General features: G+C 29.6%; 204 protein-coding genes, 3 tRNA genes, 2 pseudogenes and 2 riboswitches (1 of these 211 running past the window's edge). Of the genes and pseudogenes, 162 read left to right on the top strand and 47 right to left on the bottom strand.

Annotated elements, in window-relative coordinates; all coding sequences use genetic code 11:
* Positions 1 to 21: 21 nt before the first annotated feature.
* Positions 22 to 1,566, bottom strand: a complete 1,545-nt coding sequence (locus tag E0E45_RS07005; RefSeq protein ID WP_130890511.1) for an AbgT family transporter — start codon at positions 1,564 to 1,566, stop codon at positions 22 to 24.
* Positions 1,567 to 1,939: 373 nt separating this feature from the next.
* Between E0E45_RS07005 and E0E45_RS07000 the strand changes: the two genes are divergently transcribed.
* From E0E45_RS07000 to E0E45_RS06990, 3 genes are all read left to right on the top strand, one after another.
* Complete coding sequence (locus E0E45_RS07000; RefSeq protein WP_130890510.1) at positions 1,940 to 2,269, top strand: DUF134 domain-containing protein; 330 nt, start codon at positions 1,940 to 1,942, stop codon at positions 2,267 to 2,269.
* On the top strand, positions 2,262 to 2,648 hold the full coding sequence (locus tag E0E45_RS06995) for a NifB/NifX family molybdenum-iron cluster-binding protein (protein ID WP_130890509.1): 387 nt from the start codon (positions 2,262 to 2,264) through the stop codon (positions 2,646 to 2,648). Before E0E45_RS07000 ends, E0E45_RS06995 begins: the two co-directional genes overlap by 8 nt.
* Positions 2,649 to 2,918: 270 nt before the next feature.
* On the top strand, positions 2,919 to 3,587 hold the full coding sequence (locus E0E45_RS06990) for a DUF3298 domain-containing protein (protein ID WP_130890508.1): 669 nt from the start codon (positions 2,919 to 2,921) through the stop codon (positions 3,585 to 3,587).
* 123 nt (positions 3,588 to 3,710) lie between these two features.
* On the opposite strand, the gene E0E45_RS06985 is transcribed toward E0E45_RS06990, so the two are convergent.
* On the bottom strand, positions 3,711 to 4,139 hold the full coding sequence (locus E0E45_RS06985) for a single-stranded DNA-binding protein (RefSeq protein ID WP_130890507.1): 429 nt from the start codon (positions 4,137 to 4,139) through the stop codon (positions 3,711 to 3,713).
* Between the two features lie 302 nt (positions 4,140 to 4,441).
* On the opposite strand from E0E45_RS06985, the gene E0E45_RS06980 reads away from it, so the two are divergent.
* From E0E45_RS06980 to coaBC, 12 genes are all read left to right on the top strand, one after another.
* Positions 4,442 to 4,735: an HU family DNA-binding protein gene (locus E0E45_RS06980; protein WP_130890506.1), complete on the top strand. Its 294-nt coding sequence runs from the start codon at positions 4,442 to 4,444 to the stop codon at positions 4,733 to 4,735.
* Positions 4,736 to 4,874: 139 nt separating this feature from the next.
* Entirely contained in the window at positions 4,875 to 5,174 is a 300-nt protein-coding gene (locus E0E45_RS06975; RefSeq protein WP_130890505.1) for an HU family DNA-binding protein, read from the top strand.
* Complete coding sequence (locus E0E45_RS06970; RefSeq protein WP_130890504.1) at positions 5,167 to 5,439, top strand: HU family DNA-binding protein; 273 nt, start codon at positions 5,167 to 5,169, stop codon at positions 5,437 to 5,439. The genes E0E45_RS06975 and E0E45_RS06970 overlap by 8 nt, the downstream gene beginning before the upstream one ends.
* A 180-nt stretch (positions 5,440 to 5,619) precedes the next feature.
* On the top strand, positions 5,620 to 8,346 hold the full coding sequence (gene polA, locus E0E45_RS06965; protein WP_130890503.1) for a DNA polymerase I: 2,727 nt from the start codon (positions 5,620 to 5,622) through the stop codon (positions 8,344 to 8,346).
* Positions 8,347 to 8,373: 27 nt separating this feature from the next.
* On the top strand, positions 8,374 to 9,270 hold the full coding sequence (gene whiA / locus E0E45_RS06960; RefSeq protein WP_130890502.1) for a DNA-binding protein WhiA: 897 nt from the start codon (positions 8,374 to 8,376) through the stop codon (positions 9,268 to 9,270).
* Between the two features lie 13 nt (positions 9,271 to 9,283).
* Entirely contained in the window at positions 9,284 to 10,240 is a 957-nt protein-coding gene (locus E0E45_RS06955) for a bifunctional riboflavin kinase/FAD synthetase (protein WP_130890501.1), read from the top strand.
* A complete protein-coding gene (locus E0E45_RS06950; protein WP_130890500.1) occupies positions 10,215 to 10,901 on the top strand; it encodes a segregation and condensation protein A in 687 nt (228 codons plus the stop codon). Before E0E45_RS06955 ends, E0E45_RS06950 begins: the two co-directional genes overlap by 26 nt.
* 58 nt (positions 10,902 to 10,959) lie before the next feature.
* Positions 10,960 to 12,420 (top strand): murein biosynthesis integral membrane protein MurJ, encoded by a 1,461-nt coding sequence (gene murJ / locus E0E45_RS06945; protein WP_130890499.1) that lies wholly within the window; start codon positions 10,960 to 10,962, stop codon positions 12,418 to 12,420.
* Between the two features lie 3 nt (positions 12,421 to 12,423).
* A complete protein-coding gene (locus E0E45_RS06940; protein WP_130890498.1) occupies positions 12,424 to 13,944 on the top strand; it encodes an Eco57I restriction-modification methylase domain-containing protein in 1,521 nt (506 codons plus the stop codon).
* Between the two features lie 18 nt (positions 13,945 to 13,962).
* The gene (corA, locus tag E0E45_RS06935) at positions 13,963 to 15,027 is read left to right on the top strand and encodes a magnesium/cobalt transporter CorA (protein ID WP_130890497.1); all 1,065 of its coding nucleotides are present in this window, start codon (positions 13,963 to 13,965) and stop codon (positions 15,025 to 15,027) included.
* 55 nt (positions 15,028 to 15,082) lie between these two features.
* Entirely contained in the window at positions 15,083 to 15,754 is a 672-nt protein-coding gene (locus E0E45_RS06930; protein WP_130890496.1) for a hypothetical protein, read from the top strand.
* Between the two features lie 12 nt (positions 15,755 to 15,766).
* The gene (coaBC, locus tag E0E45_RS06925; RefSeq protein ID WP_130890495.1) at positions 15,767 to 16,936 is read left to right on the top strand and encodes a bifunctional phosphopantothenoylcysteine decarboxylase/phosphopantothenate--cysteine ligase CoaBC; all 1,170 of its coding nucleotides are present in this window, start codon (positions 15,767 to 15,769) and stop codon (positions 16,934 to 16,936) included.
* 214 nt (positions 16,937 to 17,150) lie between these two features.
* Here the strand turns inward: coaBC and E0E45_RS06920 are convergent, their stop codons facing one another.
* Positions 17,151 to 19,013, bottom strand: a complete 1,863-nt coding sequence (locus E0E45_RS06920; protein ID WP_130890494.1) for an EAL domain-containing protein — start codon at positions 19,011 to 19,013, stop codon at positions 17,151 to 17,153.
* Between the two features lie 348 nt (positions 19,014 to 19,361).
* Between E0E45_RS06920 and E0E45_RS06915 the strand changes: the two genes are divergently transcribed.
* From E0E45_RS06915 to E0E45_RS06840, 16 genes and pseudogenes are all read left to right on the top strand, one after another.
* Entirely contained in the window at positions 19,362 to 21,629 is a 2,268-nt protein-coding gene (locus tag E0E45_RS06915; RefSeq protein ID WP_130890493.1) for a bifunctional dihydroorotate dehydrogenase B NAD binding subunit/NADPH-dependent glutamate synthase, read from the top strand.
* Positions 21,630 to 22,133: 504 nt separating this feature from the next.
* A complete protein-coding gene (locus tag E0E45_RS06910) occupies positions 22,134 to 25,328 on the top strand; it encodes an autotransporter outer membrane beta-barrel domain-containing protein (RefSeq protein ID WP_130890492.1) in 3,195 nt (1,064 codons plus the stop codon).
* Positions 25,329 to 25,404: 76 nt separating this feature from the next.
* Positions 25,405 to 25,695, top strand: coding sequence for an HU family DNA-binding protein (locus tag E0E45_RS06905; protein ID WP_130890491.1), 291 nt, complete (start codon positions 25,405 to 25,407; stop codon positions 25,693 to 25,695).
* Positions 25,688 to 25,953: pseudogene (locus E0E45_RS06900) on the top strand (HU family DNA-binding protein). Before E0E45_RS06905 ends, E0E45_RS06900 begins: the two are co-directional and overlap by 8 nt.
* 224 nt (positions 25,954 to 26,177) lie before the next feature.
* On the top strand, positions 26,178 to 27,536 hold the full coding sequence (locus tag E0E45_RS06895) for an FAD-dependent oxidoreductase (RefSeq protein ID WP_130890490.1): 1,359 nt from the start codon (positions 26,178 to 26,180) through the stop codon (positions 27,534 to 27,536).
* Between the two features lie 13 nt (positions 27,537 to 27,549).
* Positions 27,550 to 27,981 (top strand): winged helix-turn-helix transcriptional regulator, encoded by a 432-nt coding sequence (locus E0E45_RS06890; RefSeq protein WP_130890489.1) that lies wholly within the window; start codon positions 27,550 to 27,552, stop codon positions 27,979 to 27,981.
* Positions 27,982 to 28,172: 191 nt separating this feature from the next.
* The gene (locus E0E45_RS06885) at positions 28,173 to 29,516 is read left to right on the top strand and encodes a sensor domain-containing diguanylate cyclase (RefSeq protein ID WP_130890488.1); all 1,344 of its coding nucleotides are present in this window, start codon (positions 28,173 to 28,175) and stop codon (positions 29,514 to 29,516) included.
* A gap of 342 nt (positions 29,517 to 29,858) precedes the next feature.
* Positions 29,859 to 31,211 carry an alanine/glycine:cation symporter family protein gene (locus E0E45_RS06880; protein ID WP_130890487.1) on the top strand — a complete coding sequence of 451 codons (1,353 nt, stop codon included), beginning with the start codon at positions 29,859 to 29,861 and terminating at the stop codon, positions 31,209 to 31,211.
* 106 nt (positions 31,212 to 31,317) lie between these two features.
* Positions 31,318 to 31,416, top strand: a riboswitch (TPP riboswitch).
* A gap of 116 nt (positions 31,417 to 31,532) precedes the next feature.
* Positions 31,533 to 32,810 carry a phosphomethylpyrimidine synthase ThiC gene (thiC, locus tag E0E45_RS06875; RefSeq protein ID WP_130890486.1) on the top strand — a complete coding sequence of 426 codons (1,278 nt, stop codon included), beginning with the start codon at positions 31,533 to 31,535 and terminating at the stop codon, positions 32,808 to 32,810.
* Between the two features lie 17 nt (positions 32,811 to 32,827).
* On the top strand, positions 32,828 to 33,040 hold the full coding sequence (gene thiS / locus E0E45_RS06870; protein WP_130890485.1) for a sulfur carrier protein ThiS: 213 nt from the start codon (positions 32,828 to 32,830) through the stop codon (positions 33,038 to 33,040).
* 370 nt (positions 33,041 to 33,410) lie between these two features.
* Complete coding sequence (locus E0E45_RS06865) at positions 33,411 to 34,187, top strand: thiazole synthase (protein WP_130890484.1); 777 nt, start codon at positions 33,411 to 33,413, stop codon at positions 34,185 to 34,187.
* Complete coding sequence (thiH, locus tag E0E45_RS06860; protein WP_130890483.1) at positions 34,188 to 35,294, top strand: 2-iminoacetate synthase ThiH; 1,107 nt, start codon at positions 34,188 to 34,190, stop codon at positions 35,292 to 35,294. It abuts the gene before it with no gap.
* On the top strand, positions 35,291 to 35,833 hold the full coding sequence (gene thiF / locus E0E45_RS06855; protein WP_130890482.1) for a sulfur carrier protein ThiS adenylyltransferase ThiF: 543 nt from the start codon (positions 35,291 to 35,293) through the stop codon (positions 35,831 to 35,833). Before thiH ends, thiF begins: the two co-directional genes overlap by 4 nt.
* A complete protein-coding gene (thiE, locus tag E0E45_RS06850; protein WP_130890481.1) occupies positions 35,823 to 36,458 on the top strand; it encodes a thiamine phosphate synthase in 636 nt (211 codons plus the stop codon). Before thiF ends, thiE begins: the two co-directional genes overlap by 11 nt.
* Before the next feature lie 150 nt (positions 36,459 to 36,608).
* On the top strand, positions 36,609 to 37,292 hold the full coding sequence (locus tag E0E45_RS06845) for a GntR family transcriptional regulator (RefSeq protein ID WP_130890480.1): 684 nt from the start codon (positions 36,609 to 36,611) through the stop codon (positions 37,290 to 37,292).
* Entirely contained in the window at positions 37,289 to 37,504 is a 216-nt protein-coding gene (locus E0E45_RS06840) for an endonuclease V (RefSeq protein WP_232044157.1), read from the top strand. Before E0E45_RS06845 ends, E0E45_RS06840 begins: the two co-directional genes overlap by 4 nt.
* Before the next feature lie 65 nt (positions 37,505 to 37,569).
* On the opposite strand, the gene E0E45_RS06835 is transcribed toward E0E45_RS06840, so the two are convergent.
* A complete protein-coding gene (locus E0E45_RS06835; protein ID WP_130890479.1) occupies positions 37,570 to 37,983 on the bottom strand; it encodes a DUF2628 domain-containing protein in 414 nt (137 codons plus the stop codon).
* A gap of 737 nt (positions 37,984 to 38,720) precedes the next feature.
* On the opposite strand from E0E45_RS06835, the gene E0E45_RS06830 reads away from it, so the two are divergent.
* From E0E45_RS06830 to E0E45_RS06780, 11 genes are read left to right on the top strand one after another with little or no spacing between them, the layout of a single operon-like run.
* Positions 38,721 to 39,491, top strand: coding sequence for a CoB--CoM heterodisulfide reductase iron-sulfur subunit B family protein (locus E0E45_RS06830; RefSeq protein ID WP_172604168.1), 771 nt, complete (start codon positions 38,721 to 38,723; stop codon positions 39,489 to 39,491).
* Positions 39,492 to 39,518: 27 nt separating this feature from the next.
* Positions 39,519 to 39,932 (top strand): 4Fe-4S dicluster domain-containing protein, encoded by a 414-nt coding sequence (locus tag E0E45_RS06825; protein ID WP_130890477.1) that lies wholly within the window; start codon positions 39,519 to 39,521, stop codon positions 39,930 to 39,932.
* Positions 39,933 to 39,956: 24 nt separating this feature from the next.
* Positions 39,957 to 41,942, top strand: a complete 1,986-nt coding sequence (locus tag E0E45_RS06820) for a CoB--CoM heterodisulfide reductase iron-sulfur subunit A family protein (RefSeq protein ID WP_130890476.1) — start codon at positions 39,957 to 39,959, stop codon at positions 41,940 to 41,942.
* Positions 41,930 to 42,379, top strand: a complete 450-nt coding sequence (locus E0E45_RS06815; RefSeq protein ID WP_005977828.1) for a hydrogenase iron-sulfur subunit — start codon at positions 41,930 to 41,932, stop codon at positions 42,377 to 42,379. Before E0E45_RS06820 ends, E0E45_RS06815 begins: the two co-directional genes overlap by 13 nt.
* Positions 42,370 to 43,245, top strand: coding sequence for a 4Fe-4S dicluster domain-containing protein (locus E0E45_RS06810; RefSeq protein ID WP_130890475.1), 876 nt, complete (start codon positions 42,370 to 42,372; stop codon positions 43,243 to 43,245). The genes E0E45_RS06815 and E0E45_RS06810 overlap by 10 nt, the downstream gene beginning before the upstream one ends.
* Positions 43,245 to 44,273 carry a 4Fe-4S dicluster domain-containing protein gene (locus E0E45_RS06805; protein WP_130890474.1) on the top strand — a complete coding sequence of 343 codons (1,029 nt, stop codon included), beginning with the start codon at positions 43,245 to 43,247 and terminating at the stop codon, positions 44,271 to 44,273. The genes E0E45_RS06810 and E0E45_RS06805 overlap by 1 nt, the downstream gene beginning before the upstream one ends.
* Before the next feature lies 1 nt (position 44,274).
* A complete protein-coding gene (locus tag E0E45_RS06800; RefSeq protein ID WP_096402919.1) occupies positions 44,275 to 45,135 on the top strand; it encodes an FAD/NAD(P)-binding protein in 861 nt (286 codons plus the stop codon).
* Positions 45,136 to 45,167: 32 nt separating this feature from the next.
* Entirely contained in the window at positions 45,168 to 45,848 is a 681-nt protein-coding gene (locus tag E0E45_RS06795) for a 4Fe-4S dicluster domain-containing protein (RefSeq protein WP_130890473.1), read from the top strand.
* A 22-nt stretch (positions 45,849 to 45,870) separates the two neighbouring features.
* A complete protein-coding gene (locus E0E45_RS06790) occupies positions 45,871 to 47,481 on the top strand; it encodes an FAD-binding protein (RefSeq protein WP_096402918.1) in 1,611 nt (536 codons plus the stop codon).
* A gap of 19 nt (positions 47,482 to 47,500) precedes the next feature.
* On the top strand, positions 47,501 to 48,868 hold the full coding sequence (dcuC, locus tag E0E45_RS06785; protein WP_130890472.1) for a C4-dicarboxylate transporter DcuC: 1,368 nt from the start codon (positions 47,501 to 47,503) through the stop codon (positions 48,866 to 48,868).
* A 29-nt stretch (positions 48,869 to 48,897) separates the two neighbouring features.
* The gene (locus tag E0E45_RS06780; RefSeq protein ID WP_130890471.1) at positions 48,898 to 50,013 is read left to right on the top strand and encodes a M20 family metallopeptidase; all 1,116 of its coding nucleotides are present in this window, start codon (positions 48,898 to 48,900) and stop codon (positions 50,011 to 50,013) included.
* A 121-nt stretch (positions 50,014 to 50,134) separates the two neighbouring features.
* Here E0E45_RS06780 and E0E45_RS06775 read toward each other — a convergent pair whose 3' ends face one another.
* The 3 genes from E0E45_RS06775 to nhaC all read right to left on the bottom strand — a co-directional run bounded on the left by E0E45_RS06775 (position 50,135) and on the right by nhaC (position 53,264).
* On the bottom strand, positions 50,135 to 50,836 hold the full coding sequence (locus E0E45_RS06775; RefSeq protein WP_118186793.1) for a Crp/Fnr family transcriptional regulator: 702 nt from the start codon (positions 50,834 to 50,836) through the stop codon (positions 50,135 to 50,137).
* Between the two features lie 127 nt (positions 50,837 to 50,963).
* Entirely contained in the window at positions 50,964 to 51,848 is an 885-nt protein-coding gene (locus tag E0E45_RS06770; RefSeq protein WP_118186794.1) for an MBL fold metallo-hydrolase, read from the bottom strand.
* A gap of 33 nt (positions 51,849 to 51,881) precedes the next feature.
* A complete protein-coding gene (gene nhaC, locus E0E45_RS06765) occupies positions 51,882 to 53,264 on the bottom strand; it encodes a Na+/H+ antiporter NhaC (protein ID WP_130890470.1) in 1,383 nt (460 codons plus the stop codon).
* 426 nt (positions 53,265 to 53,690) lie between these two features.
* Between nhaC and E0E45_RS06760 the strand changes: the two genes are divergently transcribed.
* From E0E45_RS06760 to purD, 15 genes are all read left to right on the top strand, one after another.
* Positions 53,691 to 55,046 (top strand): glucarate dehydratase family protein, encoded by a 1,356-nt coding sequence (locus tag E0E45_RS06760; RefSeq protein ID WP_130890469.1) that lies wholly within the window; start codon positions 53,691 to 53,693, stop codon positions 55,044 to 55,046.
* Positions 55,047 to 55,060: 14 nt separating this feature from the next.
* Positions 55,061 to 55,546: a tripartite tricarboxylate transporter TctB family protein gene (locus tag E0E45_RS06755; protein WP_130890468.1), complete on the top strand. Its 486-nt coding sequence runs from the start codon at positions 55,061 to 55,063 to the stop codon at positions 55,544 to 55,546.
* A gap of 22 nt (positions 55,547 to 55,568) precedes the next feature.
* Positions 55,569 to 57,077 (top strand): tripartite tricarboxylate transporter permease, encoded by a 1,509-nt coding sequence (locus E0E45_RS06750; RefSeq protein WP_130890467.1) that lies wholly within the window; start codon positions 55,569 to 55,571, stop codon positions 57,075 to 57,077.
* Between the two features lie 25 nt (positions 57,078 to 57,102).
* Complete coding sequence (locus E0E45_RS06745) at positions 57,103 to 58,095, top strand: tripartite tricarboxylate transporter substrate binding protein (RefSeq protein WP_130890466.1); 993 nt, start codon at positions 57,103 to 57,105, stop codon at positions 58,093 to 58,095.
* A gap of 168 nt (positions 58,096 to 58,263) precedes the next feature.
* Positions 58,264 to 59,082: a shikimate dehydrogenase gene (aroE, locus tag E0E45_RS06740; RefSeq protein ID WP_130890465.1), complete on the top strand. Its 819-nt coding sequence runs from the start codon at positions 58,264 to 58,266 to the stop codon at positions 59,080 to 59,082.
* Positions 59,083 to 59,096: 14 nt separating this feature from the next.
* Positions 59,097 to 59,546: a type II 3-dehydroquinate dehydratase gene (gene aroQ, locus E0E45_RS06735; protein WP_130890464.1), complete on the top strand. Its 450-nt coding sequence runs from the start codon at positions 59,097 to 59,099 to the stop codon at positions 59,544 to 59,546.
* Between the two features lie 91 nt (positions 59,547 to 59,637).
* A riboswitch (purine riboswitch) is annotated at positions 59,638 to 59,735 on the top strand.
* A 257-nt stretch (positions 59,736 to 59,992) separates the two neighbouring features.
* On the top strand, positions 59,993 to 61,657 hold the full coding sequence (locus E0E45_RS06730) for a formate--tetrahydrofolate ligase (RefSeq protein WP_130890463.1): 1,665 nt from the start codon (positions 59,993 to 59,995) through the stop codon (positions 61,655 to 61,657).
* A gap of 51 nt (positions 61,658 to 61,708) precedes the next feature.
* Positions 61,709 to 65,434 (top strand): phosphoribosylformylglycinamidine synthase, encoded by a 3,726-nt coding sequence (locus E0E45_RS06725; RefSeq protein ID WP_130890462.1) that lies wholly within the window; start codon positions 61,709 to 61,711, stop codon positions 65,432 to 65,434.
* 47 nt (positions 65,435 to 65,481) lie between these two features.
* On the top strand, positions 65,482 to 65,961 hold the full coding sequence (purE, locus tag E0E45_RS06720) for a 5-(carboxyamino)imidazole ribonucleotide mutase (RefSeq protein ID WP_111711112.1): 480 nt from the start codon (positions 65,482 to 65,484) through the stop codon (positions 65,959 to 65,961).
* 63 nt (positions 65,962 to 66,024) lie between these two features.
* On the top strand, positions 66,025 to 66,741 hold the full coding sequence (purC, locus tag E0E45_RS06715; RefSeq protein ID WP_130890461.1) for a phosphoribosylaminoimidazolesuccinocarboxamide synthase: 717 nt from the start codon (positions 66,025 to 66,027) through the stop codon (positions 66,739 to 66,741).
* Entirely contained in the window at positions 66,741 to 68,138 is a 1,398-nt protein-coding gene (gene purF / locus E0E45_RS06710) for an amidophosphoribosyltransferase (protein WP_130890460.1), read from the top strand. Before purC ends, purF begins: the two co-directional genes overlap by 1 nt.
* A gap of 22 nt (positions 68,139 to 68,160) precedes the next feature.
* The gene (purM, locus tag E0E45_RS06705) at positions 68,161 to 69,162 is read left to right on the top strand and encodes a phosphoribosylformylglycinamidine cyclo-ligase (RefSeq protein ID WP_130890459.1); all 1,002 of its coding nucleotides are present in this window, start codon (positions 68,161 to 68,163) and stop codon (positions 69,160 to 69,162) included.
* A complete protein-coding gene (gene purN, locus E0E45_RS06700) occupies positions 69,150 to 69,725 on the top strand; it encodes a phosphoribosylglycinamide formyltransferase (protein WP_130890458.1) in 576 nt (191 codons plus the stop codon). Before purM ends, purN begins: the two co-directional genes overlap by 13 nt.
* Positions 69,726 to 69,738: 13 nt before the next feature.
* Positions 69,739 to 71,244, top strand: a complete 1,506-nt coding sequence (gene purH, locus E0E45_RS06695; RefSeq protein ID WP_172604167.1) for a bifunctional phosphoribosylaminoimidazolecarboxamide formyltransferase/IMP cyclohydrolase — start codon at positions 69,739 to 69,741, stop codon at positions 71,242 to 71,244.
* Positions 71,245 to 71,264: 20 nt separating this feature from the next.
* Positions 71,265 to 72,518: a phosphoribosylamine--glycine ligase gene (gene purD, locus E0E45_RS06690; protein WP_130890456.1), complete on the top strand. Its 1,254-nt coding sequence runs from the start codon at positions 71,265 to 71,267 to the stop codon at positions 72,516 to 72,518.
* 299 nt (positions 72,519 to 72,817) lie between these two features.
* On the opposite strand, the gene E0E45_RS06685 is transcribed toward purD, so the two are convergent.
* The 6 genes from E0E45_RS06685 to E0E45_RS06660 all read right to left on the bottom strand — a co-directional run bounded on the left by E0E45_RS06685 (position 72,818) and on the right by E0E45_RS06660 (position 78,709).
* Entirely contained in the window at positions 72,818 to 73,747 is a 930-nt protein-coding gene (locus E0E45_RS06685) for a DMT family transporter (RefSeq protein ID WP_130890455.1), read from the bottom strand.
* 27 nt (positions 73,748 to 73,774) lie between these two features.
* Positions 73,775 to 74,974: an MFS transporter gene (locus tag E0E45_RS06680; protein WP_130890454.1), complete on the bottom strand. Its 1,200-nt coding sequence runs from the start codon at positions 74,972 to 74,974 to the stop codon at positions 73,775 to 73,777.
* A gap of 28 nt (positions 74,975 to 75,002) precedes the next feature.
* Complete coding sequence (locus E0E45_RS06675; protein WP_130890453.1) at positions 75,003 to 75,674, bottom strand: hypothetical protein; 672 nt, start codon at positions 75,672 to 75,674, stop codon at positions 75,003 to 75,005.
* A 90-nt stretch (positions 75,675 to 75,764) separates the two neighbouring features.
* Entirely contained in the window at positions 75,765 to 76,547 is a 783-nt protein-coding gene (locus E0E45_RS06670; protein ID WP_130890452.1) for a GTP pyrophosphokinase, read from the bottom strand.
* 3 nt (positions 76,548 to 76,550) lie between these two features.
* Positions 76,551 to 77,813 carry a hypothetical protein gene (locus E0E45_RS06665; RefSeq protein WP_232044072.1) on the bottom strand — a complete coding sequence of 421 codons (1,263 nt, stop codon included), beginning with the start codon at positions 77,811 to 77,813 and terminating at the stop codon, positions 76,551 to 76,553.
* An 86-nt stretch (positions 77,814 to 77,899) separates the two neighbouring features.
* Positions 77,900 to 78,709 (bottom strand): SIR2 family protein, encoded by an 810-nt coding sequence (locus E0E45_RS06660; RefSeq protein WP_130890450.1) that lies wholly within the window; start codon positions 78,707 to 78,709, stop codon positions 77,900 to 77,902.
* Between the two features lie 220 nt (positions 78,710 to 78,929).
* On the opposite strand from E0E45_RS06660, the gene cls reads away from it, so the two are divergent.
* The 7 genes from cls (at position 78,930) to E0E45_RS06625 (ending at position 84,330) form a co-directional block, all read left to right on the top strand.
* Entirely contained in the window at positions 78,930 to 80,378 is a 1,449-nt protein-coding gene (gene cls / locus E0E45_RS06655; RefSeq protein ID WP_130890449.1) for a cardiolipin synthase, read from the top strand.
* 304 nt (positions 80,379 to 80,682) lie between these two features.
* The gene (locus tag E0E45_RS06650) at positions 80,683 to 81,573 is read left to right on the top strand and encodes a LysR family transcriptional regulator (protein ID WP_130890448.1); all 891 of its coding nucleotides are present in this window, start codon (positions 80,683 to 80,685) and stop codon (positions 81,571 to 81,573) included.
* 94 nt (positions 81,574 to 81,667) lie between these two features.
* Positions 81,668 to 81,901 (top strand): MerR family transcriptional regulator, encoded by a 234-nt coding sequence (locus tag E0E45_RS06645; RefSeq protein ID WP_130890447.1) that lies wholly within the window; start codon positions 81,668 to 81,670, stop codon positions 81,899 to 81,901.
* A 136-nt stretch (positions 81,902 to 82,037) separates the two neighbouring features.
* Positions 82,038 to 82,742: a carboxymuconolactone decarboxylase family protein gene (locus E0E45_RS06640; RefSeq protein WP_130890446.1), complete on the top strand. Its 705-nt coding sequence runs from the start codon at positions 82,038 to 82,040 to the stop codon at positions 82,740 to 82,742.
* Positions 82,743 to 83,114: 372 nt separating this feature from the next.
* Positions 83,115 to 83,870 (top strand): PHP domain-containing protein, encoded by a 756-nt coding sequence (locus tag E0E45_RS06635; protein WP_130890445.1) that lies wholly within the window; start codon positions 83,115 to 83,117, stop codon positions 83,868 to 83,870.
* 55 nt (positions 83,871 to 83,925) lie between these two features.
* Positions 83,926 to 84,002: transfer RNA gene (locus tag E0E45_RS06630), tRNA-Arg, on the top strand.
* Between the two features lie 22 nt (positions 84,003 to 84,024).
* Positions 84,025 to 84,330 (top strand): hypothetical protein, encoded by a 306-nt coding sequence (locus E0E45_RS06625; protein WP_130890444.1) that lies wholly within the window; start codon positions 84,025 to 84,027, stop codon positions 84,328 to 84,330.
* A 48-nt stretch (positions 84,331 to 84,378) separates the two neighbouring features.
* Here E0E45_RS06625 and E0E45_RS06620 read toward each other — a convergent pair whose 3' ends face one another.
* The 4 genes and pseudogenes from E0E45_RS06620 to E0E45_RS06605 form a co-directional block, all read right to left on the bottom strand.
* Positions 84,379 to 85,449, bottom strand: a complete 1,071-nt coding sequence (locus E0E45_RS06620; RefSeq protein WP_130890443.1) for a tetratricopeptide repeat protein — start codon at positions 85,447 to 85,449, stop codon at positions 84,379 to 84,381.
* A gap of 187 nt (positions 85,450 to 85,636) precedes the next feature.
* Positions 85,637 to 86,449: a tetratricopeptide repeat protein gene (locus E0E45_RS06615; protein ID WP_130890442.1), complete on the bottom strand. Its 813-nt coding sequence runs from the start codon at positions 86,447 to 86,449 to the stop codon at positions 85,637 to 85,639.
* 551 nt (positions 86,450 to 87,000) lie between these two features.
* Positions 87,001 to 87,951, bottom strand: a pseudogene (locus tag E0E45_RS06610) (IS91 family transposase); the annotation flags it as partial.
* Positions 87,952 to 87,966: 15 nt separating this feature from the next.
* Positions 87,967 to 88,209 carry a transposase zinc-binding domain-containing protein gene (locus E0E45_RS06605; protein ID WP_130890441.1) on the bottom strand — a complete coding sequence of 81 codons (243 nt, stop codon included), beginning with the start codon at positions 88,207 to 88,209 and terminating at the stop codon, positions 87,967 to 87,969.
* A gap of 306 nt (positions 88,210 to 88,515) precedes the next feature.
* Here E0E45_RS06605 and E0E45_RS06600 point away from each other — a divergent pair, with 306 nt between their 5' ends.
* The 16 genes from E0E45_RS06600 (at position 88,516) to E0E45_RS06525 (ending at position 107,617) form a co-directional block, all read left to right on the top strand.
* A complete protein-coding gene (locus E0E45_RS06600; RefSeq protein WP_130890440.1) occupies positions 88,516 to 89,454 on the top strand; it encodes a hypothetical protein in 939 nt (312 codons plus the stop codon).
* A gap of 1 nt (position 89,455) precedes the next feature.
* Positions 89,456 to 90,262 (top strand): ATP-binding protein, encoded by an 807-nt coding sequence (locus E0E45_RS06595; RefSeq protein WP_130890439.1) that lies wholly within the window; start codon positions 89,456 to 89,458, stop codon positions 90,260 to 90,262.
* 64 nt (positions 90,263 to 90,326) lie between these two features.
* The gene (locus E0E45_RS06590; protein WP_130890438.1) at positions 90,327 to 90,566 is read left to right on the top strand and encodes a helix-turn-helix domain-containing protein; all 240 of its coding nucleotides are present in this window, start codon (positions 90,327 to 90,329) and stop codon (positions 90,564 to 90,566) included.
* Positions 90,567 to 90,678: 112 nt separating this feature from the next.
* On the top strand, positions 90,679 to 90,996 hold the full coding sequence (locus tag E0E45_RS06585; RefSeq protein ID WP_130890437.1) for a hypothetical protein: 318 nt from the start codon (positions 90,679 to 90,681) through the stop codon (positions 90,994 to 90,996).
* 463 nt (positions 90,997 to 91,459) lie between these two features.
* Positions 91,460 to 91,792, top strand: a complete 333-nt coding sequence (locus tag E0E45_RS06580) for an HU family DNA-binding protein (protein WP_130890436.1) — start codon at positions 91,460 to 91,462, stop codon at positions 91,790 to 91,792.
* On the top strand, positions 91,792 to 92,091 hold the full coding sequence (locus E0E45_RS06575) for an HU family DNA-binding protein (protein ID WP_130890435.1): 300 nt from the start codon (positions 91,792 to 91,794) through the stop codon (positions 92,089 to 92,091). The genes E0E45_RS06580 and E0E45_RS06575 overlap by 1 nt, the downstream gene beginning before the upstream one ends.
* Before the next feature lie 23 nt (positions 92,092 to 92,114).
* Entirely contained in the window at positions 92,115 to 92,324 is a 210-nt protein-coding gene (locus tag E0E45_RS06570) for a hypothetical protein (RefSeq protein ID WP_130890434.1), read from the top strand.
* Positions 92,325 to 92,355: 31 nt separating this feature from the next.
* On the top strand, positions 92,356 to 92,976 hold the full coding sequence (locus E0E45_RS06565) for a hypothetical protein (protein ID WP_197730050.1): 621 nt from the start codon (positions 92,356 to 92,358) through the stop codon (positions 92,974 to 92,976).
* An 18-nt stretch (positions 92,977 to 92,994) separates the two neighbouring features.
* Positions 92,995 to 93,489, top strand: coding sequence for a hypothetical protein (locus E0E45_RS06560; protein WP_130890433.1), 495 nt, complete (start codon positions 92,995 to 92,997; stop codon positions 93,487 to 93,489).
* A 15-nt stretch (positions 93,490 to 93,504) separates the two neighbouring features.
* Positions 93,505 to 93,897 (top strand): adhesion protein FadA, encoded by a 393-nt coding sequence (locus E0E45_RS06555; protein ID WP_130890432.1) that lies wholly within the window; start codon positions 93,505 to 93,507, stop codon positions 93,895 to 93,897.
* A 31-nt stretch (positions 93,898 to 93,928) separates the two neighbouring features.
* The gene (locus tag E0E45_RS06550; RefSeq protein WP_130890431.1) at positions 93,929 to 94,315 is read left to right on the top strand and encodes an adhesion protein FadA; all 387 of its coding nucleotides are present in this window, start codon (positions 93,929 to 93,931) and stop codon (positions 94,313 to 94,315) included.
* 106 nt (positions 94,316 to 94,421) lie between these two features.
* Entirely contained in the window at positions 94,422 to 95,003 is a 582-nt protein-coding gene (locus E0E45_RS06545) for a hypothetical protein (protein ID WP_130890430.1), read from the top strand.
* A 13-nt stretch (positions 95,004 to 95,016) separates the two neighbouring features.
* The gene (locus E0E45_RS06540; RefSeq protein ID WP_130890429.1) at positions 95,017 to 105,198 is read left to right on the top strand and encodes an autotransporter-associated N-terminal domain-containing protein; all 10,182 of its coding nucleotides are present in this window, start codon (positions 95,017 to 95,019) and stop codon (positions 105,196 to 105,198) included.
* A 73-nt stretch (positions 105,199 to 105,271) separates the two neighbouring features.
* Complete coding sequence (locus E0E45_RS06535) at positions 105,272 to 105,700, top strand: hypothetical protein (protein WP_130890428.1); 429 nt, start codon at positions 105,272 to 105,274, stop codon at positions 105,698 to 105,700.
* A 326-nt stretch (positions 105,701 to 106,026) separates the two neighbouring features.
* Positions 106,027 to 106,656: a cobalamin B12-binding domain-containing protein gene (locus E0E45_RS06530; RefSeq protein ID WP_130890427.1), complete on the top strand. Its 630-nt coding sequence runs from the start codon at positions 106,027 to 106,029 to the stop codon at positions 106,654 to 106,656.
* Positions 106,657 to 106,867: 211 nt separating this feature from the next.
* Positions 106,868 to 107,617 (top strand): putative ABC transporter permease, encoded by a 750-nt coding sequence (locus E0E45_RS06525; RefSeq protein ID WP_130890426.1) that lies wholly within the window; start codon positions 106,868 to 106,870, stop codon positions 107,615 to 107,617.
* Positions 107,618 to 107,736: 119 nt separating this feature from the next.
* Here E0E45_RS06525 and E0E45_RS06520 read toward each other — a convergent pair whose 3' ends face one another.
* From E0E45_RS06520 to E0E45_RS06495, 6 genes are read right to left on the bottom strand one after another with little or no spacing between them, the layout of a single operon-like run.
* A complete protein-coding gene (locus E0E45_RS06520) occupies positions 107,737 to 109,023 on the bottom strand; it encodes an opine metallophore biosynthesis dehydrogenase (RefSeq protein ID WP_130890425.1) in 1,287 nt (428 codons plus the stop codon).
* A 1-nt stretch (position 109,024) separates the two neighbouring features.
* Positions 109,025 to 109,795 carry a nicotianamine synthase family protein gene (locus E0E45_RS06515; protein WP_130890424.1) on the bottom strand — a complete coding sequence of 257 codons (771 nt, stop codon included), beginning with the start codon at positions 109,793 to 109,795 and terminating at the stop codon, positions 109,025 to 109,027.
* A 43-nt stretch (positions 109,796 to 109,838) separates the two neighbouring features.
* A complete protein-coding gene (locus tag E0E45_RS06510; RefSeq protein ID WP_130890423.1) occupies positions 109,839 to 110,684 on the bottom strand; it encodes a DMT family transporter in 846 nt (281 codons plus the stop codon).
* A gap of 13 nt (positions 110,685 to 110,697) precedes the next feature.
* Positions 110,698 to 111,456 carry an ABC transporter ATP-binding protein gene (locus E0E45_RS06505; RefSeq protein WP_130890422.1) on the bottom strand — a complete coding sequence of 253 codons (759 nt, stop codon included), beginning with the start codon at positions 111,454 to 111,456 and terminating at the stop codon, positions 110,698 to 110,700.
* Between the two features lie 3 nt (positions 111,457 to 111,459).
* Positions 111,460 to 112,497 carry a FecCD family ABC transporter permease gene (locus E0E45_RS06500; RefSeq protein WP_130890421.1) on the bottom strand — a complete coding sequence of 346 codons (1,038 nt, stop codon included), beginning with the start codon at positions 112,495 to 112,497 and terminating at the stop codon, positions 111,460 to 111,462.
* A gap of 23 nt (positions 112,498 to 112,520) precedes the next feature.
* Positions 112,521 to 113,660: an ABC transporter substrate-binding protein gene (locus E0E45_RS06495; RefSeq protein ID WP_130890420.1), complete on the bottom strand. Its 1,140-nt coding sequence runs from the start codon at positions 113,658 to 113,660 to the stop codon at positions 112,521 to 112,523.
* 437 nt (positions 113,661 to 114,097) lie between these two features.
* On the opposite strand from E0E45_RS06495, the gene E0E45_RS06490 reads away from it, so the two are divergent.
* From E0E45_RS06490 to E0E45_RS06365, 28 genes are all read left to right on the top strand, one after another.
* Positions 114,098 to 114,691 carry a hypothetical protein gene (locus tag E0E45_RS06490; protein WP_130890419.1) on the top strand — a complete coding sequence of 198 codons (594 nt, stop codon included), beginning with the start codon at positions 114,098 to 114,100 and terminating at the stop codon, positions 114,689 to 114,691.
* An 18-nt stretch (positions 114,692 to 114,709) separates the two neighbouring features.
* Positions 114,710 to 124,651: an autotransporter-associated N-terminal domain-containing protein gene (locus E0E45_RS06485; RefSeq protein WP_130890418.1), complete on the top strand. Its 9,942-nt coding sequence runs from the start codon at positions 114,710 to 114,712 to the stop codon at positions 124,649 to 124,651.
* Positions 124,652 to 124,705: 54 nt separating this feature from the next.
* Positions 124,706 to 125,047 carry a hypothetical protein gene (locus E0E45_RS06480; RefSeq protein ID WP_130890417.1) on the top strand — a complete coding sequence of 114 codons (342 nt, stop codon included), beginning with the start codon at positions 124,706 to 124,708 and terminating at the stop codon, positions 125,045 to 125,047.
* Positions 125,048 to 125,069: 22 nt separating this feature from the next.
* On the top strand, positions 125,070 to 125,504 hold the full coding sequence (locus E0E45_RS06475) for a hypothetical protein (protein ID WP_130890416.1): 435 nt from the start codon (positions 125,070 to 125,072) through the stop codon (positions 125,502 to 125,504).
* 10 nt (positions 125,505 to 125,514) lie between these two features.
* The gene (locus E0E45_RS06470; RefSeq protein ID WP_130890415.1) at positions 125,515 to 125,877 is read left to right on the top strand and encodes an adhesion protein FadA; all 363 of its coding nucleotides are present in this window, start codon (positions 125,515 to 125,517) and stop codon (positions 125,875 to 125,877) included.
* Between the two features lie 9 nt (positions 125,878 to 125,886).
* Positions 125,887 to 126,087, top strand: coding sequence for a hypothetical protein (locus E0E45_RS06465; protein WP_096402722.1), 201 nt, complete (start codon positions 125,887 to 125,889; stop codon positions 126,085 to 126,087).
* 5 nt (positions 126,088 to 126,092) lie between these two features.
* Positions 126,093 to 126,371: an HU family DNA-binding protein gene (locus E0E45_RS06460; RefSeq protein ID WP_096402723.1), complete on the top strand. Its 279-nt coding sequence runs from the start codon at positions 126,093 to 126,095 to the stop codon at positions 126,369 to 126,371.
* Between the two features lie 511 nt (positions 126,372 to 126,882).
* Entirely contained in the window at positions 126,883 to 128,442 is a 1,560-nt protein-coding gene (locus E0E45_RS06455; protein ID WP_130890414.1) for a hypothetical protein, read from the top strand.
* The gene (locus tag E0E45_RS06450; protein ID WP_130890413.1) at positions 128,435 to 129,109 is read left to right on the top strand and encodes a LytTR family transcriptional regulator DNA-binding domain-containing protein; all 675 of its coding nucleotides are present in this window, start codon (positions 128,435 to 128,437) and stop codon (positions 129,107 to 129,109) included. The genes E0E45_RS06455 and E0E45_RS06450 overlap by 8 nt, the downstream gene beginning before the upstream one ends.
* Positions 129,099 to 129,341: a hypothetical protein gene (locus E0E45_RS06445; protein ID WP_130890412.1), complete on the top strand. Its 243-nt coding sequence runs from the start codon at positions 129,099 to 129,101 to the stop codon at positions 129,339 to 129,341. Before E0E45_RS06450 ends, E0E45_RS06445 begins: the two co-directional genes overlap by 11 nt.
* A gap of 317 nt (positions 129,342 to 129,658) precedes the next feature.
* A complete protein-coding gene (locus E0E45_RS06440) occupies positions 129,659 to 129,931 on the top strand; it encodes a hypothetical protein (protein ID WP_130890411.1) in 273 nt (90 codons plus the stop codon).
* Between the two features lie 440 nt (positions 129,932 to 130,371).
* A complete protein-coding gene (locus E0E45_RS06435; RefSeq protein WP_130890410.1) occupies positions 130,372 to 132,021 on the top strand; it encodes a ShlB/FhaC/HecB family hemolysin secretion/activation protein in 1,650 nt (549 codons plus the stop codon).
* A gap of 21 nt (positions 132,022 to 132,042) precedes the next feature.
* On the top strand, positions 132,043 to 140,340 hold the full coding sequence (locus tag E0E45_RS06430; protein ID WP_130890409.1) for a hemagglutinin repeat-containing protein: 8,298 nt from the start codon (positions 132,043 to 132,045) through the stop codon (positions 140,338 to 140,340).
* Entirely contained in the window at positions 140,330 to 140,965 is a 636-nt protein-coding gene (locus E0E45_RS06425; protein ID WP_130890408.1) for a hypothetical protein, read from the top strand. The genes E0E45_RS06430 and E0E45_RS06425 overlap by 11 nt, the downstream gene beginning before the upstream one ends.
* Before the next feature lie 232 nt (positions 140,966 to 141,197).
* Entirely contained in the window at positions 141,198 to 142,418 is a 1,221-nt protein-coding gene (locus E0E45_RS06420; RefSeq protein WP_232044071.1) for a M48 family metalloprotease, read from the top strand.
* Complete coding sequence (locus E0E45_RS06415) at positions 142,408 to 142,947, top strand: hypothetical protein (protein ID WP_130890407.1); 540 nt, start codon at positions 142,408 to 142,410, stop codon at positions 142,945 to 142,947. The genes E0E45_RS06420 and E0E45_RS06415 overlap by 11 nt, the downstream gene beginning before the upstream one ends.
* Before the next feature lie 71 nt (positions 142,948 to 143,018).
* Complete coding sequence (locus tag E0E45_RS06410) at positions 143,019 to 143,558, top strand: hypothetical protein (protein ID WP_130890406.1); 540 nt, start codon at positions 143,019 to 143,021, stop codon at positions 143,556 to 143,558.
* Positions 143,559 to 143,703: 145 nt separating this feature from the next.
* On the top strand, positions 143,704 to 144,021 hold the full coding sequence (locus E0E45_RS06405; protein WP_232044070.1) for a hypothetical protein: 318 nt from the start codon (positions 143,704 to 143,706) through the stop codon (positions 144,019 to 144,021).
* 558 nt (positions 144,022 to 144,579) lie between these two features.
* Positions 144,580 to 144,792, top strand: a complete 213-nt coding sequence (locus E0E45_RS17665) for a hypothetical protein (protein WP_232044069.1) — start codon at positions 144,580 to 144,582, stop codon at positions 144,790 to 144,792.
* A 264-nt stretch (positions 144,793 to 145,056) separates the two neighbouring features.
* The gene (locus tag E0E45_RS06400) at positions 145,057 to 145,242 is read left to right on the top strand and encodes a hypothetical protein (protein ID WP_130890404.1); all 186 of its coding nucleotides are present in this window, start codon (positions 145,057 to 145,059) and stop codon (positions 145,240 to 145,242) included.
* A gap of 24 nt (positions 145,243 to 145,266) precedes the next feature.
* Positions 145,267 to 145,836: a hypothetical protein gene (locus E0E45_RS06395; protein WP_130890403.1), complete on the top strand. Its 570-nt coding sequence runs from the start codon at positions 145,267 to 145,269 to the stop codon at positions 145,834 to 145,836.
* 106 nt (positions 145,837 to 145,942) lie between these two features.
* A complete protein-coding gene (locus tag E0E45_RS06390; RefSeq protein WP_172604164.1) occupies positions 145,943 to 147,049 on the top strand; it encodes a M48 family metalloprotease in 1,107 nt (368 codons plus the stop codon).
* Complete coding sequence (locus tag E0E45_RS06385) at positions 147,012 to 147,365, top strand: hypothetical protein (protein WP_130890401.1); 354 nt, start codon at positions 147,012 to 147,014, stop codon at positions 147,363 to 147,365. Before E0E45_RS06390 ends, E0E45_RS06385 begins: the two co-directional genes overlap by 38 nt.
* Entirely contained in the window at positions 147,347 to 147,544 is a 198-nt protein-coding gene (locus tag E0E45_RS17835) for a hypothetical protein (RefSeq protein WP_232044068.1), read from the top strand. The genes E0E45_RS06385 and E0E45_RS17835 overlap by 19 nt, the downstream gene beginning before the upstream one ends.
* Before the next feature lie 105 nt (positions 147,545 to 147,649).
* Positions 147,650 to 148,591 (top strand): M48 family metalloprotease, encoded by a 942-nt coding sequence (locus tag E0E45_RS06380; RefSeq protein WP_130890400.1) that lies wholly within the window; start codon positions 147,650 to 147,652, stop codon positions 148,589 to 148,591.
* Entirely contained in the window at positions 148,585 to 149,127 is a 543-nt protein-coding gene (locus tag E0E45_RS06375; protein ID WP_130890399.1) for a hypothetical protein, read from the top strand. The genes E0E45_RS06380 and E0E45_RS06375 overlap by 7 nt, the downstream gene beginning before the upstream one ends.
* 73 nt (positions 149,128 to 149,200) lie before the next feature.
* Complete coding sequence (locus E0E45_RS06370) at positions 149,201 to 150,046, top strand: CPBP family intramembrane glutamic endopeptidase (protein ID WP_130890398.1); 846 nt, start codon at positions 149,201 to 149,203, stop codon at positions 150,044 to 150,046.
* A gap of 245 nt (positions 150,047 to 150,291) precedes the next feature.
* Positions 150,292 to 151,323 carry a M48 family metalloprotease gene (locus E0E45_RS06365; RefSeq protein WP_232044067.1) on the top strand — a complete coding sequence of 344 codons (1,032 nt, stop codon included), beginning with the start codon at positions 150,292 to 150,294 and terminating at the stop codon, positions 151,321 to 151,323.
* A 333-nt stretch (positions 151,324 to 151,656) separates the two neighbouring features.
* Here the strand turns inward: E0E45_RS06365 and E0E45_RS06360 are convergent, their stop codons facing one another.
* The 5 genes from E0E45_RS06360 to traT form a co-directional block, all read right to left on the bottom strand.
* On the bottom strand, positions 151,657 to 152,427 hold the full coding sequence (locus tag E0E45_RS06360) for a MipA/OmpV family protein (RefSeq protein ID WP_130890396.1): 771 nt from the start codon (positions 152,425 to 152,427) through the stop codon (positions 151,657 to 151,659).
* 21 nt (positions 152,428 to 152,448) lie between these two features.
* The gene (locus E0E45_RS06355) at positions 152,449 to 154,251 is read right to left on the bottom strand and encodes a polysaccharide deacetylase family protein (RefSeq protein WP_130890395.1); all 1,803 of its coding nucleotides are present in this window, start codon (positions 154,249 to 154,251) and stop codon (positions 152,449 to 152,451) included.
* Positions 154,252 to 154,267: 16 nt separating this feature from the next.
* Positions 154,268 to 155,383: an aminopeptidase gene (locus E0E45_RS06350; protein WP_130890394.1), complete on the bottom strand. Its 1,116-nt coding sequence runs from the start codon at positions 155,381 to 155,383 to the stop codon at positions 154,268 to 154,270.
* Positions 155,384 to 155,611: 228 nt separating this feature from the next.
* The gene (locus tag E0E45_RS06345) at positions 155,612 to 156,556 is read right to left on the bottom strand and encodes a TDT family transporter (protein ID WP_130890393.1); all 945 of its coding nucleotides are present in this window, start codon (positions 156,554 to 156,556) and stop codon (positions 155,612 to 155,614) included.
* Between the two features lie 300 nt (positions 156,557 to 156,856).
* Positions 156,857 to 157,570: a complement resistance protein TraT gene (traT, locus tag E0E45_RS06340; protein ID WP_130890392.1), complete on the bottom strand. Its 714-nt coding sequence runs from the start codon at positions 157,568 to 157,570 to the stop codon at positions 156,857 to 156,859.
* A 311-nt stretch (positions 157,571 to 157,881) separates the two neighbouring features.
* Here traT and E0E45_RS06335 point away from each other — a divergent pair, with 311 nt between their 5' ends.
* On the top strand, positions 157,882 to 159,249 hold the full coding sequence (locus tag E0E45_RS06335) for a GGDEF domain-containing protein (RefSeq protein ID WP_130890391.1): 1,368 nt from the start codon (positions 157,882 to 157,884) through the stop codon (positions 159,247 to 159,249).
* Between the two features lie 143 nt (positions 159,250 to 159,392).
* On the opposite strand, the gene E0E45_RS06330 is transcribed toward E0E45_RS06335, so the two are convergent.
* Positions 159,393 to 159,467: transfer RNA gene (locus E0E45_RS06330), tRNA-Gln, on the bottom strand.
* A 5-nt stretch (positions 159,468 to 159,472) separates the two neighbouring features.
* Positions 159,473 to 159,549, bottom strand: a tRNA-Pro gene (locus E0E45_RS06325).
* A gap of 176 nt (positions 159,550 to 159,725) precedes the next feature.
* Here E0E45_RS06325 and E0E45_RS06320 point away from each other — a divergent pair.
* The 6 genes from E0E45_RS06320 to E0E45_RS06295 all read left to right on the top strand — a co-directional run bounded on the left by E0E45_RS06320 (position 159,726) and on the right by E0E45_RS06295 (position 163,816).
* Positions 159,726 to 160,526: a Cof-type HAD-IIB family hydrolase gene (locus tag E0E45_RS06320; protein WP_130890390.1), complete on the top strand. Its 801-nt coding sequence runs from the start codon at positions 159,726 to 159,728 to the stop codon at positions 160,524 to 160,526.
* A 53-nt stretch (positions 160,527 to 160,579) separates the two neighbouring features.
* Entirely contained in the window at positions 160,580 to 161,290 is a 711-nt protein-coding gene (locus tag E0E45_RS06315) for an AzlC family ABC transporter permease (protein ID WP_130890389.1), read from the top strand.
* Positions 161,291 to 161,292: 2 nt separating this feature from the next.
* Positions 161,293 to 161,628 (top strand): branched-chain amino acid transporter permease, encoded by a 336-nt coding sequence (locus tag E0E45_RS06310; RefSeq protein ID WP_130890388.1) that lies wholly within the window; start codon positions 161,293 to 161,295, stop codon positions 161,626 to 161,628.
* 84 nt (positions 161,629 to 161,712) lie between these two features.
* Positions 161,713 to 162,435, top strand: coding sequence for an ATP-binding protein (locus tag E0E45_RS06305; RefSeq protein WP_130890387.1), 723 nt, complete (start codon positions 161,713 to 161,715; stop codon positions 162,433 to 162,435).
* Between the two features lie 819 nt (positions 162,436 to 163,254).
* On the top strand, positions 163,255 to 163,551 hold the full coding sequence (locus E0E45_RS06300) for an HU family DNA-binding protein (protein WP_130890386.1): 297 nt from the start codon (positions 163,255 to 163,257) through the stop codon (positions 163,549 to 163,551).
* On the top strand, positions 163,544 to 163,816 hold the full coding sequence (locus tag E0E45_RS06295; RefSeq protein WP_130890385.1) for an HU family DNA-binding protein: 273 nt from the start codon (positions 163,544 to 163,546) through the stop codon (positions 163,814 to 163,816). The genes E0E45_RS06300 and E0E45_RS06295 overlap by 8 nt, the downstream gene beginning before the upstream one ends.
* 198 nt (positions 163,817 to 164,014) lie before the next feature.
* Here the strand turns inward: E0E45_RS06295 and E0E45_RS06290 are convergent, their stop codons facing one another.
* Entirely contained in the window at positions 164,015 to 165,379 is a 1,365-nt protein-coding gene (locus E0E45_RS06290) for an MATE family efflux transporter (RefSeq protein WP_130890384.1), read from the bottom strand.
* On the bottom strand, positions 165,376 to 165,822 hold the full coding sequence (locus E0E45_RS06285) for a YaiI/YqxD family protein (RefSeq protein WP_130890383.1): 447 nt from the start codon (positions 165,820 to 165,822) through the stop codon (positions 165,376 to 165,378). The genes E0E45_RS06290 and E0E45_RS06285 overlap by 4 nt, the downstream gene beginning before the upstream one ends.
* A gap of 139 nt (positions 165,823 to 165,961) precedes the next feature.
* Here E0E45_RS06285 and E0E45_RS06280 point away from each other — a divergent pair, with 139 nt between their 5' ends.
* Both E0E45_RS06280 and E0E45_RS06275 read left to right on the top strand, forming a co-directional pair.
* On the top strand, positions 165,962 to 166,624 hold the full coding sequence (locus E0E45_RS06280; RefSeq protein WP_130890382.1) for a heavy metal-binding domain-containing protein: 663 nt from the start codon (positions 165,962 to 165,964) through the stop codon (positions 166,622 to 166,624).
* A 100-nt stretch (positions 166,625 to 166,724) separates the two neighbouring features.
* Positions 166,725 to 167,102, top strand: a complete 378-nt coding sequence (locus E0E45_RS06275) for a nuclear transport factor 2 family protein (protein ID WP_130890381.1) — start codon at positions 166,725 to 166,727, stop codon at positions 167,100 to 167,102.
* Between the two features lie 218 nt (positions 167,103 to 167,320).
* Here the strand turns inward: E0E45_RS06275 and E0E45_RS06270 are convergent, their stop codons facing one another.
* Positions 167,321 to 167,602, bottom strand: a complete 282-nt coding sequence (locus E0E45_RS06270; protein ID WP_130890380.1) for a hypothetical protein — start codon at positions 167,600 to 167,602, stop codon at positions 167,321 to 167,323.
* 366 nt (positions 167,603 to 167,968) lie between these two features.
* Here E0E45_RS06270 and E0E45_RS06265 point away from each other — a divergent pair, with 366 nt between their 5' ends.
* Complete coding sequence (locus tag E0E45_RS06265; protein ID WP_130890379.1) at positions 167,969 to 168,313, top strand: DUF1801 domain-containing protein; 345 nt, start codon at positions 167,969 to 167,971, stop codon at positions 168,311 to 168,313.
* 177 nt (positions 168,314 to 168,490) lie between these two features.
* Here E0E45_RS06265 and E0E45_RS06260 read toward each other — a convergent pair whose 3' ends face one another.
* From E0E45_RS06260 to E0E45_RS06245, 4 genes are read right to left on the bottom strand one after another with little or no spacing between them, the layout of a single operon-like run.
* Positions 168,491 to 168,892 (bottom strand): MaoC family dehydratase, encoded by a 402-nt coding sequence (locus E0E45_RS06260; protein ID WP_130890378.1) that lies wholly within the window; start codon positions 168,890 to 168,892, stop codon positions 168,491 to 168,493.
* A gap of 12 nt (positions 168,893 to 168,904) precedes the next feature.
* Entirely contained in the window at positions 168,905 to 169,753 is an 849-nt protein-coding gene (locus tag E0E45_RS06255; RefSeq protein WP_130890377.1) for a 3-keto-5-aminohexanoate cleavage protein, read from the bottom strand.
* A 20-nt stretch (positions 169,754 to 169,773) separates the two neighbouring features.
* Positions 169,774 to 171,096 carry a GntP family permease gene (locus E0E45_RS06250; RefSeq protein ID WP_130890376.1) on the bottom strand — a complete coding sequence of 441 codons (1,323 nt, stop codon included), beginning with the start codon at positions 171,094 to 171,096 and terminating at the stop codon, positions 169,774 to 169,776.
* A 20-nt stretch (positions 171,097 to 171,116) separates the two neighbouring features.
* On the bottom strand, positions 171,117 to 172,166 hold the full coding sequence (locus tag E0E45_RS06245; protein WP_130890375.1) for a ketopantoate reductase family protein: 1,050 nt from the start codon (positions 172,164 to 172,166) through the stop codon (positions 171,117 to 171,119).
* A 120-nt stretch (positions 172,167 to 172,286) separates the two neighbouring features.
* On the opposite strand from E0E45_RS06245, the gene E0E45_RS06240 reads away from it, so the two are divergent.
* The 30 genes from E0E45_RS06240 to E0E45_RS06100 all read left to right on the top strand — a co-directional run bounded on the left by E0E45_RS06240 (position 172,287) and on the right by E0E45_RS06100 (position 208,009).
* The gene (locus E0E45_RS06240; protein ID WP_130890374.1) at positions 172,287 to 173,687 is read left to right on the top strand and encodes a sigma-54 interaction domain-containing protein; all 1,401 of its coding nucleotides are present in this window, start codon (positions 172,287 to 172,289) and stop codon (positions 173,685 to 173,687) included.
* Between the two features lie 369 nt (positions 173,688 to 174,056).
* Positions 174,057 to 174,944: a radical SAM protein gene (locus E0E45_RS06230; protein WP_130890373.1), complete on the top strand. Its 888-nt coding sequence runs from the start codon at positions 174,057 to 174,059 to the stop codon at positions 174,942 to 174,944.
* 519 nt (positions 174,945 to 175,463) lie between these two features.
* Positions 175,464 to 177,710, top strand: coding sequence for an anaerobic ribonucleoside-triphosphate reductase (gene nrdD, locus E0E45_RS06225; protein WP_130890372.1), 2,247 nt, complete (start codon positions 175,464 to 175,466; stop codon positions 177,708 to 177,710).
* 1 nt (position 177,711) lies between these two features.
* Positions 177,712 to 178,170, top strand: coding sequence for an anaerobic ribonucleoside-triphosphate reductase activating protein (gene nrdG, locus E0E45_RS06220; RefSeq protein WP_130890371.1), 459 nt, complete (start codon positions 177,712 to 177,714; stop codon positions 178,168 to 178,170).
* 489 nt (positions 178,171 to 178,659) lie between these two features.
* On the top strand, positions 178,660 to 180,810 hold the full coding sequence (locus E0E45_RS06215) for a transcriptional regulator (RefSeq protein ID WP_130890370.1): 2,151 nt from the start codon (positions 178,660 to 178,662) through the stop codon (positions 180,808 to 180,810).
* Between the two features lie 37 nt (positions 180,811 to 180,847).
* Positions 180,848 to 181,282, top strand: a complete 435-nt coding sequence (locus E0E45_RS06210; RefSeq protein ID WP_130890369.1) for a membrane-associated protease 1 — start codon at positions 180,848 to 180,850, stop codon at positions 181,280 to 181,282.
* Between the two features lie 113 nt (positions 181,283 to 181,395).
* Positions 181,396 to 182,175, top strand: coding sequence for a hypothetical protein (locus E0E45_RS06205; protein WP_130890368.1), 780 nt, complete (start codon positions 181,396 to 181,398; stop codon positions 182,173 to 182,175).
* Positions 182,176 to 182,179: 4 nt separating this feature from the next.
* Positions 182,180 to 182,626 carry a J domain-containing protein gene (locus E0E45_RS06200; protein ID WP_130890367.1) on the top strand — a complete coding sequence of 149 codons (447 nt, stop codon included), beginning with the start codon at positions 182,180 to 182,182 and terminating at the stop codon, positions 182,624 to 182,626.
* Positions 182,623 to 183,285: an FHA domain-containing protein gene (locus E0E45_RS06195; RefSeq protein WP_130890366.1), complete on the top strand. Its 663-nt coding sequence runs from the start codon at positions 182,623 to 182,625 to the stop codon at positions 183,283 to 183,285. Before E0E45_RS06200 ends, E0E45_RS06195 begins: the two co-directional genes overlap by 4 nt.
* A gap of 70 nt (positions 183,286 to 183,355) precedes the next feature.
* Entirely contained in the window at positions 183,356 to 183,886 is a 531-nt protein-coding gene (locus E0E45_RS06190) for an FHA domain-containing protein (protein ID WP_005977625.1), read from the top strand.
* Between the two features lie 9 nt (positions 183,887 to 183,895).
* Entirely contained in the window at positions 183,896 to 186,160 is a 2,265-nt protein-coding gene (locus E0E45_RS06185; protein WP_130890365.1) for a hypothetical protein, read from the top strand.
* Positions 186,127 to 186,834 (top strand): protein kinase domain-containing protein, encoded by a 708-nt coding sequence (locus E0E45_RS06180; RefSeq protein WP_130890364.1) that lies wholly within the window; start codon positions 186,127 to 186,129, stop codon positions 186,832 to 186,834. The genes E0E45_RS06185 and E0E45_RS06180 overlap by 34 nt, the downstream gene beginning before the upstream one ends.
* On the top strand, positions 186,834 to 189,419 hold the full coding sequence (locus E0E45_RS06175; protein WP_130890363.1) for a hypothetical protein: 2,586 nt from the start codon (positions 186,834 to 186,836) through the stop codon (positions 189,417 to 189,419). Before E0E45_RS06180 ends, E0E45_RS06175 begins: the two co-directional genes overlap by 1 nt.
* A gap of 24 nt (positions 189,420 to 189,443) precedes the next feature.
* Positions 189,444 to 190,712 carry a hypothetical protein gene (locus tag E0E45_RS06170; protein WP_130890362.1) on the top strand — a complete coding sequence of 423 codons (1,269 nt, stop codon included), beginning with the start codon at positions 189,444 to 189,446 and terminating at the stop codon, positions 190,710 to 190,712.
* On the top strand, positions 190,702 to 191,421 hold the full coding sequence (locus E0E45_RS06165; RefSeq protein WP_130890361.1) for a hypothetical protein: 720 nt from the start codon (positions 190,702 to 190,704) through the stop codon (positions 191,419 to 191,421). The genes E0E45_RS06170 and E0E45_RS06165 overlap by 11 nt, the downstream gene beginning before the upstream one ends.
* Positions 191,422 to 191,447: 26 nt before the next feature.
* Positions 191,448 to 192,056 (top strand): hypothetical protein, encoded by a 609-nt coding sequence (locus tag E0E45_RS06160; RefSeq protein WP_130890360.1) that lies wholly within the window; start codon positions 191,448 to 191,450, stop codon positions 192,054 to 192,056.
* 14 nt (positions 192,057 to 192,070) lie between these two features.
* A complete protein-coding gene (locus E0E45_RS06155; RefSeq protein ID WP_130890359.1) occupies positions 192,071 to 192,619 on the top strand; it encodes a hypothetical protein in 549 nt (182 codons plus the stop codon).
* 8 nt (positions 192,620 to 192,627) lie between these two features.
* The gene (locus E0E45_RS06150) at positions 192,628 to 194,199 is read left to right on the top strand and encodes a hypothetical protein (RefSeq protein ID WP_130890358.1); all 1,572 of its coding nucleotides are present in this window, start codon (positions 192,628 to 192,630) and stop codon (positions 194,197 to 194,199) included.
* Between the two features lie 18 nt (positions 194,200 to 194,217).
* Complete coding sequence (locus tag E0E45_RS06145; protein WP_130890357.1) at positions 194,218 to 194,970, top strand: hypothetical protein; 753 nt, start codon at positions 194,218 to 194,220, stop codon at positions 194,968 to 194,970.
* 10 nt (positions 194,971 to 194,980) lie between these two features.
* Positions 194,981 to 195,310: a hypothetical protein gene (locus tag E0E45_RS06140; RefSeq protein ID WP_130890356.1), complete on the top strand. Its 330-nt coding sequence runs from the start codon at positions 194,981 to 194,983 to the stop codon at positions 195,308 to 195,310.
* Between the two features lie 138 nt (positions 195,311 to 195,448).
* Positions 195,449 to 196,540, top strand: a complete 1,092-nt coding sequence (locus E0E45_RS06135; RefSeq protein ID WP_232044066.1) for a hypothetical protein — start codon at positions 195,449 to 195,451, stop codon at positions 196,538 to 196,540.
* An 8-nt stretch (positions 196,541 to 196,548) separates the two neighbouring features.
* Positions 196,549 to 196,722 (top strand): hypothetical protein, encoded by a 174-nt coding sequence (locus tag E0E45_RS17660; RefSeq protein ID WP_172604163.1) that lies wholly within the window; start codon positions 196,549 to 196,551, stop codon positions 196,720 to 196,722.
* A 94-nt stretch (positions 196,723 to 196,816) separates the two neighbouring features.
* Positions 196,817 to 197,752: a hypothetical protein gene (locus E0E45_RS06130; RefSeq protein ID WP_130890355.1), complete on the top strand. Its 936-nt coding sequence runs from the start codon at positions 196,817 to 196,819 to the stop codon at positions 197,750 to 197,752.
* 10 nt (positions 197,753 to 197,762) lie between these two features.
* Positions 197,763 to 201,353: a DUF4280 domain-containing protein gene (locus E0E45_RS06125; RefSeq protein ID WP_130890354.1), complete on the top strand. Its 3,591-nt coding sequence runs from the start codon at positions 197,763 to 197,765 to the stop codon at positions 201,351 to 201,353.
* 28 nt (positions 201,354 to 201,381) lie between these two features.
* On the top strand, positions 201,382 to 203,271 hold the full coding sequence (locus E0E45_RS06120) for a PP2C family protein-serine/threonine phosphatase (RefSeq protein WP_130890353.1): 1,890 nt from the start codon (positions 201,382 to 201,384) through the stop codon (positions 203,269 to 203,271).
* A 158-nt stretch (positions 203,272 to 203,429) separates the two neighbouring features.
* Complete coding sequence (locus E0E45_RS06115) at positions 203,430 to 204,365, top strand: hypothetical protein (RefSeq protein ID WP_197730049.1); 936 nt, start codon at positions 203,430 to 203,432, stop codon at positions 204,363 to 204,365.
* A 10-nt stretch (positions 204,366 to 204,375) separates the two neighbouring features.
* The gene (locus tag E0E45_RS17655; RefSeq protein ID WP_172604162.1) at positions 204,376 to 204,540 is read left to right on the top strand and encodes a hypothetical protein; all 165 of its coding nucleotides are present in this window, start codon (positions 204,376 to 204,378) and stop codon (positions 204,538 to 204,540) included.
* Between the two features lie 88 nt (positions 204,541 to 204,628).
* On the top strand, positions 204,629 to 205,492 hold the full coding sequence (locus E0E45_RS06110; RefSeq protein WP_130890352.1) for a hypothetical protein: 864 nt from the start codon (positions 204,629 to 204,631) through the stop codon (positions 205,490 to 205,492).
* Between the two features lie 30 nt (positions 205,493 to 205,522).
* A complete protein-coding gene (locus tag E0E45_RS06105; RefSeq protein ID WP_130890351.1) occupies positions 205,523 to 206,446 on the top strand; it encodes a hypothetical protein in 924 nt (307 codons plus the stop codon).
* A gap of 36 nt (positions 206,447 to 206,482) precedes the next feature.
* Positions 206,483 to 208,009, top strand: a complete 1,527-nt coding sequence (locus E0E45_RS06100; protein ID WP_172604161.1) for an Mbeg1-like protein — start codon at positions 206,483 to 206,485, stop codon at positions 208,007 to 208,009.
* A gap of 48 nt (positions 208,010 to 208,057) precedes the next feature.
* Here the strand turns inward: E0E45_RS06100 and eutH are convergent, their stop codons facing one another.
* On the bottom strand, positions 208,058 to 209,155 hold the full coding sequence (eutH, locus tag E0E45_RS06095) for an ethanolamine utilization protein EutH (protein WP_130890349.1): 1,098 nt from the start codon (positions 209,153 to 209,155) through the stop codon (positions 208,058 to 208,060).
* A gap of 184 nt (positions 209,156 to 209,339) precedes the next feature.
* On the opposite strand from eutH, the gene E0E45_RS06090 reads away from it, so the two are divergent.
* Entirely contained in the window at positions 209,340 to 210,332 is a 993-nt protein-coding gene (locus E0E45_RS06090) for an outer membrane beta-barrel protein (RefSeq protein ID WP_130890348.1), read from the top strand.
* Positions 210,333 to 210,484: 152 nt separating this feature from the next.
* Here the strand turns inward: E0E45_RS06090 and E0E45_RS06085 are convergent, their stop codons facing one another.
* Positions 210,485 to 210,901: a septal ring lytic transglycosylase RlpA family protein gene (locus tag E0E45_RS06085; RefSeq protein ID WP_130892325.1), complete on the bottom strand. Its 417-nt coding sequence runs from the start codon at positions 210,899 to 210,901 to the stop codon at positions 210,485 to 210,487.
* Between the two features lie 174 nt (positions 210,902 to 211,075).
* Positions 211,076 to 211,834 carry a transporter substrate-binding domain-containing protein gene (locus tag E0E45_RS06080; protein ID WP_130890347.1) on the bottom strand — a complete coding sequence of 253 codons (759 nt, stop codon included), beginning with the start codon at positions 211,832 to 211,834 and terminating at the stop codon, positions 211,076 to 211,078.
* Between the two features lie 386 nt (positions 211,835 to 212,220).
* Here E0E45_RS06080 and E0E45_RS06075 point away from each other — a divergent pair, with 386 nt between their 5' ends.
* Positions 212,221 to 213,165 (top strand): NAD-dependent epimerase/dehydratase family protein, encoded by a 945-nt coding sequence (locus tag E0E45_RS06075; RefSeq protein WP_130890346.1) that lies wholly within the window; start codon positions 212,221 to 212,223, stop codon positions 213,163 to 213,165.
* A gap of 102 nt (positions 213,166 to 213,267) precedes the next feature.
* On the opposite strand, the gene E0E45_RS06070 is transcribed toward E0E45_RS06075, so the two are convergent.
* Both E0E45_RS06070 and E0E45_RS06065 read right to left on the bottom strand, forming a co-directional pair.
* On the bottom strand, positions 213,268 to 214,410 hold the full coding sequence (locus tag E0E45_RS06070) for a M20 metallopeptidase family protein (RefSeq protein WP_130890345.1): 1,143 nt from the start codon (positions 214,408 to 214,410) through the stop codon (positions 213,268 to 213,270).
* Complete coding sequence (locus E0E45_RS06065) at positions 214,410 to 215,579, bottom strand: amidohydrolase (protein WP_130890344.1); 1,170 nt, start codon at positions 215,577 to 215,579, stop codon at positions 214,410 to 214,412. Before E0E45_RS06065 ends, E0E45_RS06070 begins: the two co-directional genes overlap by 1 nt.
* 160 nt (positions 215,580 to 215,739) lie before the next feature.
* On the opposite strand from E0E45_RS06065, the gene E0E45_RS06060 reads away from it, so the two are divergent.
* The 6 genes from E0E45_RS06060 (at position 215,740) to E0E45_RS06035 (ending at position 221,255) form a co-directional block, all read left to right on the top strand.
* Positions 215,740 to 216,297 (top strand): tyrosine-type recombinase/integrase, encoded by a 558-nt coding sequence (locus E0E45_RS06060; protein ID WP_130890343.1) that lies wholly within the window; start codon positions 215,740 to 215,742, stop codon positions 216,295 to 216,297.
* Positions 216,298 to 216,415: 118 nt separating this feature from the next.
* Complete coding sequence (locus tag E0E45_RS06055; RefSeq protein WP_130890342.1) at positions 216,416 to 216,688, top strand: HU family DNA-binding protein; 273 nt, start codon at positions 216,416 to 216,418, stop codon at positions 216,686 to 216,688.
* Between the two features lie 84 nt (positions 216,689 to 216,772).
* Positions 216,773 to 218,353 carry an NAD(P)/FAD-dependent oxidoreductase gene (locus tag E0E45_RS06050; RefSeq protein ID WP_130890341.1) on the top strand — a complete coding sequence of 527 codons (1,581 nt, stop codon included), beginning with the start codon at positions 216,773 to 216,775 and terminating at the stop codon, positions 218,351 to 218,353.
* Positions 218,354 to 218,373: 20 nt separating this feature from the next.
* On the top strand, positions 218,374 to 219,546 hold the full coding sequence (locus E0E45_RS06045) for an iron-containing alcohol dehydrogenase (protein ID WP_130890340.1): 1,173 nt from the start codon (positions 218,374 to 218,376) through the stop codon (positions 219,544 to 219,546).
* 33 nt (positions 219,547 to 219,579) lie between these two features.
* The gene (locus E0E45_RS06040) at positions 219,580 to 220,296 is read left to right on the top strand and encodes a Bax inhibitor-1/YccA family protein (protein WP_130890339.1); all 717 of its coding nucleotides are present in this window, start codon (positions 219,580 to 219,582) and stop codon (positions 220,294 to 220,296) included.
* Positions 220,297 to 220,310: 14 nt separating this feature from the next.
* Positions 220,311 to 221,255 carry an autotransporter outer membrane beta-barrel domain-containing protein gene (locus E0E45_RS06035; protein ID WP_130890338.1) on the top strand — a complete coding sequence of 315 codons (945 nt, stop codon included), beginning with the start codon at positions 220,311 to 220,313 and terminating at the stop codon, positions 221,253 to 221,255.
* Positions 221,256 to 221,311: 56 nt separating this feature from the next.
* Here E0E45_RS06035 and E0E45_RS06030 read toward each other — a convergent pair whose 3' ends face one another.
* Entirely contained in the window at positions 221,312 to 221,974 is a 663-nt protein-coding gene (locus tag E0E45_RS06030) for a GNAT family N-acetyltransferase (RefSeq protein ID WP_130890337.1), read from the bottom strand.
* Between the two features lie 217 nt (positions 221,975 to 222,191).
* Positions 222,192 to 223,358, bottom strand: a complete 1,167-nt coding sequence (locus E0E45_RS06025) for an ROK family protein (RefSeq protein WP_130890336.1) — start codon at positions 223,356 to 223,358, stop codon at positions 222,192 to 222,194.
* A 359-nt stretch (positions 223,359 to 223,717) separates the two neighbouring features.
* Between E0E45_RS06025 and E0E45_RS06020 the strand changes: the two genes are divergently transcribed.
* Positions 223,718 to 224,005, top strand: coding sequence for a hypothetical protein (locus tag E0E45_RS06020; RefSeq protein ID WP_130890335.1), 288 nt, complete (start codon positions 223,718 to 223,720; stop codon positions 224,003 to 224,005).
* Positions 224,006 to 224,097: 92 nt separating this feature from the next.
* Here E0E45_RS06020 and E0E45_RS06015 read toward each other — a convergent pair whose 3' ends face one another.
* Entirely contained in the window at positions 224,098 to 224,544 is a 447-nt protein-coding gene (locus E0E45_RS06015; RefSeq protein WP_130890334.1) for a hypothetical protein, read from the bottom strand.
* 178 nt (positions 224,545 to 224,722) lie between these two features.
* Here E0E45_RS06015 and nfo point away from each other — a divergent pair, with 178 nt between their 5' ends.
* From nfo to E0E45_RS06000, 3 genes are all read left to right on the top strand, one after another.
* Positions 224,723 to 225,595 (top strand): deoxyribonuclease IV, encoded by an 873-nt coding sequence (nfo, locus tag E0E45_RS06010; protein ID WP_130890333.1) that lies wholly within the window; start codon positions 224,723 to 224,725, stop codon positions 225,593 to 225,595.
* A 20-nt stretch (positions 225,596 to 225,615) separates the two neighbouring features.
* Complete coding sequence (locus tag E0E45_RS06005) at positions 225,616 to 226,122, top strand: nitroreductase family protein (RefSeq protein ID WP_130890332.1); 507 nt, start codon at positions 225,616 to 225,618, stop codon at positions 226,120 to 226,122.
* A 476-nt stretch (positions 226,123 to 226,598) separates the two neighbouring features.
* Positions 226,599 to 227,282, top strand: a complete 684-nt coding sequence (locus E0E45_RS06000; RefSeq protein WP_130890331.1) for a DinB family protein — start codon at positions 226,599 to 226,601, stop codon at positions 227,280 to 227,282.
* Between the two features lie 84 nt (positions 227,283 to 227,366).
* Here E0E45_RS06000 and E0E45_RS05995 read toward each other — a convergent pair whose 3' ends face one another.
* A complete protein-coding gene (locus E0E45_RS05995; RefSeq protein WP_130890330.1) occupies positions 227,367 to 227,909 on the bottom strand; it encodes a hypothetical protein in 543 nt (180 codons plus the stop codon).
* A 134-nt stretch (positions 227,910 to 228,043) separates the two neighbouring features.
* On the opposite strand from E0E45_RS05995, the gene E0E45_RS05990 reads away from it, so the two are divergent.
* Both E0E45_RS05990 and E0E45_RS05985 read left to right on the top strand, forming a co-directional pair.
* A complete protein-coding gene (locus E0E45_RS05990; protein ID WP_130890329.1) occupies positions 228,044 to 228,724 on the top strand; it encodes a pseudouridine synthase in 681 nt (226 codons plus the stop codon).
* Between the two features lie 42 nt (positions 228,725 to 228,766).
* Positions 228,767 to 229,768: a tyrosine-type recombinase/integrase gene (locus E0E45_RS05985; protein ID WP_130890328.1), complete on the top strand. Its 1,002-nt coding sequence runs from the start codon at positions 228,767 to 228,769 to the stop codon at positions 229,766 to 229,768.
* Positions 229,769 to 230,393: 625 nt separating this feature from the next.
* Here the strand turns inward: E0E45_RS05985 and E0E45_RS05980 are convergent.
* Positions 230,394 to 230,686 carry the 3' end of a PhzF family isomerase gene (locus E0E45_RS05980; RefSeq protein WP_130890327.1) on the bottom strand. Its footprint extends 619 nt past the window's final position, so only the last 293 of its 912 coding nucleotides appear in the window; its start codon lies off the right edge, out of view; the stop codon is at positions 230,394 to 230,396.

The following is a 230,686-nucleotide window of genomic DNA, read 5'->3' as shown; positions in this document are numbered from 1 at the left end:
TCTAGTTCCTCTCTTAGTTAATTATAGGAAATTTGTTGTCCCAAACCCTATTGGGAGGTTGAAAGTTATCCAGATTCCAAAGAAGATAATACTTGAAACAAGAATAGCCAGGGCATGAGGGATCATGTATGTAATGAGGTCACCAAGACCAAACTTTTTATTGTATTTATTACAGTAAATCAATATAAGAGCAAAATAACTCATCAGAGGAGAAATTACATTTGTAGATGAATCTCCTAGTCTATAAGCTAACTGAGCCAATTCTGGAGATATTCCCATCTTATGAAGCATAGGAAGGAATATTGGAGCTAAAAGAACGTATTTGCTAGTCATAGAACCAATAAATAGATTGGCAAAAGCACAGAATAATATAAATGCAATAACTAATGGCATTCCAGTAAGACCTATTCTAGAAAGAAATTTTCCTCCTTCAGCTGCAATGATAGTTCCTAGTTGACTGTAAGCAAACCAAGATATAAAGATAGAAGAGAAGAAGCATAAAACTATAAATGCACCAAAACCATCTAAAGCTTTAAAAAGTAAAGACATTAAATCCTTATCATTTCTAATTTTACCAGCTGCAATTCCATAAAATAATCCTGGAATAAAGAAAATAAAACAGATTACAGGAACTATTGCTGACAGAAGAGGACTCCAACCTAGTAGAAGAAGACCAGTAGTTGGATTTCTTAATGGTCCCCATGATGGAACAGATAGAAGTGCAATTATTGCAAATGAAACTATAAATCCAATCCCAGCATATTTAAGCCCTTTATTTTCTTCAATGCTTAGAGAAGTATCAAAATCTTCTTCAACTTCTTCTTCAGGTAAAAATTCATTTAATTTAGGCTCAATAAATTTGTCATTTACAAAGGCTACTATGAAAGTGATGAAGAATGTGAAGAAAAACATAAATATTGAGTTAGCAAGAGGAGTAACAACATAAGAAGAATCAACTATGCTGATTGCTGCTGTAGAAAGTCCTCCTAAAAGTGCATCAATGGAAACAAGACAAGCTGCAAATCCAGCTGATGTAGCACTGAATCCTAAAAGAACACCAGCTATTGGATTTCTTTTTAATTGTTTATACAAAATACCAGCTATTGGAACTACTAAAACATAACCAATATCTCCAGCAAAAGATGAATTTACACCTAAAAATGCTATAAAGAAAGAAACATATTTTCCATTAATTTTTTTCATAGCTTTTTTTAGAAAACTAGGGAATAAACCAACTTCATTTAAAAAATTGAAAAATAATGAAAAGAAAAGTACTACTCCTAAAGGTTCAAAAGATATGAAATTTTTAACTGCAGATTCAAATATCCATCTAATTCCTTCTGAATTAAGAAGATTTTTTACAGCAAATCTTTGTAATTCTATTGCCTTAGTAGAACGGTTAATCGTTTCTATTTCTACTGATACTCCCATTTTTGAAAGAATGACAGATAAAATCGCGATTGTAATTGAAAAAATAATGAAAATAGTTACAGGATGTGGAAGCTTATTTGCAATGACAGCTATCTTTCCCAAAAGTCCTTTTTTGTTTAAATTTGTTTCTGACATAAGATCTCTCCTTTTGATTAATTTAAGATTTATGCAACAGTTATTTTGTAGTGCATACTACAAATATACATATAAAAGTAGTAAAAGTCAATAATTTTTTTAGCAATATATTTGAAAAATGACTTAAAAGTTTTATAAAAGTTAGATAATTTCTATTTCTAAACAAAACAAAAAAATGTTTTATTTGTTTTTAAAAAATTTATCAATTAATTTAATTAAAAGATTTTGTAGTGCAAATAAAAACTCAATATATCTAACAAATATAGAAAATAATAAAATTTTGGAATATTTAATTTGCGAAATAAAAAATATTGACATAATAAAGAGATGGTGCTACAATAATTTTGTGCATATGCACAAAATAGGAGGTAATATGCCTAGAGGTAAAAAAAGAAGATGCTGCAGAATATTAGAAAATGAAACTATATTTAAGCCAACAGGAATACCATTATCAGAGATGAAAATAGTAGAATTAGAACTAGATGAATTAGAAGCTGTAAGATTATCTGATTATGAAGGAAAAAGTCAAATTGAAACAGGAGAGATAATGGGTGTATCAAGAGGAACTGTACAAAGATTATTAGCTTCTGGAAGAAAAAAGATAATGGATGGATTTTTACACTCAAAAGCAATAAAGCTAAAAAATACATACTCAAACTATAAAGATGAAAAAATAGAAAATGGAGATGATGAAAATGAGTAATGAAATTTTAAGAGTAGGATTTTCAACAAATGATGAGGTAATGTTGGAAGGGCATTTTGGACATTGTGAGAAATTTGTTATATATACTATTGAAAATGGAAAAGCTGTAAAAAAAGAAATTGTAGCTACGCCAGAACATGCACCAGGAGTATTTCCTAAATTCATAGCTGAACAAAAAGTTAATGTAGTTATTACTGGTGGAATGGGACAAAAAGCTATTGATATGCTAAAAGCTAATGGAACAGAAGTTATACTTGGAGCAAGTGGAAAAATAGAAGATATATTAAAAACGTATCTTGAAGGAACTCTTGTTTCAAATGGAGTTGCTTGTGCACATCACCATCATGATCATCATGAGGAACATAACTGTAAACACTAATATTGAATAGTATTTTTTAAAACAGACTCAGATTTGGGTCTGTTTTTTGTTTAAACAAAAAATATGATTATTAAGTATAGAACTCTATTATCAATAATATAAATTTTAATATTATTATCAGGAAATAATTTTAATCTTAGAGATAGTTTTTAAATAAATATAGTATTTAAGGTATTTTTTATGAAGAAAATTATGAAATTTTTAAAGGAGTTGATAGATACTGATTGAATATATAAAATAGAACATATATTCAAACTTAGGGAGGTAAAAATGAAAAAAATATTTTTCTCAATGTTAGTTGTGTTATTTGCTGCTTGTGGAGGTGCCAAAGATATAACAGTGGACAAACTTTCTTTTGAAAAGAAAAGTGACGCTTTCTCATATAATATTACTGTTCCTCAAATAAAAGATTCAGGAAATAAAAATGTAGAGGAATTAAATGAAGAGCTTGCTTCTGATGCAAAGGCACTTATTGATTCAATAGAAAAAGGAGAAGAGGATACACCTGAATTCTATGAGGAAGGATTTGAAACTTTTAAAAATTCATTTGAAGTTACTTCAATATTAATGGGATCATATGGAATCTCAAAAGGAGATGCACATGGATATGGAGCATCACAAAGTATTAATATAAGAAATAAAGATGGAAGAATTATTACTTTTGATGATGTTTTTACAAAAGAGGGAGAAGCATATTTGAATGAACAAGTGAAAGCTGCAGTTCAAGGAAATAGTGATAGAGTAGTTTTAAATTCAAATGGAGATAAAGTTACAATATTTTTTGATGAACCTGAAATAAATATTAGAAATGCTTCTATGTATTTTGAATTAGATGACATATGTTTCCTTTTTGAAACTTATGAGTTAACACCTAATTCAGAAGGGAAGCCAGTATTTAGATTTCCAAAAACAGAAATACAAAGTTTCTTACTGAAATAGAATTACATAATATTAAAAAACTCTTATGAAAATGGGCATTCACATGGTGGATGCCTATTTCTTTTTTTATAAATAAAAAAGCTGCAGGAGAATATCTTCTACAGCTTAAATCTTTATATGAGATTAGAATGGAAATTCGTCATCATCATCAAAAGGAGCTTCATCAGCTTCTTTTACAGATGGCTTAGGAGCTGAGGCAGGAGCAGCTGCTGCATAGTCATGAGGCTCATAACCAGCAGAATCTCCAGAACTCTTAGCTTCTAAGAATTCAATATTTTCAACAAGTACATCATAGCTTGTTCTTTTTTCTCCATTTGCTTCATATCTATTCATTTGAAGTCTTCCAGTAACTCCAACTTTTCTTCCTTTTCTTAAATATTCTCCTATAAGTTCAGCAGTTTTTCCAAAAGCTACGCAATTGATAAAATCAGCTTCACCTTTTTGGAATGGTCTATCTACTGCAAGTGAAAATCTAGAGTATGCCTTTCCACTTTGCCCAAATTTCAATTCAGGGTCTCTAGTTAATCTTCCAGTTAAAACAACTAAGTTCATTTAATAACCTCCTAATATTTTATCTATAACAATGTAATTATATCAGAAAAATGTGCTAAAAACAATTTGATATTTAAATAAGTTTTTTAAGAGAGAGTTAAAAATAAAAATTCTGACTATATTTTTTAGCTTTATAGATTAATAAATAATTGAATGTCCAATTTTATTGACCTTTGAGGGAAAAAATAAAAGGAAATCTCTTTTTTTTATGAATACCTAGAGTATAAAACGTAACGAAAGATTTTGATGGGAAGCAGGCGTACCTGTTTATAATAATTTTAATTACAGAAGGAGTGAACACGATGACAGAAAAAGAATTTTTAAGTTTATATCAAAAGAAAAGAGGATTAAAAAGTTTAAATGAGGCTAAAGAGAAAGTAAATATGTTCTGGGATACATTATTTGAAGCATTGGAAGAAAATGAATCAGTAAGTTTCAGAGGGTGGGGAGTATTTGAAAAAAAAGTAGTTCCTGCTAGGAGAATAATGAATATAAATACTAAGAAAATACAGTATTCAACACCTAGAAAAACAGTTAGATTCAGAACTGGAAGTAATCTTTCTTTGAGGATTAATGAAGAAAAAAAAGCGAACTAATATATGGAATGAAAAAACAGAGCTTAGCATAAGGCTCTGTTTTTTATATTAAAATCAATTATTTTTATCCACTTATCTTGACAAAACCTCAACAAGATGATAAAATTTCTTTAATTCTAAATTTTAGGAGAGGAATGATATGAGAGAGGCAGATTTTATAAAATTATACAAAAAAAGAAGTGGAGATAAAGATAAAAAAATATCTAAGGAGAAAGTTGACAGGTTTTGGAGAATGCTTTTTAAAGCATTAGAAGAAGGAGATAAAGTAAAATTTAAAGATTGGGGACTATTTGAAATTAAAGAAATGAGATCAAGAAAAATAATAGTTCCAGTTTCTACTGAGGTAATATATACAAAACCTAAGAAAACTATAAAATTCAGAGCTGGAAAAGGATTAATAGATTTGATAAACAACGAGAGTGGTGGTGATGATGAATAAAATTCAATTAGCTGAATTCTATAGAAAAGAAAGTAATGGAGAAATAAGTAAAGCAAAAGCTTTGAAAGAAATTAATGACTTTATAGAAACATTAAATGAAGCTTTGGTAATGGATGGAAAAGTAAAATTTCATGAGAAGGCAACATTTGAAATATTAGTAAGAAAACCAAGAGTAATTTCTAATCCTGCTACAAGAGAGCTTATAGAAATATATCCTAAAAAGACAGTGAAGTTCAGACTTTCTAAAATGGTAGAAAAGGATTAAAGTTTTTAATACTATTTCATTTGATAAAAGTACACTATAAATATTGGATAAAATCAATATTTGAAGGTGTACTTTTTTATATTAAAAAATATAAAAATGCACCAAAATTTTATATAAGACTTTGTATAGATTTATGATATAATATGAGATGGAAAATAAATAACCTATGGAGGAGAAAAAATGAAGAAAGCTGTACTTTTAGATGTAAGTGCAATAATGTATAGAGCATATTTTGCCAACATGAATTTTAGAACTAAAAATGAACCTACAGGAGCAGTATATGGTTTTACTAATACACTTTTGAGTATTATAAAAGAATTCTCCCCTGATTATATAGGAGCAGCTTTTGATGTAAAGAGAGCTTCTCTGAAAAGAAGTGAGATATACAGTGAATATAAAGCTCAAAGAGATGCAGTTCCTGAAGATCTTCTTTTACAAATACCAAGAATAGAAGAACTATTAGATGGCTTCAATATAAACAGATTTAAAATAGAAGGATATGAAGCTGATGATGTAATGGGGACACTTTCTCAAAAACTTTCAAAAGAAGGGATAGAAGTAATTGTAGTTACAGGAGATAAGGATTTAGCTCAAATACTTGATAAAAATGTTAAAATTGCTCTTCTTGGAAAAGGAGAAGGTGGAGATAAATTTAAAATATTAGAAACTGATGAAGATGTTGTAGAATATTTAGGAGTAACTTCTAAAATGATTCCAGATTTCTTTGGACTGATTGGAGATTCCAGTGATGGAATACCAGGAGTTAGAAAAATTGGACCTAAAAAGGCTGCACCTATGCTTGAAAAATATGGAGATTTAGAAGGGATTTACGAGAATATTGATAAACTGACTGAAATACCAGGGATAGGAAAATCTCTTATAACAAATATGATAGAAGATAAAGAGATAGCTTTTATGAGCAGAAAACTTGCTACTATTGAAAAGGATATTCCAATAGACTGTACAATAGATGATTTAAAATATTCAGCAGATAATAAAAAACTTTTAGAACTTTTTAAAACACTTGAATTCAGAGTGCTGGTAAAGAAGATGGGATTAGAAGCAGCTCCATCAGTGACAGAAAAAGCTCCAGAAGTGACAAGTACAAATCTACAGATGGGATTGTTTTCAACTGTTGCTGTACAAGAAAGCGAGCCTGCAGCAGTAATATCAAAAGATAGAAGTTTTATTGTTATAGATGATGAAGAGAAATTTAAACAATTCACTGATAAATTAGCAGGAGAAAAGAGATTAGCCTTTTTCTATTCAGGAACAGGGTTTGCTGTAAGTTCTGTGAAAGATGATTTTTATCTTCCTCTGGGACATACACCATTATTTCATAAAAATCTTGATTTAAACAAAATAAAAGAATTTTTCAGAAACTCTGACTCTAAATTTATAACATATAATTTCAAACCTTTACTAAATGAGGGAGTAGAAATAAAAAATATGGATATGGATCTGATGATAGCATATCATTTGATATCTTCTCAAACTAAAGAGGGAGTAGAAATACCTCTTGAACAGCTTTCAGGAATAGATATAGCTCCATATTCAGAAAAATTTGGGAAAGAAGCACCAGGGAATCTTTCTACTGAAGAGTATGGAAAGTTTCTTACAGAGAGAAGCAAGGGAATAATGGAAACTTATGGTATAGCAATGGAAGAGATTAAGGGAAAAGATCTTTTTGAAGTTCTTGAAAAAACAGAAATGCCCCTTATCAAAGTTCTTTCTGCAATGGAAAGAAAAGGAATAAAAATTGATCCTGTTTATTTTGCTAAATATGAAAAAGAACTTGAAATATTGTTAAGTGATCTTCAAAAGAAAATATTTGAAATAGCAGGAGAAGAGTTTAATCTGAATTCACCTAAGCAATTGGCTGAGGTATTATTCTTTAAGTTGAATTTAGACCCTGTAAAGAAAACTAAAACAGGACTTTCTACAGATGAAGAAGTATTGGAAAAATTGAAAAATGATGGAGTGGAAATAGCTTCTTATATACTTGAGTATAGAAAATATGCAAAATTAAAAAATACATATGTAGATGCTCTTCCTAAACTGGCAGACAGCAAGGACAGACTTCATACTACTTTCAACCAGATAGGAACTACTACTGGAAGACTTTCATCATCTAATCCTAATCTTCAAAATATTCCTGTAAAAACAGATGAAGGAATGAAAATAAGGCAGGGATTTATAGCTGATAGTGGAAATGTTCTTATGGGCATAGACTATTCACAGATAGAACTTAGAGTTCTGGCAGAATTATCAAAAGATGAAAATCTGATAGCTGCTTATAAAAATAATGAAGATCTTCACAGAGTAACAGCAAAAAAAATCTTTGAACTGGGAGAAGGGGAAGAAGTAAGCCGTGAGCAGAGAATAATTGCCAAGACAATAAACTTCAGTATAATATATGGAAAGACTGCTTTTGGATTATCTAAAGAATTGGGAATACCTCAAAAAGAAGCTACAGACTATATCAACAGGTATTTTGAACAGTATCCTAGAGTTAAAGATTTTGAAAGATCAATAATTGATTATGCTGAAAAAAATGGATATACAGAAACTTATTTTGGTAGAAGAAGAATAATAGAAGGAATAATTTCAAAAAATAAAAATATAAAAAATCAGGCTGAAAGAATGGCAGTAAATAGTGTAATACAAGGAACTGCTGCTGAAATATTGAAAAAAGTTATGATAGAAATATTTAAAGTTATAGATGGTAAAGAGGATATATCTCTTCTTTTACAAGTACATGATGAACTTATATTTGAAATAAAAGAGGAAAAAGTTGAAGAATACAGAACAATAATAGAAAATATCATGAGAAATTCTGTTAAATTCAATGATGTAGTTCTTGATATAAATACTAATATAGGTAAAAACTGGGCAGAAACAAAATAATTAAAATCACTAGGGGGGAGTACAGAAATGTCTTACACCTTTAAAGTAAAGCAGGAGATACTTGCTAATGAAATGATTACTGAAATAGAAAAAACAGCAGAATTATCTGCTGTCCTGCTTAGTAAGAATGCATTAGGAAAGGATAAAGTAGAACTTAAACTTGAAAATCTTCCTTTAGCGAAGAGAGTATATAAGATACTTAAAGAAGTAACTGATCTTACTATTGGAATAAAGTATCTTACAAGCAGAAGGCTTGGAGAACATAATGTTTATATTATAACTGTACAGAAGCAAAGAGGATATAGAGATTTTATAAATAAAATAAATATATCTCAAGGAGTAATATCAGCTAGTGAAGATATACTAAAAGGCTTCATAAGAGGTATATTTTTAGCGTGTGGATATATAAAAGATCCAGTAAAAGAATATGCTTTGGATTTTTTCATAGATAATGAAGAGGCAGCAGATAAACTTTATGAATTGCTTCAGGAAAAGGGAAAAAAAGTATTTAAAACTAAAAAGAGAAACAAACCTCTTGTATATCTTAGAAATTCTGAAGATATAATGGATGTAATGGTAATGATTGGAACTATACAGGCTTTCTTCAAATATGAAGAAACTACTATGATAAAGGACTTGAAAAATAAAACTATCAGAGAAATGAACTGGGAAGTTGCTAACGAAACTAAAACATTAAACACTGGTAATAATCAAATAAAAATGATAAATTATATAGGAAAAGTACTTGGTCTGAATACCTTGAGTCCTGTGTTGGAAGAAGTAGCATTTTTAAGATTACAGAATCCTGAAAGTTCTCTTCAAGAAATAGCTGAAATGATTGGTATATCAAAATCAGGAGTAAGAAACAGATTTAGAAGAATCGAAGAAATTTACAACAATCTTTTAGAGGAAGAAAGAGAATAGGGGAATAAGCAATATGAAGATAATCAATGACATTTTTGATACAAAGGAACAATTCCATAATAGCTATGTTGCTATAGGAACATTTGATGGAATACATTATGGGCATCAGCAGCTGATAGAAGCAGCTGTAGAAAAAGCTAAGGAAAACAATGGGATATCTGTTGTATTTACTTTTGCTAATCATCCTATGGAAGTAATAGATGCTTCAAAAACACCTAAATGTATCAATACTTTAGAAGAAAAAATATATATATTAGAAAGTATGGGAATAGATTACCTCATACTTCAGCCTTTTAATAAAAAATTTGCTGATTTGACAGCTATAGAATTTGTAAAAATATTGAAAAAAGATGTAGACAGTAAAGAAATATTTGTTGGATTCAACTTTTCCTTTGGAGAAGGGGGAAAGGCAAAAACTAAAGATTTAATAACCATTGGAGAAGATATGGGTATTAAAGTTAATGAAATACCTGCTGTAACTCTTGATGATCAAGTTATAAGTTCTACTCTTATTAGAAAAAGTATTCAGAGAGGAGAATTTGAAAAAGTAAATAAATACTTAGGACATCAGTTTTTAATAATTGGTGAAGTAATACATGGTAAAAAAATTGCAAGGCAGCTTGGATTTCCTACTGCCAATATAAAACTATCAAATAGATTGTATCCTCCCTTTGGAATATATGGCGCTATGGTAAAAATAGAGGGAGAAGATATTGAGAGGTATGGAGTAGTGAATATAGGTGTCAATCCTACTTTGAAACCGGGAGAGAGAAGTGTAGAAGTACATATTCTTGATTTTGATGGAGATATCTATGGGAAAAAAATATATGTAGAGATAATGAAATTCATGAGAGATGAAAAGAAATTCAGCTCTGTAGATGAACTTAAACAGGTAATAGGAAATGATGTAAAAAATTGGCAGAATTTTGTAAAAGTGAGGAAAAATGGATATAGTTCTAAAGATAGATAACTTTGAAGGGCCTTTGGACCTTCTTCTTCATCTTATAGAAAAAAAAAAGCTGAAGATATCTGAAATAAAAATATCTCAAATAATAGATGAATATCTTTCTGTGCTGGAACAGGCAAAAGATGAAAACTTCCATATAAAAGTGGAATTTCTTGTTGTAGCTTCTGAACTTTTAGAAATAAAGGCTTCAACCCTTCTTACTATCAATGATGAACAGAATAAAGAAAAAGAATTGAAAAGAAGGCTGGAGGATTACAAACTTTTCAAAGAAATAGCTGTAAAAGTTTCAGAAATGGAAAATGAGTATAATATCTCTTACTCTAGAGGTGAAGGAAGAAAGATAATTAAAAAAGTAGCAAAAGAATATGATCTTTCAAAATTAAAAGCTGGGGATTTATATAGCTCATATGTAAAATATCTCAAGAAAAATGAAGATGATGAGTACATGGAACTTCATTTAGATAAGCAATATACCCTGAAAGATGAAATGGATAGGCTGTATTTAAAGACTTTCTCACAAAATAGAACTTTTGACTCTCTTTTTAAAGAAGCAGAGAATAGAATGCATCTTGTTTATATATTTCTTGCTATATTAGAATTATATAAAGATGGACTTATACTTATAGATGGAGATATGGTCATGAGAAATAAACATGAATCATAAATAAATTAACAAGATTAAAAATAATAATTACATATAATAAAAATAGAGGAGTTTTTTTATGTTTAGAAGTGGGCTTCTAGTAATGATAATAACAATGGTAAGCAGAGTGCTGGGATTAGTAAGAGCAACTATCATAGCTTACTACTTTGGTGCCTCAGGAGCAACAGATGCGTATTTTAGTGCTTTTAAAATAAGTAATTTCTTTAGACAATTACTGGGAGAAGGAGCATTGGGAAGCTCATTTATTCCCCTATATAATGAAAAAATAGAAACAGAAGGGGAAGAAAAAGGAAAGGAATTCATATATTCTATACTGAATCTTATTTTTATTTTCAGTACCTTAATAACTCTCTTAATGATAATATTTTCACAGGATATAATAAACCTTATTGTAAATGGATTTCCTACTGAAACAAAGATATTGGCATCTCAGCTTTTAAAAATAATGTCAGTATATTTTATATTTATAAGCCTTTCTGGAATGATATGTGCTATGCTGAATAATTTTAAGCAGTTTGCTATACCAGCTTCTACTTCAATATTTTTCAACTTAGCTATAATTCTTGCTTCGATGGGATTCAGTAAAACTTTTGGTATATCAGCTCTAGCATATGGGGTAGTTTTAGGAGGGGCATTTCAGCTTTTAATAGTACTTCCATCATTCTTTAAAATAGTAAAAGGATATTCTTTTAAAATAAATTGGAAAGATCCATACCTGAAAAAAATATTTATACTTATGTGCCCTATGCTTGTAGGAATAGTTGCCAGACAGGTAAATACAATAGTAGATCAGGTATTTGCTTCATATCTGCAAGAGGGGGGAGTTACTGCCCTTGAGAATGCAACAAGATTATATCTGCTTCCAGTGGGAGTATTTGGAGTATCTATATCTACAGTCATATTCCCTGTACTGTCAAAGGCAGTAGCAAAAAATGATTTAAAGACAGCAGAAAATAATATTGTTAAAGGATTAAATATACTTCTTTTCCTTATTATACCATCAATAGCAGTATTGACATTTTATTCAGCAGATGTAATCAGATTGACTCTTTCTTATGGAAAGTTTGGAGAAGATGCGGTAAAAGTTACATCAGAAGCTCTTCTTTATTATTCATTGGGGTTGTATTTTTATACAGCTATATATTTGATGACAAGAGCATTTTACAGTGTAAAGAACAGTTCTTATCCTGTAAGATTTTCTATTGTTTCTATTATTATAAATATAGTGCTTAACTTTGCTTTGATAAAGCCAATGGCATATAGAGGGCTTGCACTTTCTACATCAATAGCTTCAGGAGTAAATTTTATCCTCCTTGTATATATATTCAGAAAAAAATATATGAAGTTCCCATTGAAAAGATCACTTATATTCTTTGGAAAGGTAATGCTTACTACAGCAATTGCTTTAGGGGCAAGTTATTATGTGCATAATACTGTTATTAAACTGCTTGTATTTTCAGCAGTATATATGATATTCTGGGCGAAATCTCTTATAAAAAATAAAATGGAAGTGTTTTAATCTATGAAAGAAGAGTATAATTACAGTATTTATACCCCTCATAAGATAGCAAAAGAAATCATAGAACAGGCATTTAACTGCTATTTTGGTGAGAATAAAACTCTGAAAAAATTAAAAAATGTAAAACTGGGAGATCTTTCTTGTGGAAATGGGAATCTTTTATTGATAGCTTTGGAAAAACTTCTGGAGATATCTAAAGAGATAGCAGGAGAGTATTTTTTTGTGGACTCTTGGATAACAGGTTTTGATATAAACGAAGAAGCAGTAAAATTAACAATGATAAGAGGAAGAGAGCTATTAAAAAAGTATAGACTTATAGGGGAAGTAAAAGTGCTGTGCTGTAATTCTTTGGAAATAGAAAATATGAAATTTAATATACTTTTAGGAAATCCACCATACTTGGGAGAAAAGAATAATAAAAGTATATTTCAGGAGATAAGAAAAACAGAGTTTGGAAAAAATTATTATGAAGCTAGAATGGACTATTTCTATTTTTTTATAGAAAAGGGAATAGAAATATTAGAAGATAATGGAATAATGGCATATATTACTACTAATTACTGGCTGAGAGCTGACAGTGGTAAAAAGCTCAGACAGGTACTAAGAGAAAATGGAAACTTTATAGAAATAAAAAATTATGATAATTCAGTATTTACTAAAGCAGTAGGACAGCATAATATAATATTTCTTTGGGAAAAGGACAAAAAGAAAGATAAAAAAGTAAAAATAAGTATTCCTGAAAAAGACTTTGAAATAAAAAATTCGCTGCTGTATGATGAAAGTGGAAAAATTGTTCTTGCTGATGAGGAAATATTAAAGTTTAATAAGAAAATTTTGAGAATGTCTAATTATAAAATGAAGGACTTAGTTAATGTTAATCAGGGAATTGTTTCTGGGTTAGATGAAGCATATATATTTGAAGATTATAAGGAAGAGTTTAAAGAGTTTTTAAAACCTTTTTATAAGAATAAGGACATAGGAAAATATACAAATAAAGAAAATAGTTTCTGGATATTGTATTTAGATGAAAAGGCTATTCCTGATGAAACTGTTATGAAGCATTTGGCAAAATATCAAAATAAACTTTCTCAAAGAAGAGAAGTGAAAACTGGGAGCATTAATTGGTGGGAGCTTCAATGGGCAAGAGAAAGAGAGATATTTACTAAACCTAAAATATTAGTACGTCAAAGATGTAAAATAAATCAGTTTTCTTATGATGAGGGAGAATTTTATGGAAGTGCAGATATATATTTTATAACAAAAAAAAGTGATGATTTAAGTCTTTTTTACATACTGGGCTACATAAATTCAGAAGTTTTTTTGCAATGGTTCAAATATAATGGTAAGATAAAAGGGAAGAATTTTGAGTTTTATTCTACCCCTTTAAAAGAAACTCCTATCTATTATTCTAAAAATAAAAAAGAGATTGTATATATAGAGGAACTAGTAAAAAAACAGATAAAAGAGTTTTCTCAGGAAAGAGAAAAGGAAATAAATGATTATTTCAGAAAAAAAATGATGTAGAGAAGTGAGGTGAATTAAATGAACGATTCATCAAATAGAAAAAAGAAGGTGGGACTTCCTCCAGGGAGTATAATTTATACAGGGGAAGATTCCAACCATAAAATATCTATTGAAGTATTTTCATATAATGACAGTATAATAAAAAAAGAGAATTATAGTGAAGATGATGATTTTGTTTTTGATAAAAATTTTAGAGGAGTTACTTGGGTAAATATAGATGGTATCCATAATATCCCCTTGATAAAAAAAGTGGGAGAAATGTATGATCTAGACAATCTGGTACTTGAAGATCTTGTAAATAGTACACAAAGAGCAAAAGTAGAAGAACGGGAAGATTATCTGTTTATAGTAATGAAGATGCTGAATTTGAATCTTATTTCAAAAGAGATAGGATATGAACAGGTATCTTTTATACTAGGAGAAGATTATCTTCTTACATTTCAGGAAAGTCCAGGGGATATTTTTGATACTATAAGGGCTAGAATAGAGTCCCATAACTCTAAAATGAGAAAGAAAAGTGTTGGATATCTTGCTTATACAATAATAGATACAATAGTTGATAACTATTTTCTTATATTAGATGAAGTGGAATTAGAGATAGATAGATTGGAATCAAAAGTAATAGATAATTCAGATAAAGATGATCTTCAATCTATAATGAATTTGAAACAAAAGGTAACTACTTTAAAAAGATCAATATCACCAATAAGAGAACTTATAGCTAAATTACAATCAAAAGGGCTTACAGAATATTTTAATGATGATATAAAAATATATCTGACAGATTTGTATGACCATGGAATAATTGTATGTGATACATTGGATATACTAAACAGCAGAGTAACTGAACTTGTTCAGCTTTATCATTCCACTATCAGCAATGGAATGAATGAAGTTATGAAAATACTTGCTATTATATCAACAATATTTATGCCATTAAGTTTTTTAGCCAGCTTGTATGGAATGAACTTTAAATATATGCCAGAATTAGAATGGCGTGATGGATATTATGTAATTTTATGTGTCATGTTTATTTTAGTTTTAGGGATGCTTGCATACTTTAAACGAAAAAAATGGTTGTAGTTATTGGAAAAATGCTTTATAATCTAATTAATATCAATGTACTTGGGAGGGATTTATGGGACTGCTATCAATATTCAAAAAAAATAATGATGAGGAATATTTGAAAAAAATCGAAAAGCTGGAAGAAACTCTTACTTCTAAAGAGAATGAAATTTCTAATTTAATTAACGAAATCGAATCTTTGAATAAGTTTACACCAAGGCAATTAGAAGTGTTCGAAAAAAATCTGAAAGAAAATAAAGAGGAAGTTCAAAGACTAAAAGAAATCTTGGATTCTTACTGCATCCCTTACAATACTAAAACAAGATATTCTTATAAAGTTGAAATTGAAAAGTTTTTCTCATCAAGTAAATTTCAAGAATTAAATACAGAACTAAAAGAAAAAGGAATCACATATCTCCAAGAGGTAACTGTAGACATCCTTGATGCTATGCCAAATGATTTAAAAGGTATAGATGAAGGTAAGAAAAAATATCAGGATTATTTAAATAAAAATATTGAATGGGAAATAGTTACTCTTTTGAATAAAGGAGAAAAAATCAGTAAGATATATAGTAAAAGTAGAAAATTTGCTAATATTCTTAGTGAAGGATGCTATGAGTTCATGGAAGATATGAGAGATTATGACTTTGATAGTCTGGTAGATGCAGGATTTACTGCTGAGCAGATAAAAGAATTCAAAGAAAAAAGAGATGAATATTACCTTGAAAAAAGAATAGGTAAATAATCGGAGGACATCATGAAGAATATACTGCTGGGAGTAACTGGCGGAATAGCAGCTTATAAATCAGCGAACATAGTTTCTCTTTTGAAAAAGAAGGGTTACAATGTAAAGGTCATAATGACTAAAAATGCAACTGAAATAATAACACCTCTCACTCTGGAAACTTTGTCTAGAGAAAGAGTTTATGTAAGTATGTGGGATAGAACTCCTCATTTTGAAGTGGAACATATTTCTCTTGCTCAATGGGCAGATGTAGTTCTTGTAGCACCTGCAACATACAATATAGTAGGAAAGATAGCCAATGGAATAGCAGATGATATGCTTTCAACTGTAATTTCTGCAACTAAAAGTCCTGTCTTTTTTGCATTGGCTATGAATGTTAATATGTATGAAAATCCAATTTTATCAGAAAATATAGAGAAATTGAAAAAATATAATTATAATTTTATTGAATCAGATGAAGGATTTTTAGCATGTAATGTAAATGCAAAAGGAAGATTAAAAAATGAGGCTGAAATAGTAGAGATACTAGAAAATTATTTTGAAGAAACAGATAAATATTTAGCTGGTAAAAAAATACTTATTACAGCTGGAAGAACAGAAGAGGCTATAGACCCTGTGAGATATCTTTCTAACAGATCCAGTGGTCAGATGGGATATTCTCTGGCAATAGCAGCACAAAAGCTGGGAGCAGAGGTTATACTTATTTCAGGACCTACAGAACTGGATATACCAAAAGGAATAAAGAAATTTATTCAGGTAAGAAGTGCTCAGGAGATGTATGAAGCTGCTGTAAAAGAATTTGAAACAGTAGATATAGCGATTGCTTGTGCCGCAGTTGCTGATTACAAACCTAAGATATATTCAACAGAGAAGATAAAGAAAAAAGATGAAGATATGACTATTATTCTTGATAGAAATCCTGATATTCTTTATGAAATGGGAAAATTGAAGAAAAATCAGTTCTTAATAGGTTTTGCAGCTGAAACAGAAAATATTGTGGAAAATGCTCTTGGTAAATTAAAGAGAAAGAATCTAGATATGATAGTGGCTAATAATGCTGCTAATATGCAGAAGAAAACTAATGAGATACTTATAATAAAAAGTCAGGAAGAGATGAAAGAGATGCCTGAAAAGGAAAAATCTCAGCTTGCATATGATATATTGAAAGAAATAAAATTGTAAGATATGAAAGGTTGTTTAATTAGCAGCCTTTTTTATTTTTCTATTTTTATTTTATAGTTGATTCAAATTTAATTTTAAAATTAACATTTCAATGCATTGCAATCTGCTGTAATTTGAAAAGACTCTAGCAGGTTAAATTTGCTTTCGAAGGTTTGATAAAATTTTTATTTATCTTTTTAATGATATATTCTTTAAAATTATAAAAAAAGAGGTTCTAAACCCCTTTTAAAATGTCAATATTATTTTCAATATATGTTTTTTCAAAATTCTCTATAGTCATAGGCCCTGTAAAATAAAAACCTTGAACTAAGTTACAACCAATACTTTTTAAAAAATCAACTTGTTCCTTTGTTTCTACTCCTTCACAAAGAAGAGGAATATTAAGTTCTTTACAAAGTGCGACAATTCCTTCAATAAGAATTTTATTTTTTTTAATAATTTCTCCTTTTCCAAAAAATTCTTTATCTAATTTAATAAGATCAAAAGGAATATCCTTCAATAAATTGAGACTTGAATAACCAGAACCAAAATCATCCATTTGGATACTATAACCTAAAGATTTCAATTCATAAATAGCACTGAGGATATCATACATATTATTGCTGAATAAACTTTCAGTCACTTCTAATTCAAAATATTTTCTTTCTATTCCACTGTTTTTTACTATATAATCTAATTGCTGAACAAAATAAGGATTTTTAAAATGTTCTCTGGATACATTTACAGAGATAGGAAACAGATAAAGTCCTTTATTTTTTCTTTCTTTTAGATATTCACATACTTTTTTATATATATAAAAATCTAGTTTTACTATATCCCCAGTTTCTTCCATTAAAGGAATAAAATCACCAGGTGCTAAAGAAGGAGCAGAATCAGAAGTTTCCATACGAGCAAGAGCTTCAGCTCCAATAATTTTATTTGTAAGAATATTTACTTTTGGTTGAAGATAAAAAATAAAATTTTCATTTTTCAAAGCATTTATTATAATTCTTAAATTTTCTTGTTTTGCTAAATAAAGAGCTTTTTTATGATCATCAAAAACTCCACTTTTAGAAACTAGAGAAGGTTTTAAATATTTTCTTACTTCATCAGCTTTACTTATATAAGAAAAGAAGCTTTCATCTTTATTATCTACAGCACACATACCACAAATAAATCCTAGATTGCATTTAGGATGGAAACGAGCCTCATTCTGCAGAAATCCATTACAATCTCTTATAAATTTTTCAGATAACTGTTCTATAGTTACTCCTTCTGGTATAGTAAATAACTCTATAAAATTATCAGCATATACTCGGCAGGCAGTTATATAAAATTCATTTAATTTTATAAAATCAGCAAAGGATCTTAAAAAACGATTTCCCTCTTCTTCATTGTATATTTTATTTAAAGATTTAAAACCAATAATATCAGTATAAAGTACTCCTAATTTTTTTCTTTCATTGTTATTTTTTATGAAACTTTGTGCTTTTTGTGTAAAAGAGTTATAAGTAGGCAAGCCAGATATAGTATCAAATCTTTCTAATTTTTCAATCAAACTTTTTATTTCATCATTTGCCATTAGTTTTGAAAAAAATTCTGAGTCTGACAATTCTTTATTGAACTCCCAAAAACTTTTGACAGATTCAAGAAACTCATTTTCTTTATTTTCAGAGTAAAAAAAATACTGCCAGCCACCAGCAGTTTCAGCATGAAATATAGCACGAATAACTTGCTGGTAGAGAGTTTCAAGTTTAGTATCTTTATTTTTTCTTATTGTTGCTCCAATAGAAATATTTTTATAAATATTTTCATTTTTAGCTGCTATTAGAAAATCTTTCATTACTTTTTCAGTTTCCTCTTTTTCTTCATCAGAGAATACTACTAATTTACCAGATGAAATAAAACCAAAAGTACTTTTTTTAAATAAAGGATATTTTTCTAATAATTTTAAAATATCTTTTTTTAATTCTTTATCATTTTTATAAATAGAACTTTCAACATGTATTACAAATAAAATAGAATGGAGATTTTTTTTATCTTTTTTTAATTCTTTTTCTATTAATTGTTGAAGCTCAAAATCATCATAAAGATACATTTTTTCTCCTTTAAGAAATTTATATATAAATATTTTAATTTTATATTTAAAATAAAAATTTTGATATAATATTCACAAAAAAATTGTATCATAAAATATATTTGAATACAAGAGTGTAATGAATATAGAACGGTCTGAAATTAAATATGGAAGATTCTTTTAAGGCTGAAAATCTAATCTTTTTATGATTTTTTTTGTTATAAAAAACATAAAAATATTGATAAAATAAAGGTGTATAAAGAGGAATTTCTATAAAATATAATCTGTCCAAAAAATTAAAAGTTGACTTAGAGTATACTCTTAGGTATATAATAAAAGGTAATAAAATGTGATAAGGAAGGAATGAGGATGTATAAAATAGTAGAAAAGAAATGGCTAACACCAATCATTTGTTATATGGATATAGAAGCTCCTGATCTGGCAGCGTCAGCTCAACCAGGACAGTTTCTTATCATTAAGACAGATGTTAAGGGAGAACGTATCCCACTGACTATATGTGATTATGACAGAGAAAAAGGAACAGTAACTATTGTTTTTCAAGTACTTGGAGAGAGTACTAAAAAAATGGGAGAATTTGAAAAGGGAGAATATTTTGCTGATGTAGTAGGACCTCTTGGACAGCCAAGCGAGCTTATACATACAGATATAGAAGAATTAAAAAAGAAAAAATATCTCTTTGTAGCAGGAGGAGTAGGAACAGCTCCAGTATATCCACAAGTAAAATGGATGAAGGAAAAAGGGATAGATGCTGATGTAATAATTGGTACAAGAAGCAAAGATACTCTGATATTTGAGGATGAAATGAAAGCTGTATCTGGAAATCTTTATGTATGTACAGATGATGGAACATATGGAAGAAAAGGAATGGTTACAGATGTAATAGATGATCTTTTAAAAGAAGGAAAGCATTATGATCACGCTATTGTAATCGGACCTATGATAATGATGAAGTTTGCATCTAAAAAATGCAGAGAAAACAATATTCCAAATACAGTAAGTCTAAATCCTTTAATGGTAGATGGAACTGGAATGTGTGGAGCATGCAGAGTAACAATAGAGGGAAAAGTTAAATTTGCCTGTGTAGATGGACCGGAATTTGATGGAGATCAGGTAAACTTTGATGAAGCAATGAGAAGGCAGAATATGTACAAAACAGAAGAGGGAAGAAATATTTTAATGATAGAAGATGGAGAAACACATCACAATCCTTCTTGCCCTAATCATGAGATAGTAGTGGATAAAAAGAAAAAAGTACCTGTGAGAGAGCAGGAACCAGATATAAGAAATAAAAACTTTGAGGAAGTATGTTATGGATATAATATGGAAGAGGCTCAGGCAGAAGCTTCAAGATGTATTAATTGTAAAAATCCTCTATGTGTACAGGGATGTCCTGTATCAATAAATATACCAGCTTTTATTCAGAAGATAAAAGAGGGAGATATGTTAGAAGCAGGAAAGATAATAGCTGAATATTCAAATCTTCCAGCAGTATGTGGAAGAGTATGTCCACAGGAAACTCAATGTGAAGGAAAATGTATACTAGGAATAAAAGGTGAGCCTGTATCTATTGGTAAATTAGAGAGATTTGTAGGAGACTGGGTAATAGCAAATGGAATAGAGTATGAAATAAAAGAAAAGAATAATAAGAAAGTTGCAGTCATAGGAGGAGGACCAGCAGGACTTACAGCAGCTGGGGACTTGGCTAAGATGGGATATGATGTAACTATTTATGAAGCGCTTCATAAATTAGGGGGAGTACTCAGCTATGGAATTCCAGAGTTCAGACTTCCAAAGGAAAAAGTAGTAGATAAGGAAATAGAAAACCTATATAAATTGGGAGTAAAAGTAGTAACTAATGCAGTAGTAGGAAGAACCTTTACAATAGATGAACTCTTAGAGAGAAAAGGATTTTCAGCAGTATTTATAGGAAGTGGTGCAGGACTGCCAAGATTTATGAATATACCTGGAGAAAACTATAATGGTGTAATATCAGCAAATGAATTTCTTACAAGGGTAAATCTTATGAGAGCTAATAAATCTGATTATGCAACACCTATAAAAATAGGTAAGAGAGTAATAGTAGTAGGTGGAGGAAACGTTGCTATGGATGCTGCCAGAACTGCTAAGAGGCTGGGAGCAGATACAACAGTAGTCTATAGAAGAGGAGAAGCAGAACTACCAGCTAGAAGAGAAGAGGTAGAACATGCTAAAGAAGAGGGAATTAAATTCCATTTTCTAGTATCGCCTACAGAAGTAGTGGGAGATGAAAAAGGCTGGGTAAAAGAGATCAAATGTATAAGAATGGAGCTTGGAGAACCAGATGAAAGTGGAAGAGCAAAATTTTCACCAATAGAGAACAGCGAATTTATAATAGAAGCAGAAACAGTAATAATGTCACTAGGAACATCTCCAAATCCATTGATAGCTTCAACAACAGAAAACCTTAAAGTCAATAGATGGAAGGGAATAGAAGCAGAAGAGGAAACAGGAAAAACTTCAAGAGAGGGAGTATTTGCAGGAGGAGATGCAGTAACAGGTGCAGCTACAGTAATACTTGCAATGGAAGCAGGAAAAAAAGCAGCAGCTGAGATAGATAATTATTTGAAAAATAAATAAGAAAATCATCTGGAATAAACAGGATAGAGGAACAGCTGATAAAACATAACAAAAAAATAAAATAGATAAATAAAAAAGTACAGAGAGTAAAATCTCTGTATTTTTTTATATTACAAAGAATTTTTTCAGATAACTTCTAAAAGAAAAAATATAAAAAGCTCCTTTGAAGTGGAAAATCTTGAGATTTCAACATAAGAAAAAGAAATAAAAAAAGTTCTCTTTTATACATAAAAGAGAACACTAACTACTTACTTGTTGCTAAAAAAACCTTTAACCCATGCTTTAGATACTTGATATCTATGATAGATAATACCTTAAATTTAATAAAAAGTCAATAGTTGATCTGCAAATAATATTCTTAAAAATTGAAAAATATCCATCAATACTCGTTTATGTATAAATGCGAACATTTATTGAAGAGAATCAGGATATTTTTATACTAATTTGAGAATATTATAATGAGTTTTTACTTTAGAATTGAATTAAATTTCATGGAGGGAAAAGATGATAGAAAAAATTATGAAAGCAGTAAAAAGTGGGAATAAAAAAAGAGGAAGAAATATAACAATAGGAACAGTAGTAGGATTTTTACTTTCGTGCACAGCAGTAATGGGGACAGATGAATATTTGTGGATAAAGAATGATGGGAGTGGAATAAAATTCAATACAGAAAAAACTATGGATAAAGATGGTGTTGATGGAAAGTGGGAAACTGAAAACCCATATGAAAAAAATGAATGGAATGGAAATACTTATACAAATAATATAACATTATCATCAAGTACAATTGATGGAAAAGATAAATATGATTATGAGATAAGTTCTGGATTAAGATTAAGTGGAAATTTAGGAAATTTTAATTTTATAAACAATGGGATGATAATAGCAAGTGGTACTAGTAGTGATGAGAATGGTTTTGGTTATGGAATATATATTTATAATACAGCTGGTGAAGTAGCTATAAAAAATGAAGGGGTAATAAGTGGAACTGGAATTGGAATTGAAAATTATAATAATGTAGGTTATGGCCATGGAATATATATTTCTAGTACAACTGGTGAAGTAGCTATAAAAAATGAAGGAGTAATAAATGGAAGTGGAAGTGAAACTAATCATAATTGTGGTTATGGAATAACTATTTCTGGTACAGCTGGTGAAGTAGCTATAGAAAATGAAGGAGTAATAAATGGTACTGGAAATGGAGGATCTAATAGCGGTTATGGCTATGGTTATGGAATAGAGATTGATACTGTTTCAGGTGGAGCCTCTATAAAAAATGAAGGAGTAATAAGTGGAACTTGGACTGGTAGTAACTCTGGTTATAGTTATAGAATATTTATTAGTAATACAACTGTAGAAAATATAACAAATATAGGGGTTATTTATGGAAAAATTTCTGCTATAGAAAATTCTTTTGGAATATTGAACAATGGAGTAAATTATGGAATACTTGTAAATGGAGATTCTTCAAATGAAGTAGTTGAGGGATTGACAGTTACTCAAGGAACTTCAGGTCAAAATGAGATATCAAACTATGGTCTTATAATCAAAGATGGAGCTATTGATGGAAGTGTAGACACTAATCCTGGATCTTTCCAAATAGAATTTGGAAATGGAACTAAATCAATGACTATTGAAAATAAGAGTGATGTTAATGGAAATGATTCATTTACTGGAAACAAAACAGATTATATATTAAATGTTCTAAAAAATACATATAAAGTTACTGGAACAGAGGATGAAGTTATGGGTTCAATAATCAATGCCTATGGGACAGCAGTTATCTTTGAAGGAGCAGATAAAAAACTTACTCTATCAGGAACAACAGTAAATGGTGGAGCAGATGGAAGTGATGTAGTAGGAGGAGGCGGTAATTCAGATACTTTAATACTGGAAGATGCAAGTATAATCAATGGAAATATAAACATGGGAGCTGAGGTGGATAATCTTTCTCTGAATTCTGGAGTAATAGTTAATGGAACTGTAAAAATGGGAGATGGAAATGATGTTCTTAATATTGTTAGTGGGGGAAGAATAAATGGAACTCTTGATGGAGGAGATGGAATTGATGATATTCTTAATTTTGCTTCACCAATAACAAGAGATGCAGCTAATGGTGGAATAAATATTCATCATAACATATCAGGATTTGAAAAAATGAATATAAATACTAATGTAACCCTATTTGAAAAAACTATTAAAGATGATGGAACATTAGAAGATTTAGCCATAATAGGAGCAGAAAATATAACAATAAAACAAAATGGAGTCCTTACTTTAAGAATAGATTCAACTAATACAGCTAATTTAGGTGGAATAGATAAGATTATAGGTCATGCATTGTATGGAAATACAGGAACTATATCTTCAGAAGGAGGAAAACTACTGCTGGCACTAAATGGAGCAGGAAATGAAAGTGTAATAAATTTTGGCAGTACTGAGTTAGATAACAGCTTAATAACAGGAAGCAGAGGAAATTTTGATACAACATCAAAACTTCATACTGTGGAAAAGCTAAATAATAAAGAAGTAGTAGTTACAGCTAGATGGGATCTGCCTAATTATTTAGAATACCAACAGTTAAATAAAATATATCAAGGTATTGTATCTGTTGAAGATTTAATAGGAAACTTTAATGTAGATAATGATGAAAAATTATCAACATTCTTAGGATATTTAAATGATATATATGCAGGAAATCCATATTCTTATAGTTCTGAATTATCAAGAAAATCTGCTGGAATGTTCAGAGATATAGTAACAGAAAATATTTTTAAGCCAGAAGCAAATAAATGGATTATATATGGTGGGCTGACTCATGTAGATGGAGGAACAAGAGATACTTACTATGGAAAAGGATATTACACATATGACATAGGAAGTTCTGATATGGATGCAGATACTAAGATAACTGGAGCATATATGCTGGGAGAATATGGAGTATCTGATACACTTACTTCTGGAGTAGTGATAGGAGGGAATAAACTTAAATCTGACTTGTCCAACGGCTCAAAAGTAGATGGAAGCGCAATGTATCTAGGAGCTTATGCAAAGAAATATATAGGAAATCTAAAAGTAACAGCAGGAGCAGGATTCCAATATGGAGATTATGATGCAGACAGACTGGCAGTAAACAATGCAGCTTCAAGTACAGGAACACCAGTGATTAAATATCCTGACAACTACAATGATATAACATATGATATTTATTTGAATGGAAGATACTCTCATAATATTGGAGATAACTTATTCCTGGAACCATACGCAACTTTATCATATACATACATAGATCAAGATGGAGCAGATGAAGGGAATCAAACTCTAGCAATAGAAACAGATTCAAAATCATTTGATTACACAGTAGGAAAAATAGGAGTGGACTTGAAGAAAGTTATACCTCATGAAAAAGGAAAGAGTACACTTTCAGCAGGGGTAAGCTATACAAAAATATTAGATGGAGCAGATGAGGAGTTTATCACAGGAAGATTTAAAGGTGGAAGCAACTTTGATATACTGGTTGCTCACAAAAATGAACATAGTATAGGACTAAATGCCAAATATGCGCTGGAACTAGAAAATGGAGTACTGTTTGATGTAAAGGGAACTTATGCAGTAGAAAGAGATTCACATAATGGGGCAGGAAAAAACAAGACTAAAGGTGAATGGATAGTAGGAGCAGGATTAGGATATAAGTTCTAAAGATTATAAAGTGAAAGGCTGGCTGATAGATAACCAGCCTTTTAACAAATAATTACGATATTTTAAAGGAGAAGCTATGACAGAAGGGGAGTTTATAAGATTTTATAAAAAGAGAAATAAAAGCAAAAGTCATAAAGAAGTGAAAGAAAAAATAGACTTATTTTGGAAAGTACTCCAGAAAGCTTTAGATGAAGAGAATAAAATAACATTTAAAGACTGGGGAGTGTTTGAAAAGAAGGCTGTAAAAACTAGAAAAGTAGTAATCCCAATATGGGAGGGGGCAAGATATACCCAGCCGAAAGAAACAATAAAATTCAGAGCAGGACTGGAATTTATTAAGTTAGTTAATAGTGATGGAAATGAATAAAAGAGAACTGGCAAAACTGTATAGAGAAATGATTTTGGAGGAATTTTCAATAGATAAAGCCATAAAAGAGATAGAGGAATTTCTTGAAACACTAAAAGAAGCTGTAATTATAGAAGATGAGGTGAAATTTCCAAAAGAGGAATATTTGAAATATTGGAAAGAAAGCCAAGAATAATATCAAATCCAGTAACAAGAGAACTAATGAAAATCTATCCAAAGAAAATAGTAAGATTTAGAGTATCTAAAAAAATGAAATAATTAATCAAAGAACCTTGTTTATAAATTTATATAAGGTGAGCCACCAGAAAGGACTATCTGTCGCAAATAGATAGTTTTTTTTCATTATGTATTTTTAAAAAATAAAGTAACTTGATAAAATAAAGTTAATGTGGTAAAATAGAAAAAAAGGAAAGAAGAATTTTAGTTTAAAGAACGTAATAAAATTAAAGGACAATATAAAAAATTATTGAGGAGGCTTTTAAATGAAGAATTATGATGCAGTAGTAATAGGATTTGGAAAAGGTGGCAAAACTTTAGCTGGAGAAATGGCAGATAAAGGGTGGAAAGTAGCAGTCATAGAAAAATCAGATAAAATGTATGGTGGAACATGTATAAATGTAGGTTGTATTCCTACTAAATATCTTATAAATGAAGCTGCTAAAAATAAATTTAGAAAGTTAAATTCTTTTGAAGAATATGCAGAAGAATACAAAAATATTATAGAGAACAAAGGAGAATTGATATCACTTTTCAGAAAGAAAAATTTTGATAGTCTTGATGTTAAAGAAAATATAGATATATACACTGGAGAAGGATCTTTTGTAGATGCTAAAACAATTGAAATAAAATCAAAGGAAGAAACTATTCAAATCAAAGGAGATAAAATATTTATAAATACAGGTGCAGAATCTATTATTCCACCTATAAAAGGTTTGAGAGAAAGTAAATATATGTATGACAGTGAAGCTGTAATGGAATTAAAAGAATTACCAGAAAAACTTATAATAATAGGTGGAGGATATATTGGACTGGAATATGCAAATATGTACAATAACTTTGGTTCAGAAGTAGTAGTTCTAGAAGGAAGTCCTTTATTCATAGCTCGTGAAGACAGAGAAATAGCAGATGAAATTAAAAAAGTTATGGAAAGAAAAGGTATAAAATTTGTGTTAGGAGCAAAAGTAACAGAAGTAGAAGAAAATATAGTAAAATATGAAAAAGATGGTACAATAGAAGAAATAGCTGGAAATGCTATCCTTGTAGCAGTTGGAAGAAAACCAAATGTTAAAGGATTAAAATTAGAAAATGCAGGGGTTAAACTTACAGAAAGAGGTGCAATAGCTGTAGATGATTATCTTCATACTTCTGTAGAAGGAATATGGGCAATAGGAGATGTACATGGAGGATTACAGTTTACATATACTTCTCTTGATGATTATCGTATAATTTTTGATGAACTTTTTGGAAATAAAAAATATTCATTAAAAGAAAGAGGTGCAGTTCCATATACTGTATTTATTGAGCCACAATTTTCAAGAGTAGGAATGACAGAAGAAGAAGCTATACAGCAAGGATATAAAGTAAAAACTGCAAAAATGGGAGCAGTAAATCCAAGAATGAAGATATATGGTGATACTGATGGTCTTATAAAAGCAGTAGTAGATGCAGAAACAGGAAAAATATTAGGTGCATCACTATTTTTCAGACAATCAGGAGAGGTTATCAACAGTATAAGTCTTGCAATGATGGCAGAAAAGGATTATACTTTCTTAAGAGATGGAATATTTACTCATCCCACTATGAGTGAAACATTAAATGAACTTTTTAGTTTAATAAAATAAAAAAGGAGAAAAAATGAAAAATCAGTATGAACTGCCATGTAATATAGCACAGACTTTAAATATAATAGGAGACAAATGGACTCTTCTGATTGTTCATGAAATAATGCTTGGAGATAAAAGTTATAATGAAATTTTATCTAAATTAGCAGGAATAGCATCAAATCTTTTGTCTAACAGACTAAAATCTCTAGAAGAAGATGGAATAATTAAAAGTGAGCTATATCAGACACATCCTCCTAGATACAAATATACATTGACAGAAAAAGGAAAAGATTTGGAAGATGTATTTAATAGTATAATTTTATGGGGAAGCAGGCATTTAAATAAATGCTATAAAAAGCTTGTAGCTAAAAAAAGTGGACATAAAGTAGAAATTAGATATTATCTCCCTGAAACAAAAGAATTATTATGTAAAGAGGATGTTGAAGCGAGGGAAATATGCTAAAAATCTAATTTAATGGAAGAATTTCTTTACTAAATCAAAGTGATATGCTATATTATAATCATAGGTTTTTTTAAGTTTTTAAGGCTAAAATTAGCTTAAAGAACAATAACTATTTTCGAGCTTATTAAAATAACCTAAAAAATACAATATAAGAAATACTGATGCTGAAGCTTAATTGAGGAGAGAAAAGTATGCCATTATTTTCAAAGAAAAACAGTTATTACTATGTTAATTCAAATCATCAAATAAAAAATAATGAACTTGAAGAAGTTTTGACATTAGCAGCAGATGGAATAGGAAAATTTGTTCTTAATGATGAGTTGACAATTTTATATTTTAATCAGGGGTTATGTGATCTTGTAGGAGAAAAAGCTGAAAATGTTGAAGAAGTTGGATTTAATAGTAGTTTGTATGTACATAAAGATGATTTAGAATATACAAAAATGGAATTTACAAAGGTAGTAGAATCAAGAAAAAAGAATTTCAAAATGAGTTATAGACTTGTTCATAAAAACGGATATCCTATCCATGTAAAAGTAAATGGTTTTTTTACAGATGAATTGTATGAAGATAAGTACCCTATATTTTATTTGATTTTTACAAATATTTCTTCATTGATACATATGAATCAAGAACTAGAAATGGAGAGAAAACGTTATGCAATGTTTACTGATTTATTATTAGAGAGCTATTTTGAGTATGATATAAAAAATGATGTTTTGAAAATATATGATAATGCTAATTTCTATTTATTTCCAGATAAAGAGATAAGAATGTTCAGTAAACTTATTGGAGATGAAAAATCTTCAATTACTATACAAAATTGTAATTCTTTATATGAATGTATAATGGAAGAAAAGGACTGTGAAAAAGATATAGAATTATTTGTAGATAGTAAAGAAAAAAATTGGTTTCATTTAAAATACCATAGACTTTTAGATTCCGATAATCATTTGTATAAGATAATTGGGTCATATAAAAATATTAATAAAGAAAAAATACTTGAATTAATGCAGAATCAATATAATTATGAATTGAAAAAAAAGGCTGAATATGATATTGTTACAGGACTTTTAAATAGGGCTACTTTGGAAGAACTAGTTACTTTAAATTTAAAAATAGAAATCATGAAAGGAACAAATATTTTTATGATATTTGATGTTGATGATTTTAAAAATATTAATGATACATATGGACATCCATTTGGGGATATAGTTCTGCATAAAATAGGAAATATATTTAAAGAATCATTTCGTTCAGTAGATATTATAGGAAGATTGGGTGGAGATGAATTTGCCATATTTCTTCCACAAATACCATCAATTGAATGGATAACTCAAAAATTAAATGGTGTTCTCCAAAAAGTGAAAAGACTTTCAAAAGAGTTGGAGATAGAAAAAAATATATCTATAAGTATTGGAATTTATGAAATAAAGTTCTCAGAAAGCTTTAAGGATATATTTCTAAAAGCAGATAAAGCGCTGTATCAAGCTAAAAAGAGTGGTAAAAATAGATATGAATTTTATTCAAAATAAATAGGTAAAACCAGATTCTAAAAATAAAGAGTCTGGTTTTTTTATTTTGGTTATTAAAATAATTTTAAGATTTTAGAAATAAAAATTATTTATTAAATAGTTAAGCAACTATCATATTATTCTCGAATACTAAATTTAAAGTTAAAAATTTTTATTGATATATAAAAAAATAGGATTCTTGTACTAAAAAAGAACTATTTTATCCCTTGATAAAAGAAAATAAAATTTCATATTGACATTAAAATGAAAATAATGTATTATAAATAAATCTTAAAAGTCCTATAGTTTATATAGGACTTTTATTATAACACTATTGAAATTCTTAGGGAAAGAGGAGGGAAAATGGACAGCGTATTGCAGGTAGTAAAGAGCATTAATAATGTTCTTTGGAGTTACTTATTGATTTTTTTACTGTGTGGAACAGGAATAATGTTTACAGTGATGCTGAAAGGAGTTCAGGTCACTAGATTTATGGACAGTGTTAGAAGGGTATTTCATAGAGGCTCAAGAAAGGGTCAGGCAGATTCCCAAGGAATGAATTCATTTCAGTCATTGGCTACTGCTGTGGCAGCACAGGTTGGAACTGGAAATCTGGCTGGAGCAGCTACTGCTATAGCAGCAGGAGGACCTGGAGCTATATTCTGGATGTGGGTAACAGCTTTTTTTGGAATGGCAACTATATTTGCTGAAGCTGTTCTTGCTCAGATATACAAAGAGGATATAAATGGAGAAGTGAGAGGTGGACCAGCATTTTATATCAGCAAAGGACTAAAATGTAAAGGTCTGGCAGTATTTTTTTCCATAACTATAATAATTGCTCTTGGGTTTGTAGGAAATATGGTACAGGCAAATTCTATTGGAGAAGCGTTTAATGAAGCATTTGGAATAAATCCCATAATAATGGGAGCTATAACAGTTGTTGTAGCAGGTCTTATATTCAGAGGCGGAGTTAAGCAGATAGCTTCCTTCACAGAAAAAATAGTTCCTTTTATGGCTGTATTGTATATGGTAGGAGGACTATATATACTTCTTTCTAACTTGAGTGGAACTATTCATGGAATAGAAATGATATTTGTAGGAGCATTCAACCCCAGAGCTGCCACAGGAGGACTATTGGGAGTGGGGGTGAAGCAGGCTGTAAGATATGGAGTTGCAAGGGGATTGTTTTCCAATGAAGCAGGAATGGGAAGTACACCTCATGCCCATGCTATAGCCAAAGTCAGGAATCCTATAGATCAAGGTATAGTGGCAATGTTTGGAGTATTTTTTGATACATTTATAATACTTACTATAACTGCTCTTATAATATTATCAAATGTGCCAATAGATGGGAAAATGACAGGAATAACATTAACACAGTTTGCATTTAAACAAGGAATGGGACAATTAGGAACAATATTTGTAGCTGTTGCTCTTCTTTTCTTTGCTTTTTCTACTATTATAGGCTGGTATTTCTTCGGGGAAGCGAATATCAGATATCTTTTTTCCAGTAAGAAAAGTGTGGACATATATTCATATGTGGTTTTAGTTTTCATATTTCTAGGCTGCCTTTTAAAAGTGGAGCTAGTATGGGAACTTGCTGATATGTTCAACGGACTTATGGTACTACCTAATATAATTGCACTTATTGGATTATCTGGTGTAGTTAAAAAAGGACTGGAAGAATATAATAGGAGAGAAGGAGAATTTAAATAGGAAAGAACATTTTACTTTAAGGAATTTTCAATAGTGTGTGAGAAAAAAGAAAAAATTTGACAAAATTGTTTTTAAGGAATATAATCGTAAAAAAGAAAATAATAATTAAAATTGCTAGGGGAGCTGAAAAGCTGAGAAGGATAAAACCTGACCCTTGGAACCTGATCTGGATAGTACCAGCGGAGGGAAGCAAGTTATCTTTTCAGCCTTAGTTAGAATTATCTGGCAGAAAGTAGCATATTGCTCTATACCGTTTGGTATAGGGCATTTTTTATTTTCTGCCCTATAGCTCAGGAATAAAAAAATCTTAGGAGGAAAAATATGTATTCTACGCAAATGGAAGCAGCAAAAAAAGGTATCTTCACAAAAGAGATGGAGATAGTAGCAAAAGATGAAAATATGACAAGAGAAGAGCTTATGGAGAAAATGGCTCAGGGAAGAGTTGTTATACCAGCTAATATCAACCATAAAAGTCTTTATCCAAGAGCTGTTGGAGAAGGAATTAAAACTAAGGTTAATGTAAATCTTGGAGTATCAGAGGATTGCTGTGATTACTGTGGTGAGATGGTAAAGGTACAAAAAGCCATTGAGTATGGAGCAGATGCAATAATGGACTTGAGTACTTTTGGAGATACTAAGAAATTCAGAAGAGAGCTTGTAGAGAAATCAACAGTTATGCTTGGAACAGTACCTATGTATGACGCTGTTGCAAAGCTTGGAAAAAATATAAAAGATATGTCTGTAGAGGAGTTATTCAGAGTAGTAGAGGAACACTGTGAAGATGGAATTGATTTCCTTACTATTCATGCAGGACTAAACAGAACTTGTGTAGATAGATTAAAAAATAATAAAAGATTAACTAAAATTGTAAGCAGAGGAGGTTCTATACTGTTCCAATGGATGATGCTGAATGATAAAGAAAACCCTTTCTTTGAGCATTATGACAGACTCCTTGATATCTGCAGAAAATATGATGTGACACTTAGTCTGGGAGATGGACTTAGACCAGGAAGTATACATGATTCAACAGATGCACCACAGATTCAGGAGCTTTTAATACTTGGGGAACTTACAAAAAGAGCATGGGAAAAAGATGTACAAGTAATGATAGAGGGACCGGGACATGTACCTATGCATGAGATTGTAACAAATATGCAGATTGAGAAAAAATTATGCCATAATGCACCTTTCTATGTATTAGGGCCTTTAGTTACAGATATAGCTCCTGGATATGATCATATTACAGCTGCTATTGGGGGAGCTATTGCAGCATCATCTGGAGCTGACTTCCTTTGTTATGTAACACCAGCAGAACATTTAAGACTGCCTACTCTGGAAGATATGAAAGAGGGAATAATGGCATCGAGAATAGCTGGACACGCTGCTGATATAGCAAAGGGATTAAAAGGAGCTATAGAGTGGGATCACAGAATGAGTAAATTTAGAGGAGAGCTTAACTGGAAGGGAATGTTCAGCGAATGTATAGATCCTGAGAAGGCAGAAGCTTACAGAGCATCCTCTGCTCCTATAGAAGAGGAAGTATGTACTATGTGTGGAGACCTTTGCCCAATGAAGAGATGTAATGAGATTTTAGATTAATATTACAAGGAGAGAAAATGAATATACTTTTAAATGGAAAGGACTATTCATCAGAAAAAATATCCACTGTAAAAGAGCTTCTTATGGAATTGGAAAGAGAATGGTCAATAGAACTTAGTGGAGCAGTTGTTCTTGTAAATGATGAAATAGTAAAAAAAGATAGATGGGAAGATACTGAAATATCTGAAAATGCAGAAGTAGAAGTGCTTTCTTTTGTATCAGGAGGGTAATTGTTTGTAGCTGCAATAATACTTTTTTATAATTTTAATAGTAAATATGAACTTGTATTTAAAAATATAGGTGATTAAGAAACAAGATTAAATTTTAGAAATTTGGAAATTAGAAAGATTTATATAGTTAATTAAGTGAATAGAACATAAAAAAAACAGTATGTTTGAGTAAAGAGAGTTTTCAACAATTGAACAATTAGATTTAACTGCTATAATTACTGAGATATATCAGTGGAATTATGATAATTTATCAACTGTTTGTCTGTATTTTGAAAATAAAATTAATAATAAATCTTTCTACTGAAAAAATTCTAAAATTATATTTCTGCATATGAGTTATCACAATAATCATAGAAAAAAGGAAGGTAAAATGGATAAGTTTATATTAAAAGGACATGAATTTGGAAGCAGACTTCTTACAGGTACTGGAAAATTTTCAGATAAAAATCTAGTAGCTCCTATGTTGGAAGCCAGCAGGTCACAAATAATAACTATGGCATTAAGAAGAATAAATTTTCAAAATCCTAAAGAAAATATATTAAATTATATTCCTAAACATATAACTCTTCTTCCTAATACGTCAGGAGCAAGAACAGCAGAGGAAGCTGTAAAGATAGCGAGAATAGCAAGAGAAGCTGGATGCGGTGATTTTATAAAGATAGAGATAATCAATGATTCTCAATATCTTATGCCAGATAATTCTGAAACAATAAAGGCTACAAAAATATTAGCTGATGAAGGATTTATTGTACTTCCATATATGATGCCTGACCTTATAGCTGCAAAGAGAATGGAAGATGCAGGAGCAGCAGCAGTTATGCCTTTAGGTTCACCTATTGGTTCTAATAGGGGAATAGTAACTAAGCCTCTTATTGAAATGATGCTGGAAAACAACAGAGTGCCTATTATAGTAGATGCAGGAATAGGAAGACCATCTGATGCAGCAATAGCTATGGAGATGGGATGTGATGCTGTTCTTGTAAATACAGCAATAGCTACAGCTCAGGATCCAGTAAAAATGGGACGAGCTTTTGCATTAGCTGTAGAGGCTGGAAGAGAAGCTTTTCTTGCAAAAATTGCTGAGGAAAAGAAATATGCCAGTGCATCATCTCCATTAACTGGATTTCTTTTCAGAGGTGACAAATAAGTGAGCTATTATGATGAACTTGTAAAATGGAAAGATTTCGACTTTGAAAATTATTTTTCTAATGTTACAGATGATGATATAAGAGAAAGTATAAAGAAAAATAGATTAAGTGTTTATGATTATTTAAATCTTCTTTCTCCTAAAGCACAAAACCATCTGGAAGAAATGGCAGTAAAGGCTGCAAAACTTACAAGACAGCATTTTGGAAATGTAATAGGGCTGTATCTTCCTATATATGTTTCTAATTACTGTACAAGCAATTGCGTCTATTGTGGTTTTTCAAAAAAGAATCATATAAAAAGAAGACATATGAAATTTGAAGAAATAGAACATGAGGCACAGGAAATAGCTAAGACAGGAATAGGAAATATACTTCTTCTTACAGGAGAGGCAAAGGGATTAGTGGATAAAGAATACCTTAAAGGTGGAATAGATGTATTAAAAAAATATTTTTCCTCTGTTTCAATAGAAGTTATGCCTTTAGATGAAGAAGATTATAGATATTTAGTAGAAGACGGATTAGATGGACTTACTGTATATCAAGAAACATATGATGAAAAAAGATATGAACAGGTACATCTTTCTGGAGAGAAGAGAAACTTTAAATATCGTCTGGATACACCTGAGAGAGGTGCAAAAGCAGGAATTAGAACTATTGGAATAGGGGCTTTGCTTGGATTGGGAGGAATTAGAAGTGATGCTTTTAAGACAGGACTTCATCTGAAATATCTTATGGAAAACTATCCTAACAGTGAATTCAGTATATCTTTTCCAAGAGTAAATGAAGCAGAAGGAAATTTGAAAGACAGCTATGCAGTAGATGATTTGACTTTTGTACAGATACTTCTTGCTAACAGAATATTTCAGCCAAAGGCAGGGATAACTCTTTCAACTAGAGAGAGTGCAGTAATGAGAGATAATATTGTAGCCTTGGGAGTAACTAAATTTTCTGCTGGTTCAAAAACAGAAGTAGGAGGATATTCACATGAAAATGAATCTACAGCTCAATTTGATATAACTGACAACAGAGATGTAGAAGAGATAGTGAGAGCTATAAGAGGAAGAGGTTTGGAAGTAGTATATAAAGACTGGGAGACATTAGTATGAGAATAGGAATAGCAGGAACAGGTGGAATAGGTTCTAATACCGCTGTTCATCTTGTGAGATCAGGTGTAAAAGAATTAAAATTTGGAGATTTTGATGTCATTGAGGAATCAAATCTCAACAGACAGTTTTATTTTAAAGATCAGCTAGGAAAATATAAAGCAGAGATGTTATATGAAAATTTGAAAAGGATAAACCCTAATGGTGATTTTCAATATAAAATCATTAAATTTGAAAGAGCAAATATAAAAGAATTTTTTCAAGACTGTGATATAATAATAGAAGGCTTTGATAAAAAAGAGTATAAAAGTATGCTTGTAGAAGAGTTGTATCCTTTAGGAAAATTGATAATATCTGCTTCAGGGATAGCCAGTTATGACTGTAAGGAAATCCAAGTGAAAGAAGCAGGAAAGAATCTGTACATAGTAGGAGATTTTAAAAAAGATATTTCTATATACAAAACATATTCTCATAAGGTGGGGATAATATCTGCTCTTATGGCAGAGATAGCTTTAAAAAGAGGTGGATATATTGAGGAATAGAAAAGATATACCAGAAGGATTATATGGAATAACTGGAGATAATTTTGCCAATGGAAAAAGTAATTATCAATGTGTAGAGGAAATGATAAAAGGTGGAATTAAAATAGTTCAATACAGAGATAAAAGAAAAAATTCAAGAGAAAAAGTGGAAGAGGCAAAAGTTATAAGAGAACTCTGTAGAAAAAACAATGTGCTTTTCATAGTAAATGATGATGTAGCTATTGCTATGCTGGTAGATGCTGATGGAGTACATGTAGGACAGGAGGATATGAAGCCAGCTGATGTGAGAAAGCTTATAGGAGAGAATAAAATTATAGGTTTATCTACTCATTCTGAAGAACAGGGGATGGAGGCATACAATAATGAAGATGTAGACTATATTGGAGTAGGGCCTATATTTCCAACAACAACAAAAGATACTGCTCCAGTGGGATTGGAATATTTAGAATTTGCTGTAAAGAATCTTTATTTACCATTTATCGCTATCGGAGGAATAAAGGATTATAATATAGATGAAATAATAAATAGAGGGGCTAAAAGGATATGTCTTGTAAGTGATATTGTAGGAGCAGAGAATATATGCAAAAAAATTATATATCTTAATAATAAAATTTTGAAAAAATAATTGTCATTTAGTTAGATTTTGAGATAATATTTTTTCTTTCTTTTGTGTATGATATATTATTTCAATGGTTTAAGCCTCTTGACAATTAGTTAATTAAGTATTAGAGTATAACAAGAGATAATAAATTAACTTTAAGAAAAGAGGTATTTTGTGCTGAAGATATACGACGATATAATGGGTAAAACAAATTCTAGTTTTGCATACAAAATATTGAAGGAGAATATACTTAGACTTGATTTAAAACCAGGAGAGGAACTTCGTGAAATTGATTTGTTCCATTCTCTTAATATGAGCCGTACACCTATTAGAGAGGCACTTATTCTTTTAAAGCATGATGGATTAATAGAAACTCTTCCTCAAAGTGGAACTTTTGTCACTAAAATAGATAAAGATAGATTTGAAGATGGAAGAATGTTAAGAATTTGTGTGGAAGAGAAAATGATACAACTAGCTTGTGATAATTTTCCAAAAGAGCATTTGAAAAGGTTAGAAGATAATCTTGTAAAGCAGAAATTTATTCTTGATACTACTAGAGATTATGTTGAATTTCATAAACTTGATGTGGAGTTTCACCAAATGATATTTGAGGGAGTAGGATATAAAGACTTATTTAAAGTAACTACAGACAATTTTTTTGATTATCAAAGAGTGAGAGTATTAAATTCGTCTAATAAGATAAAAGATAATTTTATTCAAGAGAGTCATTTGAAGATATTAGACATTATTAAAAGCAAGAAAAAAGATAAAGTTCATGAACTGCTTAATGAGCATTTTTCGAGATTACCAGCAAAACTTGAATACTTTATTGAAGAATATCCATTTTATTTTAAATAAGATATAGTAAAAATAAAGTATGTAGTGCATCTTTAAAAACTCATAAAGGAGTAAAACTAGTATTTGTATTTGTAGGTAATTGTATGAAATTAGAAACAGCTATTAAAATAATAATGCTGCTGGTTGAAAAAGAAAGTCATATACCACTTCCAACAAGATATGCATATATAGCTACACATAAAATGAGAGATTTTTATAAAAATAATAAGTAATTTAAAAATGAGTGATTAATTTAATAACTAGTCACTCATTTTTTATTTATTAGAATTAATAATATTTAGTTGTAAAAGACATTAAAAATAAACAGTTGGAATAGAATAACTATAAGAACTCCTATCATTCCTCCACTTACTTGTCTTCCTTTTTTTATATTATTTTTTACCTTTTCAAAATATAAGATATTTCCTTTGAAACCTAAGTAGGTAGGAAAAAGAAAAAGAAATGCCAAGTAAACTGATGGAAGATGATCTGAGGTAGCATTAATAAATATTATATATAGAATAGCATATTCGTAAAGACCTTTGTATCCCAACCAGAAAGGAGCAAGAAAAAATGCCCAGAAATTAAATTTTACATTGTCAGAAAGCCATTCATTCATATAATGATTGAAACTGTTTCCAACATGTTCTTGGAAAGATTCTATATTACTTTCTATAAATTCAATATCTTCTATTAGTAATGGATTTTTCATAGTATCTCTCCTTCTAAAAAGCTCTATATATAATCAATTATAACAAAAATAGAAAAACAAGTCAAATTTTGGACTACAAAAATATATAAATGTTAGTTTTTTAGAAGAAATAAATATAATAAATGAGGAATTAAAATCTAAAAAAAATTTGAATTTTTCTATGCATGATAATTTCTAAAATCTAGTCTAGCTTATTTTCAGTCATAATTTAACTACAATTATTCTTTCTTATTATATATTCTGCAATATAATTGAAAAAGTTATGAACTCCTTGTAATTAATTTTTTTTTTTGAAAGGTTTTAAAAGTAAAATTGACATTTGTTATTCAAGAAAAAGAATAGTTAAAAAATTGATATTAAATTTTTTAATTTTAAACTCCAAGGAAAAATTAAAGAGATGAAATCCCTCTAAAAATTTATTATATTTTAAATTGAGATTTATTTTAATGTCAAATATGCTGGACTTTTCTCATAATATTTTTTTTAGTGAAGAAAATATTATTTCTTAATCAGTGGAAAAATCTGTAAAAAAATAAAAAAACATTTGACATATCGTGCACAATATATTATAAATATATTAATATATTAATATATTAAGTCCATAATTAAAACTTTGATTTCTAAAATAGTTCATAAATTGAAAAATGGTTTTAAAAAATACAGTAAATAAAAAGTTTTTTTACAAAACATAGGAATTAAAGAAATTTAATTTAATGAATAGGGAGGGAAGAGAAGAAATGAAATTTAGCTATTACCCTGGTTGTACTTTAAAAACTAAAGCACAAGACCTTGAGAAATATGCCTTAGATTCAGCAGCTGCTCTAGGTGTAGAATTAGAAGAGCAGAAAGATTGGCAATGTTGTGGGGCTGTATTTCCACTAGGTTCAGATGAAATTGCTACAAAACTTTCTTCAGTAAGAAGTCTAGCAGCTTCTTATGCTAAGGGAGAGAAACTTGTGACTATATGTTCTGCTTGTCATCATGTGATAAAAAGAACAAATGAAGAATTAAAATCTAATGAAGATATGAGAAAAAAAGTAAATAATTATCTTCAATTAGAAAATGACTACTCAGGAGAAGGAGAAGTAATTCACTATCTTGAAATGTTAAGAGATGAAATAGGATTTGATAAGATAGCAGAGAAAGTGGTAAAACCTCTTAATCGTAAAATAGCAGCTTATTATGGATGTATGCTTTTAAAACCTAAAAAAGCAATGAACTTTGATGATCCAGAAAATCCAGCAATAATAGAAAATTTCATAAAAGCACTTGGAGGAACTCCAGTACTTTACCCATATAGAACAGAATGCTGTGGAGCTTATCTTGCTGTAAATAATAAAGAACTTACAGAGAAAATGAGCAGTAAGATAATAAAATCAGCTTTAGATAATGGAGCAGAGGAAATTGTAACAGCTTGTCCTTTGTGCAAGTATAACTTGGAACTTAAAGATACAGCATCTGTAAGTTATTTTTCAGAGATTTTAGCTGAAGCTTTAGGAGTTAAGTAGGATATTTCTAAAGACAGGGAGGAAAAATTGGAAAGAGATAAAGTAGTTTTCAATAAAGATAGAAAAGATGTACTTACGATAGAGGAAATTAGTAAGGAAAAAACAGCAAATTGCATGCAGTGTGGAAAATGTTCTGCTGGATGTCCTGCTACTGATGGAATGGACATACTTCCTCATCAAGTAATAAGACATCTGCAAATGGGAGATGTAGAAACAATAAAAAACAGTAAAACTATATGGACTTGTGCTTCTTGTTTTACTTGTGCTTCTCGTTGTCCTAGAAATGTAGATCTTTGTAAATTGATGGAAGCAGTTCGTCTAACTATTGTAAGAAAAAAAGGAAGCAGTAAATTGATTCCTGAGGATGTACCAGAAATAATGTCAGATAAAAAGATGCCGCAACAAGCCATTGTTAGTGCATTTCGTAAGTATAGTAAATAAACTGTTTTGTGAGGAGGAAAGAGATTGCAAAGAGTTGGAGTTTTTGTTTGTTGGTGTGGGAATAATATAGCAGGTACTGTAGATGTAGAAAGAGTATCTGAAGTAGCAAAAGATATTCCTGGAGTAGTTTATTCAACAAATTATCAATATATGTGCTCAGAGATAGGGCAAAATTTATTAAAGGATGCTATAAAAGAGCATAACCTAGATAGAGTAGTAGTTGCTTCATGTTCTCCTAGAATGCATGAAACAACATTTCGTAATGCAGCTGCAAAAGCTGGATTGAATCCATATCTTGTTGAGATAGCAAATATAAGAGAACACTGTTCATGGGTACACAAAGATAAAGAGCAGGGAACAGAAAAAGCAATAGCACTTGTAAAAGCTGCTGTGGCAAAAGCTATTCTTAATGCTCCATTGGTATCTGGAGAGAGTGGAGTAGAAAAAAGAGCATTAGTAATTGGAGGGGGAATTGCTGGTATACAGACAGCACTTGATATAGCTGATGCTGGATTCAAAGTAGATATAGTTGAGAAGCAGCCAAGTATAGGTGGAAAAATGGCTCAGTTAGATAAGACATTCCCTACACTTGACTGTTCAGCATGTATTTTGACACCTAAGATGGTTGATGCTTCTATGCATCCAAACATCACTTTACACACATACAGTGAAATAGAAGCTGTAAATGGTTATGTAGGAAACTTTACAGTATCTATAAAGAAAAAAGCTCGTTATGTAGATATGGATAAATGTACAGGGTGTGGAATCTGTGTTGAAAAATGTCCTTCAAGAAAAGCAGGAAATGAATTTGAAGAAAATCTAACTAAAAGAGGAGCTATATATAAAGCATTTGCACAGGCAGTACCTAATGTACCAGTAATCGATAGTACTCAATGTATAAAAATGGCAACTGGAAAATGCGGGATCTGTGAAAAACTTTGTATGGCAAAAGCCATAGATTTTACTCAAAAAGATGAAATTATTGAAGAAAAATATGGAGCTATAGTAGTAGCTACTGGATATGACCTTATCAATCTTGAGAAGTTAGGTGAATATAATTATTCTCACCCTAATGTAATAACTTCGCTGGAATTTGAAAGACTTACAAATGCAGCAGGACCTACTCATGGAAAATTCCTTAAACCTTCAGATCATACAAAACCTAAAAAAGTAGTTTTTGTACAATGTGTTGGTTCAAGAGATACAAGTGACAGAGGAAAACCTTACTGTTCAAAAATCTGTTGTATGTATACAGCAAAACATGCAATGCTTCTTAGAGATAAATATCCAGATATTGAGGCATATGTATTCTATATAGATGTGAGAACGCCTGGTAAAAACTTTGATGAGTTCCAAAGAAGAGCAGTCGAAGAATATGGAGTTCAATATATCAAAGGTATGGTTGGAAAAGTATTCCCAGAAGGGGATAAATTAATGGTAAATGGTGTAGATGCACTTACTGGGCAGACAGTTGTTATAGATGCTGATATGGTAGTACTGGCAGCAGCTACAAGAGCTAAGGATGATGCAGTAGCTTTAAAAAGAAAGCTTAACATCAGTACAGATACAAACAATTTCTTTACAGAGGCACATCCAAAACTTAAACCAGTAGAAACTGCTTCAGCAGGAATATATTTAGCAGGAGCTTGCCAAGGACCTAAAGATATTCCTGAAACAGTAGCACAGGCCAGTGCAGCAGCAGCAAAAGCAATAATTCTGCTTTGCAAAGATAAACTTGTAAATAACCCTTGTGTATCTTCTGTAAATACTGACCTATGCAGTGGATGTGGTCAATGTGCACAGATGTGTCCATATGATGCTATCTCTCTAAAAATGACTGATATCAGAGATCATGGAAAAGTTGTAAGAAGATTAGTAGCAACAGTAAATGATGCACTATGTCAAGGATGTGGAGGATGTACAGTATCTTGCCGTCCAGGAGCAATTGACCTTAGAGGATTCTCAAATAAACAAATTATGGCGGAGGTAGATGCAATATGTCGTCTGTAGAAAAAGTAGAAAAAGAAGAATTCAAACCTTTGATAGTTGCATTTTGCTGTAACTGGTGTAGTTATGCAGGTGCAGATCTAGCAGGGACAAGCAGATTGAACTACCCTGCTAATGTAAAAATAATTCGTGTTCCATGCTCTTGCAGAGTAAATACTAACTTCATAATCCGTGCTTTCCAAAAAGGTGCAGATGGAGTAGTCATTGCAGGATGTCACCCAGGGGACTGTCACTACTCAACAGGAAACTATTACACAAGACGTCGTTTCTCTGTATTCATCAATCTTCTTGAGTATATGGGAATAGAAAAAGAACGTTTCAAAATAGACTGGATATCAGCTGCAGAAGCAAATAAGTTTGCTACAGTAATGAATGAAGTATTGGAAAACGTTCATAGACTTGGACCAAATAAAAAGTTGAGGGATGGTAGATGGAAATAATGACTGAAAAAATTAGAGAAATAGCTAAAGAAGCACTTTCAAGTAATAAAGTCCAAATGGTAATTGGTTGGGAAAAAGGAGACTTTTCATTTGAATCTATACCAGTTTTCATCACTGATGCTGAACAGGCTGACAAACTTGTATTAGATGTTTACTGTATAAATAACCTGAGCAAATACCTTATGGAGCAAACACAGAAATATGAAAAAATTGGAATATTTTTAAAAGGATGCGATTCATTAGGATTAAACCAGCTATTAAAAGACCATAGAATAGACAGAGAAAAAATTTATATATGGGGAGTTCCATGCAGTGGAATGGTTGATTCTAAAAATAATAAATATACAAAATGTGAAACTTGTCTTCACCCTACTCCAGTGGTATATGATGAATTACTGGGGGAGGAAATAACTTCTGAAATTGATCCTGAAGAAAGATTCAGAGAAGTAAAAGTACTTGAAAATATGACTGCTGATGAAAGATATGAATTCTGGAGTAATGAATTTTCAAGATGTATCAGATGTAATGCCTGTCGTAATATATGTCCAGCATGCAGTTGTGTAAAATGTGTATTTGATAATGATGAGATAAATGTTTTAGGAAAAGCTAATGTAGCTCCTGAAAATGGATTCTTCCACTTAACAAGAGCTTACCATGTAGCTGGAAACTGTGTGGACTGTGGAGAATGTGCAAGAATATGTCCTGCTCATATCAGACTTGATTTATTAAATAGAAAAATAATAAAAGATATTAATGAAACTTATGGAACATGGGAAGCAGGACTTGATTCTGAAACTCCAGCACCATTGGTATCATATACTCTAGAAGATAAAGATAATTTTGCAGTAAAAAAAGGAGGTAAATAATGAAAAAAGTATTAAAAAGCAGATTGCCAGAATTATGGGAAGCTATTAATAATAATTTTGATTTATTTCTTCCAATGGAAAATGGTACTCTTGTAAATTTTGGAAGTTATACAGTTGATAAAAATGTAAGATTAGATGTACTTAAGACAAATTCATCTGTGAAAGAATTTGTTTTTCCACAAACTGAAACATATTTAAAATTTAAGAATACAAGGAAAAAACTTGAACTGACACCAGTAAATGTAGTGGGAAGAGATTATGTACTTTTTGGTGTAAGAAACTGTGATGCAGCAAGTTTTAAAATAATGGATAACATATTTCTGAGAGAACCAGTAGACACATATTATAGAGCCCATAGAGAAAAAGGAATCATAGTAACTATGGCATGTAATTCACCAGAAGAAACTTGTTTCTGCAGTGCTTTTGGAATAGATGCGGCTGAAGCTTCACCAGCTTCTGATATAGTTACTTGGGATATGGGAGACTATATCTTATGGGAAACTAAAAGTGAAAAAGGAGAAAAACTTACAACTTCTGTATCTTCTATACTTGAAGAAGCTGAAGATATAAGTGCTCTTGAAATACTAAAAAAAGAAATTAAAGAGAAAATGGAGTCACTTCCTTTAAGAGAACTTGATCCAAAAAAAATAACAAAGGAACAGCAGGAGCTTTTTGATATGGAAGATTTCTGGGGAGATATCAGCAAAAAGTGCCTTGCATGTGGTTCTTGTACATTTGTATGTCCAACTTGTCACTGCTATGATGTAAAAGATTATGATGGAGGAAATGCTGGAGAAAGATATAGATGTTGGGACTCTTGTATGATATCAGACTTTACTCGTATGGCTCATGGAAATCCAAGAACCAATCAATTACAGAGAGTAAGACAAAGATTTATGCACAAACTTGTATATTATCCAAAAAATCATGAGGGAATGTACTCTTGTGTAGGATGTGGAAGATGTGTTGAGAAATGTCCTGTGGGATTAAATATTGTAAGAGTAATAAAAAGATTGGGGGAGGAATAATATGAGTTGTGGTTGCGGATGTCATGATCATGACAATGATCCTTTAATGCCTAAAGTGGCAATAATAACTAATATCAGAAGAGATACTCCTGATGTTACTACATTTAGAATAGAGAGCCCAGAAGGAGGAAAACCTTTTGACTTTATGCCAGGTCAATGTGCTATGCTGTCAGTTCCTCCAATAGGAGAAGCTATATTTTCTATAACTTCATCTCCTACTGTAAAAGATTATATGGAGTGCAGTATAAAAAAATGCGGAATAGTAACTGACTATATACACCAGCTTGAAGAAGGAGCTGAAATTGGTATAAGAGGACCATATGGAAATAACTTTCCTGTAGAAGAAGCAGATGTATTGAAAGGTAAAGACCTTCTGTTTATAGCTGGAGGGATAGGGCTTGCTCCTCTTCGTTCAGTTATTAACTATGTAATGGATAACAGAGAAAACTATGGAAAAGTGGATATCGTTTATGGTTCACGTACTCCAGATGATCTAGTACATCAAAATGATATTTTCAAAGTATGGCCTGCTCAGAAAGATACAAATGTACATCTGACAGTAGACAGAGAATTTGAAGGATGGGATGGACATGTTGGATTTGTACCAAACTATGTAAAAGAGCTTGGACTTGACAATAATAAGGTTGCTCTTGTGTGTGGACCTCCAATCATGATCAAATTTGTACTTCAAGGTTTGGAAGAAATCGGATTTAAGAAAGAACAAGTATTCACTACATTGGAACTTAAAATGAAATGTGGTGTAGGAAAATGCGGACGTTGCAACATTGGAGATAAATATGTCTGCAAAGATGGCCCAGTATTTAGATGTGACGAAATTTTAGAACTTCCAAATGAATATTAATATTGAGAAAAAATCATAGTAAGGAGAGATAAATGGCTGAAAAGAAAATGGTTGATATATATATATTAGGTAAAAAATATACTGTACCTTCAACTCTAACAATAATGGATTCTATGGAATATGCAGGATATCAGCTTATAAGAAGCTGTGGATGCAGATCAGGATTCTGTGGAGCTTGTGCTACTGTATATAGAGTGCAGGGGCAAAGTGAACTTAAAGTAACTCTTGCTTGTCAAAGTGAAGTAGAAGATGGAATGTATCTTACACAAATTCCTTTCTTCCCAGGAAAAAAAGCAGTTTATGATATGGATAAGGTGGAAGCATCTGCTGATACTATGGTGGAAAATTATCCTGAAATCTATAAATGTATAGGATGTAATGCTTGTACAAAAGGATGTTCTCAAGGAATCAATGTAATGCAGTATATCGCATATGCACAAAGAGGAGAATTTGAGAAATGTGCTCATGAATCATTTGACTGTGTAGGATGTGGAATATGTGCATCAAAATGTCCTGCTGGAATAACTCATTACAATGTAGGACTTTTAGCTCGTCGTATTACTGGAAAACATATAGCTCCTAAGAGTAAACATTTAATTGAAAGAGTTGAAGAAATCAATGCTGGAAAATTAGATGCAGAATTAGATGAAATGATGAATAAAAGTATAGATGAACTTAAAGATCTATACAATCACAGAGATATCACTAAATAGTAGGAATGGAGGTTTTTAATAGATGTATACGGCAGAAATGAGAGAATTAATAAAAAAGGTTGAGGCAACTCGTCCAAGCAGAATGGGGCATGATTTTCCAAGATTATCTCCAGAAGCTAAATTAGAAATATTAAGAAATAATCACCCAGACTATGTGGAAAGTGGATTTAGACCACTTAATCTTGGAGTAAATTCTGGAGATAAAGTACCTTTGGAACTGGCTGATCTTATAGAAGCAAAAAGCAGAGTGGAATTAGATAAAGTAGACCTTAATAGAATAGACTATGATGTAGATGTCCTTATAATAGGAGCAGGGGGAGCAGGAGCTGCTGCTGCACTGGAAGCACACAATGCTGGAGCAAAAGTAATGATAGCTACTAAACTTCGTTTTGGAGATGCTAACACTATGATGGCTGAGGGAGGAATCCAAGCTGCTGATAAACCAGATGATTCACCTGCTAGACACTACCTAGATGTATTAGGTGGAGGACACTTCACAAATATTCCTGAACTGGCAAAAGCATTAGTACATGATGCACCAGGAGCTATCCAATGGCTTAATGAACTTGGAGTAATGTTCGATAAGGAAGAGGATGGAACTATGCATACACAGCATGGTGGAGGAACTTCAAGAAAAAGAATGCATGCTGCTGCTGACTACAGTGGAGCAGAAATAATGCGTGTACTTAGAGATGAAGTAAGAAATAAAGGTGTAGAAGTAATAGAGTTTTCACCAGCAGTAGAACTTATAAAAGATACAGATGGAAAAGTAGCAGGAGCTGTATTATACAATCTTGAAACTAAAGAATACTCAGTAGCAAAGGCTAAAACTGTAATCTTGGCTACAGGAGGAGCAGGAAGACTTCATTATCATGGATTCCCTACTTCTAATCACTATGGGGCAACAGCTGATGGACTAGTATTAGGATACAGAGTAGGAGCAGAACTTGCTTTTGCTGATACTATTCAATATCACCCTACAGGAGTTGCATTCCCATCACAAATATTTGGTGCTCTAGTAACTGAAAAAGTAAGAGGACTTGGAGCAACTCCTCTTAACATAGATGGTGAGCAGTTTGTATATCACTTGGAAACAAGAGATATTGAAGCATCTGCTATCATCAATGAATGTAATGTAAAAGGAAAAGGAATTCCTACACCGACTGGAGAAGTTGGAGTATGGCTTGACACTCCACTAATCGACATGATACATGGAGAAGGAACATTGGAAAAAAGACTTCCTGCAATGTTTAGGATGTTTGAAAAATTTGGAATAGATATGAGAAAAGAACCAATTCTTATCTACCCGACACTTCATTATCAAAATGGAGGACTTCTAATCAATGATAAAGGGGAAACTAAAATAGAAAACCTATTTGTAGCTGGGGAATGTGCTGGAGGAATCCACGGAAGAAACAGACTTATGGGAAATTCATTGTTAGATATAATAGTATTTGGGCGTAGAGCTGGTAAAAATGCCGGAACTAAGAGTAAAGAGGTTGAAGTAAAAGACCTTACACTAGATCATATAGCAGAATATCATGAAGCATTAAAAGCAAATGGAGTAGAAACTGACAGAGTATCTCCTATGCTGCTTCCTCGTTACAGACATGGTGCAGATAAACAAAACTAAAATATAAAGGGGGAACAAAATGAATTTTATCGTTGCAATTTTGGTTATAGTGGCAGTTGGATATCTTATTGTTAAAAAGTATTATGCACAAGGGGTTCTACTGCTTGGGGGAGCTATACTTTTATTAGCTGCTGTGGTTTTTAACGGAACTCCTATTCTTGCAAAAGGTGGAACAGGATCACTTTATCTTGATGTATTTGCCCAGCTGAAAGCTAACTTTATCAAGACTACAGGAAGTCTTGGAATAGCTATCATGATAGTATCAGCATTTGCTAAATACATGGACCATATAGGAGCGAGTAAAGCTCTTGTAAAGGTTGCTATTAAACCTCTACAAAAACTTAACTCTCCATATATAGTACTTGCATTATCGTATGTAGTAGGTCAAATACTTAATGTATTCATACCAAGTGCATCTGGACTTGGAGTACTTTTAATGGTAACTGTATATCCTATTGTTGTATCTCTTGGAGTATCGCCTCTAGCAGCAACTGCAGTAATAGGAACATCAGCTTGTCTTGACCTGGGACCTGCTTCTGGAAATGCTGTTCTAGCTTCTAAGACAGCAGAGATGGATGCAGCTCTATACTTTGTTGATTATCAAATTCCAGTGGCAATAGTTACAGTTATTGTTATTACAGTTATTCATTATTTTGTAAATAAAGCTATGGATAAGAAAATGGATTTAGTAGAAAAAGCAAAAGAAGAAGCTGAGTTTGAAAAAGAAATGGGTACTGAAGGAAAAGTTCCTGGGTTCTATGCTTTTTTACCTATTATTCCATTGATTATAATACTTATGTTCAGCCCATTAACTGGAAGCAGTATCAAAGTGGATGTTGTAGAAGCTATGTTTATGAGTATTGGTTTGAGTATGCTTATTGAAGGTATTAGAAGAAAAGCATTTAAAAGTACTCTTGCTGAATTGAAAATAGTGTTTACAGCAATGGGAAGTCAATTTGCAAATGTTATCACTCTGATTGTAGCTGGAGAATTCTTTGCTCTTGGACTTACAAAAATAGGAGTTATATCAGCTCTTATTGATTCAACTAAGTCAGCAGGACTTGGACCTCAGCCAATGATTCTAGTAATGACTGCAATAATAGCGATTTCTTCTATCCTTATGGGTTCTGGAAATGCACCATTCTTCGCTTTTGCTGCATTAGCACCAGCAGTAGCAGCATCAGTTGATCTTAATCCAATTGTTATGTTAATGCCAATGCAGTTAGCAGCAGGAATAGCAAGAAGCATTTCTCCTATTACTGCAGTTATTGTTGCAGTTGCAGGTATCTCTGGAGTATCTCCATTTGATGTTGTAAAAAGAACAGCTGCTCCAATGATTGGAGGACTTTTAGCAGTTCTTATCACTAACATGATTCTATTTGGATAATATTTAAAAAATAAGGGGGACACATAGAAATGGATATGAAAAAATATTTAGCAGATTTAGAAAAATTAGTAAACATCGACTGTGGAAGCAATGTACCTGAAGGGGTACAGGAAGTTACAGAATTTTTCAAGAAAGAACTTGAAAATGACTGGATACTTAAAGTATATCCTCAAAATGATGGAAAGAACCCTGTATTAGTAGCTAAAAACAGAGATAGTGAAGATATAGACCTTATGTTCCTAGGACATAATGATACTGTATTCCCTAAAGGAACTGTACCAGCATGGTCATACAAGCTTGAAGGAAATATAGCAACAGGAGCAGGAGTATATGATATGAAATCTGGGGTGCTTTCTATGATAGAAGTTGCTAAAGAATTCAAAAATGAAGATATTACTATTGCCCTTGTAATGAATACAGATGAAGAAATCAGTTCTCGATATTCAAGACCTGTAATAGAAGAAATAGGGAAGAATGCAAAATATGCAATGGTATTTGAACCAGCTCGTAAAAATGGAAATGCTGTAATAGAAAGAAAAGGACTTGTAAAATATAAAGTTGAGTTCTTTGGAAAATCTTCTCATGCAGGAAACTATCCACAAGAGGGAATCAATGCTATTCTTGAAGCTTCTCGTTGGGTAACTGAAATATCTAAACTTCATAACTGGGATATAAAGAATTCACTTAATGTGGGGCTTATAGAAGGTGGAAGCGGAGTAAATATCGTTCCTGATTATGCTTGCATCAAATTTGAAGGAAGATCTCACCAAGTAGAATTCTTTGAAACTATCAGAAAAACTATGGAAGAGTTAAAAGCAAATCCATTAGTTGAGGGAATCAAAATAGAACTTGAAGAAATTGGATATAGACCACCATTAGTACTAAATGATAAATCAGCTACACTTCGTGATCTTTTTGATGAGAGCAAAGCTGAAATGGGAATAAAATATGACTGGGAAGTAGCTGGAGGATGTTCTGATGGTAACTTCTTAGGAGTACTAGGTGTAGGAGTAGTTGATGCTGTAGGTCCTGTGGGGGGAGAAGCTCACAGCAAAAACGAATATTTAGACATATCTACTATTGAAGAAAGAATTAACTTGGCTAAGGCTGTAGTTAGAAAAATGATTGATAGAAAGATAATATAACAACAGAATAGAGGGTTTAAAATTAGGAAAAGGCTGTTTTAGGACAGCCTTTTTTGTATAAAAAACAGAAAAAATCACAGAATATTTCTGTGAAAAATTAATTTGTAGTAATTTTATTAATTTAATCAGAAGCATATTTTTTTAGATTTTCCATATCATAAATTATTATATTGCCATTTTTATCTCTATTTAAGATATTTTCTTTTTTTAGAATAGTAAGAACTTTTGTGACAGTAACTCTGTGCAAAGAATTTATAGAAGCAATTTCTTCATGAGAAATGTTAAGAGTAATATTGATAAACTCACTATTTTTCTTTCCATATTTTTTAGCAAAATAATATAAAAATCTACAAATTTGCTTTTCAGGTTTAGAAAAGGAAATTTCAGCTATTTGATGGCACAGTATTCTTATTTTTTCTGCCATATTTTTTCCCATATCAATATAAATATCAGGATGACCCTTTAAAATTTCACGAAATATTTCTCTGGAAAATCTGTAAACACAACAATCAGTGACTGCTACAATGGAAGCATTTGACTCATACTCATGAAAAAAAGGAACCTCACATATAAGGCTGTCACTTATATTGTACCAGAAAATTTTTTCCATCCCATTTGAGTTGATAAGAGATACTTTAACAGTTCCCTTTGAAAGATACATAATTTCATTACATACTTCACCTTGCTTTGATAAAATTTCTCCTTTTTTAAAAATTTTAAATTTAGCTAGAGAAATGTACTTTTTTAAGCTTTGTGCAGAATGGTTATTATTTATCCATGGAAGCAAAGATACTTCAGATAAATCATCTTTTTTTCTATCCATAAGACACTTCCTTTTTTATATGAAATACATTGCACATGACTCATTAAGTATAAATATAATTTTTAAATTTATAAAATTTAATCTAACTTGCTGAGTCATTTGCAAATATATTATAGCTTTTATTTTCTTATTCGTATACTCCTAAATCTTTTGCAGAAATTACATTTCCTTTATAATTTTCTCTGACTTCTTTCATTATTTCTTTTTCTACTTCTTCTATTTTATTAGATAGTTCAGAATCATTTCCATTTATTGTATCTATCATATATAACTGATGGTACATAACAAGGAGATTAGGCTTTATTTTAGAAGCTATTTCTCCTAATTCTATAGCAGAGGTATGAACAGATGTATGATATTTTTTCCATTGTGGAGATCTAGAATGCACGCCTTGTGTATAGTATACTTCATGAACAAGGATATCACAATCCTTAGCAGCATTGATAAGATTTTCACAAGGAGATGTATCTCCAGAAATTACTACAATCTTATCAGGAGTTTTAAATTTGTAGGCATAAGATTCAAAAGAACCATGAATAACAGGAATAGCTTCTACTGTTACAAATTCATCTTTATAGATTTCTCCTGGTGATATTTCATCAACTTCAACTTTTATTCCTTCTTTATTTGCCTGTTCTAAACCAAATATACGCTCATTTATATCAGCTGAGTATGCAGCAAGAATATGAGTTGTCATATCATTTAATCCTTTTGGACCAAATACTTTTAAAGGTTCATTTCTTTCTAATACCCAAGGAGAAAGAATTAAATCAGAATATCCTCCACTATGATCTGAATGGAGATGAGTTAGAAAAGCTCTTTTAAGATTAGAAACCTTTAGAGCATCTATACCTTGTCTATATGCTTGAGCTGCTCTTCTGACAAGACCAGGACCAAAGTCAACAAGATAGGAATTTTCTCCTACAATTACAGCTACACATGGACCTGAACGATCAGGATCTGCATTGGGAGTTCCTGTTCCAAGAACAACAACTTTAGTTTCAATTTTCATAATGATATCACTCCTTTTATTTTGTAGTTCATTTTAATTTTTATTAATTTTGGTAATTGTAAATCCAGTAAATCCGTATGCTAAATTAATTATTACAGTCATAAATACAAAGAATAAATAAGGAATAAATTTAGAAGGTTCAACTCCTAAAATATTAGAAGCAAAAATACAAGGGACACTCCAAGGAACTAGATTAATTCCAATAGCTCCTATTGATTGAGCTACTCTAGCTAAATTTTTAAGATGAAGATTTCTAGCTTTAAATTCTGGAACAAACATCCTTGCAGGAAGGAGAATAGCAAGAAGTTGAGCTCCAGTAGCAAAAGCAACTGCAAATCCACTTAAAACAGTAAGAAGTATGAGCTGTCCATCACTTTTTATAAATTTCATAACAGATTTAAGTATTGTATTTAAAAAACCAACTTTTTCTAAAATACCTCCAAGAGCAGTAGCAAGAAGCATAAGAATAATAGTACTTCCCATTGAAACTATTCCTCCACGTGAAAGGAGGCTATCTATCATTTGAATACCAGTATTACTTTTATATCCAAATGTCATTGCATTTAAAACCAGTCTGAAATCTGCTTTTTGTAGAACTAAAGCACTTATTCCACCAAGAATCGAAATAGTTATCAATGAAGGAACTGCTGGAAATTTCTTTATTGAAAAAACTATCGTTATTATGGGAAAGACTAAAAGGAGAGGATTAATATTGAAAGACTGTGAAATTCCATTATAAATAAGGGCTATTTCTTCAGTACTTATAGAAATAGATTCAACATGTTTTATACCTACAAAATAAAACATAACAATAGAAATAAGAAATGCTGGAATTCCTGTTAAAATTATATGACCAATTAATTCAAATAAATCACATCCAGCCATAGCTGAAGCGAGATTAGTAGTATCTGAAAGAGGAGACATACTATCTCCAAGGTAGGCTCCAGAGATTATAGCTCCTGCAAGAAGAGGTGGAGGAAATCCCATTCCAATTCCTGTAACCATAAGAGCGAGACCTACAGTAGCAATTGAAGTGAATGAAGTACCAGTAGAAATAGCAATTATTCCTGTAACTGCTGCTGCTGCAGGAACAAAAATTGAAGGGCTGATTATTTTTAGACTATAATAGATTAATGCTGGAATAACTCCTCCCACTATCCAAGAACCAATTATAGTTCCAACTATGAGCAATATGAAGAAAGCAGGTAGTGCTCTTGAAACACCTTTAACTAAACTTTTTTGTAATTCATCATATGAGAAGCCTAAATATATTCCTATAAGGACAGCTACCATGATGCTGCATATAATAGGAAGATACATACCAGCTCCCCATTTCATAACTGACATAAGAGCAAAAAATACCACTGTAATTATTGGAAGCAAGGCTAAGGGCAGAGATAATTCTTTTTTTCTCATAAACATTTCCTCCTGATTTTTATAGTTTTTGCTTAAGTTAATATTTTTCATATTTATATGCTAACATATTTTTTGATTTTTTTATGTAGTTCAAACTACAAATGCAATTATTTTGTTTGAAAATAATTCGAATTATATTGTATATATATTTTTTGTATAAAAATATTATAATGTAATAGTTTATATTTTAGAAAGAATTTATATTTAATTAATCTTAGTTAGCAGATAAAATAACTATTAATTAAAGGGATATTATAGGCTGAAAAATAATAGTTATGTTACTTATGACAATTTTTACTGCATATTTTTGTTTTTTATAATATATCCTGTGAAAAAATATTATGTTACGATATACGAAATTAGATAATTATGTTTTAATAACTAAGAATTTATCCTATTAAACTATAATAATTGGAGGAAAATTTTATGGAAAAGAAGGGCACACCAAAAGTAGTAAAAATGGATGTATATCCAATAGCAGGATATGATAGTATGCTTCTGACACTCAGTGGATGTCATGCACCATATTTCACAAGAAATGTAGTAGTTTTGGAAGATGAAACTGGAAATAAAGGAATTGGGGAAATACATGGAGGGGAAGCTATAACAGAAATGCTTGAAAGCTACAAGCCAATAGTAGTAGGAGCAGAGATAGCTGACTATAGACAGGTTATAACAAACATAAGACAGAATGGACAGAAAGCTAAAGGGGACAGTGGAGAAGGACTTCAAGGATTGAATATAAGCAATTTGAAATTTGTAGTTCAGGCTGAAGCTGCTGTAGAATGTGCTATGCTGGATTTATTAGGAAAATATGTAAATAAACCTATGGCATCTTTATTAGGAGATGGAGGAATTCAGAGAAGAGAAGTTCCTTTCCTAGGTTATTTATTTTATATAGCTGATACAAAGAAAACAGATCTTCCTTATTTGGTAGAGAGTGACTGTAAAGACAAATGGGAAGAAGTGAGAAGAAAAGAAACTCTCACTCCAGAAGGAGTAGTAGAACAAGCAAAAGCTCTTTATGAAAGATATGGATTTAAAGATTTTAAATTAAAAGGTGGAGTATTAAAAGGAGAGGAGGAAATGAAAGCTGTGGAGGCTCTTCATGCTGCTTTTCCAGAAGCAAGAGTAAATATCGATCCAAATGGAGCATGGACTTTAGAGGAAGCTATAAGATTATGTAAAGATAAAAATAATGTAGTAGCATATATGGAAGATCCATGTGGACCAGAAGCTGGATTTTCAAGCAGAGAGATAATGGCAGAATTTAAAAATGCTACTGGGTTAAAAGTTGCAACAAATATGATAGCTACTAACTGGAGGCAGTTCTATCATGCAGCTGCTTTAAAATCAGTAGATATAATACTTGCTGACCCTCATTTCTGGACATTAAATGGAAGTGTAAGAATGGCATATATATTGAAAGATTGGGGATTGACATGGGGATCACACTCAAACAATCACTTTGATATAACTTTGGCAACATTTGCTCAAGTAGCAGCAGCTGCACCAGGAAAGATTACACCTGTAGATACTCATTATATATGGCAGGATGGACAGGGAATTACTAAAGAATCTCCTGTGATAAAAGATGGAGTTATAAAGATAACTGACAAGCCAGGGCTTGGAGTAGAAATAGATATGGAAAAATTATTGAAAGCTCATGAGCTGTATAAAACAATGCCAGCTAAATTCAGAGATCGTGATGATGCACTGGCAATGCAGTATTTAATAAAAGACTGGAAATATGATTCTAAAAAACCTTGTATGGTTAGATAGGGAAGGAGAGATTTATGGGTAACAAAAGTTTAAATTGGGAAAGTAAAGATACAATATTAGGAATAATTATGCTTTTATGCGGGACAGTATATGGAATATTAGTGCTTCAAATACCTGGGACAAGATCACAATTATTTGATTCAAGATTTGTACCATCACTTATCAGTGTCTTGATTATAGCAGTTGGAGTACTTCAAACTGGAAGAGGGCTTAAAACTCCAAAGGGAGAAGCAGAAAAGAAAGACTTTGATACAAAAACAGTAGTATGTACATTTGCTTTGATAGCTCTATATATTTTACTTTATTCTGGTATAGGATTCATCATAACAACATTTGTATTCCTTTTCTTGGAAATGAATATATTGACGCCAAGCTATGTTAAGAAAAATCAAATAGTTTATTTGATAATTTCTCTTCTCTTTTCAGTGGGAATATACTATCTATTTTATTTTGGATTCAGCATCTTCCTTCCTGGAGGATTACTAGATGCATTTTTATAGAAAATAAGGGAGGGGACAAGAAATGTTTGAATTGTTTGGAGAAGGGCTGTTGACAGCATTACAACCATATACACTTATACTTATGCTGATAGGAACTGCTGTAGGAATAGTATTTGGAGCGGTACCAGGATTATCTACAGTAATGGGATTGGTTTTAGGACTGCCCTTTACATATGCAATGTCACCAGCAGTTGGAATTTGTTTTTTAATATCACTATATATTGGGGGAACTTCTGGAGGACTTATTTCAGCAATATTGATAGGGATCCCAGGAACACCATCATCAATAGCTACATGTTTCGATGGACTTCCAATGAAAAATAATGGACGAGTTATGGAAGCACTTGGAATGGGAGTAGTATTTAGTTTTATAGGTACAGTAGCGAGTACTTTAGCACTTGTATTTATTTCGCCACTTCTTGCAAAAGTGGCATTACAGTTTGGACCACATGAATATTTTGCAATAGCTATGTTTGCAATTGTATTGATAACTTCATTGGCAGGAAGTTCATTACCAAAAGCATTCTTTGCAGCATTTATGGGAATAGGATTTGCAACAGTGGGATTGTCACCAACAGATGCTGTAAAAAGATTTACATTTGGAAGTCCTCAGTTAGTAGGAGGATTTAATACTTTAACAGTATTGATAGGGCTTTTTGCTATAACAGAGATACTTCTTACATCTGAAACTATTAAATTTTCCACTAAACAGGAAAAAATAGAAGTAAATATGAAAGATGTAAAAGGATTTGGATTTTCTGTAAAAGATTTTTTAGCACAAAAATGGAATGCTTTGGTAGCTTCTGTTATTGGAATAGTTATAGGAATAATACCAGGTATTGGAGGATCTACTTCTAACTTGATTGCATATAATGTTATAAAAAGCAGATCTAAATATCCTGAAAAATTTGGAACTGGAATACCTGATGGTGTTGTTGCGTCTGAAACTTCAAATAATGCCTCTGTAGGAGGAGCAATGATACCTCTTCTTACTTTGGGAATACCAGGAGATGGAGCTACTGCAGTTCTTCTTGGAGCTTTCATGGTACATGGTATTGTTCCAGGTCCATTATTATTTAAAAATAATGCTTCACTGGTATTTGCAATATTTGCAGCTATGTTTATAGGAGCTTTCCTTATGTTGATAGTAGAGTTCTTTGGATTGAGAATATTTGCTCAGGTGTTGAGAGTACCCAAATATATACTACTTCCTATTGTTATAGTATTTACAACAGTTGGAGCTTTTGCTCTTGCTAGCAGAACATTTGATGTTATAGCTATTCTAGTATTTGGTATATTAGGATATATATTTGTTAAATTTAAAGTGCCTCAATCACCATTTATAATAGGATTTATTTTAGGAAGAATGGCAGAGGAGAATTTGAGAAGAGGACTTATTCTTTCTGATAATAATATATTGAATTTTTTCTCAAAACCAATAGCCAGTGTATTCTTAGTAGCAACTATTCTGTATTTGGGATATATGTTATTTGGATATTGTAAAAAATGCAAAGTAATGAAAACAGCATAAATATATAAAATGGAGGGAGTTATAAATGAAAAAAATTGGAAAAATATTTTTAATGGGATTGTGTGCTGCAACTATATTATCTGGTTGTGGAGGAAAAAAAGATGGTGGAAAAGATGCAGCAGCAGTATGGCCAAATAAACCAGTGGAAGTAGTTCTTCATGCATCAGCTGGAGGAGATACAGACTTTAATGCTAGAACATTTGGAGAGTTCTTTGAAAAAGAAACTAAAAAACCACTAGTGGTAACTAACATGCCTGGAGCTTCTGGGTTGGCAGCTACAGAAAGTATAAAAGCAACACCTGCGAATGGGTACAAAGCTCTGTTTACTCACTCAGGTCCAATGGTAGTAAATTATGTATCTGGAATATCAGATTATGATTTTAAAGAATTTGATGTAGCATGTATTCCAGCAATAGATGGAGGATCAGTATTAGTAGCAAGTAAACAGTCAGGAATCACTTCATTAAAAGATCTTATAGAAAAAAGTCAGGCTAACCCTGAAAGTATTATATATGGAACAGAATTTGGAGGATTCTCACATTTACAAGTACTGATTCTTCAAGATAAAACAGGAGTAAAATTAAAACTTGCAGATATAGGTTCAACATCTGAAAAAGTTACAAATCTCTTAGGTGGAAGAATAGATGTAGCATCTATAGCTTATGGAAGTATAAAAGATTATGTACAAAATGGTGATATGGTAGCTTTGGCTCAATACAATGGAGAGAGAAATCCTTATTTGGGAGATGTACCAACAGCCAAAGAAAGTGGAGTAGATATGGAAATGAATAATCCATATATTATAGCTTTCCCAAAAGGAACTGATCCAGCAATAGTAGCTAAAATGAGCGAAATTGCAGAAAAAGTGGTTGGAACACCTGAATATGCTGAAAAATTGAAAATAGGATTCAGCCAGCAGGCAAAGATATTAACTACAGAGGAAGCAAAAGCATACTTGCAAAAAATAGAAGATGAATATATGCAATATAAAGATGTATTAAGAAATACAACGAAATAATGTTGATAAATAGAGTGGCAAAAAGCTAGATTAAACTTTAGAAATTTGAAAATCAGTGAGAGGTAATCTTTCTGGTAAGAAAAGTTTTAAAATGCTTTTAGCTGCTCTTTTTTTTATGGTGCAGTTATGCTATAATGAATTTAAAATAGAAAACAAAGGGGTAAGAATATGAAGACTTATGGACTTATAGGAGAGAAGCTTGGGCATTCACTTTCTCCTGTCATTCATCAATATATATTTGAAAGATATGAAATAAAAGGATATTATTCTCTCTATGAGGTAGAGAAAAGCAATGCTGAAAATATAATAGAGGGGATGAAGATAATGGGAATAGAAGGAGTTAATATAACTATCCCATATAAAGAAACACTTCTTTCAAAAATAGATTTTTTATCTGAAGAGGCAGAAAAAATAGGAGCTGTAAATGTTCTTAAAGTAAAAGATGGAAAAAGCTATGGATATAACAGTGACTATTATGGATTTATAAGGTTGTTGGAAAGAGGAGATATAGCGATAAAAAACAGAGAATGTGTAGTATTGGGAACTGGAGGAGCAGCCAAGTCTGTAATAACAGCTCTTCATACTCTGGGAGCAAAAAGTATAAAAGTAGTATCAAGAACTCTTTCAAATAAACTTACTGATCTTTTGGAAAAATTTCCATATATTAGTATAGCTATCTATGAAAACTTTTTGGAAGGAGATATTGTAATAAATGCAACACCTGTGGGAATGCATCCAAATATTGGAGTTTCTCCAATAGATGAAACGGTTATAAAAAGATTTAAAGCAGCAGTAGATATAGTTTATAATCCATTGAAAACAGAATTTCTAAAATTAGCTGAAAAAAATGGACTGCAGTGTGCTGATGGACTTTATATGCTTATTGAGCAGGCAGTAAAAGCACAGGAAATATGGCAGGAAACAAAATTTGATGATTCATTGGGAGAGGAACTTTATAGTTATTTAGCAGATAATTTTATAGGATAATAGGGAGAGATATAATGAAAATAATGATATTAAATGGACCTAACTTAAATTTTCTAGGTATAAGAGAGAAAAATATATATGGGGAGGACAATTATCAAAATGTATGTAAATATATTATGGATAAATTTGATAATTGTGATATAGAAATAAATATATTTCAAAGTAATATAGAAGGAGAAATGATAAATATGCTTCAAATGGCATATTTTGAAAAATATGATGGTATAGTTATAAATCCCGGAGCGTATACTCATACTTCAATAGCTCTTTATGATGCAATCAAAAGTATAAATATTCCAACAGTAGAGGTTCATCTTTCAAATATCCATCAGAGAGAGGAGTTCAGACACAAGTCATATACTGCTCCTGCTTGTATAGGACAAATCTGCGGCTTTGGAAAGGAAGGATACATACTTGCCATTGAGGGATTAATCGTTCGTTTATCTGAGCGAAATTTCGACTAACAAACAAAATATATAATTATTGTAGTGTAAATTAAACTTTTCTCTCTTTGTTACATTTACTTTGACAAAATCCAGTATATATGATATCCTAAAAGTAAGGTAATAAAGGACTCATATATACCTGTGATATGGACAGGAGTTTCTACGGCTAACCTTAAAATAGCTGCTATGGGTGAAGTAAACATAGATAATCTTTGTTTTTTGATTTTTTGAAAAAAAGATTTACTTCATCTAAAATAGTATTTGAAATGAAGTAGTAAAAGCAATTTAAAGGAGGATTATACTATGTTATCTCATAAAAGAATAAAAAAGAAAATCGGACAGAATAGAAATAATATAGTAAATCAAACTGAGAATAAAACAAAGGTCTAAGTGTGCACTTAACGGAATGAGTGTGTACTTAGGCCTTTTTAATTATTTATATAAAATTTCAAGGGAGGAAATTTGTGAAAACTGATATTCAAATTGCACAGGAAGCTAAAATAGTCAACATTATGGAAATCGCAAAAAAGATAGGACTTGATGAGGACAGCATCGAACAATACGGGAAATACAAAGCTAAGGTAGATTTGAAAGTACTTAAAAACCTAGAGAATAAAAAAGATGGAAAACTGGTATTAGTTACAGCTATCACACCTACTCCTGCTGGGGAAGGTAAATCAACTGTTACAGTTGGACTTACACAAGCACTTAACAAACTTGGGAAATCTTCTATAGCTGCTCTTAGAGAACCTTCATTGGGGCCAGTATTTGGAATGAAAGGTGGAGCTACTGGAGGAGGATATTCACAAGTTATACCTATGGAAGATATAAACTTACATTTTACAGGAGATCTTCATGCTATTGGAGTTGCTCATAATCTTATAGCAGCTTGTATAGACAATCATATCAATTCTGGAAATGTTTTGGATATAGATCTTACAAAAATAACATGGAAAAGAGTTCTGGATATGAATGACAGAGCACTTAGAAATATAGTGATAGGACTTGGAGGAAAGGCTAACGGAATTCCTAGAGAAAGTTCATTCCAAATCACTGTTGCATCTGAAATAATGGCAGCCTTATGTCTTGCTACATCACTTTCAGATCTTAAAGATAAAATAAGAAGTATGGTATTTGGTTATGCAAGAGATGGAAAAGCTCTAAAAGTAGGAGATCTTAAAATAGAAGGAGCTATTACAGCACTTCTTAAAGAAGCTATCAAACCCAACCTTGTACAGACGTTGGAAAATACACCAGTATTTATTCATGGAGGACCTTTTGCAAATATAGCTCATGGATGCAACTCAATCTTAGCTACTAAACTTGCACTTAAACTTTCTGATTATACAATAACTGAAGCTGGATTTGCTGCTGATCTTGGAGCAGAAAAATTCCTTGATATAAAATGCAGAAAAGGTGGACTTACTCCTAATTGTGTAGTAGTAGTAGCAACTGTAAGAGCTTTAAAGCATCATGGTGGAGCTAAAGAGCTTTCAGAAGAAAATCTTGAAGCATTAGAAAAAGGAATAGCAAATTTAGATAAACACATAGAAAATATGAAAAAATATAATTTACCAGTAGTTGTTGCCATCAATAGATTTGTAAGCGATACTGAAAAAGAACTTGAATTTGTTGATAAGCACTGCAGAGAATTTGGTGTACCTGTGGCTCTCTGTGAAGTGTGGGCTAAAGGAGGAGAGGGAGGAATCGCTCTTGCTCAGGAAGTTCTTGCTCAATTAGAAAAAGGAACTGACAACTATACTCCACTATATGATTTAGATATGAGTATAAAAGAAAAAATAGAAAAAATAGCAAAAGAAATATATGGGGCAGATGGAGTAGAATTTACTGGGCCTGCTAAGAAAATGCTTAAAACTATAGATGAACTAGGATATGGAAAACTTCCAGTGTGTATGTCAAAAACTCAAAAATCATTATCAGATAATGCAGCACTTTTAGGAAGACCTACTGGATTTACAGTATCTGTAAAAGAATTAAGAATATCAGCTGGAGCAGGATTTATAGTAGCTATGGCTGGAGATATAATAGATATGCCTGGACTACCTAAAAAACCAGCAGCTGAATCTATAGATATTGATGAAAATGGAAAAATAGATGGACTATTCTAATTTAACTGAAAGTAAAAAAATTAATAATAAAATATAATCGCAGGGGGCACGATGAACTATCGTATTTATGTTGAAAAGAAAGCTGGATTTGATTTAGAGGCTAAGAGATTAGAAAATGAATTAAAAGAAAGTTTTCAAGATCTAAAACTTTCAAAAGTAAGACTTCTTAATTGTTATGATGTATTTAATATTGAAGCTGCTGAATTAGCAGAAGCTAAAAAGCTTATATTCTCAGAAATAGTTACTGATACTGTAACTGAAACTCTTGATACTAAAGGGGCAAAATATTTTGCAGTAGAATTTTTACCAGGACAGTTTGACCAGAGAGCCGACTCAGCTATGCAGTGTTTGAATCTGATATCTGATAAAAATCAAAATGTATCTGTTACTAGTGGAAGAGTTATTATCCTTGAAGGAGAAATAGCAGAAGCAGATATAGAGAAAGTTAAAAAATATTACATCAACCCAGTTGAGATGAGAGAAAAAGATCTTACTAAATTAGAGATAGAAGAAGGAGAAAAGGCACAAGATGTACCTGTTTTCACTGGATTCATAAACTACAACATGGATGAATTAAAATCTTTCAGAGAAGAGCTTGGACTGGCTATGACATTAGCTGACGTAGCTTTTGTTCAGGAATACTTTAAAAATACTGAAAAAAGAGACCCTACAGAAACAGAAATAAAAGTGTTGGATACTTACTGGTCTGACCATTGCAGACATACTACATTTGAAACAAAAATAAAAGATATAGTATTCCCAAAAACTTCTTTTGGAGATACACTTCAAAAAGCTTTTGATGAATACTTAAAAGCAAGAGAGTTCGTACATGGAGAGAGACTTGAAAAGAAATATATCTCTCTTATGGATATGGCAACTATCTGTGGAAAAGAAATGAGAAAAAGCGGAAAACTTGATGATTTAGAAGTATCTGATGAAATCAATGCCTGCTCTGTATATATTGATGTAGATGTAGATGGACAAATGGAGAAATGGCTTCTTATGTTTAAGAACGAAACTCATAACCATCCTACAGAGATTGAACCATTTGGAGGAGCTTCTACTTGTCTTGGTGGAGCTATAAGAGACCCATTATCAGGAAGATCATATGTTTATCAGGCTATAAGAGTTACAGGCTCTGGTAATCCATTGGAAAAACTTGAAGATACACTTCAAGGAAAACTTCCTCAAAAGAAAATAACAACTGGAGCAGCAAGTGGATATGCAGCTTATGGTAACCAAATTGGACTTACAACTGGACATGTATGTGAAATATATCATGATGGATACAAAGCAAAAAGAATGGAAGTTGGAGCAGTAGTTGGTGCTGTACCAGCTGATTGGGTGAGAAGAGAAAATGCTTCTAAAGGGGATATAGTTATCCTGTTAGGAGGAAAAACTGGAAGAGATGGTTGCGGAGGAGCAACTGGTTCATCTAAAGAGCATACAGGAGATTCGTTGAGATTATGTGGTGCAGAAGTTCAAAAAGGAAATGCACCAGAAGAGAGAAAAATTCAAAGATTATTCAGAAATCCAGAAGTTACTAGACTTATAAAAAAATGTAATGACTTTGGTGCTGGAGGAGTATCAGTAGCTATTGGAGAGTTAGCTCCTGGACTTGATATAAATCTTGATGTAGTTCCTACTAAATATTTTGGACTAAGTGGCACTGAACTTGCTATTTCTGAATCACAAGAGAGAATGGCAGTGGTAATTGAAGCTAAAGATAAAGAAAGATTTATGGAGCTTGCAGGAAAAGAAAACCTTTTGGCAACAGAAGTTGCAGTAGTAACAGACGACAACAGACTTGTTCTTAATTTTAAAGGTAAGAAAATAGTAGATATTTCAAGAGAATTCCTTGATACTAATGGAGTTACTCAAGAAACTACTGTAGAAGTTGAAGATATAAAAGAAAATACTCCATTAAATGCAGTTAATTTTGAAGGAGCAGACATCAAAGACAAATGGATGAATATGCTTTCTTCTTTAAATGTAGCTTCTCAAAAAGGACTTATGGAGATATTTGATGCTACAATAGGAGCAACAACAGTACTTATGCCATTTGGTGGAAAATATCAAATGACTCCTACTGATGTAAGTGTACAGAAAATACCTCTATTAAAAGGAGAAACTGATACAGCTTCTGCTATTACTTGGGGATATGACCCTGTGCTTTCATCTTGGTCGCAATTCCATGGAGGAGCTTATGCAGTAGTTGAATCTCTTGCTAAATTAGTTGCAGTGGGAGCAGATTACAAGTCTGTAAGACTTTCATTCCAAGAATACTTCCAAAAGCTTGGACAAAACCCAATGAACTGGGGAAAACCATTTTCAGCATTGTTAGGAACTATAGAAGCACAAAGAGGATTTGGAATTCCAGCTATTGGTGGAAAAGACTCAATGAGTGGAACGTTCAATGATATTCATGTGCCACCTACACTTATATCTTTTGCAGTAACTCCTGTAAAAGCAAGTGTTGTTATATCACCAGAATTTAAAGCTGCTGGAAATAAAATATACTTAATAAGACATCATATGCTTGATAACTATATGCCAAATATAGATGAACTTAAAGAAAACTTCGAGTTTGTATATGAAAATATTAAAAATGGAACTATCCTGTCAGCAATGACTTTAAAAAGAGGTGGAATAGCTGAAGCTGTAAGTAAAATGACTCTAGGAAACAGAGTTGGAGCTAAAATAGCTGATCTTGGAGAAGAGTTGTTCAAGTTAGGATATGGAACATTTGTAGTAGAAACTTCTAAAGAGCTTACAGGTAAAAATGTAGAGCTGTTGGGAGAAACAATAAAAGAGTACAAGATAGTAGTTGGGGATAAAGAAATCTGCATGACTGAAGGAGAAAAAGTATGGTTGGATAAACTATTCCCAGTATTCCCACACAAAACAATAGAAAAAGTAGAAAATTACATCTGGACACCATATGAAAAGAAAGAAATAATAGTATGTAAAAATAAAATTGCCAAACCAAGAGTATTAGTGCCAGCATTTCCAGGAACTAACTGTGAATATGATTCAGCTAGAGTATTTGAAAAAGCTGGAGCAGAGGCGAACATACTTTTATTTAGAAATATAACTCAAGATTATATCAATGATTCAATTGAAAAAATGGTAAAAGAGATAAATAATTCACAAATACTTATGTTTCCAGGAGGATTTAGTTCTGGAGATGAGCCTGATGGATCAGGAAAATTCATTGCAACTGTACTTACAAATCCTAAGATAGCAGAAGCAATAGCCAAATTCCTAGAAAGAGATGGATTGATACTAGGTATTTGTAATGGATTCCAAGCTCTTGTAAAATCAGGACTTCTGCCATATGGAGAAATTGGAAAAGTTACTGAAAATTCTCCAACTCTTACATTCAACAAGATAGGTAGACACGTTTCTCAAATGGTAAAAACAAAAGTTACTTCAAATAAATCACCATGGCTAGCAGGAATTGAAACTGGAGAGGAATTTGAAATAGCTGTATCACATGGAGAGGGAAGATTCTTCGCCAATGATGAAGTTATCAAAAAACTATTTGAAAATGGACAAGTAGCAACTCAATATGTAAATCTTGATGGAATTCCTACTAATGAGTTTAGATTTAATCCTAATGCCTCTACATGTGCTATAGAAGGAATCACTTCAATAGATGGTAAAGTATTTGGTAAAATGGGACATTCTGAAAGAGCAGGTAAAAATATTTTCAAAAATATCACTGGAAACAAAGAACAAAAGATATTTGAAAATGGAGTTAAATACTTTAAATAGAATTTAAATATTTTAAATAATAGATATTCTCAGGAGGATAGTAAAAAATGAAAGTTGCCATAATATTTGGTAGTAAATCAGATACAGATAAAATGAAGGGAGCAGCTAACTGCCTAAAAGAATTTGGAATTGAGTATTCTGCTCATGTTCTTTCTGCTCACAGAGTACCAGAAAAACTAGAAGAAACATTGGAAAAATTAGAAAAAGATGGATATGAAGTAATAATAGCAGGAGCTGGGCTAGCTGCCCACCTTCCTGGGGTTATAGCATCTAAAACTGTGCTTCCTGTAATAGGAGTACCTATTGAAGCAGCTTTTAATGGAATGGATGCACTTCTTTCAATAGTACAGATGCCTAAATCTATTCCAGTAGCAACAGTTGGAGTTAATAACTCATATAATGCTGGAATGCTTGCAGTGCAAATGCTTTCTTTAAAATGTCCTGAATTAAAAGAGAAACTTGTAAAATTCAGAAAAGATATGAAAGCAAAATTTATAGCTGATAATGAAACTGGAGTAGAGCTATAAAATAATTTGGTAAAAAATTTTTAATTTTAAATACATTAATTATTTCTAGGAGGAAAAAGAGAAATGTCTGCACAAAAAAAAGAGTTTATTTATGAAGGAAAAGCTAAACAAGTATATTCAACTGATGATGAGAACCTAGTTATTATTCATTACAAAGATGATGCAACAGCAGGTAATGGAGCAAAAAAAGGAACTATCGAAAATAAAGGGATAATGAACAATAAAATAACTGCTATGTTATTTGAAATGCTTGAAAAAAATGGTATCAAAACTCACTTAGTAGAAGTACTTAATGACAGAGATCAACTTTGCCAAAAAGTAAAAATATTTCCTTTAGAAGTAATAGTAAGAAATGTTATAGCTGGATCAATGGCTAAAAGAGTAGGGGTAGAAGAGGGAACTAAACCTGTAAATACCATATTTGAAATTTGCTATAAAAATGATGCTTATGGAGACCCATTAATAAATGATCACCATGCAGTTGCATTAGGACTTGCTACTTATGAAGAGTTAGCTGAAATCTATAGAATAACTGGGCAAATCAATGACTTATTAAAAAATTCTTTTGATAAAATTGGAATTACTTTAGTTGACTTCAAAATAGAATTTGGTAAAAACAGCAAAGGAGAAATCCTTCTTGCAGATGAAATCACTCCAGATACTTGCAGATTATGGGATAAAGAAACTGGTATGAAATTAGATAAAGATAGATTCAGAAGAGATTTAGGTGGAATCGAAGAAGCATATATTGAAGTCTTAAAAAGATTGGGGGCTGAATAATGAACTGCACAGAAATGATGTTAGCAAAGGACAAAATGGAAGAGGAATGTGGAGTTTTTGGAGTATACAGCAAAACTCAAAAAGAAGTTTCACAATTAACTTACTATGCCCTATATGCTCTTCAACACAGGGGACAGGAAAGTGCAGGGATAACTGTTTCAAATAATGGAGAACTGATAACTTATAAAGGAATGGGGCTTACAGCTGATGTATTTACCCAAGAAACTTTGAACAACCTTCAAGGGAACGCAGCAATAGGACATGTAAGATATTCTACTACTGGTGAAAGCAAAATAGAAAATGCGCAGCCTTTAGAAAGCAGATTTAAACTGGGACAGATAGCAGTTGCTCACAATGGAAATCTGACTAATACTAAAGTAATAAGAGAATTGCTGGAAGATGGAGGAGCTACATTTACTTCAACTACTGACTCAGAAGTAATAATAAAAATGGTAGCCAGAAAAGCTATGAATGGGTTTGAAGAAGCTATCAGAAGTACAGTTGGAGCTATAAAAGGAGCTTATGCTCTGGTAATATTAGCAGACAACAAACTTATAGGAGTAAGAGATCCATATGGAATCAGACCTTTATGTCTTGGAATGAATGATGAGGGAGATTATTTCCTTGCTTCTGAATCATGTGCTATAGATTCTATAGGTGGGCATTTGATAAGAGATGTAGAAGCTGGAGAAATGGTAATCATAGATGAAACAGGAGTTAAATCAATCAGATATGCTGAAAATAATAAAGTAGCACCTTGTTCATTTGAGCATATTTACTTTGCAAGACCTGATAGTATTATAGATGGAATAAATGTATATGAAGCAAGAGTAAAAGCTGGAAGACTTCTGGCTAAACAGATGAAAATTGAAGCTGATATCGTTATTGGAGTACCAGATTCTGGAATACCAGCAGCTATTGGATATGCTGAAGAAAGTGGGATACCATATGCTATGGGGCTTATCAAAAATAAATATATTGGAAGAACATTTATCAAACCAACTCAAGCTTTAAGAGAACAGGCTGTAATGGTAAAACTTAATCCTTTAAGAGTACAGCTTGAAGGAAAAAGAGTAGTAATCATTGATGACTCTCTAGTAAGAGGAACAACAAGTAAAATACTTATTGACTTAATAAGAAGAGCAGGAGCTAAGGAAGTTCACTTCAGATCGGCTTCTCCAGCAGTTAAATACTCTTGTTTCTATGGAATAGATACTGCACACAGAGAAGAACTTATAGCTGCTAGAATGACAGTTGATGAGATAAGAAAAGAGATAAATGCAGATACATTGGATTACTTATCAATGGATAATATGATAAAATCATTAAATTGTAAAGATTATTGTGTGGGATGTTTCAGTGGGGAATATCCTATGTGTACACCAACAGAAGAGTAAAAAAATTATTTGGGAGGAAAAAATGGCAATTTCTTATAAAGAAGCTGGAGTAGATAAAGAAGAAGGTTACAAAGCAGTAGAGCTTATGAAAAAAGCAGTAGCTAAAACTCAAAACAGCAGTGTACTTAATGGACTTGGAAGTTTTGGAGCTATGTATGAATTAGGAAAATATGAAAATCCTGTATTAGTTTCTGGAACTGATGGAGTAGGAACAAAACTTGAAGTAGCATTGACATCAAAAAAATATGACACTGTAGGAATAGATGCTGTGGCTATGTGTGTGAATGATGTACTTTGTCATGGAGCACAGCCTATATTCTTTTTAGACTACTTAGCTTGTGGAAAATTAGATGCTGAAGTGGCTGCTGAACTTGTATCAGGAGTTGCAGAGGGATGTTATCAGGCAGGAGCCGCTCTTATAGGTGGAGAAACTGCTGAAATGCCTGGATTCTATAAAGTGGGAGATTATGATATTGCTGGGTTCTGTGTGGGAGCAGTGGAAAAATCTAAAATAGTAAATGGAAGTACAACTTCTGAAGGAGATATCCTTATAGCTATACCATCTTCTGGAGTACATAGCAATGGATTCTCTTTAGTAAGAAAAGTAATAACTGACTATACTAAAGATTTCAATGGAAAACCTATCAGTGAAACTCTTTTAACACCTACAAAAATATATGTTAAACCTGTATTAGCTGTATTAGAAAAATATAATGTAAAAGGTATGGCTCATATAACTGGTGGAGGACTTCCAGAAAATCTGCCTAGAACTATAAGTGAAGGACATCAGCCTGTAGTTTTCAAAGAAAAATTAAGAGTTCTTGATATATTTAAATATATTCAAAAAGAGGGAGAAATTCCTGAGAATGAAATGTTTGGTACATTCAACATGGGGGTAGGATTTGTTCTAGTAGTAGACCCTAAAGATAAAGAGGGAGTAATAGAAGAATTAGCAAAACATGGTGAAGAAGCTTTTGAAATAGGATATGTTCAAAAGGGAGAGAAAGGCCTATGTTTAAGATAGCAGTATTAGTATCAGGAGGAGGAAGCAATCTTCAATCTATAATAGAAAAGTCAAAAAGCGGAGAACTGCCATGTGAAGTAGCCTGCGTCATTGGAGACAGAGAGTGTTATGGAGTGGAGAGAGCAGCTGAACAAGGGATAGTAAGCTGTATTCTAGATAGAAAAGTCTTTAAAAAGGAATTGTGCAAAGAAATAGACAGAGTGGTTTCTGAAAAAGAAGTGGACTTAATTGTTCTTGCAGGATTCCTGTCTATAATAGATGAAGAATTTGTAGAAAAATGGAAGGGTAAGATAATTAACATCCACCCTTCTCTTCTTCCTAAATTTGGAGGACCTGGAATGTATGGAATAAAAGTACATGAGGCAGTTCTTGCAGCAGGAGAAAAAGAAAGCGGGTGCACAGTTCATTATGTAGATAATGGAGTGGACAGCGGAGAGATAATCTTTCAAGTAAAAGTTTCTGTAATGGAAGGGGATACTGCTGAAATTCTTCAAAAAAGAATATTAGTAGAAGAGCATAAACTTTTACCAAAATCTATTTCTAAAATAATATCAGAAAGATAAAAAGGAGAAAAAGTTGATGAAAAGAGCATTGATATCAGTTTTTGATAAGAATGGTATATTAGAATTTGCTAACTTTTTAGTTAATCATGGGGTAGAAATAATTTCAACTGGAGGAACATACAAGCATTTAAAAGAAAATGGAGTACCTGTAATAGAAGTTGCTGAAGTTACTGGAGCACCTGAAATGCTTGATGGAAGAGTAAAAACTCTTCACCCAGTTATTCATGGAGGAATACTTGCTATAAGAGATAATGCAGAACATATGGCGACTATCAAGGAAAGAGGAATATCAACTATTGATATGGTAGTTGTTAATCTTTATCCTTTCTTTAAAAAAGTAAATGAAGACCTTACTTTTGAAGAAAAAGTAGAATTTATAGATATTGGCGGACCTACTATGCTTAGATCTGCTGCTAAATCTTTCCATGATGTAGTAGTTATCAGCGATACTGCTGACTATGAAACAGTAATGAAAGAGATGGAAGCTGGAGAGGTTACATTTGAAACTAAAAAAAGACTGGCTGGAAAAGTATTCAATCTGACATCAGCTTATGATGCAGCTATATCTCAATTCCTATTAGGAGATGAGATGCCTAAATATCTAAATGCTTCATATGAAAAATTAATGGACCTTAGATATGGTGAAAACCCTCACCAAAAAGCAGCTTACTATGTATCTACTACTGATACTGGAGCTATGAAGGATTTTGACCAGTTAAATGGAAAAGAACTTTCATTTAACAATCTAAGAGATATGGATGTAGCTTGGAGAACTGTATGTGAATTTACAGAGCCTGCTTGCTGTGGACTAAAACACTCTACTCCTTGTGGGGCAGCTATAGGTAAAAATGTTTATGAAGCTTATACAAAAGCTTATGAATGCGATCCTGTATCTATATTTGGTGGAATAGTAGCTCTAAATAAAGAAGTAGATGCTGATACAGCTAGAGAAATGGTAAAAATATTCTTAGAAATTATTATAGCACCATCATTCACTGATGAAGCTTTAGAAGTACTTAGAACTAAGAAAAATCTTAGAGTTATAAAATGCAAACACACACCGCAAGATAAAATCAACATGGTAAAAGTAGATGGAGGAATTCTTATTCAAGATGAGGATTTAAGTTTCACAACTGATTATGAAGCAGTTACTGAAAAAGCTCCAAGTGCTGAGGAAATGGAAAATCTTATCTTTGGAATGAAGATAGTAAAACATGTAAAATCAAATGCTATAGTTGTAGTGAAAGATATGATGGCAGTAGGAATCGGAAATGGTGAAACTAACAGAATATGGCCAACTAGACAGGCAATAGAAAGAGCAGGAGATAAAATAGAAGGAGCTATCCTTGCGTCTGATGCTTTCTTCCCATTCAGAGATGTTGTTGATGAATGTGCAAAAGCTGGAATAAAAGCTATCATTCAGCCAGGAGGATCTATGAGAGATCAAGAATCTATTGATGCCTGCAATGAGCATGGAATATCAATGGTATTCACTGGTATGAGACACTTCAAACACTAATACAAAGGAGAAATTAAAGTATGAAAATATTAGTAGTTGGCAGCGGTGGAAGAGAACATGCAATCTGCTGGAAAGTAAGCCAGAATGAAAATGTAGAGAAAATTTTCTGTGCTCCTGGTAATGGAGGAACTGCAACACTTCCAAAGGGAGAAAATATAAATATAAAAGGGATAGATGAGCTTTTAACATTTGCTGTAAAAGAAAATATTGATCTTACTATTGTGGGAAGTGAAGAACTTCTTGTAGATGGTATAGTAGATAAATTTCAAGAAAAAGGATTAAAAATATTTGGACCAGATAAAAAAGCTGCTCTTTTGGAAGGATCAAAAGCGTATGCAAAAGACTTTATGAAAAAATATGGAGTAAAAACTGCTGCTTATGAAGTATTTACTTGTCCTAAAAAAGCAAAAGAATATATAAAAACTTGTGAATTTCCATTAGTTGTAAAAGCCAGTGGACTTGCAGCGGGAAAAGGGGTTCTTATCTGCCAGAATCTGGAAGAGGCTCTGAAAGCTGTAGATGAAATCATGGTAGATAAAGTATTCAGCAGTGCTGGAGAGCAGATAGTTGTTGAGGAATTCTTGGATGGTGTAGAAGCTTCTATACTATCAGTAACAGATTCTAAAGTTATACTTCCTTTTATCTCAGCTAAGGATCACAAAAAGATAGGAGAAAAGGAAACTGGATTGAATACTGGAGGGATGGGAACTATAGCTCCTAATCCTTATGTTACAAAAGAAGTATATGATGCTTTTATCACTGGAATTATGAATCCAACTTTAGAGGGAATCAAAGCTGAAGGAATGAATTTCGCAGGAGTTATTTTCTTTGGGCTTATGATAAATGAAAAAGGAGTATACCTTCTTGAATATAATATGAGAATGGGAGATCCTGAAACTCAAGTTGTATTACCTTTACTTGAATCAGATTTTGTAGAACTTCTTGAAAGTGGGCTGGAAGGTAAATTAGATACTGCTGATGTAAAATGGAGTAGTAAATCAGCTTGTTGTGTAGTTCTTGCTTCTGGAGGATATCCTGAAGCTTACAAGAAAGGATATGCAATAACTGGAATAGAAAAGGCAGAGAATATGGTATTTGTAGCTGGAGCTAAATTGGAAAATGGAGAGCTTCTGACTAATGGTGGAAGAGTATTGAATGTAGTAGCTGTGGGAGATAACTTGGAAGATGCAAGAGCGAAAGCTTATGCAGATGCTGAGAAGATAGAATTTACAGATAAATGCTACAGAAAAGATATTGGAGTACTATATAGATAAAAAAGTTAAATGGGATATGTTGAAAGATGTATCCTGTTTTTTTATGGAATAGTTTGGGGAATACCAGATATATTAGAAAATAAAAAAAGAGAGTAACTTTTAAATAAAAATTTTAAAATTTTCCAGTAGAAAGATTTATTATTAATTTTGTTCCTAAAACTAAAAACAGTAAACTTACTGTGTTCAGACATACTGTTTTTTAAGTTTTACTCACTTCATTAATTACATAAATCCTTCTAATTTCCAAATTTCTAAAATTTATTTAATCTATTGTTACTCTCTTTATTTTAAATGTATTATTATTTATTATAACAGTTTAAAAGTGTTATTCCTATACATACAAGAGCAAGAGCAGCAATAGTTTGTATTCCAAGACTGCTGTACTCTGAAAGAACTATAGCAGAAAGCAAAGTTCCAAATATAGGCTCCATAGCTTTATAACCAACTATCTTTGATATAGGATTATATTTTAGAAGTATTCCCCAAGTTACAAATGTCACAGAGGAAACAAATACCAGATAGAAAAGTATAAGGAAAGCACCCATACTTTGAATCTGCAGCGATCCTCCCAGTGCAAGCCCTATCAGGACAAGGAAAGAACCTCCTATTAAAAACTGCCAGCCGCTCAGTGTAACTGCATTTTCATTTGTTGAAAACATTTTAGTTATGCAATCTGAAAGTCCAAATACCACTGCACTTAAAAGAAGTAGTCCCTCTCCTCTAAAAGTAAATGAAAAAGTAAAATCTCCATCTAAATTCAGAAGTACAATAGCAGAGAAACATAAAAGTCCAGCAATGCATTTTACTATTGTAAACTTTTCCTGACGAAAGATGAAGCAAGATGCCAGCATAGCAAAAACAAGATTGGTACCATTAATGACAGAAGCTTTAATTCCACTTGTACCAGCAAGTCCCAAGTACATCAATGAATAAAAAATAGTGGTACGAATGAAGCCTAGAAATGCTATTTTAGAGAAATTTCCCTTAGCTGGAAACAAAAAAGATTTGTGTATTATACTACCAGTAACTATGGTAGCTACACCAGCTAATGCAAAACGTACTCCAGCAAAAAGGATAATAGCAGCAGTAGCACCAGACTTAATATTGAAAAGGCTGTATCCAAGTTTTATACTTGGAAAGGCACTCCCTCCCAAGACGCAATATATCATTGCTAGAGTAAATACAACTGCACCTTTTGAAAAATATGATGATCTAGACTCATCATTCATAATCCTTCCCCCTCTTAATATATAATTTCAGGATTTTTTATCCAGTTTTTTATATTGAAAATAGTTGTAGGTATATGATGCACCAGCTAAAGTTAAAACTATTGTTACTGCTGCAAAAGGCAGAAGTTTATTTATTTCATAGATAAATCCTGTGAAGAGTGAACCAGTTATCATTCCAAAGGATTTAGCAGAATTAAAATATCCAGATAAAAGTCCATAGTTGCTGCTTTGACCTTTTGTAAATAAAGATTGCTGTATAGGGACATAGATTGCATTAAATATATAGAATAATACACTGAATACAAAGAAAATGAATACTTTTGAACTGAATAAAAGTACAAATACTCCCATGATACTATTAGAAAAAAGTATTATAGGGAATACCTTTCTTAAATCAAACTTGTTTGCAAGCCACATATTAATAGTAAGGTTGGTAAAAAGTCCAAGAATCCCAATCATTCCCATAATACCACCATTATATGATGGTGGCAGTTTAAGAGCAGATTTAATGTAGAAGTTAAAGCTATTGTTAAAACCGACTCTTGAAAATTCAGTAAGGATGACACCTATAAAAAAGACTATGATAGGGAAAGTAAGAATATCCTTTCCTTTTTCTATATCTATTATTTTTATTATTTTTTTAAAATTTATTTTTTCTTTTATTCTCTTTTCTTCGCTTAGACTTTCTGGAAGAAAGATTTTAAATAGGAAAGTTTCAATAAGGAGCAAAGGAATCTGAAGCATAAAAGTGTAATAAATATTTAATTTTCCTAAGAATCCTCCTACAAAAAATCCTACAGATACTGCCATTGTAACTAGAGCAGCAAAGAAAGACAGATTTTTTGTCCTCTCATGCCCTTCAGTCATATCAGAAATATATGCAAGAGCAGTAACTAAAAATCCTCCTGAGAATATCCCAGCAAAAAATCTAAAGAATAGAATAAATGCCAAATCGTTACAAGTAGCAAATCCAAGCTGTCCAAGTGCATATCCAGTCATACATATTCTTATAACTGTAACTCTTCCTTTTCTGTCACTTAACTCCCCCCAAAAAGGAGAAAAAAGAAAATTTGAAAAGGACATTGTAGCAAATAATAAGCCGAAAACATAGTCAGGCATATTTAAAGATTCTACATATGCAGGAGTAACAGGGTGGATAAGATTATTAATAAGATTGACACAAAAGTAGAGAATAAAGAATCTTGTCATTTGTTTTTTTACTTCCAATAAAAACATCCCCTATGTTTTAAAGATATTAACTTAAAAAAGTAGTTTTCTTCTCTTCAATAAGCTTATCTTCTTGAATTTTGTAATATTTAAAATGTAAATTTTTATATTCTTTTGTATACTCTCCAATATTGAAAGGAGATTCGATAGAATAGATATCTATATTAAGTTTATCATAGTCAGGATAAGTCTTTTTTATATAAAGCAATGCCCCTGCTAAATATAAATTTTCCTGTTCTGAAGCTATCACAGATATTTTTTCATCTTTTACTAATAATATTTTTCCTGCTAACTCTACCGCTTGAGAATTAATAAGGGAATCTGGATTTCCTTTAAGATTTAAAGTAAAAAATTTATTCCAGAGATTTTGAAACTGTGAAGAATATTTATCATCAGTTGATAGTAGAGATATTACTTTAACTTTATCATCTTTTTTAATTTTAGAATTAATTTTATCCATCTCATCTGCCAACAGTTCATTTTTCAATTCTGTATATTTGTTATTATTAACATAATGTATAACTGCATAATCAGTAGTTTTAGTAATAGGTTTTTCTTTAGCAGGTTTTTTTGTTGTTTTTGAAGGAATAGTTTTTTTCGTAACAGTAGTTTTTGGAGTCTTATTTTTGACATATGGTTTATTACAGCTGATTAGAAAAAAGACTGCCGAAATAACACAGATAGATTTAAAGCATTTCATTTCATTCCCCCTAATATAGTAAGTAAAAATTATAGTAAATTGTATAAAAAAATCTTCAATATTTGACATAATATTGAAGATTTTAAATCACTACTTGAATTTATTATCAAGCTCTCTATAGTGAGTGTCCTCTCCAGTATGAACACTTAAACGAGATTTCATATTTTTGATAAAAGTTCCCATTTCATCAGCACTTCCTACAATACGATTAAAAATACCAAGATATTCAGTAATAACAGGATTATCAATATCATATGGATATCTCATTAAATGATCTATCTCACTCCATGCTTCTTCAAAAACAGTTCTTACTTGTATTTCTACAAGAATTTCATCATTTCTAGTTACTGGGATTCCAATAAGGTAATGAACAGAACGATAACCATGATCTCTTACTACTATTTCACAGTTCAGTTCAGATATACTTTCCTGAAGCTGTGCTACATTGTAATCTCCACGTCTTATATTTATCTGAGGGGTTTCCCTTATTTCCCATAATTTCATTATTTCATCATGAATTCCTCTCCAGTCATCTTTGAATAAATGGAGGACTCTAATACCTATGAGGTCAGTAACTATATCTTTATATGTTTCTACTGAGATTCCTCTGGCTACATATTTACTTCCTTTGCGGATTATTTTTTCTATAAGGTGTTCAGGTTTTTTTACTCTTCTTCTTACAGAATGTACATTAGGTACATCTATAAGTTTTGATACTATGTGTTCTGCTTCTTTTTCAAGATATGGAACAAGTCTAACATAATTCTTATATATCTTTACTAATTCATCCCAGATCAGCCCTGTGGACTCAAAGTACTCCTCATCAATACAGAAGTCTTTGAAAAACTGATCTTTATCTAATAGGTCAGACATACTTCACCTCTTCATATCAGATTTTTTTGTTTTTTCTAAAGTAATTTCCACAGCTTTTCTATAGCAGCATATTTCATTTCTTTCATTTATCTCTCTAGTAGAGATGGGATCTACAAGTTTTACATGTTCTTTTAAATCAAAAGTTATTCCATGAAGCTTTAATTTATGAATTTTTTCAAAACTTAGTATATCTCCTGGAAGTATATTGTAATTATTTTTGATTCTAAAATTAACCCAGTTAGAAAGTTTTTCATCTTTTAAATATGCATTTAAAAGGAAAAGTGAATAAAAACTATCCTTAGTATCATTTATATTTTTTTCTTTATAAAGACTTAATTCTTTAGTTATATTCTTATATCCTTCAATAGTTTCTGAAATAATATTAAATTTATATACTTCTAATCTATTTTCAAAAGAAATATCTCCCATAAGTTGATTATATTTGAAAGTAATTTTTTCACCAGAAAATATTTTTTTGAAAATTTCAACTACTTCATTAAGACGAGAAGTTTTAACTTTATCATATATTTCATATTTGAAGTAATCATCTTTTTTTACAAGAGTTTGCTCATCGTTTAATTCTATACTTAAAGCCAGTTTAAACTCTCTAGTTTTCATTTCTAATAATTTAAATTTACTGTATACTAAAATTTTTAATACTGCGTTATGAATAATGGTATCTCCAATTTTTATTGAAGTAGTACCAATATTTACAATTTCGTCGAAATCCATTTTTTCAGAGAAATTTTTGTATTTGATTGGAAAATTTCTAAGCTGAAGGGATGTATATTTAATTTCAAGTCCACTTTCAAAAGAAGAAGCATCAGCTGAAATAACTATATGCCTAGGTCCAGAATTTTCATTCTCTGTAAAAACAACCTCATCACCTACATAAGCAGCTTCTTCAATAATATCAGAAACAAGATCATCAATGACTTCATCTTCTGCAGAATCAGTATTTTTATCAACTATTTTATCATCGCTGTCAGAAATAGAATCTTCAACATTTTCATCAACTATCTCATCATCATTGTCAGAAATAGAATCTTCAACTGCAGAAATACTTTCAGTATTTTCATTAGCTGTTTCCTTAATAATATCACTAAGAGCATCTCCAGTAATCTCATTATCTACAGAAATAACATGAATTTCTTCTTCAATATAATCTTCAGAATTTTCTTCTGTAATATTATCTTTTATAGAATGAATTTCTTCATCTATATCTGTGTTTTCTGTATTTTCTTCAAATGAGTTATCTGTGAACAAACGAATTTTAACAGAATCATTCTTATTTTTCCTATTTTTATTGGTAATATCCAGCTGCTCTGTATTTTGTTCTTCATTTAAAGATATTACCTTACTAACTTTTTTCTTAAAACATCATCTCCATCTATATCAGATACACTATGAAGATTAGCAAGAAGCTCTTTCTCACTCAGTGTAGTAAGTTTTATGTTATATTTATTTATAAGATCAGTAACCTTAGGATCTATTATGGCAGTTGATGTTACCAAATAAACAGGATGCTCATTATTTTTAGCCATTGACAGAAGAAAATCAAGCATATTTAAAAAATCTGGATTTTTAAGATCAACTCCTAAAAAGATAGTAGGTCTGCTTATCAATTCAAATCTTAAATTATCAAAGAATTCTTTGTAGAATTCAAGAACTTTTAATTTTCTGATATCCTGGCTTGTTAAAAAAAGGTCTTCTGAATTATAGATAGTTCCCATAATCTTATAAAATCTTATTTTTCCTTCAGTTATCTTTTCAGCTTTTAAAGGTGTAGATACTGAAAGAAGACTAGCAAACATTCTTTCAATTACTACATCATAATTCATAGTAAAAATAGATTCAAAGTATCCTGAATTAAAAATATCTCTATATATTTCAACATTTCTATGATGTTTTAAGTCAAATATTTCTCGGATATGTTTTATTAATCCTTTTTTTGAACTTACTACTGCATCAAGATAAGTTTGAGATGTTTCAGCAAAGGAATCTATATTTCTAATATAACCTTTGGCTGACTGTTTGATATCAGACAGAATAGACTCAGCCATTTCAAGTCTTGTTGGATATCCTGTAATTTTACTCAGAAAATCTCCAATAAAAAGATTCAATTTTTGATCTTTTTCAAACTTATCAAAAAAGTTATTCATGGTATCACCTACCTTGTTAGTTAATTGCTCTATTACTATTAGTATAACTTAAATTGATTAATTTAACAACAAAAAAATTTCAAAAAGTCAAGAAAAAAACACTTGATTCAAAAATTACAAAAAAATTTGAAATAAAAAGGAAATAGTAAAATAAAATTCAAATTATTAATTAGAAATATTTAGAAAAAAATGTTATTATCTTATATATAGAGGTGATTAAATGAATTTGATTATTACTTTTTTTAAAGATTATATAGCAATTATAAATATGATATTCCTTATTATCATTATTTTGATTGAACGTAAAAAGCCAGTATATACACTTTTTTGGATAACACTGCTTATACTTGCTCCATATTTGGGATTTATAGCTTACTTATTTTTTGGACTTAGTTTTCAAAAGAAAAGAGTGGTAAATCAATTTTATAAATGGAAGTTTCTTCACAGCAAGAAAGTTATTAAATCTTCTGAAAGAGCTGATTTGGTAAGGTGGAAGCAATTAATTTCATACCTTGAAATATCTTCTAAGAATAAGCTGACTACTCTTAATTCAATGAAAATATTTACTGAGGGAAATCAATTTTTTAAAAGTATAATATCTGACTTAAAAAAAGCAGAGAAAACAATATATATGGAATACTATATATTCAGATATGATGAATTAGGGAAATCCATAGTTGATATACTTATTGAAAAAGCTAAAGAGGGAGTAGACATAAGAGTCATAGCAGATGAAGCAGGTGGTACCAGCCGTAAAATGCTTAGAAAGATGAGAGAAAATAAGATAGATGTAGAAATATTTTTTCCTTCACATTTTCCTTTCTTGAAGATAGCTAATTTGAGAGCAAACTACAGAGATCATAGAAAATTATGTATCATTGATAGCAAACTGGGATATATAGGCGGGTTCAATATTGGAAATGAATATCTTGGCAAAGGAAAAATGGGACACTGGAGAGATACAGGAATGAGAGTCTTCGGTGAAGCGGCATTGGAGCTGGAAAAAGAATTCTTCTTCTCATGGGGTATAGCAAAGAAAAAACATGTGGATTATGAAGAGAAGAGATATCACTATGAAAGAGAAGCTATGCAGGAAGTAATTAAAGATAGAGGAAAATATTCTGGATATGTTCAAGTAGTAAGCAGCGGTCCAAATTATCAATTCAGAACAATGAGAGATAATTTTTTAAAGATAATAATGGAGGCAAAAAACTATATTTATATACAGACGCCTTATTTTGTTCCTGATGATACAGTATTGGAAGCACTGAAGATAGCAGCTATGTCAGGAGTTCATATTAAAATAATGATACCAGATAAACCAGATCATTTTTTCATCTACTGGGTAAATCAATATTTTGTAGGAGAACTTCTGGATTTAGGAGTAAAAGTCTACAGATATAACAAGGGATTCCTTCACAGCAAAATGGTTATGGCAGATAGTGAGATAGTAAGTATAGGAACTGCTAATTTTGATAATAGAAGCTTTTATCAGAACTTTGAGATAAATGTGAATATATATGAGAAAGATGTAGCAGAGGAATTCAGAGAGATTTTTTATAGAGATATGAAAGTCAGCAGTAAAATTCTAAGAAGCGAATACAGCAATAGAGGTTATTACATAAAATTTAAAGAGTCAATATGTCGTTTGCTTGCTCCTATTTTATAAATAGGAGTTTTATATATATTAGGGAATTATAAAAATTTAAAAATAACAAAAAAGAATATATTGAGAAATAAAATAAGAGAAAAAATTATAGTTATAATTGTAACAAAAGAAATATTAAATTAAATTTTGGAGAAGTAATAGGTAGATATTTTTTATAATAAAATTGATAAAGAAGATTTTTCCTTGGAATTAGTTGATTTTTAAGATAAAATTAAAGTTTTAAAAATAAATAGAGAATAGAATAAATATTAAAAATTCTTTGTACTAAATAATAAATGGAAGATACCAGAAAGGGATGAGTTAAATGGAAATAAGAGTATTAAAATATTTTTTGATGACAGCAAGAGAAGAAAATATCACTAAAGCAGCAGCTCTTCTGCATATTACTCAGCCAACTCTTTCTAGGCAGCTCATACAGTTGGAGGAAGAACTTGGAGTAAAACTTTTTCATAGAAGCAAACATCGTATTATTTTAACTAATGATGGAATGCTACTCAAACGAAGGGCTGAAGAAATTGTTTCTCTTGCTGATAAGACAGAGCGTGAATTTTCCCAAAGAGAAGAAAATCTTGTAGGTGAGCTTGTAATTGGAAGTGGAGAACTACAGAGTTCACAGTTTTTATCTTTACTTCTTGCTTCCTTTCATAAAAAAAATCCACAGGTATACTATGAAATTTACAGTGGAAATTCAGATAATATTAAAGAAAGAATAGAAAGAGGAATTTTAGACTTAGGATTATTGGTTGAACCAGTTGATATCAGCAGATATGAATTTGTCAGACTTCCAGTAAAAGAAGAATGGGGTGTACTTGTAAATGAAAATTCAGAACTAGCTGGAAAAGAAACTGTGACTTCTAAAGATTTAGTAAATACACCACTAATTATGACCAAGCGTGAAACTTTACAAAAAGAGTTGAAAAACTGGTTTGGAATATACTCAGAACAGATTGAAGTTGTTGCTAATGGAAATCTCCTATATAACATGGCAATTATGGCAAAAAATAAAATAGGAATTGTTGTTACACCAAAATTAGATTGCCATTATGATGGACTTACTTTTATTCCTCTTTTTCCTAAACTAGAATCAACAACAGTGCTGGTTTGGAAAAAGAATCAGATATTTTCTCCAGTTGCATCAGCATTCATTGAATATACTAAAGAATACGTTTCAGGCATTTTTAATGATACAAACTAAGTATTAGACATAACAAGATAATAGAGCTAAAATGTGGTTATCCAACAGGAGAGCTGCATTTTTTTTATTTAAAAGACAGTTAGGAGTGAGAGAGATGACATTTAATGAAATAAAAAGACATTACAACATATCTGATGAAGTAATTCAAAAATATAAAGATTGTGGATTTTGTAGAATAAATAGGGAAAATGAATACAATGATTTGGATTTAGAAAAGCTAAAGTCAATTTTATTGCTGTGGGACAGTGGATTTGATATAGAAGAGATTGGAAATTCTATAAAGATACAACCAGTAGATGAAATGGGAGATATAAAAAATTATCTTTAGAAAAAATATTGAATATTTAGAAATTGTTTATTAAATGATAAATAAGGAGAGTGAGGTGGAGCTGAAGAATTGAAAGAAATAGATAAAGCTGTATCTATAAAAATTGAAAAAATAAATAAATAATGAGGTGAATATTATGAAAAGAAGATTTATTATGCTTTTAATATCTGTATTTGGTTTTACATCTGCTTTTGGAGCAGAGGAAAAGACATTAAATATAAAAGAACAAGAGGTAGTGAGAATATCAGCTTTTACAGCCAGTGGTGATTTGGAAAATCTAAAAATTTCATTGAATGATGGATTAGATGCAGGACTTACTGTAAATGAAATAAAAGAAATTTTAGTTCATACATATGCTTATTGTGGATTTCCTCGTAGTCTGAATGGAATAGGGGTTTTCATGAATGTACTTTCTGAGAGAGAAGCAAAAGGAATAAAAGATGAAGTAGGAAGAGATATCACTCCTATTCCAAGAGATAGAAACAGTATTGAATTTGGAACAGAAGTACAGACAAAATTGGCGGGATCTCCTGTACAAGGAGGAATGTATGACTTTGCTCCAGCAGTGGATGATTTTTTGAAGGGACATTTGTTTGGAGATTTATTTGGTAGAGATATTTTAGATTTTCAAACAAGAGAGATAGTAACAATAGCTGTCCTTGGAAATATGTCAGGGGTAAATCCACAGCTTGCAGCACACTTCAATTTAGGAATGAATGCAGGACTTACTAAGGAGCAGATTGAGGGAATAATAGATGTTTTAGATAAAAAAGTGGAAAAAGAGCAAGGAAAAAATGCCCGAAAAATATTTGAGGAAGTAATAAAAAACAGAAATAATTAAACAGCAAATTAATTTTAAATTTTAAGCTAAAATGGTAAAAATGAGGAGGAAAATATATTTTTATGATTTGTATGAAATAAAAAAATTGAAATTTATGCCACAGGAAACATATGTAGAAGTTATGGAGTAAAAATTAGTAAACCTTGTGAACAACAACATTTTGACAATCTTTTATATAAGTGTTATATTATTATCATAGAAGAATTTATTATGAGCATAAATGATAATATTCAGCAATAGAAATTTTTACTGGATATTTTATAATTATACTATATTTTCAAGTGTCAGCAGATTATGAGAAATTTATATAACCAGCAATTAAACACTTCAAATATGTGGATTCTTTTTATTTTATAAAAAGAGGTGAGAACAATGGTAGAATTTCAAAAGCTGTCTCCTTTCTTTTTTCCATTTATAGATAGTGACAGTAGATTTGCAGGAGATTTTTATTATGATCTCCATATACACACAACAGCTTCAGATAGTTTTATTAAACCAGAATTTTTAAAAAACTTTGTTAAAAATAAAAGATACCTTTTATCAGTTACAGATCACAATGAGATAAGAGGAGCAGTGGAACTTTATGAAAAAGGAATAGGAGTAGTTCCTGGAATTGAATTAGGATGTGAAGATGGTTTTGAACTTTTGATTTATTTCAAAAAAATGTCTGATTTAGAAGAATTTTATGTAAAAGAAGTAGAACAATATAAGAATTTAAAAAGAATGGCAAAGACACACAGAAATATATATGAATATATGGATGTGCTTCAAGGATGGGAGTGTCACAAGTCTATTCCCCATATATGTGGAATAGTACAAAAGAATTTCATAAATAACAAACCATATATTTATGATATTATAAAACTGGTAGACTCACTGGAAACCCATAATCATGCTCTTTCATTGATAAGGAATCTGGAAGCTGCTGAATTGAGAGAAAGATATGGTCTTACTGCTACTTTCGGCAGTGATGCACACATTATCAGAGAGGCAATCTCTTACTATAAGTATTCTAATATGGATCAGAAGAATGGAGATAAAGTAATGGACTATCTCTATAAAATTGGAAGTGTTAGTGGAATAGGACAAAAGCACCTGCTTCATCTTATCAAAAATACCATATTGTAGAATATTAAAAAACTCTTTTCAAAATTTAAATTTTAGTGTATAATATTGACTGTGTGATCCCGTAGCTCAATTGGATAGAGCAATTCCCTCCTAAGGAATAGGTTGTGTGTTCAAACCACATCGGGATCGCCAGCTTATTGAAGAAGGGGCTGAAATGAAAAAATTACTTATTTTAATGACAATCTTAATAATGACAGGATGCAGTAATTTAGATTTTTTTGGTGGTGGAAAAGAAAAAAATGTAAAAAATGAATATTCAAAATTGTCTATAAGATTAGATAGATTGATGGAAAATGAAATCAATGAAAAAGACAGAGCAAAATTGGAAGATGATTTTGTAAAATATAGAAATAAAATTAGTATTTCTCAAAAGAAAGATAAAGATTATAATGCTGTAGTTAGAGAATATGTGAGAAAAGCTAATATTAAAATACAGTATTTAGAAGATTTGAAAGATTAAATTAAAAAGAAGAATCATAAAAATGGTTCTTCTTTTTTAATTATCTTGTTATAAAGATTGGTGGCGAGGACAGTCAATCATGTAACAGCCATACATCAACCATAATTTAATTTTTATTTCAGGTTTATAATCCTCATTAATTATTTTTTCAAAAGCTGTTATAATTTCATTTTTCTCTTTTTGATATTCTTGAATATCTTCATTTTTTTCTGTTTCTGTGAATTCATCATCTAATTCTTCAGCTTCAGTTTCTATAATTTTATTATTTTTTTCTGTGATTACTTCAGTTAATTTTGCCTGAAGTTTCTCCATTTTTCCTTGTACTTTTAAACTATAAAAATATGGTGCAAGCCATCTTACATCTGAATAATATCCAATCTCAGAGTTATCATACATTTCATTATGTTTAGAGTATTCATCACATAAAAAATATAAGTCTGCTATTTCAGATTCAGTAATATAATCATCATTTTTTCCTTGAGCTAATTTATTTGCTATTTCAATTGCTTTTCTTTTATTTCCTGTGTAAAAACAACAAACTCCATATCCATATAACACTCGTCTTTCATCTTGATATTTTGGCAATAATCCTTCAAATAGAACTTTAGATTTTAAAATATAACCATGTTGGAATAGAGCAACAGCATAATTATATTGATATTTCATTTTTGAACTAAGAGAATATGCCTTTTCAAATAAGTTTAAATTATCTTCAATGATGTTATTCTCCATTCGAATACGTCCAAGTTCATTATAAGCAACTGCCATATGAGGATTTAATTTTATTGCTTCTTCTAAATAATATAAGCAATTTTTTTCTTCATCATTACTTTCATATAAAAATGCTAAATTTATGTAAATACGTGATTTGTCAATTGCACTAATTTCATCAGCAAAGTTAGTCAATGTATCTAGTATGAGCTTGATTGAAGTATTTTCATCATATCTTAATTCAAGATAAACTGCTGCAAGTTGGCATATTGCTTCAATATCTTTTGGATTTTTTTTTATACAGCTTTCAAGATAATTTTTATATTCATAAAAAACATGGACATAATCATCAAATTTTTTATCCTTGATTTCCTGCTGAATGTATTTAATATATGCAACTATATCCAATTTTTCCTCCATATGAAATAAAATAAATATATTTTTATTATATCATAAATTTAAAAATTAGAAGAAAAACCTTTTATTATTAAATTTATTTTAAGAGTAGAAGTTTTTGTTGAAATAGGATATTATATAAATAAAACTTATTAATCTTTAGAAAGAATTTATGTTTTTAAATTATATAGAATAAATTCTAGTTCTTAATTGGTTTTTTAAGATCAGAATTCAATTTATTAGCTTTGTCAAAATCTGAAGCAGCTCCTCTATAATTTTTTAATTCATATCTGGCATTTCCTCTATTAAAATATGCTTCTGCATATTGGGGATTTAACTTAATAGCCTTATTATAATCTAAAATAGCTCCTATATAGTTTTTTAAATCATGTTTTGCAACTCCTCTATTATAATAGACTATTGTATATTGAGGATTTAATTCAATAGCTTTACTGTAATCTAAAATAGCTTCTTTATATTGTTTTAATTTATATTTAGTATTACCTCTGTTGTTATATGCATATGTAAATTTAGGATTTAATTCAATAGCTTTATTGTAGTCTAAAATGGCTTCTTTATATTGCTTTAATTTATCTTTAGCAATTCCTCTATTGTAATAACTATTTGCATATTGAGGATTTAATTTAATAGCTTTGTCAAAATCTAAAATAGCTTCTTTATATTGTTTTAAATCATTTTTAGCAATTCCTCTGTTGAAGTAAATATCTGCATTTTTAGGATTTAATTCAATAGCTCTATTGTAATCTAAAATAGCTTTTTCATACTGTTTTAAGGTATGTTTGATAAAACCCCTAAAAATATATGCATCAGTAAATTTAGGATTTAATTCAATGGTTTTATCAAAATCTAAAATAGCCCCCTTAAAATCATTTAAATTATATTTGGTATTTCCATTTTTATAATATAATTCAGCTTCTTCTTTTTCGTTTGGTTTCTCTACCCATCCACCAAGTAAAAAAAGCAAGACAACTGCTAGTAATATTTTTTTCATAAATACTCCTTAATTATTAAATTTATATAATATAGTATTTTAAAAAAGAGTTTAACTCAATAAACTCTCTTTTCTCTTAGATATTCTGTTTGGTATATTTTATCTTAAAATTTCTGTTTTTTCAATAAAAACAATGAATAAATTATTGAAAGAAGGTGATAAATATCTAAAAAGGAAATATAATAAAAATATTTTAATACACATAAAATAGTAATAAATAAATTTATTCTTACAGTTTCTATACTTCCTAAAATAATAATAATTTTTTTACAAGAATCTAATAAGTCAAATATCAGTACTGATGATAATACAGTATTTTAAAAAATTTTCTATAATTAAATAATAAAAAAAATCGTTTTAAAAATAAAATGCGGATATTTAAGAATAATGTCAGAAAAAAATTCTGACATTTTTTTATTTCTTAGGAAATTATAATTTGATAAATTTGTTGAAAAAATAAAAAATGTTAATTATTTTGTATTCATATTAGATATATTAATTGAATAAGATTAAAATTGACAGCACAAAAAAGCTGATTGTTAATCAGCTATTTAGCGATATTCTTTCCAGCAAATGGAGCCTGTATGTATATTAAAATATGATATTTTTTTAACTTTCATTCTGGTATTACATTTAAAACAATAAAAAGGATTTACTCCAAAAGCTTTCCATATTTCAAGTTGATAAAAAGTAAAATTGGAATATTTAGAGACATATTTTCTCATGAATTTCATGATGTTTTTAAGTTCTGATTTAATATTTCTAGAATAGATTCCAAAGCGCCTAATCATTTTGAAATGTTTAGGGGGAATGTGAATAATTAATTTGGAAAGAAATGTTTCTGCATCTAAAGTAAGCTCAATTCTTTGTTTATCATCAGCAAGACTTTCATAATAGAAAGTAACCTTATTATCATAAAAATCAATAATTTTATATTCTGCGATAGGAGCTCTTGCTAGATATCTGCCAATATATTTAATTGCATAAATATTATTATTTAAATCATTTTTTGCAACATTGAAAAAGAATCTTGTATTTTTGCGATAAAGGTAGTTAGCAGCAGCATAAGCTTTAGCTTTAATTTCAGGCTTGTCATAATTTCCAGATTTAACAATATCAATAACCATTTTTTTCCATTGTCCAGCAATGGAATTGACATGAAAATATTTTTTTTCAAGAAATTGGTAGTTTTTATTGAAACCACCTAAAGTAACAATAGCATGAATATGAGGGTTCCATTTAAGATCGCGTCCAAAGGTGTGAATAACAGTAATCAATCCATAATGAATGATATCTGAGTTAGTAAAGTATTTAGAAGAATATTTTGAAATTTTATGAATTCTTTGATTTTTTGCTTTAATGTTATGAAATTGATATTTAAAAACATCATTAACAGCATAAGCAAGCTTAGTTAAAAGATCTCTATCATAGAAGAAAAACATTCTAAGTTCTTCAGGAATAGTAAAAAGGACACTTCTATGTTTAACATCAATAAGAGAAGCGGAAGTTTTTTCAGTTCAAACAGCAGAATAACGTTTACCGCAGGAAGGACAAAATCTAGATTTACAAGTAACTTTAATTTTATGCGCATCATGACAATTAGGGCATTGAAGAGAGAGAAAAGATTTATCAATAGAACAAGCTAAGAATTTTTGAATAGTCTGTTTAATATCCTCAAAATGCTCATTTTTAAAATATTTCTTGATTTTACCTAAAAGATTTGTTATATTGATTTTAGAGATAATATGTTTGATTTGCATGTATGTCTCCTTTGTATAATTAGGGTGGTAACTATATTATACAAAAAAGAGAGCTGAGTAAAACATTTTTTTAAATGTTACTCAGCTTTTTTTATTTTTTGAAATTATATTTTTTTTATTTTTTCGCCCCTGTGTTTTCAAGGGCTATTTTATGCCCTTAAATTAAACTATATACAAGAATAGTTATTGTGTGCTAATATATATTTCTGTTTACCAAAAATAAACATAGGGATTAAAACTTGTTTGTATAGAGTGTTAATGTAAAAAAGATTTATAAATATTATTAAAAAATTACAGGAGTGAGAAATGAATAATACTAGAAGCACAAGAAATCAGCCATTCTGCTGGCAGGAGAAAAAAATATTACGATTACTGAGATGTCGGTATGAGGGAAAAGAACATGACAAGCTTAGAAATTTGTATTTAACTCTTACTGAAATCTATAGTGATTTTAATGGGAAAACTATAAAGTACTATACTGAAACAATAGCTAAATATAGTGGATTGAGTAAAGCATGGATTCCAAAAGGACTAAAAATATTTGAAGATTTAAAAATAATTCTCCTTGTGGAAGAAAAAGAGAATGGAAGATTCAAAGGAAAAAGTTTAGTATTCACTCCTGAAAATATTGATGAAATAAGTATTTCTACCGTTAAGTTAAAATCCAGTAACGGGAGAACCATTAATGGTTTTTTGCTTACATCAGAAGATATTTATCTTTTAGAAGATAATAAAAGAATAGAAGATATAAATAATACACACACAGAAGAGAAAGAAAAAAATACAAATAATGCGCTTTCAGAAAAAGATACAAGTAATATCTCTGTAAAAAAGCAAGAAGAGAAAGTTATTGAGAAAACAGAAGAGAACAAAGAGAATATTGCAGATATACCAGTGTTAATACAGCAGATATTAAAAAAATACAGGGATTTAGGACTGCCAGATTTTAAATATCCTCCAGAGAACTATATTATCTTGAGGGGGTATAGAGAGCTAGGGATTGCCAAACTGTATGAAGCACTAACATTGATGGCTCAATCTGAATTTGTAAAAAACAATATGAGTATAAACGCAATATTTAAAATTGAAAATCTTAAAAAGGCTCTCAATGGAAATTTTAAAGATAAAGCAAATAGAACAAAGAATACTTATGAGAACAAGAAAGAGTTTGAAAGACCAGCATATGAGAATACTACAGGGGACTTTATAAAAGACTTGCTCAATGGAGCAAATGGAGGAAAATAAGATGATAAAATGTCAATTTTGCGGGAAAGAGTATATGAAAAATCCATACAAGTATATGGATTCCCTTCCAGAGATTTTTAAAAAGAATCTGGAATATATACCAGCCTGTAACTGTCTGGAAGAAAACAAGATAAGGGAGCTGGAAGAACTGGAAAAGAAGAGAGTGCAGGAATGTATGAAAAACAAGATGAAAAAGTGTAAGGATATTTCTGTGATGGATGAAAAATTCGCAAGAAGCAGATTTGAAAGCGCTGATATGAAAAGTGATTATATGCAGCTGTCAAAAAGATATGCAGAGAGCTTTATGAGCAAGGACAAAAAAGAAGGAATGCTCCTGTATGGAGGAGTAGGAACAGGAAAGACATTTGCAAGCGCCTGTATAGCTAATTATCTCATGGAAAGAGGGAAGACTGTATTGGTAATTAATCTAGGACTGTATTTTAACAAACTGACTATGGAGTGGGGAGAAGCTGAGAAAGTAGTTTTGGAGCAGACAGAGAAATGCGACTTGATGATTATTGATGATTTCGGCAGTGAAAAAGGACTAGATAGAAATCAGACAGGATGGAGGGCTGAAAAGATATACAATCTCATTGATGGGAGATACAGAAGCGAGAAGCCCCTTATAATTTCAACAAATTTGAATTTCAGTGCAGATGAGGGAAAATGCGAGTTAAGCGAGAAATTCTCTACACAAGGGCAGAACAGGATAAGAGACAGAATAATAGATATGTGCTTTCCAGTAGAAGTAACAGGGAAGAGCAGAAGGGGAATGACCCAGAAGAGATTTGCAGAATTTATATCTTAAAAAATTTAAGAGGAAAAATGGGAAGAGAGTATACAAAAGAAAAACAAAAAAGGAGAAGTGCAAAATGACTAGAGAAGATTATATGTGTCAAAAATTAGGAAGTCTTTCAAATTTTGATAAACTGCTGGTAGAGAAAATGGTGGAGCAACTTGGAGAATGGGCAACAATAGAGGAAGTAGCCAAGTATTTTAAAAGACATAAAAATACTATTTATGACAAAGTAGAAGGGGGAGAAGTTCTCAATAGAAGAATTGGAAATAAAATTTTAATTTATACAAGGAGCTTGATCTTTTTGATGGAATAATTTTGAGAGCTTCACAATTTGTAACAAATTGTAACAATTCGTCACTGTTTAATTGCTGTCATCTAGAGTATCATATACCTATGGAAACAACAAAAACATAGGAGGCAGCAAAATGGCATCAGAAGAAAATCAAGTAATTTTGACAGTGGTACAAAAGGAAATTGTAAAGGTGGAAAATGCAATCAAGAGAGAAAAGGCTATATTGAAAAATATAGATGACATCACAGCAACTTTGGAGCATATAGGAGAATTAGTGGAGGCGGGAACAGCATTTCCAGAAAATTCAGCATATGAATCATATAGTGACTGGCAGGAAAGCGCAGAGAAAGAAATCAAGTCTTACAACACTTCACTGGGAACAATAGACAAGTACAGAAGTTTACTTGCAGCATACAGCTTTTATGTAAAAAATAATACACCAGAAGCATAGTCTAGAAGTATTATAGCTTTTAAACATAAACTGAAAGAAACAAGAAAATAGTTAAACAAGAAAGTGCAGAGAGTAAAATCTCTGTATTTTTTTATATTACAAAAAATTTTACTCAGTAAATAAAATAAAGAATGACAAAAATAAAGAGGGATTTTCTTATAGTTCTTCTTTATGTATAAATGCGAACCTTTTCCAGAAAATTTTCAAGCATACAAAATTAACTATAACATTCTTAATTCCAAACAAAAATTTGTATATTCTTAATGAGTATATAATATCTTTCTTAATGAATAATGTCAAGATTTTTTTTGAAAAAAAACAACTGGTATAAAGTAAAGTTCTTCAAAATAAACGTTCTTTTAATATAAAATTACAAAAATATTTTTGCAAGTGTTCGCATTTATACATAAACGAGAACACTTTAAAAAACGTGGAATAGAGAAAATAATAGAGAGGGGGAAAGATGAGGGAGAAAGATTTTTTAAGACTCTATGTAGATTTATATAGAGAAAAAGGTGAAAAAATAGCATCAGCAAAAGTAGCAAAACAGAAAATAGATTCTATATGGGAAACCCTTATAGAATCGCTTTTAAAAGAGAAAAAAGTAATTTTTAAGGGAATTGGAAAGTTTGAATTAAGAGAAACTAACCCAAGGAGAGTTGTTCTTCCATTTAAAAAGAAAGGGGAAAGTAGTTATATGCTTGAAAAGAAAATGATACCTCCAAAAAAAATAATAAAATTTGCTGCTGGGGATAATTTAAAAAAACTGCTTAATGAAAAGGAATGTGAAAGCTAATGAATAAAAAAAGTTTTATTAATGAATATAGAAAAAAAACTTCTCATAATGGAGAAATAAAAAATTTAAAAGAAGCTAGAATGGATTTAGAAGTTTTTTTTGAAACTTTAAAAGTTGGTTTATTAAAAGATGGAGAAGTAAAATTACAAAAAAAGGGAAAATTTAAAATATTACAAAAAAAGGAGAGGGTCATAAGTAATCCATCAACTAGAGAAAGAATGACAATAACTCCACCTAAAACAGTAAAATTTGTTATAGCTAAAAATATAATAAAGAAAATAAATGAAATGTCTAAATAATTTTAATTAAAGGAGAAAGAAATATGAAGAAATTTATTTTGTCAGTTATACCATGCTGTATTTTTTTTGTAAGTTGCTCAAGTCAAAATATAAATAAAGATGATCCCAGATATATACTAGAGCAGAGAAGAAAAGCCTATATGGAAACATCTAAAGAGAAAGAGGCAAAAACTATGACATATCAAGAAAAAAATGAACAACTAATGAATGAAATAAGAGGAAAGATAGATTAATAAGTACACATAAAAGGAGAAAAAATAGAAAATGTCAATGAAAATATTTAAGAGAATTATTTGTGTTTTTATACTTGGAGTAATAATGGTGGGATGTGATTCAACTAAGGATACTTCAGTGAAAAAAGAAGAAAAAATAACTTTAACAGATAAAGAAAAACAACTGGATAAAGATGAAATAGCGAAAATACTAGTGTATAAAGCATTAGTGATAGAAGCTGATAATGCGCAATATACACCAGAAGAGATAGAGAGTATAAAAAAGGCTCAGGAAAATCTAAAGGTTAATTACTTTGTAGAGAGAGAACTGAAATCAAAAACTGCTGTAACAGATAAAGAAGTACAAGATTATTATGAGAAAAATAAAGAAAGATATAACAGCAAGACATTAGAAGAGACACTTCCACTTTTGTATCAGAATTTAGCAAATGAAAAATTTACAAAAGCTCAAGTAGATTACTATAATTCTGTGATTGAAAAATATAAACTCAATGATATTTTAAAAGCAGAAGGAATCATAAAAGATGAAAAAGTAAATAAAGAAGAAGTAAAAAAAGATGAAAAAGCAAAAGATGAAAAAATAATGAAAGAAGAAGTAAAAGAAGAAAAAATAAAAAGTGAAAAAGTAGAAGAAGAAAATAAAAGTAATTAGCAAATGGAGGAAATGTCTATGAAAAAAGCAGTGTTAGCTTCTTTATTACTTTCTTTAATATTGATAGGATGTTCAAATCAAAACAGCAGACCAAGTGCAGAAAATATGGATCAAAATAGGCAGAGATTACTAAACCTGGCAATGGAAAAGAATAAATTAAAAGAACAAGAGAAGTTAAGAGAACAAGAAAAAATAAAAGAGCAGGAAAGACTAAAAGCTCAAGAAAGAGCAAGGGAAGAAGAAAAGTTAAAGGAACAAGAAAAAATAAGAGCACAAGAGAAGCTAAAAGAGCAGGAGAAATTAAGGGAACAAGAAAGAATAAAAGAAGAAAAAAGATTGAGAGAAGAAGCGAAGCTGAAAGAGGAAGCAAGACTTAAAAAAATGACAAAAGAAGAACTGTTTGAAGAGTTGAATAAAATGAATAAAGAACTTGGAAATAAGAATATAGGGGAAGAGAGAAGAAAAGAAATAATAGAGAAATTAAATTTACTAGAAGAACTTAATAAAAAATAAACTTTGGAGGGATTTATGAAAAAACTATTAGTACTAGGAACAATTGTATTATCAGCATCAATGATGGGAGCAGAAGTGGATAATCTTGAAGCGCGTTTCAAAGGTTTGGAACAGGAATACAATCTATTGATACAAAAAGAGCAGGAAAAATTTAATACAGAGAAAAAGATAGCAGAAGCAGCACAATCAACTTTGGCTAAACAAAGAGAAATATACAATCAATTATCAGAAAAAGTAGCAAAATTAAATCAAATGAAAGATGTGAAATTCTATAAAGAGCAATATGGAGAGCTTGCATCAAAATATCAAGCAGCTTTAAAAGATTTAGAAGCGCAAATGAAAGAGCAGGAAAATATAATTAATAGATTTAGACAATTAGAAGCATTAAAAACAAATAAAAGTAAATAAAAAAATATTTTAAATCAAAGGAGAAAGAATTATGCAAATTAAAAAAAGTATATTATTGGGATTAGGCGCAATATTAATATCAGCAAATCTAGCAGCAGCAGATATGACATTAGACAGTAAATTCTCACAACTTGAGGCAGAACTGAAGATGCTGGAGCAGAAGGAAAATGAGAGATTCAAGCAGGAAGAAATGATAGCAAAAACAGCACAGGAGAATTTGAATTTATTAACGACATTAAAAGGGAAGAGTAATGAAAGAACTCAAATGCTTATGAATATGGAAGGAAAAAGTATTTACAATGAAGAAGTAAAAAAAATATTAAAGCAATACCAAGTATTTGTAAGCGATATAGATAAACAGGTAAAAATAGAAGAGAGAAAAGTATTCGAATTTAACCAATTAAAAAGTTTAAGATAAACATTAAGTATTGAAAAGGTATTGTGCTCTTATTTCACAATGCCTTTATTTTTTATAAAAGCTTTATAAAAAACTAATCAATAATAAAGAAACAGAGGGAGGATTTATGAAAAAAATAATTGCAGGCATTTTTCTTTTGTCTATATTAGGAACAAGTCTTTATGCGCAAGAAATAAGCGAAAAAGAAGGAATGAAAGTTTTGGAAGAGATAAGAAGAGAGATAAAGGCAGAGGAAAGGGCAAAACAGAAAGCTATTGAAGATGCAAAGAAGGCAGAGGAAGAAGCTGAGAAAGCAAGAATTTCTGCTGCAAAGGAAGAAGAGAGAAAAGGGAAAAAAATAATTGAAGATATAAGAAGAAATCAGAATGAATCACTTGAGGAAAAAGTATTTAGAAGTGAGAATACACCTGAAGCAAGAATGGCAGCAGCAAAAGAAGCGCTAAAAATAGGAAAAGACAGAATGGTATTCTTAAGGGAAGAGGAAAAAGAAATCATGAAATTAGAAGAGGCAATAGGAATAAATCCAAATGAAAAAAGAGTATTCTTAAGTCAGAAATATGATGAAGTATATGATGAATTTGAGTCTGATAACAGTGAGATTGAACTTCTATTACATGAAAATGAGAAGCTTAATGAATACTTGAGCAGACTAGATAAGATGGAACAAAAAATAAGAATAGGAAACTAAGGGGGAAAGATATATGAGAAAAGGCGACATTGAAAAATCTCTAAAAAGATTTCTAAAAAGAAAAGTGAGTTATTCTCTTGCTCTTTTGATAGCTTTCATGATAACAGGTGGAATATCATTAGGAGCAGAAATAACAGCAGAGGAGATACAGGAAAGTAAAGGAGATCTTTTAAGTAAAATACAAACAGAGCGCGAAGAAATAAAGAGAAAAATAGCAGAAAATGAGAGATTAATAAAAGAATATAATTCAAACTTTGTAGAACTTGTAAGAAAGGGAGATTTTTACTCTAAGCCTTTATTCAATAGTACACAAGTTTTTTTCAGCTATCAGCATTTAGATAGTGGAAAAATGAAAGATGTAACAGATAAAGAGTTTTCAGAAACAATAGATGCAATAAACAAGCATTATGGAATAAAAAGTGGAAGAAGTATATTAAAATCTACAGGAAACATAGGAAAAGATAAATTGATAGCAGGAAATGGAGTGGCTGTAGATACACAAATATTTAGAGAAACAATAGAAGTAGGAGCAAATATTAAACCAGTAGAACCAGTATTACCAGAAATTAATCCAAATGTATCAGTAAATGTATCAGCACCAGTAGTAACTTTAAGTGGATTACCAGGAGTAATAACTGTATCAACACCAAAAATAGATCCAATATCTTTTTCAGGATTGAGTCCAATAACACTGCCGTCAGGAGTGACAGTAACAGTAACACCCCCATCACCAGTTGATAAGATAACAGTATCAAAACTTGAGGTAATAACTCTAGAAATTCCAGAAAAAAAAGATATATCAGTAGAGGCACCAAAACCACCAGAAGGATTTATTCCAACAACAATAACACCACCAGTCAAACCAGGAGCGCCAGAAGTAAAGGTTCCAGAGAATTTTGACCCTCCAGTAATATCGTTTATAGGAGGGGGATTTTCTCAAGGATCAGCTATAGGTATGCCTAAGAATAATATCATTATACAGAACTATGATACTTATAAGACAGATGTTCCTGTTGTAATAACAACAGGAAATAGTGGAACAACTTGGACAGGTGGAACAATAACAGTGACAACAAGCAGTAATGGAAGTAACTATCCTGCAACAGCAGGAACGTATTCACTAGGAAATGGTTCTACTACCGTTCCTTTAAATGCCTTTATCAATGAGCTTAGAGATCATGATGCTGATATTGGCGGGAATTATGTAATGACAGATACAGGTGGAGGAAATAATGTCAAGATATTTTTAAGTCATAATCCTGCTGGAGTTGGAGGAATTGGAGGATCGTATGATGGAGTGGATAAATCAGGACCTAGAACAGCTAAATTCACTGGTACTTTGGAATTACATGGAATTACAGTTCCAAATAATGTAAATATTTTAGTTGGAGTAGAACATCAATTATGGAATATGAATTGTAATTTAGGAGCATATTCAATATTTGAAAATCAGGGAACTATAACCCTTGCAGATGGAAATAATATAATTGGAATAATGATTGATACTGAAAATTCTCCAAATGCAAATGGTGGAATAAATAAAACAGTTAATAAAGGAAAAATAGTTATCAACAGCCATAACAGTATAGGTATTGATTTTGGACAATTCAATCAACATAATTTATTGGTTGATGTATTTGTTGGAAATATTGAAATTAATGGGGAAAATAACTATGGTTTAAGAATGAAAGATGTTTTTGGCAGCTCAGGTTTTGGAGCAACATATTTTGATAAGGGAGTTACAATAACTTCTGGTACTGATTTAAATGGTTCTCCAACAAAAATTACTGTTGGTGGAAAAAAGAATGTAGGAGTATCTATTTCAAAATATTTATCAAGTGGAAAAAATATCAATCCAATAGATAATATTTCAAAATTAAATATAGAAGTTACTGGAGAAAATGTTGTAGGTTTCTTAAGAAATGCTGAGTATTCAACAAATAATCCAAATGATATGTTGTTAAACGGCACAACTATGGGAACATTTAGTTTTGGTGCTGGAGCTACAAACAGTGTTCTTATCAGAAGTGATAAGTATGGAATTCAAATAGATAAAGATATATCTTCTGAATCTGGGGAGACAGGAAATGTATTTGCTCAGGCGACTAAAACTGGGAAGATAATAAATAATGCAGTATTGAGCAGTACTTTAAAAAGCTTTACTGGACTTCTTGCAAGTGGAACTGGAGATGCTTCTGTAGAAAATACAGGAACTGTAAAAATAACAGGAGATGGAAGTAATAATGTAGGAATAGCAGTTCTAGATTCAGCTAATGGGAAGAATAGCGGAACTATAGAAGTTCTTGGAGCAGGAAATAATAAATCAGGAATATATAATAAAGGGACATTTACTATATCTGGAGGAAGTGTAACAGTAGAAGGCGGTTCATCTTCTGGAATATATAATACAGGTATAACAAATATTAATGGAACTGTTGCTTTAAAAGGGACAGGTGGAACTACAGGAATATACAGTAATGGAGGACAAATAACATCAAATTCTGGAAATCAGTTAAGTATAATAATAGATGATACATCATCAACAGCAAAAGGATTAGCTGTATATGCAGAGGGTGGAGCAAATCTAAATCTTAGTGATGCTGATATTATAGTAACAGAAGGAGCAGCAGGAGTAGCAGCATTCGGAGAAGGTACAAATATAAATTTATCAAGAGGAAATTTAAAATTTAATGGCTCAGGATATGCTGTTTATTCAGATGGAACAGGAAAAATAGACTTAAGTGGTGCCACTATAACACTTAATGGAAGTTCTACAGCATTTGACTTTGATCTTGCAGAAGGAGTAGTGGCTCCAATCATATTAGATGAGGATTCAAGAATTAATGCAAATGATGATAAAGTTATTGTATTTAATTTAAAGAATGCAAAGAAATTAAGTACAGATGGATTGGAAGACAGTATAAAGAATTCTCTTGGAGAAGCTTTAGGGAATGTGAACCTTAATGATCTTTTAAGTCATAGTACAGCTACTAACTATAAAATAGCAGCAGTTGATGGTGGAGAGATTGCTATTGGAGACTTGGATAAAACGGGAACAGGAGAAGAAACAGATCTAGCTAAAATAGCTGGAAACTTTTACTATAATAGATTCTTAGGACAAAGACTTAAGGCAACTGCAAAAAATAGTAAAATTTCTGCAGTTCTTACTGATGAACAGGCAAAAAAATATAATAATCAAGTAGTTGGACTGGAAATGAATTCAAGCAAATTAGCTACCAGTGCTAACGAAACGAGAATAGATTTGGAGGGTTCAACTATTATTACTGCTGATAGAAATGGAGCAGAAGCAGGAGCAATAGGAGCTTATATAAACTATGGATTTGTAACATTAAATGGAGATAGTCGGATAAAAGTTGAAAGAGAAAAAGATAATGGAAATACTGCAAATGATAATGCAGTAGGAGTATATGCAGTAAATGGAAGTACAGTATATAATGCCACAGGAATTATAGCAGTAGGAGGAAATCAATCTATAGGTATTTTAGGAATGGCATATAGAGAAGATGAGAATGGGAATGCAGTAATAGATGAATATGGTTCAGCTGCATTAGGTCAAGGGACAACAACTATTTATAATGGGGGAACTATATTCCTAGATGGAGAAGGAAGCATAGGAATTTATGCAGATAATAATAACACTTCTGTAGGAACAATTGGTGCACAAGTATTAAATCAGTCAGGAATAATAGTAGGGGATTCAAATGATTCTGCTACTTCTGTAGGTATTTATGGGAAAAAAGCTCAAATTTATAATGACTCAAGTATCACAGTAGGAAGTGGTGGAGTAGCAATCTACGCGACAGAAGGAAGTGAGGTTGCAGAACTTGGAACATTAAAACTTGGTTCAGATGGAATAGGAGTAATGGTTGATGGAACCTCAAAAATTACAGCTACTACTGTTACTTTAGAAAGCAAAGAAAATACAGTGGATATTAATGGAAAAACAGGTATTTTCTATAAAGGCTCATCAACTGGAAGTGACAACAAAGAAATAACCTTAACTATAGATGCCTCAAATTTTGTAAAAGGAACAGCTATATATGTACAAGATATGACAGTTAAATCATCTGGAAAGTTAACTGTTGGAGCAGAAGGAATAGGTATTTTTGTTGCAAAGAGAGATACAGGAGCAGCTGCAGGAACAAATAAGGGAACAATCAATCTTGGAACAAGTAAAAATGCAATAGGAATGTATGGTAAAGATACATCTATTGCTAATGAAACAGGTAATGGAATAATTAATATTGGTAATTCTTCTCAAATAGGGATGTATGCAGAGGGAGCTAATGGTAAAGTAACAAATACAGGGATAATTAATCTGAATGTAGATGGAGCTAAAGGAATCTATGTTAGAAATGATGCAACAGCAGAAATAACTGGGGCTAATATAAATTTCTCTAATCATAACTCAAGTATAGGAGTTTATGCAGAAGGTGCAAATGTAAACTTTACAAATACTTTTACTTTTCAAAATGACAATGCAAATAAAAATATCTATGTATATGGAAAAAATTCTACTGTAGAGATAGCTGGAGGAGAAACAGTAACAATAGATGGTGGAAGTATTCCAACTGCAGTAGGAACAGAAGGAAATAAAACAGTAGGAATATATCTAGAAAATGCTGGAGCAGGAAGTACATTTAAAGGAACAGGAGAACTTAAGGTTGAAAATGGAGCAATAGGAATTTATTCTAAAGGAAATAATAGTTTAGATGTAAAAGTAACAGCAGAGGGAGATAAAACAACAGGAGTATTCATAGATGGAGAATCAAAAATAAAAGGAACTGTTACAGCTAAAACTGATGCAATAGGAGTATATGGAAGTGGAGGAGCTGTAGTTATAGATAATACAGGACTTACCCTAAATATAGGAACTGCTAGTATATCTAACAAAGGAACAGGAATGTACCTTACAGATGGTGCATATGCAACTGGAGGATTAATTACTGTAGATAATTTTTCAGATGATAATAATATAGGAGTGTATTATAGTAAAGGAACTGCCTCTGGACCTGTAACAAATGAATCTGAGATTGAGCTTACAGGAAAAAATGGTGTAGGAATATATGCAGCAGATGGAATAACTTTAGTAAATGATTCTAACATTACATCAATAGTACCTGCCTCAAATAGTATAGCCTCATATGTAGGAGGAGATTCAACTCTAACTTCAAATGGAACTATTGAATTAAAAGATACAGCAAATGGAATTGGAATCTATGCTGCAGCTAGTGGAACAGGAATTAACTCAGTAAGTGGGGAGATTAAATTAACTGCAGCAACAGGTTCAATGGTAGGAATGGCATCGAAAGGGACAGATGCTTCAGTAGAAAATCAAGGTATAATTACTGTTGGAAATAATCTAGGAATGTATATAACAGATGGAAGTTCAGGAAAGAATAGTGGAGAGATAAAAGTAGAAAAAGGAACAACAACAACAGGGACAACAACAGGAACAGGAGTATATATAGAAGGTACAGGAAATAGTTTTGATGGAACTGGAGGAACTATCAAATCAGATGCAATTGGAATCTATCTGAAAGATACAACAGCTGGAACTGTGACTAATACAGGAACTTTAGATATAGCTTCAGGAGGAGTAGGAGTATTTGGAGAAAATGCAAATATTGACTTTAATGTAAATGTTACAGGAACAGGAGCAGTAGGAGTTGCAGCTAGTAGCAATTCAGTAATTTCTGGAAATGTAACAACAGGAGAGAATTCTGTTGGAGTTTATGTTCTTGACAATAGTGTATCATTTAATGGAGCTAATATAACAACAGAAAAAAAGGCACCAGGAGGAACATCAATAGGAATCCTTTTAAATAGTGCAGTAGGATCATATACAATGAGTAATGTAATTGTAAGCGCTCAAGATGGAGTAGGGATCTACTTAGATGGAACTGGATCAGGAATAGATCTTACTCATAATGGAACTGTAAATACAGTTGGAGGAATAGGTATCTATGTAGCCAATGGAACTGCTCTTACAACAGGAAAAAGTGTACTTAATATAAATGGTGGTACAGGAATATATGTAGATGGAGGAACAGCTAACCTTGGAACAACAGAAACTCTGACATTTAATTTTGGAATTGATGGAGGAATAGGAGTTTACAACAATGGAGGAACTCTTAATTTTGGAAATAATATATCTACAACAGGTTCAGGATCATTGGCAGCAACTGTAAATGGAGATTTAGCTTCATCTGGTAATTTAAATATAGGTGAAGGAGGAACAGGACTTCTTGGTAAATATGACGTTGGAATTATAGCAGATAAAAATATAACTAACATAGGAAATATTACAGCTAAATCAGGAGGAATAGGACTTGCAGCTGTAGAAGGAAATAGTACTCCATCAGGAGGTATAACAATAAATAATGCTGGAACTATTACAGCTAGTGGAAAATCAAGTGGAGGGGACTCTTCTATAGGAATATATACAAATATAGCAGAGATAAATAGTACAGGAACTGTTGAAGTAGGAACAGATGGAATAGGAATATATGCTACAGCTAGTGGAAAAGCAGTGAAGAATGATAATATGACTATGACAGGAGATAATGGAATAGGAGTATATATCAAAGGAGCAACAGGTGGACTTACTGCAAATAACATAACTTCAACAGGAGGAAAAGGAAATACAGGATTAGTTCTTGATGGAACTACTTCATCACCTTTACCATTAGATATTAATGCAGGAACTATTACTCTAGGAGATGAAAGTATAGGAGTAATGGCAACAGGAACAACTTCTTCTCCAATTACAATAGCTGGAACTATTACAGTAGGAGATTCAGGTACAGGTAAGAGTGCAATAGGAATAGTAGCAAGTGGTGGTTCTGATGTAATTTTGGCAGGAACAACAGAAATTAAAGCTGGAAAAGGTGGAATAGGAGTATATGCTGAAGGGGCAGGAACAACAGTAGCAGGCATAAATGCTTCTAATATTACAGTAGGAACAGATGGGATATATTTGTATTCTACTGTAGGTACCTCAATAAGTTTCACAGGAAATATCACAGCTGATAATCAAATAGGAATAGTAGCAGCAAGAGGAAATGTAAGTGGTACAGGTTCAACAATAACAGCTAAGAATGGTGGAATAGGAGCATATGTAAAAGGAACAGGTTCATCATTTACAGGAACAAATATTGTAGTTCAAAGTGGAATTGCAGAAACAGGTACTGATCCAGCAAAATATTCTGTGGGAGTCTATTATGAGAATGCAGGAACAATAGCATCACTGCCAACAGTAACACAAGCAGGAAGTTATTCAATAGGAACAGTATTAGATAGAACAACAGGAACTACAGCTGCTGGAATTAATATCGGAACTTCTGGAAGTAATCAGGTAGGAGTAATGGCAAAAGGAAACTCTGTTTTCACTATAGCATCAGGAGGAATTGCAGTAGGAAATGGAGACAGCAATATTGGTATATATGGAGAAAATAGTACAATTAATGTAGCTGGAGATATATCAGTTGGTACAGCTAGTTCACTTACAGATTCATCAATAGGAGTTTCTTTAAAAGGAGGTTCATATACAGGAACTACTGGGGATCTTGCAGTAGGAAATAACAGTATAGGAATCTATGGAACAAATATGACTGGAAATATTAGTCAAAGTGGAACAACTATGACTGTAGGAGATAATGGAGTAGGTATCTATGGTTCTGGAACTGGGAATATTATTTTATCAATGACAACAACAGGAATAACTCTTGGAGATAACAATTCTATAGGAGTATATGCCAAAGGAATGAATACAGATGTAACAGGAAACATGAGTGTTGGCACAAATACAAGTATAGGTATTGTAAGTGAAGGAAATGGAAATGTAACATATGATGGAGCTATGACTATAACAGGGAAAGGAACTGGGGAAGGAGATACAGGTTCAGTAGGAATCTATAAGACTTTTGGAAGTGGAATAATTTCAACATCTGCAGGAAACTGGACTGTAGGAAATAATGGATATGGAATTTATGTACAGCAGACTAAAGTTACTAAAGATGCAGAGGGAAATATAATTTCAGAAGAAGTAACAAATAATATAGCTACAATTAATAATATTGCTAGTATGAATCTAGGAATGTCAGCAGTAGGAATTTACTCAAATGGAAAAAATATAGTGACTAATAGTGGAATAATAACTGTAGGAGAAACAGATGTAAATGGAGAGCCAAATAATGCTAAAAACCATCTAAATTCAGTGGGGATATATGTAGCAAATGGAACTACAGTAAATAATACAGGAACGATAAATGTAGAGCATGATTTTTCAGTAGGTATTTATGGAAGCGGAATTGGAACAAAGATTACAAATGGAGGAACTATCACTGTTGATAAAGGCGGAGTAGGAATTCTTGTACAAAAAGGAGCTGTAGCTGTAAATACTGGAATTATCAATTTAGGAAGTGTAGATAGTACTTATGGAGCAACAACAGTAGGAATGGCAGCATATTCAGGATCTTCAATAATTAATGACACTAATGGAGTTATTAATGTAGATAAAGGTTCTGGAATGGTAGTAGGAATAGGTGCAAAATTCCAAAATAATGGACTTATAACTGTAAAAAATGGAATAGGAATAGAAGGACAAGGAGTTCTTGAAAATACAGGAAATATTGTAGTTATACCTGGATATTCAGGGACAAAAGTTGAAAATACAGGTGTGGGAAGTGCAGAAGTAGGAAGTGTCAAGATAGAATCAGATGGAACTGTAACTATTAATGATAAATATGTGTCACTTGCAGGAGGATCACTTTCAGTAGATGGAGATTTAAAAATAAATGGTGCATATGTAGATGTAACAACTGGAATACCTTTATTTAATGCTCAAAGTGTAAGTGGAGAGGTAAATATTCTTCCAAACTTTGCGCTGACAGGAAATGGAATCACATATGTAATACAAGATTTTGTAAATGTAGCATCAGAAACAGTAGATGGAACAAAGTTTACTCCTATAACATCACCTCTATTTATTGCAAAAGTGACAGGAGATGGAGATCTTACTATTGCAAAAAGACCATATGCAGATTTGACAATAGGAACACAGTTTGATGCATTGGATAAAGGACTTGATAATATTCTTGCTAACAGTGGAGGAATAGGAAAAGATGCAGAGATATTAAAAGGATTGAATGCATACTTGGAAGGACTTTCTGCAGATCAATTTGAAGGAGAAGCTTCTAGAAAACTTGCAGAAACAAGAGGAGATATCTATTCAACTATTCAGGGAAGAATGCAGGATATCAACAGAGCATTTGATAACTCTTTCTATGAACTTGAATCATCATACAATCTAACTAAAGACAGCAGTAAGTATAGTGTAATCTATACTGATGGTGATTACAAAGATCCAACTTTAGGAATAGAAGATTATGATTACAAGATAATGGGTCTTCTTTACATGAAAGAAAAAGAAGGAACAGAGTATGGAAGCAAATATGGATATACACTAGGATTTACAGGATCGAAATTTGAATTTGAAAATGATTCAAAAGAGGATGTATATTCATTGAGAGCAGGAGTACATAGAGTTAAAAATCTAAGCGAAGAGCATAAAGTATCATGGTTATCAAGAATAGAACTAGGATACAACAGACATATAGCTGAGAGAAAACTTAACCTTCATGAAACATTTGAGAATAAGGGAGAGTACAATACTTACTCTGTAGCACTTGATAACAGAATAACAAAAGTTATCTATACAGATTTATCAAGGGAATTGGATATATATGCAGATTTAGATTTAGAGTATGGAAAAGTAGATGGCTTTACAGAAAGTGCAGGAAGCAATGGCGGACTTGAAGTACAGATTAAAGATAATGACTACTTAAGCGCACAACTGGGAGCAGGAGTGAAAGCATCCCAAAGAATCTATGCAGGAAATGATGTATCAGTAAAAGTAACAGCAGATGTAAAGTATGCATATGAACTTGGAGATAACTATGATGGAAATAAAGCGAGACTAAAAAATGGAGGAGAAGGATACTACAGCTTAATTACTCCAGATGGAAGAGAAGGAAAACTAATAGGAAAAGTAGGACTAACAGTGGAGAAAGCCAACTATATGGGAGTAACATTTGAAGTAGAGGCAGCAGATGAAGGAAACAGAGAAGATTCATCAGTAAAATATGGAGTAAGATTCAATTACAAATTCTAGTATTAAAATATTATAAAAAAAGTTTTTTAACAAAGAGAAATAAAAAAATCATAATAACTTGGAGGAGATAACAATGATTAAATTAACAAAAAAAGAATTGGAAACTTTAGGAGAAAATAAGGATGCTATTGCACAGCTTTTAGTAAGAAAAGCTATCCTTGCAGAAATGGAAAAGAAAGAATATACAGAGGAGGAAAAAAAGTATCTTGAGGAAATGAAACTTAATATGGAAATAGAATTCTATCTTAATTCAATAGCGCAGAAAACAGTAAAAATATATGATTACGAGTTATTAGAAGTATATAAAAATAATACAGAAATATTAAAAGATAAGAATACAGTAGAAGTATATCCACAACTTCAACAGGCATTATTTAATCAAAAACTAGGTGAAGAAAAGGTAAAAGTAATAAATGAATTAGTAGAAAAATATAAAATAAATGATACTTTAAAAGAATATATAAAGGTAGAAGATCCAAAGAAAAAAGAAGAAAATAAATAAAGGGAAAGAAAATGAAAAAGATGTTAATAGGATGTATATTAGCAGTATCATATTCAGTATATCTAGTCAAATAGAGAATAAAATGATAAATGGTTTGAATTTAGTATTTTGCTAAGCTCAAACCATTTAATTTTTATGAATTTTTTTATTAATGTAAAAAATAAATAAAGGAGCTGTTTTAAACTTTCAACAATATCATAAAATATATAAGTCCGATAATCATATAGATACAAAATAATTTTATAATAAAATAAATAACATATTCCAAATTTCTTTGCAATAGAATATAATTAAATTATAAATAATATAATTAGAGGGGTGATAGAGTGGAAAATATATTGAAAATAATTTCAGAAAAGCTTATAAAAGGTGAAAATATAGAGGAACTTACACAGGAAGCCTTAGATAAAGGAATTGCTCCAAAAGACATACTGACTAAATCATTATTAAAAGGAATGACTAGGGCTGGAGAAATGTTTAAAGAAAAAACTCTTACTATGTATGATGTGCTGGAATCTGCAAAGACTATGGAAAAGAGTGTAAAAATATTAAAGCCTCTTCTGAAAGATGAGGATATTGTGAAAAAAGGAAAAATACTGGCAGGGAGTGTTCAGGGGGATTTTCATGATATAGGAAAAAATCTATGTATATTAATGTTGGAAAGTAATGGATTTCAAGTAATAGATATGGGAGTAGATGTTCCTCAAGAAAAAATAGAAGAATATATTAAAAAATATTCTCCTGATATATTAATGCTCTCAGCAATGATTGCTCCAACAATGGAAGTTATGAAAATGACTCTTGAATACTTGAGAGAAAAAGGGGTAACAGAACATTTAAAGATAATGGTAGGAGGAGCTCCCTTAACTGAAGAAATAGCAAAAAGTATGAGTGCTGCTTATTCAGCAGATGCAGTAAGTGCAGTGGAAGTTGCAGAAAAGTTATTAAATGTATAAAAAAAGCTGAGTAAAACATTTTTTTAAATGTTACTCAGCTTTTTTTTATATAAAGAAAACTATTTATAATTATGACTTTATAGTAAGAAAATATAAAAATAAGTATTGTATATTATATTGTGTATTTATAAAAATTAAAATATTTTTTAGTTTATAAAAAAACAAAAAAATGTTAGAATTGAAATATAAATTTCAATATTAAGGAGGAAAAATGTACAGATACTTATTTTATTTTTTGATTTACTCTTTTTTAGGGTGGTGTGTAGAGGTATGCTATGCAACTCTTAATACTAGAAAATTTATTAATAGAGGTTTTTTAAATGGGCCTTACTGTCCAATATATGGTGTGGGAGTTATGACTATTATGTATTTTGTTTTTCCATTAAAAAATAATATGTTTATACTCTTTATAGCTTCTATGATATTAACTTCTATACTGGAGTTTCTTACAGGATTTGTTCTTGAAAAAATATTTCATTATAGATGGTGGGATTATTCAGATGTACCTTTTAATATATGTGGTTATATTTGTTTAAAGTTTTCAATTATATGGGGGCTTGCTTGCGTTTTGGTAGTAGATATTATCCATCCTGTTGTAGAAAGTGTTATATCATGGCTTCCTTTATTAACAGGAAAAATAATTTTGGGAGTAGCTGGAACATTTATATTGATAGATTTTATTGTCACAGTAAAAACTGTATTAAAACTTAATGCCAAATTAGAAAAACTGGAAAAAATAGCTGGAGATATTCATAAATTTTCTGACAGAATAGGAGGCAAGGTATCATCAGATTTTATGACAGCACAGGATAAAATAGAAGAATTAAAAAGAAAAAGAGAAGAATTGCTGAAAAATATTCCATGGCTGGAAAAACGTATTATGAAATCATTTCCAGATATGAAATCTACAAAATATGATCAAGATACATTATCTACTATGAAAGAAGTAGATAGTAAATAACTGAGTTGTCTGTTATAAATATTTAGTGAATAAGTTAATTTTTATTAATTAAGAAAAAGAAATATATATAAAATAGTCTTCTAAGATAAAATATCATAGAAGACTATTTTTTGACTTTATTATTTTAAAGATGAATAAATTATTTCAGCTTCATAATTCCTATCTGTGAGTTTGCAGCTTTCTTTAATATTTTTTTCACCAACTGTTTTAATAAAATTAAAATAATACTCTTTATAAATTTTTATTAATTCAAAAATCTGATCTGATCTAGTTCCATATAATTTGGTAAGATACCAGATTAGATTCAATTTATTATAATCTTCTAGAGGTCTTCTTGGAATATTCCATAAATTTTCTTTATCCTTATAAATTTTTGAATAACTGACTCTGGAAAAATCAAAATATCTGCCATCTTCACCTGGAGTAGAAAATGGATCAATGAGAATAGAAGCATATCTCACATACAACAAATATTCTTTTTTTAATTGAGGAAATCCTAAATAATCTTCTATATCACTTTTTGAAATAGAATTTTCTGGTACAGGATAACTATCATTTAAAAATTTTAAAAGATTAAATTCAGGAAGGTTTACTGCACTATATAATTCTAATATTTCTTGATAGAGATTAACCATTTTATGAATTACAGTCATAGTTATTGGACCTTCAGGATAAAGTTTATACAAAAATCTTTTTGTTTTATCAATATCAAAAACTTGCTCTAAACTTACTTTATTTAATAAAAATGGAGAATGTACAAATAAAGTAATATTTTTTGATTCAGCTTCTAATTGATTTTTACAGCAGATGCTGTTTATTTTAAATTCACCAAGAAAATCTGCTATTTTTTTAACAAACAAACTATTTTCGTGGGTACTTCCTATATATACATTTTTTTTAAGAGCATTGGTTATAACTAAACAATGATTATCACCAGAAAAATTACTTGCTCCAAAGTAATTTGAAAAACTTATAAATTCAATTGTTTTATCATCTTTAAGAAAGCTTTTTAATATTAGACTTGAACCAAATTCAGGAGAAATTAATACTATTTTTTTTATTCGGGTTAATTTTTTTAAGTTTAAATCTTTCAATACTGAAAGGTAGGCATCACAGGGAGTACAGAGAATCAAAACATCCCATTCATTAATGAGTTCTTCAGAATTTATATATAAGTTTTCTAAAAGGCATTTACCACTTATTGAATTAATTTCATTAACTGAAGCAGTACTTTCTATAAAATTGTTATTACATTTTAAATTTTTTAAAAATAATTCGCTATTTTTACTATTCCTGATTTTTAGCCCTACTTTTTGAGCATATCCTTTATTAAAATTTATATATAAGTTGACTCCTACTGGGCCAGAACCTGCAATTAGTACATTATCAAAGTAGTTTTTTAACATTTTACATCCTTTCTAGCAGCAAAGTATCATATATAAAGCTTTTATCTCTAATTACAGTCTTGGTAAAATCGTTTATCTCTTGTATACATAGTGGAAAATTAAAAGCTTCCTTGATTTCATTACCATATCTCAAAATAATTTTTGCATCATTATTTATTTTTTGAGATACATAATCTACTAATTCACATTTTTTTTGAACTAAAGAAGCTATAATTATATGAGAAAAATTTTCTATTTCTACAGCCTCTATATCTCCTTCAAAATAGACTCCTTGAATCCCCAATTTGTTTGTAACTTTTTTAGATAAATTAAGAGCTTCTGAATCTATATCAACACATGTAATGTGAGCTGCTGTTTCTTTAAAAATAGTATAAGCTGTTATGGGCATTGCACCAGAACCTATTAATAAAACTTTTGAAGATTTTAAAATTTTGTAATCTTCAATTTCACGTTTTACAGCTAAAGCCAATTCATCTCCATATTTAAATGCAGTATTTTCTTCATTTAAAATATTTCTTGCCTCTATTTTTTCCAAAATTCCCAAAGCCTCAGCTGCTCTGTCTCTGATATCTCTTATGAGGTTTTTTATTAAATTGTTTTCAGAACTTAAAATAAAATCCATGTAATTTTTTTCATTTAAGATGAAAGAACACAGCTCTTCAATACATTCTTTTAAAAAATTATCCTTCTCTCCAGTCTTTTCATATAATTTTAAGGCCTCTGATATTTTAAATCTTATAACTTTTAATTGAAATATTAAATTATTATTCATGTTCTTTTTTCCTTTCTGTACAATTCTCAAATAATAAAATATATTATTTATCTTTCTGAGTTTTTGATAATAAGATTGTTGATATTACTATAATGGAACCTCCAATAATAGATTGCAGTGTAATTGTTTCTTTAAAAATAATAAATCCCCATAAATTATTTATAAAAATTCCTATATATCTTACAAATTCAACAATAATTGCATTTTGATGTGAGAATGCACCTGTTAAAAATATTTGTGCAATAAAAGAAACCCCCCCAATTATGATTAAAATAATAAGTTCTTTGGTATTGGGAATTATAAAATTTGAGTACATCAATGGAATAGCAACTATTGTTGATATAAAGAGGAAAAAAAACATAATTTCATAATTATGGTGCAATCCTGATCTAGCTAAATATCTTATTGTAATAGATGCTGCTCCGGAAAAAGCTGCTGCTAGTACACCAAATATTGCATATTGGGAATATGAAGAAAATTTTAAAGGATTTATAATTATACAGGTTCCAATAATTATAGCAAGAATAAAAATATATGTTTTAGGCTGTAGCTTTTCTTTAAGAAAAATTGAAGAAAAGATTACAACAAAAACTCCAGATAATTGTACCAGTATAGATACATCTCCTAATTTCAATTTTGATATGGCATAGAAATATGTCAGCATATAAATTCCACCTAGTAATCCTCGTAAATATAATATTTTATTTTCTTTATTTGAAAATTTTACCTTTTGAACTTTCATAAATATTAAAACAAGAATAGTACCAATTAGACCTCTAAAAAATGTAATCTCAGAAGATGGAATTCTTGTACTTACTAATTTTACCAAAACATTCATAATACTGAAAGTAAGTGATGACATAACTGCCATTATTATTCCTTTATTCATTGTATTCCTCCATTCACTTTGTTTTTATTGGGGTTATAGAAATAAAACCTCTGGAGCTTTTGGAAATGTCAAGTTCAACTCCATATATTTTCTCTAACAATTCTTCCTTCAAAACTTCTTCAGGAATTCCCTGCTGTATAGAATAGCCATCATGTAAAAGCAGAATTTCATCACTATATCTAGCTGCTAATGCTATATCATGCAGAACAATAACTGTTATAGAGCCTGTTTTTTTTGTATATTTTTTTGCTGTTTCCATAATCTGGAGCTGATGTTTTAAATCCAAGGCACTCGTAGGTTCATCTAATAATAAAATTTTGGGTTTTGAAACCATTGCCTGTGCCATTATGACCATTTGTTTCTGTCCACCACTTAAACTTGAGAATTTACTGCAGCTTAAATGGCTTAAATTTAATTCATCAAGTATTTCAGCTACAGCATTTAAATGAATTTTTTCAATTTTCCATGTTAAATCTCTTACTCTTCCCAATAAAACTATTTCAAAAACAGTTAGATTAATATTATTAACAGACATCTGGGGAACATATGTAAAACTATCTCTAAAATTTTTATAACCAGTTTCTCCAATAACACCAATATCTCCTTCATATTTTATTAAGTGGGCAATAGCTTTCAGTAATGTAGTTTTTCCAGTTCCATTAGGTCCAATTAGTGAAACAACATTTCCACCATAAAATTCAGCTTTTATATTTTTTATAATATTATTTTTACCATAGCTTATTTTAATATCTGTAAGATTCATTTTTAGCATATATCATACCCCTTTCTTTAGAATTAAGAAAATTAAGAATGGAACACCGATAAGAGATGTTACTATTCCAATAGGAATAATTATTCCGGGAATAATTATTTTAGCTAAAATTGAAGCACATGCAATTAATAATACTCCAAAAAGAGAAGCCATAGGTGCTAGATATCTTTGATCCTCTCCTGAAAAATATCTTGAAAAGTGTGGAGCTACCAGTCCTATAAAGCCTATAGTTCCAACAAATGCTACAGCACCAGCTGTAAGCAGTGAACTTAGTAAAAATACATGCAGCCTTACTTTATCTGTATCTATTCCAAGGCTTTTAGCTCTTTCTTCTCCAGCAGCTATTGCAGTTAATTTCCAGGCATATCTGGATAACAATATACTGCAGATTAAAAATATAACTCCGCTTACTATAACTCCTGTCCAGGTTGATTTAAGCAGACTTCCAAACATCCAGTAAACAATTTGACCTGCTACCTCAGGAGTAGAACGAAATTGTACTAAAGATAATAATGCCTGAAAAAAGAAATGTGTTACTATTCCAAAGAGTACCATAGATTGTGCTTTCATACCTTTTAGTTTTCCTAAAAAGTAAATAGCCATTGTACCTAGCAAAGTCATGGCAAATGCCATAAAAGGAGCATTTAACCATGGTATTCCTTTAAATGGAAATCCAGATATAAAAGCTATTGCTGCTCCAAAACCGGCAGCTGAGGATACTCCTAAAGTATATGGACTTGCCAGCGGATTAGAAAGTATAGTTTGCATCTGTGTACCTGCTAAACCTAATGATGCACCAACTGTCAGACATATTAGAGTCATGGGAAGTCTGATATTCCATATAATAGTAGCTTCTATACTTTCAGAAGACGGGCCTGCTAAAAGAGCTTTTATTGTATCTTCTAAAGTCATTCCTGAAGAACCTGTCATGAGGTCAAAGAGCAGCATTATAATTATTGCAGCTAAAGAAATAAAAAAGGCCATTTGCCGTTTTTTATTTATTTTTTTATATACTTCTTCTCCATTAATTTTTTTATTCATTTTCATCACTCCTTAGGCAACTGCTATTTTTCATTGTATTTTGTCATAAAAGTTCCTTCTGGAGTGATTGGAAGATATTTTTTATAAAAATTCTCTAAATTTTCTTTAGGTTCAATATCTTTAAACAATTCAGGATATAAGGACTTTGCTATATACTGTACATATACATAATCATAAATAGAACGAAGTCCACCATGATTTACAGCATATATCTCACCATTTTTTATAGCATTTAATTTTTTCCAGCCAGTTCTTTTTGTATATGGAGTAAGCCTTTTCCATGTTTGCTCAGGAGAAACATTAAATCCAATTAAAACTCTGTCACCAGCATCATTAGCCCAGTTTGCTCCAGCAAAAAATATTGCATCAGGGTTAGATGTTAAAATATATTCTGGACTTAATGGGCCATAACTGTCAATTTTATTTTCTGCTATATTATTTCCTCCAGCTAGTTTTACAAGACTTCCCCATAAGTAATTACCATAACTGTTACCTATTTGATCAGCACCTAGATTTCCTAATTCTACATATACTTTTTTTCTGTTTTTAATATTTTCTACTCTTTCTTTTACTTCATTTAAAGCATTTTCATAATTTCTTATTAGTTCTTCAGCTCTGTTTTTATTTCCAGTAATTTTTCCTAAAATTTTTGTACTTTTTATATGATTTTCTAAAGTCTGAGAATTATAGTCAATTACAATAACTTTTATTCCTGACTTTTCTAATTTATCTATATTTTCAGCCAGAGTTTCATATTGAAAAGGAGCAACTATAGCCACCTGTGGCTTAGAGTTTAATAAAGTTTCCATACTGAAAGACCCTTTATATATAGAACCTGTATCTATGATTTTATCTAATTCAGGCATCTGTTTTTCATAGGCATTGTACTGGTCATTAAAAAAATCTGCCCATTCTCCTTTAGATATACTTACCACTTTATTAAAATTTTCTGCAACTGCCAAATAAGATTCTTCATAAAAACCTAAAAAAATTCTATTAATAGGACCATCAATTTCAATTTTTCTATTAGAAAGATCAGTAAAGGTAATCTTGTTATTCTTTTCCTGCTGTTGAAGTTCATTAGAATATGTATTTTTTTCTAAGAAAATCAGGCTAAAAAATAAGCATATTATAAATAAACTAAAAAATTTTTTTAAAATCATTGTTTTACCTCCATTAATTATTTTTTTATAAAAGCGCTTTGAAGTTATTATACTCTTTTTAATTTTAAAATCAAAATATTTTTTAATCAAAATTTATTCAAATTATAAATACAAAATATTAAATTTAAATATTTTAGAGTAATTTATACTTAAAACTTTAAAATATATAAAAATCAAATTTAAAGAGTATAATTTTATGGAATAATCATATTTTTATATTTTTTTTATAAAAAAATGAGCTAAAAATAATAAAAATTTTAAAGTAATAATTTATATTAACGTATTTCAAGAAATTGTGTGTGTAAAATCACATTTTGTGTATATAATATCAGAATTTGTGTATATACAAAAAATAAAGAAAAAATTAATTATATTATTTATATGGACGAAAAGTTCTATTTAAAGATTACATAAAAATAAAAAAGGAGAGATTGTTTATGAAACAAAAAAATTTGCTGATTGTATTTCTTTTTTTTAGTTTCTCTGTTTTTTTTGTTTCTGCTTATTCACAGGAAATAAGTGAAAAAGAAGGAAAAAAAGTTCTTGAACAGATAAGAAAAGAAATTCAGAGAGAAGAGAAAGAAAAGCAAAAAGCTGCTAAAGAAGCACAAAAGGCTAAAGAAGCAGAAGAAAAAGCTAGAATAGCAGCTGAAAAAGCAGAAGAAAAAAAAGGAAAGAAAGTAATTGAAGAAATCAGAAGAGATATGAATGAATCTCTTGAAGAAAAAGTATTCAGAAGTGAAAATACTCCTGAAGCCAGAATAGCAGCAATAAATGCAGCATTTGAAACAGGAAGGGAAAGAATGACTTTTTTGAGAGCAGAAGAAGAAGAAATTATGGAGCTTGAAAAAACTCTGGGGATAGAAGACAGTGACAGAAATGTTTTTCTAAGTCAGAAATTTGATGAAGTATATGACGAGTTCAAATCTAATAATAATGAAATTGAAATTCTTTTGCTTGAAAATGAAAAGCTTAATGAATACTTGAGTAGATTAGATAGGATGGAGCAGAAAGTAAGAGCAGGAAATTAAAAGGGGGAAAAGATATTTATGAAAAAAAGTGATATTGAAAAATCTTTAAAAAGGTTTTTAAAAAGAAAAATTGGTTATTCTTTATCACTGTTAATAGCCTTTTTGATAACAGGAGAAATATCATTAAGTGCAGGAATAACAGCAGAGGAGATACAGGAAGCAAAAAGTGATCTGTTGATAAAAATACAAACAGAAAGAGAAGAAATAAAAAGAAAGATAGCAGAAAATGAAAAATTAATAAAAGAATATAACTCAAATTTTGTGGAACTGTTAAGGAAAGGCAATTTTTATTCCAAGCCAACATTTAAGAGTACACAGCTTTTTTTCACTTATCAGTATTTAGATAATGGAAAGATGAAAAATAGAACTAATAAAGAGTTTTCAGAAACAATAAATGCAGTTAATAAGTATTATAAAACAAGTAAGAGTAAAGGAACAGCCAAAGTGTTGGAAGGAAATGGTTTTGCTGTAGATGATACTGTATTTAGAGAAACAATAGAAGTCGGAGCAAATATAAAACTAATACAGCCAGATTTACCAACAGTAACTCCAAATATTTCAGTAACAGCATCAGCACCAAAAGTTAATCTGGGAGCATTGCCTAAAACAATAAATCCAGCAGTAGCTTCAGTTTCTACAGTAACAGCACCAGTAATTGCAGCTCCAACACCGCCAGGTGGAGTATCAATAACTGTATCAACACCAAGTGCAGTGGAAAAAATAACAGTGACAGCACCTGTTATTACAGCACCAATGGCACCAACAGAAAAGAATGTAAAAATAAGTAATCCAACTTTGCCTGAGGGGTATGATCCAACAATAATAAAGCTTCCAGCAGCACCTTCACTGCCAGTAGTCGTACCAGTGAATGTTTCATCTCCATCAATAGCTGGAAGTGGAGCAAATCCGAGTGTACAATACTTTTGGTGGGATGGAAATGATGGGGTAATCTCTCAAATAAGTTTAAAATCAGGAAAGTATGTTATAAATGGAAATTCTGGAGCTTTTAATGTGGATGTAACAAATTACGATGCTGAAGCATTTCCTGGAACAGCTCCTCAAGGTAGTAAACCAGTAAATGGAACATATACTGTAAATAGAAAGTTTTTTCATACTTTATTAAATGTACCATATTCATATTATGGAGAAAATGCAGAAATAATTTTTAATTCAAATAATGCTAAGCTTATTGATCTTGAAACTGAGGGAGTAGTAAATGGTAATTTAGATAATAGAGTTACAGAAGGGCTGATAACTTCAGCAACACGTGATAGATTGAGAGGATATCAGGCATATACCGGAATTAAAGGTAATGATAATACAGAACTTTTATTTGTTAATAAAGGTAAAGTAGAAATAAATGGAACAAATTCGGCATATTTTTTTACAACATCACATACAAATGGCGGACTTAGAACAAATTATTTAGATAATGAAGGAACAATTATTGTTAATGGGGATAAATCAGCTGTATATATGCATTCTCCAGATACATCAGAATCTAAAGCATATATTTATTCAAATGGTCCAACTGGAAAGATATATGTAGATGGAGTAGGTGCTTCACTGATGCAGTGGGTTTATGCAAATTTATCCCATAACAGAGCTGCATTTGTAAATGAAGGAACTGCTGAAATAAGAGGAGCAGAGGCAATAGCCCTATATATGTCAAATAATAGTACTTTTCACAATGGACATGCAGCATATATAAAGAAACCAATCGAATTATTAGGAGATAAGAGTGTTGGTTTAGTTGCACAAAATACCAATATAACAAATGAAAAAAATATAGTGAAGTTCAATATTGGAAAGAAAAAACAAACTATAGCAAAAGGAAATTCTGTAAATAATATTTTTACAGGAAGAACTAATGATCCTAATTTAGTAGAGCAAGCTATTGGAATACTGATGGACAATTCAAGTACAACAAAAACAGCAGCTCAAATAGAAATAGGAGAGTATTCATATGGTGGAATAGGAATATTTGGAAAAAATGGAACAATTGAAATTTTAAAACCATATGGAGCTCCAGCAGAAAACAGCAGTATAAAAATATCTGGTGGAGAAGGAAATATTGGAATAATTGCTCAAGGAGGAGATGTAAAGTTTGAGGGAGATATTTCAATAGAAAATGGAAAAAACAACCAGATAGCAATTGCTCAAAATGGAAAAACAATAACAATAAATGGTAATGTGACAGCTGGAGATAGTACTAAGAAAATTGAGGATACTGTTGCACTATATGCTAAAGACAGCGGAACAGTGATAAATATAGCAAAAGATAAATTGAATTTGAATTTATCAGGAAATAGCACAGGTATATTTGCAACAAGTCAGGGAAGTATTATAGCAGACAGAACTTCTTTGACACTTTCTCAACCAAATACCAATGGAAATATTCCAGAGCCGACTACTCCAGTAAATATATATGTAGAAGGAAAAATACAAGCTGATGGAAGCACATCAGGTTTGGGAATTTACGCAAGTGATGGCGGAAAAATCAGTGTTAAAAATACTTATGTTAAAGTAAAAGATGGAACAGTAGGAGCAGTAGCAACAGGAGCTAATTCAAATATAGACTTGTCAGGAGGTATAGTTGATTATAGTGGAGATGGATATGCTGTTTATACTTCAAATGGAGGAACTGTTAATTTATCAAATGGAGAAATAATTCTGAGAGGAAAAGCTACGGCTCTTGAATTGGATTTAAGTACTCCTTCTTCTAATCCAATAACTTTAACAGGGGCTAAAATTGTAGTAATGTCTAATGATGCAGTAGGTGTTAATCTTAAGAATATAGGAACTTTAAATATAGGAACACTCAAAACAGATATAGAAAATAAGTTAGGTGGAGTAAATATAGTTGCTGGAACAGACGGAACTCAAGTATTTGATAAGTACAAGATAGCAGCTGTAGATGGAGGAATTTTAAATATTAATACTGATATGAACAAATCAGATACTTCTACTACCTCACCAGGATTTTTCTATTATAGAAGATTTTTAGGACAAAGACTTAATCTTAATGTTCTTAATGGAATAAAAGTAAAATCAGAAATCAACAGTTCAGATGCAACAGCATATTTTAAAGGGCAGGTAGTAGGACTTGAAATGAGTTCAAGTAAAGCAGCAGCAAGTGCATCAGATGCTCAGATAAATCTTGCAGCAGGTTCTAAAGTAATAGCAGACAGAACAGATGCAGGTGCAGGAGCAATTGGTCTATATATGAACTTTGGTAAAATAGATATTGCAGCAACTGCTGGAGTGGAGGTTGAAAAAGGTGCTAATACTGTTAATGATAAAGCAGTAGGAGTATATGCCGTAAATGGAAGTAAAGTTGATAATGCTGGAGATATAAAAGTAAATGGAAATCAATCTATAGGTATTTTAGGAATGACATATAGAGAACAGCCTGCAGGAACACCTGTTGTTAATGAGTTTGGAACAGGAGGAATTTTTACAGACCAAGGAAAAATAAATATTACCAATAGTGGCTATGTAGCTTTAGGCGGAACTGGAACTATAGGAATATATGCATATAATAACAATGCAGCTGGAACAAGAGCAGATGCTAAAGTTACTAATACTGTTACTGGAATAGTTGATGTAGGAAATTCGACAGCTGCAAATGCAGCTATTGGAATATATGGTGAAAAAACTACAATATCTAACCTTGGAATAATTTCAGTAGGAAGTAATGGAATTGCAATATATGCTAAAAATAATTCTGAAATAACAGATCTTGGTTCACTTAATCTAGGAGCAGATGGAATTGGAGTAATGCTAGACAGTACATCAGATCTTACAGCAGCAAATGTGTCAGTTACTTCAAATGGTACTGGAACATCTGGAAAAACTGTAATCTTCTATAAAGGAACAGGAGCAGGTCATAAAGCAATAAATGTAGCTATTGATGCATCAGCTTTAAATAAAGGAACAGCTGTATATGCTGAAAATATGAGCATAACTTCACAAGGGGCATTAAGTATTGGAACTTCTGGAATAGGAATATTTGTTAAAGGAACAGGAACTAATCTTGGATATAATGAGGGAAGTATTACTTTAGGTGCAGGCAAAACTGGAGCTGTAGGGATGTACACTAAAACAGCTCATATTGTTAATAATGCAGCTGGAGTTATTAACGTAAATGATTCTTCTCAAATAGGAATGTATGCAGAAGGAAGTAGTCAAGCTTTAAACAGAGGAACTATTAACCTCAATGTAGATAGGTCTACAGGAATTTATTTAAAAGGCGCATATACTGAACTTGATAGTACAGGTAATATTGTATTTGGTGGAAAATCAAGTATAGGAGTATTTGGTGAAGGGGCTAGAGTAGAGTTTGGGGATAATATGACTCTATCAAATGCAAATGAAAATAAAAATATATTTGTATATGGAAAAGATAGTAGAGTAGAAATTACTGCAGGTAAAACAGTAACTATAGATGGAATGGCAGCAGCAGCAACTCCTGGAAATAAAACAGTAGGAATCTATCTTGAAAATGCTGGAACAGGAAGCAGATTTGTAAGTAATACAACAGGAAAGCTGAATGCTGTAAATGAGGCAGTAGGACTTTATTCTAAAGGAAATAATAATCTGGATGTGAATGTAACAGCAACTGGAGATAAGACTACAGGGGTATTTATAGATGGTGCTTCTGAAATAACAGGAACTGTAACAGCAAGAGGAAATGCAGTAGGAGTATATGGAAACGGAGGGGCTGTAACTATAGATGCAGCTGGACTTACTCTTAATACTGATACAGCAAGAGGAACAGGAATGTATCTGACAGATGGAGCTTCAGCAGCTGGAGGAACAATAACTGTAAATAATACAGCAGCAGGAACTAAAAATATAGGAGTATATTACAGCAAGGGAACTGCTTCTGGAGCAGTGACAAATAGCTCAGATATTTCTCTGGCTGGAAGTGAAAGCATTGGAATATATGCAGCAGATGGAATAAATTTAGTAAATAATTCCAATATTACATCAACAGCAGGAAAATCAGAAAATATTGGTTCATATGTAGGGGGAGGTTCTCAGCTGACTTCAGCAGGAACTATCACAATGAATGACAGTGACAGCATAGGAATGTACACAGAAGAAGGTAAGGGAATCAATTCTGGAAATATTTTAATGAATGGAGCATCAAGCGCACCAAATAAATCAGTTGTAGGTATGGTGGCTGAAGCTCAAGCTGGAAAAACTGCAGCAGTAGAAAATAGTGGAACAATATCAGCAGGGGCTAATCTTGGAATGTATATAGGGGGATTAGGTACAAGCTCAGGTAAAAATACAGGAACAATAACAACGACTACAGGAACTGGAGTATATGTAGATGGTGCAGCAAATACTTTTGCTGGAACAGGTGGAACTATTAATTCAAATAAGGTTGGAATATACCTTAAAAACACTGGAGCAAATAAAATAACAACAGGAACTTTAAATATAGCTTCAGGAGGAGTTGGAGTATTTGGAGAAAATGCTAATATAGATTTCACAGTTGATACATCAAATTCTGCAGAAGCAGTGGGAGTTGCAGCTAAAGGTACTTCAGTAATATCCAGAAATATAACAACAGGACAGGATTCAGTTGGAGTATATGTTCTTGATAATAATGTATCATTTAATGGAGCAAATATAACAACAGGTCCAAGTGTAGCTCCAGGTAAATCTTCAATAGGAATACTTTTAAATAAAGCATTAGGTGCATATACAATGAGCAATGTTACAGTAAATGCACAAAACGGAGTGGGGATCTACTTAGATGGAACTGCACCAGGAACACATTTGACACACAATGGAACTGTAAATACAGTTGGAGGAATAGGTATCTATGTAGATGATGGAACTACTCTTACAACTGGAACAACAGTTCTTAATATAAACGGTGGAACAGGAGTATATATAAAAGGAGGAACAGCCAACTTAGGAACTGGAGGAAACCTTACATTCAACTTCCTTGCAGGTGGCGGAATAGGGGTATTTAATAATGGCGGTACAATGAATCTTGGAGCAAATATAACTGTAAAAGGATCAGGTTCTCTTGCAGCAACAACAAATGGAAGTTTAAGTTCTTCTGGAAACTTAAGTATAGGAGAAGGCGCAACAGGGCTTATGGGTCTATATGATGCTGGGCTTACTGCAGCACACAGCGTAAATAGCTCTGGAACAATAACAGCTGTATCAGGAGGTATAGGATTAGCAGCAGTAAAAGGAACAACTAATCCTGCCTTCCCAGTGACAGTGAATAATACAGGAACTATTAATGCATCTGGAGTATCAACTACAAATACACCATCAATAGGAATCTATACAAATGCAGCTGATACGGTAAATACTGGAAACATTAATGTAGGAAATAAAGGAATAGGAATATATTCTGCCCACAGTGGAATACTTACTTCTGTACAAAATAATAATATGACTATGACGGGAACAGATGGAATAGGAGTATATATTAAAGGTACAACTAATGGACTTACTGCAAATAATATAACTTCAATAGGTTCAAGAAATACAGGAGTAGTTCTTGAAGGAACAGCAGGAAATATAAATGTAGGAACAATTGCTTTAGGAAATGAAAGTGTAGGAACATTTGTGACAGGAGCAGCAGCTTCAACAATAGATGGAACAATAACAGTAGGAAATGGAAGCACATCTAAGAGCGCAATAGGAGTAGTAGCTCAAAATGGAGCTAATATGACTCTTGCAGGAACAGCTGCAATTACAACAGGTACTAAAGGAATAGGAGTATATGCCGAAGGAGCTGGAACAATAGTAACAGTTTCAAATACAGGAAATATATCAGTAGGCGCAGAAGGAATATATATGTATTCTAAAGATGCTGTATTAAATTTCAGTGGAAATATTACAGCTGATAATCAAATAGGAATAGTAGCAGATGGTGGAACTATCAATGCTGTAGGAGCATCAGCTATAACAGTTCAAAATGGCGGAATAGGAGCATATGTAAAAAATGCAGCACCAGCATTTGGAGCAACTGCAATAAATGTACAGGGAGGAACATCATCTAAATATTCTATGGGAGTTTATTATGATGGAGTAGCAGCACTTGGAGCAGCACCAGTAATAACTCAAACAGGAAGCTATACAATAGGAATGGTACTTAATAACTCAACAGGAACTACAGCAGGAGGAATTTCTTTAGGAAGTGCTGCTGATAATAACCAAGTGGGAGTAATGGCAAAAGGAAATTCTAATCTTACTATAGCTGGAAACATCTCAGTAGGTGGTGATAAAAATATTGGTGTATATGGAGAGAGCAGTCAGATTACAGCAAATGGTAATCTTTCAGTTGGAAATTCTTCAGCATCAGGAAATAAATCAACTTCATCAATAGGAGTTTCTTTAAATGGCGGAACATATACAGGAGCTGGAGATATTTCAGTAGGTGACTATAGCATAGGTATCTTTGGAAAGGGAATGGGAGTAGGAAGTGTAATTACTCAAGGAACTGGAGCCCAAACAATGATTGTTGGAAAAGATGGTCTTGGAATCTATGGAGCAGGAACTGGAGGAGCTATATCGGCTAATATGTCAAACATTACAGTAGGAACAGACAATGCAATAGGAGTATATGCAAAAGGAATGAACTCAATAGTAACAGGAAACATGAATATTGGCGCAAATACAAGCGTGGGTATTGTAAGTGAAGGTAATGGAAATGTGACATATACAGGAGCTATGACAATAGCTAATAAAGCTGATAAAGCATCAGTAGGAATATATAAGGCAGATGGAACAGGAAAAATATCAACATCAGCTGGAAACTGGTCTGTAGGAAACAGTGGATATGGAATCTATTTGAAACAGACAGCAGGACAATCCGCAGTAATTGAAAATAGAGCAAATATAGTATTAGGAATGTCATCAGTGGGAATGTATTCAGAAGGTACAAATACAATAATAAATACAGGAAATATAACTGTAGGAAGCACAAATGTAAATGGAGATCACAATGATCCGACAAAACATGAAAATTCAGTAGGAATGTATTTGTCAGGAGGAACTGCAGCAACAAGTTCTGGAACAATAACAGTAAATCATGACCACTCAGTAGGAGTATATGGACAGGGAGGAGGAACAAGATTTACAAATACTGGAACAATGAATATAGATAATGGAGGAATAGGAGTTCTCATAAGGGATGGAGCTGTAGCAATAAATGAAGCTGGAGGTAATATTAATTTAGGTGGAACACTGGCATCTAGCAGAGGAAAAACAGTAGGAATGGCAGCTTATACAGGAGCTACAATAGAAAACAGAGGAACAATAACTGTTAATGAAGGTATAGGTATGCTGGTAGGAAACCAAGCAAATTTAATTAACAGAGGAACAATATATGTAAATAATGGAACTGGTATAGAAGGAGCTGGAAATATAACAAATACAGGAAATATAGTTGTAACAGGAGCTGGAAAAAAAGAAGAAACAAACAGACTTACAGCAGCAAGAGTGGGAGCAGTAATAATACAGTCAGATGGAACAATAAAGATAAATGATAAGTATACAGCAATAGGAGGAACACTTTCAACAGCTGGAAACATAATCGTAAATGGAGCCTATGTAGATGTAACGACTAAAACACCACTATTCAATGCGCATAGTGTAAGTGGAGATGTAAGAATACTGCCTAATTTTGCGTTGACAGGAAATGGTATTTCGTATGAGATAAAGGGATTTGTAAATACAGCTACTAAAACAATAACAGGAACTAAACTTACTCCTGTAACATCTCCATTATTTATAGCAAAAGTAACAAATAAAGGAGATCTTGTAATAGCTAAAAGACCATATGCTGACCTAACTATAGGGAAACAGTTTGATGCAATGGATAAAGGACTTGACAATGTTTTAAAAAATAGTGGAGGAAAAGGCAGAGATGCAGATATATTGAAAGGTTTAAACCACTATTTAGAAGGAATGGCAAAAAATAAATTTACAGTAGAAGCTTCAAAAAAACTAGCAGAATTCAGAGGAGATATCTATGCAACTATTCAAGGAAGAATGCAGGATATCAACAGAGCTTTTGACAACTCTTTCTATGAACTGGAATCATCATACAATTTAACTAAAGACAGCAGTAAATATAGTGTTATCTATACTGATGGAAACTATAAAAATTCTACTTTAGGAATAGATGACTATGATTATAAAGTAATGGGACTTCTATATATGAAAGAAAAAGAGGGAACAGAATATGGAAGTAAATATGGATATACATTAGGATTTGCAGGATCTAAGTTTGACTTTGATGATGGTGGTTCAAAAGAAGATGTATATTCATTGAGAGTAGGAGCACATAGAGTTAAAAATCTAAGTGATGAACATAAAGTATCATGGTTATCAAGAATAGAGCTAGGATATAATAGGCACATTACTAAGAGAAAACTTGAACTTGATAAAACTTATGAAAATAAAGGAGAGTACAATACTTACTCTGTAGCATTTGACAATAGACTGACAAAAGTTATCTATACAGACCTTTCTAGACAATTGGCTGTATATGCTGATTTAGATTTAGAATATGGAAAAGTAGACGACTTTAAAGAAAGTGCTGGAAGCAAAGGTGGACTGGAAGTACAAATCAAAGATAACGACTACTTTAGCGCACAAGCAGGAGCAGGAGTAAAAGCATCTCAAAGAATCTATGCAGGAAATGATATATCTGTAAAAGTAGCAGCAGATGTGAAATATGCATATGAATTTGGAGATAACTATGATGGAAACAAAGCAAGACTTAAAAATGGTGGAGAAGGATATTATAGCTTAATCACTCCAGAAGAAAGAGAAGGAAAACTGATAGGAAAAGTAGGACTGACAGTGGAGAAAGCCAACTATATGGGAGTAACATTTGAAGTGGAGGCAGCAGATGAAGGAAATAGAAAAGATTCATCAATTAAATATGGTGTAAGATTCAATTATAAATTTTAAATTGAATAAACTGTCCCTTATATAGGGACAGTTTATTATTTAAAGGTGAAAAATATGAGTACAAAAATACAAAAAAGAGGAAGACCTTTAGGAAGCGGAAACAAAGTTAAGACTATATTAGGAATAAGAGTCAGTTGTGAAGAATACGATATAATAGAAAAAGGTCTTGCTAAATTAAAGCCTAAATTTAAAACTAATAAAAAAATAATTATATATCTTTTTGAAAAATATAATAAATTTCACATAGGAGATAAAGCAGAATTAGATGAATTGCTTCTTAAATTAATAAGTAAAAAATTGAATAAAGACATTTACAGCAAAGAGGAGAAAAAACAATTAAAAGAATTTTATAAAAAAATTCAAAGTAAGGGATTAAAAAATATTTTTAATATTTGAAATATTGAAACAAGGAGAGAATATGCAGATAAAATTAACAAAAGAAGAATTGAAAAAATTAAATGGGAATAAAGATGGGATAGCTCAACTTTTAGTGAGGAAAGCTATACTTGCTGAAATGGAGAATAAAGAATATACAGAAGAAGAGAAGAAATATCTAGAGGAAATGAGGCTTAATATGGAGATAGAATATTATCTTAATTCAATAGCCCAGAAAACAGTTCAAATATATGATTATGAGCTTTTGGAAGCATATAAAAACAATGCCGAATTCTTAAAAGATAAAAATACAATGGATATATATCCCCAGCTTCAGCAAGCTTTGTTTAATCAGAAGCTTGGAGAGGAAAAAGTAAAAGTAATAAATGGAATAGTTGAAAAATATAAAATAAATGATTTGTTGAAAGAATATACGCCTATATCAACAGAAGAAGTAAAAAAAGAAGAAAATAAATAGGAGGGAAGTTATGAAAAAAATTCTGATAGGATGTGTGTTAGTAATATCAACTGTGTCATATTCTGCAATAGAAGCAGTATCAACATTTGAACAGCTTGAACTTACTTTTCAGCAGTTGGAAGCAGAAGAAGCAGCTATGTATAATCAAAGAAAAACAGAAGCAGAAGAAGCTGAAAAAGTATTGGTATCATTAAGAGCAAAATACCAGAAAATTTTAGAAACAGAAAAATATATAATTGAAGTAGAGCAATATAGATATTATCAAGAGGATTATAAAGAACTTTTAAAGAAATGCAGGACTATGAAAGGAGAATTAGAAGCAGAAATTGCTGCTAAAGAAGAAATAATAGATATTTACAGAGCAATTATGTAGGGAAAATATATGAAAATAAAAAAAAGTAAAAGTAATGAACTGCAGAAATATCGTTTGTATGGTTGCTGGTTTACAAAAGAAGAATATATTTTTATCAAAAATAAACTAAAAGAATTACGAGAAATTAATGGAGAAAAAAGAAATAATACAGAAATATTAATAGAACTTTTTAAGCTTGCATTAGAAGATGAAAATGATATGAAAGGATAGAGCTTATGAAAGAAGTAGATTTTATAAAAGAATTGAAAGAAAAAAGGGATTTAAAAAATATAAAAACAGCAAAAGAGAAAGTAGAAGTTTTTTGGGAATCAATAATTGATGTTTTAAAAAAAGATGGGAAACTTGAACTTAAAGGCTGGGGAAAATTTGAAGTGAAAGAAACAAATGAAAGAATATTTAATAATCCAAGAACAAAAAAGACAGGGAAAATACCAGCACAAAAAAAGATAGTATTCAAACAGGGAAAAAATCTAAAGGAAAATTTTAACATGTAAAAAAATAATATGTCTATTTACTAATAATGGTAGAAAATACTTTTAAAAGAAAAAAATGATTTCTTATCCAAAAATAAGGAGGTAAAAATGGAAAGAATATTAATAGGATGTATTTTACTACTAATTGGGTGTATCTTGGTAATGACAATTACATCATAAAATAATATCAATATGTTCAAAGGAGAAATAAAAATTGTGATTATTATTAAACGTATTCGTTATTTGAAAATTGAAAATATATTATGAATACAATATTAAATATATCTTTACTAAATTTCTGAAAAATGTTATCCTTGAAATAAAAACAAAGTTTAAAAATAATATATTTAGTTTTTAATTAAATTTATTATTCTTTTTTCAATTTTAAAATAAAAATCAAGAAGAAGTTATGAAAATTTTTTCTTGATTTTTTTATAAAAATAAAGACTTTTATTTATTTCTAAAAATTAAAAAAAGAGAATGATAATTAGGATAAAACTTATATTATTAAAAATAATATAAAGGAGATAAAATGAATAAAAAAATATTATTATGTATTGGGGTTATAAGTATTTTTTTAGTTTTAGTATTAAAATATGATTCTAGAAATGAAAATAATTTTGTTTATATTATTCCTCAAATAAAGTATACTGAAGTTTTAGATAGAAATATTGGAGAATATTCAATTTTTACTTTAAATGGAACTCATTTAGATTTTAAAACAAAAAATTTTATAAGTGGTAAACTATTTTTTAATGTTCCTAATGGCGAATATTTACTGAAAATTGATTATGATAATAAAGTTAAATATGTTCCTTTTGTAAAAAATGATACATGGAAAAAAATAATAATACATCTTCAAGGAGATATATTTTCACGAAATCAAAAAATTGTTCTTAATGCAGTGACTTTAGCACTTATTATTTTGAACTTTAATATTTATATAAAAATAAAAGATCACATAAAAAAGGATAAAGTTCTTAACATCTCTTTTTTTCTTTTAATGGCAAAGTTATTTTTTTCTATTAAAGGTGATATTCAAAATAATTTTATGGTAATTACAGATTTTTCAATTTCATTTATTTTAGGATGTATTCTTATATTATATGTTTTAAATCATATGTTGGATAAAAAATTTAAAAAAATGAGAATTTTTGTTTATATATTGCTTACGTTAACTTTATTTCATTATATAATAATTTGTGTAAATCTGATTTTTCCAGAAGTTTATGCACATTTATCTCATCATCATGAAATAATTTTAATATTTTTGCAAGGACTTTATAAATTTATTAATTTAAGAAGAATAATTTTGATTATACTGCTATTTAATTTAATTATAAATAAAAAATTTGCTGAATTTACTAATAAATTTTATTGGATTACAATTATTGCTGTATATTTTTTCTTGGAATTTTTTTATTTATTATTTCCAAAAGCTATAAATTTATATTATTTTATAAGATTAATTGAGTATATGTGTATTTACTGGGGAATTTGTTTTGTTAATTTAAGGATATATAACCAGAATATAAATAGGGTAGTGCGATATATACTTGGATTTACTATTTCATATATTGTTCTTTTCTATTTCAAAACGCTGAAAGAACCTTTTTTAATTTTATTTACTATTTTTATATTAGATTTTTATACTGAAGCATTAAAAAAAATTATGGTATTTAAAGATAAAAATATTGAGAAAGCATATAATAAATTATGTCTGGCTCAAAATGAACTTGAGTTTAAAGAAGAATTGAAAAAAGAAATTCAGAAAAATATTAATATAAAATCTGTTAATATAAAATTATTTTTTAATAATGAGGCAATTAAAGAATATATATATGAACTTGACTTCCTAGAAGATGATTTATATATAGAAAAAGATAATATAAAAGATGAAAAGTATTCCTTTGGAATAAGATTAGCTTTTAATAAAAATCCTTGTGTTGGAATTATATTTATTGAAGAAGGTTCAACTTCGCTAAATGTAGAGGAAATAAGATATTTATTTAAATTGGCTGAAAATATTTCAAGTATAGCAAGCAATATTAGACTCAACTCTATTTATAAGGAGATAAGTTTTTATGATTAAGATAGGAACAGACATTCAGGAGAATTTGCTTATTCTTTTAAGAGAAGTTTTAGATTATGAGTTTATAGAATATAATGGAAGTGATGCAGATTTTCAAATTTTTATAATAGATATTACCTCTAAGGAAGCAGATTTAAAAATAAGGGATATTTTTTTAAGAGGAATTCCGGTTATTGCTGTTTTGGGAAAAAATGATATTCAAAAAATGCGGACTTTATTTTTAAATAAACAGGTTACAGACTGTATTTTAAGGCAGGATATCTATGAAATTGAAAAAAGTATAGAGAAACTAAAAAATACTCAAACTAAATATACCCAATTTTATTTGAGTGATATTTATCAGAAAGGAATTCTTGAATTTTCTGAAGTAACTTATATAAATTACTGCAGAGTATCCAGAAGAGTACAATTCAATATTTTAAATAAAGAGATTTTTACATTAAAAATTAATTTTTCTACTGTTGAAACTAGTTTAATTGAATTTGCTAATTTCTATAAAGTTGAGCGAGGAACTATAGTAAATATTAATTTAATAAAATATCTTGATTACAAAGAAGAAAAAATATTATTTAAAGATCTATCAGAATTGTATATAAGCAAGGTAAAACTGAAAGAGATAGAAGAAAATACATCTATAACCAAAAATAAATTACATATTGAAATTTAAATATGTTTGGACTATTATAACTCAAAATTTAAAAGAAGTTAAGGAAAGTTTAAGTGATAAGAAAGTAGTTGAAGGAAGCTATAGTGCTGTAGATAGAGAACAAATTACACATGCAACTATAGGAAATGGAACAATAATTATTAATGGTAAGGAAGAGAATCCTGAAGGACTTAACAGGGATGAAAGTAAAGCACAAGAAATCATAAAGGATATTAATGTGGATACTGTATAAATAATGCAGATGAACTGTTGATATCTTTTATACTATTCTTAATAAAAATACTAAATTTTTCTTTTTATTAATTGGTAGTTTAGAAGTTAGAGCAACTTCTTTCTTTACTAACAGTATTGGAAACAGTAGGCTTATCTAATTTGATAGGAGGAATATTGATTCTTTTTTTCAAACTTTTTCTTAAAGCAGAATATATAAAGATATTTTTAGGAGAAATGAAATGATGTCAGAAATAGTAAGCAAGAAAATAAAAGTAAATATTGGTGAAATAAAGACTTATTTAATAAAAAAAATGTAAATATGAAAGGAGAATATAAATGAATACTGAAGAACACATTGAAACAGATATTAGGAAAATAAGAGAACAGGAAAAAGTTCTGGGGATAAAAGATTGGTTAAAAGTCCTTATAATATTTATGATTCCTATTGTGAATATAGTAATGTGGATTGTTTGGCTAGTTTCCGAAAAGACAAATTTAAACTTAAAAAATTATTTGATAGCAAGCTTAATTCTTATAGGAATATTTCTTTTGCTATGGATTATTTTGTTCTTTGGAATTTTGGGAATATTTGCAGCAACCCAAATATAAGGATTTTTTCACTTACTCTTTATTAACTAATCTATAAATAATCTTATTTTATAAAGGCCTAGTACTGCTATAAGTAGACTAGGCTTTTTTAATTAAAATATTTATATTAAAAATAATTATACTTTTTTTAATTTTCCTCTTCTACATCTTTAATATTCTTATTTCATTTCTTTGTAAAATATGAGTTTTTCAGGCTTTTTTGTATATATTTTCATAATTAAAATGATTTAAAATTTATATAAAATTCTAAAAAAACGTATTATAGATAATAAAGTATATTTTTTCAAAAATAAAGGTATTTTTTAGTATATAAAATTCTAAAAAAATGATAATATTAAAATATATACTTAAAGTATAGACTTTAATGTTGTTTAGGATTAAAGGCAGAACAACTTAAATAATAAATTGTAAATATTGAAAGTTTTATTGGGAGAGATTTTATGCAAATTAGAAAAATATGGATTTGGCTTTTTTTTATATTTAGTTATTGTTGTTATGCTAATCAACAGGAATTAAACAGGGAAGAAAGAAGAATACATGAAGAAGAAATAAGAAGGCTAGAAAAAGCAGAAGTAAAAGATGAGATTCAATTAAATAAATTAGAAGAAAATATTGAAGCTGTTGGGGATGAGATAAGAAGTATTGAAATAAATGGTAATACCATTTTAAAGGCTTCAGAAATTAAAAAATTAAAAAAGAAATATACTGGTAAAATAGGTGGGAAAAATATTCTTAATCTTATGAAAGAGCTTGAAAACCTATATTTAGTTAAAGGGTATATTGCAGTAAGAGTAAAAATGGATATGGATAAAGCTGATATATCTGAGGGAAAAATAGTTTTAAAAGTTTTAGAAGGGTATATTGAAGGGATAAGATTTAAAGACAACAGCAAAGGAAAAATTAATATTTTTACATCTTTTCCTACTTCAAAAGGAGATATACTAAATATTAATGATTTAGATCAAGGAATAGATAATTTGAATTCAGTGTCTTCTAATAATGCTAAACTTGATATTCTAGCAGGAGAAACTCTTGGCGGCAGTATAATCGAAATTGATAATCAGAGAAGCAAAAAAATATCTGGTACAATTAACTACAATGATTTAGGACAGAAATCTACAGGAAGAGACAGATTGAAGACTTCACTCATCTTTGAAGATGTTCTTGGATTAAATGATTCTTTAATGGGAACATATCAAAAGAAGCTTGGAACAAGTACAAAATATAAAGATAATGAAAACTTTTCTTTCTATTATAGAATTCCAATAAAGTATTTGGAGTTTTCTGTATCTAAAGATCAATCTGAGTATCTTTCTACAATAAAGTCATTTGCTCATACCTATGAATCTACAGGAATTTCAAAGAATATTAATTATTCAGCAAGAAGAATAATCAATAGAAACAGTAATGGGAAAACATCAGTTGGAGCAACTTTAACAAATAAGGAAACTAAAAACTATTTTGATGGAATTAAGTTAATAACAAGTTCAAGAAAATTATCAATATTAAAAGTTGATATAAATCATAATAGGAGACTCTTTAATGGGGTATTTTATGGAAATCTGACTTATCATGAAGGATTAGATAGATTTGGTGCAGAAAGTGATGGAGAAAAGGGAGAATATTCTCCAAAAGCGCAATTTCAAAAATATACAGCAGACATAAGCTGGTATAGACCATTTAATATAGGAGAGCAAAGATTCTCATATAGAGTTTCCTTAAGTGGACAATATTCAGATGATATCCTTTATTCTTCAGAGAAATTAGGAATAGGTGACGATACTACAGTCAGAGGTTTTAAAGAAAATTCAATAATGGGTGATAAAGGTTTCTATATGAGAAATGAAATTGGATATAACTATAAGTTTTTAGAACCATTTATTGCTTATGATTATGGAAGAGTAAAAGATGTATATAAAGATGAGTATTATGAAAAAAATGGCAGTGAGATGAGTGGTGCTTCAATAGGTCTTAGAATGTATTTTAATCATTTTGATATGAGTTTTACATATTCAAAACCTTTAACAGCTCCATCATATATAAAAAAAAATACACATGAAATATATTTTACTATGAGTGTTAAGTTTTAAAATATTAAGGGAGAAAGAAAAATGAAAGGATTAAAAAATATTTTATTAAAAAAACTTATAATCTATAGCTACATTTTTTTAAGTATTTTTACACAGCCGCTTCTTGCAGCAGGTGTAGTTAGAGATCAAAATAGGAATCAGCAGATGAATGTAGAGAAAGCACCTAATGGAGTTCCAATAGTAAATATCAATGCTCCAAATAATAATGGAGTATCTCATAACTATTTTAAAGAATACAATGTTGAAAAAGAAGGAATTCTTCTTAATAACAGTGCTAAAGAATTTAACAGAACTCAAATAGGTGGAATAATTCAGGGGAATTCTAATCTCAATGGAAGAGAAGCAAATGTAATCCTTACAGAAGTTACAGGAGTAAATAGAAGTAGAATAGAAGGATACACTGAAATAGTTGGAAAATCAGCTGAATATATTTTAGCAAATCCAAATGGGATATATCTAAATGGGGCAGGGTTCATAAATACTCCAAGAGTAACACTTACAACTGGAAAATCAATAACAGATGAGTTGGGAGATTTAAAAGGATTTTCTATAGATGATGGAACAGTAGTAATAGGAAGTCAGGGAATAGATGGAAAGAATGTAAGAATGGTAGATATTATTTCAAGAACAGCCCAGCTTAATGGTGCAGTGTATGGTGGAGACGAAGTAAATGTTGTCTTGGGGAGAAATGATTATGATCACCAAACAAAAAAAGTAACACCAAAAGCTGATAAAGCAGGAGATAAGCCAAAGGTAGCTCTAGATGCAAAAGCACTGGGGTCTCTTTATGCTGGAAGAATATATCTGCAAAGTACAGAAAAAGGTGTTGGAGTAAACAGTCAGGGGGAGATGCTTGCTGGAGCAGGAGATTTTGAAGTAGATGTTAATGGAAGGCTGATTCTTAATGATGCCCAGGCTAAAAATGATATAAAAATAAAAGCAGAAAATGTTGAAATTCAAAAGAGAGCAATTGCAGAAAACAATATCAATATTAATACAAAGGATATAGTAAATACTGGTGCTGTAGCAGCAAATAAAAATATAACTGTAAAAAGTTCTAATATAGAAAATAAGGGAAATATGTCTTCTAAGAGCATAACTATAGCTAACAAGGAAAAAATAGTAAATACAGGTAAAATATCAGCAGACAATGTAAAAATATCTTCTAATGATATGACAAATAAAGAATTAACAGCTGTTAATGCTGATATAGATTTAACAGGCAACTTAAAAACAGAATCTATGAAAGTTGTTGAAAATTTAAATATCAAGGGAAAAAATATAGAAAATACAGGAACTATAGCAGCTAATAAAAAAGTGAAAATAGAGAGTACTAATCTTTCAAATAAAGGAGATACCAGTGCTGATGAAATAAAGATAAATAATCAAAATAATATTGTAAATGAAAAGAATATAATAGCTTCTTCAGTAGATATTACTTCAAAATCATTAGTTAATAAAGAAACTGTTCAAGGTGAAATCTTAAATTTAAAAATTCTAGATTCTCTTAATAATAATGGAACTTTATTAGGGAAAACTTTTTCTTTAGAGGCTAATAAAGTAGTAAATACATCTAGTATATATGGAGAAAGCTACTTAACAATAACAGCAGATAAATATATAAATAAAAACTCTGGAATAACTGCTGGCGAAATTCTTTCTTTAAGTGGTAATGTTGAAAATGATGGAAATATTTTAGGGGAAAAAGTAGTATTTACAGGTTCAAAAGTTAAAAATACAGGAAACATAACAGGAGAGAATACTCTTCAGATTACTTCTGATTTAAATAATAGTGGAACTGTTCAAGGAAAAAATCTAGTAAGTATTATTGGAAACATAGACAATAGGCAAAATATAAAGAGTGAAAAAGTATTAAATATATCTGGAAATGTAATAAATACTGGATATACCTATGGTGAGAGCACTGATATCATTGGGGATATAACTAATAGTGGAAATATTTTAGCGCTTTTAAACATGAAAATATCTGGAGATATAATTAATAATAAGAATTTAAACAGTGGAGATAAACTTATTCTATTAAGCAGCAATATTGTTAATAATGATAGAATATCAGCCTTAGATCTTTCTATAACAGGAGTTAAGCTTGTAAATAATGGAATGATAACTGGAGAAAAAGGAATATTTAATATTGATGATATAGAAAATTATGGAACTCTTTATGGAAAGAATACTCTTTCTATTACAGGAAATAATCTTATCAATAATAAACTTATTCAAGGGTCTAAGGATCTATATATAAATTCACAAAATATAGAAAATAAAGATGATTTATTTGCAGGAAATAACATTTCTCTGACAACTGTATCTTTAGACAATACTGGAAGAATAATTGGAGATGGAAATTTAACATTTAGTACTGTTAATTCTTTTACTAACTCTAATCTTATCCAAGGAAATAATATAAAAATATCTGGAGTGGATAATAGTGGAAAAATTGTTGCTAAAGAGGGGATTGAAGCTGTAGAAATTAAAAATAATGGAATAGTTTCAGCTTTAAAAAATCTTAAGAGCAGTAAACTTTCAAATTTTCTTCTTGGAAAAACTATTTTGGGAGAAAATCTTACTTTAGAAGAAGAGCTTTTAAATAAAGGAATCATTTCAGTAAAGGGAGATATAACAGCTAAAAATATTTCTAATGCTGGAAGTGTAGTTTCAGATAAAAATATAGTATTAAAAGAATTAGACAATAGCAGTGGGACTATTGAGGGGAAAAATATTAGTATAGTAAATACAGGAATTTTTAATAACCAGTCAGGAAAGTTAAAAGTTTTTGATAATGATTCAATACTATATATAAAAGCACTTGATATCAATAATAATTCTGGTGAAGTTCACGCTCAGGGAACTGCTGATTTAAATATAGCTGGGAATTTAATTCTTACAGGAAGCTATATAGGAAATAATCTTTTAAAAATAACCGCCAATTCTTTGACTTCAAATATTAATCTAGAAAATGGTGGAGATATAGTACTTAATCTGTCTGGAGATTTTCTAAACAATAATAAATTTGCCAGTGGAAAGAATATAACTATAAGTGCAAAAGATTTAGTAAATAATAAGACATTAGGAAGTTTAGGAAATTTTGCTATTAATCTTTCAGGAAAATTGGATAATCTAGACAGTATAATTCTTGGAAGTGGAAATAATCTAATAGCAACTGCTGGAGATATAAATAACAGCGGCTTTTTAACTTCACAGAATAGTTTGACTGTAAATTCAAAAGATTTAATAAATAATGGACAGATAGCTTCTGGAAACATCCTTACACTAAATTCAAATAATATAACAAATAATAATTTTGCTCTTTTGTATTCTAAAAATGATATGTTTATAACAGCAAAAAAAGATCTTGTAAATAACAAAGGAGACATATATTCTGGAAATAATGCAGAAATAAAAGCTTTAGGAAAAGCACAAAATAATGCAGCAACAATAGAAGCTATAGGAGATATCTATATAGAAGCAGCACAGATAGAAAATCTTGGTGAAGTAACAGGAAGCCATTCCATTACTGGAAAAATTCCTGGAATATCAAGTAATGTAGATATGGACTCAATTGATAAAACTATTCTAAATAATAAAAGCAATCTGATAATGCAGGAGTTATTCACAGATTATATTGGAGGAGTAGGAAGCTGGACATGGTTTCATGAACATTCAAGTGATTTAGGTGTATATCTTCATGAAATTGATAAAGTTGAAAGCAATTATACAAGTGTCATGGCATATATTTCCTCTGGAAAAAATATTACTTTGAAAGCTATTGGAGATGTAATAAACAGAGAAGGGAATATTTTAGCAGATAAAGATATAAATATATCAGCTGTTAATTTAAAAAATGAAAATTATACAATAGATGTAGAAGTTAACAGTGAATGGAGAAGAGATTATGAACTTCATGGAAGTGCTATGTATACTCTTCCTTATGATGCATACTTGATGGATGGAAAAGTGTACAATCATAACAGAGATAAAGGTTATGTAGTAGTAAATGATAAAATAATTCAAAAAGTGGGAACTGATAAAGCTACAAAAATATCAGCAGGAAATAATATAAATATATCAGCTGTTAAAGTAGGAAATGGAGCATTATCAAGTGATCCAAATGCAGTGAACTCTAAAAATATTAATGTAGGACAGGTGATATTAAACAGCAGTAATGTTGGAAAAACTGGAACTATTAATACAGAAAGCTTTATTACAATTCCTGAAGGGGATAAAGGATTGTTTGTTGTAAACAAAGATTTAGTGAATTCAGCTGGAGTATCTGTAACAGAAAAAGATAAAATAACTATAGGGAATGGAGAGCTGATATTTAATAACAATTTAGTTTCAAATAATAAAACTCCAGGTTTTTCATATTTGATAGAATCAAATGTTAAATTTACAGATATGGGATACTATATGGGTTCTGACTACTTCTTTGGAAAAATAGGTTTTAATCCTGAGAAAAATATAAGACTTCTTGGAGATGCTTTTTATGAATCAAGAGTGGTAAACAGAGCTATTCTTGAAAGTACAGGAAAGAGATATCTAAATGGAGCAGCAAATGAAAAGGAACAGATGCAGATATTATTAGATAATTCCATAACTGCTATGGAAGATTTTAATCTGTCTATTGGAACAGCGCTTACAAAAGAACAGATAAATAATCTTAAAAGTGATATCATATGGTATGTTGAAGAAGAGGTTAATGGAGTAAATGTTCTTGTACCTAAAGTATATCTATCTAAGGAAACTCTTGCATCACTTGGTAATAACCAGACTGGAATGATGGCAGGGAATGGAATAAATATATCAGCTGTTGAAGTTAATAATACAGGAAGCATAAAATCTGGTGGAAGCATTAATATAAACGCAGAGGAATTTTTGAATAAATCTGTATTAGGTGACTTCAAAGCACTAATTGCAGGAAATGATATAGAAATAGTTTCTGTAAATGATATAAAGAATATAGGAGCTGAAATATCAGCAGATAATAATATATCTTTGGAATCTATAAAAGGAAGCATATGGAATAAAAGTACTGCTAGAGTAAATGATCTTACATATAAAATAGATTCAGATATAGAAAATACAGCTAAAATATCAGGTGCTGATATAAGTATAAAAGCTGGAGAAAACTATATTAATACAGCCGCATTAGTTGAAGGTAAAGGAAATATTGGAATAACAGCAAAAGAAGTAGTAGTAGACACAATAGAAATGCATGATTATGAAAAACAAGGTGGAAATAAGAATTATACAATAACAGAAAGTTATACAAATGCAGGAAGTACAATAACTGGAGAAAATATTTCTATTTCAGCAGATAAAAATATCAATATAAAAGGGTCAGATGTAGTTGCTGATAAAAATATAGATATAGAAGCTAAAGAAAACATAAATATAATTGCTTCTGTTGATTCTGAATATTTTGAGCAACAAAAAACAAAAAAGAAGAGTTTTGGAAGAGGAAAATCAAGTTTAGATATAAAGTATAATGAAAGTATCAATGAAAGCAATATTCTATCAGGGAATAATACCAAGATCACTTCTGGAAAGAATGTTAATATTGTAGGAAGTGATATATTAAGTGGTAATGATTTATCAATTGGAGCAGGAGAAAATACAAATATTGTATCAGCATTAAAAGGAAATGTAGATCACCATCAAAGTAAAAAAACAGGCTTTTTAGGTTTAAGTGGAAGCTTTAAAAAAGAAGTAGAAGTAAACTATACAAATGTTTCTTCAAATATTGGAGCAGTAGGAAATATAGATATAAAATCAGAAAAAGGAAATACAAATATTTTAGCTTCAAATTTAGAAAGTGGAAAAAATATAACAATAGAAGCAGGGAATAATGTAAATATCTTGGCAGCTGATGATATAACTAAGAAAGAAAGTCAAAAATCAAAGAGTAAAACTAAGTTCTTTGGAAGTGCAGATAATTTAAATTTTGAAATAGGATTAAGTACAAGTATTGAAAAAAATAAAAAAGTAACTTACGACACAAAAGTTATTGGAAGTAGTATAGAAAGTGATGGAGATATAAAAATTGTAAGTAAAAATAATACAAATATAGAAGCTAGTAATATATCAGGAAATAATACATCTATATATGCTGGAAATGAACTTAATATAACAGCAAGAGATGAAATTCATAGTAATACTATAAAAAATGAAAAAGGGGAAATAAAATTAACTGCTGGAATAAATCTAAGTGGAATAAAAGATACTATTGATTCAGTAAAGGATACTGTAGTAGGAATAAAAGATCTTCCAGGGGTAATAGGAGTTGGTAGTGATTTAATAAGTGGAAAAGGGATAAATGAATCTCTTGCAGGAAAAGAAGATTCGATAAATGCATTAAATAATTTGCTTAATGGACCATCTGATGGAGGAGTAAGTGCAGGGATATATGCTGGAATAGAATTATCTAAAGATAAAAATACACAAACAAATACTAATAAAGTTGTGACTACTATTACATCAAAAAATGATATTGATTTAAAAACTGATAAAGGAGATATGAATTTTGAAGGTACAAAGGTTATAGCTGGAAATGATATAAAAATTGATTCAGGAAAAAATATAAATATGAACAGTGCCCAAAGTACAGGAAAGGGAGAATCTTCATCTGAAAAAATTGATGGAAAGATAAATTTAGCTACAGGTCAAATTTCAGGTGGAGTAGAAGTTTCTAAAGGATCAAATAATGAAAAAATAAATTCTAATGCTGAATTCATAGCCAAAAATGAAATAAATGTATCAGGAAAAGATCTTGTTATAAAAGGTGGAAATATAGTAGGAGATAAAGTAAAGGTTGAAGTGGACAATTTAGTAGTTGAAAGTTTACAGGATAAAAGTAACTCTAAAAATACTGGAATAAATATCCATGGAAGCTCAGACAACAGTAATGGAACTTCAACTGGAGCAGGACTTGATTTAAGTGATTATAATAAAGAATGGGTAACAAATCAGAGCAGTATAATAGGTAAAGAAGAATCAGAAATAAAAGTTAGCGGAAATACTCATTTAGAGGGTGGGCTTTTAGGAGGAAAAAATACAATACTTGAAACAGGAAGTTTAACATTTAATGATATAAAAGATAGTGAAAAAGGGACAACAATTGGAATAGGTGGAGATATATATCAAAGTTCAAAACAGGAAAGTTTAAGTGATAAGAAAGTAATTGAAGGAAGCTATAGTGCTGTAGATAAAGAACAAATTACACATGCAACTATAGGAAATGGAACAATAATTATTAATGGCAAGGAAGAGAATCCTGAAGGACTTAACAGGGATGAGAGTAAAGCACAGGAAATCGTAAAAGATATTAATGTAGATACTGTAAATGCAAAATATAATTCACAAGCTCGTGAATGGGCAGTAGGTGAATTAGAATCAATAATGAGTAATCATATAAAAAATGGTTTTATTGATCCTGTGATTGCATTGAATGAAACATTTGATATAATCAATTCTAAAATAACACCATATAAAGTAATAATAGAAAAAGATGAAAATGGAAATTTAATAGAACATAAGCCAATCTCAATTGATCCAAATGAAAAATTTGAAGAGAATACAAGTCTTCATGTTAATGGGATGAATACTGATTTTGATCAAGCAGTAGATGAATTAGTCAGGCAAAAATTAAAAAATGGTTTAGAAACTGATGAGGAATTAAAAAATATTAAAACTGGAACAAAATTAGAATTCATACTAATTCATAATGAAACAAATGGATTTTGGGCAGATTTGTATGAGTCTGCAATAGATAGATATGGAACTAAAGGAGGAAAAAATACATATACTGAAGCTGCAAAACAGCTTGGAGAAATACTGTGGTTAAACAAAGATAGAGTCGATGAAGTAACTGCATTTAGTCAAGGAACATTGATATATGGAGCAGCAATGCATTATATTAAAGAAACATATGGAGAAAATAGTCTTTCAGAAATAAAAACTAATACTATTATATTGAGTGGATCAGCATTACCAGTTGAAGATTTTAAAAACTATATGAAAGAAAATGGAAATATGGCTGATATAGATCAAAGAGTTGATATAAATGACTTAGTAGGAACATTGGTTGGAGGAAATCCTGGAAATGTAAAAACAGATGAGGCTATTTTAGAATTGGAAAATAAAAATTTTATGGATTATCATAGTGGATATACAAAGGGACAAGAAACTATAACTCCTCCTGAAAAAACATCATTTCAAAAAGGAAAGAATGTATTAGATAAAATAATGCAAAAAATGAATGTGAATAACTATTTTAAAAGAGAGGGTAAAAATGAAAAATAAAAATTTAATTTTAATATTACTGCTTTTATTATTTTACAGCTGTATAAAATTAGAGGCAAAATCAACAATTAGAACTTATACTTATTATTGCATATATGGAACAATAGAAAATGGGAAAGTAAATAGAATGGGAATTCCCAGAGATAATATTTCTCAAATGGAGGAAAGAATTTATGTATTATATGGAATTAGATTTAATCAACATTATGGATTTGAAAGTCCTATTGATGAAGATAGATTCAAAAATCATCATATTAAATTTTATAATGATATGAAATTAATAATAAATGGAAAGGAATATATTATTCCAAAAAATCAGATAAGAGAGAATATATTAGATTCAAAGATACTTGATTCAAAGAATGGCCCTAAATATTATTTTGAACCACCAGTAGATATACAACATACAAAAAATAATGAATTAATAATAGATATAGGAGAAATAGAAATATTAGATAAAGATGGAAAAACAGTAAAATCTAAAACAAAGATACCTACAATTTTGTTAAAAAAAATTTATGTAACTATTAAATATAATAATATAAAAATGACTGATAGAGAAACTCTGTATAGAGGATGGGCAGAAGATTTTCCTGAAGATTTAAGACAAATGTTAAAAAAATAAAAATTAATATTTTAAAAGTAGTCCAATTAACTTGGACTACTCATTAAGATATTAATAAAATATAGCTTTTAAACTGATAGTAAAGGCTGAAAATATAACAGTAGAACATTTAAAAGATAAAGATACAAATAAAGTAAGTGGTGGAGGAATAGAGATAAGTGGAGTAGGAGCTCCAAACTTATCAGTAATAACAGGAGGTCAAGATAAGAGGCAGGAAACAAATGCAACAGCAGTGAATACAGACTTTATAGTAAAAGGAGATAATAAAACTGCTGAAGAACTAGGATTTAATACAGACTTAGACAAAGCCCAAGTTATAACAAAAGATGAAGATAAAGTATTAGATGCCGAACTTCATACAGATCTATTAAATAAATCTGAAAGAGACAAGATAGTAAAAGCTGGAGAGTATTTAGAAGCTGTCTATGATGGAATAACAGATCCTGGAGTGGGAGGAAAGATTAATACAATCAAGGAACAAATATATGGAGATATGTTGAAAAAAGCAGCAGAAAATTATCCTGGATTTGTAAAATTTGATGAAAAAGTAATAGATGAAAATGGAGAAATATTAACTGATAAGTTAAATGAAAAGGGAAATAGAGTACAAGATCTATTGAAATATTTTGCATCAAGTGTTGGTTATGAAGGTGAAATACCAAGAATTTTGATAGGAGATCTTCCTGTTGGAGAAGAAGCATTTGCCTCAACTTTGGATAATACAATAGCAATAGATAGAAATATATTGGCTTCAGCAGATTCTAACAAAATATTGAGTATATTAGCTCATGAACTGGGACACTTTAATGGTTATGATAGTGGAACAGAAAGTACAGCTTCAAGAATAGAAAATACAGTATTAGGAGCAGTAAGCAAAAAAGAAGTTACAGGAGATTATGAAGCATATTTCAAAAATATGTATGAAGGAAAAGATATAAGTGGAAAAGAAGCACAGAAAATAATAGATGGTATACCAGAAGAAAATAAAGAAAATTCAACTACAGGATATAATGTAAATGTAGGGGCAAGTTTTGGTGGAAGAGTAGGAGCAGGAATTTCAAGATATGTAACTAGAGATTACAAAAATGATAAAGTCACAGTATTTCATACATTAGATGGTGCTCTTCAAATAACAAATCCAGATTTGGATACTTCTTTGGAATTTTCATTCTTTCCTTTTGTAAATGATCCAACAATTCTAGAAGGAAGAGCACATAGTATAGGAGTAAGTTTTAAAATTCCTTACTTAGAAGTTGTAGGAGGAGGATTTGATATTATTTATAATACAAATAATGAATGGTTAGGAGTAAAGTTTTCTATTGGAAAAAGTTTCTATCCTTTTGGAGTTCGTGCAAGTATAGCAGATGGTGCAACTATAATAAAGAAAGAGGAACTTACATTTTATGAGTATAACAAAAAATACCATCCAAGAGGAGGTAAAAATGGATATTAATATAAAAAAAAATAATATTGAAACTATTATTTTAAAAACAGCTAAGAAAGAAAAAAAGAAGCATGTAAAAATATGGATATGTATATACTTCCTTATAACTATTTTTGTACAATATAGTATATTAAAAACTTTAAAAGTTAAAAAAATACCACTTTTTACATTTGAGAGTACACCATTACAATTATTTATACAAGTATTATTGAGTTTTCCAATTTTTTTAGGTTATAATGTAGAACTCATAAAGTATTGGGATGAGTTTATTATTATTGATGGTTTAAAGATTACTCTACAATCAAAAGATGGAGAGTATTTAAAAAGTAAATCAGAATTTCTGATTAAAGATATAACAAAAATCTATATAAAAAAAAGAGAAGAAATTTTTAAATACGATCGTAGCTATAAAGAAGAAGATTATAAAATAGTAAAAATAGAAACAAAGGAAAAAGTTTATTGTTGGGGCTATGACCTTCAGATAGAAGAAGCTAAAAAAGTGGTAAGTATATTAAATAATATTATAAATAAAAGTTAATGTTTTATAGGTAGCTCAATTTATTTGAGCTATCTATTAAGATATTAATTAGAATATGTAGAGTGACTATTATGGTAAAAGCAAATTTTGGAAAAAGCTCTTATTATATTATTAATACAGAAAAGGAGGAAGGATATTTAGTTAATACATTTGATTTTGGAATAGGGGCTGGAACTCCTAGTATAGGTGGAGCTATTAGTATGACAATTTTACCAAAAGTTAATTCAAAAGAAGAACTTACAGGAACTTCTTTAACTGTAGGAGGGTCATATAAAAATTATGGAACTGAATATTTAACTGATATGAATGGAAAATTTTCAGGAGTTAAATTAATTTTAGGATTTTCCGAAAACATGTTTCCTGAAAAGCTAGAAGTACATGGAAGTATTGATAATACAGTTTTTATTAAGGAAGAAAAAGTAAATATAAATAAAAGAATAGTTGAAACTGCAAAAGAACTTGAGCAATTAAGTCAGACTTCAGAAGAAACTAAAAAAAATTTATTAAAAATAACTGGACTGACCTTAAAATTAAGATATGAAATATACCTAGAAAATGGAGGAAAAGAGAAAGTTGAAAATCGTAAAAAAGGAAAATATAATACTCGTTAAAAGGACAAATAATAAAAGAATAATAAAGAATAGTATAATTTATTTTATAGCAATATTGATTCTATTTTTATTTTCTTATTCTTTTATGGGGAATGAAAATGCTTTATTTATTTTAAACTTTTCATTAAAGTTAGTACTCTTCTCATTGTTAACTAGTAAACTAACTTTTACAGCAGATGAAAATTTAGAAATAGCTGAAGATAAAATTGTTTTGAAGTTTGGAGCATTTGGTTTAATTTTAAAAAAATATGAGTTGCCAAATGACAGTAATGTAAGAATTGAATATGATGATTCTTTGAAAACTGTTATAAACACAATATTTGTTCCAAGTACACTTTGGCGCCCAGGAAAGTTACGAAGAATGAAATTCATTTATGAAAATAAAATATATGCCTATGGTTTTGCACTGACTCCTAAAGAGTATGATGAAATAAAAAGTCTAATCTTAAGTCAAAGAAAATAAAAATTAATATTTTACAGGTGGCTCAATTAATTTGAGTCACTTAATAAAATATGGAACGAATAAATATACATTAGAGTATATAAATAACATATAAAAATAATGGATAGGGTTTTCAGAAAACTTAAAAATATATAAGAATTAATATTTTGAAGAAGAGTGTTCTAAATTAATTATTTATTAACTAATTCTTATAATCTCCTTTTTATATTAATCTTAAAAAAATAAATCTAAGTGGAGGCAAAAATAAAAATCTTAAAATTAGAAAATGAAGTAATTATAAAAAAATATAATGGAAAATATTTAAAGATTCCTTTGATTATACAATTTATAATACTTTTATTTGTATCATTACTGAGTTTACCTTTTTTTAGCTATAAAATAATGATATATTTTTTTATTATTTGGAGTAGGATTACATTTGTTAAGTATTATTCCATATAGACTTTCATATCTTGCTGATGAAGAAATGATTATAAAAAAGATCAAATATTTATAAATTTTTATTTTGGAAAAATTCCATTAAAAAAGATAAAAATAGTCAATGATGACTTTCTCGATGTGTCATACAGTACTTTATTTGAAACAAGCTTAGGAATGTATATAACTTTAAAAATGCCTACAAAGTTTCTATTTTCAATTTTAAATCCTAATAAATATAGATTAATGAAGTTAACTTATGAAAATAAAACTTACAGCTTTGGATATGATTTATCAGAGAATAATTACAATACAATAAAAAACTTAATATTGGAACAAAGAGAAACAAGGTAAAAAACTTTAATGTTTTATAGGTAGCCTAATTAATTTTAGGCTACTCGTTAAGAGATTAAAAATATTTTTTTACCAGTAATAGAAGTAACAGGAGGACAGGATAAGAGACAGGATACAAATGCAACAGCAGTAAATACAGATTTTATAGTAAAAGGAGATAATAAAACTGCTGAAGAGCTAGGATTTAATACAGACTTAGACAAAGCCCAAGTTATAACAAAAGATGAAGATAAAGTATTAGATGCAGAACTTCATACAGATTTATTGAATCAATCTGAAAGAGATAAGATTGTAAAAGCAGGAGAGTATTTAGAAGCAGTTTATGATGGAATAACAGATCCAGGAGTGGGAGGAAAAGGAAATACTATAAAGGAAAAAGTTTATGGAAAGCTATTTAAAGAAAAAGGGCAGGAAAGTCACCATTATATAAAACTAGAAGAGAAAAATTAAATTTGTTAATGAAGGAGTTTGAAAATGATAAAAAATGACTTTGATTTTAATGAAATGAAAATGGTATATGAAGATTTAATTATAAGTCCTTGTTTATCAGAAAAGCATATTTTTTTTTCAAAATTCAAAAAGCAAATTCTTTTATCACAAGTTGCTTCAGATACTCCATCTGGAATTTTACTCTATGATAGTTATATTGCTTTGATTAAAACTATGTTCTTTTTTGAAGAAGATTATTTTTATGGCTTGATAACAGAAGGAAAAAAAAATAATGAATGCAATAAAAAAGATGAATATTTTCTAATAGATATAAAGACAAACTATGAAGATTATAAAGATTATATAGAAGATAATTTTATATTTTTAGAAAATATTCTATTTTCATCAAAAAAAAATTGGGTTTTATTATTAACACAAGATTTTTATGGAATTTTAGCATCTACAAATGAATTTATGAAAAAGTATAAGGAAAATTATCCAAAATGGAAAAGTGATATATTTGAAATAACAAATTTGTACAAATCTTCTTCTTTTTTTATGCAGGATATACTTTCTAGCATTGATTTAAAAGGTTTAGAATCTCTGAAAGAATGATAATTAATATTTTAAGGGCAGTCCAATTAATTTGGACTGCTCATTAAAATATTAAAAAGAACTTAAGAAAATGAGTAAAAAATAGAAATTAGTACTATTCTTGGAGTTGGAGGAAAAAGTTTATGGAAAGCTATTTAAAGAAAAAGGGCAGGCAAGTCATCATTATATAAAACTAGAAGAAAAAACTGTAGATGAAAATGGAAATATAATAGAAAAAGATTTAAATGAAAAAGCTAATAGAGTTCAAGCATTAGTAGACTCATTTGCAGCTGATCTAAAATATAAAGGAGAAACTCCAAAAATACTTATAGGAGATCTTCCAACAGGAGTAGAAGCTTTTGCATCACCTGAGAATAATACAATAGCAATAGATAGAAAAGTACTGGCATTAGCAGATGCAAATAAAGTTCTGACTTTGGTAGGGCATGAACTTGGACATTTTAATAGTTATGATGCAAAAACAGAAAGCACAGCTAAAAGAGTGGAAGATGCAATTCAAGGAACAAAAAACAAAGGTAAATACACAGAAAAACTAGAAAAAGAATTCCAAGAAAAATATGCAGGAAGAGATATAAGTGGAAGTGAAGCACAAAAGGTAATAGATGGTATTTCTGAGGAAAACAGAGAAAAATATGGTTTTTCCACAGAATCATTTAATATTGCAGGGGCATTTATGGTAAGACCAAATTTTGGAAAAAGCTCTTATTATATTATAAATACAGAAAAGGAAGAGGGCTATCTTATAGAAACATTTGATTTTGGAATAGGGGCTGGTCTTTTAAATTTAGGTGCCAGTATTAGTACAACAATATTACCAAAAGTTAACTCAAAAGAAGATCTTATCGGAACAGGATTAGCACTTCAAGGGGTGGGATATAAATACTATGGTATGGAAAATTTGACAGATATGAAAGGAAATTTTTCAGGAATAAAATATATCTTTGGTATTTCTGTAGGTACTCCTAAAGAGTGGGAAGTACATACAAGTATTGATAATACAGTCTTTATTCAAGAAAAAACAATAAACATAAATAAGAGAATAATTGAAACTACAAAAGAACTTGAGCAACTAAGCCAAACTCCAGAAGCAACTAAAAAGAATCTAATAAAAATCACAGGGAAAACTCTAAAATTGAGGTATGAAATTTATCTAGAAAACGGAGGGAAAGAAAAAGTTGAAAATCGAAAAAAAGGAAAATATAATACTCGTTAAAAAAACAAATAACAAAATTCTGCTGAAAGAAGCACTTCTTTGGATTTTTCAGATAATAATCTTACTTATATTTTCTTTTATTTTTGTAGGATTTGAAAGAGCATTGTTTTATTTCCCATTTTTCATTAAATTGGGGATTTTAGCTTTAGTAATTAACAAACTAACTTTTACAGCAGATGAAAATTTAGAAATAGCTAAAGATAAAATTATTTTAAAACTTGGAGTATTTGGTATAGTTTTTAAAAAATATGAGTTACCTAATAACAATAATATCAAAATAACAATAATATCAAAATTGTGTATGATGACTCTCTAAAAACATCAATATATACAATATTTACTCCAAGAACAACTGGATGGTCAAAAAAACTTAGAAGAATGAAGTTTAGTTATGAAAATAAAGAGTATAGTTATGGTTTTGCACTAACATTTAAAGAGTTTGAAGAAATAAAAAATTTAATATTAGAACAAAGAGAGAAAAATAAGGAAATTTAATACTTTATAGGTAGCCTAAAATTTTTTTAGGCTACTGATTAAGGTATTAATAAAATTGGCTCACTATCAATAAAGTAGACAAAAAAATGAAAAGGTTTAAGAAGAATTATTGAAATACATAATATAAAACTAGAAGAAAAAACTGTAGATGAAAATGGAAATATAATAGAAAAAGATTTAAATGAAAAAGCTAATAGAGTTCAAGCATTAGTAGACTCATTTGCAGCTGATCTAAAATATGAAGGAGAAACTCCAAGAATACTTATAGGAGATCTTCCACCAGGAGTAGAAGCTTTTGCATCACCTGAGAATAATACAATAGCAATAGATAGAAAAGTGCTGGCGTTAGCAGATGCAAATAAAGTTCTGACTTTGGTAGGGCATGAACTTGGACATTTTAATAGTTATGATGCAAAAACAGAAAGCACAGCTAAAAGAGTGGAAGATGCAATTCAAGGAACAAAAAACAAAGGTAAATACACAGAAAAACTAGAAAAAGAATTCCAAGAAAAATATGCAGGAAGAGATATAAGTGGAAGTGAAGCTCAAAAGGTAATAGATGGTATTCCTGAGAAAAATAAGGAAAACTCAACATATGGTTTTAATGTAGGAGTTGGAGCTGGACTTTTAGCAAAAATTGGGTTAGGAGGATCTTATTATACAACAATTGATTATAAGAATAATAAAGTAACTGTTTTTTCTACTGCTGATGGGTCATTAGAGTTCACTACTCCTAATTCAGGAATAAGTATGGGATTTTCTATTTATCCAAATGTGACAGACCCAAATGTATTAGAAGGACGAGCACAAAATATCGGTGTAGGATTCCCAATTCCTAGATTTGAAGAGTTAGGAGTAGGGGTTGACTTAATTTATACTGTAGAAGGAAAATGGATAGGAGCTAAATTTTCTATAGGTCCTTCTGTACTATCACATGATGCTCATGGAGGATTTACAAGTGGGGCTAAAATAATAAAAAGACAAGAGTATACAATTTCTGAATATTATAAAAAAGTAAAGCCAAGGGGTGGGAGAAATAAATGGTAGTTTCAATAGAAATAAAAAATAATATATTAGAAATAAAAAAGACTAATCCAAAAGGGTATAGAAAATGTCAAAGAATACATATATATTTATATATTTTTCTAAGCATAATTATAGAATATTCTTTTTGGAAAGATATAAAAATTCCAGAACTCTTGATATTTGAAAATATAGCTATAATTTCATTTTATCAAATAATGTTAATTTTCCCAGTTTTGGGGAGTTATTTCTATTATATTTCAAGATTTTTTAATGAATATATCTATGTAAATAAAGAAAAAATGATTCTTTTATTTAAAAATAAAGAATCTATAAAAGATAAAATTGAGATAGACATAAAAGATATAAAAAAAATTTATAAAAAAGTGAGAAATGAGCTTTTTGTTAGATTAAAAAGAGGCGTTTCTGATGAAGAATTTATGCCTATAAAAATAGAAACAAGAGACAGAATAGTCTCTTGGGGAATGGGAATAGAAGACAATAGTGATATAGAAAAAATTATAAATACTTTAAATGATTTTATAAAAACCAAAGTATAATTTATGTATGAAAAAGTTTTATGTTATTTAAAAAACCAGATAAAAATAAAAAAATAAGAATGGAGAAAGTAAAATGGGAAAAGAATGGGGAATAAAAGATATATTGATTGCATTATTGGGGGAGGGGTTGTTATTTGGTGCACTTATTTTATCTGTTGTAATAAGAGATAGCAAACCTCTTGTGATATATCCAATGGAAGTAAGAAATATATTTATGGGTATATTGTATATAAGTTTTGCTATATGTGGATTATTAGTTATTTGTGAAGGGTTATTAAAAATTAACTTTAGAGATTGTCGAATATTACCAATAAAAATAAAAACTTTATGGATAGTTATTGCATTTGTTATGCCTTTGCTTGTAAGTGGTATATTATTATGCTTTCCTGGGAAATGGTTAAATATAGAGTTTAGCCTATCAGATACAATAACTACCCTATCATTTACATTGATGTTCTTTGGTATATCAGCACCTATAGTTGAAGAAATGATATTTAGAGGAATGATGCTTACAGTTTTTGAAAAAAAGTGGAATAAAGGAATAGCAATATTGTTTTCTTCACTTTTGTTCGGAGCGGGGCATCTTATTGGGCAGAGAATGGGGATAAGAGATTTTCTTCTCATGACATTATCAGCAGGCTTGATTGGAGCAATCTTAGCAATAGTCACATTTATAACAGAAAGTATATGGTCAAGTGTAATTATACATATGGTATGGAATATAATAATTATGGGTCAAATAGTTAGTATAGGAGGAGTAAGACCACTATACAGTAGATATAATTATACTTTTAATTCTGATTCAGTTTTACTAACAGGAGGAACTTTTGGAATAGAATCATCTCTACCAGCAATAGTAGTAAATATAATATTTTTAATTATAGTATGGAAGTTGTGGAAAAAAGAAGAGATAAAATGATTGTAAATAATTAACACTTTAAAGGCAGTCCAATTCTTTGGTCTGCTCATTAAAGCATTAATAAAACTGCTGAAGAGCTAGGATTTAACACAGACTTAGACAAAGCCCAAGTTATAACCAAAGATGAAGATAAAGTATTAGATGCAGAACTTCATACAGATCTATTAAACCAATCTGAAAGAGACAAGATAGTAAAAGCTGGAAAGTATTTAGAAGCTGTCTATGATGGAATAACAGATCCTGGAGTGGGAGGAAAAGGAAATACTATAAAGGAAAAAGTTTATGGAAAGTTATTAAAAGAAAAAGGGCAAGAAAGTCATCATTATATAAAACTAGAAGAAAAAACTATAGATGAGAATGGAGAAATAATAGAAAAAGATTTAAATGAAAAAGCTAATAGAGTTCAAGCGTTAGTAGATTCATTTGCAGCTGATCTAAAATATGAAGGAGAAACTCCAAGAATACTTATAGGAGATCTTCCACCAGGAGTAGAAGCTTTTGCATCACAAGAAAATAATACAATAGCAATAGATAGAAACATATTGACTTCAGCAGATTCTAACAAAATATTGAGTATATTAGCTCATGAACTGGGACACTTTAATGGTTATGATAGTGGAACAGAAAGTACAGCTTTAAGAGTAGAAAATGCAGTATCAGGAGCAGTAAGCAAAAAAGAATCTACAGCAGATTATGAAGCATATTTCAAAAATATGTATGAAGGAAAAGATATAAGTGGAAATGAAGCACAGAAAATAATAGATGGTATTCCTGAAGAAAATAAAGAGAAAATAGGTGGAGGACTTTCATTTTCAATAACTAATACCTTTGGAGCTTCTGCAGGAGTTGGGATAACTCTTTATACAACTTATGATTCTGAAAATAGAAAATTTAAATTTTTTACAACATTAGATAAAAGTATTAATATAGGTACTCCAACATTTAGCGGATCTGTAGGTTTGGTTATTTTTCCAAAAGCAGTATCATCAAAAGATATAGAGGGAAAATCTAGTGTAATAGGTGGAGGAGTTAGTTATTATGGATTAGATGTGTATAACCCTAATCTAAATGAGAATGAAAAAAGTGGTATAAAATTCTCTATAGGTTTAGCTCCTAGTTTTCCTTTTCCAGGAGAAATTCATACTGGAACTATAAATGAAAGTACAGTTATTGGAGGAGTAGATGAAGTTTATTTGATAGAGGTAGAAAATGGAATTATAAAATCTATAGATAAAAATTTAAATTTAAAAGGAGTTAATTATTGGAAATCAAGATAAAAAAATCTCAAAATAAAATAGAAATTATAAAAGATGATTCTATAAAATATTCAGCTTTTTCTTTTAAAATAAAAAAAGGTATAAAATACTAAAAATTTTTTCAAATTTCTAATATAATATACCTATGCAAAAAGCAATTAATGGTAACATTTTTTCAATTAAATCAACCCAAACTTTTAATTTTTTGCAATATGAAATTTCTGATAATTATCCTGTAAGAAAACTTAGCTCAATATTGGAGGGATTGGATTTCTATTTTTTATGTAAAATAAGAGAGGTTGCACAAATTAGGTTATAAATCACTAATTTGGAACAGCCCCTTTAATTTTTTAATTAGAATGAATATTTTACTCCAGCTCCAACCATTATAAGCTTGTTGCTGTCAACAATAGGAGAATCTCCAATATCTGATGAGAATCTGTCAGCAGATAAGAAAGCTAAAAGAGTGATCTTATCATTCAAATAATATTCAGCAGCTAAGCTAAGCCCAAGAGAATAAGCAGTATCTGGTGAATAAGTATCAGTAATCTTATCTTTTACTTCATTGCTGTCTATTCCAAAGTAATAATCAACATAATTAGATGAATAAATACTTGCACCAAATGATGGGATTAAAACAAAATTATCAGTAACTCTATATGGTTTTATCAGACGAGCTCCTCCTTTTAATCCTCTTTCACCACCAGAAAATGCAACTACAGCAGTCATATCATAAAAATTTAGATTATATGATAACAACATTCCAAGTGCTACTTGTGGCTTTCTGTCATCAATAGATCTATATCCATGATCCAATTTACTTCCTTTTATAGGAAAACCATCAAAAGGATTTACAAATAATGACAGAGTAAAATCATCTTCACTATACATATCATATCCCATAGTTATTCCAGCTATATAAAAATCATCATATCTGACATCAAAAACAGGAATGGGATAAGTGAGAGAATCTCCTTTAAAAAAGTGGTTGGTAACACCTACAACACCACCAATTTGAAATTTATTTTTATCATGTACTAAAGCTTTAACTTGAAGATCACTTTGAGCTAAGCTTAGAGATGAACATAAAATAAAAGTCGACAGTAATATAATCATTTTCTTCATTAAAAAACCTCCCCAGTAAAATTACGACTTAGATGATTTCTGTTCTCTTCTAAGTTTAATAAAATTATAATTTCCATGTACCTTTCTCTTGAAACTAAGCATATTGTTCGTTGGGAATATACCAATTCTTCTAATCTGAAACAGATCTTCTGAAAAAGATAAATCCCCTGAATCAGTTGCTACAGCAAAGGAGTATCCACATTCTCTGACGAATTCTTTAACTTCTTCATTAAGATCTCCATAAGGATAAGCAAAACATACAAGTTTTTCTCCTAATTTTTCTTCTAAGAACTCAGTAGATTTAGTTATCTCCTCTTTTGCCTGCTCAAATGGTATATGAGCAAGTTTCTGGTGGGTCATAGTATGCCCTCCAAATTCTATTCCATACTCCTGCATTTCCTTTATCATATCCCAACTCATAAGAGCGAACTCTTTTTCAGGGTTTTCAGGAACTTCTACATCCCATTTATTATAATTCAAGTGTGATACTAAGTATATAATACACTTAAATTGATATTTTTTCAAGATAGGAAATGCAATTTTATAATTATCTTCATACCCATCATCAAAAGTAAGTATTATATATTTTTTACCATTATTGAATCTATTTCTATAGTTTAGCTTTAAAAGTTCTTTAAAAGTTATAGGTTCATAATTATTTTCTTTAAGATATTTCATATGTTTGTCAAATTTTTCAGCAGTGATATAAGTTCCATGAACTCCTCCCTCGCTTTCATCATTGACGACTTTATGATACATTATCACAGGAATATCGTACTTTCTTTTAAGAACATATGCTTTGGCATATATTTTTTCGATTTTATCAGTAATTATATTGAGATCAAATTCATCTGCTATATTTTTTCTCAGTTCAAGTAACTCCTCTTCATTAAGATTAATGGCAGAATGAATATCTTCTTTTACCCGATTCCAATTAAAATTTTCAGAATTATTAAATTCTATGTCACCAAAATTTGAAGCAAGAGCTTCAGTGAGATTATCTTTAGTGACAAGACCAATATATTTTGCTTCGCCAATGGCTATTACAGGTTTTCCAGAGAGTATTCCTTCAACAGCAACTCTTCCTGCTCCTACAACAATATCAGATTCTTTTATTTTTTTAGGAACATCATTTACATATCCCATGAATTTTATATTTTCATAATCAAAGAATTTTTGAAATTTTTCAGGAATATCTTTCCCTCCAATTAATCTTATCTCTAAATTATTAACATGAGAAAGTATTTCCAGTAATTTGTAAGCCACTTCTCCCTTAGGCCCAGAAAGCCTTCCAATTATAGAAAGAATTTTTTTATCTCCAACATTCTTTTGAGGAATAAAAGGATATTCAGCAGTATTAATAGGATTTCTCAGTACCACAGCTTTTTCAGGAGAAATTCCTAGTTCATTTATCAAATGCCTTTCAATGTTTTCACATACAGGGATAGTTAAATCTCCAAATGCTTTAAATATTTTTCTGCTCAAATGTACTGGCTGTCTTCCATGTGTAGATGTAATAAGAGGTATTCCAGCAATTTTACATGCTATTTCTGAACTCCATGAAGAAGCTCTTGAGTGGGCATGAACTACATGGATATCATTTTCTTTTATTATTTTCAAAAGAGTTTTAACTTGGTTTATACGTTCTCCAATTCCTCTTTTATTAAATTCTAATTTTATATATTTAGCTTTACTTTCTTTTGTGAGAGTATCTGAAACTATAATTACATTGTTTCCTCTTTTGATAAGTTCATCACTAAGAGTAACTCCATAAACCTCTGCTCCAGTTACCTCTAGCTGAGAAAGTGCCATAAGAATATTCATTATCCCTCCTAGCAGATTATTTTAAGTTTTCTGGGTTTAATACTTTTAATTCATCAATAACGAAGATACCATCTTTTCTTATAAGAACATCATCAAACCAGATTTCTCCTCCACCCCATTCTTCTCTTTGAATTAAAACAAGATCCCAGTGAATGCTTGATTTATTACCGTTATCAGCAGCTTTATATGCCTGTCCAGGTGTGAAGTGGATACTTCCAGCTATTTTTTCATCAAAAAGAGTATCTTTCATAGGTTTTAAAACATATGGATTAACTCCAATAGCAAATTCTCCAATATATCTTGCACCTTCATCAGTATCTAAAATCTGATTGATTTTTTCATTGTCATTGCTTGTAGCTTTTATGATTTTCCCATCTTTGAATTCAAAAGTTACATTTTCAAAAGTAAATCCTTGATAATTAGATGGAGTATTATATGAAATAATTCCATTTACACTATCTTTAATAGGGGCAGTATATACTTCTCCATCAGGAATGTTTCTAAGTCCATAACATTTTACATTTGGAATATTTTCGATAGAAAAGGATATATCAGTACCATTTCCTTTTATTCTTACTTTATCAGTCTTATTTAAAAGTATTGATAAAGATTCCATAGCTCTTTCCATTTTAGAATAATCAAGACAGCATACATCAAAATAGAAATCTTCAAATGCCTCAAGTGATGTGCTTGCAAGCTGAGCCATAGAATTATTTGGATATCTAAGAACTACCCATTTAGTGTTATTAACTCTTTCTTTTAAATGAACAGGGTTAGTAAAATATTCTGAATATATTTTCATTTTATCAGCAGCTACATCTGATAATTCAGTAGAGTTGTCTGTTCCTCTGATAGCAATGTAAGCGTCCATATCCTTCATTCTTTCAAGCTCATACTTAGCCATCATCTCTATTTGTTCTTTACTGCATCCCTTTAATAATTCTCTCAATATAGTTTGATCTTTATTTGTTACAAATGGATATCCTCCAGCTGCATAAGTTTCCTTTATTAGAGCCTTTACCAGATTTTTAGAAGATTCTCCAAAAGATTCTATCAAAACTTTCTCACCCTTTTCTATTCTGCAAGAATGGCTGACAAGATTTTTTGCTAGTTTTTCAATTCTTTGATCCACATTATTCACCTCATAAGTAATTTAAATTCTTCGTATAAATTATACTATATATACAAGAAGAATACAACATTGACTCTCTTTAAATAATAAAAAATATATAATATCAAAAAATAAAAAAAGGATAATACCTGGAGTTAGAACAGTTACATTGTTGTATCCTTCCAATTGCAGCAGTTAAAATTGCCAACTGCTTCTATTCTTACTCTTAAGTTATCCTTTAAATTTATTTTATGCTGCATAGATTATAAACTTTTTAATATAGTGAATCATTTTAATAAATACAATGGCAATTATTACAGAAGCAGCTATAGATAAAAATAATCCAATGTTATGCCACAGAGTATAATTTTTACTGTTTAAAGCATAAAGATAATTTGAATATTTTAATACAGCAGTTGCTCCTATTGCCAGTGGAAATGTAAATGAAGCATAGCTTGGATTAAATGAAATCTTTAATATTCTGAAAAAAGATACATATACAAGAATAGTCATAAATATTGCAAGGGGTAAAAGTATATATATTATAATTTCAGAAGGATTATTGAATACTGTAAGGTATCCAGCTAGACATAGACTAGGTGGAGCTGCCATAATTGCAAAAGTTGGAAGTCTTCCATCATCTATTGGCTCTATAAAAATTATTCTGTACATCATTATAGGGAGCATAATTAAATATAAGATAAAGCCAATATAGAAAATCACATGGTTAAGATTTGGAAAATTCATATTAGCTCCTGAAACACAAGCTACAACTATTCCAACTGGGGGAATAAACCAACTAGGAATAAGATGATTCAAGTCAAAATTCTTTGCTCTGTGATAGAAGAATATAAAACAGAATGCTATATGAACTGTTATTGCAATTAACCACAAAACTCTCCCTAAAATCAGATAATAATTAACAATAAATCCTGCCAATACCATCAAAGTCATATCCATAGTAGGAATAAAACTTCCCAGTGTAGGATGACTTAATTCATTTTTCAGTTGATCAAAATGCAGACAGTCTTTGACAAAAATAATTATTACAAGAAAAAAAGATATCAAATCTCCTATATAAATAGGAATATCTCCAAGAAACGTGCCAAGTGCACCAGATATACCTGAGATCCCAAGTGCAAGTCCAGTAAGTGCTACAGGCAGATCCCTAAATTTGTGAATCACTTTTTTCATATTACCTCCATATATAATTTTTTATTTCCAAGTTATCATATCATAAAAATTAAATAAAATAAAATTATTGATTGTTATATTGTGATAAATAATTTTTATATATATTTTAAAAATGATCAATAGTTTTCTAAAATCAAATTTAATAATTTTTTATTCAAATATCTCTATGATTTCTAATCTTATATACTTATCTTCATAAAATTTTTTTTCACTTCTTTTAATTTTTTTATGCACTTTATTTTTACAATTTCCTAACATATAAAAAAGAGGATGAAGTTTCTTTCATCCTCTTAAAAGTTTTTAAAATATATTGCTTATTGTTTTTATAAGTTCATTTTTTAATTGTGGTTCAGCATCTGGCAGTTCAAGATTTACTTTATTAGCTGTACTCACAACTCTAGTTTGATATTTATTCATGTTTCCAGTACCTTCAGTAGCATATATATTTCTTCCTTGTGTTCCTTGAGTAGTTGCATTTATAGAAAGATTATTTACTTTAGTACCAGATTTCTCACTGATTAAAATATCAGTTATCATTGTATAATAAGCATCTTCCACAAGAGCATCTGAAAGAATTCCAATAGCTCCTCCCACAAGCCCCCAGCCAATAGCAGTATTAACTGAACCAGTATTATATCCACCAATAGCAGCACCTATTCCTGCACCAGCTACACCACTTAAAGCAGCTTGAGATTCTTTTAAATCCATTTTGCTAAGCTGCAATATATTAACCTGCAACCAGTAATTAGCATTTTTAGGAGCTGAAACTATTTTATATCCTTTTCCTATTAAGGTATTTTTAATTTCGCTTTCTATATCCAAATTGCTTGTTGAAGTGTTTTTCACTTGTATAAAGACTGTTTTGTCTGTTATGTTTTCTGGGTTTAGCCATATTGTTTCAGAAAGTTTTGTTTCAGTGGCTAAATTTCTTTTTTTGATAGCAGTTTCTAAAGAACTGCATCCAGATAATAGTAATATAATAAGAACCATAGTTAATAAAAAATATTTTTTCATTGTTATCCCTCCCGCAAAATAAAAAACTCATATAAGTAATACTAGCATAAAATAATTTTTTAGTAAACCCAAACAAATTAAATTTTAAGAAAAAAATATTTTTTGTATGAATAAAAAATATTTGAATGAAAATAGTATAAAAATTGGATGATAAGATCAAATATATTCTTTATTTCGTTTTTTATAAGGGGTTTTTCCTATTGATTTATATTAAATAAAATGCTATTATAAACTAATATAAAAGGTTTAAGAATCGCTGTATACAATGAATAATTAGGATAAAATTATATAAATAATTTGGGAGAAAGTATATGGAAGAACTATTAAATGAATTAAATGAGGTTATATATGTTGTTGATTTGGAAAGTTATGAACTACTCTATTTAAATACATTTACCTTAAGACTTTTTGGATATGAGAAATTTAATGAGATAAAAAAACAGACATGTTATGAAGTTTTTTATAAAGCAGATTCTCCATGCTCATTTTGCAATGCAAGTCGTCTGACATTGGAAGAATATTATGAATGGGAATGTAAAAATCCTTTATTAAATAAATATTTCATCGTTAAGGAAAAACTATTAGAATGGAATGGCAAAAATACTCATTTAGTAATAGCTGTAGATATTACACAGAAGCAAAGTGAAAGAGATAGATTAGAACAAACATTAGATAATGAAAGAATAGTATCAAATTGTATAAAGATGATGCATTCATCAGTTGATATTGATGTTTCTATTTTTAATACCCTTAAAGTAATGGGAAAATATTTGAATGGTGAGCGTACATATATATTTGAGCTGACTGATAATAATACTTTAAATAATACATATGAATGGTGTGCTGAGGGAGTAGAGGCAGAAAAAGAAATGCTGCAGGATGTACCTGTTGAAGATTTGGCTAGATGGATAAGTGTTTTTAATAGAGGTTCAAATATAATAATAGAGAATGTAGATGAACTCAAGGAAATTGATGAAAAAGAATATATGACTCTTTATTCGCAAAATATACATTCTCTAGTAGTTATACCTATAATGGAAAATGGAGTTTTTTATGGATTTTTTGGAGTGGATAATCCTCCTGCTGAGAGAATACAAAATATAACTAATATTTTAAATATTCTATCATACTTCTTTTTAGAGATACTTCAACGTAGGAAGTTAATGGAGAAACTACAGAAATTAAGCTATTTTGATACACTAACTGGTGCTTTGAACAGAAATGCTTTCATAAGAGATATTGAAAAACCACAGAGAATTGCTAAACAACTAGGAGTAGTATTTGTAGATGTAAATGGATTGAAAGAAGTAAATGATAATTTTGGACATATGGCTGGAGATGAGCTTATTATCAACACTTTTAATAAAATAAAAAAAGTATTTAAAAATGGTTTAAAGTATAGAACTGGTGGGGATGAGTTTATTATATTCTGCAGAAATGAAACTGAAGAGGTTTTTGCAAAGAAAGTTGTTGAACTGAAAACAAATTTACAAAGTGGAAATGGAAATATAGCAGCAGTAGGTGCTAACTGGATATCAAGTACTGATAATATAAATAAATCAATAAAGATGGCTGAAATAAATATGTACAAAGATAAAGAGAAATTTTATAATTATCAGGCTGAAAATGAAAAAGATATAATGGGCAGAAAAAGGTATCTTCAAAAATTAGAGAAATAAACTGTAATTTATTTTGAGTTATACATAACAAATTTTAAACAAAGTCAGGGAGAATTTTCTTCCTGATTTCTATTTTATGAAATAATATTCAAAAAAATAAAAAACCTCTTAAATTTTCATATAAGAGGCAATTATTAATAAAATGGCTGGGCTGGCTGGATTCGAACCAGCGCATGACGGAGTCAAAGTCCGTTGCCTTACCGCTTGGCGACAGCCCAATCAATGGTCGGAATAGCAAGATTCGAACTTGCGGCCCCCTGCTCCCAAGGCAGGTGCGCTACCGGACTGCGCTATATTCCGACTTTCGTTGACAAAGATTATAATATCATAAAATATGCTTTGTGTCAATAAAATTCTTCATAAAATTTTAGAAAATAATTGAACAAAAATTTGATATTTTTACTTGTTTTTTTTTCGGAAAATGGTATAATTAGAAAGGCTTATACTAAAAAAATAGGAAATAGCAGGAGGAATGAATGAAATATAAGGCCATTGTGTGTGATTTAGATGGAACACTATTGAACTCTGAACATACAATATCTAAATATACTAGAGATGTGATAAAAGATGTAACCAGTCTTGGGGTAAAATTTTTTATTGCTACTGGAAGACATCATATGGATGCTTTAAAATTTAAAGAAATGCTTGGACTTGATTCTTATCTAATCAGTTCAAATGGAGCAAGGATACATGATGAAAATAATGACATTATATTTAAAGGGGATATTCCAAAAGAATTAAGCAATGAGATATTTGACTTAAATGTGAATGAAGAGATTCATAAAAATATATATAAAGGAGATTTCTGGTATTCAGAAAAGCCATTAAATGAGGCTCATGAATATCACAAAGAATCTGGCTTTACATATAATGTAAGAAAATTTTCTGAGTTAAAGAATAGTGAAGTGATAAAGTTTTTCTATATTAATGAAAATGAAAAACTCATAAGAAATCTTGAAAATGAAATTAATGAAAAATTTGGAGATAGAATAAATCTTACTCTTTCCCTTCCAATATGTCTGGAGATAATGAATAAGGGAATTTCTAAAGGAAGTGCAATAACAGATATACTTCTTCCAAAATTTGGGATAAAAACTGAAGAAGTTATATCATTTGGTGATGGATTAAATGACTATGAGATGCTTGATGTAGTGGGGGAAGGGCTTCTTATGGGAAACTGTAATCCAAGATTGAAGGAACTTCTTCCTAATAATAGGGTAATTGGAAGAAATGATGAAAATGGAGTGGCTGAATATTTAAAGAAAGTTTTTCTATAATAATTAATTAGGGTAAACAATAGTAATATAATTAATAAAAAGTGAGGGGAAATATGAAAAAAGCATTAAAAGCGGCATTCAAAGCAACAATGCCGGTTTTTTTCGGGTACATTTTTGTAGGAATGGCCTTTGGACTGCTGTGTCAGAGAAATGGATATAATTTTATCTGGGCATTATTTATTGGACTTGGAGTATATTCAGGCTCTATGCAGTTTGTACTTTTGAATCTTTTAACAGGTGGGGCAGGAATACTAGAAGCGATTATCACCACTTTAATAGTGAATGCAAGATATGCTCTTTATGGAATATCATTTACTGATTTATTTAAAAAAATGAAAAAAGTCAGACCATATATGATACATACACTTACAGATGAAGTATATGCAATTATGTGTTCAGCAAAAGTTCCACTGGGAGTTAATAGAAAACAGTTATTTTTGGCAATAGCAGGATTAAGCCACTTTTATTGGGTATTAGGTGGAGTCTTAGGAGCAATATTGGGATCTGCTGTACAGTTTAACAGTAAAGGAATAGATTTTGCAATGACTGCTTTGTTTATAGTTATATTTGTAGATCAGTTTCTTACTTTTCCAACTAGAACACCTAGTGTCTTGGGAGTATTAAGTGGATTTGTATGTCTGATATTTTTAGGCTCAAAAAATATGCTGATTCCTTCTATAGCAATTATAATAGTTTTTTTAATAGTTTTTAAATCAAGGTTGGAAAAAAAGATAGAAATGGCAAAGAAAAGGGGAGTGAGATAATTATGAGAGCAGGATTTTTATATTCTGTTTCTATAATAGTAGCAGTAGGAGCGACTTCATATTTTTTAAGAGCTTTCCCATTTCTTGTATTGAATAAAAAAAATAAAGCAGTGGAAAAGTATATGATGTATTTAGGAAAAGTTTTACCACCAGCAGTAATTGGAATACTTATTATATTTTGTCTGAAAGATACCAATGTACTGAAAGCTCCACATGGAGTTCCTGAAATACTGGCAGTAGCAGTTGTGGTACTGCTTCATGTATGGAGAAGAAATAGTTTGATAAGTATTTTAGGAGGAACAGCATTCTATATGTATCTTGTCCAAAAAATATTTTAAGTGTATCATATGTTACCGAATTTATTTTCTTCATATAGTAATATATTTGTATAAAGATGTAATAAATGGAGAGGTGACATATAGATGATAAGAAAAATAATAAAAATTGATGAGGAAAAATGCAATGGATGTGGAATATGTGTTTCAGCTTGCCACGAAGGGGCAATTGGAATGGTAAATGGGAAAGCTAAACTGATGAGAGATGACTATTGTGATGGTTTGGGAGATTGTCTTCCAGGGTGTCCAGTAAATGCAATTAGCTTTGAAGAAAGAGAAGCAGCTGAATATGATGAAGCAGCAGTAAAAGCTAATATGGCTGCTAAAAAAGCTGAGCCAGCTCCTTCTGTTCACTTTGGATGTCCAGGAATGCACTCTAAAACTATTGAGAGAAAAACTGAAAAACATGAATCTCATGAAATTAGAGAATCAAGGGAAATTGAATCTCAATTGAATCAATGGCCAGTACAGATAAAGCTTGTTCCAATAAATGCAGCATATTTTAATAATGCTAACTTATTGATAGCTGCAGATTGTACAGCATATGCTTATGGAGATTTCCATAATAAGTTTATAAAAAATAGAATAACTTTGATAGGGTGCCCTAAATTAGATGAAGGGGACTATGCAGATAAATTAACTGCAATTCTTGAGAATAATGATATAAAATCACTTACTGTGGTGCGTATGCAGGTTCCATGTTGTGGTGGAATAGTAAATGCAGTAAAGAAAGCATTGCTTCAAAGTGGTAAACTGATACCTTGGAATATTGTAACAATATCTACAAATGGAGAAATAATAGAAGATTAATATATAATTAGAGGGGCTGTAAATTAAAACAGCCTCTTTTTAATTGCTTAGAAACAGAAATTTTTTTAGAGTAAATTATCATAGAAAAAATTTATTTATCTTTTTGAAATAAGAAAATTCTTGAAAATATTTCTGAAAATTCACATTTTCTATAATATTAAAAAGATTAATGAACATAAAAGTTTTAAAAGAAATTTGGAAATTTAAAAAATTAGAAAAAATGTTTATTCTTAAAGAAGATAAAAAGTAATATTAGAATTATTTTTATTGTAAAGAATAAATTTTATAATATTCTTTGAATTTTCCATAGAGAACTTTTTATTATATTTAGCAATATTTTTAAAGATTTTTTTATTTCTATTAATAAGGTTTTAATTTTATGCTATGTTAGCTTTTTAAAAATTTTACTTAAAGAAAAGAAAAATATTACTTTGAATTTTTAGCATCAAAACATAATTTTAAAATCTATATATATTTAAATAATATTTTAATTATGATACAAATTAAAAAAATAATTACTTGATAAGTAATTTGATTATATAAATTTATATACAAAAAAAATAAATAAAAAAATATATCAAAATAATATAATAAAAATACTTTTATAATTTAAGTAAAATAGTTATATATGTATTTTATCAAAAAAAGTATTGACAAAATAATTATTGATATTATATGATGATAAAAAAAGTGTGCTTAATCTAAAAAATAGATTTAAAGAATAAAAAATAAGTATTTTAATTACTTGTAATAATGTGTTTGAAAATAGAACATTCAAGAAGAGTAAAAATAGTTTTTAAATTTAAAGGGGGAAAATTTATGAAAGAGAAAAATTTCATTAAACTATATAAAAAGGAAAAAAATTTAAAAAATTATGAAGAGGCAAAAAGAGAAATAGATTTTTTTTGGTCTGTGCTGATAGAAGCTTTAAAACAGGATGGAAAAGTTATGTTTAAAGATTGGGGTAAGTTTGAAGTAAAAGAAGTAAAATCAAGAAAGGTTAAAACTCCAGCTAAAGAGGGAATATTTTATACATTACCTAAAAAAGTTATGGCTTTTAAATGTGGAAACGCTCTGAGAGCGAGAATAAACAATGAAGGAGGAAATAATGGATAAAAGAAAGTTTGTAAAACTTTATAAGGAACTCTGTAAAGAGGATATTACTTTGGAAACTGCAACAAAAAATATTGAGGTTTTTTTAAGAATATTAGAAAAAGCCTTATTAATAGATGGACAGGTTAAACTGATGGAAAAAGGAGTATTTGAAATAGTAGAAAAGAAACCTAAAAAAATAGCAAATCCTCAAACAAAAGAAATAATAGAAATTTATCCTAAAAAAAATATAAGATTGAGAGTTTCTAAGCATGTAAATATTAATTAAAAAATCTTAACAATTATTATATACTATGGTAGCTATCTTGGTTTAGTATGAATATAATGTAGTTTCTGAATATGATTGGCTACCATATAAAATAAAATTTTATCACTATTCTTCCCTAATCCTTTTTCAATTTCTTTTTCTGTCTTATTTTCACTTATTATTTAACAGCAGAAAAACTGTCAAAAGACAGCTTTTCTACTAATTATAACGCTTTTGCTTTTCAGCTTTTTTAGTTAGAAGTTTTAGTTCTTTCCACATAACATAAGCTGCTCCTATGCAGCAGATAGTATCTGCTGCTGGAAAACTCATCAATACTCCATCTGCTCCCCAGAAGATAGGGAGAATATAAGTAAGAGGAATAGATAAAACAGCTAATCTCAATATGATGAATCTTGTAGTTATCATACCTTTTCCCACAGCCTGAAAATAATTTGTACATGAAAGATAGATTGCAGTACTTATCATCAAGCCAAGATGTATATATGTTCCTCTTATAGTATACTCTGTAAGCTCAAGATCATTTTTTACAAAGAAATTGACAACAGTATGGGCATTTACTATTACTGCAAATAAAAGGAAAATTGAAATTATTGCAGTTAGTGTTATTGATGAATAGAATATCTTTTTCACCCTTTCATAGTTTTTGGCTCCCCAGTTATATGAGAGAAGAGGTTGTCTTCCTTGATTTAATCCCATATATCCAGTGTTTATACAAGTTCTCAGCAATGAAAGTATTCCCATTCCAGCTAGTGCAATATCTCCACCATACTTTGCAAGCTGTATATTCAATACATATACATAAGCTCCATTTAGGAATTGATTAAGAAATCCTGAATTTCCTATGTAGAAAACTTTTTTCAGAAGGTCATGATTATATCTTATATATTTCATTTTTAAAGTAAGTATGTCACTTTCCAGGAAATGATATATGAGGATAATTCCAGGAACAACATTAGCAATGGCAGTAGCTATCGCAGCTCCCTTCATTCCCATACCATATCTCATAATAAGGATATAATCCAGAACTATATTAACTATGGCACTGGCAAGATTGATAATCATAGATTCCATAGGTCTTCCTTCCAATCTTACAAATGAACAGTAAGTGATATAAATCAATTGGAATATAGTAACTGGAAACAGGTATTTATTATATTCAACAGCATAGGCAAAACTATTTTCTGTAGCTCCCATAAAAGAAACTATTTCTTCAAGAAAAAGCATGCCAAATATAGTATATACTGCTCCAATAGTAATTAATGCAAAGAAGCATGTACCAAGAACTTTTCTTGCGTCTTCAATCTTCTCTTCTCCCATTTTTATACCAGCAAGGGCACATCCACCTATACTAAAGAGAACTCCTGTGGCACTCAGGACGAGTAATATAGGAAAAGTAACAGCAAGAGCAGAAATTCCATTTCTTCCTACAGCTTGACCTATATAATATCTGTCTGTCACATTGTATATTATTCCTATAAGTATAGCAAAAGTTGCAGGTATAGAAAAACGAATGAGCAGAGATAATATATTTCCATCTCTGAATTCTTTTTCCTGATGTGTCATCTAATCCCCTCCGATTTTTTTAAAAGAGTTATAAGATTTTTTTCAAAATTCTCATCATCACTTTTTTCTCTTTTTTTAGGACCTTTTGTCCTTCCCCCATTATTCCTTATTTTCTTTGATATGTGTCTGGTAAACAGCAGTTGATCAATATTAAATTGATTGTAGATTAATCCATTTTGATTGAGGGCAGCAGCTTTTTTAGCAAGTACCATTGAAGCTAACCCAAAATCCTGAGTGACAACTATGTCATTTGCTTCTGTATTTCTTAAAAGAACAAAATCCACTGAATCATTTCCTTGAGAAACATAGACAGTTTCAGCTCCAGATTTATCTATTTTATGAGCTTCATCACAAAATATAATGGTTTTTACACCAAATTTTTTACCTGTTTCTATAGTTAATTCTACTACAGGGCAGGCATCTGCATCTATTAAAATCTTCATTATTTAACTCCTTTTATTGTGTATCAGTCTATATAATATATCATATTTTTCATAATTTTTCTTAGTATTTTAATTCTTTTTATTAATAAATTTATGCTATAATAAAACAAGTGACATTAAATTTTTGCAGGGGGAGAAATTGCTTATAACAACAACAGAAAACTTAATAGGCTATGACATAGAAGAATATCTAGGATATATTTCTGAAACTGTAACTTTTGGAGTAGATGGTTTTAGAAATGTACTTTTAATACCAAATTTTGATGTTGGAGGAGAATCATCTGTATATTGTGAAACTCTGATGAGAGCAGAAAAGTTATTAAATAAAAGATTAGAAAAAAAAGCAAAATCCTTAGGTGCTGATGCAATAATAGGATTTAGGATTAGTTATTCAGAAATCTCAGGAGGATATGTAAGAATGCTTCTTCTTTCTGGAACTGGAACAGCTGTTATAGCCAATATGAAAGAGGGGCTTAGAGAAAAAGCAGAAGAAAGAAGAATAAAAATAGAAGAAATAAAAAAGAAAGAAGAAGAATATAAAAGGATTCAGGAAGAAATTTTAATTAATAATATTCTATCTGGAAAAACTTTTCATGAATTAACTGTTGAATACTTCAATGAAAAATCAGCAGATAAAAAAATTGAAATGATAAGGGCATTAAATACAAAAGAAGAAGTTATTGCAAAAAAAGAAGAGTATAAAAATAAAGATACTCTTATGTTGATGATATTAAAAGATGCTAAGGATATTTTTGCAGAAATAGAATTATATAATAGATCTAATAAATCTCTCTATAAATAAAAATTTATATTAAATTTAAAAAATAAATTTTTAGAGAATTTTACTTTAATATAAAATTTTGATTATTGAATGATATATGATAATAGGAGGTTGTTTTTTTATGAAAAATATAATTGTTGAATTTTGGAATGAGATGGATAAACAAAATTGGAATGAATTAAGTAAATATTTTTCAATAGGAGCAGAAATAAACTGGCATGATACAAATGAATCATTTACACCAGATGAATTTGTAAAAATAAATGAATTTTATCCAGGAAACTGGAAAATAAAAATAGAGAGAATAGAAGAAATAAATAATTTGGTTATATCAGTTGTAAAGGTATCTCTAGAAAAAGAAAAAATTTCATTTCATGCAACTTCATTTTTTGATTTTGAAAATGGAAAAATAAAGAAACTAGATGAATATTGGGGAGAAGATGGAGAAATTCCTCAATGGAGAAAAGAAATGAAAATAGGAAGAAAAATAAAAGTATAGTTTCAAATTAAAGCCTATTTTAAAGTTTTATATATAATAAAAGGAGAAATTCATTAACTTGAATTCTCCTTTTATTATTTTGTTAAGATAAGTTGAAAATTTTAAATAATATAAAGCAAATAAAAAAGCACTGAATAAATACAGTGTTTTAAGTTTTACTTTTTTATTATTTTGAAGTAAAAAACTTATAGAACTATTGGTTTTTAATAATAAATAAATTATAAGAAGAACTCTAAAGTAGTTTTATCTGATGAAACATCATATGTAACTGTATATTTTATATTACAAAGTTCTTCATCATACATTAAAAAGATTTTATCTTCTACTTTATGTTCTGGAATAAGGTGAGGATTGACAACAGTGAATAATAACTCTTCATTTAAAATTTTATATTCATTTTTATTGTTTTTTTCAACCTGCAACCCAACTTTTTTAGTATAACCCTTAATATTTATACTAGAATAGCCGTCATCCATAACAAAACAAGAATATTGATTCAATAATAATACACCCCCTTTTTATTAAAATATTTTAATCTTTACATGCTGTATATTGAATATACTATTTATAGTGTATCATAAAAACCAAAAAAATCAAAAGAATGATTATTTTTTATTTATTAAAAAAAATCAAATAAAAATATATTTTTTCATAAATGCTATTTTATTTGAATGATTGAGAAAAATATCAGAAAAAATATTATAATATAAACTCTGCAAAAATTTTTATAAATAGAAAGTATGATATAATATATGTTAAAATTATGTAAGAAAAGATACAGAGTAAAAAATATTTAGAAATACAATTTTAATTAAAGGGAAAATTTATATAATAAAATTTATTATAGTTAATTTAGGGGGAAAAGCATGAATAAAGATATTCAAAATTATATTATGAAATATAGTAATGAGATACAAAAACTTTTTTATGAATTAAGGATACTTATTCTTCAAAGTGCTTCATATGATATTGAAGAGAAATTATGGGCAGGAATTCCCAGTTATTATATTGGAAAGAGGTTTATTCGTCTTATTCCATTTAAAGATCATATAAATATTGAAGCAGCAGCTATTATAGAAAATAAAAATAAATTGCAAGAATTTAAAGTCACTCCTAAAGGTATGCTGCAAATTTATTGTAATCAGGCTATACCAGCAAGTGTCTTAAAAATAATATTCAAAAATACACTTTCTGAAATACTAGATAAATAAAGAAGAGGAAAAATAAGAATTTTTAATATGGAAAAAAGGATATAATAGAGAGTAAAGCATTCTTATAAAAAAATAAATTAAACAGCCTCAGCTCATTAAGTTTAGAGCTTTGGCTGTTTAAAATTTATATCATCCAAATTATTTGCTGAAAAAACTATCTTTCTTCTATACAAAGATTTATTTCATGACTTTTGCTTCACCTGTTAAAATAATTTTTCCATCTTGATTAATACAAGTTGTTGAAAGAATTATTTTTCTTTGTTCTTCTATAATATCTATAATTTCACAAGTGGCAGTAATTGTATCCTCTAAATAGACTGGCTGTTTAAATTTCAGATTCTGTTCCAGATAAATTGTTCCCTCTCCAGGAAGTTTTGTTCCCAATACAGCGGATATCAATCCTGCTGTAAGCATTCCATGAGCTATTCTCTTTTTAAATCTTGAAGTTTCAGCATATATTTTATTCAGATGCACAGGGTTGCAATCCAGACTAATACCAGAATACAAAATGATATCTGTTTCTGTAATTGTTTTAGTGATACTTTCCTTCATTCCAATTTTTAAACTTTCAAATTCCATAGAAACATCCCCTTAAAAAACTTTTCTAGTAAGCCCATATATCTGACGAGCTTCATCAGGAGTAGCTGCTTCCAATCCATTTATTTCTAACAGTTCTTTTGCTCTTTTTACAAACTGAGCATTTGATTCAGCAGGAACTCCCTTCTGCCACATTACATTGTCTTCCATACCTATACGGATATGTGCCCCCATTGCTATTGCAGCCATCATGATAGGCATATGACCTGACCCTATTCCACAAGCTGCCCATGTTGAACCTGCTGGTATTAAACTTTTAAGAAATACAAGATTTTCAACTGTACTTGTCATTCCACCAGGACATCCTAAAACTATCTGGAAATGACAGGGAGCTTTTAAGACTCCTTTTTTCATATAGTAGATTGCATTATATATCATACCTGCATCAAAAATTTCTATCTCTGGTTTTATATTGCTTTCTATTAAAGCATTTCCTAATTTCTCTAAAAAACGAGGATGATTTTCAAAAATTGTACGATGCTGCCAGTTAAGAGTTCCAGCATCATATGAGGCCATCTCTGGAAGTAATTTTTGAAGAGGATATATTCTTTCCTCATCTCCGAATCCTACACTTCCTGAACTTGTTATATTAAGACAGATATCACAGTCCTTATAGGCTCTTATTCTTTCAATTGTTTCTTTATATTTTTCAAAGTCAGTTGATGGAGTTCCATCATCATTTCTTACGTGGATATGAGCTATTGCAGCTCCAGCTTTCCAGCATTCATATACATCTTTTGCTATCTCTTCAGGTGTTATAGATAAATTAGGATTCTGTTCCCTTGTAGGCCATGATCCTGTTATTGCTGCTGTTATTACTCTTTTATTTTTTAAATCTGACATAAATTATTCCTCCTTAATTTTTATAAGAATATTACTATTATCACTGTAGAAACTATTGTTACAATAGATGGAATCACAATACTGCATACGAATACATGCTTATAGGCAGTTTTATGATTCAGTCCCAATACTGCAAACATTAGAAACAATCCTGGTGAGTGGGGAAGTGTATCCAATGCTGAAGCTGAAATTGATGACAGCCTATGAAGAACTGGAAGATTTGCAGTTGATGACAGGAAAGTTTTTCCTAATGAATCATACATAATTTTCAATCCACCAGATGAAGAACCTGTAACTGCACATACTACCATTGTAGCTACAATTGCTTGAACATAAGGATTTAGCTGTAGTCCTAGTACCCAGCTTACTATATGTTTAAAAGCTATTGAATTAGAAACCACTGTTCCAAACCCCACAACTCCTGCCAGTCCACCTATACTTGTTATTCCACCTTCCAAACCTGTTGTAAAAATATTTTTCATATTTTTATCTTTAAATCTTGCAATGTTCAAAACATATGTTAAAAGTGCTCCTACAAGCATTCCAAGTACTGCCAGCATAGTTGAGTTTGCTACAAATCTGCTTCCTATAATAATTATAAGTACAAGAGATACAAGTGGTGTAAAAGATATTGTTACTGAAGGAAGCTGGCTTCTGTCTTTTATTTCATAAAGCAGAGGGTCGGCATTTTCAGGATAACTCCATACTTCTCCTCTTTTTCTAGCCAGTTTTTCTGCATATCCCATATACAGTATTGCCATTGTAAACATTGCTATAGTAGCAAGAATCCCAAATACAGGAGCAGCAGTCAGTGTTGTTCCCAAATATTGAGTTGGGATAACATTTGTTAAAGCTGTAGTTCCTGGAAGGGAAGTCATTGTATAAGTTGCTGATCCTGTTATTAGACACGCCATTGTCAAATGTCTTGGAAGATTAGCCTCTTTAAATAATAAGAACATAATAGGTGCAACTGCATAAACAACAACAAACAGGCTTACACCACCATATGTCAATACACTTATAATCAAAGTTGAAACTAAAAGCACTCTTTTCTTTCCAAACCAGTCGATAAATTGATATCCTATAGAAGTTGCACATCCTGAAATATCCATCAGCTTTGCATATAGTGCTGAACTACAGAATAGTAAAAAATAACTGAAATATGCACTTGTATATCCATTCATATAGTACTGAGAAAATCCAGTCCAGATAGGAATTTTACTTGACAATATAACAACCAGTGAAGCAAGAAGTGTCAAAGGAAGAGCTCCAAGTCCTTTGTAAGCTCCTATGACTAAAACTACAACTGCTAATATCAAACCTATTACAGATAATATATCCATCTTTCCTCCTAATTTTAATTCTATTTTTCTTCTTTGTAATATTCATAGTTGAATAGGTCATCATTAAAATATTTTAAATTATCCATTGAAAGAGGAAGAATTTTATCCTCTATTTTACTAACTATTTCAACAACAGTATCGTTGAATGGTGTATGAATATTGTGTTTATCTCCTGTTGAACTTACATACCCATTTATCATGAGAACTTCTGTTTTCTTTCCTTTTTCTAGGTCCTGTAACATACTAGCTTTAGCTGTGTGCATATCCTTATACATTTCTAAAAACATTCTTTGATTAATATTAAACATTTCTTGATCCTTTATGTCGCATGAAAAAGGTTCCTGTTCATTTAAAAGAATTGGAAGTTCATATCCTTCTGCTTCACAGCATTTTTTTACCTCTCTTGCTAGATAACTCAGACAGGCCCTTGATTTTTCATTCTTCAAAATCTCCCCAAATGTTGCTCCACATGCAGCAGACATTCCACTCATACAAGCATTATTTATCAGCTTTCCCCATCTTGATGCCATTAAACTGTCAGTAATTTTTGCCTTTCCCATATATCCCAATACTTGTGCTATCCTATTTATTCTTTCTCCTATAGTACCATCTATCTCCCCTATTTCAAAAAGATGATCATTTTTTGTTATATCTTGTGTCAGCTCTGATACTCCTGGCTCTACAAAAGTTGCTCCCCACAGAACTGTTCCTCCTACTGTTCTTTTTTCTCCTACATATTCTGCTACAAAATGTTCTGGTACCCCATTCTGTAATGTACACACTGTACTTTTCTCATTTAAATGAGGAAGAAGATTTTTTAAAACCACATCATTTGCTGTTTGCTTTGTGAAAAGAAAGACTATATCATATATTCCTTTCATTTCCTCTGGAGTAATTGCTTTCACAGGTATCAGCATATCCACACTTCCAATAATATGAGCACCATTTTTATTCAGCATATCCACATGTTCTTTGTAGTTGTCAATCATTTCTACATCTAAACCATTCTTTGTCATATAGGCCCCCATAACAGTTCCCATTGCTCCACATCCCAAAATTGCTATTTTCATACTTGACCTCCTTATTTATTTCCTTGCCCTAATAATAAGCAATATCTATGCCAAATATTATAATTAAGTTTTTAATCTTTTTGTGTTATAATTTTAAGAGAGCTGAGAGGGAGGTGTGCAATGATACAAAGAGAACTTTTAGAAAATGCTCTGGATAATCTTCCTTATGGAATCTATATTGTTGATTCTCTTGGAAACTATGTTTTTGCCAATACTGTTTATGTAAATATGGTAAAAATACCAAAAGAAAAGCTGTTAGCATATAATGTATATAGTCTAAAGAAAAATAAGGAGATTAATATCTGCATTACAGAAAAAGTCTGTAAACTGAAAAAAAGAATAGTGATGTTTCAAGATGTAGAAATAAAGGGACATGAACATTATAAACAAATTGTAGCTTCCAGCCCTATTTTAGATATGAATGGAAATATAGCATGTGTGATTGCACTTTGTATTCCTGTTGAAAATATAAATTATCTTTATCAGGAAGCTATTCATAATGAAGTAAGATCCTTTATAAAATTGCCTGCTATTGAGAATCAGAAATTAAAAAATATAATTGCTGAAAGTCCTGTTATGAAAAATATTATGAATCTGGCTGATACTTTAGCTCCTCTTGATACAACTGTAATAATTTTAGGGGAATCTGGAACTGGAAAAGAGGTTTTAGCCAAATATATTCATGAAAAAAGCCAAAGAGCTTCAAAAGAAATGATTATTATAAACTGTGCTTCTCTTCCTGAGAGCCTTCTGGAGTCTGAATTATTTGGCTACGAAAAAGGAGCATTTACAGGTGCTTCTTCACAAGGGAAAAAAGGGTTGTTTGAAGCAGCTAATGACAGTACACTTTTTCTTGATGAAATAAATTCTTTGCCATTAGCATTGCAGGGAAAAATATTAAGAGCTATAGAAACAAAAACAATAAGCAGAATTGGTTCTACTGTTACTAGGAAAGTTAATTTTAGATTGATTACTGCTGCAAATGAAGATTTGCTGAAGATGGTACATGAAAAAAGATTCAGAGAAGACTTATATTATAGGTTAAATATTGTTCCAATCTATCTCCCACCTTTGTGTGAAAGAAAAGAAGATATTTTACCTTTAGTGGAACATTTTAGAGAATACTATTGTAATAGCTATAATAAGACTAAAATATTTTCTCAAAAAACTCTTAAAGCCATCTTGAACTATAACTGGCCTGGAAATATTAGAGAACTTAGAAATTTTGTAGAAAGAAGCTTTATTATGATTACAGGGGAAATTATTGAACTTTCAAATATAGCTCCACTTTTATTTATAGAGCAGAAACCATCTTTAGCTTTAAATGATGAAGAGGGTGAAATTGTTTTTCATGAAGAAACAGAAATTAAAGATCAATCTCTAAATGAATATTTAGAAGAATGTGAAAAGAGATATATTAAATATGCTTTAAAAAAATATGGCAGTACTTATAAGGCAGCTGAATTTTTAAAAACAAGTCAAACAATGATTGCAAGAAAGAAGAAAAAGTATAATCTTTAGAATAAGTTATTCTTAACTTGTTGTTGAGTTGATTTTAAATTATAAGTTAAAATTGACTTATTGTTTAGTAAAAAATTTTATTAAAGGAAAATAAAATTTATTTTTATAAAAATATAATGCTGGAAAGATAAATGAAATTTAACTTTAGAAAAATTTTGCCAGGATATTTATTTTATGGTTATATACTAAGATTAATCCCTATACTAGATATATCTTTAAATATGTTTAGAGGAAATTTATTATTTGCCTTTACAGTATTACCTGTTTGCTATTTAGGAAAATATGCTATTATAGAAATATATAAATTATTTGAAAAAAATTAACTGAAACAATTTTAAAGAAAAAACTAATAAAAGAGGTGTGATTCTTATGATAAAAAATTTAAGTGAAGTATGGATTGGGGATATGTATCGTCCTCCTAGTGAAGCTTATAGCCTTATTCTTCAAGTAACAGTTGGGTGTTCTCACAATAAATGTACTTTTTGCGATATGTATAAAAGTAAAAAGTTTTCTATAAAGCCTATAGAACAGATAAAAAGAGAAATAGAATATTTCAGAAAAGAAGTAAAATATGCTGACAGGATATTCCTTGCTGATGGAGATGCAATGATAATACCTACAGAAAAGCTTTTAGAAATATTAGCATATATAAAAGAAATATTTCCTGAATGTAAAAGAATATCTTCTTATGCTACACATAAGTCTATACAATTGAAAACAGATGAGGAACTTAAAAAAATAAGAGAAAGTGGAATCTCATTACTATATATAGGACTGGAAAGTGGAGATGATAAAGTTCTGGAAAAGATTAACAAAGGAGTAACTGCAGCTGAACATGCTGCTCTATGCAGGAAAGCAAAAAAAGCAGGCTTCTTACTTTCAGTTACTTTCATAGTTGGAGTTCTAGGAAAAAAAGACTGGACAGATCATGCCATTAAGACTGGGGAATTAATAAGTGAAATAGAACCAGATTTTGTAGGGCTTCTTACTCTTAGAGTAAAAGAAGGAACAGAATTGCATAATGAATACCTCAGAGGAGAATTTCAAAAAGCTGATGGAATAGAAATATTAAAAGAAACAGAAAAAATAATAGAAAATATAAATGTAAAAGCACCTGTTGTCTTTAGAACAAATCATGCTTCTAACTATCTGAGCTTGGGAGGTACATTTCCTCAGGATAAGGAAAGACTTCTTTCAGAAATAAAAAGTGTTTTACAAAGAGGTACTATAATAGAAAGAAGATATAGAGAACTTTAAATAATTATAGAAACTAAAATATAACTTCAGAATTTTCCAGTAGAAATATTTATTATTAATTTTATTTATAAAATAAAAATAAAATGAATGATTGGTGCTGTATCTCAATAATTACAGTAAATAACAATGTTTAATTATTAAAACTTAAATATAATGTTTTTTATATTTTATTTATTTCATTAATTACATAAATTTTTCTAATTTCTGAATTTCTAAAATTTAATTAGACTTTTTAAATATACTTTTTCTTGTAGGAAATAATTATTTATTTAAGATATTTAGAAAAAAATATGTATAATTAAAATATATGTTAAAATATATAAAACAGGTAAATAAAGAAAGAACTTGAAGTAAAAAATCAAGTTCTTTTTTTTTGACATGCTGATAAGTTAGTAAAATCAAGGTGGATAAATGATATACATATTATCAAAGAACAATATATATTGAAAATATTTGAAAAAAACACAAGATATAGTATAATGGATGAGGAACAATTACAAATATGGGAGGAAAGACACAATGCATAAGATAGAAGTAATTAAGAGAAATGGCTCTATTGTGACTTTTAATAAAGAAAAAATAGAAAAGGTTTTAGAAAAAATAGATAAGGAAGTAAATTTTACAGATAAAGTTACCATTAAACATATGATGGATGACATAGTAATAAAGATTAATGGACATACAAGAATGTCAGTGGAGGCTATACAAGATATAGTTTTTTATACTTTATGTAGTAATGGATTATTTGAACAGGCTAAAGCTTTCCAAACATATAGGACACAAAGAGCTGAACAAAGATTAAAAGAAGCTAATAGTGTATTTAGACATATGACTGATATAGTAGATGTAGGAGACAGAGAAAACAGCAATAAAAATTCTATGCTTCCTTCAGTACAAAGAGATTTGATTGCTGGAGAATATTTCAGATATATACTTGAAAAAAATATAGATAAAGAATTATGGGCAGCTCACAGAAAAAAAACTATACATTGGCATGATTCAGATGTAGATACTAAACTTACAAACTGTTGTCTGTTTAATATAGAAGATATGCTTAGAAATGGAACTAGAATAACTAATGCTGATGTTTGCCAGCCAAACTCTGTAGGTACAGCTATGAATATTGCTATGCAGATAATGGCAAGTATTTCTGCCAGTCAATATGGTGGAGTTTCTCTGCCAAACTTTAATGAAGTATTTGCTGAATATGCAAAGAAAAACTTTAAGAAAAATTTTATGAGAGCTTATAATGATAAATTATCTACAGAAGCAAATATTTCAAGAATGACAGAAGAAGATATAGAAAAAGAATTTGGAGAGATAAGTTCAGGAAATAAAAAACTTGCTTCTGAAAAATCTGTTGAATTCCAAATAGCTAAGGAAAGAACAGCAAAAGATATTTATGATGCATGTCAATTATTTGAATATCAGACTAACAGCATATTAGGAAGTGCAAGTCAGACTCCATTTAGTACAATTACTTTTAATATTCCTACATCTTGGGAATCTGAGCATATAATATTATCATATTTAAAAGTAAGGCAAACAGGACTTGGAGAAAAACATATACCAGCTATTTTCCCAAAACTTTCTTATATGGTAGTAGATGGATATAACTTTAAAAAGGGAGATAAATATTTCTATATTACAGAGGAAGTATCTAAATGTATAGCAAATACTTATTATCCAGATATCTTATTCTATTCTAAAGATGATTATGATGCAGGAAAATATTATGCTAGAATGGGATGTCGTAGCAGAGTAAATCATGAATATCAAGTTGCTGGAGAGTATCAGCACTATGGAAGATTTAACTATGGAGTAGCAACATTAAATGTACCTCAAATTGCTTTAGATGTATTGAGGGATGAACGTTATGGAGGAGCAGAGGGGAACAGATTAGAAAGATTCCTTAATATTCTTGAAAAAAGAAAAGAACTTATGAAAAAAGCTATTCAAACAAGATTTGAAAATGTAAGACATCTTCAAGCTAAAAAAGCTCCTATTTTATTCCAATATGGGGGAATAGCAAGATTAGAACCAGATGACACTGTAGAAGAATTATTGAAAACTGACAGAGCTTCTGTATCTTATGGATTCCTTGGATTAGATGATGCTGTAAGAATATTATCTGATGATAAGGAAAACATATCTACAGAAAAAGGGCATGAAATGGGTATTGCTATAATGGAAGCTATTAGAAAACAAGCTGATGATATAAAAATTGAAACTGGACTTCCTGTATCTGTATATGGTACTCCTGCAGAAAGTTCTATAGCTACATTTTTCAGCAAAGATGTAGAAAACTATGGAGATATAATGCCTGAGTGGCTTAGAGAAAGAGAATATTATACAAATTCATTCCATTTCTCATCAGAACTGCCAATAGATTCTTTTGATAAAATAGATGTAGAAGCACCATTTATTAAATATTGCAATGGTGGAAATATTATGTATGTAGAAAATGGTGGAAAAACATATAATAACGAAGCTATAATAGAACTTATTCAATATGCTCATGATGCAGGAATAGAATATTTTGCAGTAAATACTATTTCAGATGTATGTTATGAATGTGGATATACAGGAGAAATATCATATAATGAAAAAACAGCCAGCTATAAATGTCCTCATTGTGGAAATGAAGATGGAATGAAAATGAAAATACAAAGACGTTGCTGTGGATATATATCAAACTATAATATAACTCATGCTCTGGAAGGAAGAATGAAAGAAATCAAAAACAGAGCTATACATGTGAAGTAATATGAGGATAATATCAATAGTAAATAATGATCCTATAAACAGCATGACTGGATATACAATGACTCTTTATTTTGCTGGATGTTCTCATAAATGTCCTGGGTGTTTTTCAAGGAATACATGGGATTACAATGCAGGAAAAGAATATTCAATGGATGAAATAAAAGATATTATATTAAAATCAAGATGGAAAAATGTTACATTTTTAGGAGGAGATCCTCTATATTATGAAAACAGAAATGAAGTAATAAAACTTATACACTTTATAAAAGAAAATACTGATAAAAATGTTTATCTATGGACAGGATATTTGAAGGAAGAAGTGGAAAAATGGATAGATACTTCTCTTATAGATTATCTTATAGATGGAAAATTTGAAATAGAAAAAAAAGATTTGAGATTAAAACTAAGAGGCTCATCAAATCAAAGAGTATTTCACAATGGGATACTTATGAATATTTAAATAAAACTGAGAGTGACTTAATAAAAAATTAGTCACTCTTTTTTTATTACTGAAATTTTAAAAATATTTAATAAAAGTAAAGTTATATAATTTGAATCAAAGAAGAGAGTAGTGTTTTTATATGAAAGGATTTAAAAATAAATACAATTGTACTTTTAATAAGTATAGTTTAAAAAATATATGATTTTTATAAAAAAATATATGTAAAGTGGTATGGTTGATAACAGTTCATTTTATATTCGATTTAAACAAAGATAATGAATTAATAATAAAATAACTAAAAAAAATTTTTTTCGATTAAAAAGACAAATTTAAAACAAACAAACTATCTAAAAAGTGCCGATAAAAGATTAAAAACGTAATTAGAAAATTATAACTTCTTTAAATAAAACATGATATTTGACTGGTATGATATATTATTGGTATAATAAAAACTAAATAGAATTTAAAAATATAAAACATTTAAAATAAAACAAAAAGAGGTGGAATATGTCTAAAAGTATTTTTGAACAAACAAACAGAACAATTCTGTTTGAGGAGATCAACAGTGAAAAACTGGATTTATTGACTCTTGTGGGAAGCAGCAACAATGTAACAAGTTTAGATGATGAAAAAATAAGGGAAATCCATGAACATCTTCTAATAAGAAACTTTAATGAGTTTCTAACAAAATTTGAGCCTAAAGTATACAGCTTCTTCAATGCTGCTACTCAAAAGGTAAAATACAGTCTGGAAAAACCTAATGGGATTCCTGATAACTGTATAACTGAAATTCCAATAAATATGGAAAATACATTTTTTAAAATGTTAATAACATTATTGGACAGTAAAAAAGTTAATGGAAGCAAGAATGTAGATTTTAATTTTAAAGAAATTTTAAATATGCTTTCTCCTAAAAAGGTAATGGATGATATTAAACAATTGAGAAAAGAGATAGCTTATCTTCATGACAAGTATGAATCTTTAGAAGAAGAAGATCCTACAAAGCTTGAATATGCAGATAAATTAAATATTGCCTTTTCAAAAGCAGGGGAAAGCTATAACAATATTCTTGGAATGTTGCCTCTTGCAATAGAAGACATAAAAACAAGGGTATTGATTGGACAAAGTGAAAATGGTGGAAAAGCAGAAGAGATAAAAATAGGAATGCTTACAATGGATGAGCATGGAGAGCTTAAAATCATTGAGGAAAAATCGAAAAAAAGCACAGCTCTTACAGTAGCCTCTAATCAGCATAATCAACTTTTGGCACAATACTTTGAAGATGACTTTGAAGAAGTAAATGAAGAGCCAAATGATTATGTAAAAAATCTAGTAGTAAGAACTTTTGTTCCTCTTCCAACAGTAATAGAAGAAATAGATGTGGAAAGAGAAGTTAAAAACTACAATCAATATTTAACTTTCTACAAAGAAGCACAGGAAGATTTTATAAAGACTATAAAACCTCTTATGGAAAAACTTCTAGGAGTAAAAGTATTCTTTGAACAGTATGATAAAGACCTTAATGGAATGAAACCATCTTTACTAGTAGTAAACAACAAACTTGAAATGCTTTTAAAAGGGGAGAATAAACAGGCATTAGAGTTATACTTAAATACTGTAAATCAGAAAAATGATTTTGAAAATACTATCTGGTATGGAATTATTCCAAGCATAAATCTTGATGAAGTGGATAATGCTAAAAATATTAGACAAAGATTTAAAGGAACAACTAAAGTACAGAAAAAGAGCGTTAATACAAATGAAAATCTTCAAGTGCTTATGTCCATCCTTGCTAAATATAAAGTTGCAAGTTTCTTCAGTGTAATAGGAAGCGATGAAACTACATTCAATAATCTGGCAACTACTGGAATAGGTAAGTATGTGGAAAAAACTAAAAACCTTCAGTACAGAGATTTCTCACAATTCCTTATCCCATGTGTACCTAATTTCACTATAATACCAAAGGAAAAATCAAGTGTTATATTAGATTATAAACTAAAGACAGAAGAATCAAATCTAGCCGAATTTGATAAAAATGAATTAGTTAAGTTCTGGATAGAGGGAGTATATATAGAAAGTTCTTATGTGGCAGCAGGAATAACAGCGGCTCAGCAATGTCCTGAATATCTGAGAAAGAGATTTAAGAAAACAGACTTGAAAGAGCCAGGAGTAAGAATCAACATAGAAGAAAAAGACAATAGTTTCAAAATAGTAACAAGTATGTCTAAAGAGATAACTGGGTACACTATTGCAACTAAAGACAGCATTAACAGAAACAACTTTGGATTTATATTCTCTTCTGATAATGTTCAGCATGGAGGAAAGCTTATAAACAACATAACAGTATATAAAGCAAGAACTTTGGCTACTAATGAAGACGGGGTATTTGAACCTATGTATAAAACAGTGGCAACTACATATATAGAAAGAGTTTTGAGATTTATCACAACAGATTTCAAAGAGGATAAGATAAAAGATTTCTTTAGCAATAAACCAACAAGCCAAAAAAATAAATGGCTTTCTAATCAGGACTGTGTAAACTCTATACTGCAGCCAGGGGATGATATATCTGTAAATATAGAGGGAGATAACTGTCACCTTCATATTAATTTTAATGGAGATGTAAAAAATCTTACACTTGAAATAACTAAAAATTAGGGGAACCTAATCTAAAATAAAAAGGAGATGATTTTATATGGGATTCAATCTAAAAATCAAAGGGAAAAATGAGGAGATTACTTTAGGAATGGATAATATCACTACAGTGAAATACATTTCTGATACTCCAGACGATTCAAATGCAAGAGCTAGTGATTTAGGAGTTGTATTAGAAGTAAATGGAAAAATAATAACTCCTGTAAATGGAGAAGAAGCAGATGATACTAAAAAAATGGCTAAATGGTCATTAATCCCTGCTGAAAGCTCAGATGCTTACAGAGAACTTACATTGGAAGTTATCTCTGGAAGTGTTGTAGTTAGAAAGATAGATCTTCCTAATGCATTTATCCTTGACTATACTGAGGACTATAATGACAAAGGTGGAGTAGGAGAATTTAAAGCTATCTTTAAACAAAAGAAAGAAAAAATAGAAACTGTAACTATCGAGGGTGGTTACGCAGCTGAAGAATAATATCAGCCATATTGCAGTTGGAGGAAAATTATTTTTCTCCAACTCTTTATTCTTTCAATTAATGAGAATTAATTGGAAGAATAAAGAGAACATGAAATCAAGGGGGAAGAATCTTGGTAACAATAGACAATAGAATTCCTATATTCAGACGAGGCAACATACTTGACAAGGAAGTTTTAGATAATATGAAGGAAACTCCATATGAATACTATTCATTATCATATAATGAGTATTCTAATGGGGTTATTTGTGGTATTGAAACTTATGCAGAAGATGAATTTCTCTATATCACACCAGGAATTGTAAAATATAATAATTTTTATTATAAGATAAAGGAAAAATTAAAAATAGAGATACCAATAGAAGATGGAGACTATATTCTAAAGGTAAAATTTCTTTCCCCAGTAGAGGTGGAGAAAGGGAAATATGAAAAATACTCTATGGAAATATTTTTTTCTGCTGAGGGCAAATGTCAGAATAATGAAATGGAGCTGGTGAGAATCAAAAGGAGAGAGGGAGCAGAAATAAGGAATCCTTCAGCTTTCATAGGAATAGATAAAGAATATAATATTATAAATGAAATACATAAATTTAAAAGTACAGCTTCTGGAATTTCTTTTCCAAGTAGACTTTTAAAAATATATGCAGGAAGAATATTTGATGAAAAAGAAATGGAAAGCTTAGATGAAGTTTTTTGCAGTGCAGCCTTGAATGGTTCAGTATCGAGAGATTTGCTGAACTCATACATAAAGAGAAGAATAAGAGAAGAATGCCATCAAGCAGATAATCAAAAGGTATATGAGTATCTTAAACAAATATATAACAGTATGAAAGGGAATAGATTTGTAAGAGGAAGCAATGTTAAAAAGAAAAATCTAATGATGGTGGAGTGATGAAATGAAAAGCTTGTATGAAATACTTGGGGTGAATAGTGATTCTGGAAAAGATGAGATAAAAAAGAAATACAGAGATCTAGCTAAAAAGTATCATCCAGACAGAATGATAAATGCATCAGAAAAAGAAAAAGCAGAAGCTGAAAAAAAGTTTAGAGAAATAAATGATGCTTATACTATTCTCAGTGATGATGAAAAAAGAAATGAATATGACAAAATGGCAGAGTCAAAAAATGGATATGGAAAAAATAAGAAAAGCAGATCAAAAAATGAAAAAGAAGATTATGGAGATATTTATGAAAAGTTTACTAAAGAAGGTATGAATAGTATGTTTGGTAAATTTTTTGATCCAGAGAAAAAATCATCAGAAAAAGGGGATAGCAAAATGAAGGAACAGACAAACAATATGTTTGAATCTTTTTTTTCATTTAATGGGAGGAAGAAAAAATGAGATTTTTAAAAAATTGGAAGCTGAGAAGAGAAATCAAAAAATATCAAAAAAAAGAGATGAGAAAAAGCGAGATAAAGGAAAGAAAAGTAAATTACATCTTCTGGGGAATAGTATTGATAGCTTCATTTGCACTGGTTTATTATTTTCATTTCTCAAAAGAGATACTAATAATAATATCAATGATGATAATGGGATTTGTCATAGCTGATCTTTTTTACTACAGCTGGAAATTAAAAAGAGATTTGATTATGTATGAGAAATCACAGTTTGTAAGAGATTCTAGAATAGTAAAGAGTATAGAGGATAAAAGAGAACAGTCAAGAAATAATATAACTCATGTAATACTTAAAAATGAAGAGGGGTATGATATAAAAACATGGCCAGTGGGAAAAGCAAACTCTTTAATAATTGGTAAAAGTGCAAGAATGAGGGTAGATATAAATCTTGGAGAAACAGCATATTCTTCATTGATAAGTAAAAGACATGCAATATTGAACAAAACAGATAATGGGTGGTTTGTGGAAGATTTAGGATCAGTAAATGGTACAGGAATACAGAGATATGCAGACAACAGAAAAATAAAAATAGGAAATGCACCAGTTAAAATACAAAGTGGAGATATTATATATATATCAACAGTAGCTTTGCTAGTCAAATAACCTAAAGAATTTAAAAAAAATTAATCAGAATAAAAAACAATAATATAATAAAAATTGGAGGAAAGAAATCATGATGAAACTGGAAAGATGTGAAAACGGACATGTGTATAATGCTGCAAGATATAAGGAATGCCCATACTGCAATAATACTGACAGACTGGAAGATATAGCAGTAAGAGAAGAAATACCAATGGATCAGGTAGATATTGAAGATGATAAAACTGTTGCATATTGGGCAAATGAATTAGCTGTAGACCCAGTTGTAGGGTGGCTGGTATGTTTTAATGGTTATGAAAAAGGAAAAGATTTTAAACTGAAATCAGAGAAGAACTTTATAGGAAGAGCTCCTGAAATGGATATATGCCTAGAGGGAGATAACAATATATCAAGAAAAAACCACGCAATAATAGCATACAATCCTAAGAATAGAGAATTTGTAATAACTCCTGGAGATGGAAATGGAATCGTTTATGTACAGGGAGAGGCAGTATATGCACCAATGAAACTTTCTTCATTTGATGTAATAGAAATGGGAACTTCTAAATTTGTATTTGTTGCATTATGTGGAGAAGAATTTGATTGGAAAATAGATAAAGAGTAGGGGAAAAATATGAATAATATTCTAAGAGATGCAAAAAGGGTAAAAACCAATGTAAATAGAGCTAAATCTCTTGTCCCAGTAGGAAAAGGAAAAGACAGCGAGGAAAAAAGTCCTGAAATTGCAATCAGTGGAAGAAAAGCTGAAAGTAAATTTATAACTTCTTTTGTTTCTAGAATAGGGAAACAACCAGTAAACTGTGACTACTTTGCATATTCAGAACTGAATGATTTCGGCTGCTGGATAGTGGCAGATGGATTTGATGAGGAAAGAGGGGGAGAGGAAGCAGCTAGAATAATATCAGAAGATATAATAGCCCAATTCCTTTCTAAGCCAAAATTTTCAAGAAGATATTTAAAAAAGCTTATTACAAAGGCTCATAAAAAATTAGAGGAAATAAGAGAGAGAAGCAGAGAAAAGAGAGCTATGAGTGCTTCAATAGTAATTTTTCTTACTGATTACACCTCTATGATATATGGAGCTGTGGGAAATGCAAGGCTGTATCTCATAAGAGATGATATAGTCAGAGAAAAATCAAGAGATGACTCTATAGCACATCTGGTATATGAAGCAAATCAACTGGACTATAAAGAGATAAGATTTCACAGTCAAAGAAATAAACTGACTCAAAATATGGGTGAACCAGATGGAATCAGTCCAGAAATATCAAAGAAGATTCAGCTTTATGATGGAGATAGAATACTTCTTATGTCACATGGGGCATGGGAAAATTTAGATGAATCTGAAATAGAAGTTGAACTTTCAAAAACTGACAGTGTTGGAAAGTGGATAGGATCTTTAGAGGAAAGAATAAAGGAAAACAGCAGTAATAATGTTCCTAACTACACATTGGCAGGAATATTTATTAATGAAGTTTCTCCATCTGGAAAGAAAAAATTCAAATTTAATTATGTGAAATATCTCATTATTCTTCTTATCATTCTTATTATAGGATTCCTATTATACAGAGGATACAGCTTGAAGAGAACAAGAGATATAACATATGAGAGAGCATATACTTATGAGGAAGAGGGATTGAAAGCAGTAGCAGAAGGAGATTTTGAACAAGCATTGACTTCTTTTGAACTAAGTAAAAATGAATATAATGCCCTTGAAATAAGCCCTAAAGATGCAAATATTGTCTATAGAACAATTTTCTCTCCTAAGATAACAAATATAAATCTTGGAAAACAAATACTGCTGGTAGATAAGAAAATCGAGCAGATAGGATTCCTTCAAGGTATACTTGAAGATTTAAATGAGGGAGATAAACTCTACAATAGCAATAACTTCCTTGAAGCAGAGGAAAAATATAAAGAAGGAAAAGCAAAGATACCTCAGCTGAAAGATTTGAAATACAATAAGATAGATGACATATCTAAAAAACTTGATGACTCTATAATGGCCAGCAAAGCTCTGGCTGTGGCATATGATATGAAAACTGAAGCAGATATGATGGTACAGGATAATGATGTAGAGGGAGCAATAAGGAATTATCTGGAAGCTAAAATCATATTCTTGAAATACAGCAAAATAGATCTTCTGGCAGAAGTAACTGAAAAAGCTGAACGTTTGGCAAAGGTGAGAAATAGAAAATATGATACAGCACTTATGTATGAGAAAAGAGCTTATGAAATGGAAGCAACAGATATAAATGGAGCAATAGTGTATCTGGAGATGGCTAAAGGGATATACAGCGAGTTGAGAGATGAAGCAAGAAGAATAGAAACTACTGAGAAGATATTGAGATTAGATGAAATGAGGAAAACATTGGCACAGGAAAGCAGAGCATACTTAAATGAGGCAAAAGCTTATGCAGACAGTGGAGAGTATGAGAGAGCATTATCTATAATCAAAAAATCTCAGGATATTTCAGTACAGCTGAAAGATAATCAAAAGATGGCTGATGCTATGCAGACAGAAGCAGATCTTTTCTTCAAAAATGAAAAATATCAATTAGCATATGAGAAATATCAAGAAGCTTATGGAATAGCAGCTGATACAAATAATGCAGTACAGCAAGAGTATTTAAAAGGTAAAATAGATACTATGAAGAATATGCTTGAAACTAAAAAATTAGAAACTAATGGAGATACACTTTTCAGTAATAAAAAATATAAAGAAGCTAGAAAAGTATATAAGGAAGTTATAGAAAAATATAAACCTCTTGAAGGAAATAAATACTTTGAGAAAGAAAACTATGACAAACTTATGGAAGAAGTTACAAAAAAGGAGAAGGCAGCTTGGAAAGAAAGCAACTGGATTCCGTTCTTCTAAGAGAAGGAGAACAGTTTATCACTTATCTTATTACAGATAAAAAGGGAGAAAAGAGCATATTAAAACTTGTAAATCCTGAATATTTAAAATATGATGAGAGATATGAGAAAGTAAAAGAGCAGTTTCAATTTGAAAAACAATTATTAAATCTTCTAAAAATAGAAGGGATACCTAAATATATAGATGGTGGAGAAAATTTTCTCCACTTGTCTTATATCTCTGGTGAAAATCTGAAGAAATATGTAAAGACAAAGGAATTAACTTTAGATGAGATAGAAAATATAATATGCAGTCTTGGGGAAATAGTAAAAAAACTCCACAGTTGCAGAGTAATACATTGTGATATAAAGCCTGAAAATATAATCTATGATGGAGAGAAGATATCCCTCATAGATTTCGGTTCAGGAACATTTCAAGGAGAAGAGAGCATATATATACAGGGGAGCAATGGGTTCTCTGCTCCTGAAATATATATAAGGGGAATAAAAAGAGATATTGAGGATGACACTTATAGTATAGCAGCAATCTATCATTGGCTGCTCAGTGAAAAAGGATATATCAATAATATAAAAGATAATGAAATATTTAGAATCGGACTAGCTGATAAGAGGGAAAAGAGATTCAAAAGCACAAATGAATTGATAAGTGCTATTAAAAAAATCAGGAGAGAATGATGAAACAGTACTATATATATGACGAATTGAAAAGAAAGACATATTATGATCTGCATAAAATATGTGTAGATGAAAAATTAATAGAAGGATTCAGAGAGAATCTAAACAGAAGTGAGCTTATAAACATAATCCTTAAATACAGAAGCAGAGAGAAAGTCTATGGGATAGATTCATATAAGGAAAATGGAATAGAAAGACTTCAAGAGCTTTTTGATACAAGGCTGGGATTTAAGCTCAATGATTCAAACAGTATTAAGATACCACACAAAGTAGTGATATATAAAGATATGCCTCTTACTGATGAGGATGACTATAAAATCACTATTCCAGAACATATTTCAGATAATAATATTTTTTTGATGAATGGGAACAGTTATTTATGCGGAATTTTTCAACTTTCAAGAAACAAGAGTGAAAGAAACTCTTTCTTTATAAGAAGTGATGAAAAACTATTAAGATTAGAAAACTTAAAGAATCAAAACTACTCTCTAATTTTTTTCAATAGAAGTGATGAGAAATTTTTATTCAATGCTTACTATAAAGAAAAAAATGAGGGCAGTATGCCTATGTCTTTAAATTACTATCAGATACCGCTGGATAGTTTCCATTTTTTAGATTTAGAAGTTACAGACACACCATTATGTATAGACTTTGGAACAGCTAATACAACAGCTGGAGTATATCTTGATAAGTACTACATCAAGAATCTTCCACAGCATAAAATTCTCAGTGGGCACATGTTTTTGGATAAAATAAACTATGTAAAATTTCCTAAAAATGAGGAAGAATATGCAAATGTCATCCCAACAGTAGTATATGTAAAGAACTGCTTTGATGAGGAGAATATAAGATATGCTTTTGGATATGAAGTTGAAGAGAAACTGAAAAACAGCAACTATAATCTTAAAGGAAGTGTATTTTATGGAATAAAAAACTGGGTAAAATCTATAGATGAAAAAGAAAGAATAGTTGATGAAAATGGAGATATAAGATATATAGAGAGAAAGAAAATCATCAAGGCATATATAGACTATGTTGTAGACAGAGCAGAATCTCTTTTTAAATGCAGATTTAGAAATATTCATATAACTACACCAGTGAAATTGAAAAGTGAGTTTTTGAATATGTTTAAGGAGATACTTCCTGATTATAAGATAATTGAAAAGAATGCTCTAGATGAAGGAGTGGCTGTACTATATAATTCAATCGAAAGAATAATAGGAAAGGGAAGATTTGAGGACAACGAGGAATATAAAGCCCTCATAATAGATTGTGGTGGAGGAACTACTGACCTTGCTTCATGTGTATTTAAAATAAATTCTGAAGAGATAAACTATGATATAGACATTAAAACAACTTTTGAAAACAGTGAAGAAAGTTTTGGTGGAAATAATATAACTTACAGAATAATGCAGTATCTGAAAATACTTCTTTCTCAATATTATACTAACAAGAAGAACACTGTGGGAATAAATGACCTTATCACTAATATCAGTGAACTTATCTATAGAGATGTAGATGAGAAAGGTGTTAAAAAAATATATGAAGTACTGGAAGAGGAATATGAGAAAGCTGAGAGAATTATACCTACAAAATTCGGTGAGTTTGAAAATAAAGCCAGTGATGTATATTCAAAAGTAAAAAATAACTTTTTCTTTATGTGGGAAATAGCAGAACTTCTCAAAAGAGAGCTTTTTAAAAAGAGTACTATAATAAGAACAAAATTTGACAGTGTAAGATATGAAAATAGTGATTTAGCTTCTACATATCTTCCAAGCTGGAATCTAAATGTATATGATGGAGACTATATCAGAAATATAACCACATTCCCTAATATCATAATTAATAAAAGTGAAATAGTTAAATTGATAAAAGGAGATATATATGAAATATTCAGAAGATTCCTCACATCATATTATGAAACTGGAATAATATTTGATTATTCATTGATTAAATTGAGTGGGCAGACTTGCAAGGTAAATCTTTTCAATGACATATTGAAAGAATTTGTTCCTGGTAAGATGATAGACTTTAGAAGAAATATGGAGGAAGATGAACAGCAGCTGAAGATAAGCTGTCTAGATGGAGCTATAAGATATCTTAATTCAAGCAAGATAGGAAATATAAAAGTATCTGTAAAGAATGATATTCCAATAGTACCATATTCACTTCATGGAACAAAGTATACAGGAGAAGAGATAGAAATACTGAGAACAGGGGAGCAGGCAGGATCGAGTTCTGGATATATCAAAAAGATATCTTCCACTGAAATACTTCCTCTGCATCTGAAGAATAAGGAGCAGGAGATAAAAAAATATTTCACATATATAAATAAACCAGAAGATTATAAAGAAATAGATGAGCAGGAAGTTCTTGAAATGCTTGATGGACATTTTGAACAAGATGAGCTGGACAGCATACTAAACGGAGAAACTAAGTTTTTTGCCTATACAGATGCTAATTTCTGGGGATTCTATGTAACAGGAGTAAAGAGAGAGAATAATCAAACATATATAGGAAAGAGAAAATATTTTTCTTTTGAGGAGGATATAACTACTATAAGTTTCTTTGATGGAAGACATTAAAATTAAACTAAGGATGATAAACATATGGAAAGATTAAAAAAAATAATTGAAAACGAGTTGAAAGATCTTGAAGTAAATGAAAGAAATTTATTTAGAATAACATCATTAACAACTTTTGATAAATTAATAAGTAATGTAGAAAAAAGAATGAACAATTTTGAAAAAAATATTTTAGAAACCATTGGACAAGATAATGAAGATATACATATTGGAAGCTTGATGATTCCTAAAAAAGATTTGTATTTATATGAAGTAAACTATGAGCCAATATTACCTGAAGATAAAGAAGAGATTAATATAAAGGAAGTTTTATCAAAAAAGGAAGAAAAAATATTAAAAAAAGTTTTTATTAATTTAGATAAAAGAAGTTTAGAAAATATAAATGGAACTATATTGAATGGAAAAATAATAGGGAACAGTATAGAATATCCAATAAAATTAAGATTAGAATTGGACAGCAAATATTTAGAGAAAATGAAAAAATTGTATGCTGTTTCATCTTTAAATAATATTAAATGGAAAACATATAATATTCCATATTTAAGAAAAATATTTAAATTAACAGCAGAAGAATATGATCCTGAAATGATTGAGAATTTAACAGGAGAGGAATACCTTGTAATAAATAACAATGATTTAAAAGAATATTGGGTAGAAGATCATATAGTTCTCTGGAATATAAAAGAAGAAGCCACAATGAGTGATGGACTAATTAAACCAACAGTTAATAAAATACATTTTGAACATACTGTAGTATTTGATGATGTAAGAAGAATTTATCTTTGTCCTGATGAAGAAGTTGATATTTATCTTGTAGCCAAAACAAAAGAAAATACTATAAAGATAGTAACTAATGAAGTTAGACAGGTAAAATGGAAATTTTGGACTATATCATATCTAGAAGATAAGAATTATAGCAAATTAAAATATCCACCTTTTGATAATAAGATAAATGATCATTTTATAAATCAATTAAAACTAGAAAATGATATAAGACTTAGAAATAAAAATGAAATAAGAAGAATACTTAATAGTTATAAAGATGTAAAAAGGTACTTTAAATTTTTAGATGTAATTATATCAGAGAATAGTATAGAACATGAGGAAACATATGAAATAAATGAATTTATTATTGATGAATTTAAACTGAAAGGAAGAAATACAAGAATGTATTTTTTGTTTGAAGCTTTAATAAAAGACTCTTTTACTGAAGATATATTGAGTTTTATTATATCAGATATGCAATTATATTTTCCTGAATATGAGTGTAGAGGAGTACTTAATGAAAGATAAAAATTATAATTTCATATGGTATCCTCTTACTAATTTTATAGAATTAGAAAATAATAGTTTTAGATATGAACTATCTGAAAAAATATCCCCCTATATGGAACTAAACTTAGAAACAATAAATAAAATAGAAAGTGGGATAGAGCAAAAAAAAGAACATATAATTGATATTAATCCTTTCTATAGATTCAGTGATATATTTTATATTTTATTAAATCCTAATGAATATGCTCTAGATAAAAATTTAAGGGATTCTTTGCTAAATATATTAACTCATTTTTTAGGAGAATTGGATTTATATTTAGGGCAGAATAAAAAAGACATCATAGTAAAAGAGATAGTAAAAAATATAAAAAATGGAGTTTTAGGAGAAGAGGTAAGAAAAGATTTTGAATCATTTAAAGAATATGAAAAGACAATAATTGCAGATATACTGCATTGTATGTATAACTATCTTGGAATGATTGACTCTTTCAAAAAAGCTGTAAAACAAATATTCAAAGATTCTTTAATATATGACAAACTTACTTCTGATACAAATATAGTTGTATATTTAAACTATCCCAAAAATATAGAAAATCAAACAAAAATTAAATTTATAAAAGAAATGTTCCTTCCTTTAGGAATAGAGATAGACTTGTTTTGGGAAAAGCACTTTGGTGTATTAGGAGTAGATATAACTATGCAAATAGGGGAAATAGCAGTATTTTAATTAAGTATATTCTAGGAGGGACAGTAATGAAAAGTAAAATAATAATTAGAACTGAAAATCCTGATAAAAGTGATCATATTCTTTTATCCAGTAAAGAAATAATTGATATTAATATCAATATATTTTCATATGATTTATTAAATAAAGAACCAATAATAGAATTATTTAATGAATATTATAATGAAAAAAAAGAAAATAAATTTAAATATGAAAGCGAACCAGAAGTAATTATTACAGGAAAAATATTAAATTTTTATAGTAAAAATATACAGCTAGACCCAGAAGAAGAGTTTTTAGATAGAAAAACAAAGGAATATATAGAAAATAAGTTTGGAAAAAAATTAGATTTAAAAAGAAAAGAAGATCTTCTTAATAGTGATTTTTTAAAATTAAATAAAGAAAATGTCTTTGAAATATCTAGCTGGCAGTACACTCAAGAATATATCAATGAAAAAGATTATAGAGATATTATAATTGAAATACTGCCATTAGAAGACAATCCAATAATAATTTTCCTTGAAAATATGTATATCTATGAATATAAAGAAGAAATAGACATAGAAAGAGGAAATGGTATATATAAGCTTACCCTAAGAAAGAATCCTATAATAAAAGAAAACATTGAATATCTATAAAAAAGGAGGAATAAATGAAAGTAAGATTGTATGTAGCTGGATTTGCAATAGCACTATCTAGTGACGAAATCATAAAAATAGAAAAAAGATATATAGGAAGAAATAAACATCATAGAAGTTTTAAAATAACTGGAAAAATATTAAATGGAATGACAGAGAAAGAGATAGAAGATTCTGATACAGTAATGATGGCTTCTAAAATAAAAAATAATGAAATTATGAATGAATTAACAAAAGAGATTTTGAAAGAAAGTTTTTCTGAATTTGAAATAATGAATATAGAAAAAAATATGGAAGAAAAAATATACGAACATAACAGATATAACATTAAACAAATAATTGAATGGAGTAAATCTAATCTAAGTAAATGTTATCAAAAAATTATAATAGAAACTATTGCTGAAGAAGAAGCACCACTTCTATTGACTATTCCACTTGTCTTTGTAAAAAAATTGAATTTTTTTGTATCTGTTGAGGAAGGAATAGGTAAATTTGAACTAACATTATATCAAAAATTAGATTTTGATAAAAATATAGAAGCCGCATATATTGCTGAGGAATAGGAGGAGAGATGAAAAATTTAGAATATCAAAATTATGAATTGAAAGATTTGGTAATAAATATAATGGGAAATGAACTTTCTCAAAGTGAATATGATTTGAAAAATTTTGAAATTTTTTCTTCTGTAAATAAGCATACTATGTTAAATATGGAAATTGAAATATTAATTTCAGAGAGAAATAAATATATTCAAATAAATAGAAGTGTTGACTCAGATATTATTGTGGCTATGAAAACACAAATAGAAGATAAAAAAGAAGAAATAATATTTTTTACTGGGAAAATTATTAATTCATCTCTAACTAGGATAGGGAGAGAACGATACTTTCTCAAAATAGAGGCATATTCACTAAGTGAATTGATGGATAGAGTAAAAAAATATAGAGCTTTTCAAAATATAGAAATGACATTTAAAGAAGTTATTACTCAAATTTTTGATGATTATGAAATAAAATATTTTTTTAATAATGATAAATTAAATGAAGCAATAAAAGCTCCTCTTATTCAATTTAAAGAAACAGATTGGGAATTTTTAATAAGAACAATATCAAGATTAGGACTTGGAAGTTTTAATTTAGCTTCTGGAAGTATAGGAATAGGATTCTCATCAAATACAAGCAAGAAAAAGAAATATGATGCAGATAGAGGTAAATTAGGAATCAGAAAAGAAAGAAATCAGGTATTTGGTTATGAAATAGACACAGAACAAAGCTATAGCTTAGGAGATATTGTAGAAATAAATGCAGAGGAAGTAACAGGAGAAGGACATATAACATTGGGAAGGATGAAATATATTTCTGGAAGATTTGAGGGAGAATATGAATTAAAAACAACGGGATATATATATCCCTATATTCCTAATGAAAATATAAGAGGCTGCGTTATAGAAGCAAGTGTAGAAAGAGTATTTGATAGAAATAATATAGCAGTAATGATAGTAAATCTTTCTTGTGGGCTTAATAAATATGCTAACTTAAAATCAAGAACAACAGAAAATCTGAAAGATTACCCTGATAGGAATGGAAGATTTATTTTTCCATACACTACACCTTATTCTCAAAGCAATACTGGATACTTCTGTACTCCTGAAACTAATGATATAGTAGCAGTGTACTTCCCTATTAATGAAGAAGAGTGTGGCTATGTGCTGTGGGCTGTAAATAATCCAGGTAATGGAAGATTTAGTAATCCAGATGTAAGAAACTATACTTTACCAATAGAAAGTAATGCAGAAAGTTATTTTGATTTTAGACTTAATTCTAATGAATACAAAGTATATTCAGAATTTTTACTAGATTTAAGAACAAAAGATACAATGAATTTAAGTTCAGAAAATCTTATGACTATGAAAAGTGTGAATGACTATCTGATGTCAGTTGATGAAAATATGTCTATTGTAGGTAAAAATATGTCAATGAAATCAAATATTAGTAAAGAAGTAGTACTGGAAGAGAAGAAAGAAATTATGGAAACTTTAGCCAGCAAATATTTAACATCTTATAGAATAGATGCCAAAAATATGGAAACAGTTGTACAAGGAAGAAATTTTACTCAAGCAAGTAAAATATTTAAAAAGTCATAATTGAAAATAGAGGTAAATATGAAATATAAATTAGTTGTAGTTCACCAAGAAATAAGTAATGAAAAAGTTTTTAATAACACCAAAGAATCAGAAATATCTATAGAAGAAACAAGTGATTTTATTGATATAAAATTAGAGGAAGATAAACCAGAATATTCAGATGATCTAATAGAACAAGCATATGTGGACATCAGCAATGTATTTAAAGAAATAAAAATAGAAAAAAGTACAAATAATATTTTTAATCTAAAAGAAATAATTAAGAAGTGGGAAAATGTAAAAAAAGAAATTGTTTTTAATACTGATGATGATATGTTGGTAAACTTTATTATTAACATTTCAAAATATTATGAGAGTGAAAAATCTTTAGAATTTTTATTGAAAAATTTTGGAATAATCCCTTTTTTTACACTTATAAATTTTAAAGAATTATCTTTAAATAATGATAAAATAAGAAATTTGAATATATATAATATAATACCAACTAACCCTATTGTTTATAAAATAAAATTAACATATAATGAATTAATAAATGGAGATAAGGAAATTACATTTTCAGGAGATACAGCTCCTGAATTTGATATGGTTGAGTCAAAAAAAATATTAAAAGAAGAATATGAAATACCATCTGACAAGACTTTTACATTATCAACAACTATAGCAGGAAAATATATATTCAGAGATGATCTTGAAAATTTTGAGGCAGTTCTAAAATTAGAAGGTGGAAAATATTTTAAAAAAGAATATATTATTTCATTGATAAAAAATTGAGAGGGATAGAATGAGAAAAATAGATAGATTTTCTTATAATTTTTTTGATTTTAAAATATACACTTTAGAAATGGATAAATCATTTTTTAAATATGAAGATAAAGAAAAAGAAATAGATACTTCTGTAGAAAAATTTGTAATTCCAGATAATTTAATGGATTTAAAAGAAATAATAGGGCTAATAAAGTATATTCCAGAAAAAATTGAAGTGTTAAAAGAACCTTTTTTAGAAAAGGAAGTTGAAGAATACAGCAATTCAATTAAAGAGAAAGGAACGCCTTATATTAAATTTACATTTTTAATAAGAAATGATTTGGATAAGTTATTGAAAGAAGAGTGAAGAAGATATAAATTATACGAAGGAGGGAATATGATAATTGGTTTATTAAACTTTTATCACAAAAAATAAATGGAAATTTTACTGAATGGATTAGATAGTTTAGTTTATTTATATACGTGGATAATACTTTTTTGTATATTGATTTTAATTTTATTTATATATCGTATTTTAAAGGGAGAACCTATTCTAAGGGATGATGAGGTTTATTTAAAACATATTGAGGAATTAAAAAAAGAAAAAACAGAACAAGAAAAATCTAAATTAAAACAAATAAAAAGTGAAGAAAAAAGAAAATGGTTATTTATACTTGGAATAATAATTTTAATATTAAGTATAATTTTTACTAAGGATTATAGAGCGGATAGAGTATTGCATAAACATTTAAAAGCAAGATATGGGGAAGAGTTTGTAATATATGGCATGGGAAAAAGAGCAGGAAATGTAAGAAGATGGTATGAGGCAGCAGTAGTATATCCAAAAAGTTATATAGGAACAAGAAAAGAAAATGACAGCTATTACTGGGGAAAAGGATTTGTAGAACTAAATGATGGAATGAAAGGTGGAGACACTTATGGAGGAGTACTGCTAAATGAATCAGCTAATGAATTCTATGGAAAGAAATTAAAAGAGTTATTTGGTGAGAATTATTTAGCAGTAATAGATGTAAAAGGAACATATAGTTATAGAGATTTTGAAGAAGAAATGAAAAAAAGAAAGAAAAGTTATGATAGAAATCCAGCGGGAATATATTCTCCAATATCAGGAGGAATATATATATTTGGAAGGGTAGAAAATGATAAGGATAGGGAATGGTATAGGAAACAAATTTACGAATTTATTCAGTTTATGAAGGAGACAGGAACTTTTGAATACGTGGATTTAAATTTTACAATTAGTGATGAAAGAATTTTTAGTGATGAATTTTATAGTAGTCCAAAATTGCAATTTGATATGAAAAAATTTGGAAATTATATAGAACCTGAAGGACGTAAAGTAATTTTAAATAAAACAAATAAAAGTTATAAAAATACAGATAAAAAAAATATTTTAGACAGAATCAATAGTTTAAACAAAGGTAATATTGATAGTGAATTTTATGGAATATACTGGCTTTATACTAAAATATATTCACCTAAATATATTGAAAGTCACAAACTAAAAAATGAAATAAAAAAAGAGTATAACAGTGTTTTTGATATTGATTTTTCAGTGGAAGGATATAAAAATTAGGAGGAAATATGAATGAAATAACAGATAGAGAATTATTGGCAATATGTAATCTATCAAATTTAAAAATGGAATTTTCAAATTTAGTAGAAAGTGAAAAAACAGAAACTATAGAGATTGATGGAAAAAAAGAAGTAAAAAAAATTGTGACAAATCATACAATTTATTTAAATTTTAAAAATTAAAAAAATAGTAACAATTTTAATATTATGGGAAACTTTTTGATAGAAAGCTATGAAAAAGTTTTCTATAAAGTTAAGGTTTAAAAAGGGAGGAAAGATGAAAAAAATAAAACTATTAAGCATATTAGGAATGATTATTTTATTATTTACAGGCTGTCTAAGTGAATCAGATAGAGCAGAAAGAGTATTACAGAAACATTTAAAAGATAGGTATGGGGAAGAGTTTGTAATATATGGTATGGGAAAAAGAGCAGGGAATGTAAGAAGATGGTATGAGGCAGCAGTAGTATATCCAAAAAGCTATATAGGAACAAGAAAAGAAAATGATAGCTATTACTGGGGAAAAGGATTTGTAGAACTAAATGATGGAATGAAAGGTGGAGACACTTATGGAGGAGTACTGCTAAATGAATCAGCTAATGAATTCTATGGAAAGAAATTAAAAGAGTTATTTGGTGAGAATTATTTAGCAGTAATAGATGTAAAAGGAACATATAGTTATAGAGATTTTGAAGAAGAAATGAAAAAAAGAAAGAAAAGTTATGATAGAAATCCAGCGGGAATATATTCTCCAATATCAGGAGGAATATACATATTTGGAAGAGTAGAAAATGATGAAGACAGGGAATGGTATAGGAAACAAATTTACGAATTTATTCAGTTTATGAAGGAGACAGGAACTTTTGAATATGTAGATTTAGGAATTAATGTTATTGATGAAAGAGAATTGATTTCAAATCCAAGAAAACTTTTAGAAAATTTGTCAAATGATTTATCCAATGATGAATGGAGAAAGAAAAGAAGAGAATTAATGAAAGCAGGGGATAAAGAATTTTTTAGTATGACTCAAAAAGATATTTTAAAAAAAATAAATTCAATTAATAAAGCAGAATATTTAGAGGGGAGATATGGAGTTTTACTTTATGCCAAAGTATACTCTCCTAAATATATAAAATCACGGAACTTTAATGATGAAGAAATAAAAGAATATAAAAAAGTTGAGGATATAAAATTTGATTGGGAATTATGGTAGGGGGTAGTCTATGGAAATAACTGATAGAGAGCTATTAGCAATATGTAATCTTAGTAATTTAAAGATGGAGTTTGCAGATATTGTAGAAAAATATAAAGAGGTTCCAGATCCTAATAATAAAGAAAAATTAATAAAAGTAATTGAAAGAAATCATACAATTTATTCACTCTTAGAAAAAGAATGTAATGGACTAAAAATAAGAGAAGATTGGGAAAAAAAATGGAGAGAGGAAAATCCATTAAAAATAAGTCCAGATGAATCTAAAAGAAATTATGAAGCAGAAAAATATAAGGAAAAATTTAGTGAAGAAAGAGCAAATAGATTTTCAAAAGGAGATAATGAAGATGAAGAATATGGAAGCTTCTATAGTCTAGAAGATGATAAAAGAAAGACATATGAATATTGGCATAAAATTGATTTACAAAAATCAGCACCAATAATAATGGAATATTTTGATAGATATAATTTAGCAGTGGATAAAAAAAGCCATGAGGGGAAATTCTTAGAAGAATGGGAAGCAATATATGGAGGAGATTTCTATCAAATATTAGTAGATTATGCTTTTAAAATACATCAAGAATATAGCAAAGAGTCAGAAAAATGCAAAGATATAGAAGAATATATAAAGAAAAAGCAAATCCCCAGTCGAAAAGATTTGCTGAGTAAAGAAGAAAAAATAGAATTTCTTAATTTAACTTGGGATTTTGCTACTGCCTTAGCTGGAGTAAATAATGTTTTTCCAAAACTAGGTACTATTAATAATTTTAAAATGGCATTTGAAAATCTTGAATATAGGGGAGTTATAAAGGAAATATATGAAGCAGCAACAGGTACAAAAATAAAAGATGAAGATTTTAAAAATTTTAAAGATGATAAATTGGAAGAAATTAGAAAAATTCTTCAAAAAAAAGCATTTGAATTAAAAGGAACAATAAATTTTAAAGTAGTAGATTTTAGAATAGTAATTTTAAGAAAAAAAGGAACAAATAAATATGTAGTTTCTTTTTATAACTCTAAAGATAATATGGTTATAGAATCTTTTGAAAAAGGTGCTTTAAATTTAGATTTGGTATTAGTAAATGAAGTAATAGAAAATGAAATAAGAAAAATTTCAAAAAATGAAAATGCAGAAATAATATATACAGGTTATGAATATGGGGCATTAATGGCATTTTCTTCTCATTCAATGTTCAATACATTATTTAATCAAAATCCAGATAATGTAAAAATACAAACTTTCAGTAAAGTTTTTGTAGGAGAAAAAAAATATAATTTTGGGAATTTTTTTAATGTTAAGAGTGTAATAGACTCAATAGATGCATTTGATTTTGAAAAATTGATAAATTTTGACATAAAGAAATTAACTTCAGTACAACCAGGATCTGTAGAATATACAAAGAATGTATTAGATTCTTTAAGTAATATGTTTAGTATGTGCTTAGTGAATATAGCTGGAACTAAAGGAGTTTGTTTGGCTACAGTTATCTTACTAAAGGGAGGGACAGGAACACTTATTTATTCACTTCTGACTTCTGTAGCGCCAGTTGTATATATTGCTATTTTTATAAGTTATTTTATTCGCTCAGAAAAATATAGATATGAAATGGAAGAGGTAGAAAAGAAAATTTTAGGATGTAAGATAGTAGAAAATAAAGGAGAATACAGAATTGTAAATAAAGAATTCAATAATTATTCAAGTGTCCTTGAAATAAATAAAAAAATTGAAGAAAGAATCAAAGTAAAACATTCAGTACTTAGTTTTAAAAGACATAATGATCAATCTGTAAAAAAACCACTAGAAACTGAACCAATAATACCTTTAAAAAAAGGTGTAAAACTATATCCAATAACTATAGAGGTAGTTGATGAAAAAAGCAGAATTATAGATATATTATACAAAAAAAGCGAAATAACTGTAAATGTTCCAAGAGAAGTAGCGATTGCACTATGTTTTAGATATTGTGAAATTTCTGAAGATGGAATAATAAAACTTTATAAAGATGGTGTTGAAGGTCGAGAAAGATATGAATTGAAATTGGACTCAGCAAATAATTTTCTTTCTATAGAAGAGGTCTGTGAAGAAAATTGGGAAGAAGAAAATTATGAAATAATAACAACTCCAAAATTTGAAGAGGAAGGATTATTTGATTATGTGCTATACCTTATGACAATAATACAAGATAAATATAATTTGGAGAATAAAACTTTTGAGAATTCAGAATTTATATATATGAAACAATTAGAACTTACTGAAGAAGAAAAAGATATATTAGATATTTCAAGGGGACATGATGAAAATGAAAAAAGCAGATATTCATTTGAAGAAGAAGCACTTTTAAAGGATGAATATAGATATGAACTTTCAGTAGATAATTCTCTGAATACAGAGAAAGAAATAGAAAACTTAAACAAAGAAATATATGCTGGAGAAGGTGGGTATAATGCTGAAAGAAGACAATATGAAAAATTTGTACCAAGATATGATAAAATTCCGTATTATACAGAATTAACAAAAATTGATCAGTATGAAGTTGTATCTGTAGATCATAATGATAATCTTGAATATAGAGAAAATACAAATGTTGAAGAAACAAATAATTTTAAACTTACACCTAAAAAAATTAAACCTTTAATAAAAATAGATAATTTTGAAAAGAAAAAATTTATTTATGCAAAAAGAATTCCAACCTTAACAGAAAAATTAGATGAAATAAAACATATTAAATATAATAAAAGTTCATGGCTTGAAAACAAAGTTCCATATAGTGAATATGTTTATTTTCCATATGTTGAGCTGGATGGAAATGGAGAAATAACTGAAAATATAAGAGAAGATTATATAGGGAGTATTTTAAGAAGTAGTTTTAGAAATAAATTAAAATATGACTCTTTAGATGAAGAACAGAAAGATATTTTTTTTGGTGCTTATCCTCTTTCAGGAGAAGATGAAAATAAAAATGAAAAACTTAATAAGCATTTTATTCAAAAAATAAAAAAATATGGGCAAGAACTAGGATATCCAGAGCATTATAACAGTGTTATGAAGCTTTTAGAATCTAATCCTAAATTAATAGAAAATTATTATACACTTCAAGAGTTGGATAAAAGGATACCTACTAAAAATTTAAAAATTGGAATTTTAGATGGAGATGAATATGCTTTAGATAAAATTGGATTTATCTATAATGAAGATGATATTTATGGAAGGGCAATAGACTTTATTTATAACTATGGATCAGGGGTTAAATTAGAAGAAATTTCAACATATGGTGTATGCCAAGGGGCTAAATTATGGTGCAGTGCAGGGGATACAGCAGGAAGCCTTTTAGTAAGTTCACAAAATTTTGAATATACAGATGGATTTTTAGATGCAACTAAAGATGACTGCAAAGCTATAACCAATATAACTCCTTTTGGAAGTTGTGCATGTAACAAGAAAAAGCCTTGTATCAATTATATAAGTCTTGGAAAATGGAGTGATACAAGCAGTGGAACAGAAACAAATAACAAAAAAGCAATATTGAGTACAGGAACAATAAGCTGTAAAGAAGGTGGAAAAATAACTATAATCAATCCAAATTGTAAATTGCATAATAATTAAAATAAAAAATAAAGAATGAGGTTATTACATGAATAGGGAAAAGATAAAAGAAGAAAATGAAGAAAAAAAGGCTATGCAGCTGAATCTTTCAGGAAGAAAGTATCAGAGCATATTTGTAACATCTTTTCTTTCTGATAGAGGAGATAAAAGTGTAAATAATGATTATCTTACATATATTGAATTAGAGGAATATGGGTGTTGGATAATAGTAGATGGAAATAATGGAGGTGTCTTTGAACATAAGATAGCACCTTTTATTGGAGAAATGCTTATAGAAACTTTTATAGAAAATCCTACTATAGATAGAAAGAAAATAGAAAGAATGCTGCTTCATGTACATAGAAGATATAGAGAGATGCAGATAAGCAATAGCGATATGACAGATGAATACAGTAGTTGTTCAATTGCAATGGCAGTTACAGATTATTCAAAAGTAACATTTGCAAATGTTGGAAATGCAAGATTTATGATGCTTAGAGATAATTATATAATAAAAAAAAGTAAGGATAGTACATTGGCTTTTCTTATGTATGAAGCAGAGAAAATACTATATGATGAGATAAGATTTAGAAAAGATAGAAATATATTTACACATAAATTTGGTATTGATAAAAATATAGCTGTAAATGTTTCTAAAACAATGACACTTCTTCCAAATGACAAGATACTTCTTCTGACTCAGGGAGCATGGGAAAATCTTGATGAAGATGATATTGAGAAGGATACTGCCAAATCGCAAAGAGTTGGGCAGTGGATAGGAAATCTTGTAAAATCTATGAATAAAAATTGCTACATGAACTTATCTAATCATACATTGTGTGGAATATTTATAAGCAGACCTGCTCCTCTTCTCCCAGAGCCTGAGACATGGCTGAGCAGTGCCAGAAAGAACTTTAGTACAGTAGATAAAAAACTATATAAAGTTGGGGCTGTTATTCTATTTTTACTATTAATCTTATTTGGAGGAAAGAAATTTATCCAGTATAGAAAATTAGAAAAAATGTATAATTTCGCCATAGAAAAAGAAAAATCTGGAGATACTATGATGGCAGAAAGAAAATACAGAGCTGCTTTTGAAGATTATCAAACTGGTATTGAAAATTATATGGAATTGAGCAAATACAGAGGAAATAGATATGAAGAAAGAATAAAAGATTTAGAATATTTTTCTAATCAGGCTAAAATTTCTGAAAAAACAGCCCAGAGTGTAAATACAGCAGATATAATGCTTAAAAATCAGGAGTTCCAAAAAGTTGTTGATGAATTAAAATCTGCTGATGTTCTTGCTTTAGAATTGAGAGAAGACAACAACTTAAAAGATGAAGTAAAACACAAGTTAGCCACTGCTGAAATTTTAAATTCAGCATATGAAGAAAAATTGAAAGCTGATGAATTGTATCTTCAAAAAGCAAACACAAACAGGAAAAGACAGCAGATGAAAAAAGAAGCTATGGAAATATATGAAAGAATAGCTCCAATCTTTTTGGAGAATACTCAAAAAGCTATATATGATGAAATAATTGAAAAGGTAGAGGCAGAAAAATCTCCTGTGCCAAAAAAAACACCTGTAAAAGCAACAACTGCAGAATCACTTTTAAAAGAAGGAAATAAAATGTTTGAGCAGTTTAGATACTATAAATCGTATGAACTTTATACTTCAGCTTTAAAAAAATCAAAAGATCCTAAAATGACAGAAATGATTAAAGGAAAAATAAATATGAATGGGATTCTTTTAAGAGGGGTACAGAGTGAATTAGATGGCGACAGGCTCATAAGAGATAAAAATAATAAAGAAATAGCTGAAAATAAATATAAGGAAGCTATGAATCATTATAAAAAGCTTAAATATAATGACTATATGCCTTCACAAAGATATAATGTAATAATAGAAAGATTGGAGAAAAAAATAAAAAAATAAATTTGAATACAGTTTAGAGGAATGTAAGCAAATTAATCTAAACTGTATTTTTATATGAAATTCAAAAATGCAGAAAGAATTTTAATATTATGGGAAACTTTTTGATAAGCGATTATGAAAAAGTTTTCTGTAAAGTTAAGAGTAAGAAGGGAGAAAAGATGGGAAAGATAAAACTATTATGCGTATTAGGAATGATTATTTTAATATTAACAGGCTGTCTAAGTGAATCAGATAGAGCAGAAAGAGTATTACAAAAACATTTAAAAGAAAGATATGGGGAAGAGTTTGTAATATATGGCATGGGAAAAAGAGCAGGAAATGTAAGAAGATGGTATGAAGCAGCAGTAGTATATCCAAAAAGCTATATAGGAACAAGAAAAGAAAACGACAGTTATTATTGGGGAAAAGGATTTGTAGAGTTGAACAATGGAATGAAAGGTGGAGATACATATGGAGGAGTGCTATTGAATGAATCAGCTAACGAATTCTATGGAAAGAAATTAAAAGAGTTATTTGGTGAGAACTATTTAGCAGTAATAGATGTAAAAGGAGCATATAGTTATAGAGACTTTGAAGAAGAAATGAAAAAAAGAAAGAAAAGTTATGATAGAAATCCAGAGGGAATATATTCTCCAATATCAGGAGGAATATATATATTTGGAAGGGTAGAAAATGATGAAGAGAGGGAATGGTATAGGAAACAAATTTACGAATTTATTCAATTTATGAAGGAAACTGGAACTTTTGAATATGTGGATTTGGATATTTTGATTGTAGATGAAAGGGCACTTATTTCTAATCCTAAAAAGTTGTTAGAGAATTTTCCTAAAAATTTATCAGAAAATGATAGAAGAAAGAAAAAAAGAGAAATGATGAAAGCAGGAGATAAAGAATTTGCTGATATGAGTAAAAAAGAAATTTTAAATAAAATAAATTCAATAAATAAAGCAGAGTATCGCAACCGATTTTTTGGAGGATTACTCTATGTTAAAGTATATTCTCCCAAATATATAAAAGCACAAAAGTTAGATAATAGAGAAGAAAAGGAATATGACACTATAAATAATATAAAGTTTGATTGGGAAACTTGGTAGGAGGTAGTTCATGGAAATAACTGATAGAGAATTATTAGCAATATGTAATCTTAGTAATTTAAAGATGGAATTTGCAGATACAGTAAAAGAATTCAGAATTGTTCCTGATCCTAACAATGAGGGAGAATATATAAAAGAAATCCTTTCAAATCATACAATTTATTCAAAAATATAAGCTTGGAAAATTTTAATATTATGGGAAACTTTTTGATAGAAAGCTATGAAAAAGTTTTCTATAATATAAAAAGCTAAAAAGGGGAAAGATGAAGAAAATAATTAAAATATTAATAATATTATTGATTACAATAGGATTTATATATAATTGTACAAGTTTAAGAACTATAACAGGAAGCCAGAATAGAAAGGTATTAAAAGATTTTAAAGAAACATACCCAGATGAGAATTTCTATTTTATCTATGGACTGGATTATAAAATAGATCTTTCAACTAATATAAGATATAGAGGAATAGTATATAGTGATAGATTGGCAGCAATAAATTATCCTGGAGGACTGGAAGTAGCTTTTAGCAATAATATAAATGTATATGGAGAAATATATGGTTATGAAAGTATATTTAAGAAACTAGAGATGGATGAGCCCATTAAGGAAAAAATAAGGGAACTATTTGGAAAAAAAACAACTTTTCAGAATAATGTATCTTCTGCATCTCATGATTATGAGTATTGGAAGAAGTATAGAGGGAAAAATTTAGAGGATAAAAAGAAACTAATGGCATGGAATACTGTAGTAAATGTTTTTGTAGATGATATAAATAAAATAGAAGAAAATGAAGACGAATATAGAAAAAAAGTCTATGAATTAAGCAAACTTATATATAATGAAATGAATATTAAAACTTCACTACAAGTTTATTTTAGAGATAAATCTTATTTTAAAAATTATGAAATAGTAAACAATAGTGTGTTTGAACCATTTAGAAAAAAAGAAGAAGTAGCTATTATATTAGAAAAAATAAAAAATAATGAAGAAATAACAGGGGAAGAAGAATTAATTCTAATAAATAACTTTTATAGAAGTTTGCCTAATTATGATAATGTTAAATACTTTACATTGCAGTTTAAAAGAAATGAATTAAAAAAAGAAAATATAATTTTTACAAAATAAAATTTAAATTAAATAATATGAGGAGGAAAGATGAAAAAAATAATCAAAATATTAATAATATTATTAATTACAATAGGATTTATATACAACTGTACAAGTTTAAGAACTATTACAGGAAGTCAAAATAGAAAGGTATTAAAAGTCTTTAAAGAAGCATATCCAGATGAGAATTTCTATTTCATCTATGGACTGGATTACAAAATAGATCTTTTAACTAGTATAAGATATAGAGGTATAATATATAGTGATCGATTGGCAGCAATAAATTATCCTGGAGGACTGGAAGTAGCTTTTAGTGATAATATAAATGTATATGGAGAAATATATAGTTATGAGAAAATATTTAAGAGGCTAGAGATGAATGAACCAATTAAGGAAAAGATAAAAGAGCTATTTGGAGAAAAAACAACTTTTCAAAATAATATATCTTTTTCAGATAGAGGTTTTGAGAGCTGGAAAAAATATAAAGGGGAAAATTTAGAAGATGAAGAAAAATTTGAAGCATGGAATACTCTAGTAAATGTTTTTGTGGATGATGTAGATAAAATAGATGATGAAGAATATAAAAGAAAAGTTTATGAATTAGCAGAATTTATGTATAAAGAACTGAATATTAAAACAGCATTATTTGTTTATATGAGAAATGATAGTTTTTTCAATAATTATAAATTTGTGGAAGAAAGTGTTTTCAAACCTTTTAAAAATAAAGAAGAGATAAAAGATATATTAATGAAAATCAAAGATAATCAAAAAATAACTGAAGAAGAAAAAATAGTATTAATAAATAATTTTTATAGTGAAATTCCTTATAAAGAAAAAATAAAAACTATAAAAATATATTTTAAAAGTGAAGAAAAGTTATTGGAATATGAAGAGCAAAAAAATATAAAAATAGAAATAGTAGAACTTGATGAAGATGGTAAGATTGTAGCTGTTGAAGAAAAAGAAAACTAATAAAAACAAAATATATTTAAACATATGGAGGAAAAGATGTTAAAAGATATAGAATATGCTTTATTTAGCCAAGTAAGTTATTTGGACTGGCAAGGAATGTCTTTAAAAGTTGACAAAAAAGTAATAAGTTTAATTTTAGATTCTCTAAATTGGAAAACCTTAAAAATAAATAATATTCCAGAACCTGTTATAATTGATGAGGAGCTTATATATAATGGAGAAGATAAAAGACTTTTATTGACATATGGTTTAGTTGATAAAAAATTAAAGAAAGGAGAAAGAGTTAAGCCAATCTTTGAAAGTCTTTTTAAAAATTGGGAATTACTATATGCTGCAGATGGAAAGCAGATAGTAAAAGATTTTTTGAAATTTGATAATGCAAAACATGATTCTGGGTTCTTTGCTTGTGCCTTTAAAAAAGGAAAAGATATTATGATAGCTTTTAGAGGGACTGAATTTACACAAATCAATGACTGGCTTACTAATTTTGATATATATATTGAAAAGTTTGACTCTATGGTAATAGAAGCATTTATGTTTTATGAGTATATTAAAGCAAACTATGGAACAGGATGTGATATACATATTACAGGACACAGCTTAGGAGGAGCGTTATCTCAATTTACATCTGTATATTCTGGAAATAGACATATAACAAAAACTTGGAATGGTTTAGGTGTAGAGAAAAATGCATTTAATAAATTGTTTACTTCTTTAATGAGTCAATATTTAGAAGTAAATCTTGTAAGAATAGGTGTTACTAGTGATGTAAGAGGTCATCTATTAAACATAAAAGAATATTTAAAAAATATGGAGGAGAAAAAATATTCTGAAGCCAAAGAAAAATTACTGAACTTATATAATGGTACTCATAACATGAACTTGGAAATAATCACTGGTAATAATATTACAAATTATTTTATGTCAATGGATACTGTACCAATAATAAAAAATATCATTGGAAAATCAGTTGTAGTTGATCAGGATACACCTGGCAATCCATTAAAAAAACTTAGTTCAGCACATGGAATAAATGACTTTTTAATTTTTATAGATGATGAGGGGAATATAACAAAAGGAAAGATAAGAGAGGAATTTTCAAGAAATTCTTTGAAAACTTTGTTTAAAGAAAAAGCTGATAGAATGGTAACAGAAGGCACATTAAGCAAAAGTGGAGATAAATATGAAATAACAGAAGAAAAACTAAAAAAATTTAATATGAAAGAACATTTTAATAGATTTACTTCATTATTTTTGGCAAAATCTCCATGGAATTTTAGATATTTATCTCCAGCAAAGGAAAATATAAAATTAATTAAAGATGAAGGATATGAAAAGATTTACTATGAAAAAGATGCAGCAGAAAGTGGAAAATACATTGGAGAAATAAGAATAGGAAAATACAATAATATCAATGAACTAGGAGATATATTAGGAAGTGAACCAATGAAAGTCTACATATTAAAAGAGAATAATAATACAGAGGAAGAAACAATATCAGAGAATGACAAAGTAAAAAAGAAAGCCATTAAGAAAGTTATCTATGGTGGTAGAATGAGATAATTAAAAGCCAGTCTTTATTGAGAGAGCTCAATTTGACTGGCTTTTTGATTAATTTAATTTTTTAGAATTTTTAAAATCTTTGTTATATATGAAATTTGCTACAAACATAGCTGAGATTCCTCCGATTAGCTTAGCAGCTATGACAGGAAATACAAGAGCAGTATCAACTCCAGCAGTAAATCCAAGATGGCTTCCCAAAACAAAAGCACCACTGACGGAGAAAGCTATATTTATTATTTTTCCTCTTTCATCCATATCTTTTAATATATTGTACATGGGAATATTATGAGCAAGACAAGCAATAATTCCAGCAGTAGAATTCTCGTTTATTCCAAAAATCTTTCCTAATTTCACTAAAGGCTGTTTAAAAACTTTTGTTATAAAATACACCATTGGGAAAGCACCTGCCAGAGTCATTCCTATTTTACATATTATCTTAACCGCTTCAAGAGCAGGAATCATTCCCTGAACCAATATTTTTCCAGTAAGAGTTTCTATTATCTGTAATGCGAGTCCAATAGTTATAGCTATAAACATCACTTTAGAAAAAAGAGAAAATGATTTAGAGACAGCTTTCGGATATTTAAGAAGTGCTGTACATATAAAGAAAGTAAAAATAATAGTAGGTATTAAATTCAGTACAAGCATTTTAAAACTAAACCCTGCTATCAGTCCTCCAAAAAAACATCCAATAGGAATGGTAGAAAGTCCAGCCATAATACCTTTAGAGAGATATTTTTCATCATCTTTATTTATTATCCCCATAGCTACTGGAATAGTAAAAGAAAGAGTAGCTCCCATAGTAGCAGCAAGGAATAATCCTCCAAAAAGTCCAGCCTCTTGAGATAGAGCAAGTTCTGTACTTAGTGAATAACCTCCCATATCATTAGCTAAAATAGTTCCAGCAAACATTGCAGGATCAGCACCTATCAATTTATACAGTGGTGTAATAATAGGTTTTAAAGCAGAAGCAATCAAGGGAGAAAGGGATATTATTCCCAGCATAGCTAATGAGAGTGTCCCAATAGCCATTATTCCCTCTTCAAATTTTTTCCCATAACCAAATTTGTTCCCTAATAGTCTGTCAACAGCACCAACTAACATAAAAAATATCATTAAATAGATAATAATATTATTGATACTCATTTATCTCTCCTCAAATATTTATTAAATTCAATATTAATTATAATATATTTCTAAGAAAAATAGAATAGTTTAAAATCAAATAGTTTCAAAAAAATATAGATAAGAGAAAAAATCTTTGAAAAAAATCTCTATACCTGTTAAAATTATATTATAAGATTAAAAGAAGTAAAAGAGGTGGTGCTTAATGAAAAATATATTCTTCATATTATTTTTTTCATTGTCTGCTGCAGCCAGCGGATTAAAAGAAGTACCTATGCTTGAAGCAAAAACAACAGTAAAGAAAACAAAGAAAGCAGAAAATAAAGTGACTACAGAGGATAATAAAGAATTAAAAGAATCGAAAAAAATTACAGAAAAAAATATAGATGATTATAATGAAAAAAAAACAGAAGTAAAAATTATCCAAAAGGAAAAAAAAGAGATATTTGTTATGAATGGAGAGCTAACTGAAGATAAATTAAAAGAAATAATAAAAAATGCTGAAGAATCTCCTGACCCAGAAGTTACTGTTGATATGGCAATAGGAGAAGAAAATCTTCTTATAAAAAAAGATTTAGGAGAATATACTAACTTAGAAGCAGAGCAGTCAGGTAGTAATGTAGTTAAAAAATATTATGAATTTATAGATACACTTAATGAAAAATTAAAAGAGCATGATTTTGAAGATAAAACAGAAGTTATTCATGTAGGGCATGAAGTAGCTAAAGAATTAAGAAGTAATAAGATTATACCTGATATAGAATTAGGAGTAGGAATGTCTTATCAGGATAGTTACAGCTTAAAAAAAGATAGAGCTGCTATGTTTGACCAGGAACAAAGTGGAAAGTTCTTTGTAAAAGAAAGAGATGAAGAAATGGATATGGATTCTATTCCATTGTATGTGACTGGAAGATATAAACTTCCACAAGTAAATGACTGGCAGCCTTATTTAAAACTTAATCTAGGATATGCTGTAAATAATATAGGTGGAAAAAGTAATTCAAGATATAAATCTATAAACGATGCAGTTAATTCTCAAAATGGATCTTATTATGGAATGGGTGGAGGGATAGAATATAATAATGGACTTACTCTTGATTTAATGTATCAGGTAAGTGAAGGAGGGAGTACCTCTGACAGTCAAAGAGATGATGACAGTAGAGTAACTGTGTCTGTAGAATATAAGCTAGATATTTAAAATATTAATTTTTAGTCCGATAATAAGTTAAATAAAACAATTCATTCTAAATACTAACCACAACTTTTTCTCTAAAATAAAAACCAGAAAGTTTTTTGAATTGACTCCATTTTAGGGGATACAGTTCATTTACCTTCTGGTTTTAATTAATATTACTTATTTTTAACATATTTTTGATACTCTCTGGCATTGAAAATAGGACTTCCATGTTTGTATTTAAAGGTATTTTTTTCATTCAGTACTTTTATTTTTACTTTAATAAGTCCCTCATTAGTATTAGCTATTTTTGCAAAAGCTGCTTTACTTAGGTCGATTTCCCGTCCATATTTTTTATTGAAAGAACCTCTATCAGTCACTACAACTACAACAGATTTATTATTTGCCTTATTAGTTACCTTTAATACAGTTCCAAAATCATGTGCATTAGATGCACAAGTATACTGCCTGGAATCAAATAGATAACCACTTGCAGTATTCCTCCCTTCAAATCCCCTGCCATACCAACTAGCTACTTTCCCACAAGCTGTTTGAGATATCAACAATGCTATAATAAGAAGTCTTTTGAACATTTTCAATCACTCTCCTCTTTTTTAAGCATTCTTTTAGGTATTATACCATATTATTCCTATATATTTAAAGAAAACCGTTTATTTTTAGAATTAAAGAGTAAAAAATAAGACGGAAAATATTTACTTTATAGTAAAAAAAAGAGAACTTTTTTATTCAAGTTCTCTCTTAAAATGCTATTCTAGATACTGGTTTTTAAGTTCTGTTACAGTTCCTCTTATTTCTAATTCTGCTAAAATAAAATTTATAGTATTTAAAAGATGCTGCTGATCTTTAGCTACCATATACCCCATTTGACTTTTTGTAAGAGTAGCATCTGTTAACGATCCTTCTAATTTAGGATTGATCTTTTCATAAGTAATAGCTTCAGGATTTTCGGTTACCATAATATCTACTTCTCCCTTTTCTACAGCAACTGGTACATCTAGATTATTTTTATAACGAATTATTGTAGCATTAGAAAGATGTTCATCAGCAAATATCTCATTAGTTCCTCCAATATTTACTCCTACTTTTACACTTGGCTTATTAACAGCTTCAATAGAATTGTATTTTCCCTTTTCTCCTTTTCTTACAAGATAGCATTTACCAAATACTAAATATGGATTGCTCATTTGGGCTTCTACTTGTCTTTTTACTGTCCTTGTTATTCCTCCCATAGCTATATCATATTTATCTTCATTTAAATCTGATATAAGAGTTTTCCAAGTTGTAGGAACAAATTCAATTTTTACACCTAATTCCTTAGCTATAAGATTAGCTATCTCAATGTCATACCCCTCATATTTATCTCCATTGAGATAAGTAAAAGGTTTATAATCCCCTGTTGTTCCAACTCTGATGACACCTTTTTTCATTATTTCCTCTACTTTATCCTTTCCATATGCTGTAAGGCAAGATAGAAGAAGAATGATACTGATAAGAATTTTTTTCATATTTTACTCCCCCTTGTTTTTGATAGGTAGATTATATCAATAACTAAAAGAAATTAGTAGATAACAATAAAAATTTTTAAACTGTTCGCATAGGACTTTCCACAAAGCTAAAAAAATCAGAGATTTAAAAAAAATTTTTATAAAAAGTTGTTCCTCTTTTACAAATGCTTATAAAAATAAGATTAAAATATAGCACTTTTAATTTTATAAAAAATATATTAAAAGCAGAATTTATATATGAAATCAGCTTTTATATGAAGTACACTCTAGGAAATGAAAAATATAAATAAGAAAAATGGTAAAAAGATATACATAAAAAACTTTGCAATCTATCTCTATATGAATTATCATTTAAAATATAATAAGAAATCTTGAATGGAGGAAATATGAAAAAAATTCTATTAATGGGTGGAAATCAATTTTTAGGAAAAAAATTATGTGAATTTCTTCTGAATAAAGGATATACAGTATACATCCTCAATAGAGGGAATAGAATAAACCCTGATGGAGCTGAATTTTTAAAGTGTGATAGAAATATAAAAGAAGATTTATATAAAACTTTAAAAGATATCACTGTAGATTATATTATAGATATATCAGCATATACTAAAGAGCAGACATCTCTTATTCAGGGAGTAATGGAAGGAAAATATGGTCAGTATATCTTAATAAGCAGTGCTTCTGTATATAATAATATGAAAAATATTCCAGTAAAGGAAACAGAGAGCATTGGAGCAAATGAAGTATGGGGAAAATATGCTGAAGATAAATATTTAAGTGAAAAAATTACTATTGAAAATGCAGAGAAGCTGAATTTTAAATATACTATATTCAGGCCATTCTATATTTATGGTCCAGAAAATAATTTAGACAGGGAAAGTTATATGCTTGCAAGAATTGAAAATAATATACCTATTTTTGTTCCAGATAGAGGAGAAGAGATAATTCAGTTTGGATATGTAGATGACTTATGTGAAGCTGTGAATTTTTCCTTAGGTAATTCTGATTTCTTCAATCAGATATTTAATATTTCAGGTAATGAGAGAATCACTATAAAAGACTATGTTGAACTGTGCGGCAATATTTGTAATAAGAAACCAATGATACAATATATTAATCTAGAAAAAGAAAATTTAAAAGCAAGAGATTGGTTCCCATTTAGAAATAAAAATCTAATAGGAGATATATCGAAAATAGAGAAAACAGGATTTAAAAATAAGTATTCACTGGAAGAAGGATTAAGAGAAACATATTTACACTTAAAGAAAAATAATAAACTTGGAATGCCAATACTTAATAATATTGAAGACAGCTTCTATAAAAAAGGATAGAATAAAGCAAAATAGATTTTAGAAAAACAGAAAGGTTTGCATTGATAACAAACCTTTCTGGTGAAAAAATTCTAAAATTATATTTCTCTCTTTTTAAATATCTTATAATGCCTTCATAGCATAAGCTATATTTTGGAAAGTTTCCACACCTTTTAACAAAGCTGCTTCATCAAAATTAAATTTTGGGTTATGCAGTGGATAAATAAATCCTTTCTCTTCATTTCTTACCCCAAGGAAGAAAAATAATCCTGGAACTTTGTCAAGATAGAAGGAAAAATCCTCAGCAATCATTTCTGGTTTTGCTTCAATAAAATTACTATCCTTCACAGCCTCTCTGAATACATGATAAAGCTTTTCATCATTGATAACAGGAGAATATACTGGTGTGAAATTAAAATCTATTTTGACACCATAGGAAAGCTCAAATCCCTTATTGATATTTTCCAGTCTTTCTTTGATAAACGCCATCATTGATTTAGAAAATATTCTAATAGTTCCAAGAAGTGAAACTTTTTCTGGAATTATATTTCTTGCACTTCCTCCATGTATAGAACCAATAGTAAGAACCATAGGTTCAATAGGAGTTATATTTCTTGATACAACACTTTGATATGCTTCTATAAGCTTAGAAGTTATAAGAATAGTATCAATACAGTTTTGAGGCTCTGCCCCATGCCCACCTTTACCATAAATATCTATATCAAGATTTATAGTCTGTGCCATAAGAGGTCCTATCTTTGTAGATACTGTTCCTTCAGGAAGCAATGGGAATAAATGCATTCCGAATATAGCTTCTATATTTTTATTGAGAAATTTTTCATGGACAGAAAGATATCTTGCTCCACCTTTTCCCTCTTCTCCTGGCTGGAATATAAGGACAATAGATTTATTAAATTTTACTCCTTTATCCTGCTGTTCTTTCAGCCACACTGCAAATGTCAAAAGAGCAGCAGCATGTCCATCATGCCCACATCCATGTGCACGCCCATTTGTAGAAGCAAAATCACATCCAGTGTCCTCTTTTATAGGGAGAGCATCTATATCACTTCTAAAAGCAATACATCCCTCTTCTCCTTTGAAGTGTACCATAGTTCCTGTAGTATAATGTTCATTAACTATTTCTTCATATGGTATTCCATATTCTTTGAGCTTCTCTCTTATGTACTCTGCTGTTTTGTGTTCTTCAAAAGCTACCTCAGGTATTTGATGAAGTTCTCTTCTGAATTTTTTAAGAAGTTCTTTCACTATTCTTCCTCCTCACCACTAAAAACTACTTTTCCATCTATTATAGTATATTCAACTTTTGCATCTATTTGAAGAGGATCAGCTGACCAGATAACTATATCTGCATCTTTACCAACTTTGATAGATCCCACTCTGTCTTCTAATCCTAATATTTCAGCAGGGTTTATAGAGATAGCTTTAAGAGCTTCCCATTTATCAAGTCCATCTTTTACTGCAAGGGCAGCACAGATTGGAAGATGCTGAAGAGGAATAACAGGGCTGTCAGTTGTTATAGATATTTTTATTCCAGCTTTATTAAGAACAGCAGCTGTTTTAAAAGATTTATTTATAAGTTCAACTTTTGTTCTATGACCTAAGCTTGGTCCTACTATCATAGGATATTTTTCTTCAGCTAATTCATCAACTATACATCTTGCATCAGTTGAATGATCTAAAGTCATTTTTACATCAAATTCTTTTGCTATTCTTATTGCTGTAAATATATCATTTGCTTTATGTGCATGAGCCTTTAAAGGAATTTCTTTTTTCAAAACAGGAATTAAAGCCTCTAATCTTGCATCATATTGAGGTTTTTTAGCAATGTCATCTCCAGCTGCTTCAGATTTCAACATATATTCTTTTGCTTTTTGAAGTGTTTCTCTAAGCATGCTGGCAGTACCCATTCTTGTAGTAGGCATTTTTCCTTTTGTACCATAGAATCTTTTTGGATTTTCACCAAAAGCACATTTCATAGCAATAGGAGCTTTTATTATCATTTTATCTATTCTTTTTCCAAAAGTTTTTATAGCAGCAAACTGTCCTCCGATTACATTGGCACTTCCTGGTCCAGTAGCTACTGAAGTGATTCCTCCCTGATATGCTTCAGTAAATACTCTATCCATAGGATCAATCGCATCTATTGCTCTTAATTGAGGAGTTATTGGATCAGATTTTTCATTAACATCATCATTTTCAAAACCAACACTGTCACCCATAAGTCCTAAATGGCAGTGAGCATCAATAAATCCTGGAGCTACTATTTTATCTGTAGCATCAATAATTTCATCATCTTTCTTAGGTTTAATACTTTTTTTAATTGCAATAATTTTACCATTTTCTATTGAAATATCCATTTTTTCACTTTTAGATTTTTCAACATCAAGTAAAGTACCATTTTTTATTATAATCATTCTAAAAACCTCCCAAAATAAATTATGTATATATTTTATAACAATAACACTAATAATGCTATACTAAAAATAAAAATATTTCTCTGCTCCGAAAAATATGGTATATTTTATGTATATCTATACTACACATATATTACAAGCTTAGGAGATGAAACTAAAAATGAAGACGAGGGCCTTAAAATTCGATGAACTAGAAACAGTTTTTTTATTTATAAAAAGTGGCGTAAGAAAAAATGGAATAAAGATAAGAGCTAATCCTCAAGTACATCTAATTTGTCTTATTCAGTTGAATACAGGGCTTAGAATAGGAGATGTACTGAGCTTAAAAGTAAGTGATTTTGTTGATGGAAGATTATCAATAAAGGAACAGAAAACGGGAAAGATACAAAATAGAAAAATTAATTATGAAGTTGTAAAAATAGTTGAAGCCTACTGCAGAAAGCGTTTTCTCAGTAGAAATGATAATATTTTCAATATATCCGTAAGATGGGTACAGAAAATACTAAAAAAAATTTCAATCTGTGCTTCAATTGAAGGACTCTCTACACACAGTTTCAGAAAAACCTATGCACATATCCAATATACAAATAATAAATTTAACATAGAGTTAGTGAGGCGGTTGCTTAACCATTCTTCTGTATCAGTCACACAAAAATATCTAGGTATAACTGATCATGATGTGAATATTGCCTCTGAAGGATTTAAAGTAATTTTTTAAAATATGAAAATTTTTAAAGTTTCTATTTACAAAATGAAAAATAAAGGTTATATATATAGTAAGTAAGAATTGCAATTTTAAGAGTTGCTCGTAAATAAAACCTAAGGAGGAATAAATTATGACTAAAAAAGAATTCGTAGAATTATATGCTAAAAATGGGGGATTCACTAAAAAAGATGCTGAAAGAGCTGTAAACCTATTCTTAGCTTCTGTTGAAGATACACTTGTAAAAGGAGATGACATCACTTTTGTAGGATGGGGAAAATGGGAAGTAAAGGAAAGAGCTGCTAGAGAAGTTAGAAATCCTCAAACAAATAAAAAAATGAGAATAGAAGCTAAAAAAGCAGTTAAGTTCAAAGTTGGAAAAACTTTAGCTGACAAAATTAAATAAAAAAACCAGCCTGTGTTGAATTTCACAGGCTTTTTTATTGTTATTTGATTATTATATATGGTATAATTTATTTAGAGGTGGAAAATGAAAATAAATATTAACAATATAATAATTTCATTGGATAAAAATCAAGATAAAGAAATATTAAAAGAACTTGAAAAAAGAGGAATAAAAAAAGATAATATAGAAATATTGAGGTGGAATAAAAGATCCATTGACAGTCGTCAAAAAAATGACATAAAATTTATTTACAATATAGAGGTTTTATTAAAAAAAGAGGTAGACATATCATCATTATCTAATGTTTTTCCAGTAAAAGAAAAGGAAAAAACAGTAAGAGAGCCTTTATTTAAAAATAAAGAAGTTGCTGTAATAGGAGCAGGGCCAGCAGGGTTATTTTCTGCACTGAGGCTTGTTGAATATGGATATATTCCTCTTGTTTTTGAAAGAGGAGAAGAGGTAGATAAAAGAGATATAACCAACAATAGATTTATATCAGATTCTATTCTTAACCCAGAATCAAATGTACAATTTGGTGAAGGGGGAGCTGGAACATATTCTGATGGAAAACTTAATACAAGAATAAAGAGTGAATATATAGATAAAGTATTTAAAGAGCTTGTTGATTGTGGAGCTCAGGAAGAAATACTGTGGGATTACAAACCACATATTGGAACAGATGTATTAAAAGTTGTAGTGAAAAATATTCGTGAGAAAATAAAAAGTATGGGTGGAAAATTTTACTTCAATACTAAAATGGAAAATCTTCTTATAAAAAATAATTCTATTACAGGAATTGAAATTTTAAATAAAGATGGGATAAAAGAGATTATCAACATAGATTCTGTAATATTAGCAATAGGACATTCATCAAGGGATACTTATAGAATGCTTCATAAAAAAGGAGTTCATTTAGAAAATAAACCTTTTGCAGTAGGAGCAAGAATAGAGCATTTAAGAAGTGACATAGATAAAATGCAGTATGGAAAATATGCTGACCATCCTTTATTAGGTGCAGCTACATATAGTGTTACATATAACAATAAAAAAGAGGACAGAGGAGTATTTTCATTTTGTATGTGTCCTGGAGGGGTTATAGTTAATGCTGCATCAGAAGTAGGAAAAACTTTAGTAAATGGAATGAGTTATTCTAAAAGAGATGGAAAATTTTCAAATTCTGCTATTGTAGTTGGGATAAAAGAAAATGAATTTGGAGATGAACTTTTTTCTGGTATGAAGTTTCAAGAAAATTTAGAAAGAAAAACTTATGAAATAGCAAATAATTATGGCGCTGCTTATCAGAATGTTATAGATTTTATGGATGATAAAGCAACTTCTTATACTATAGAGAGCAGTTATGAAATGAAAATGAATTCATCTGATTTAAATAATCTATTTCCTAAATTTATAAATGATAATATGAAAGCTGCCTTTCAACAGTGGGGAAAAAATAATTATTTTATATCCAGAAATGTAAATCTTATAGCTCCTGAAACTAGAACCTCTGCTCCTGTTAAAATAACAAGAGATATAAAAGGACAGTCTATCAATATAAATGGATTGTATCCTGTGGGGGAAGGAGCTGGATATGCAGGTGGGATAGTCAGTGCAGCAGTGGATGGCTTAAAGATTGTAGATCTTAGTTTCAGTAAAATTATTGTTTAATTTCAAAGGAGGAATATACTATGAAGAATTTTAACTATAATGTAAGTACAAAAATACTTTTTGGTACTGGAAAAGTAGATGAGCTTGGAAATGAAGTAAAAAAAATTGGAAGTAAAGTGCTTTTAGTTTATGGTAAAGGAAGTATAAAGAAAAATGGACTTTATGATAAAGTTATAGAAGTATTAAAAAGAGAAGAAATCACTATTTTTGAGCTGCCAAATGTAGATCCTAATCCTAGAATTGAGTGTGTATATTATGGAGCTGAAATATGCAAAAGAGAAGGAATAGAACTTGTATTGGCTATTGGTGGGGGAAGTACAATAGATTGTGCAAAAGCAATAGCAGCACAAAGCAGATACAATGGTGATGTGTGGGAAGACCTTTATGTTAAAAATAAAATAAAGCAGTTAACTTCAGCTCTTCCAGTTGCTTCTGTGCTTACATTAGCAGCTACTGGAAGTGAAATGAATGGAAACAGTGTAATCTCAAATATGAATGAAAATAGAAAATTATCAATAGGAAGCGATCTTCTCAGACCTGTATTTTCAATACTTGATCCAATATATACTTATAGTGTAAATAAATATCAGACAGCTGCAGGAACAGCTGATATAATGAGTCATATATTTGAACAGTACTTTTCACCTGACCATGATGGTTTTTTACAAAATCGTTTGATGGAAGGACTTTTAAAAACTATAATACATTTTGGACCTATTGCATATAATGAGCCTGAAAATTATGAAGCCAGAGCAAATCTTATGTGGGGAAGTTCTTTAGCCTTGAACGGACTCCTAACTTATGGTAAAATATCAACAGACTGGGCTACTCATGGAATGGAACATGAACTGAGTGCTTATCATGATATAACTCATGGTGTTGGGCTTGCTATTCTTACTCCTGTATGGATGGAATATGTATTATCAGATGAAAATGTTCATAGATTTGAAGAATATGGAAAATATGTGTGGGACATTTCTGGAGATGACCCTATGGCTATTGCAAAAGAAGCAATAAATAAGACTAGAGAATTTTTTAAATCTCTAAATATCCCAAGTACTTTACAAGAGGTAGGAATAAAAGAAGAAAATCTTGAAAAAATGGCTGATGCAGCTGTTGCTTTCGGGCCTCTTGGAACAATGAAAAAGCTTCATAAAGCTGATGTACTTGAGATTTTAAAAAGAGCTTTTTAAAATTTTAAATATAAATCAGGAGGTAACACAATAATGAACGAATATGATTTAAATGAGATGCGTAACGAACAAGGGGTCTATGTCAATGTGGAGACAACTAATAGATTTCTTAGAAAAGTTTTTTTAAACATGGTAGTTGGAGTGCTTATTACAACAATAGTTCCAATATATCTATTTGGTTTTAATGCAAGACTGCTGTATTCTATAATGCCTTATTTTAAAATAATAATGTTTGCAGAAATAGCTCTTGTATTTGGATTGAGTTTAGGAATCAATAAAATGTCTTCTGGAACTGCGAGAATGATGTTCTTTCTTTATTCACTAATGAATGGAATTCTTTTCAGCAGTTTAGGATTTGTATTCCATCCTGTAAGTATATTTTATACTTTAGGGGTAGCTTTGATAATGTTTATAGTTATTGCTGCTTATGGATATACTACTAAAGAAGATCTCAGCAGTTATGGTAAATATTTAATGACTGGGCTTATAAGTATAATCATAATGTCAGTGATTAATTTCTTCCTTAAAGCTCCAATACTTTACTGGCTTGGAACTGTCTTAGGAATAGTTATTTTCTCAGCTCTTATTGCATATGATGTAAACAGAATTAAAAAAATAGCTTTCCAAATGGCAAACGGTGATGAAGAAGTTATGAATAAACTTGGAATAATTGGTGCTCTTAATCTTTATCTTGACTTTATAAATTTATTCCTATATCTTTTAAGAATATTTGGTAAAAGAAGAAGATAGTCTGGAGGAATAGAATGAAAATTAAAAAAATACTACCTTTGGTATTTGCAGCTGTTTCTGCTGGCTTATTTGGAGGAACTCATGATCTTCAAACCAATCTTTCAGAAATAAATGGAAAAATAATAACTGATAGAGGGAGCAGTCAGTTCAGAGAAAGTCTAATGTTCAAAAAAATGAACAGAAGAGGTTACAGTGGAAGTTCTCAATATATTGAAGGAATAGGAAAAATTAAATCAAGTTATGATAAAGATGATTATAATACTGATTATGATGCTAAAATCAAAGGTTTTTTGATGGCTACTAACAGTACTTTTTTATCAAATCCTGATCTGATGACTGGAATGAGTTTTGGATATATAAAATCAAAAGCCGACTTTGATGATTCTTTTGGCAGTGACCAAAAAATAAGAACTTATGGATTAAATACTTATCTTGCTTATAATAAAGATAACTGGCTTTTCATTGGAAGAGCTGGGTATGATGAAAGTAAAAATATCTTAAGAAGCAAAAATATTTCCAATATAGTTTATAGAACTAAAAATTATTCTCTAGGAGCAGAGGGAGGCTATTTTTTCGAACTTGGAGAAAAGTCACTGCTTTATCCTTATTTAGGACTTGGATGGAATCAATATACTACCAAAGGTCATGATGGAATATCTACATCTAATGACAGAGTAGGAAGTGGAAATGCTGGACTTATGTATTCTAAAGAAATGGGAGATAAGTTTCTATTTACAGGAAATGCAGAATGGTCTTATGAATTTGCAGATAGAAAAAGATTTATCACAGATTCAGGGAAAATAAAGGCATTAGAAGTATCAAGAGATACTGGAATGATTAGTATAGGTATGGGGTATTATATTGACCCAGATTTTCTAATCAATGTAAAATATCAGGGATATATAAATAAAAACTATTATTATGACATGATAGTTTTAGGATTTATACATAATTTCTAATATTAGTGATATAAAGAAAAAGGGCAGTTAAAAACTGCCCTTTTAATATGATTATTTTAAATAGTTTTTATATTTTCTGGGTCTTCCATCTTATCTGCCATCTCTGCAAATATATCTTGTGATGGCTCATATTTCTTCTCTTTTGCAGGAAATGATGACTCATATGCTAAAAATTCTTCTCCTTCAAAGGGAAGAGCACTTAAAATTTCATGAAGATTTCCAGAAATTCCCTTCAATGAATCTGGATAAAGTTCCATAACTAAAAGCGCTTTTGGAAAAGCACCATCAGCTCGTGCTATACCAAACTTAGCACCACTTTGAAATCCTACTCTAGTATAATATCCAGGATACCCATATATAGCTATTCCTTTATATCCCATTTCAGCTGCTATTTTTTTGCTATGCTCTATTAAAGCTTTTCCTATTCCTAGATTATGATATTTGGGAGCTACAGATAAAGGTCCAAAATGTAAAATTTCATGACTTTTTCCGTCTTTATCCTTTATTTCAGCTTTTGTATAAAAAATTTGCCCTACTATTTCTCCATCTTTGAGTGCTATAAAGTTAAGTTCTGGAACAGCCCCTTCAGAATTTCTTAAAGAATAAACTATAAAATGTTCATTAGCACCTGGAACATATAGATTCCAAAAAGCCTCTCTAACCATCTCTTCAACTTTTCTATAATCATTTTTTTCTTCTAATCTTATTTCTAAATTCAATTTTATCCTCCAACTAATTATATTTTTGATTGTAAATTTTATCAAAACCTATAATAGAAAGGAAATTTAACCGCCTTCCTATTATAGGAAGAACACACTCTCATTATTTAACATCATATCACCTCTAATTAAAATTTTATTACACATATTATCATATATCAACTATAAAATCAATAAAAAGAATAACTACCCTAAAAATATAATTTACAATATATTTCTACATATTTTCATTGTAAGTTTTATAGAATTCTCCTAATGGAATAAATGCTGCTCCTAATAGATTAGCATTATCAGAAAGAGATGAAAATTCAAGTATATCAGTATCACTACTGAAAATATTATTAGAGAAGATTATCTCTTTAAGCAAAGGTTCAAAATATTCTTTATGATCAGAGATTTTTCCACCAATTATTATTTTATCAGAATTCAACATCATCAGAGCTGTTTTTATACCTAATGCTAAAATCCAAGTATATCTCTCTAATATTTTTTTACCTTTTTCATTTCCTATAAATCTTTCCTGAAAAATATCATCATATTCTTTTATTTCACATTGAAATTCTTTTTCAAATTCTTTTATTAAAGCTAGATTAGAACAATATTGTTCAAGACATCCTTCACTGCCACAGGCACACCTATCTCCATTTGGAATAATAGGAATATGCCCTATTTCCCCAGATTTATTTCCTTTTCCTCGATATAGCTGGTCTTCTATTATAATTCCAGAACCTATACCTGTATCTATTGATATAAAGAGAATATTTTTCTTTGCCTGAAGTTCAGAGTGGTTAACTATATACTCTCCTATTGCCCCAGCATTTGCTTCATTTTCTAAAAATATTGGAAGATTGAATTCTTCTGCTATCTCTTTCATATCCTGATTTAGAAGAGTAAAATTCCCACCTAATTTTATCATATTATTTTCTGGATCTACAACCCCTGGAAGAACTATCCCTATTCCTTTTATAAATTCTTTTTTATCAAATTCCCACAAAAACTTTTTCAATTCATTTATAACCAGAAAGACAAAATTTTCACTGTTTATAAATTCTTCTTTAACAACAGTTTGCTTTAATATTCTACCATCAAGATTAATCAGAACAATAGATATATGATTCATCTCAACTTTAATCCCAATAGAAAAATAAGCATCAGGATTAAATTGATATTTTACTGCTTTTCTCCCAAGTTTTCCATTATTGGTTCCTGTTTCATATATCAGCTTGCTTGTAAGAAATCTCTCTAATATCTTTGTAACTGTAGGTATACTGATATTCAAATATTGAGATATTTCTAGTTTGCTGAATTCTCTTACCTCTACCAGAAATCTAAAAGTTCTGTTTTCATTTCTGAGCTTCTCTCTCTTTTGATAAATTATTTCCATCTTTTCTCCTTTTGAATAGTTGGATACTTCTACCTATATTTTTACACGAATTACAATATTAAGTCAATAACTTAATTCAATTTTTTTATCTTTATTTGAATTATTCTGTTCTAATAAAATATTATTTTTAAAATGCATAAAAAATATTTTTGTTTTTTTTAAAATACAATAATAATCTTCAAATTAAAAGAAATTACACTTTAACAAAGAAAAAAATGTAATCATTTTTTTTGCTATTATTTACAAAAATGAAAAAAAATGTTATCATACAATTAACATTTATATATTTGAGAATTTAGTAAACTTTACTGTTTGGTACTAGTATAAAATATAAAAAATTTTAGAATAGGTGATGTGCCGTGGTTGTAAAAATAACAAAAATAAAAAATCACTCAGAGAGTAATTTTGAATTTACACTAGAAAATTTTGAAAAAGAATTAAATGATTTAAAAAGAGATTATAAGATAAAGAATGTTTCTAATATGGAAGAACTGATAATTGAAAAGATTAAATTTTTTCATTATCTGGAAGAAGGAAAAGCAGAAAATCCATTAGTAATCAAAGATTCTGACAAAAATGGAGGAATTCTTGTTATGCTTACAGGAAAAGATAAAGAAATTGTTTCTTACTTAATAAACACTATATAAAAAGCTCTCATATTTTTGAGAGCTTTTTTTGCATGGTTAAATTTATTTGAACCCATTAGTATAATTTTCAATTATAAGAAATAAAGATTTTTTTAGTTAGATTGAGCTTGTCCATCATTAGTTCCTTCTACAGTTTCTATTTCTTGTACTTCTACTTGTTCTTCATAAGGATTTGGAGTAGGAGTTTTTATTTTCTTTTCAAGAGAAATAAGAGTTTGTTTCATAGTTCCAAATGTTTTTTCTATTTCCTTTGTTAATTTATCCTGTTCAGCTTTATTTTTTATGCTAGCTATTTCTTTTTTTGCAGCATCTTCTTTAGTTTGAATTTCAGCTAATAATTTTTGAATTTTATCCTCTGCCTGTACTTCAGTCATAGTAGAATCTTTAACAATACTTTCTTGAAAAACTGCAAAATCTTTTTGAGTTTCTGCCATAAGCTTTTGTACTTCCTGTGTAGGTTTGTCATTTCCACATCCAGCAAGAACCAAAGCTGATAAAAGAGAACCTGTAATAATATAGCTTAATTTTTTCATTTTCATATAAATTCCTCCTAATAGTTATATATTTTTCTTATAATATAGATATTCGCCAAAAAAAACAAATTTCTTTTATTTATTGTTTATTTTTTTTAATTATCATAATTTTAATAGCCTCTTTTATTTTATTGCATAAAATAGTATAATATATGTAGGAAAGATTCGCATAGAAAGGAATGATATGGAAAGAACAAGAGAAGATAAGATCAAAAGTAAATTTATTGGTGCTCATGTCAGCACTGTAGGAGGAGTTTTCAATGCTCCTAAAAATGCTGAAGAAATAGGTGCTAAAGCATTTGGAATGTTTGTTAAAAATCAGAGAAGATGGGAAGCTAAACCATTAACTGATGAAGATATAAAAAAATTTAAAAAAGCTTTACAAGTACATGGTTATAGCAAGGAATATATCCTTCCACATGACAGCTACCTTATAAATTTAGGAGCAAAAGATGAAGAAAAAAGAGAAAAGTCTCTCAATGCTTTTATTGAAGAAATAAAAAGATGTGATCAGTTAGGGTTGAAGTATCTTAATACTCATCCAGGAAGTCATTTAAATGAAATATCAGAAGATGAGTGTATAAATAATATAGCAGAATGTATAAATAAAGCTATTGATGCTACAGAAAATATAGTTATAGTATTGGAAAATACATCTGGACAAGGTTCAAATATGGGATATAAATTTGAACATTTAGGCAAAATTATTGAAAAAGTAAAAAACAAAGAAAGAATAGGAGCTTGTATTGATACTTGTCATACAATAACTGCTGGATATGAATTGAAAGATGAAGCAGGATATAAAAAAACTATGGATGAATTTGAAAAATATGTTGGTTTTAAATATCTTAGAGGTGTACATCTTAACGACTCTAAATTTGATACTGGAAGCAGAAAAGATAGACATGACAGCATTGGAAAAGGAATATTAGGTATGGAATTTTTTGAAAGATTTATGAATGATGATAGATTTGACAATATTCCTATTATACTGGAAACTATTGATAGTTCTATCTGGAAAGAGGAAATAAACCTTTTATATAGTCTTATAAAATAAGTATCTAAGGAGGAATAAATATGGATTTTTTAAGCAGAAGAACAGTAAGAAAATTTAAAGAGAAAAAAATTGAAAAAGAAGTGGTAATGGAACTTATGAAGACTGCTTTAGTATCTCCAAGCGGAAGAAATGGAAAACCATATGAATTTGTAGTAGTTGATGATAAAGAAACAATAAAAAAATTATCTGTATCTAAAGAAAGTGGAGCAGTATTTGCTGCTGAAGCACCTCTTATGATAGTAATATTTGGACATGTGAATCCTACTTGGGATGATGACTGTGCTATTGCCAGTACTATAATTCAATTAAAAGCTCATGAATTAGGACTTGGATCGTGCTGGATACAGACTAAAGAAAAAGTAGACAGTGAAGGAAATGCAACTGATGAAAATATCAAAAAAATACTTGGAGCTCCATCAGAATTAAAAGTTCATAATATGATAGCTTTAGGATATCCAGCTGAAGAAAAACCTGCTTATACAGATGCTGATGTTGATATGACTAAACTTCATTTTAACAAATTCTAATATTGAGGTTAAATGATAATTTTATCTTTATAAATACAATAATTTTAGAAAGCAATAAAGGTAATAATAGCAATAAGTTTTATAATCAACTAATGAATTTATTTATTACTATTTCAGAGGGAAATAAAAAGTTTCCCTCTTTTTAAATATAAACTTGTAGTAAGGATAAAAATAAGGTATAAATATAGTAAAGAATATAAAAGACAGGTGAAAATTATGAATTGGAAGCATTATTTATTGGAAAAAAAGTCTCCCAGTCCACCATGGGCTCATTTAGGTGTGATAGATGGTTTAGTAAGTGGAATCTTTAATCTTTCCAAATACCTAAAGGAACAAAAGCTCTTTCATTATGTATGCCATTAAAAAAATTAAAATATCTTGATATGCTTCCAAGATATTATAAAAAAGGACAATTTGAAGTATTAAGAAGTGAGCTGCCAGATACAAAAATACTATAAGTACAAAAGGAGAAATTTATGAGTATAGCATCAGAATGGAATATACAACAAAAAGAATTAAAAGAGTTAATAGGAAAAAAAGAGACTTTTGATAAAGCGAAAGATCTTTATTTATCTATGCACAGAAATCTTCATTTTTCTGATAACGACAATACTCTAATGGATCAATTATGGAAAATGCTTGATATAAAAGACTTTTCAATTATGCCTACGGTCAAAGATGTAACTATAGCTTGGAATATATGGCATATAACAAGAATTGAAGATTTAACTGTGAATATTCTTCTAAATAATTCTGAACAAATTTATAATAAAGAATGGAAAATGAAAATGAATGTATCTGTTAATGATACTGGAAATGCAATGACTGATGATGAAATAATAGATTTAAGCAAAAGTATAGATATAGAAGCATTAAAAGAATATAGAAAAGCTGTGGGTAATCAAACTCAATCAATATTTTCAAAACTCAAATTTGAAGATATGAAAAGAAAAATAGAAAGCAAAAATATTGAAAAAATAGTGAAAGAGGGTGGAGTAACTGAGCATCCTGATTCAATATGGCTTCTAGATTTCTGGGGAAGAAAAAATGTAGCTGGAATAATACTTATGCCTGGAACTAGACATCAAATAGGGCATTTAAATGATTGTATAAATATCAAAGAAAAGATTGATAAGAAAAAAGATTATTATAAAAGTTAAAAGAGGATAAACTCATATTTAGACTTAATTTTAGAGATTAATAATTACTAAAATTACATTTCTATTTATGAGTTATCCTCTTTTTTATCTTGATAATTTCTGCAATGATTTTAAAATCATCTTATTTTTTTGCATTTTTTCAAATTTAGTCAATAGCCAATTGAGTTCCTGTTCATTAATATTAAGCTCTTCTTTAATATAATTTTCTAATTTTTCTGTTTCCTGTGGTAGAAGAATAGGTCTTGTAGAGCTGTTTATTTCTTCAACAGTTCCTTCACCTTCAAAGAAAAGGAGCACTTTTTTCCAGTTAGATAATAAGTCAGTTTTTCTTAATAGCATAATAGACTTATAATCAAGTTGAGGAATTTCTTTATATCCTTTTCTTTTTAGAAAAGTCTTGATTTCATCATCTTTTTCACTAGCTAAAATAACTTCTCCAGCTTTCTTACTGTTCATTATCTTAGGAAGTCTTTTTACTTTGTTTTTAGTTCTAAGATATTTAGATAAAGGGATAGTTTTCACTTCATTATAAAATTCACAGACATATTCATTAAATGTCATACCATCTGGAATTTGATTATTTTCTATAATTTCAATCATTTCATCAATTTTAGTAAAGTTTATCATTGTTTCAGAATCTCCTATCTTTTCAAAATAATCTCATATAAATTATAGCATTTATAGAAAGATTTTAAAAGGAAATTTGAAACTTATCAAATAATATGTTAGTATTTAACTAAGAATATTTTATTGGAGGAACAATGAGATTAGATAAATTTTTAACAGAATGTGGACTAGGAAGCAGAAGAGAAGTCAAGGAAATCCTTAATACAGGAGAAATAACAGTAAATGGAATAGTTGCCAATAATCCACAACTGAATATAAAAGAGAATGAAGATGAAGTTTTTTATCAAGAAAGAAAGCTTGAATATAAGAAATTCAGATATTATATACTAAATAAAAAGGCTGGATATATAACTGCTGTAGAAGATGCAAGAGATCAAACAGTTATGGATTTGCTCCCTGACTGGGTAATAAAGAAAGACTTAGCACCTGTTGGGAGATTGGATAAAGACACAGAAGGACTTCTTTTATTGACTAGTGATGGGGCTTTGAATCATAAATTATTATCTCCTAAAAATCATGTGGAAAAAACTTACTATGCTGAACTTGAAAAAGATATCTCTGAAGAAGATTTAGAGAGATTAAGAAACGGAGTGGATATAGGAGGATATATCACAATGCCAGGAAAGGCAGAGAAAATAGAATCGTGTAAAATACATCTAACTATAAAAGAGGGAAAATTCCATCAAGTAAAAAAAATGTTGGAAGCAGTTGGAAATAAAGTAATATTTTTGAGAAGAATTTCTTTTGGAAAATTAAAATTAGAAGACTTGGAACTCGGAACTGTAAAAGAAGTAAATATAGAAGATATCGTATAATTTTCTTAATATATTTAATAGGACTTTTTAAAAGAGGTAGAAATGGATATAATTAAAAGAGAAGAAACTGGGGTAGCAGTCAGCAGGAGAAAGAAAAGAAATAAAGAAGAACGGAAAAGTATATTTGAAATATATCGTTCTCAAAAAACTCTTAAAGATTATATGTTCTATCTTAAAGACTTTCTTAATTTTGTATATGAAGAAGAGGAAGGAATAAGAGCAGAAGAATTAATTGAGCTGATGAAAGATATAGAAAAGCAAGATGTAGAAGACTATATCGCCTACTTGATAGAAGACAGAAAATTAAAGAAAACATCTATAAACAAGATAATTTCTTCATTAAAATCTCTATATAAGGAAATGGAAAAAAATGGTTATGAAAATCCATTTAAATATGTAGAACTTTTTAAAGTATCAAGAAATATTGATAATGTACTTAAATTATCTTTTGAAGACATAAAAAAAATTATAGGACAATATCAAATAAATGGAGAAAAGGACTATAGAAATGTAAATATTTTATATACATTATTTTATACTGGAATGAGAAGTCAGGAATTAATTAACCTTAAATTCAAACATATACTAGAAAGAGAAGGTAATTACTATATAAAATTAGAAGAAACTAAAAGTGGAAGAGAACAATATAAATCTGTTCACGATATTCTAATTAAGAAATTAAAAGAATATAAAGACTATCTTCAATCTTTGTATGATATAGATGATGTTAAAATAGAAGAACAGTATGTTTTCAGTAGTTCAGTAGAAAAAAATACTCAACTTTCTTACAGAGCTCTTTATGATCTTGTACAAAATATGGGAAAGCTAATAGGTAAGGATATCAGTCCACATAATGTGCGTCATGCTGTGGCAACAGAACTTTCTATCAATGGAGCAGATATATTAGAAATAAGAGATTTTCTTGGTCATGCTGATACAAGAGTGACAGAAGTTTATATAAATGCTAAATCAATTTTAGAAAAAAGAGTTTTAGAAAAACTTCCTGTCTTTTCTTCTTTAGAAGATATTGACAAAGAAAAATAGTCTTATAATTTGAATTAAGAAAAATTATAAAATTTCGCTGAAAATTATTCAGAAAAAGAATTTTTCTTAAATAATTTCGATTTTATCACCTGCGAAAGCATCACTCTATTAAGTACACATTTTTTATAAAATTAGCTCTTATTTTATGTGATTAATTACAAAATAATTTATTATTATCTAAATAAAAATTATTTGAATAATTTTACCACATATAATTAACATTATATGTGGTTTAGTTATTAGAAATTATCGAATAAAAATTATTTAAAATAATTTATGTGTTTTTTTTATAATAAAAGAGATCCTGAAAATTTCTTGATCAATTAATAAGAAATTTTATTTTGAAGGATATCTCTTTTTTTTTTTTCCATAAATTATTTTTTAAAAAAGTCCTATAGTTTTATTTAAAAAATAATAATATTTTTTCTTTTTTATATAATTTTTTCAAATGATTATTAAAAATATTTTCTTAAATTTAGAGTTATTTCTTATTTTTCTTAATAAAAATTATAGGTTTATTTTAAAAGTTATTCTAATCTCAAATTTTATTCAAAATTTAAATTTTTATTTTTATAATATTAACAATGATTTTTAATTGGAAAAACTTATAACATTCTGGAATATTTTATAATTCTATTTCAGTTTTAAAAACAACAGTTGCAGTTCCAGATACCTGAACTTTCACTGGTTCTCCATTTTCTATATTGACATTTACATTTATTGTTCCTTCTCTGCCAATAGATATTCCTTGTTTAGCACTAAACTTAAAATTATCATCTCCAAATTCAGCTAGTTTATACTTGACTATATAAGCTCCTACTGGTCCGTTAGCATTTCCTGTCACTGGATCCTCATCTATACCAATAGCTGGTGCAAACATTCTTCCTTTTAAAAGAATATCTTTTTCATCACTATCAA

The organism is Fusobacterium ulcerans ATCC 49185 (assembly GCF_900683735.1).
Lineage (GTDB): Bacteria > Fusobacteriota > Fusobacteriia > Fusobacteriales > Fusobacteriaceae > Fusobacterium_A > Fusobacterium_A ulcerans_A.
This window is presented reverse-complemented; position numbering and strand designations above follow the sequence as displayed.

Excerpts from the sequence above, each read along its gene's own strand:
- E0E45_RS06240 (WP_130890374.1), top strand. The coding sequence starts at position 172,287 with ATGATACAAAGAGAACTTTTAGAAAATGCTCTGGATAATCTTCCTTAT.
- E0E45_RS07005 (WP_130890511.1), bottom strand. The coding sequence starts at position 1,566 with ATGTCAGAAACAAATTTAAACAAAAAAGGACTTTTGGGAAAGATAGCT.
- E0E45_RS06245 (WP_130890375.1), bottom strand. The coding sequence starts at position 172,166 with ATGAAAATAGCAATTTTGGGATGTGGAGCAATGGGAACTGTTATGGGG.
- E0E45_RS06495 (WP_130890420.1), bottom strand. The coding sequence starts at position 113,660 with ATGATTTTAAAAAAATTTTTTAGTTTATTTATAATATGCTTATTTTTT.
- nfo (WP_130890333.1), top strand. The coding sequence starts at position 224,723 with ATGGAAAGAACAAGAGAAGATAAGATCAAAAGTAAATTTATTGGTGCT.
- E0E45_RS06725 (WP_130890462.1), top strand. The coding sequence starts at position 61,709 with ATGAACTATCGTATTTATGTTGAAAAGAAAGCTGGATTTGATTTAGAG.
- E0E45_RS06275 (WP_130890381.1), top strand. The coding sequence starts at position 166,725 with ATGAAAAATATAATTGTTGAATTTTGGAATGAGATGGATAAACAAAAT.
- E0E45_RS06830 (WP_172604168.1), top strand. The coding sequence starts at position 38,721 with ATGAAATTTAGCTATTACCCTGGTTGTACTTTAAAAACTAAAGCACAA.
- E0E45_RS06260 (WP_130890378.1), bottom strand. The coding sequence starts at position 168,892 with ATGGAATTTGAAAGTTTAAAAATTGGAATGAAGGAAAGTATCACTAAA.
- E0E45_RS06310 (WP_130890388.1), top strand. The coding sequence starts at position 161,293 with ATGAGAGCAGGATTTTTATATTCTGTTTCTATAATAGTAGCAGTAGGA.
- E0E45_RS06035 (WP_130890338.1), top strand. The coding sequence starts at position 220,311 with ATGAAAATTAAAAAAATACTACCTTTGGTATTTGCAGCTGTTTCTGCT.
- E0E45_RS06775 (WP_118186793.1), bottom strand. The coding sequence starts at position 50,836 with ATGGATAGAAAAAAAGATGATTTATCTGAAGTATCTTTGCTTCCATGG.
- E0E45_RS06980 (WP_130890506.1), top strand. The coding sequence starts at position 4,442 with ATGACAGAAAAAGAATTTTTAAGTTTATATCAAAAGAAAAGAGGATTA.
- E0E45_RS06880 (WP_130890487.1), top strand. The coding sequence starts at position 29,859 with ATGGACAGCGTATTGCAGGTAGTAAAGAGCATTAATAATGTTCTTTGG.
- E0E45_RS06185 (WP_130890365.1), top strand. The coding sequence starts at position 183,896 with ATGAATAATATTCTAAGAGATGCAAAAAGGGTAAAAACCAATGTAAAT.
- E0E45_RS06175 (WP_130890363.1), top strand. The coding sequence starts at position 186,834 with ATGAAACAGTACTATATATATGACGAATTGAAAAGAAAGACATATTAT.
- E0E45_RS06125 (WP_130890354.1), top strand. The coding sequence starts at position 197,763 with ATGGAAATAACTGATAGAGAGCTATTAGCAATATGTAATCTTAGTAAT.
- E0E45_RS06470 (WP_130890415.1), top strand. The coding sequence starts at position 125,515 with ATGAAAAAAATTCTGATAGGATGTGTGTTAGTAATATCAACTGTGTCA.
- E0E45_RS06150 (WP_130890358.1), top strand. The coding sequence starts at position 192,628 with ATGAAAAATTTAGAATATCAAAATTATGAATTGAAAGATTTGGTAATA.
- E0E45_RS06590 (WP_130890438.1), top strand. The coding sequence starts at position 90,327 with ATGACTAGAGAAGATTATATGTGTCAAAAATTAGGAAGTCTTTCAAAT.
- E0E45_RS06640 (WP_130890446.1), top strand. The coding sequence starts at position 82,038 with ATGAAAAGAAGATTTATTATGCTTTTAATATCTGTATTTGGTTTTACA.
- E0E45_RS06120 (WP_130890353.1), top strand. The coding sequence starts at position 201,382 with ATGAATAGGGAAAAGATAAAAGAAGAAAATGAAGAAAAAAAGGCTATG.
- E0E45_RS06895 (WP_130890490.1), top strand. The coding sequence starts at position 26,178 with ATGAAGAATTATGATGCAGTAGTAATAGGATTTGGAAAAGGTGGCAAA.
- E0E45_RS06885 (WP_130890488.1), top strand. The coding sequence starts at position 28,173 with ATGCCATTATTTTCAAAGAAAAACAGTTATTACTATGTTAATTCAAAT.
- E0E45_RS06615 (WP_130890442.1), bottom strand. The coding sequence starts at position 86,449 with ATGAAAAAAATATTACTAGCAGTTGTCTTGCTTTTTTTACTTGGTGGA.
- E0E45_RS06795 (WP_130890473.1), top strand. The coding sequence starts at position 45,168 with ATGGCTGAAAAGAAAATGGTTGATATATATATATTAGGTAAAAAATAT.
- E0E45_RS06080 (WP_130890347.1), bottom strand. The coding sequence starts at position 211,834 with ATGAAAAAAATTCTTATCAGTATCATTCTTCTTCTATCTTGCCTTACA.
- E0E45_RS06045 (WP_130890340.1), top strand. The coding sequence starts at position 218,374 with ATGAAGAATTTTAACTATAATGTAAGTACAAAAATACTTTTTGGTACT.
- E0E45_RS07000 (WP_130890510.1), top strand. The coding sequence starts at position 1,940 with ATGCCTAGAGGTAAAAAAAGAAGATGCTGCAGAATATTAGAAAATGAA.
- E0E45_RS06210 (WP_130890369.1), top strand. The coding sequence starts at position 180,848 with ATGGGATTCAATCTAAAAATCAAAGGGAAAAATGAGGAGATTACTTTA.
- E0E45_RS06335 (WP_130890391.1), top strand. The coding sequence starts at position 157,882 with ATGGAAGAACTATTAAATGAATTAAATGAGGTTATATATGTTGTTGAT.
- E0E45_RS06930 (WP_130890496.1), top strand. The coding sequence starts at position 15,083 with ATGGGACTGCTATCAATATTCAAAAAAAATAATGATGAGGAATATTTG.
- E0E45_RS06085 (WP_130892325.1), bottom strand. The coding sequence starts at position 210,901 with ATGTTCAAAAGACTTCTTATTATAGCATTGTTGATATCTCAAACAGCT.
- traT (WP_130890392.1), bottom strand. The coding sequence starts at position 157,570 with ATGAAAAAATATTTTTTATTAACTATGGTTCTTATTATATTACTATTA.
- E0E45_RS06570 (WP_130890434.1), top strand. The coding sequence starts at position 92,115 with ATGAAGAAATTTATTTTGTCAGTTATACCATGCTGTATTTTTTTTGTA.
- E0E45_RS06975 (WP_130890505.1), top strand. The coding sequence starts at position 4,875 with ATGAGAGAGGCAGATTTTATAAAATTATACAAAAAAAGAAGTGGAGAT.
- E0E45_RS06580 (WP_130890436.1), top strand. The coding sequence starts at position 91,460 with ATGAGGGAGAAAGATTTTTTAAGACTCTATGTAGATTTATATAGAGAA.
- E0E45_RS05985 (WP_130890328.1), top strand. The coding sequence starts at position 228,767 with ATGGATATAATTAAAAGAGAAGAAACTGGGGTAGCAGTCAGCAGGAGA.
- E0E45_RS06015 (WP_130890334.1), bottom strand. The coding sequence starts at position 224,544 with ATGAAAATGAAAAAATTAAGCTATATTATTACAGGTTCTCTTTTATCA.
- E0E45_RS06050 (WP_130890341.1), top strand. The coding sequence starts at position 216,773 with ATGAAAATAAATATTAACAATATAATAATTTCATTGGATAAAAATCAA.
- E0E45_RS06115 (WP_197730049.1), top strand. The coding sequence starts at position 203,430 with ATGGGAAAGATAAAACTATTATGCGTATTAGGAATGATTATTTTAATA.
- E0E45_RS06500 (WP_130890421.1), bottom strand. The coding sequence starts at position 112,497 with ATGAATAAAAAAATTAATGGAGAAGAAGTATATAAAAAAATAAATAAA.
- E0E45_RS06800 (WP_096402919.1), top strand. The coding sequence starts at position 44,275 with ATGAGTTGTGGTTGCGGATGTCATGATCATGACAATGATCCTTTAATG.
- E0E45_RS06920 (WP_130890494.1), bottom strand. The coding sequence starts at position 19,013 with ATGTATCTTTATGATGATTTTGAGCTTCAACAATTAATAGAAAAAGAA.
- polA (WP_130890503.1), top strand. The coding sequence starts at position 5,620 with ATGAAGAAAGCTGTACTTTTAGATGTAAGTGCAATAATGTATAGAGCA.
- E0E45_RS06435 (WP_130890410.1), top strand. The coding sequence starts at position 130,372 with ATGCAAATTAGAAAAATATGGATTTGGCTTTTTTTTATATTTAGTTAT.
- E0E45_RS06485 (WP_130890418.1), top strand. The coding sequence starts at position 114,710 with ATGAAAAAAAGTGATATTGAAAAATCTTTAAAAAGGTTTTTAAAAAGA.
- nhaC (WP_130890470.1), bottom strand. The coding sequence starts at position 53,264 with ATGAGAAAAAAAGAATTATCTCTGCCCTTAGCCTTGCTTCCAATAATT.
- E0E45_RS06460 (WP_096402723.1), top strand. The coding sequence starts at position 126,093 with ATGAAAGAAGTAGATTTTATAAAAGAATTGAAAGAAAAAAGGGATTTA.
- E0E45_RS06165 (WP_130890361.1), top strand. The coding sequence starts at position 190,702 with ATGAAAGATAAAAATTATAATTTCATATGGTATCCTCTTACTAATTTT.
- purD (WP_130890456.1), top strand. The coding sequence starts at position 71,265 with ATGAAAATATTAGTAGTTGGCAGCGGTGGAAGAGAACATGCAATCTGC.
- corA (WP_130890497.1), top strand. The coding sequence starts at position 13,963 with ATGAACGATTCATCAAATAGAAAAAAGAAGGTGGGACTTCCTCCAGGG.
- E0E45_RS06215 (WP_130890370.1), top strand. The coding sequence starts at position 178,660 with ATGTCTAAAAGTATTTTTGAACAAACAAACAGAACAATTCTGTTTGAG.
- E0E45_RS06140 (WP_130890356.1), top strand. The coding sequence starts at position 194,981 with ATGAGAAAAATAGATAGATTTTCTTATAATTTTTTTGATTTTAAAATA.
- E0E45_RS05995 (WP_130890330.1), bottom strand. The coding sequence starts at position 227,909 with ATGATAAACTTTACTAAAATTGATGAAATGATTGAAATTATAGAAAAT.
- E0E45_RS06550 (WP_130890431.1), top strand. The coding sequence starts at position 93,929 with ATGCAAATTAAAAAAAGTATATTATTGGGATTAGGCGCAATATTAATA.
- aroQ (WP_130890464.1), top strand. The coding sequence starts at position 59,097 with ATGAAAATAATGATATTAAATGGACCTAACTTAAATTTTCTAGGTATA.
- thiS (WP_130890485.1), top strand. The coding sequence starts at position 32,828 with ATGAATATACTTTTAAATGGAAAGGACTATTCATCAGAAAAAATATCC.
- E0E45_RS06635 (WP_130890445.1), top strand. The coding sequence starts at position 83,115 with ATGGTAGAATTTCAAAAGCTGTCTCCTTTCTTTTTTCCATTTATAGAT.
- E0E45_RS06295 (WP_130890385.1), top strand. The coding sequence starts at position 163,544 with ATGGATAAAAGAAAGTTTGTAAAACTTTATAAGGAACTCTGTAAAGAG.
- E0E45_RS06645 (WP_130890447.1), top strand. The coding sequence starts at position 81,668 with ATGACATTTAATGAAATAAAAAGACATTACAACATATCTGATGAAGTA.
- E0E45_RS06060 (WP_130890343.1), top strand. The coding sequence starts at position 215,740 with ATGAAGACGAGGGCCTTAAAATTCGATGAACTAGAAACAGTTTTTTTA.
- E0E45_RS06575 (WP_130890435.1), top strand. The coding sequence starts at position 91,792 with ATGAATAAAAAAAGTTTTATTAATGAATATAGAAAAAAAACTTCTCAT.
- E0E45_RS06055 (WP_130890342.1), top strand. The coding sequence starts at position 216,416 with ATGACTAAAAAAGAATTCGTAGAATTATATGCTAAAAATGGGGGATTC.
- E0E45_RS06490 (WP_130890419.1), top strand. The coding sequence starts at position 114,098 with ATGAAACAAAAAAATTTGCTGATTGTATTTCTTTTTTTTAGTTTCTCT.
- E0E45_RS06535 (WP_130890428.1), top strand. The coding sequence starts at position 105,272 with ATGATTAAATTAACAAAAAAAGAATTGGAAACTTTAGGAGAAAATAAG.
- E0E45_RS06005 (WP_130890332.1), top strand. The coding sequence starts at position 225,616 with ATGGATTTTTTAAGCAGAAGAACAGTAAGAAAATTTAAAGAGAAAAAA.
- E0E45_RS06000 (WP_130890331.1), top strand. The coding sequence starts at position 226,599 with ATGAGTATAGCATCAGAATGGAATATACAACAAAAAGAATTAAAAGAG.
- nrdD (WP_130890372.1), top strand. The coding sequence starts at position 175,464 with ATGCATAAGATAGAAGTAATTAAGAGAAATGGCTCTATTGTGACTTTT.
- E0E45_RS06995 (WP_130890509.1), top strand. The coding sequence starts at position 2,262 with ATGAGTAATGAAATTTTAAGAGTAGGATTTTCAACAAATGATGAGGTA.
- E0E45_RS06250 (WP_130890376.1), bottom strand. The coding sequence starts at position 171,096 with ATGGATATATTATCTGTAATAGGTTTGATATTAGCAGTTGTAGTTTTA.
- E0E45_RS06430 (WP_130890409.1), top strand. The coding sequence starts at position 132,043 with ATGAAAGGATTAAAAAATATTTTATTAAAAAAACTTATAATCTATAGC.
- E0E45_RS06355 (WP_130890395.1), bottom strand. The coding sequence starts at position 154,251 with ATGAATATTCTTATGGCACTTTCTCAGCTAGAGGTAACTGGAGCAGAG.
- E0E45_RS06905 (WP_130890491.1), top strand. The coding sequence starts at position 25,405 with ATGACAGAAGGGGAGTTTATAAGATTTTATAAAAAGAGAAATAAAAGC.
- E0E45_RS17660 (WP_172604163.1), top strand. The coding sequence starts at position 196,549 with ATGAATGAAATAACAGATAGAGAATTATTGGCAATATGTAATCTATCA.
- E0E45_RS06505 (WP_130890422.1), bottom strand. The coding sequence starts at position 111,456 with ATGCTAAAAATGAATCTTACAGATATTAAAATAAGCTATGGTAAAAAT.
- purN (WP_130890458.1), top strand. The coding sequence starts at position 69,150 with ATGTTTAAGATAGCAGTATTAGTATCAGGAGGAGGAAGCAATCTTCAA.
- E0E45_RS06545 (WP_130890430.1), top strand. The coding sequence starts at position 94,422 with ATGAAAAAAATAATTGCAGGCATTTTTCTTTTGTCTATATTAGGAACA.
- E0E45_RS06660 (WP_130890450.1), bottom strand. The coding sequence starts at position 78,709 with ATGAATAACTTTTTTGATAAGTTTGAAAAAGATCAAAAATTGAATCTT.
- E0E45_RS06510 (WP_130890423.1), bottom strand. The coding sequence starts at position 110,684 with ATGAATAAAGGAATAATAATGGCAGTTATGTCATCACTTACTTTCAGT.
- E0E45_RS06090 (WP_130890348.1), top strand. The coding sequence starts at position 209,340 with ATGAAAAATATATTCTTCATATTATTTTTTTCATTGTCTGCTGCAGCC.
- purF (WP_130890460.1), top strand. The coding sequence starts at position 66,741 with ATGAACTGCACAGAAATGATGTTAGCAAAGGACAAAATGGAAGAGGAA.
- E0E45_RS06025 (WP_130890336.1), bottom strand. The coding sequence starts at position 223,358 with ATGGAAATAATTTATCAAAAGAGAGAGAAGCTCAGAAATGAAAACAGA.
- E0E45_RS06170 (WP_130890362.1), top strand. The coding sequence starts at position 189,444 with ATGGAAAGATTAAAAAAAATAATTGAAAACGAGTTGAAAGATCTTGAA.
- E0E45_RS06625 (WP_130890444.1), top strand. The coding sequence starts at position 84,025 with ATGAAAAAATTACTTATTTTAATGACAATCTTAATAATGACAGGATGC.
- E0E45_RS06160 (WP_130890360.1), top strand. The coding sequence starts at position 191,448 with ATGAAAAGTAAAATAATAATTAGAACTGAAAATCCTGATAAAAGTGAT.
- E0E45_RS06075 (WP_130890346.1), top strand. The coding sequence starts at position 212,221 with ATGAAAAAAATTCTATTAATGGGTGGAAATCAATTTTTAGGAAAAAAA.
- E0E45_RS06100 (WP_172604161.1), top strand. The coding sequence starts at position 206,483 with ATGTTAAAAGATATAGAATATGCTTTATTTAGCCAAGTAAGTTATTTG.
- E0E45_RS06675 (WP_130890453.1), bottom strand. The coding sequence starts at position 75,674 with ATGAAATGCTTTAAATCTATCTGTGTTATTTCGGCAGTCTTTTTTCTA.
- E0E45_RS06915 (WP_130890493.1), top strand. The coding sequence starts at position 19,362 with ATGTATAAAATAGTAGAAAAGAAATGGCTAACACCAATCATTTGTTAT.
- E0E45_RS06605 (WP_130890441.1), bottom strand. The coding sequence starts at position 88,209 with ATGCAAATCAAACATATTATCTCTAAAATCAATATAACAAATCTTTTA.
- thiC (WP_130890486.1), top strand. The coding sequence starts at position 31,533 with ATGTATTCTACGCAAATGGAAGCAGCAAAAAAAGGTATCTTCACAAAA.
- purM (WP_130890459.1), top strand. The coding sequence starts at position 68,161 with ATGGCAATTTCTTATAAAGAAGCTGGAGTAGATAAAGAAGAAGGTTAC.
- E0E45_RS06410 (WP_130890406.1), top strand. The coding sequence starts at position 143,019 with ATGGTAAAAGCAAATTTTGGAAAAAGCTCTTATTATATTATTAATACA.
- purE (WP_111711112.1), top strand. The coding sequence starts at position 65,482 with ATGAAAGTTGCCATAATATTTGGTAGTAAATCAGATACAGATAAAATG.
- E0E45_RS06750 (WP_130890467.1), top strand. The coding sequence starts at position 55,569 with ATGTTTGAATTGTTTGGAGAAGGGCTGTTGACAGCATTACAACCATAT.
- E0E45_RS06360 (WP_130890396.1), bottom strand. The coding sequence starts at position 152,427 with ATGAAGAAAATGATTATATTACTGTCGACTTTTATTTTATGTTCATCT.
- coaBC (WP_130890495.1), top strand. The coding sequence starts at position 15,767 with ATGAAGAATATACTGCTGGGAGTAACTGGCGGAATAGCAGCTTATAAA.
- E0E45_RS06745 (WP_130890466.1), top strand. The coding sequence starts at position 57,103 with ATGAAAAAAATTGGAAAAATATTTTTAATGGGATTGTGTGCTGCAACT.
- E0E45_RS06130 (WP_130890355.1), top strand. The coding sequence starts at position 196,817 with ATGAAAAAAATAAAACTATTAAGCATATTAGGAATGATTATTTTATTA.
- E0E45_RS06685 (WP_130890455.1), bottom strand. The coding sequence starts at position 73,747 with ATGAATGATGAGTCTAGATCATCATATTTTTCAAAAGGTGCAGTTGTA.
- E0E45_RS06065 (WP_130890344.1), bottom strand. The coding sequence starts at position 215,579 with ATGATTATAATAAAAAATGGTACTTTACTTGATGTTGAAAAATCTAAA.
- E0E45_RS06425 (WP_130890408.1), top strand. The coding sequence starts at position 140,330 with ATGAAAAATAAAAATTTAATTTTAATATTACTGCTTTTATTATTTTAC.
- E0E45_RS06155 (WP_130890359.1), top strand. The coding sequence starts at position 192,071 with ATGAAAGTAAGATTGTATGTAGCTGGATTTGCAATAGCACTATCTAGT.
- E0E45_RS06520 (WP_130890425.1), bottom strand. The coding sequence starts at position 109,023 with ATGTTAAAAAACTACTTTGATAATGTACTAATTGCAGGTTCTGGCCCA.
- thiF (WP_130890482.1), top strand. The coding sequence starts at position 35,291 with ATGAGAATAGGAATAGCAGGAACAGGTGGAATAGGTTCTAATACCGCT.
- E0E45_RS06600 (WP_130890440.1), top strand. The coding sequence starts at position 88,516 with ATGAATAATACTAGAAGCACAAGAAATCAGCCATTCTGCTGGCAGGAG.
- E0E45_RS06770 (WP_118186794.1), bottom strand. The coding sequence starts at position 51,848 with ATGAAAATTGAAACTAAAGTTGTTGTTCTTGGAACAGGAACTCCCAAT.
- cls (WP_130890449.1), top strand. The coding sequence starts at position 78,930 with ATGAATTTGATTATTACTTTTTTTAAAGATTATATAGCAATTATAAAT.
- E0E45_RS06300 (WP_130890386.1), top strand. The coding sequence starts at position 163,255 with ATGAAAGAGAAAAATTTCATTAAACTATATAAAAAGGAAAAAAATTTA.
- E0E45_RS06290 (WP_130890384.1), bottom strand. The coding sequence starts at position 165,379 with ATGACACATCAGGAAAAAGAATTCAGAGATGGAAATATATTATCTCTG.
- E0E45_RS06480 (WP_130890417.1), top strand. The coding sequence starts at position 124,706 with ATGAGTACAAAAATACAAAAAAGAGGAAGACCTTTAGGAAGCGGAAAC.
- E0E45_RS06810 (WP_130890475.1), top strand. The coding sequence starts at position 42,370 with ATGGAAATAATGACTGAAAAAATTAGAGAAATAGCTAAAGAAGCACTT.
- E0E45_RS06145 (WP_130890357.1), top strand. The coding sequence starts at position 194,218 with ATGAAATATAAATTAGTTGTAGTTCACCAAGAAATAAGTAATGAAAAA.
- E0E45_RS06415 (WP_130890407.1), top strand. The coding sequence starts at position 142,408 with ATGGATATTAATATAAAAAAAAATAATATTGAAACTATTATTTTAAAA.
- E0E45_RS06565 (WP_197730050.1), top strand. The coding sequence starts at position 92,356 with ATGTCAATGAAAATATTTAAGAGAATTATTTGTGTTTTTATACTTGGA.
- E0E45_RS06515 (WP_130890424.1), bottom strand. The coding sequence starts at position 109,795 with ATGAATAATAATTTAATATTTCAATTAAAAGTTATAAGATTTAAAATA.
- E0E45_RS05990 (WP_130890329.1), top strand. The coding sequence starts at position 228,044 with ATGAGATTAGATAAATTTTTAACAGAATGTGGACTAGGAAGCAGAAGA.
- E0E45_RS06560 (WP_130890433.1), top strand. The coding sequence starts at position 92,995 with ATGAAAAAAGCAGTGTTAGCTTCTTTATTACTTTCTTTAATATTGATA.
- E0E45_RS06815 (WP_005977828.1), top strand. The coding sequence starts at position 41,930 with ATGTCGTCTGTAGAAAAAGTAGAAAAAGAAGAATTCAAACCTTTGATA.
- E0E45_RS06110 (WP_130890352.1), top strand. The coding sequence starts at position 204,629 with ATGAAGAAAATAATTAAAATATTAATAATATTATTGATTACAATAGGA.
- E0E45_RS06780 (WP_130890471.1), top strand. The coding sequence starts at position 48,898 with ATGGATATGAAAAAATATTTAGCAGATTTAGAAAAATTAGTAAACATC.
- E0E45_RS06255 (WP_130890377.1), bottom strand. The coding sequence starts at position 169,753 with ATGTCAGATTTAAAAAATAAAAGAGTAATAACAGCAGCAATAACAGGA.
- eutH (WP_130890349.1), bottom strand. The coding sequence starts at position 209,155 with ATGAGTATCAATAATATTATTATCTATTTAATGATATTTTTTATGTTA.
- E0E45_RS06450 (WP_130890413.1), top strand. The coding sequence starts at position 128,435 with ATGATTAAGATAGGAACAGACATTCAGGAGAATTTGCTTATTCTTTTA.
- E0E45_RS06670 (WP_130890452.1), bottom strand. The coding sequence starts at position 76,547 with ATGTCTGACCTATTAGATAAAGATCAGTTTTTCAAAGACTTCTGTATT.
- E0E45_RS06040 (WP_130890339.1), top strand. The coding sequence starts at position 219,580 with ATGAACGAATATGATTTAAATGAGATGCGTAACGAACAAGGGGTCTAT.
- E0E45_RS06475 (WP_130890416.1), top strand. The coding sequence starts at position 125,070 with ATGCAGATAAAATTAACAAAAGAAGAATTGAAAAAATTAAATGGGAAT.
- E0E45_RS06345 (WP_130890393.1), bottom strand. The coding sequence starts at position 156,556 with ATGAAAAAAGTGATTCACAAATTTAGGGATCTGCCTGTAGCACTTACT.
- whiA (WP_130890502.1), top strand. The coding sequence starts at position 8,374 with ATGTCTTACACCTTTAAAGTAAAGCAGGAGATACTTGCTAATGAAATG.
- E0E45_RS06805 (WP_130890474.1), top strand. The coding sequence starts at position 43,245 with ATGAAAAAAGTATTAAAAAGCAGATTGCCAGAATTATGGGAAGCTATT.
- E0E45_RS06525 (WP_130890426.1), top strand. The coding sequence starts at position 106,868 with ATGTACAGATACTTATTTTATTTTTTGATTTACTCTTTTTTAGGGTGG.
- E0E45_RS06755 (WP_130890468.1), top strand. The coding sequence starts at position 55,061 with ATGGGTAACAAAAGTTTAAATTGGGAAAGTAAAGATACAATATTAGGA.
- E0E45_RS06455 (WP_130890414.1), top strand. The coding sequence starts at position 126,883 with ATGAATAAAAAAATATTATTATGTATTGGGGTTATAAGTATTTTTTTA.
- aroE (WP_130890465.1), top strand. The coding sequence starts at position 58,264 with ATGAAGACTTATGGACTTATAGGAGAGAAGCTTGGGCATTCACTTTCT.
- E0E45_RS06910 (WP_130890492.1), top strand. The coding sequence starts at position 22,134 with ATGATAGAAAAAATTATGAAAGCAGTAAAAAGTGGGAATAAAAAAAGA.
- E0E45_RS06305 (WP_130890387.1), top strand. The coding sequence starts at position 161,713 with ATGATAAGAAAAATAATAAAAATTGATGAGGAAAAATGCAATGGATGT.
- E0E45_RS06835 (WP_130890479.1), bottom strand. The coding sequence starts at position 37,983 with ATGAAAAATCCATTACTAATAGAAGATATTGAATTTATAGAAAGTAAT.
- E0E45_RS06320 (WP_130890390.1), top strand. The coding sequence starts at position 159,726 with ATGAAATATAAGGCCATTGTGTGTGATTTAGATGGAACACTATTGAAC.
- E0E45_RS06315 (WP_130890389.1), top strand. The coding sequence starts at position 160,580 with ATGAAAAAAGCATTAAAAGCGGCATTCAAAGCAACAATGCCGGTTTTT.
- murJ (WP_130890499.1), top strand. The coding sequence starts at position 10,960 with ATGTTTAGAAGTGGGCTTCTAGTAATGATAATAACAATGGTAAGCAGA.
- E0E45_RS06650 (WP_130890448.1), top strand. The coding sequence starts at position 80,683 with ATGGAAATAAGAGTATTAAAATATTTTTTGATGACAGCAAGAGAAGAA.
- E0E45_RS06540 (WP_130890429.1), top strand. The coding sequence starts at position 95,017 with ATGAGAAAAGGCGACATTGAAAAATCTCTAAAAAGATTTCTAAAAAGA.
- E0E45_RS06970 (WP_130890504.1), top strand. The coding sequence starts at position 5,167 with ATGAATAAAATTCAATTAGCTGAATTCTATAGAAAAGAAAGTAATGGA.
- E0E45_RS06890 (WP_130890489.1), top strand. The coding sequence starts at position 27,550 with ATGAAAAATCAGTATGAACTGCCATGTAATATAGCACAGACTTTAAAT.
- nrdG (WP_130890371.1), top strand. The coding sequence starts at position 177,712 with ATGAGGATAATATCAATAGTAAATAATGATCCTATAAACAGCATGACT.
- E0E45_RS17655 (WP_172604162.1), top strand. The coding sequence starts at position 204,376 with ATGGAAATAACTGATAGAGAATTATTAGCAATATGTAATCTTAGTAAT.
- E0E45_RS06375 (WP_130890399.1), top strand. The coding sequence starts at position 148,585 with ATGGTAGTTTCAATAGAAATAAAAAATAATATATTAGAAATAAAAAAG.
- E0E45_RS06230 (WP_130890373.1), top strand. The coding sequence starts at position 174,057 with ATGATAAAAAATTTAAGTGAAGTATGGATTGGGGATATGTATCGTCCT.
- E0E45_RS06200 (WP_130890367.1), top strand. The coding sequence starts at position 182,180 with ATGAAAAGCTTGTATGAAATACTTGGGGTGAATAGTGATTCTGGAAAA.
- E0E45_RS06950 (WP_130890500.1), top strand. The coding sequence starts at position 10,215 with ATGGATATAGTTCTAAAGATAGATAACTTTGAAGGGCCTTTGGACCTT.
- E0E45_RS06940 (WP_130890498.1), top strand. The coding sequence starts at position 12,424 with ATGAAAGAAGAGTATAATTACAGTATTTATACCCCTCATAAGATAGCA.
- E0E45_RS06265 (WP_130890379.1), top strand. The coding sequence starts at position 167,969 with ATGAATAAAGATATTCAAAATTATATTATGAAATATAGTAATGAGATA.
- E0E45_RS06190 (WP_005977625.1), top strand. The coding sequence starts at position 183,356 with ATGATGAAACTGGAAAGATGTGAAAACGGACATGTGTATAATGCTGCA.
- E0E45_RS06990 (WP_130890508.1), top strand. The coding sequence starts at position 2,919 with ATGAAAAAAATATTTTTCTCAATGTTAGTTGTGTTATTTGCTGCTTGT.
- E0E45_RS06285 (WP_130890383.1), bottom strand. The coding sequence starts at position 165,822 with ATGAAGATTTTAATAGATGCAGATGCCTGCCCTGTAGTAGAATTAACT.
- E0E45_RS06105 (WP_130890351.1), top strand. The coding sequence starts at position 205,523 with ATGAAAAAAATAATCAAAATATTAATAATATTATTAATTACAATAGGA.
- E0E45_RS06370 (WP_130890398.1), top strand. The coding sequence starts at position 149,201 with ATGGGAAAAGAATGGGGAATAAAAGATATATTGATTGCATTATTGGGG.
- E0E45_RS06440 (WP_130890411.1), top strand. The coding sequence starts at position 129,659 with ATGAATACTGAAGAACACATTGAAACAGATATTAGGAAAATAAGAGAA.
- purC (WP_130890461.1), top strand. The coding sequence starts at position 66,025 with ATGTCTGCACAAAAAAAAGAGTTTATTTATGAAGGAAAAGCTAAACAA.
- E0E45_RS06555 (WP_130890432.1), top strand. The coding sequence starts at position 93,505 with ATGAAAAAACTATTAGTACTAGGAACAATTGTATTATCAGCATCAATG.
- E0E45_RS06790 (WP_096402918.1), top strand. The coding sequence starts at position 45,871 with ATGTATACGGCAGAAATGAGAGAATTAATAAAAAAGGTTGAGGCAACT.
- E0E45_RS06465 (WP_096402722.1), top strand. The coding sequence starts at position 125,887 with ATGAAAATAAAAAAAAGTAAAAGTAATGAACTGCAGAAATATCGTTTG.
- E0E45_RS06955 (WP_130890501.1), top strand. The coding sequence starts at position 9,284 with ATGAAGATAATCAATGACATTTTTGATACAAAGGAACAATTCCATAAT.
- E0E45_RS06395 (WP_130890403.1), top strand. The coding sequence starts at position 145,267 with ATGATAAAAAATGACTTTGATTTTAATGAAATGAAAATGGTATATGAA.
- E0E45_RS06585 (WP_130890437.1), top strand. The coding sequence starts at position 90,679 with ATGGCATCAGAAGAAAATCAAGTAATTTTGACAGTGGTACAAAAGGAA.
- dcuC (WP_130890472.1), top strand. The coding sequence starts at position 47,501 with ATGAATTTTATCGTTGCAATTTTGGTTATAGTGGCAGTTGGATATCTT.
- E0E45_RS06595 (WP_130890439.1), top strand. The coding sequence starts at position 89,456 with ATGATAAAATGTCAATTTTGCGGGAAAGAGTATATGAAAAATCCATAC.
- E0E45_RS06985 (WP_130890507.1), bottom strand. The coding sequence starts at position 4,139 with ATGAACTTAGTTGTTTTAACTGGAAGATTAACTAGAGACCCTGAATTG.
- E0E45_RS06865 (WP_130890484.1), top strand. The coding sequence starts at position 33,411 with ATGGATAAGTTTATATTAAAAGGACATGAATTTGGAAGCAGACTTCTT.
- E0E45_RS06195 (WP_130890366.1), top strand. The coding sequence starts at position 182,623 with ATGAGATTTTTAAAAAATTGGAAGCTGAGAAGAGAAATCAAAAAATAT.
- E0E45_RS06760 (WP_130890469.1), top strand. The coding sequence starts at position 53,691 with ATGGAAAAGAAGGGCACACCAAAAGTAGTAAAAATGGATGTATATCCA.